This is a genomic window from Streptomyces sp. HUAS TT11 (assembly GCF_051553595.1).
GTDB lineage: Bacteria > Actinomycetota > Actinomycetes > Streptomycetales > Streptomycetaceae > Streptomyces.
Genome location: NZ_CP196184.1, coordinates 5813504 through 6044189 on the forward strand (window position 1 = coordinate 5813504; position 230686 = coordinate 6044189).

Consider the following 230686-nt stretch of genomic DNA (forward strand, 5'->3'; position numbering starts at 1 on the left):
GACGTTCTCGAACCGGTCGGGGGCGGGAAGCCCGCCGAGGCGCTCCTGAGCGCCTGCCGCGATCGCCCTGGCGATCGGGTGCTCGGAGGCGTGCTCGAGGGCTCCGGCGAGCCGCAGGGCGTCCTTCTCGTCCTCTTCCTCGGCGGTGTGCACCCCCTGGAGGGCCATCCGGCCCGTGGTGACCGTTCCGGTCTTGTCCAGGACCACCGTGTCGACCCGGCGCGTGGACTCCAGCACCTCCGGGCCCTTGATGAGGATGCCGAGCTGGGCACCGCGGCCCGTGCCGACCATCAGGGCGGTCGGGGTGGCGAGCCCCAGCGCGCAGGGACAGGCGATGATCAGCACCGCCACGGCCGCGGTGAAGGCGGCGACGGTGTCGCCGGTGACGCCGAGCCACACCCCGAACGTGCCCAGGGCGATCAGCAGGACGACGGGCACGAAGATCCCGGAGATGCGGTCGGCCAGGCGCTGCACCTCCGCCTTGCCGTTCTGCGCGTCCTCCACGAGCCGCGCCATCCGCGCGAGCTGGGTGTCCGCGCCGACCCGGGTCGCCTCGACCACCAGCCGGCCCCCCGCGTTGACGGTCGCGCCGGTCACCCGGTCGCCGACGGCCACATCGACCGGCACCGACTCTCCGGTGAGCATGGAGGCGTCGACCGCCGAGGCGCCCTCGACGACCGTCCCGTCCGTGGCGATCTTCTCGCCGGGCCGTACGACGAACCGGTCGCCGACGGCCAGCAGGGCCACCGGAACGCGCACCTCACGGCCGTCCCGCAGGACCGCGACGTCCTTCGCGCCCAGTTCGAGCAGCGCCTTCAGGGCCGCGCCGGCGCGACGCTTGGAGCGGGCCTCCAGATAGCGGCCGAGCAGGATGAACGCGACGACGCCGGCGGCCACTTCGAGATAGAGGGCCGAGGACCCGTCGGTGCGGGAGACGGTGAGGTCGAAGCCGTGGCGCATGCCGGGCATGCCCGCGTCCCCCCAGAACAGCGCCCACAGCGACCAGCCGAACGCCGCGAGCGTGCCGACCGACACCAGGGTGTCCATGGTGGCCGCGCCGTGCCGGGCGTTGGTGTACGCCGCTTTGTGGAAGGGCAGTCCGCCCCATACGACGACGGGCGCGGCCAGCGTCAGTGAGAGCCACTGCCAGTTGTCGAACTGCAGGGCCGGGACCATCGAGAGCAGGACGACGGGCAGGGCGAGCAGTGCCGAGACGGTCAGTCGCTGACGGAGGGCGGCCGATTCGGGGTCTTCCCCGGCGGCCTCGGCGGCCGCGGGCTGTTCCGGCTGGGGCGGCGGGGGTTCCTCGGCCGTGTAGCCCGTCTTCACCACCGTGGCGATCAGGTCGGCGACCTGGATCCCGGCGGGATAGGAGATCTTCGCCTTCTCCGTCGCGAAGTTCACCGTGGCGGTGACGCCGTCGATGCGGTTGAGCTTCTTCTCGACACGGGCTGCGCAGGAGGCGCAGGTCATGCCGCCGATGGCCAGTTCGACCTCGGAGGGTGCGGCCGCGTCTATCGCGGCTGGTGCTGCGGTGCTGGTCATGTCCGGACTCCAGACAACGGACCGGGCCGTGCGGAGCCAGTATCAGCTGGTCGGTACGGCCCGGTGCGGGGAGCAGATGCTGGCTGTTCAGGCCTTGCCGACGAGCTCGAAGCCGGCCTCGTCGACCGCGGCCTGCACGGCCTCGTCGGCGAGGGGCGCGGCGGAGACGACCGTGACCTCGCCGGTGGACGCGACGGCGGTGACGGAGCTGACACCGGCGAGGGCGGAGATCTCGCCGGAGACGGAGCCCTCGCAGTGCCCGCAGCTCATCCCGCTCACCTTGTAGACGGTCGTCACGGAACCCGGAGTTTCGGTCTGTGTGGTCATCTCTCCAACTCCTCGGGGAGGCTCGTGTGGCTTACGAGAACCAGACTATACCCCTAGGGGGTATTCCCCCAAGAGATTGCGGCGTGAGTCCGCGAGCCGCGTTCGGTTCCCCCGCGGTGGGCGTCGGCGGAAACCGCCGGCGAGGACTTCGTGCGACTCGCCGACGGGCCTTCGGGGGCGGTCGCCGGTGGGGTTCGAGGGCGGTCGCCGGGGGCTTCAGCGGAGTGGCCGGTGGGGCATCAGAGGGAGTGGCCGGTGGAGTCGCCGCCCCTGCCGTCCTCGTCGTCGCGCAGGATCGGCTCGAGATACCGGTACATCGCCGTCTTCAGCTCGGTGATGTAGGCCTCACGTGCCGCGCCGTCGTGGGACATGATCAGGTCGAGTCCCGCCTTGAAGAGGGCGAGCAGCATGTTCGCGGTGCGGGAGCGCTCGTCGGGCGGGGTGTTCGGAAGGAAGCCGGCGATCATCACTTCGATGCGGGTGAGGGACGCCTCGTGCAGGGTGTTGTGCTCCTGTGCGATCGGCCCGGGGACGTCGGGGCCGTGCAGCAGGACGCCGAAGGCCGGGTTCTCGACGTTGAACGCGATCAGCGGGTCGAGCGCCGCGTCCAGCAGCTGGTCCAGGGGGAGTCCGAGATTCTCCTCGGTGAGCGCCCGGTCCTGCGACTCCTGCCACTGCTGGAGCAGCTGGTCGCCCAGGCCGATGGCGATCGCTTCCTTGTTCGGGAAGAACTGGTACAGCGTCCCGGGGGAGACGCCGGCCTCGCGGGCGATGGCGTTCGTGCTCGCGGCGGTGTAGCCGGTGCGGCAGAAGACCTCGGCGGCGGCCTGGAGCAGTTGTGCGATACGGCGCTCGCCCCGGGCCTGGCGGCGGCGCGGCCTGGCCTCCTGCTCCTGCCCGGCCGGCTCCGCGCCCGGTCCGGTGGCGGGCCCCTCGGTCCTCTGGCTCCTGGGCACGCGTTGTCCCCACCTCTCGGAACGCGATTGACAAACGCGAGTGGTCGCTCGCATTCTTGAGAAACGCGAGCGCTCACTCGTGTTTGCCAGTCTATGGCAATCGACGACCCATGCTGCCTGCACGGATGTACGGATGCACGGCCTGCGGGGTCACGGTGAAGGGGACACCGCATCATGGCCGAAGTCAACCGCAGGGGCGGCCGGGAGACCGGGGACGGAGGGGGTGCGCCGGAGCCGGTCAAAAGGGCCGGGCATACGGGTGAGGGAGGGGCGGTGCCCGGTGGCTGGACACGGTTCGTGACGGCGCGGCCCCGGCTGTCGTTGCTCGTCGCGCTGCTCCTCACCGCGCTCGCGGTGGTCGCCGGCAGCGGGGTCGCGGACCGGCTGGGCAGCGGCGGCTGGCAGGATCCGGCCGCACAGTCCACCTACGCGACCGACGCGCTGGAGCGGGAGTTTCCCGCCTCGCAGCCCAATCTGCTGCTTCTGGTGGACTCGGGGCACAGGTCTGCGGACGATCCTGCGGTGGCCGCCGAGGCCCGGCGCCTGACCGCGCGGCTCGCCTCCGAGCGCGGCGTCACAGGGGTCGGCTCGTACTGGCAGTCGGGGGCACCGGCACTGCGCGCCGAGGACGGCCGCGAAGCGCTGATAGCCGCGCACATCACGGGCGACGAGAAGGCCGCGAGTGACACCCTCGACCGCATCGCGCCCCACTACCGAGGCGCGCACGGGCCGGTCACGGTCAAGGTCGGCGGCCCGGTCGCCGTGCGCTCCGAGATGCAGACGATCATCCAGGAGGACCTGACCCGGGCCGAGACGATCGCCCTGCCCGTCACGCTGGTGCTGCTGGTGATGGTGTTCGGCAGCGCGGTCGCGGCCATGCTGCCGCTGGGCATCGGCATCGTCGCCATCCTGGGCACCAACGCGGTACTGCGCGGTCTCACCGAAGTCACCGACGTCTCCGTCTTCGCCCTGAACCTCACCACGGCCCTCGGGCTGGGCCTCGCCATCGACTACGCGCTCTTCATCGTGCGCAGGTTCCGCGAGGAACTGTCCGCCGGAGCCGACCCGTCGGGCGCGGTGGCCACCACCCTGCGCACCGCGGGACGCACCGTCCTGTTCTCCGCGCTGACCGTCGCCGTGTCCCTGGCCGCGATGCTCGTCTTCCCGCAGTACTTCCTGCGCTCGTTCGCCTACGCCGGCATCGCGGTGGTGCTGCTGGCCGCCGCGGCCGCGCTGATCCTGCTCCCCGCGGCCCTGGTGGTGCTGGGCCACCGGGTGAACGCGCTCGACCTGCGGCGGCTGTTCAGGCGCGGGACCCCCCGGCCGACCGCGCAGGGGCGCGGCTGGAGCCGGATGGCGACCCTTGTGATGCGGCGCGCCCCGCTGTTCGCCGTTGCCACCACTGTCGGCCTGGTGGTCCTCGGACTGCCGTTCACGGGCGTGAAGTTCGGCACCGCGGACGACCGCCAGCTGCCCTCGGGCGCCGAGTCCCATGTGGTGCAGCAGCACATACGCGACGGGTTCCCGGGCAGCCCCGGCGGCGGCCTGGAGGTGCTGGCCGAGGGGCGGGCCACCCCCGCCCAGTACGACGCGTACAAGGACCGGATCACGGCCCTGCCCGGGGTGCTGCGGGTGGACGGCCCGTTGGTGAAGGGCGAGAACGCGTACTTCACCGTGCAGCCCAGGGGCGAGGCGGTGGACGCCGGCGCCCAGCGGCTGGTCGGCGAACTGAGGGCGACGTCCGCCCCCTTCGGCACCTCGGTGACGGGCACGGCCGCGATCCTGGTGGACTCCAAGCACGCGATCGCCGAGCGGCTGCCCTGGGCTGCGGGCATCATCGCGGTGGTCACCCTGCTCCTGGTCTTCCTGCTGACCGGCAGCGTGCTGATCCCCGTCCAGGCCGTACTGCTCAACGCGCTGAGCCTGACGGCGATGTTCGGCGCGGTGGTCTGGGTCTTCCAGGACGGGCATCTGTCGGGTCTGCTGGGATTCACCAGCCCAGGGTCGATCGAGACGACCCTTCCGGTGCTGATGTTCTGTGTGGCCTTCGGCCTCTCCATGGACTACGGCGTGTTCCTGCTGTCCCGTATCAAGGAGGAGTACGACCGCACCGGGGACCATCGCGAGGCGGTGCGCTTCGGACTGCAGCGCACCGGCGGGCTGATCACGGCGGCGGCGGTCATCCTGGCGGTGGTGATGGTCGCGATCGGTACCTCCCGGGTGACGAACACCAAGATGCTCGGCCTCGGTATCGCACTGGCCGTGCTGATGGACGCGATGGTCGTACGCAGTCTGCTGGTGCCGGCGGTGATGCGGCTGACCGGCCGCGCCACCTGGTGGGCGCCGGCCCCGCTGCGGCGCTTCCACCGGCGGTTCGGACTGCGCGAGGAGGAGCCGGTGGCGCCCGTCGCGGAGAAGGCGCCGGACCGGGACCGGGACACCGCCGGGGTGCACGGCTAGCGTTCCGCCACAGGAACGATCTCCGGGGCCGGGGATCGGCGGGCACGGGCGGAGGGTGCGGGCTTATGCGCGCGATGGTCTTCGAGCGGTACGGGGAGCCGGCCGAGGTACGCGAGGTGGCGGACCCGGAGCCGTCCGAGCACGGGGTCGTGGTCCGGGTCGAGGCGACGGGGCTGTGCCGCAGCGACTGGCACGGCTGGATGGGGCACGACCCGGACATCGCGCTCCCGCATGTGCCCGGGCACGAACTCGCCGGTGTGGTCGAGGAGGCGGGCGCCCGGGTCGTCGGCTGGCGACCCGGCGACCGGGTGACGGTGCCCTTCGTGTGCGCCTGCGGCAGCTGCCCCTCCTGCGCGGCGGGCGATCAGCAGGTGTGCGAGCGCCAGACCCAGCCGGGGTTCACGCACTGGGGGTCCTTCGCGCAGTACGTGGCGCTGGAGCACGCGGATGTGAATCTGGTGGCGGTACCCGCGGAGATGTCCTTCCATGCGGCGGCCGCGCTGGGATGCCGGTTCGCCACGGCGTTCCGCGCGGTCGTGCAGCAGGGCCGGGTGGCCGCGGGGGAGTGGGTCGCCGTGCACGGCAGCGGGGGTGTCGGACTGTCGGCGGTGATGATCGCGGCGGCTTCGGGGGCGAGAGTCGTGGCGGTGGACGTCTCGCCCCGAGCCCTCGAACTGGCGCGGAAGTTCGGTGCGGCCGAGTGCGTGGACGCGACGCGCACCGAGGACACGGCGCAGGCGGTCCGCGATCTGACGGGCGGTGGCGCGCATCTCTCCCTCGACGCACTCGGCTCCCCGGCGACCTGCGCCGCATCGGTGAACGGGCTGCGCCGCCGCGGCCGGCACGTCCAGGTCGGCCTGCTGCCGTCCTCCTCCGGTACGAGTCCGGTCCCGATGGCCCGGGCGATCGCCCTGGAACTGGAGATCATCGGCAGCCACGGCATGGCGGCCCATGCCTATCCGCCCATGCTGGAACTGGTCCGTTCCGGCGCGCTCCGCCCCGACCTGCTGGTCACATCGACGATCCCGTTGTCCGCGTCCCCGCAGGCCCTGGCGGCGATGGGGACGGCCCCGGGCCAGGGAGTGACGGTCGTCGAACCGTGGAGCTGAGCCGGCCGGGAGGCCGCCGTGGCGGATCGCCGGGGGCCGTCGTCACCCGGGCCCACGGCGGCGCGCCGGCGACCGGGCAACCCGACGACGGCAGTGCGGCCCGCCCCGGACCGGGGCGGGCCGCAACCGCGGGTGGTGCTCAGGAACCGGTGCGGCCCCTGTTGCCGGGCCGGGCGGCCACCCATGCCCGGACCGTGTCGGCATACCAATAGGGTTTTCCGCTTTCCACATGGTCGGGCGGCGGCAGCAGTCCGTGTTTTCGGTACGACCTCACGGTGTCCGGCTGCACCCGGATGTGCGCCGCGATGTCCTTGTACGACCAGAGACTGCGGTCGGTCATCAGTAGCACCTCCCCGCGCGCGCCGCGGCGGCGACCGGGGGAGGTCGTCGGGGGAGCCGGACACGCGCTGGCGATCACAAAGGCTGTGCTCGCTCAACGACGCACCTCGAGGGGCGGACAGTGCCTGTGAAACGGGTGTGACAGAAGCGCCACGTCGACGGGACATGTGTGACACGGGCAGGGCGTTTGTGACAGGGGTGATGAATTCCGCCCCGGCGGGGCTACTTGCGCGCCGTGGGTTTCCTGCCGCCTCTCGCACACGGCGACGGCCCAGGGACCGCACCCGAGTGAAGGGTGCGGCCCCTGGGCCGTCGGCCGAAGAGGGGACGTGCGGGGTGGTGGCACGGGTGCCGGGCGCACGCGGCGCCCGGCACCCGGCGCACTAGCGGTGGGACGTGACCCGGCCGCGTCGGTACAGGATGAGCCCACCGGCCAGCATGGCCACGCTGACCGCTGAGGCCGCGAGCAGACCCTCGCTGCCGGTCTCGGCCAGGGCCGGCGTCGTGTGCGACGACGTGCTGGGCGTGTTGATCACCGGGGTGCCGATCTGCGGTGTGTCCACGGTCTCGGTCGGCGGCGCCTCGCTGCCGCCCGGCTGGGTGCCCGGCGTGTCGCCGTTCTGGTCCGGAGTGGTGGTCGACCCGCCCGGGGTGTTGGTGCCCGTGTTGTCACCGGGCGGCTGCTCCGGGACGGCCGGGTTCTCTTCCTCGGGGGTCTGCACGCCGGTGCCGTTGGCACAGGTGTTGCCGAAGGCGGGGTTCAGCGCCGCGATCACGTCGACGGTGTTGCCGCAGAGGTTGACCGGGATGTTCACGGGGACCTGGACGGTGTTGCCGGACGCGACGCCCGGTGATCCGGCCGCGGTGCTGTCCGCGTTCGAGTCCGCAAACACCGGGCTGCCGCACAGGGACAGAATGCCCGTCGCGGCGGCCGCCGCGACCATTCCCCTGCTCAGGGTCTGTCGCAATCTAGTTGTCTTCCTGCTGGTAGAGGTGGGAGAAGTGGAAAGCCGGCCCTGGCGCCGTGAAGGAGCAGTCCAAGGCCGGCCCTGACACCGCGCCACGGCTGGTGTGTGACGACTCAGCCGTGGCGGCTAGGGCGTCAGCCGTTGGCGCACGCGTTCCCGGCCGACGGGTTCAGCAGGCCAATGACGTTGAGGGTGTTGCCGCACACGTTCACGGGCACGTGCACGGGAACCTGGATGACGTTCCCGGAAAGGACGCCCGGAGAGTTGACCGCGGAACCTTCGGCACCCGAGTCGGCCATGGCCGGGGCGGCCAGTCCCAGGGTCATGATGGCGCCGGCGACAACGGCAGCGCTCTTCTTGTGCTTCACGTAGTTTCCCTTCTGTGCGGTCGTGCCCCTGTGACGGCTGAAGCCGAGCGAGCACAACTTGAACAGCTCGCCGCACGACCTGCACTCTGTGAAACGAGGAATCGGCTCCGGAAGCAACCCCCCAGCCTCAGTTGCCGTTCAATTCACCCGAATGCCGCGATTCGATTCATACGGAAAGCGCACAGGCCCGTCAGCGCGACCCGCACCTGCGGAAACGCCCGATCCACGCCGATTGCCGATGCCGGACGGCACCGTCGCAGCCGGGTTTCGCACATCGAAGGAGCGGCCCGCCGAACCGATCGGCGGGCCGCTCCTTCGACGCGTTCCGGCTTGCCCGAGTCCCCCGGGCGTCAGTCGTCGTACAGTGCCTCGATCTCCCGTGCGAAGGCCGCCGTCACCGCATGGCGCCTGATCTTCAAGGACGGGGTGAGCAGACCGTTGTCCTCGGTGAACTCACCTTCGACCAGAGCGAACCGGCGGATGGACTCGGCCCGGGACACCGCCGCGTTCGCGTGGTCGACGGCCTTCTGGACGTCGGCGAGGATCCGCGGGTCGCGGACGACCTCGGACATCGGGGTGTCCGGGGTCAGCTTGTGCACGGACAGCCAGTGGGCGACCGCTTCGGGGTCGAGGGTGATCAGGGCGGCGACGTAGGCGCGGTTGTCCCCGACCACGATGCACTGCCCGACGGGCGGGCGGCTGCGCAGCCGGTCCTCGAGGACGGCGGGGGAGACGTTCTTGCCGCCCTTGGTGATGAGGATGTCCTTCTTGCGGCCGGTGATGGTGAGGTAGCCGTCCTGGTCGAGGGAGCCGAGATCGCCCGTCGCGAACCAGCCCTCGCCGAGGACCGCGTCCGTGGCCGCCCGGTTGTTCCAGTAGGCGCCGAAGACCACACCGCCCTGGATCAGGACCTCGCCGTCGTCGGCGATACGGACGGCCGTGCCCGGGACCGGGAGGCCGACGGTGCCCGGGCGGGGTCCGAGCGGCGGGACGATGGTGGCCGCGGCCGTCGTCTCGGTGAGCCCGTAACCCTCGTAGACGATGATTCCGGCCGCGTAGAAGAAGAGGTTGAGATCGCGGTCGAGCGGGGATCCGCCGCTGACGGCGTACCGCATACGGCCCCCGAGTTCCCTGCGGATGCGCCGGTAGACCAGCAGGTCGTACAGCGCCCACGCCGCGTACAGGCCGACGCCGGGGCCCTTGCCGCTACCCAGGAACCTGTGCAGGTACGCCTCGCCGAAGCGGACCCCGATCCGGTCGGCGCGGTCGAAGGAGGCGCCTCTGCCGATCTTCTCGGCGGTGGCGCGTCCCGTGTCGTGGATCTTCTCGAAGAGGTACGGGACGCCGACCAGGAACGTGGGGCGGAACCCGCGCAACGCGGGCCGCAGTTCGTCGGGTTTGATGCTCGGGAAGTGGCCGATCTCGATACGGGCCGTCAGACAGGCGATCTGCAGCGAGCGGCCCAGGATATGGGCCAGCGGCAGGAACAGGAGCGTCGAGGCGACCTGGCCCGTGACCTCCTTGAAGACCGGGTGGAGCAGTTCGACCGTGTTGGCGGCCTCCGCATGCAGGTTCGCGTGGGTGAGGAGGCAGCCCTTGGGCCGGCCGGTGGTGCCGGAGGTGTAGCAGATCGTCGCCACCGTCTCGGGGGTGAGCGCCGCGCGGCGCTTGGTCACCTCCTCGTCGGGGACGTCCCGGCCGAGGGCGGCGAGCCGGCCCAGGGCGTCGTCGTCCAGCCGCCACATCTGCGGCGGCTCGGGGTGCCCGGCCGTCGCCGTCGCGACCGTCTCCGCGTTCCCGGCGCTCTCCACGACGGCGAACCGGGTCCCCGAGTCCCGTACGATCCACTCGACCTGCTCGGCGGACGAGGTGGCGTAGACGGGGACGGTCTGCCCGCCGGCGGCCCAGATCGCGAAGTCGAGGACCGTCCACTCGTAGCGGGTGCGGGACATGACCGCGACCCGGCCGCCCGGTTCGAGCCCCGCCGCGAGAAGCCCCTTGGCCGTGGCGGTCACCTCGGCGGTGACCGGCCGCCAGGAGGAGCCCTCCTGGCGGCGCAGCACCACGGCCCCGGGTGCCTCCCGGGCGTTGGTGTAGGGGAGATCGGCGGTGCTGCCCGTGGTGGGGCGCGGTGTCATCGCTGCGGCACGCGCCTCGCGGACGGCGCCGGTCCCGTCCCTGATCAGCTCGACCTCGCCGCGGGACGCCAGGTCGCCGCGCCGCTGTGCCCGTTTCAGATCCCTGCGTACGCCCATGACGGCTCCGGTCGCGGCTCGCGTGCGGACATGCGTACTTACTTGGAAGTCAACTTACCCACGAGTTAAGGAATTTCAATGGTGCGCACACCGGTGATCGGGACGCGGACCGTGCCCAGCGGCGTGGGCCGGGCGGGCGCCGGCCCTGTCGCAGGCGCCCGGCCGAGGTGGTCCGGCAAAGGGGCCGCGGCCCCGGAGGGTGTGGCCGGGAGAGCCCGGACACACGCTCCTTCCGTGGGGCCGGCGCGCCCCTCGGCCTACTCGGAGCCGCCCAGTTCGGACGCCTGCCGGATCGCCTCGGCGAGCCCGTGCACGTCCGCGTCCTGCCTGCGCTCCGCCAGTGCGTCGGCGCGGTCGACGAGTGCGCGAAGGCCCGGCCTGCCCGGCAGCGGGGCCCGGCCCGTGCGGTTCAGCCGCAGGTCGTCCGCGAAGTAAGCGGCCGTCGCGGCGACTTGCAGGCCGTACGAGGAGTGCCACAGGTCGTCGTCGAGGGAACCGGTCTCCAGCTGTCCCGACTCCTCGTGCGGCTCCCGGGTGCCGGGGTCCAGCCAGCGGACGCTCGCGGTGGCGAGATGCCCGCCGGCGCCGGGCCGGGTGCGGACCGCGTAGAGCGCGGTCACCGTGTGCCCGGGGCCCACCTCGCCGCCGTCCACGCGGTCGTCGCGGAAGTCCTCGTCGGCGACACGCCGGTCGTCGTAACCGATGAGGCGGAACTCCCTCACGTTCCGGGGGTCGAAGGCGACCTGGGCCTTCGCGTCACGGGCCGTCAGTTCGACGTTCTGCGGCAGTTGCTCGCTGAAGACCCTGCGGGCGTCGCCGTCGGAGGAGACGTAGGTCGTGTGGCCGTCGCCGCGGTCGGCGAGGCGTTCCATCAGCGCATCGCCGTACTCGCTGCCCACACCGACCCCGAAGAGGGTGATGCCGTGTTCGCGACGGGCGTCCGCGATGCGCTCGAGGATCGTGTCGGCATCGGTGTCGCCGGTGTTCGCCAGCCCGTCGGAGAGCAGGACGACCCGGTTGGTGGCGCTCGGGCGCAGACCCTCGACCGCGGTCGCGTAACCGGTGCGGACACCTGCGCCGAGGTTGGTGGAGGCGTCCGTCTCGAGTTCGTCGATCGCGTCGTGGACCCGGGCCCGATGGCCGCCGAGGCGGGTCATCGGCAGGACCCTCCTGGCCTCGTCGCTGAAGGTGACCAGCGCGATCGAGTCGTCGTCACGCAACCGCTCGGTCAGTACGCCGAGGGAGTCCCGGACCAGATCGAGGCGGCCCGGCTCACCCATGGAACCGGACACGTCGACGACGAACGTCAGGGCGGCGGGCGGACGTTCGCCCTCCGCCGGTGCGGCACGGGTGGCGAGGCCGACCCGGACCAGGGACCAGTCCGCGTCACCGGTGCGGGCACCGTCGACGGTGACCGTGAATCCGTTGCCCCGCGGGCGCTCGTAGTCCTGCGGGAAGCTGTTGACGAACTCCTCGGGCCGGACGGCCGAGGGCTCCGGCAGCCGGCCCTCGGAAAGGACTCGGCGCGCGTAGCCGTACGAGGCGGTGTCCACGTCCAGCGCGAACGTGGACAGGTGGTCCGCGCTCTCCCTGTTGTCGTTCCGCTCCGGGCTGTACCCCGGGGCGGGGAAGACGGCGGTAGAGCCGTCGGACTTGCCCGATCCGTCGGATGCGCCGCCCCCGCAGCCCGTGAGCAACAAGCCGCCCGCGACCGTGGTCGCGATCAGCACCCCCCAGGGCCGTCGTGTCCGGTCCTCCCGCATGGGTCCCCTCCGTCCGTTGACGTCGACGTCTGTGACTGTGACGGCGGAGGGGGCCGAGATGTGCGGTACGGGACGTTGCGGATGAATCTCGAACCGGCCACGGCGGGCCGCCTTCGAGACCGGTGTGAAATCCTCCATTGACCTAGGAAACGACGTCCTTGCGCGCAAAACCGCGGAAGGCCAGGGCGAACAGCACCAGCGCGTACGTTATGGAGACGGCCGTGCCCTGGATCATGCCGGACCACTCCGGACCGGGCTGAACGGCGTCGGCCCAGGCGAACTGCCAGTGCGCGGGCAGGAAGTCGCGCCAGCGGCCGAGCGCGGTGACCGCGTCCAGCACGTTCCCCACGATGGTGAGGCCGACGGCGCCGCCGACCGCGCCCAGTGGTGCGTCCGTCTTCGTCGACAGCCAGAACGCCAGGCCGGCGGTGACCAGTTGGGACACGAAGATGTAGGCCACGACGACCACGAGCCGCTGGGCAGCCGTGCCCGCGGGGAGAGAGCCGCCGGTCGGTATCTCCAGCGGTCCCCAGCCGTAGGCCGCGGTGCCCACCGCGAGTGCGACGACCGGCAGCAGCACCATGGCCGCGAGGCTCATGCCGAGACCGACCGTGAGCTTGGACCACAGCAGCCGGGCCCGCGGGACGGGCGCCGCCAGCAGATAGCGCAGTGAGGACCAGCCGGCCTCGGAGGCGACGGTGTCCCCGCAGAACAGGGCGACTGGAATGACCAGCAGGAACCCGGCGGAGACGAAGAGGTTCACCGCGGCGAAGTTCGCACCGGACGCGGTCGCCGTGTCCATCAGCGTGACCTGGCCGTTGCGGGATCCGGGGTCGCCTCCGATGGCGAAGGCGACGACCAGCACGAACGGGAGCACGGCCAGGATCGCGCCCATGACGAGCGTACGGCGGCGCTTCAACTGCCGGACGAGTTCGACGCGCAGGGGCAGCGTCCGCCGCGCCCGGTATCCGTCGGCCGTCTCCGCCCGCTCGGCGAGCGCACTCATGCGGAACCTCCGATCAGCGTGAGGAAGGCGTCCTCGAGACGCCGGTGGGGACCGAGCGAGGCCACCGGAACCTCGAGCCGGACGAGTTCGACGAGAAGCCGGGCCGCGGCCGCGGATCCGGACCGGGCCGGGTCGGCGGATCCCTCGGGGAGCGCGGTGGCACCCCTGGCGTCCGTGGCGTTCGCCAGGGACGGGAGCGGCTCCCGGCCGAGGCCGGCGCCCGCGATCGGCTCGACGGCCGCGACCGTGATCGCTTCGCCGGTGCCGAGGGACGCCGTCCGCCCGGGAGCCCCCACGGCGGAGGCGACCGGCTCGACGGACCCCGGCGCGGACACCACGTCGCGGGCGGGGCCGGTGACAGGGACGACCGGGTCCGTGGACGCGGCGGCTGCGACGGGCGGTTCCGCCGGCTCCGCGAAGGCTCCCAGGCGCACCAGGAGACCGCCCTCCGTCCGCACCGCCGACGACACCCCGGACAGCGCGGCCACCTTCTCCACCAGCGGATCGGGGATGTCGGCCGCCAGGCCGACGAGCAGGGTGTCGCCCGAGCCCACGATCTCGTGCACCGGGCCCGCCTGGACGAGGCGCCCGCGGTCCATCACCACCAGGTGGGTGCAGGACTGTTCGACCTCCGCCAGGAGATGGCTGGAGACGATCACGGTGCGGCCCGCCGCCGCGTACCGGATCATGACCTCGCGCATCTCACGGATCTGCGGCGGGTCCAGGCCGTTGGTCGGTTCGTCGAGGATCAGCAGGTCCGGAAGGCCCAGCATCGCCTGGGCGATGGCCAGTCGCTGCCGCATGCCCTGGGAGTACGTGCGCACCGCGCGGGCCAGCGCGTCGCCCAGTCCGGCGATCTCCAGCGCCTCGTCCAGATGTGCGTCCCCCGGTGGACGTCCCGTCGCCCGCCAGTACAGCTCCAGGTTGTCGCGGCCGGACAGATGCGGCAGGAAACCGGCGCCCTCGACGAAGGCACCGACCCGTGAGAGCACCGGGGCACCCGGGCGGATGGCATGGCCGAAGACCCGGATCTCGCCACCGTCCGGTTTGATCAGGCCCATCAGCATGCGGAGCGTCGTCGTCTTGCCCGCGCCGTTCGGTCCGAGCAGGCCCAGGACCTGGCCCTTCTCCACGCGGAACGAGAGGTCCCGCACCGCGTACCGGTCCGCGGACCGCGCGTACCGCTTGCTCAGGTCCGTGATCTGCAGCGGCACGTCGGCCAGTGCGGGATCGGGTGCCGGTGCCGTCGTACGGCGCTGTCCGGTCAGCAGCAGGGCCAGGGCGACGACGGCGCCGGCCGCCGGCAGCCACCACACCCAGCCGGGAAGCGGGGCCGCCGCGGTCGTCACACCCGGTGCCGTCGGCACGTGCAGACCGCCCTTCAGGGACACCGAGTAGGTGGCGGGAGCGGCCGGGGAGGCATAGCCGAGGTCCGTCGAGGCGAGGACGAGTCGCAGCCGGTGCCCCTTCTGCACCTCGTGGTCGACGGCGGGCAGCGTCAGCGTGACGTCCTTGCCGGCCTTGGCGCCGGTCACCCGGAAGGGGGCGACGAGCTGCGACGGGAGCACCTGCCTGCCGCCGCCCGGCCCGACGTCGTACACCTTTCCGAAGAGGACGGCGTCGTCGCCGGTGGACGTCACATGGACGGTCACCGTGGGCGATCCGGTGATCCACAGGTCATGGCGCACGGGCCGCGAGTCGAAGTGTGCGTACTGCCCGGGGAAGTCGAGCGAGACCCCGATGCCCAGCGACGACAGCTGGGACAGGCCGCCCGCTCCGCCGAGGCCGGGGAGCGCGGAGATCGCGGGCGGGTTCGCCCCCGCCGGATTCGTGAACCGCTGGGCGCCGCCGCCGAGCGGGACCGTCCGCAGCCCGTTCTCCAGACCGGGGTACGCGTCCCCGCTCGCGCCGCGCAACAGGGCGGCGCCGTCCGTGGAGTCGATGCCACCGGTGCGTGTGACGCGGAAGGCCGGACCGGTGTCGACGCCCTTCCCGTCCTTCAGATAGCGGTCGAACCACGCCGTGACGCGCGCCTGGACGCGGCTTGTCTCCAGGTCCCCGCCGTCGTGCCCGCCGGCGATCCAGTCGACGTCCACGGGCGCGCCGTTCGCCCTGATCGCCCTGGCCGCGGCGTCCGCCTGGCCGAGCGGGAACAGCGAGTCGGTCTGGCCCTGGACGAGAAGCGTGGGCACCTTGATGTCCTTGCCGATCGCGGACGGGGACCGCGCCTCGAGCAGGGCTCGCGCCTGCGCGTCGGGCCGCCCGGACTCCGCGACGCGGTTGTACATCCCGCACAGTTCGGCGGTGAACTTCGCGCAGCCTCCGCCGGAGTTCATGAAGACGCCGGCCCAGAGCTTCTTGAACACGCCGTTCGGGAACAGGGCGTCCGCCAGGTTCCAGTACGTGATGGCGGGGGCGATCGCGTCCACCCGGTGGTCGTGGCCGGCGGCGAGCAGCGAGATCGCCCCGCCGTACGACGCGCCCGCCATGCCCACCCGCGGGTCGCCGGACTTGTCGAGCTCGATGCCGGGCTGCTTCGCCAGCCAGTCGATCAGCCTGGAGACGTCGGCGACCTCGCCCCGGGGGTCGTTCAGCCCGATCTTCCCCGTGGACCGGCCGAAGCCGCGCGCCGACCAGGTCAGTACGGCGTAGCCGTCGCGCGCGAGATCCTCGGCCTGGCCCGCGACGTCCTGCTTGCTGCCGCCGAATCCGTGCGCGAGCAGGACCGCCGGGCGGTGCCCGGCGGTCCCGGAGGTGAAGTACGACGTGTCGATCCGCACCCCGTCGCCCATGTCCATGACTGTGTCGGTACGGCGCACGGCGGGCGCGTCGTCCGATGCGACGGCTGTCCATGTCCCCACGCCGGCCAGCACGAGGAGGACCGCGGCCACGGCGGCCACGGCACCCCGGCGCAGCCCCCGGACCGCGGGCAGTCGAAGATCCATGTGTCAACGGTAAGGGCGGGCACCGACATCCGAAGCAGCCGCCGGTCTGAACCGGGGACCCTCCCACGGACGTAGAGGCCTGATGCCGCATACCGCAGCCGTGGTACGAAGGCCCATGGAGATTCGCCGTGCCACGACCGTCGTCGAAGTGGCCGCCGCCGAGCACCTGTTCGATCATCCGGTCCGACCCGAGTGGGCGGGGCGCTTCCTCGCCGCCGCCGGGCACCATCTCTTCCTCGCCTACGCCGACGGTGAGTCGGCTCCCGTCGGCTTCGTCAGCGGGGTCGAGACGATCCACCCCGACAAGGGCACGGAGATGTTCCTGTACGAGCTTGCGGTGGCGGAGCCCCATCGGCGCAGGGGGATCGGACGCGCGCTCGTCGAGCGCCTCGCCGCGCTCGGCCGGGAGTTGGACTGCTACGGCATGTGGGTGCTGATCGACACCGGGAACGACGTCGCCCTCGCCGCGTACCGCAGTGCGGACGGCGAGGACGACGGGACCTGCTCCGTGGTGACGTGGGACTTCGGCTGAACGCGGGGCGGCCGGCTCAGGCCTGTGCGTCCTCCGGGATCGACACCAGCCAGCGGGTGGCGCGGCGCGGGCGGAGGTAGAGGAGCCAGTACAGGGTGGCCACCGCGGTGATGCCGCCCGTCCACAGCAGGTAGCTCACCTCCTGCAGGCTGAGGATGTAGGTCAGCACGGCGATGAGCAGGATGGGCGTCGCGGGCCACAGCGGCATCCGCCAGGCCGGCGTCCGCGCGTGCGAGCCGCGCCGGGCGAGCAGGGCGGCGATCGCCACCAGCAGGTACATCCCGGTCACGGAGACGCCGGTGACCCCGTAGAGCGTGTCCAGGTTGACGAAGCACAGGAGCGCGCCGGGTACGCCGACGACGAGGGTGGCGACCCAGGGGGAGCCGAATCGGCCGAGCCGGCACAGGGCGTTGTTCACCGGCTCCGGCCAGGCCTTGTCGCGCGCCGAGGCGAACAGCACCCGGGAGTTCTGGATGACCATGACGATGCCGGCGTTGATGATCGCGAGGGCGACGCAGAGGCTGATGAAGGTGCCCACGGCCGAGTTCGACCAGGCGGCGACCATGCCGCTGATGTCGCCGCTCGTCAGCGCCTGGAGGCCGGGGGCGCCCATGGTGATCGCGACGACCGGGACCAGGATGACGACGGTCGATATGGCGAGGGTGGCGAGGACCGTGCGGGCGACGTTGCGGCGCGGGTTCTCGAGTTCCTCGGAGAGGTAGACGGCGGTCGAGAATCCCTGGGTGATGAAGAGGGCGATGGCGAGTCCGGAGACCACCATCGCGGCCGTCACCGTGTCCGTGTGACCGCCGGAGCCGGCCACCTGCATCGAGACGAGGCTGCCGGCGCCCCGCTTGCTGTGCGCGAAGCCGAGGATCGCGACGACACCCGCGGCCACGACCTCCAGGACCAGGAAGATGCCGGTGATCCAGGCGTTGGCCCGCAGGTCCAGCAGGCCCGCCAGGGTGGCGAGCAGCATGACCCCGGCGCCGGTCATCGCCGGGTCGAGGTGGACGAGCGGGGCGAGGTAGTCGGCCGTGCCCATCGCGATCACCGGCGGGACGATCACGACGACCAGCAGGGACAGTACGAAGACCAGCCAGCCCGCCAGGCGTCCGGCGAGCGTCGACACCATCGCGTACTCGCCGCCTGCGCTGGGGATGAGGGTGCCCAGCTCCGAGTAGCAGAACGCCACGGCGATACAGAGGAGCGAGCCGATGGCGATGGTGACGGCGGTGGCGGTGCCCAGCGAGCCGAACAGGTCGGGAACGACCACGAAGAGCGTGGAGGCGGGCGTCACGCACGACAGCGTGAGCAGAGTGCCGCCGACGACGCCGATGGAGCGCTTGAGTGTCCGGGGACTGCTGTCGGGTGCTGGGGCGACGACGGTCTCGACGGTACTGAGCGTGTCGGTCATGCGGCGGTTCCGATCGACTCGTGCGGCGGTGGTTCGGACGGGAGCGCTATCGCCTCCGGAGGCTGGGTCGTTCTGGTGCTGGTCCTCTCCCGGTGGGCTGCATGGAACCCCGACGAAAACCGGCGCGTCAATGGCCGTTAACCTTCGGAATCCGCACTTGTAAAGCGACGTGCGTCACGTTGCTTTCCCAGGGCGATACGCCCTTCTTCTTGATTGACCAAGCCCTCTGGCTCTTGGACCTTGCTTTCCAAGGCAAATGTGCACCGTTGCCTGCGTCACCCGTTTGATGACGTCCACACGGGAACCGCAGCGAAGGCGTCAAAAAAATGTCAGGCCGTCCGGTATCCGGACGGCCTGACGAGGGCTTACGGCAACGCTCAGTGGTTGCGCGGGAACCCGAGGTCCACGCCGGCGGGGGCCTCGGACGGGTCGGGCCAGCGCGAGGTGACGACCTTGCCGCGGGTGTAGAAGTGCGTGCCGTCGTTGCCGTAGATGTGGTGGTCGCCGAAGAGCGAGTCCTTCCAGCCGCCGAAGGAGTGGTAGCCCACCGGGACCGGGATCGGCACGTTCACGCCGACCATGCCCGCCTCGATCTCCAGCTGGAAGCGGCGGGCCGCGCCGCCGTCCCGGGTGAAGATCGCGGTGCCGTTGCCGAACGGCGAGTCGTTGATGAGCCGCACACCGTCCTCGTAGGTGTCGACGCGCAGTACACACAGCACCGGGCCGAAGATCTCGTCCTGGTAGGCCTTGGCCGTGGTCGGCACCTTGTCGAGCAGCGAGATGCCGATCCAGTGGCCGTCCTCGAAGCCGTCGACGGTGTAGCCGGTGCCGTCGAGGACGACTTCCGCACCCTCGGCCGCCGCGCCCGTCACGTACGAGGCCACCTTGTCGCGGTGCACCCTGGTGATGAGCGGGCCCATCTCCGAGGCCGGGTCGCTGCCCGGGCCGATCTTGATCTTCTCGGCGCGCTCGCGGATCTTCTCCACCAGTTCGTCGCCGATGGAGCCGACGGCCACGACGGCGGAGATCGCCATGCAGCGCTCGCCGGCCGAGCCGTACGCCGCCGAGACCGCGGCGTCCGCCGCGGCGTCCAGATCGGCGTCCGGCAGCACCAGCATGTGGTTCTTGGCGCCGCCGAGGGCCTGCACCCGCTTGCCGTTCGTGGAGGCCGTGGTGTGGATGTAGCGGGCGATCGGGGTCGAGCCGACGAAGGACACCGCCTTGACGTCCGGATGCTCCAGGAGCCGGTCCACGGCCACCTTGTCGCCGTGGACGACGTTGAAGACGCCGTCCGGCAGTCCGGCCTCCGCGAACAGTTCGGCCAGGCGGACGGAGGCCGACGGGTCCTTCTCCGACGGCTTCAGCACGAACGTGTTGCCGCACGCGATGGCGATCGGGAACATCCACATCGGGACCATCGCGGGGAAGTTGAACGGGGTGATGCCCGCGACGACGCCCAGCGGCTGCCGGATCGCGGCCACGTCCACGCGGCTCGCGACCTGCGTGGACAGCTCGCCCTTCAGCTGGACGTTGATCCCGCACGCCAGGTCGACGATCTCCAGGCCCCGGGCGACCTCGCCGAGCGCGTCGCTGTGCACCTTGCCGTGCTCGGCGGTGATCAGTTCGGCGATCTCGTCGCGGTGCGCGTCGAGCAGCGCCCGGAAGCTGAAGAGGACGGACGTGCGCTGAGCGAGCGAGGACTGGCCCCAGGTCCGGTAGGCGTCCTTGGCCGCCGCGACGGCCGCGTCCACCTCGTCCACGCTCGCGAAGGCGACCTTCGTGGTGACCGCGCCGGTCGCCGGGTCCGTCACCGGCCCGTACGTGCCCGACGCACCTTCGACGGTCTTCCCGCCGATCCAGTGGTTGACGATCTTCGTCATGCCAAGTACTCCTTCACAGATGGCGGCGTCGGGTCGAGACGTGCCGGTCGTACTCCTCGCGCGCCTTGACCGTCGACGATCGGGTCGCGGTCTCGGCCACGGGTACATCCCACCAGGCCTGCGTCCCGGGCGCGCCCGACACAGTGTCTGCGGTTTGGGTCTCCACGTAGACACATGTGGGAGTGTCCGCCGCACGTGCCTCGGCGAGCGCGCGGCGCAGCTCCCGTACCGTCTTCGCGCGCAGCACGCGCATCCCGAGGCTGGCCGCGTTGGCGGCGAGGTCCACGGGCAGCGGCGCCCCCGTGTACGTCCCGCCCTCGGAGCGGTAGCGGTAGGCGGTGCCGAACCGCTCGCCGCCCACCGACTCCGACAGGCCGCCGATGGACGCGTAGCCGTGGTTCTGCACGATCAGGACCTTGATCGCGATCCCCTCCTGCACGGCGGTGACGATCTCCGTCGGCATCATCAGATACGTGCCGTCACCGACCAGCGCCCACACGGCGCGGTCGGGAGCGGCCATCTTCACGCCGATGGCGGCCGGGATCTCGTAGCCCATGCACGAGTAGCCGTACTCGACGTGGTACTGGTCGCGGGAGCGCGACCGCCACAGTTTGTGCAGATCGCCGGGGAGCGAACCGGCCGCGTTGACGATGACGTCGGACTCGTCCACCAGGGCGTCCAGTGCGCCGATGACCTGCGTCTGCGTCGGCCGTATGTCCGGCTCGTCGGCCTCGAAGCAGGCGTCCACGCGCTGCTCCCAGCGCTCCTTGTCCTCCGTGTACTCGGCGACGTACGCCGGCTCAGCACGGTGGCCGTGCATCTCCAGCGCCTCGGTCAGCTCCTCGAGGCCGCTGCGGGCGTCCGCCACCAGCGGCAGCCCGGAGAGCTTGTGTCCGTCGAACGGGGCGATGTTGAGGTTGAGGAAGCGGACTCCGTCCCGGGCGAACAGGGTGCCGGAGGCGGTGGTGAAGTCGGTGTAGCGGGTGCCGACGCCGATCACCAGATCGGCGGTGCGGGCCAGTTCGTCGGCTGTCGCGGTGCCGGTGTGCCCGATTCCGCCGACGTCCTGCGGGTGGTCCCAGCGCAGCGAGCCCTTTCCGGCCTGGGTGGAGGCGACCGGGATGCCGGTGGTCCCGGCGAACTCCGCGAGGGCGTCCTCGGCCCGGCTGTGGTGGACACCGCCGCCGGCCACCACGAGCGGTCGCCGTGCGGCACGGATCGCCTGTACGGCCTCGGCGAACTCGACGGGGTCGGGGCCCGGACGGCGTACCGTCCAGGTCCGCTCGGCGAAGAGGTCCTCCGGCCAGTCGTGGGCCTCGGCCTGCACGTCCTGCGGCAGCGCGAGGGTGACCGCACCGGTCTCGACGGGGTCGGTGAGCACCCGCATCGCCTGGAGCACGGACGGGATCAGGGCCTCGGGGCGGGTGATCCGGTCGAAGTACCTCGACACCGGGCGCAGACAGTCGTTGACGGACACATCGCCCGCGTGCGGGACCTCCAGCTGCTGCAGCACCGGGTCCGCGGGACGGCTGGCGAACACGTCGCCGGGCAGCAGCAGGACCGGGAGGCGGTTGACGGTGGCGAGGGCGGCGCCCGTGACGAGGTTGGTGGCGCCGGGCCCGATGGAGGTGGTCACGGCGTGCGTGGAGAGCCGGTTGGACTGGCGGGCCCAGCCGACCGCCGCGTGCACCATCGCCTGCTCGTTGCGCCCCTGGTGGTACGGCATCACGTCGCCGTACTCCAGCAGCGCCTGGCCGATTCCGGCGACGTTCCCGTGGCCGAAGATGCCCCAGGTCGCGCCGATCAGACGGCGGCGCACGCCGTCCCGCTCGCTGTACTGGGCGGCCAGGAAGCGTACGAGCGCCTGAGCGACCGTGAGCCTCGTCGTCGAGGTCATCGGTATCCCTCCGTGTGGTCCGGGTGGAATCGGATCCGCCACTGGCGCTCCTCGCCCGGTCCGGCCATGACGTTCAGGTAGTACATGGAGTGTCCGGGCTGGGCGATGGAGGGGCCGTGCCAGCCGTCGGGGACGAGGACGGCATCGCCGGTGCGGACCTCGGCGAGGACGTCGGAACCGCCCTCACGGGAGGGGAATACGCGCTGGTACCCGAAGCCGTTCGGGCCCTGGATCTCGAAGTAGTAGATCTCCTCCAGTTCGGTCTCCTCGCCGGGCCGCGCCTCGTCGTGCTTGTGCGGCGGATACGAGGACCAGTTGCCGCCGGGCGTGACGACCTCGACGGCGATGAGCCTGTCGCATGCGAAGGCGTCGGCAGAGGCGAAATTGCGCACCAGGCGTGCGCAGTTGCCGCTGCCGCGCTCCTCGACGGGGACCTCCGGCGCGGGGCCGTAGCGGGCGGGGAGTCGGCGCTCGCACTTCGCTCCTGCCAGGGCGAAGCGGCCTCCCGCGCCGGAGGCGATGTGGACCCGGGCGTCGCGGGGCACGTACGCGAAGTCGGAGACCCCCGCGAACACGTCGTCCCTGCCCAGGAGTTGGAACCTTTTGTCCTCAATGTGCACGGTGCAGGCGCCCTCGAGGGGGAGCACGATCCACTCGCTGTCGCCGGTGGTGAACATGTGCGTGCCGCCGGGCCGGAGCTCCACCGTCCGCAGGCTGCTGTGACTCCAGCCGGCCCGCTTGGGGTCGATGTCGAGGGTGTACTGCGCGTTGGCGGTGGTCCCCCTGGGGACGTACAGCTCGTTGCTCATGCGGCCCTCACAGAAGTCCTACGGCGGTGTCCACGGCCGCGGCGACGTCGCCGTCCGCCGGGTAGAGCAGCGAACGGCCGACCACCAGGCCCTTGACGGTGGGCAGCTGAAGAGCGTGACGCCACTTCTCGTACGCGCCCTCCTGGTCCTCGCCGACGTCGCCGCCGAGCAGCACGGCCGGCAGAGTGGAGGTCTCCATCACCCGGGCCATGTCGTCCGGGTCCGCCGTGACGGGGACCTTCAGCCAGGTGTACGCCGACGTGCCGCCCAGGCCGCTGGCGATGGCTATCGACCTGGTCACGGCCTCGGCGCCCAGATCGTTGCGGAGCCGGCCCTCGGGAGTGCGGCGGCTGATGAACGGTTCGACGAACACCGGGAGTCGGCGCTCCGCCATCTCGTCGATGACACGGGCGGTGGACTCCAGCGTGTTGAGCGAACCCGGGTCGTCGTAGTCGATGCGCAGCAGCAGCTTTCCGGCGTCGAAGCCGAGCCGCTCGATGTCCTTGGGGCGGTGTCCGGTGAAGCGGTCGTCCAGTTCGAACGACGCGCCCTGGAGGCCGCCGCGGTTCATCGAGCCCATGACGATCTTGTCGTCGAGGACCCCGAGCAGCAGCAGGTCGTCGAGGATGTCGGCGGTGCCCAGCACGCCGTCGACACCGGGGCGGGAGAGCGCCAGGCACAGCCGTTCGAGCAGGTCGGCTCGGCTCGCCATGGCCATCCTGCGCTCACCCACCCCGAGGGCGCCGCGCGCGGGGTGGTCGGCGGCGACGATCATCAGCCGGCCGGTGTCGTCGACCAGGGGGCGCCTGGCACGGCGGGCGGCGGCCTCGGCCACCGCCTCGGGGCGGTGCGCGCGCAGGCGGACGAGTTCGGCGACGTCGACGCGGGCGGTGGCGGTCCTCACAGCACCGCTCCCGCCGTGACCGCGTTCTCCACCTCGTCGGGCGTGGGCATCGCGGACGAGCACTCCAGCCGGGAGGCGACGATCGCGCCGGCGGCGTTCGCGTACCGCATGATCCGCTCCAGGTCCCAGCCGCCGAGCAGCCCGTGGCAGAGCGACCCGCCGAAGGCGTCGCCCGCGCCGAGGCCGTTGAGCACCGTGACCGGAAGCGGGGGGACCTCCGCCGATTCGCCGCTGCTGCTGACGGCGAGGACGCCCTTGGGTCCCTGCTTGACGACCGCGAGTTCGACCCCGGCGTCCAGCAGGGCACGGGCGGCGGCGTGCGGGTCGCGCTCGCCGGTGGCGACCTCCACCTCGTCGAGGTTGCCGACGGCCACGGTGGCGTGGCGCAGGGCCTCGGCATAGAAGGGGCGCGCGGAGTCCGGGCCGGGGCGGGAGCCGTCGCGCTCCTCCCGCCAGAACATCGGCCGCCAGTCCAGGTCGAAGACCGTCGTACCGGACTTGGCGCGGTGCGCGAGCGCGGCGAGCGTGGCGGTGCGGCTGGGCTCCTCGCTCAGGCCCGTGCCCGTCATCCAGAAGATCCGCGCGGCCCGGATGGCGTCCAGGTCCAGTTCGTGCGCGTCGATCTCCAGATCCGGTGCCTTGGGCTGCCGGTAGAAGTACAGCGGGAAGTCGTCCGGCGGAAAGACCTCGCAGAACGTCACCGGGGTGGGCAGCTCCGGGACCGGCGTGACCCAGCGGTCGTCGACGCCGAAGCCGCGCAGCGCCTCGTGGAGGTAGGTACCGAAGGGGTCGTCGCCCGTACGGGTGATCACCGCCGTACGGCGTCCGAGGCGCGCGGCGGCGACCGCGACGTTCGTCGCCGAACCGCCGAGGAACTTCCCGAAGGAGGTCACCTGCGGCAGTGGCACGCCCGTCTGCAACGGGTAGAGGTCCACACCGATCCGTCCCATGGTGACCAGGTCGTGCCGGTCACCGGGTCCGAGCGGTCCGCCGCCCGACCCGTCTGCGGAGTGCGGCGTGGACTCCCTGAACTCCTCCATCAGTTCCCCTCGCATCGGCTGCCCCCAGGTCTAGCCGCGTCGAGGGAGCCGTGTCAATATTTTGTCCGGACATTCGGACGACAGCTTGACCTGGTTTCGGATCGTCCGAAAGTCCACACCCATGACCGCGCTGTGGTCCCACGGCCCACTGTCGCTCATCCGGGTCGGATCGGCTCCCGGCTCCGGCGCCGACGGCCTCTCGGGCGGCCCGCGTCAGCTGCCCGGACGCTGTCGGCGCCCCGCCGCCGGGCGGTACCGGAAGCCGGTGCTCGGCCCGGGGTGCGGCCCGTTCCGGCGGCGTACGACCTGGCGTGCGCCCCGTGATGCGGTGGCCGATTCCCCGGTGTCCAGATCCTGCTCATGCCGTGGGCCACGGGCACGCTGTTCGGTACGCCCCGATGCGGGTCGACCGTTCGCGCCGTGGACCCGGACGTGGGCGCCGTGCGTACTCGCCGGTGGACGGCAGGGCGCGTCGCGCGGACCGGGTGTCGATGAACACGCCGCCGACTGCCCGCCTTTCGGGCCCGGCGGAACTTTCGGACGGCTCATCGACGTCCTCACGTTCCGGACGAAGACCGGTACGCCGAGTCGGCCCGGGTGGTGCGCGCTCTGCCGGTCCTGACGCAGGAGCGGGGGAGCGCTGCCGGTGCGGCGACGCCTGGACGAGGTCGGCCGCGGCGTACGGGAGTTGGCGAATCGCCCCCTTGCACAGGTCGGGCAACCCCCGCGGGTCGCGGCCGTGTCCTGAGGCCCCGACACGAGCCTCTCGCCTCCGGCCGGCCCCGGCCGGGACCGCGGCGGTCCGCGGCTTCCGCGATCGGGTGCGTCCGTGCGGTGGGGCCGGGTGATGGCCGGTGCGCCCGGCGGGACGTCGCCGCGGGACGCGCGCGTTCGCCGCCGTGCGGCGGGTGCGCCCGAGCCGGACCGGATCGCGGGCGAGGCGACGATTGCTGCCCTCGTCGCGGACCGGACCGCGTACTTCCCCAAGGCGGGCAGGCTTGCTCGAGGCAGGGCCGGCGGTCGCATCCGGGGGTGCGCGGGTGGGCGGGCCGGGCCGCGTGCGGCGGGTCCGCCAGCCTTCGCGGAGCGGCGCGGCCGGTTGTCGTGTGCCGGGTGGTGCCGGAGGCTTCGCGTGGCCGAAAACGTGAAGTTGGCAATTCAGGAGATCACCCCATCGGAGGCGCAACCCGGGCACGTGCCCCGCAGTTGACTCAACGTCGGGCATTCCGCCCGACTGTTGTGACGATCCCCAAGGAGCATCTCTCCATGTCGCGTATCGCGAAGGGCCTGGCCCTGACCTCCGTTGCCGCTGCGGCCGTGGCAGGCACCGCCGGCATCGCCGCCGCCGACAGCGGCGCCAGTGGCGCTGCCGAAAACTCCCCGGGCGTCCTGTCGGGCAACGTCCTGCAGGTGCCGGTCCACGTTCCGGTCAACCTGTGCGGGAACACGGTCGACGTGATCGGTCTGCTGAACCCCGCGTCCGGCAGCACCTGCGTCAACGGCTGACGCCGAGCGAACCCTTCTGCCGGCCGCTCTCCCTCGGGAAGGCGGCCGGTTGGCGTTCCCCTGTTCGAGGCATTGCCCCGAACGGGGGAACCGGGTTTCAAGGTGTTCGAACGGTTCCCACCAGGGGAGACGTGGGTGCCAGGGGGCTTTGGTGACCGCGCAGAGCATTCAATCGGTTGCAGTAGGTGATGTCCCCTTTCACGGTGAGTACAGGAACGACGGCTCACCAGGAAGGGAACTCCCATGCGTGATCTGCCCGCCCGGCGCCTCGCCACCACCTCCCTCTGCGCCACGCTCGTGCTCGGCATGGCCGGGCCGACCGCCGTGGCCTCCGACCACGGCTCATCGCGAGACGTCATCCAGGTGACGGAGTCCCACCCGCCGACCAGCCCCGTACCCGGGGCCGACGCGTTTCTGACGCAGGTCCAGCGGGTGGCGGGCGCCGACGGCACCGTGGCCCCCGTCACCGATCTGCTCAACGCCGTACTCGCGGCGGACAACGGCCGTCTCTCCGCGGACAAGGCGGCCGGGCTGGGCAAGGCAGTCAAGGACGCCATCGCCAAGATGGGCGGCGCCACGTCGACGGCCTCGGCCACGTCGGCTCCCGGCGATGTGCTGGGCGCGCTGCAGAAGTCGGTCGACAGACTGATCTCGGTGTCGACCGCGGGTCAGTCCGGTGATGTGCTGCCGGCCGCCAGGGACGTGCTGGGCTCGCTCGTCAGGGTCGTCCTCGCCGGTCTGATCGTCGGCGGACTCCCGCACCACCCCGGCATGCCGGTGCTGCCCAGCCTCCCGCCCATGCCCACCATGCCTGCGACACCGAGCCTGCGGCCGATGCCGGTGCCCAGCCCGGCCGTCACGGCGCCGTCCACGGCCACGACGTCCGCGTCGCGCCCCATGGGCTGAGCCGACGAGGCACAGGAACCGGACAGCCGTCGGCCCGTCCACACGGACGGGACCGGCGGCCGTCCGGCGTCCGCAGGCGGCCGCGTGGGTCCCGGGAATCTTCCGGATGCGGGGTTTCCGCGGACGAGAGGGCTCGTTAGCCAGGGCACACCCCTTCCCGTGGTGACACGAGTCGCCGACGAAAGGAACACGATGAAGTCCCTCAAGGCCGCCGCCGTCGTTGCCGGTTCCCTGGCGGTCGGCGGTATCGCCGCCCCCGCTTTCGCCGCCGACTCCTCCCACACCACGCCCACCGGCATCAACGGCGCCCTCGAGACCATCACCAGCCAGAAGTCGCTCGATGTGCATCCCTTCGCGCATCAGTCCCACAGCCTCGACACCGAGAACACGAACTCCGCGCTCAGCACCGTGAAGCGCGCGACCACCACGCTCAACCAGCAGAGCGCCCCCGCCCGGTTGCTCGGCGGACTCCCCGTCCGGGGTCGATGAGACGGCACTTGCGGACACCGAGCGGTCCCCGCGGATCCTTCGTTCGTGCGGCCGGCCCTCCCGACCGGGCGAGCACAGGAGCGGCGGGCTCCGGCTCATCCTCGGGTACCCGCGGGAGATCGCGCCGTGCCGCTCGGCGAGCCGGAGCGGGTGGTCGCGCCAACGGGGCCGGGAGTCGAGTCGACGCGCGGCCCGGGCGGGTCAGCCCAGCCGGCGCACGGGCGCCCCGGAGAGATACGCCTGGATGTCCTCGACGGCCTCGCCGTAGTACGTGGCGTAGTTGGTGCGCGACACATATCCCAGGTGCGGGGTGGCGAGCAGACGCGGGGCCGTGCGCATCGGGTGGTCCGGCGGAAGCGGTTCGACGTCGAACACATCGACTCCGGCCCCTGCGATGCGGCCCCGATGCAGTGCGGTGAGCAGGGCGTCCTGGTCGACGATGGCGGCGCGCGAGGTGTTGACCAGGTAGGCGGTGGGCTTCAGCAGCGCGAGTTCGCGGGCGCCGATCAGGCCACGTGAGCGGTCGCCCAGCGCGAGGTGCACCGAGACGAAGTCGCTGCTCGAGAGCAACTCGTCCATGGACGGAGCGAGTTCGACGCCCACTTCGCCCGCGCGTTCCTCGGTGAGGTTGCGGCTCCAGGCGACGACCTCCATGCCGAAGGCCAGCCCGATCTGCGCCACCCGGCTGCCGATCTTCCCGAGCCCGAGCAGTCCGAGCCGCCGGCCGTGCAGATCCGCGCCCACCGTGCTCTGCCAGGGTCCGCCGCCGCGCAGGGTGTTGCTCTCCTCGACGATGCCGCGCGCGAGTCCGAGCAGCAGGGCCCACGTCAGCTCGACGGGCGGTGCGGACGAGCTCGCCGTGCCGCACACGGTCACTCCGTGCGCCTGCGCTGCGGCGTGGTCGATGACCGAGTTCCGCATTCCCGAGGCGACCAGAAGCCGCAGCCGGGGCAGCCGGGCGAAGAGCGAGCCGGGGAACGGCACGCGCTCGCGCAGTGTGACGACGATGTCGAACTCGGCGAGCGCCTCCGCCAGCGCGTCCTCGTCGGCGAAGTGTGCGGCGAAGGACACCACCTCGACCCGGTCCTCCAGCGCCGACCAGTCCGCGACGGAGGTGGCGACCTGCTGGAAGTCGTCGAGCACTGCACAGCGGAACCGCATGTCAGCCCCTTTCCGATCAACCGGGGGAGCCTATCGGACGGCGCCCTGAGGGCCCCACGAGCCCGGTCGCGGACGAGGAGCCGCCCCGGAGACGGCCCGGTCGCGGACGAGGAGCCGTCGCCCGGACGCATCGCCGACGGCCCGTCCGCCTCACAGCCAGCCGTTGCGTTTGAAGCCGCGGTGGATGACGAAGCAGGCGGCCGCGATGACGCAGAGGGCGAGGGGGTAGCCGAGGCGCCAGTGCAGTTCCGGCATGTGGTCGAAGTTCATGCCGTACACGCCGCACACCATGGTGGGGACGGCGATGATCGCGGCCCAGGCGGTGATCTTCCGCATGTCCTCGTTCTGGGTCACCGCCACCTGGGCCAGATGGGCCTGCAGGATCGAGTCGAGCAGCGCGTCGAAGGCGGTGACCTGTTCGGTGACGCGGAAGAGGTGGTCGGCGACATCGCGGAAGTACGCCTGTATCTCCGCGTCGACGGGGCGCATCGGCTCGGTGGCCAGCCGGGACAGCGGGCGGGCGAGGGGGAGCACGGCCCGCTTCAGTTCCAGGAGTTCACGCTTGAGCTGGTAGATGCGGCCGGCGTCGGCGCTCCGCGGTGTGTGCGGGGAGAAGACGTCGGTCTCGACCTGCTCGATGTCGTTCAGAACCGCATCGGTGACGGTCAGGTAGTCGTCGACGACGTGGTCCGCGAGGGCGTGCAGCACCGCGGAGGGACCCTTGGCGAGCTGCTCCGGGTCGGCCTCCAGGTCCTCGCGCAGAGGGCCGAGGGAGCCATGGCGGCCGTGGCGGACGGTGACGACGAAGTCGGGGCCGGTGAAGACCATGATCTCGCCGGTGTCGACGACCTCGCTGGTGGCGGTGAGTTCGGCGTGTTCGACGTAGGTGACGGTCTTGAAGACGGCGAACAGGACGTCGCCGTACTGCTCGACCTTGGGGCGCTGATGGGCGTGGACGGCGTCCTCGACGGCGAGCGGGTGCAGTCCGAACAGTTCGGCGACTCCGGCGAACTCGTCTTCGGTCGGCTCGTGCAGGCCCAGCCACACGAACCCGTGCCGATGCCGGTGGACCTGCCGTACGGCTTCCTCCACGGAGTCGACGCCGGGCCGTCGGACACCGTCGCGGTAGACGACGCAGTTGACGACGGTGGAGCCGAGCGGGGAGCGGGCCGGATGGCTGAGGTCGACGCGTCGGCTGCGTCGCGTCAGCCGGGCGACTTTGCGCAGGTTGCCGACCATCGACATGCGGAGGCTCTCTTTCGCCGGACAGCAGGGTCCGGTCAGTGTGCCAGCAGGCGGTGGGGCGGGGCCGGGGCCGGTTCGCGCCGGAACGCCGGAACCCGGCGGTGCCCGGCCCCCGTACCGCTGAACCGCCCGCCGGCGGCGCCCCGTTCGACGGTGCCCGGCCCGGCGGAGCGGATGTCCGACGATGCCGCGTCCCTCACCGGTCGCGGCACAGCGGTCAGGCACCACCGGCGGCAGCCCGCTCCGTGTCGCGGTGGGCCCCGCACGGCATTCCTCCGGCTTCGGGCGCCGGAGTGGCGGGGTGCGGTTCGCTCGGTCGTGGGCCGTCGGCCGTGCGGTGGTGGTCCGGGCGGACCGGCAGGCGGGTGGTCGCGGCTTTGAGGAGACGGGCGAGCAGATGGGCGCGCCCGGCGACAATGGGTCCGAGGACGGCGAGGACCAGTACGTATCCGGCGATGAACGGGGCGAGGCGGTCGTCCAGGCCCGCGCTGGTGGCCATGGCGGCGAGGATCAGTGCGAACTCTCCCCGTGCGAGGAGAGTGGTGGCGATGTCCGCGGCGGGTCCGGGGCCGTAGCGGCAGAGGCGGGCGACGAGCAGTCCCGCGATCAGGTTCATCACGACGGTCAGCGCCGCCGCGGCGGCCACCGGCCCCGCGACGGACGCCAGGTGCCCGGGATCGATGGCCAGTCCGAACGCGAGGAAGAAGATGGCGGCGAAGGCGTCGCGCAGCGGATGCACGAGTTCACGGATCCGCGGGCCGGAGGGGGTCCCGGCGAGGATCAGACCGGCCATGAAGGCGCCGATCGCGTCGGCGACCCCGAGGACCTCGGAGACGCCCGCGACGAGGACCGTGACGCCGAGGAAGCTGACGACCAGCAACTCGTTGTCGCGCACCGCCATCAGGCGGCCGATCAGTCGGGTGCCGTAGCGGGCGGCGGCGGCCAGCGCCAGGAGGAACCCGAACGCCTTGCCCGCCTGCAGGACCGTGTCGGTGAGGCCCTGGGCACCGCTGATGACCGGTTGGAGGGCGGCGAGATACAGCGCGAGGAAGATGTCCTCCACCACGATGACACCCAGGATCAACCGGGTCTCCGGGCGCGAGATGCGGCCGAGGTCGATGAGGATCTTGGTGACGATCGCGGAGGAGGAGATGCCCAGTACTCCGGCGAGCACCAGCGCTTCCCGTGCCCCCCAGCCCAGGGCGAACCCGAAGCCCAGGCCGGCCCCCACGTTCAGCAGCAGGTAGATCCCACCGGCGATCGGCAGGCGCCTGCCGCCGCTCCTGAGGTCGTCGAGGTGGAACTCAAGACCCAGGTAGAACAGCAGCAGCACCAGACCGAGCGCGGACAGCATCTCGAAGTCGTGTGCGTCCTCGACCAGGACGAGCCCTGGGGTGTGGGGGCCGAGCAGGATGCCGGCCAGCATGAACAGCGGGATGGTCGGCAGCCCGATCCGGCTGCCGAGGCGGGCGAGGACGGCGGCGGCGAGGAAGGCGCCACCCATGGCGAGCAGGGTGTCGGCATGTCCCACGGGTCACCACCTTCCGCGCGGGGGGTCGAAGGTGCAGCGACTGACGGGGCGGACAGGTCCTCCTCGGTCTCGTGGTCTGTCGGATACCGGCCCGCTGATCGCTCCTGGCCGCCCGGTGCGGCGCCGGACGTCAGCGCGGATGGGGACGGCGTGCGGCGGGTCCCTGTGGGGGCGCGAACACATAGGCGGCCACCCCCGCCATGACCAGACCCGCGGCCAGGATCAGGCCCTGCGGCAGTACCAGGCCCACGACGAGCATCGCCACGGCGAGTGCCGGCAGTGCCCAGGCCAGGCCGCGCCGGCGCTCCGGCGGCCGCCGCGGATGTCCGGTCTCCGGGCCGCGGGCACCACGCAGGTCCCTGCGCTCCACCCGTTCGTCGTGAACGTGCGGCAGATCGACGTCACGCCGTGTCATGGTGGCTCCTTCCGAGTACCGGCAGGTCAGGGGGTCCATGCCACCGTCACACGGGGCACGGGAGCGGCACCATCGGGTCCACCACCCATTTCCGCGGGCGTCCCGCACCCATGCCATGTGCGGCCGGATGGGTGTCGGCACCGATGGACACCGGCGCACCGCACCCCGCACGCTGGCCATGACGGCCGAAGGCCCCCTCGGCGGCACCGGGCCGCGCACCGGCGGGAGGCACCGCGGCGGGGCCATGGCGACACGGACGGCGATGGGACGGAGGCGATGTCGGTGCCCTTGTTCTGGCGGATCTTCCTGCTCAACGCGGTCGTGCTCATCTGTGCCACCGCCCTGCTGCTCGGACCGGTCACCGTGTCCAGCCCCGTCCTGCTCACCGAGGCGGCCGTCCTGACCGCAGGACTGGCCGCGATGCTCGTCGCCAACGCCGTCCTGCTGCGCATCGGCCTCGCCCCGCTGCAGCGCCTCACCCGCGCCATGACCGCCATCGACCTGCTGCGCCCGGGAGCCCGCCCGGTGGTCGCCGGTCACGGCGAGGTCGCCGAACTGATCACGACCTTCAACTCGATGCTCGACCGTCTGGAGACCGAACGCGCCACCAGCGCCGCCCGAGCCCTGTCCGCGCAGGAGGCCGAGCGCCACCGCATCGCGCAGGAGCTCCACGACGAGGTGGGCCAGACGCTCACGGCCGTTCTGCTCGAACTCAAACGCGTCGCCGATCATGCCCCTCCCGCCCTGGGAGCCGATCTGCACCAAGTGCAGGAGACCACCCGCGCCGGCCTGGACGAGATCCGCCGCATCGCCCGTCGGCTGCGCCCCGGTGTCCTGGAAGACCTGGGCCTGGTCAGCGCCCTGAAGGCGCTGGCCAACGAGTTCACCCGACCCGGCCTCGCGGTACGCCACCGCATCGACACCGATCTGCCGCGATTGAGCCGGGATGTCGAACTCGTGCTCTACCGCGTCGCACAGGAAAGCCTCACCAACGCCGCCCGCCATGCCGGGGCCCGCGGCGTGGACCTCCTGCTCCGGCGCACCCCGGCCGGTGTGGAGCTGGTCATCCGCGACGACGGCCGGGGCATCGGCGGTGCCCCCGAGGGGGCCGGCATCAGCGGCATGCGGGAACGCGCCCTGCTCGTCGGAGCGACCCTCACCCTCGCCCCGGGCCCCGACGCGGGCACCGAGGTACGCCTGACCGTGCCCGCCCACCGACGGAGCCGCTGACCATGTCCCAGGCGCCCCCGACCCGTATCCTCCTCGCCGACGACCACCACCTGGTCCGCCGGGGGGTCCGGCTCATCCTCGAAGGGGAACCCGACCTCACCGTCGTCGCCGAAGCCGGTGACGGCGCGGAAGCCGTCGAGGCCGCCCGCACCCACCGGCCGGACCTGGCCATCCTCGACGTCGCCATGCCCCGCATGACCGGCCTGCAGGCCGCCCGCGAACTCGCCCGCATCCAGCCGGATCTGCGCATCCTGATCCTGACCATGTACGACAACGAGCAGTACTTCTTCGAGGCCCTGGCCGCGGGGGCCTCCGGCTATGTGCTGAAATCCGTCGCCGACCGCGATCTCGTCGAAGCCTGCCGCGCCACCATGCGCGGCGAGCCCTTCCTCTACCCCGGCGCCGTCAACGCCCTTGTCCGCAACTACCTCGACCGCGCCAGGCAGGGCGAGCCGATCCCGGAGCGGGCGATCACCAACCGCGAGGAGGAGATCCTCAAACTCGTGGCCGAGGGCCATACGTCACAGGAGATCGCCGACATCCTCGTCATCAGCGTCAAGACCGTGGAACGGCACCGGGCCAACCTCCTGGAGAAGCTCGGCATGAAGGACCGGCTGCAACTCACCAGGTACGCCATCCGAGTCGGGCTGATCGAGCCGTAGCCCGGGGCGCCCCGGCGTGCTTCGGTGTGCCGGCGCCCGATCCACCGGTGCCGTCGCGACGGTTTCTGCTGTTCGCCCGCGGCGGTGACGCCGTAGGCTCCAGGCGGCCGGTCTGCCGGGACAGTGGTCGAGGGGGTCCGTGTGGAGGTCCGTGAGCGCGAGGTGTCCTCACCCTGGGAGGGGCTCCTGGTCACACCGGTCGGCGGCGGCGACGCGGCCGTGGTGGTGCTGGCGGGCTCGAGCGGACGGGTCGAGCGGGAAAGGGCCCGGATCCTCGCGCGGCACGGGGTGAGCGCTCTGGCGATCCGATGGTTCGGCGGTCCGGGTCAGCCGGCGGGCATCTGCGAGATCCCACTGGAGACGTTCACCGCCGCCGTGGACGTGCTCAGGTCGGCGGGCGCACGGCGCATCGGCGTCCTGGGTGTCTCCAAGGGAGCCGAGGCCGCTCTGCTCACCGCGGTGCACGACCCGCGTGTGGACGTCGTGATCCCGGTGTCGCCGACCTCGCGGGTCTGGTGCAACGTCGGTCCCGGGCGCGACGGACGAGCGCGCCCCTACCGCTCCTCCTGGACGTGGCGAGGAGAGCCACTGCCCTTCATGCCCCTGGACGACACCTGGACCTCCCCCGAGCCGGACGGCGGACCGGTCGCCGTCCGCGGATGGTACGAACGCAGTGAACGGACCTTCGCCCATCTGCTTGCCGGGACGGCGATCCCGGTGGAGAGGACCGAGGCGGACATGCTGCTGGTGGCCGGGGGTGACGACGCGATGTGGCCCTCTCTGCCCTACGCCGAAGAACTGGCCGCCCGCCGTCGCTCGTCCGGGTCGCCGGTGCGGTTGATCAGCCGGGACGACGCCGGTCACCGCCCGCGATTCCCCGGCGAGGGTCCTGCCCGACCGTCCTCGGACCATCTGTACGGCGGGACCCCTCACTCCGACGCCCGGCTGGGCCGGACCGCCTGGCCGCTGATCGTCGAGGCGCTCCGGGGGTGACTGCCGGACCGGTCTCGACGGGGACATCCGCGCGCTCGGTCCGCCGCAGGTGACGCGGGCTTCGGCCCGGTGGCGGCGGAGGAGGCCGGGCTCGGCACGCGGAGGGACGGGGTGCACGGGGCCCCGGACTGCTGTGCCCGTCGAGGCCTCGGCGCCCGGAGCAGGCGAGGGTCAGGTCTCCGTGCCGCCGTGGCCGGACGAGTCGGGGATCGGGCGGTCCAGGACCGCCACCCCGACGCAGCCGAGGGCGAGGACGATCGCCACGGTGCGTACGGCGTGGGCGATCTGCCAACGGTCGCGTACGCGTGCCCAGTCGGCGGGGGGAGCCGGCGCGTTCCAGCCCAACTCCTCGACGTTGACGGGGCCGTTGACCACGAGGGTGACCAGCAGGGCCAGGAGCAGCAGAACGAGTGCGACGACCGCCGGACGCAGGGCGGTGCTGTGCGCCCGGCGCGCGCAGAGGACGAGCATCACCACGGCGACCAGGGCCGGTACCGTGACGGCGCCGATGTACCAGGTGAGAAAGGCGAACTCGGCCTGGCGCACACGGATGTACGCCGGCCCGTTCAGCTGTCTGAGCGCCAGTTCGAGAAAGAGCACGGTGACGGCGACCCCCGACAGGATCGCGCAGCACAGCAGGCTCGCGTAGCGCGCGGTCTTCACCAGCGCGGCGTTCGTCATCGCGGACTCCCTCGTGAGACGCGAACTCTCCCGATGACCTGACGGCGTGCCGCGTCCCGGTGTGACAGACCTTCCGTGAACCGGCGGTCGTCGAACGGCCCCGGGTCCGTACCGGGCGGGTCTCACCCGGCCGGGGACCGGCCGAAGGGACAGGCCGCCCCTCAGCACGGTGATGGGTGTGCGACCGCGCGCCGCCCGAACAGCTCGTCGGAACCGGCGCGGTCGTGCGCCGCGACAGCGCGCGGTATCGAGTGCGCGGACACGGGCCCTGCGCCGGTTGCCACCGGCCCGACTTCCCCGAGGCGCAGGCACCTTCGTGTCGACTTCGGCGGTCGGGGCCCGCGGCCACAGCGGTCCGCTGTCCGCACCAGGCGGCTCAACCGCCGCACACCCCGGGCCCCGAACGGCCGCCCAGCACGGTCCGGCGATGCTCGGCCGCCTCGACGCCGAGGACCGCGCGGGGGTCACAGCGCGGCAGCCGGCCGCACGGCCCGGACGTCACGCCGGGCCGTGCGGCCTTGTCGTCGGAGGCATGCCGAGCGGGCCTCGGCCCGGCGTCGGCGAGGGTCAGGCGGCGGTCTCGGCCGACGCCGCGGCGGCCGCCCGTGCGCCGAGGACGGTCCGCCCCCGGTCCGACTCCGGGAAGCGGTCGAGCATCCCCCGCAACTCCTCGGCGCCGACATCGGCGCCGAAGGGCTCGGTGCCCGGCTCGAGTCGCACACCTTCGGCCAGCGGGCCGGCGACGACGGGGTCGAAACCGAGGGCGTCGACGAGGTGCGCGACGGTCGCGAGGTCGTCCGGCCCGTCGCCGGCGATCGCGATCGCCTTGCGTCCCGGTGCCCCCGCAGGCCGCGCCTCGTCCTCGAGGTCGTGGTACCCCATGTGGTTGAACGCCTTGACCACACGCGCTCCGGCCAGGTACGCCTGCACGATCTCGCTGGAGGAGGTCAGCGGGTCGGTGAGGTCCTCGCGGATACCGTCGACCTCCCACCAGTAGTTCATCGCGTCGACGACGAGCTTGCCCCGCAGGGCCTCGGCGGGAATGCTCCGGTACTTCCCGAGCGGCAGCGCCAGGACGACCGCGTCCGCCTCGGCCGCGGCCTGTTCGCCGGTGACGGGGACGGCGCCGGGCGTGAGGACTTCGACGGTGAGGGCGATCTTGTCGGGATCACCCGATCCGGCGATGAGCACACGGTGGCCGGCCGCGACGGCGAGCCGGGCCAGCACGGTCCCGACCTTCCCCGCGCCCAGGATGCCGACGGTGCCCACGGCGGTGGTGTCCATGTCTTCTCCGTTCACGGCGTCAGCCTGCCAGTATGTCGCGGACCATCGGGATCACCTTGCTGCCGTACAGCTCGACGGCGCGCAGACGGGCGCTGACGGGCTGCGTCCCCGAGCTGTAGATGAGGTCGAACCGGCCGACGCCGAGTGCCTTGACGGCGCGGGCCATTTTGCGGGCGACCGTCTCGGGGGAGCCGACGTAGAGGGAGCCGTGCTCGATCTCTGCGTCGTACTCCTCCCTGCGGATCGCCGGCCACCCCCGCAGGGCGCCGATGCGGTCGCGGAGGACCCGGTAGTACGGCCAGTGCAGTTCCCTGGCCTCCTCGTCCGTGTCGGCGATGAAGCCGGGTGAGTGCATCCCGACCGGATGGGCGGTCGTGCCGAACTTGTCGGTGGCGCGCCGGTAGAGGTCGATATAGGGGGCGAACCGCTCCGGGTTGCCGCCGATGATGGCGATCATCAGCGGAAAGCCGTAGTGCGCGGTGCGGACGACCGACTGGGGGGAACCACCGACCCCGACCCAGGTGGTCAGGTGCCCGGACTCGGTCTTGGGGAAGACGTCGGCGTTGTCGAGCGCGGCCCGCTTGGTTCCGCTCCAGGTGACGGGCTTCTCCTCGAGCAGCTTGGCGAACAGCTCGATCTTCTCTTCGAACAGCACGTCGTAGTCGCTCAGGTCGTACCCGAAGAGGGGGAACGACTCGGTGAAGGAGCCGCGTCCGAGGATGACCTCGGCCCGGCCGTTGGAGAGCGCGTCCACGGTGGAGAAGCGCTGGAAGACGCGGACCGGGTCGTCGGAGCTCAGCACGGTCACACCGGAAGCCAGCCTGATGCGTTCGGTCCGCGTGGCGATACCGGCGAGCACGGTCTCCGGACTGGAGATCGCGTACTCCGGCCGGTGGTGCTCGCCGAGAGCGATGACGTCGACGCCGGTCTCCTCCGCGAGGACGGCCTCGTCGACGACCTGCCGGATGGCACGTGCGTCGGACACCGGGTTGCCGGTGTCGTCCGTCGGCACATCGCCGAACGTGTCCAGACCGAAGACGAGATCAGACATGGGTGGGCTCCTTCGTGAGCAGTTGCTTCACCCGCGGGGCGACTTCGCGTCCGAGCAGCTCGATGGTGCGGGCTCGGGCTTCGCGGGGCAGGTCCAGGACGTCGTACTTGAGGTCGAAACGGCTCAGACGCAGGTCGCGTGCCATCGTGGCGATCTTGCGGGCGACGGTCTCGGGTGAGCCGACGAAGAGCGCGCCCGACTCGACCTCCTGCAGGTAGCGCTCACGGGTCGGCTTGTAGAAGCCGCGTTCCTCGGCGAGTCGGGCGACCAGCGGCTGCCAGTACTTCCACCAGGTCTCGAGCGCCTCCTCGTCGGTCTCCGCGACCATCCCCAGCGAGTGCTGGGCGACCGGTCGCTTCGGGTGTCCGAGCTGCTCGAGTGTGCGGTGGTAGAGCTCGACGTGGCCGGCGAAGCGCTGCGGGCGCCCGCCGATGATGGCCAGCATGAGCGGCAGGTCGTAGCGGGCCGCGCGGACCACGGAGTTGGGGCTGCCCCCCACACCGATCCAGGTGGGGATGCCGCCGGGCGGCATCCGGGGATGCAGTTGCTGCTCGACGAGCGGCGGCCGGAACCTCCCCGACCAGGTCACCGTCTCCTCGCGCTGGAGACGCATGAACAGGTCGAGCTTCTCCTCGAACAGCTCGTCGTAGTCGGCGAGGTTGTAGCCGAACAGCGGGAACGAGTCCGTGGCCGACGCCCGCCCGAGCACGAGCTGGGCGCGCCCGTTCGAGACGGCGTCCAGCGTGGAGAACTCGTGGTACAACCGCACCGGATCGTTCGTGCTCAGCACGGTCACCGAGGTGCCGAGCCGGATCCGCTCCGTCGCGGTGGCGATCGCGGCGAGCAGGACCGGGGTGGCGCTGTCGTTGTGGCCGCGGCGGTAGTGCTCACCGACGCTGAACACGTCGAGCCCCACGGATTCGGCGAGCTTGGCTTCCTCGACGATCAGGCGAACCGTCTCGGCGTCGCTCAGGGTGCCGTCGACATCGGTCGCGACCTCCCCGAACGAGTTGAGGCCCAGTTCGAAGCCGTGGACTGTCATGGACTCCTCCTGCTGCGCTCCCCGGCCGTGTGCGGCACGGTGCAGTTAATTGATATGTCAATCGTCTCCCGACTTCCTTGACGAGTCAACTAAAGCAGGTGCCGGCGTCCGGGCAGGGCTCCGTGGATCACCGAGGGGGTCGGTCGCCAGGGCCGGCCGTACCGTGCAGGGACTCCAGGGCGGGGCCCGTACCTGCGCGCCTTGACGGTGCCGAGCGTGTCGCCGGCCTTGTCCGGTTGCGCCTGGGCGATCTCCACGGCCGTGGCACGCACCGCGTCCGCTGCGACCACCCGTGCCCCGGCACGTGTCGTCGCGGTCCTCCCCCCGCGCGCCGTACCGTGCGCAGCGACTGCCGCTCGCGGAGTTCTGCCGGCGCGATACGTTTCGGTCGGGTCGGAAGCAAGCGTGGGGAAAGGCGGTCACGTCATGGGGATCGGGGGACGAACGGCCGGACGGGCGTGCTGCGTACTGGCGCTCGTGACGTCGACCGCACTGGTGGCCGGTTGCGGCGACGGCCGGGGCGATCCGCCCGCGCGTCCGGCCGCCGGTCCCGCGATCGGAAGTTGTGCCACATCCACGGGAGGTCTGGTGGCCGATCTCGACGGCGACGGTACGGCCGACCGTGTCTCTTCCCCGTCCCGCACCGGCGCCGGGCTGACGATCACGTTCGGAGCCGACGGCGGGCGGGGCGCGAAGGTGGGGCCACGGGATCTGGTCGGGGAGCGCGGGCAGGGCGCGAAGGACGTGCTCGCCGTCGTGGCCGACTTCGACCGGGACGGCTGGAACGACCTCTTCGTCGTCGCCACCGGCGCGTTCCAGGGTGACGACCCGGTGCGGCCGGATGTCTCCGAGCTGCGGCTCGGGCCCTTCTCGGCACGCGGACGGGGGCAGAGCGACCATCACGTCGACCTGAGCGAGCCACGTGCGATCGCCGTCGCCGACTACAACCACGACCGCTACCCGGACCTCGCGTCCTACGGTCACGAGGGCGACGGCGTTTATGCGACGACGGCCCGGCTCGGCGGCGTGAAGGGCCTCGACCGGGAGTCCGACGACACGAACAGGCCCTATACGAAGGAAGCCGATCAGACCGACCGGGCGACCCCGGACTCCATGCCCGAGGCCGACCCGGCGGCGTTCCATCCGCTCTGCGGTGGTCATATTTAGTTTCAAACGATACTGTATCGACCGAGTGAATGGCTGTAGGGTGGGTTCATGACCGCTGACGTTCCGCCTCGGACCACCGCGCGTGCGACCGACCGCCCGGGGGACACCTCGCCTTTCGCTCTCGGCCTGCTGCTGCGCAGGGCGCACTGGCGCGCGGCGGCGGTGATGGGCGAGGCGCTTCGGCCGCTCGGCATCGAGTTGCGCCATTTCGCCGTGCTCATCGTGCTGGTCGACCGTGGGCCCACCGTGCAGCGGGACCTGGCTGCGGAAACGGGCTCGGACAAGGCGGGGATCATGCGGATCGTCGACGACCTGGAGAGCAAGGGGCTCGCTGTTCGCAAGGCCGTGCCGGGCGACCGGCGGGCGCGGGCGGTGGAGATCACCCCTCGGGGCATCGAGCTTTTCGACGCGGCTCATGTGCTGGCGGCACCGCTGTCCGAGCGTCTGGTTGCCGATCTGGCGCCAGGTGATCCCGAGCAGTTGGTGGATCTGCTGACGCGATTCGTCTATCCCGCTGACCGCACGGCGTAGACGCTCGCCCGACAGGCGCGCGCCGGCCGCGTCGACGGTTCCTGTGGTCTTTCGCGGCCGGACCGCCCTTGTGGGCTGCGGCCGCCTTCGGCTGACGTCGGCGGTCGAGGCCGGCCGGGTGTTGTTGTCGGCGGAGCCCGGGCCGTCCGTACGGCTACCGCGCCCCGCACCGGGTCGGCCGGATCTCGGCCCCCGCACCCGGAGCCGTTTTCGCGATGCGCGGTCCGTCGGACGGTCGTAGGTCCCCGCCGTCCTCGGTGCCGGATCGCCGCCGGGATGCGGGCGCCGTCGTCGCGGAGGGGGCAGGGGCGACGAAGGCGCCGTGTGACCGACTCGGGCGGAGTGTCACGCGGCGCCCATGGCCGGGGAGTTACGCGGCGAGGCGTTCCGCGAGCCGCCCGGCCTTGGTCGTCGCGTCCTCGAAGGCGCGCTTGCGGGAGGCCTCGTAGAGGGGGACCAGTTCCGACATGGCCGGATTGCGGGGGGCCATGGTGAGTTCCGGGACGATGAAGTCGAGGTCCAGGCCGAGTGTGCCCCTGAGGACGGCCTCCAGATAGTTCTGCACGAACTCGAAGCCCTCGCGCGGGGTGCCCGCCGCGTAGGAGCCGCCACGGCTGGCGACGACGACGGCCGGCGTGCCCTGAGCGGAGGGAGCCGCGCCCGCGGTGCGGCCCATCAGGAGCACGCTGTCCAGCCACGCCTTGAGGGTCGACGGGACCGAGTAGTTGTACATGGGCGCGCCGATCAGGACCGCGTCCGCCCGCTCCAGTTCCTCGATGAGCGTCTGGCGTTCGGCGAACGCGGCGGACTGCTCGGGGGTGCGGTCGAACGGGTCGGTGCAACCGGCGGACCAGGCGTCGGCGGTGATGTGCGCGACGGGGCTGGCGGCGAGGTCGCGGTAGATCACCGTGCCTTGCGGGTGGTGCTTCCGCCACGCCTCGCGGAAGGCGGCCGTGACCGCACGGGACGAGGACGCCTCTCCGGGGAACACGGACGAATCGATGTGCAGCAGTGTGGCCATGGCCTTCTCCGATGTGCAGGGCCCAGGCGGGCGGCCGTGGGTCGGCAACTCTTCTTGGTCGAGATAGTCAATCATGAAATCGTATTGAGTGATACCATCGTGAGCGCAACGATGGCTTGTGCGACCGAGCGGCCAGGGAGGTAGGCGATCATGGACGTCTATGAGGCGGTCACCAGCCGACGGGCGGTGCGCGGATTCACGGACCGGCAGGTCCCGGGAGAGACGCTGCGGCGCGTGTTGTCCGCCGCGGCCTGGACGCCGTCCGCATCGAACATCCAGCCGTGGCACGTCTATGTCCTGACCGGTGCGCCACTGGCCGAGCTCAAGAGGCGCGTCGGCGAGCGGTTGGCCACGGGCGAACCCTGGGACGAGCCGGAGTACGAGCAGTACCCGCCCGAGCTGAAGTCCCCCTACCGAGAGCGCCGGTCGGCCTTCGGCGCGCAGCGCTACGGCTCACTCGGTATTCCGCGCGAGGACCTGGAGGCGCGCCAGAGGGCGGCGTCCGCGAACTGGGACTGCTTCGGGGCGCCCGCCGCCCTGTTCTGCTACGTCGACCGCGGCATGGGCAGACCCCAATGGTCCGACGTCGGTATGTATCTGCAGACCGTCATGCTGCTCCTCCGCGCCGAAGGGCTGCACAGTTGCCCGCAGATGGCGTGGGCGAAGTACCGCACTACCGTCGGGAAGGTCCTGTCGCCCCCGGACGAACTGGTCCTCTTCTGCGGTATGTCGATCGGGTTCGAGGACGTCACGGTGAACCACGCCCGTACGGGCCGGGCGCCGCTCGGGGAGACGGTCACGTTCGTCGACTCGGTCGACACGGCACGACGAGTTCGCCCCCCGGCACGGGGAGCGGCGGCCTGCCCGGCCTCGAGGCTTCACGGTCCACGGACCGGAACCACGGATCTCCCGAAGGGCCGCACCGCGCGCAGCACATGGACGCGGCGCGTCGTCGCACGGATCGGCGACGGCTTCGCCGGACAGGTCCGGAGGCTGGCGTCCCGGATCGGGTTGCCGCCCGGTACCGGCTGAGCAGCCGTCCCGATTCCGTGCCGAAACGAGAAGAGGTAAATCATGTGCATGACCCGTGGCCGGACACCGGTCCCCTGGGCACGTTCGGGCTTGCGCAGGGGCGGCTCGACGAGTGGTCGTGGCCGCGACGGGCGTCGAGCCGCGCGGGACGGCAACGGGGCGCGCTCCCTGTCGTCGTGCCGCGCGCCCGGGGATCCCGTGCCGGGCCTGCAGGGCCTCCCCCGACCCGTGGCCGTCGTGGTGGGTGCGGGCGGCGTGCTCGGCGCGGCGCATGTCGGTGCCGGGTACGCGCTGGAACGGCAAAGATTCGTCCCGGACATGATCATCGGAACCTCGGTGGGCGCCCTCGACGGGGCCATCGCGGCGGCTCACCCCGAAAAGGCCGCCCCGTGGCTGGATCACATGTGGACCCGGTTGCGTCGTCGTGCGGTGTATCCGCTCGGCCACCCGTCCTCAAGGGCCGGCATCTGCACGGATCGCGGCCTGCGCCGACTGATCGCCCGGTCCGGGCTGCCGTCGCGGATCGAGGAGCGTGCCGTCCCGTTCACCGCGGTGGCAATGGACCTGGTCACCGGTGCGCCCGCGTTGCCCGACCACGGAGACCTGGAGTCCGTACTGCTCGCCAGTGCGGCCATGCCGGGGATCCTGCCTCTGGTGAAGCGTGGAGGCAGGACGCTCGTCGACGGCGAAGGGATCGCCTCTGTCCCGGTACTGGCGGCCCTGCAGGCCGCGGCGGCCGGCGTGGTGGTGCTGTCGATCGGGCCGGAGAGCCCGCCCCTGTCCCCGGCCGTCCCGCGCCGACGAGCCGGCGCGATCGCCGCCAGGGCCGCACTGCCGCTCATGCACCATCGGATCGAGCGTGATCTGCGCGAGGTGTCCCGGCAGATCCCGACCGTCGTGCTGCCGAGCGGCATCGAGGCATGGCCGGCCCCGTGGGACTTCGGCCGTTCCCAGCGGCTGATCAGCACGGCGTTGCGTACGGCGGAACGCTTCCTCGACGAGTCGCGCATCAATGGGCCGGGCCCGTACCGGCCCGACGATCCTCCGGCGGCCGCTGCGTCGGCCGGACCGGGCGAGGCATCAACTTTCTCCGCACCAGGGGTCGTTCTGTGAGCACCATCGCGTTCCTCAACATCGCCATGCAAGGGCACGTCAACCCGACGCTGCCGCTGGTGGAAGAACTTGTCCGCCGCGGCCACTCCGTCACCTACCACACGTCGCCCGCGTTCCAGGAGGAGATCGCGGCCGTCGGCGCGACGGTGCGCCTCTACCCGGGGGGCGATCAGCCGCTGCCCGATCCGCCGACGCCGGGCACACTGCTGGCGGGGCTCGCCGGCACTGCCGCCCGCTTGCTGCCCGCGGTGCTCACGGACCTGCGCACGGTCCGGCCCAGCCTGATCGTCCACGACAGCGCCTGCTTGTGGGGTGCGATCGCCGCCCGCGAACTCACGGTGCCGGCCGCGGCATCGTTCACCACGTTCGCGTTCAACCGGCGGGTTCCCAGTCCCACCCGCGGCTCCTGGAGCCTGCTGGCCGAGGCGACGGCTCGACCACGTACCCTCCGGAGCTATCTGCGGTCGCTCCGAGCCCTGCGCAGCGGTTTCGACACACGCGGACTGCCCCTGCTGGACGTGGGGAACATCCGCCAGCCGCTCAATCTGGTCTACACCTCCCGGTCGTTCCAGCCCGTCGTCGAGGACTTCGACGAGTCCTACCGGTTCGTCGGCCCGAGCATCGGCGCCCGACCGGTCGACCCGTCTTTCCCCGCCGATCGGCTTCGGGACCCCGTGCTGTACGCGTCGCTGGGCACGGTGTTCAACGCCGACCCGCACCTGCTGCGCTGTTTCGCCACCGCGCTCGCCCCGCTGGGCGGCACTGTCGTCGTCTCGACCGGGAAGACCGATCCCGACGCGCTGGGTCCGTTGCCGGCCAATGTGCTCGTCCGCCGTTCCGTCCCGCAACCGGAGGTGCTGGCCCGTGCGGCGCTGTTCGTCACCCATGGCGGGATGAACAGCGTCAACGAGGCCATGTACGCCGGCGTTCCGATGCTGGTGGTCCCCCAGGGGGCCGACCAGCCGATGGTGGCCCGTCGTGTCGTGGAGCTGGGCGCCGGTCTGTCGATACGTACACAGGACGTCACCCAGGGCTCCGTGCGTGCCCTTGCCGGGCGTCTGCTGCACAGCCCCCGGTTCCGGACGGCGGCGGCCGCCCTGCGGGTCGCCCAGCGGGAAGCCGGTGGATATCGGCGCGCCGCCGACGAACTCGAGCGGTACCTGCACGGCACCGGCTCGCTCGGACAGCAGCCTCCCGTCGTTCCGTCCGAGCGAGGCTGAGCGGTGCCACTCGTCGTCGCCGTTCTGCTGCTGCTCGCCGGGGTGTCGGAGGCCGCCGGGCGCATCCTGCCCCTGGTGGTGCGCCGCCCGGGCAGGTCACGGACCCGGGTGGCCGGATTGCTGTTGGCCTGTGGCCTCGTCGAGGGCGCACTGTTCGCGCTGTGGCCGCTGACCGCGTGGAGCCTGGCCGAACTCGTGCAGTCCTCCCCGGCGACCGGCACCGGGTTGGCATGGACACCGGGCCTGGTCACCCCGCTGGTGTTCTGCGCCGTCCTTGCGTTTCCTCTGCTCGGGCCCGCGCTCCACCTGCTGCTCCTGGTCGGGGTCGGAGCCGGTCTGGTCGGGCCGGTCGCCGCGGCGACCGACCTGGGCCGATGGGGCTCCGCCGGTTGCGTGGCCCTCGCCGGGGCCGGACTCGGAGCCGCTGTGGAGGCCGTGCGGCGCTCGGTCGTGAGGATCAGCGCCACGACGGCATGGGAGGCGATCGTATGAACGATCTTCTCGTCTGGGTGTGTGTGATCGGCCCTGCTCTGCTCGCCGAAGCCCTGCTGGCGCGCCACGAGGTGCTGGCCTACGGCGCGGCCTGGCGGACCCCCGTCACCGAGCTCCCGAAGGGCGTGCCCTACGCCCGGGGCGCGGAGCCCGGCGACCCCCCTGACGCCTACCTGGTCTACCTGGACGGCATCGGCAAACGCCGCGTCCGTGACAGCCGGGACGGGGGCCGGCTGGTGAAGGCTCTGCTCCGCGGAGCGCCGGAGCTGCGGGTGCTCGGTCAGGTGCTGCCGTACTCCCCGCTGGCCGACCCGCTCGCCGACAGGCCGGTGTGGGCGTGGCTGCGCCGCCGCGTCGGGCTGCTGCTCTTCCTCCACAATGTCATGCAGATCTTCGTGGCCGCCGACAGCCGGTACCGTCCGCTGTACAACCGGGCCCTGGGCTCGCAGATCGCCACTCAGCTCCGGCTCGCCGGCTACCGGCCCGACAGCGGCATCCCGGTCGTGCTGCTCAGCTACAGCGGCGGCGCCCAGGTCGCCACCGGCGCGGTGGACGAACTGCGCGCGCAGCTGGGCTCCCCACTCCTACTGATCACGCTGGGCGGTTTCCACAACGGCGCCAACGACATCGGCCGTGCCGAGCACCTGCACCGGCTGACCAGCAAGTGCGACCGGATCGAGCGGGTCGGCACCTGGATCTTCCCTCAGCGCTGGCGGCTGTTGCGCGCAAGCGCATGGAACCGCGCCCGCCGCGCCGGGAAGATCACCGAGCATCGGCTCGAACCGGCCACGCATGTGGGGCCGCGCAGCTACATCAACCCGACGACACGGTTGCCCGACGGCCGCAGCTACCTGGACCGCACGGCCGACACCGTGATCGCACTCATCCGCGCCCACCACGGGACGAGCGTGGAAACCGACGTCCAGTTGCCCTGAGCCGCCCCGGCCGGAGCATGCCGTACGGTCCGGCGCTGCCCGCCCGAGTCGCCGACGAACGTGGACGGCTCGACGAGGCACGGCGGCTCCCCGGTCAGCTCTTCGCCCCGATCGCTCAAGTGCGGACTTCGTATGCAGGGTGGGAAGCGTTTCGGCATACGCCGGACGGCTTCAGGACAAGCACGTCGAGCCGGGCGCTGCCGGTGCGCGGATAACCTCGGCGCATGACCAGCGAGTCCCACATGCCGCCGTCGGCCCCGACCAAGAACGACTTCGCGAAGGTTCTTTCCTTCATCAGCGACAGGCTCGCCCCGTTGCTGGTGACGGACGATCCCCGATACGCCCCGGTCGCCACATCCCTGGACTTCGCCGTCCGCTACCTGCATGGCATGGCTGAACTGGAATTGGACGAAGGCGGACCCGCGTACAAGCCCTTCAGCGCGCTCACGCGGATCGCGGAGCAGTGGAAGGAACATCCGGACTTCGATCCGGGCTGGACGGAGTACTGGCACCGGCAACGGCCCTGACCACGGGCGCACATGGATCGCGCGGCCCGAATTTTCCGCGACAGGCCGGCCGGCGGCATGACGTCGCCGCAGGACCGGCGGGAACCGGCAGCGGGGCCGTGACGGCTCCGCCGCGCGTGCCCACCCCACCCGCGGTGACCCCGGCTTCGGCACTTTCACCCGAACGCGCACGGCTCCGGAGCGAATGCGTGGATCTCCTCTCGTACGCCTCTACGCCTCTACGCCTCTCACTCGTGGAGCCCGGCACAGGACGTCGGCGGCACAGCGTGGGTCGGAGATGTGCCGGACACTCCTGCGAAGCCGGTTTTCGCGAGATCGTTGGGTTCGACTCAGGCGGCCACCGGTCGGCGTGCGGACGTGTGGGGGAGGTCCTGTTCGGCCCAGACGACCTTGCCGTCCGACGTCGATCGTGCTCCCCACCTTCGGGACAGGTTGGTGACCAGGGAGAGGCCGCGGCCGTTCTCGTCCGTGGTGCGTGCGCGACGCTGACGCGGGATGAAGGCGGCGGTGTCGGACACTTCGCAGGTCAGCACCCGGTGGCGGAGGAGTCGGAGTGCGATCGGGCCGGTGCCGTGGCGTACGGCGTTGGTGACGAGTTCGCTGACGATCAGTTTTGTGGCGTCCTCGAGGTCTTCCAGGCCCCATTCCGTGAGCTGGTGTGCTGCCAGGGCGCGGGCGTGGCCGGCGGCGGATCGGTCGCGGGGCAGGGCCCAGGTTGCCACCCGGCCGGGGTTGAGGGAGCGGGTCCGGACGAGGAGGAGGGTGACGTCGTCGCAGGGAGTGCGGTCGGGAAGGGTCCGGGTGGCGATGTCGCAGAGGTCGTCGAGGGTTCGGTCCGGCTGGGCGAGGGCGGTGCCCAGGCGGTGCATTCCCACTTCGATGTCGTGGTCGCGGGTCTCGATCAGGCCGTCGGTGTACAGGGCGAGGACACTGCCCTCGGCCAGCTCCAGCTCCACCGAGTCGAACGGTTCGCCCAGTCCGACACCGAGCGGGGTCCCGGTGGGGAGGTCCGGGTAGGAGACCCGGCCTTGCGGGTCGATGATCGCGGGCGGGGGGTGTCCGGCCGATGCCATGGTGCAGCGGCGGGTGGCGGGGTCGTAGACGGCGTAGAGGCAGGTGGCGCCGGTCACCGCGATGGGCGGGTCCGGGAGATCGCAGTCCTCCTCGCCCAGTCGCTGGACCGTGTCGTCGAGTTGGGCCAGCAGTTCGTCGGGGGGCAGTTCCATGTCGGCGAGGGTGTGGACGGCGGTGCGGAGTCTGCCCATGGTCGCGGCGGCGTGGAGGCCGTGTCCGACCACGTCACCGACGACGAGTGCCACTCGTGCGCCGGACAGCGGGATCACGTCGAACCAGTCGCCGCCGACCCCGTGGTCCACGTCCGCGGGCAGGTACCGCGATGCCACCTCGACCGCTGTACCTCCCGTCAGACGGCGGGGCAGGAGGTTGCGTTGCAGGGTGAGGGCGGCGGCATGTTTGCTTGCGTATTGGCGGGCGTTGTCCAACGAGTGGGCGGCGCGGCGGACGAGTTCTTCGGCCAGGAGCAGATCGACCTTGTGGAACGGCTCGGGATCGGTGGTGCGGGCGAACAGGGCGACGCCCAGCAGGGCGCGGCGTGCGCGGATGGGCACGATCATGATCGAGTGCATGCCGTTCTCGCGGATGTGGTGTGCCAGTTCCGGGATGTTGTCGACCCAGGTGCCCGAAGCGGTGTCGAGGACCGGCTCCAGACGGGACTTCCCCGCTCGCAGGACCGCGGTGAAAGGTGAGGCGGCAGGCACGTCGACCGGCTCGCCGCGCATCCACGGTGATTCCGGGACACCTTGGTGGATCGAGGCCAGGCCCGCCCGCCGGAAAGCGGGCAGAGGACCGCCCGTCGCACTGATGCCGACCGGGGGTCCCTCCCCGAACGAGACCGACTGCTCCAGGTCCACGGCGACGTAGTCGGCGAGCAGGGGCACGGCGAGGTCGGCCAGTTCCTGGCCGGCCTGCATCACGTCCAGGGTGCTGCCCAGACGCGCACTGGCCCGGCCGAGGACGGCGAGGCGCTCGCGGGCCTGCCAGCTGGTGGTGACGTCGGCGCTGATGACGCACACCCCCAGCGATGCGCCGTCCGCGCCCTGGAGGCACTGGAAGGACACCACGAACGGCTTCTCGGCGCCCTGGCTCGTCGGCAGCCACGTCCGGTACTCGTGGATCTTGGTCGTGCCGTTCCGGAGGACCTGCCGCATCACCGCCTCGATCGTTTCGGCATTGGCACCGGGCAGTACGTCGGTGAACCGACGTCCGAGGCGACGGTCACGGGAAAGGCCGTCATGGCTCTCGGCAACATCGTTCACGTAGATGGACCGCAGCTGCCGGTCCCGAATGCCGACGCCGATCGGCGTGCCGGCGAGGAGCGGTCCCCGCACCGATCCGTCCACCGCGTCCCCGGACGGCATACCCACGTCGGTCATGGACGCGAGCCAGCGCGCGGACCCGTCCTGGCCGTGCAACGCCGTGATCCGCACATTGACGTCGAGCACCCGGCCGTCCCGGCGGCGCACCGCCGTCGCTCCCGGCCAGCCGTTCTCGGCGCGGCACCGCTCCACGAACGCCGATGTCGGCGTCGCCTCCTCGAGTGAGGGCAGCACGAGTGCGGCGGACCGGCCGACGATGTCCCGGGCGGAGTGCCCGAGGAGTCGTTCGGCGGTGTGTGTCCATGCGACGACCGTCCCCCGCTCGTCGAGCAGCGCGATGGCCGTGTCGAATATGTCCGACGCGTTCAGCTGCTTGCCGAGTGTCACTGCGTCAAGGCTGGTCGTGGTCATCGAGTGCCGCCCTGGAGGTCTGGGAAAGCCGACGGTACGGGGCTTCAACGTTGTGCCCCTTTTGTGTCGAATGACCGAATAGTGGTTGATTCTGTGACAGTGCCGCGGCAGTGGCCTCGGCCGCCGTCTCAGGAGTGCGCGAGTGCTCGGTCGAGGGCGTGGTCGGCGATCTCCTGCCACCCGTCCTGGACGGCCGTCAGGCGGGAGCGCCCGGGAAACACCCTGACCTCGGTGAGGGTGCCCTCCGCCTTGTAATGCCTGGCGTTGGACATCCGGACCTTCGGCGGCACGACACGGTCGTCCTCGCCGGAGAGGAACGGCAGGGGCGCAATTGCCTTCGTGGCACAAAGGGTGCGGATGCCCGCATCGCCGCGCCCGATTGTTGAGCCGCTCTTGCTCTTGCGACCGGCAGGGCCGCGCGTCCCCCGGTTGTGCCCAGCGACTCCCCGACGTGGGCCGGGGCACGATCGGCGCCGCCGTTTCTTCCGCGAGACCCCGCTGCATCCCGTAGGACCGGCGGTGCAGGGGCACGGCTAGGCTGCGACTCGTGCCTGAGATCAAACCGACGGATGCGGAAGCCGAGAGGGCGAGAGGGCGTGTCCCACTGTGGCTGGACGCCGAGGATCTTCGTTGGCTTGCATCCCGGTGCTGTTGCTCCGAGGACACTCCGGAGGAAGATCGTGAGCAGTGTGGGCGCATCCGCTTCCGGGCGTCGGCCGCGCTCCACAAACACGGCCTGAGCCGCTGACCGCTGTCGACGGACGGTCTTGTACTCCGGCCCACTGAAGGGAAGGCCCCCGGCGGCGCCCCCGAGGGACTCGCACCTGCGGTCAAGTACGTGGAAGGCGCCTGGTGTGATCGTCGGCGCAACCCTTCTGACCTGATGCTCCAGGGATGGCAACGTCCACTGGCTGCGGCCGCTCCTGCCGGGTGTCTGGCTGAGCATCCTTGCTCTGATCCTGTCGAGAACGTGACACCGGCTCCGTCCCAGGGATATCAGTGGCCACCACCGGCCGTACGAGGAAGAAGGAGAAACCAGCATGGCGATTCAGCGGATGGACAACGTCGGCATCGTCGTCGAGGACTTGGACGCCGCCATCGCGTTCTTCGTGGAACTCGGGATGGAGCTGGAGGGCAGGGCGGAGGTCGAGGGCCCCTTCGCCGACCAGTGCACCGGACTCGAGGGTGTCCGCTGTGACATCGCGATGGTCCGGACCCCGGACGGTCACAGCCGGCTCGAGCTGGCGAAGTACCGCAACCCCGCGGTGATCGGCGCCGGGCCGCGCAACCGGCCGCACAACGTTCTGGGCACACACCGCGTCATGTTCGCCGTCGACGACATCGAGGACACCGTTGCCCGCCTGCGCCCGCACGGCGCCGAACTCGTCGGCGAGATCGCCCGGTTCGAGGACAGCTATCTGCTCTGCTACCTCCGCGGCCCGGAGGGCATCATCGTCGGACTGGCCGAGCAACTGCGCTGAGAAGGAGGAATCGATCATGCAGCCGAACGGAAGCCATGGGATGGACCTCGGAGAGAGGTGGCCGACCACCTCTGAACCCCGGCAACGCTACGTGAGGCTGCCTGGTTGAGCGTCGAGACATCCGTCGGAGGCCTCGCGGAGGCAAGCGGCTGCACGCCTTCTTCGCCACGCTGCACTACTGCGGTCCGCGACCAGTGGAAGCCGTAGCCATGCGTGTGCAGGACGTGACACCGCCCGACCCCGAAGCCGACGACCCGTGGTCCGGGCTGTTGATCCATACGGCGACCCCGGAGATACACGTCTTCGGGTTGCCCACGGGGAGGCGCGTGTACGGCAACCGGCACACGCGCCTGACCTAGTGGCTCAACGACGGTTCCCGCCCGCCCAGGCGGCCGAGAGGGCCGAGAACGGTGTCCCGGTACTCCTGGTCACCCCTTCCCGGTGCGCCGACGGGCAGTTTCCCGATCTGAAGAAGCGACTTGAAGCGCCCGCGGATCTCCCCGAGCTGCCCGGCGCCGGCTGATTCCCTCAGACGAAGACTTCGACACGTACTCGACACAGTCACCCGCGAGACCCCGGTGACAGCCGGACAGCCCCGGCGTCTCCCCTTGATCACCTGGAGAGCGCCCGGGGTTTCACCGTGTCGGGCCGCACTCGCCCTGACCAGCAAAAAGGCCCTCCCGGGGGGGGCTCTCAGTGGCGCCCCCGGCAGGACTCGAACCTGCGGCCAAGCGCTTGGAAGGCGCCTGGCGGGACGGATACCACACCCCCGCTGACCCGGGTCTTCTGCTGCACTTGATGTCCCGTCGACTGGTCTTCGACACGCATTCGACCCGGCTCGGTCTACTCGTACACGGTCGCCGCTTGCAGAGCTCGCGCGAAGAACTTCCAGTCACCGCCGGACGGCATCTCCAGGCCGCTGTTGGTGTACCAGCCGTCTGCGTCGCCGATCCAGCCTGCCAGGGCTTCCAGAAAGCTCGGAAGGCCCGCGTTCTCCCACAAGCTTCCGCCCTCGGAGTGACTGCGACGCAACGAACGAAGGCGGCCAGGTCTTCTCTGCTGTCGACGTGACTGGATGACTGATTCCAAGGGTTGGTGGTCGTAGTCGGTCAGGGACCGCGGGACGGGCCGGCCGGTGTGGTGGTTGTGCCATGCAGCGGCGGTCAGGGCGAGGAGTCGCTGGAGGATGCGGACTGCCCGGTCACCGGGTGTGCGGCCGCCGTGCCGTTCCAGGCCGAGCCGGCCTTTGAGGGTGTCGTTGACGGGCGAGGTGGTCTGCGCGGTCCGCCCCGAACCGGCGCAGTAGCCGTGCCGCCCCCTGCTACGAAGCCGCCCCGTCAGTCCGTACGGCGAGGCGGCTTCAGCGTGTTGGACACCGTCCAGATCGTCCGCCCCGGCATCGCTGCCAGCCGGGGTGGGCGGCGGCAGCCCCGTGCCCACCCCGGCTCCGCAGGTGCGTGTAGGACTGCGGCGGCCCCGGATCACTTCGCACCACGCACCCGGGCTCTGTGCCGTCAGAAGACCGTCTCTGCGATCCGACCCGCGAGGGTGAATGCGTGTGTGCCGTAGACGGCGAAGACCGCGATGGCGGCGAGGACGATCAGCCCGAGCGGTACAGCCCAGCCGAGACGGATCTTCATGCGTGCTCCTTGTTCTTGACGGGCCCCGGCTCCGTCGCACTTCCGACAGTCAGTACGGTGTCGCAGCGGTCTCGGACGGCGTCGTTGTGGGTGGCGATGACCACGGCGCAGCCGTCGTCACTCATCGTGCGGAGAATATCCACCACCAGGGTGGTGTTCTCGTGATCGAGGGCGCCGGTAGGTTCGTCGGCCAGGACGAGGGCCGGTTCCTTGACGATGAGGCGAGCGAGCGCAACGCGCTGCTGTTCGCCGCCGCTGAGCCTATGGACCTGCTCCTTCTCACGGCCGTCGAGCCCGACACGTTTGAGGGCGTCGGCGACGGTCGGGGAGCCTCCTCGCTTCCTGCGCGGCTTCATGGCTACTTCGAGGTTGGCGGCGACCGTCGCGTTCTCGATGAGGGCGTAGTTCTGGAAGAGATAGCCGAGGACGTCGCGCCGGTAGCGCCGGGCGGCGCCCGGTCCGAAACCCGTGATGTCCTTGCCCTCGTGCTGGATCGCTCCTGTACTGGGGCTGTCAAGAAGCCCGAGACAATTGAGCAGGGTCGATTTGCCGGAGCCACTCGGACCGACCAGCGCAAGCAACTGACCGTGCTGGACGGTGAAGTCCAGGCCGGACCAGAGGGTTCGGGGGCCGTAGGACTTGCCGAGGTTTTCGATCTTGATCATGCGCTGGCTCCGGGAGAACGGTGCGATGTCATGCTTCTGCCGCCCCTTCCTTGACGATCCGGCGGTGGAAGACCGCCAGTGCCACGACAACCGCCGTGACCTCGACGGCGACGAGCAGGGCGTTGGCGGTGAGATCGAGGCCGGTGATCTCAATGAGGGCAGTGGGCCGCGCCGCTCCCAGGGCGGCCCGCTCAAGGTTCTGCTGGTTCTCCCGCCATATCTGGAACGGCATCCAGACAGCGAGAAGAACGGCCAGGACACCCTCCAAGGCCAGGAGAGAGCGGTGGGTGACGGGGAACCGCCAGCCGCTGATGTGCCGGGCGAAGATGGCCTGTGCGTTCTTCCGGGCATGGACGATGCACGCTCCCACGCCAGTGATGAGCAGGACCGATATCGCTACCGCCAGGTTGAAGAGCTGAAGCCTGAAGTCGGCGACGAGGTCCCGGAGGTTGAGGGCGGCGTTCTGGCCGACCGGGCTCATGCCGGTGACGTAGGTCTCCAGGTGGTACTTCGCGATTCCGGCCGTGACATCGTCCGGGGCCTTGAAGACGAGACTCTGCTGCGAGGCATAGGACATGTACCCACGGTCACTCATGTAGGGAGACCCGTCGGGAAAGACGATGAGAACGGGATCTTGTACGAAGGACTCGTCCGCATCCGGGTTGGTTCTCCGCTGCAGCCGACCTCGGGGGTTGTAGGTGAAGAGACGTTGATCGTCTTCGATGGAGACAGCGGATACCCGCTTGCCGGGGACCTTGCCCGGTTCGTTCGGGTTCAATGTCTCCGGGACCATGGCGGCGAGCCGGTCGGTGTAACGGCTCAGACCCTTGGGCACCAGCAGCCGTATCCGGGTGCGGTCGGCTGTTGTCTCGGGAAGAGGCCGACCGCCCGCGTCGAGGACCGGCTGCGCGGCGAGATAGGACTCGTTGACCAGAAGAAGATCACGGTCGGGGAGTGCCGCCCGGTTGGCGGAATCCCGGAAATGCCGGTGTCCGACGACAAGAACCTGTCCGTCTTTGTCCGCCTGGCGCAGCCACCCCCCTACCTGATCGGTGAGCGCCTTCAAGCCGCTCTCGCTTGCGACACTGCCGTTGAGAGCGAGCGCCGTCGTGTCCCCGATCTCGCGGTACGTTTGGATGCTTGATTCACGGGCCATGATGTTCTGGCCAGCCAGGACGACGTCACCCGTGATGCCCACCGCGAGCAACAGGGCGGGAATCCGTACGAGGTAGGTGCTCACCGAAGCGGTACGGGTGGGCAGTTCACCCTTGAGGGCGCGCAGCAGCTCGGCCCGGAAGGTCAGCTGGAGGACGATCGCGTGGGCCGTCAGGGCGACGAGGCCCAGCGCGGCGGCGAACCCCAAGGCCACGAGAGCGAAGGTCCCGATCCAGGCCAGCCCGTTGTACCAAGCCAGCAGAAGGAGGACCAGGGCGGTCACGACCAGGAGTGCGGCCATCCAGAAGACGGCCAGCTGACGGAAGTCCCGCAGGAGTATCCGCCCGAAACTTCTGCCCTGCAGCCGTTGGACCCCGTACGCCTTGGCGCTGAGCATGACGCCGGCACCTGTCATCGTCACGACGGCCAGGGCGACGATGAAGAAGGAGCGGAGAAGAGCGCTGCCGCTGTAGACCGGAGTCAACTGGTCGATGGAGTAGGGGTGGTACACCGCGGCCTCGAATCCGAGGCTTGCCAGGACCTGGACGAGTTCACCGGCGGCTTGGTCCGGTCCGAAGACGTAGTAGTAGCCGCGGGGATCGCGATTGCCGAGTTCGGCGATGGGGTGCACCTCGGTGCTGTAGTCGCGGTCGAACGCGGGGTAGCCGTCCCGCAGCCAGTCGGAGCGGGGCCCGCCGGCGGTGAGATAGAGGTGTCGACGGCTGTACGGCGCCTTGAGATCGGGGGTCTCACGGGCGATTGTCGCCCGGTGGGTATCGGCGAACTCCGTCAGCACGTGGGTGACCTGCGCACCGCTGGTCGCACCGTTCGAATCCGTCACCCATACGACAGCTGAATGCCCCATGGCCCAACGCCCATCGAGGTCTCGGATGAACAGAAACGCGAGTACTGCGGAGAACACCAGCACAGCGGCGTGAACGAACTTGATACTTCGGTGCAGCATGAACGACCCGGGATCGGGGAGCGCGGCTCCGGAAGGGCAGAGTCAGACAGGTGACGGGCCGTCCGCGCGAGACCTGGCGTCTGCGTCCGCGGGCGACCCGCTCACCCTGTGGTCAGCGGGCGGGCAGGCCCGCCCGCATCAGCAAGAGGTGTTGTAGTAGGCCTTGTTCCCCGACAGCGCCACGTCGGCCTGCGCGAAGGACCAGCTGCCGCTGGCTGCCTCGTCACTGTCGATGTACTTACCGACGGCGGTCGAGCCGTGGCACTTGCTCCCGTGGTAGTAGTCCGACCACACGATCGCCGTTCCGGCTCCGTGGTCCCAGGTGCCGCCCTCCGCAGGGTAGGTGATGGTCGCCAGCGCCGGGGTGGCAGCCGCGATGACCAAGGCGCCAGCTGCCAGGCTAGCCTTCAGACCACTCTTGATCTTCATAGTCAACCCTCAAGTCGTCATGTGAAAGTCAATGGATGACATGGCCATGCAGATGATTCAAGATCGTCGCACCCCCCGGCTAGATCATTTTTTGGTCAACCTTGCGGTTGACGGATCGTCGCGTTCAGGCGAGAGCCAGAAGCCTCGGCGAGTGGCTGGAACGCGCTGGGGCAGCGTCCGCGCGGCGCGGAGTTGGCGCGAAGCAGGCGCTCAGCGCGCCCGGGCGGCGACCGGCCCCGTTTCTGTTTCCCCTGGTCGGGGCGCTATAAAGATGACGAACGGTGACTTTGTAGTCAGCGTCACTCACTGCCTGGCGGGCCGGATGCCCAGCAGACCGAGGCGAACCGCAGGCATCCGTACGGGACCGGCTCACCGGCCGCGCGACTGCTCAGCCTCCGCCGCTACGTGGTCCGCCCACGCTGGGCCGCTCACGGGGTGGACGGCCCCCCGGCTTCGACGAAGACCGGTACCAGGAACACGACACCATCGAGCGGGCGATCGACCGGCTCAGGCGGCCGCGACGGACCATGCTCACTCTCGCGGAGGTCTGCGAGGAACTGGCCGTCTCCCGCTCGACCTTCTACGACTGGCGGGCCGGACGCCGCGCGCCGCGCTGCATCAAGCTCCCGAACGGCCTGCGGCCCACGACCCGAGGAAGCCGTGGCCATGCGTGTGGCTGACGTGACCCTGCCCGAGCCCGACGCTGACGACCAGTGGTGCGAGCTGCTGATCCACACGGCGACCCCGGAGGTCGGCAAGCAGTGCACCGACCCGGGGGAGATCCACGAACCACGCGAGCTGAAAGGTCGTGCGGAGGGTGAAACACGCACGGTGCCGGGGCATCCCGCCCTGACACGCATCCTGCGGCAGCACATCGCGGACGAACAGCTCAGGCCGGGTGATCTGCTCTTTCAAGATGAGAACGGCGGCATCCTCGCCGGTTCCGTCATCCGTCGGGCGTGGCGCAGCGCGCATAGGGCCGTGCTGCCCCGCACATGTTCGACTCGCCCACCGGGCGGTGCGTGTACGACAACCGGAACACGCGCCTCACGAAGTGGCTCAGCGACGGCATCCCGCCCGCCCGGGTGGCTGAGTGGGTCCGGAACAGTGTCGTCGTGCTCCTGTCCACTTGTGCCCGTTGCATCGACGGGCAGCTGCCGGACCTGAAACAGCGGCTCGAAGCCGCGGGCGACCTCCCTGAGGTGCCGGGCGCCGGCTGACCTCCGGCCGGGAACTTCGACACGTATTCGACACGGCCACCCGCAGAAACCCGGTGACAGCCGGACAGCCCCCGAGCCTCCCCTTGATCGCTGGGGGAGCACCCGGGGTTTCACCGTGTCGGGCCGAACCCGCCCTGACCAGCAAAAAGGCCCTCCCGGAGGGAGGGCTCTCAGTGGCGCCCCCGGCAGGACTCGAACCTGCGGCCAAGCGCTTAGAAGGCGCCTGCTCTATCCACTGAGCTACGGGGGCCGGTGTGGTGGCCTGTCGTGGTGCCCGGGTGTGGGCCGTTCCGTGACCTTGCCGGGGACAAGGATAGGGCTCTCCGCTCCTCGTCCCTGGTGCTTCACCTCCGTGGCTCGATGTGGAGGTTCAGTGAAGCGGTCCGATAATCGCAGGCAAGTGCGAATCCTGCATCGCTTTTGACGCCTGGCGCCCCGGGTGTTGTGCACTCGTTATGCCTGCGTCCCAGTCGCGCCTTCCGTCCCTTGTGTCCTGTCGGCGCGCAGGAACGCACATATGCTTCATAAAGCCAACAAAAGCGGGCATTCTTCGCATGTGGTGACCTTGGACGTACGGCCTCAGCTGCTCGACGCACTCTCCGCTCTGCGTGAGCGTGTCGCCGCCGCACGCTTCCCGCTGCCCCTGGTGGGGGCTCCACGCGCGCGTGCGAACCGCGACGAGCTCCTCGCGCAACTCGACGACTATTTGGTGCCCCGGCTGAGAGAGCCTGAAGCGCCGTTGCTGGCCGTCATCGGGGGCTCCACCGGAGCGGGCAAGTCGACCCTCGTGAACTCGCTCGTGGGGCGCAAGGTCAGTGAGGCGGGCGTACTGCGGCCCACGACGCGTACTCCCGTGCTCGTCTGCCATCCCGAAGATCACCACTGGTTCAGCGGTATGCGCGTACTGCCCGATCTCACCCGCGTCTGGGTGCCGCATCAGGAGACCGGTGACGACCTCGAGGGGGTCGCCGGGCGCGAGGAGCGGCTGCTGCGCATCGAGACCGCCGACACGCTCCCGCGCGGGCTCGCCCTTCTGGACGCGCCCGACATCGATTCCCTGGTCGCCGACAACCGGATGCTCGCCGCGGAACTGATCACCGCCGCCGACATCTGGGTCCTGGTCACCACCGCCGCGCGGTACGCCGACGCCGTCCCGTGGCATCTGCTGCGGACCGCCAAGGAACACCGGGCGACGTTCATCACGGTGCTCGACCGGGTGCCGCACCAGGTGGTGTCCGAGGTGTCGCGGCAGTACGGAGCCCTGCTCACCAAGGCCGGACTCGGATCCGTGCCGCGCTTCACCGTGCCCGAGCTGCCCGAGTCCGCCTGCGGTGGCGGTTTGCTGCCCGCCACCGCCGTCGCGCCCCTGCGGGCCTGGCTCACCCTCCAGGTGAGCGATCCCGCCGCCCGGGAGGTGGCTGTGGGGCGTACGGCGCACGGCGTGCTGGACTCGCTGAAGTCGCGGCTGCCCGAACTGGCAGGCGCGACCGCCGCACAGTACGCGGCGGCACTGAGGCTCACCGCTGCCGTCGACACGGCCTACGACGGCGAGTACGCGCGCGTGCGGAGTCGCCTGGACTCGGGAGCCGTGCTCGCCGGCGACGCCCTGAAGAGGTGGCACAGCTATCCGCTGGACTGCACCGCGGGCGAGCTGCTGGACGCCCTCGTCGAGAGCCTGGGCTCCCTGTTGCTGTGCGCCGTCACGGCCGCCGACGAGCGCGTCGACGAGGCCTGGCGGCGGGAACCGGCCGCCGAGGCAGCCGAGCTGACCAATCGGGATCCGGCCCTGGAGAACGCCGAGCACCGCATCGGGATGGCGGTACGACGCTGGCGGCGTGTCCTCGAGGAGTACGCCGAGGAATCGGTCCGCGACATCGACAAGAGCGTCGCTCCGGACACCGAGGTGGTGTCCGCCCTCGTCGCCACCGCACTCCTCGGCGGGCGCCGCGCGGGGGCGGCGGGCGAGGAACTCGCCGAACGGATCGGCGCCCAGGGTGCCTTGCGGTTGCGCGACCGCGGAGCACGACTGCTGTCCGAGTATCTCGACCGTGCGCTGCGCACGGAGCGTGAGCGCCGCCTCGCCCCCCTCGACGCCCTCGGTGTGCACGCCGAGCCCCAGGCCGAACTCATCGCTGCGCTGTCCGTACTGCAGAAGGAGAGGTGACCACGGTGGCTGCCGTCACTGACCGCACGGATCACGTCGAGGGCCCCGAGGGCGAACCATCGAAGACGGGTGCCGTGGCGGCCGAGGAGCGACCAGAGGGCGAGGGGCGCGGTCCGGCGCTCCGCGAGTCGGGTCACGAAGGCGGACACGCGCGCGTGCAGCGTGGATCCGGCCGGGTGCGACGGGACCGGGACGCGGGCGCGGCGCAGGACGAGGCGGACAGGGACACGCGCGACACGTCCCGGGAGGCCCGGTCGGAGACCGGGACTCCGCATGCGGACCACGGGGAGGGTGCCCTCCACGCGCGCGTGGGGGACGGCACCGGGCACGCGCGCGTGGAGGGCGACGATCAGGCGGACCGCGGCGAGACGACGGACGAGTGGGACGACGGGCTGATCGCCAGGCGGCTGCCCGAACCGGCGGTGGCCCAACAGGAGATCACGATCGTCGAGCCCCGTTCGCCCAGCGCGCGACCTCCCGCGCAGCTCGCCTACGACGGGCCCCTGCGATCGCGTCTGGACGCGTTGCGTGAGCTCGTGGGACTGTCGCGCACCCGGCTGGACAGCCACACGCTCGCCGAGGCCGGCCGGGTCCTGGACGAGGCGGCAGCGCGCCGCAGACTCTCCGGGGAACACACGGTGGTCGCCATCGCGGGCGCCACCGGCAGCGGCAAGTCGACGCTCTTCAACGCGCTGGCCGGCGTGGCCCTTTCGGAGACGGGGGTGCGGCGGCCGACCACGGCGGCACCCATGGTGTGCAGTTGGAGCGACGGCGCGGCGCCACTCATCGACAGACTCGGCATCCCCGGGCGGCTGCGTCGGCGCCCCATGCAGGCCCCGGACGGCACGACGCACCTACAAGGGCTCGTCCTGGTCGATCTGCCCGACCACGATTCCGCGGTGGTGCAGCACCGGGAGCAGGTCGACCGCATCCTGGCGCTCGTGGACGCCGTGATCTGGGTCGTCGATCCCGAGAAGTACGCCGATGCCGTCCTCCACGAACGCTATCTGCGGCCGCTGGCCGGGCACGCCGAGGTCATGTTCGTGGTCCTCAACCAGGTGGACCGGCTGCCGGGTGAGGCCGCCGAGCAGGTGCTCGACGATCTGCGGCGGCTGCTCGACGGGGACGGGATCGCCCTCGGCGAGTACGGCGAGCCGGGCGCGACCGTGCTGGCCGTGTCCGCCCTCACCGGAGAGGGCGTGGACGAACTCGAGGAGGTGCTGGGCCAGTTCGTGGGCGAGCGGGGTGCGGCCGCACGACGCATCTCCGCCGACATCGACGCGGCCGCCGTCCGGCTGCGGCCCGTCTATGCGACCGGCGGGCGCGGCGGGCTCAGCGAGGAGGCGCGGGAGGAGTTCACCGGACGGCTCGCGGACGCGGTGGGTGCCACCGCGGCGGGCGAGGCCGCCGAACGTGTGTGGCTGCGCCACGCCAACCGTGCCTGCGGCACTCCCTGGTTGCGCCTGTGGCGGTGGAACCGGGAGCGGCGCGAACCCTCCACCGGGCGGCTCCCGGCGCGGGCGCCCGCGGACGAGGAGGCCACCGCCCGGCAGCGGGTGGAGCAGGCCGTCCGGACGGTGGCGGACCGGGCCGCGCTCGGACTGCCCGCGCCCTGGGCCCTGGCGGTGCGTGAGGCCGCGGTGCGTGGTGCGCAGGGGCTGCCGGAGGCGCTGGACGAACTGGCCGCGGGTTCCGCGGTGCCGCAGGGTCGGCCACCCCGGCCCGGCTGGTGGCCCGCCGCCGTCCTCGCCCAGGCCACGATGACGCTCTTCCAGGTCCTGGGGGTGCTGTGGATGTTGGGGCAGGTCGTCGGATTCATGCCGTCGAACTTCGGTGTGCCGGCGCTGTTCCTGCTGTCCGGTCTTGTCGGGGGCCCGGTCATCGAGTGGACTTGCAGGCTGGCCGCGCGCGGTCCGGCACGACGTTACGGGCTCGAGGCGGAACGTCGGCTGAGAGAGGCGGCGGCCGGTTGCGGGCGGGCCCGGGTGCTGGATCCACTGGCGGCGGAACTGCTCCGGTTCGGGGAGGTGCGGGAGGAGTACGCCAAGGTCACGGGAGCAACGGCGGGAGCGCGTGTGGGGTGAGCTGCGCACGGTCGAGATGAGCTGCGTCGGGTCGGGGTGAGGTGCGTCCGGTCGAGATGAGCTGCGTCGGGTCGGGGTGAGGTGCGTCCGGTCGAGATCTGCTGCGTCGGGTCGGGGTGAGGTACGTCCGGTCGAGATGAGCTGCGTCGGGTCGGGATGAGGTACGTCCGGTCGAGATGAGCTGCGTCCGGTCGGGATGAGGTACGTCCGTGCGAGATGAGCCGCGTCCAGGCGAGGTGAGCTGCGGTCGGTCGACATGAGGTGTGTCCGGTCGGCAAGGCGGACAGGGGGAGCGGAGGTCCTCGTTCGGGTGCCGGAGTTGTCCACAACCGGCCGGTGGCCCACAGTGCTCAGCGGGCTCGGCCCGTCGGGGGCAGTCTGATCTCGCGGCGATCGCGGCGAAGGCGATCGCCGCAGGGGTGGCGACACATGACACGTGATCGCCGCGTCAGACGCAGCCGTACGGGACGGGCCCGTACGCGTTCCTGCCCGGCCCGCAGGCCGGGGTGAGGGAGGGGTTCCGCATGAACGAGACGATGGTGTGCGTGGTCGGCAACGTCGCGACGCAGCCGGTGTACCGGGAGTCGCCGACGGGCCCCACGGCACGCTTCCGGCTGGCCGTGACCGCACGTTACCTGGACCGCGAGAAGAACGCGTGGACGGACGGACACACGAACTTCTTCACGGTCTGGACTCGACGCACTCTGGCCACGAACGTCGCGGCGTCCGTGGCGGTGGGCGATCCGCTGGTGGTTCAGGGGCGCCTGAAGGTGAGGACCGAGCAGCGGGACGGCCAGGGCTGGTTGTCCGCGGATCTTGATGCGGCGGCGATCGGCCATGATCTGTCGCGTGGCACGTCGGCCTTCCGGCGGTCGGCCAGGCCCGACACGCAGACGGGTGCGCCACCCCAGCCGGAGCCCAGCTGGGAGACCGAGCCGGAGACAGCGGCGGCAGGTCGGCCGGAGGAGGCGGAACAGGCCGGGAACGCCGACCGACCGCAGTTGGAACCGGCCGGGGCGACATGACGCCGGGCGTGGGACGACGGCTGTGGTGGGCGCGCCGGGCTGTGGCGGCTACGGGCGGGGGCTTCCGCAGCGGCCGGCCGGATTCGAGCGTGTCGCCCCAACTGCCGTTTATTCACTGCTACATCGGCCCGCGTCCGAACGGTCCACATGTATTCGAACGATCAGCGCAGCTCACATGCTGTGCGTGCGATAACGATTCCGAGTCGGAACGGTTATCTGACGATATGCCTGGGGAGAGGGGTGTGCTGCGCTCCCTAGGATGCCAGGCGTAGCTCTTGTGGCTTCTGATTCTGCTGGTGGGACCGTCCCCCATGTCAACGGGTCCTGCTCGAAGGGGAATTCTGTGTTTTCTTCGTTGTCTGCGTCGTCCGCGTTCAGGCGAGAGGCTGCTCGCCTCGCCGCTGCGACGCTGGTGTCCGGACTCGCCGTGGTGGGTCTGCTGGGCTCCGCGGGCGTGGCGGCCGCCGACGCGACACCGCAGAGCGAGGGCGGGGCGACCGCGACCATGGGCGGCCTCAAGACGTACGGTGCCGCCGTCATCCATGACGGCGGCACCGACGAGCAGGTGTCCGCCGGCCTGTTCGAGATGTCCGTCGACGGTGGCGGCACCCTGCAGACCTACTGCATCGACATCCACAACCCGGCGCAGAAGGATTCCAGGTACCAGGAGACGCCCTGGAGCGGTACGTCCCTGAGCGGCAACAGGAACGCCGGGAAGATCCGCTGGATCCTGAGCAACTCGTACCCTCAGGTGAACGATCTCGCGGCACTGGCGGCCGAGGCCGGCGCCAAGGGCCTCACCGAGCAGGACGCCGCGGCCGGTACGCAGGTGGCGATATGGCGGTACTCGGACGACGCCGATGTGGATGCCGTCGACCCCCAGGCGGAGAAGCTCGCGGACTATCTGCAGAAGCATGCGCGGAACATCCCTGAGCCCGCAGCATCCCTGACTCTTGAACCGGCCGCCGTCTCGGGCCACCCCGGTGAACTGCTCGGCCCGGTCACGGTGCACACCGACGCCGACAGCGTCACGGTGACCCCGCCGGTGGATGCCACGACCTCGGGCGTCAAGATCGTCGACAAGGACGGTACGGAGATCACGTCCGCGTCCGACGGTGAGCGCGTCTACTTCGAGGTGCCGGAGAAGGCGCAGAACGGTTCGGCCGAGGTGACCGTGCAGGCGTCGACCACCGTGCCGGTCGGCCGGGCCTTCGCCTCCGAGACGCGCAGCCAGACGCAGATACTCGCCGGTTCCAGCGAGTCGACCGTCTCGGCGACGGCCACGGCGAACTGGGCCGCCACCGGCGCGATACCCGCACTCTCGGCGGAGAAGAACTGCGCCAAGGGGGGCGTGGACATCACCGCGGTGAACAAGGGGGACCAGGCGTTCACCTTCGAGTTGATGGGCGTCTCCCACACGATCCCGGCGGGCAGGACGCAGATCGTCACGATCCCGCTGCAGGAGGATCAGGCGTACGACTTCACGATCAAGGGGTCGGACGGCTACGAGAAGTGGTTCAAGGGCGTTCTCGACTGCAAGACGGAGAGCAGCACGGGCGGTCTGAGGGCGCAGACCTTCAGTGAGCCCAGCCCGGCGACCGTGGGCGGCACGGCGGCGACGGACACCAACCTGGCCGAGACCGGCGCCTCGAGCATGACCCCGATCATCGCCGGCACGGCCATCGGCCTGGTCCTGGTCGGCGGTGCGACGCTCCTCCTGCTCCGCGACAAGCAGCAGCCCACCCGCGACTGACGGGCACGGAGGCGGGCCCGGTATGGCACCGGGCCCCGGGGGGTCGCCATACACACCCTGTGGACCGCGGCGGACGTCACCGTCGCGGTCAAGTAGAGAAGATCCGGGCGCCGCTCCAGGCCGTTCCAGGTTCCCCCGGATCGCTGATCCGCGGTATGAACGCCCAGCGGGCCCCTTCACATGGGCCTCTGGTTCAAAAGGCATCCGGGCGTCCGGCCTGCAAAGAATGTGTCTCGGGTGCAGCGATCCCTCTGGAAAACGCACAACCCCGCCACCTGCACGAGGCAGGCGGCGGGGGCGCTTTGAGCAAGGACGGCCGGTCAGCACATCTTGTAATCGACCCGGGTGGAGTTGTACGAGCAGGAGTCGATACGGCTGCTGCCCTTGTACAGGGTGGCGGTGTCCTTGTCGTTGTTCCACACGTACCAGCCGCGGCCCTGGTACACATGGCCGCCGCTCTTGGTGCCCTTGCCGGTGTGGACCTTCACGGTCTTCCCCGCGCCGATCTTGTACGACGGGAACGTGTACCAGTGCCCGGACGCGTCCTTGACCCGGTAGCCGCGCAGTTCGATCGCCGAACGGCTGGTGTTCTTCAGCTCGACGTACTCGGCGTTGAGCGAGGCGTTGCCGCCGCGGTCGGAGCCGGGGCTGTCGTAGTAGATCTTGTAGATCTGAATGGAGCTTGCGGCCTGCGCCTGGGACGGCATGAGCAGGACGGTGGCGCACCCTGCGGCCACCAGGGCAGGCAGGACTGTACGGATGCGAGTCATCGGTTCCCCCCAATGATCAAGCCGCGCACACCCTGGCGCGCGGCAGGACCGACAATCTACAACACCGTTTCTTCACAGCTCCACCATCAAGTGATTACATCACCGGCGCGCATTCCCTCTGGTAAGGGCGGCGGTTGGAGCATTGGAATGCCCACAACCCCTCGCAGCGGCTCCGATGCCCTCGCGAGGGCATGAAGCAGGTGTTGTCGCAGTCGATCAGCGAACCGCCGGGGAGTCGGTGTGTGCCCTCGCCGGACGGTCGTCGAGACTCCGCGGTGCCGCGGTGCGTTCGTGCCGGCCGCAGGTGTCATAGGTGCGCTGTACGGTCCGGTCATCCGACAGGAGGTCCTATGGCGACCACATGGAGTGTGACGATCGACTGCGCGCGTCCGGGGAGGCTGGCCGAGTTCTGGGCGCTGGCACTGGGCTACGTGGAGAGGCCCGCACCCTCGGGGTTCGGGAGCTGGGAGGAGTGGTTCTCCCATCACGGGATTCCGGAGGAGGAGTGGGACGAAGGCGCGTATCTCACTGATCCGGACGGCCTGGGCCCCCAGCTGTCCTTCCTTCGAGTGCCGGAGTCCAAGGTGGTGAAGAACCGGCTCCACTTGGACGTGCAGGTCGGTGGTGGTCGTGAAACCCCCTGGGAGGTTCGTTGGCCGCGAGTGGTCGACGCAGTGGAGCGGCTCACTGCTGCGGGGGCGACCGTAGTCGGTGAGCAGACATTGCAGGGCAGGCCCGACCACATGGTGATGGCCGACCCGGAAGGAAACGAGTTCTGCCTGGTCTGACCGCGGCAGGCAGACAGGCGTCGGACGAGCGTCTCCGGCGAAACCGGTGTCGGCTGACCGGGGAGCGGAGCCGGCCGCTGAGTACTTCGGCACCGGAGCGCATGCTCGGATCGGTCGGCCGGTGATCCGGACGCAAGCGGGGGGCCGAAGACCGCGAGAAGCGGTCTTCGGCCCCCTGGGAGGGGTCAACAGCCCTTGCTCCGGCGGGCGGCGCGATGCGCGGCCCGCCCCTCACGTCACCGGCCGCCGCCCGCGGGAACGGGCCGACAGCAGCGGGTCAGCGGTGGTGGTGGGACCGGTCCCAGACGTTGCGCGGGGCCAGGAACCAGAGCCAGTGTCCGAAGCGGTCGCGGTTGTGGCTGCGGTAGTAGTACCGGCCGTGGTCCCAGCGGCCGATACGGCGGAAGTCACGGTCATGGCCGTGACCGTCGGCGCGATGCGAGGCGCTGTGCGAGAAGCGGCCGCGGTTGTCGACGCCCCGGCCGTGTCCGTCGGCGAGGGCCGGCATGGCGGCCGCCCCGACGAGCGCGGCCGACGCCACACAGGTGGCCATCAGGCGGATCGTGGTACGAGCAACAGACATGAAGCTTTCCCTTCACATGAGTGCCACACCCACCTTGGTGGGAGTCAGCGTCCTATCCGGGTTCCCGGCGCAGTGCCGAGGACCGCAACTGTGGCGTGCTCTCGCCGTGGGACATCAACGAACCAAGCCGTGTTACAAAACAGTGACATTTCCACAACTATGGGCTGTGATGGCTATTGATGCGGATGAAACACCAGATAGACGAGGGGTATCTACCCCAAACAGGCACCTGACCAGCACAGTTGCCGTCGGCGGTCCGTCCTGCCTTCATGCCGCACCAGTGCTCCGAGTCACTCGAACGGCGCAATAGCTTCTGCAACAAACGGGGTGCCGCCATTCGGGGGGCGGGCATGCCTCACCTACCCCCGCAGAAGCGGAACTCCGGGTGGTGCTGTGCTCAGCGGGCGTGCCGGCCGGGAGCAAGTCGAGTGTGCTGAGCGTGAACACGAGTGGCAGTGCCAGGAGCAAGCTCTGTGCAGACGCTCGCTGTCCTCGCCGGCGAGCGCAGACATCTTCAGCACCTACTCGCCGCAGGGCCGACGCACGCCACCGAGTCACGTCGACGGACGGAACACAACACGGAACACAACGAGGAGGCCCCTGCACCTGTGGGGGGCCTCAGATGTGATCGAGCGGTGTCACTCGCCCTCGCGTGACAGGTCCTCGATCCGGCGGTTCGCGACCTCCTGCCGCCCGTGGATGCGCTTCGCGTAGCTGCTCGGCAGCACCTCCACACTGTCGCCCGCCCCCTCGGGACGCCGGTTGCTCCCGATGCGGAACGTATGCCAGGCCGGTTGCCGGGGAAGCCCGTTGTCAACGGGTGGGCTGCGCTGCGGCCTTGAAGGTCGCCACCCGGTGCCGGCATCGGGCAGGAGAGACGGCCCGAATCCGCGGTAAAGGCAGCGGAATCATCACCCGGCTCGGGTGTGCCATGCCGCTATCGGCACAGTGATCATGGCGGTCTTCCACCGGGGCGCGAGGCCGCAGGTCGGCCGGGGAGCCGCAGTGATCAACGGGACGGGGGGCGCGGAGCGCGGGCACCTGACCCGACGGGCGTCGAGGCTCAGACCCCGGGCCGGCCCTGTTCGGGCGCAGGGAACGGTGACCCGTGGTGTCGGTCGCCGAACTCGGCACTTGGCGGGCCCGCTTGCCAGGGCGGTCGATCTGCCTCGGCGAGCCGGCCCGTCAAGCGAGTGAGACGGTGCTTCCTAGCCGAATTCGCCGTCCCGCACTCCGTCCCGGAATGCCGTCCATTCCTCTGCGGTGAACCGCAGGGACGGCAGGTCCCTGTTGTTCGAGTCGCGGATCGCGACGGCTCCGTCGCCGAGCTCCGCCACCTCGACGCAGTACGGGCTCGTCGTGCTCTTGCTGCTCTTGACCCAGTGCGCTTCCGTCAGGTCACGCGCGTACAGGTCGGACTTCCTCGCTTCCATGAGAGCTCCGTTCGATGTTCGATCGGATATTCCCCCTTCCCACCCTCATCCCGTCCTTCCCACGTCGCAACCGGCATCGCTCCCACCGCCAGGACCGCCGCGCCTCGCTGGTTCCGGTCCTGACCTTCGAAGCCGGGGACACGAGCCGTCATGTGCTGCCGCAGGGGCCGCACGGAGGGGCCGTCGACATCCTGCGGTTCTTCGGCTGCGGGAGGCGCGACGTGGCGAATGTCCGGGTGGCGGTGCGGAGTACGACCACCGCGCGGATCGACGCCGGACCGCACGAGGTGACGACGCGGGCGCTCGACAGCCACCGACTGTCGCGGTGGCTCGCAACTCCAACGAGCCGGCAGTGAGCCTCGAGGCCTACAACTCGCGTTGGGCCTCACCATCGGTTACCTGCGGACGCGCTCGTGCGCATGGCCGACGAGGTCAAGCGTCTCCCGTGGGGCAATTCCCGGGTGAGGCCCTGGAGGAACGATTCGGGAGGGCATGGGCGCCCCTGCGGATGTCAAGCAGCGCCCGAGGCGATGTCGGCTGCGGGGCACGGAGTGGCGATGAGCCGGATGATCTCTCGCCGGACCTCACCACGTCACCTGTTCCAGTATGTGCCCAGCTGACCTTCCATGAACGGACTCGGACTCACGCTCACCTCGCCGGCGAAGGGGTGTTCGAGGACGAGGACGAGGGTGAGGCTCAGGCCTACCAGCAACGCGATCGACCCTACGAAAAGCAGCTGCACCTTGAGGTTCTCCACCCCGTACAGCAAGGTGATCAGCATGACGACCAGTGCTCCCCCGTAGGTGAGGACCTGCAGGAGAGGGGGCAGTTGCTGCGTTGCGGCCAGGATGCGGGTTCTGCGCTGTGCGGTCACATCGTTCAGCCGCTCGACCGACTTGCTGTAGAAGGCCTGTTCGGAAGCGCTTTTGGGATTGTAATTCTGGAGGACCGCGTACAACGCCTCAAGCTTGCCCGATGTCGCGCTGAGGCTGTTTTTCCCGTCGCGCATCAGTGGCCATGCATCCTCAACGATGGCGTGGACGTAGTCCCCGATCGCCCGGTCCAATTTTTTCTGCACATCGTCCGGAAACGAATGCGCGTTGCGGGACATGACGGCGAGATCCGTGGCCTCCGAAGTCACCACTGCTTGAACTTGCTCAAGTTCGGTCCACAAGGTCACGATGACGAAGGCAAGGACGATTCCGTAGATGGCTCCGAACAGTTCAAGTACCGTGCGGGACACATCATTTGTCACGCCATTGATCAACTCAGGAAAAACACGGCGCGTCACCAGGCAGGCGGCGAGCGACAGAACAACAACGCCTCCTACGATGAGGAGCGCGAGGCAGGCCGTGTTCAGGTTGTTGAGTAGCCAAAGTCCCACGCAGACGACTCTACCCAGCTCACGGCCGCGTTCAGGGTCGGCACGACCACCGTCCACCGCGTGGATGGGCGAGTGGCGCCATCTCCGGCTCCAGCAGCACTTCATCCCGCTCAAGTCGCGTCGCCCGCTTTTTGCGGCTTGCGCTTTCATGGCGGCGGGGCGGGCAGCCGGCCAGGAGGGCGAGATGCACATGAGGACCATCAGGGTGACCCTTGAAGGGAGAACGCCCATCCGGCAGCTACAGGAGGTCCCATGATGGACGCAGCGAAGACTGAGCTGTACGCAATAGACCTGACTGATGCGGAATGGGTCACGAGCAGTTACTCCAACAGGTGGGACAAGACGTGCGTGGAGGTCGCAGACCTCGGCGGCGGAGCGGTTGCGGTCCGCGATTCGCAGAACAGGGAACTGCCGCCGCTGCGATTCACAGCAGAGGAGTGGACGGCGTTTCGACTGGGCGTACGTAACGGCGAATTCGGCTAGAGACCTTGCGACGCGTCGGCCCTGGCGTTGTTGCGTGGTGTCCTGGACGACACGCGATGGACGAGGTGTCTGCGCACCGGCCTCGACTCGGCCGCAATACGTCGTGCCCGCGCCGGTGTCATTCCCCGGTATGTGACCGTGTGAGCCCTGTTCCCACCCCGGTCGGCATCCGGCCGCGCAAGCGGAAGGCCGGCGCCTGTGTCCGGTGCCGTGGACTGCGGCTCAAGAGACACCCTGCTCGGAACCTCGCGGCGGAATCGGAACGGGTCCTCACGCCCCGGCAGCTGTGGTCTGCCCGCGTCTTCTGTGCGCTCGGCCGTTCGTCACGTGCCGCGGTGCCCCCGAGCAGTCGTGATCTGCCCCATGCGACGAGTACGCGTGGCCCACAGCCCCCGAGGCCCGTCACTCGCGGCGGTTCGGCGGAGCTGGGAGGCGACCGTCCCGAAGGCCCTGGCGCCGGCTGAGGTCACGCCCATGGCACGTGGGACGGAACTGCCCGCCATGGGTGCCCACGTGGAGGGTGAGGGGATTGATCATGCTCGCCACAACCGACAGGTGAAGATCCGGCTGCCCGGTTGATCGCTCTCGGGCCGTCGCTGCGCCGTGCGAGGTCGCCCGAGGGCACGCGACGGCCACCGACAGTGACGGACAAGCCACCGTCGCCCTCGGCGAAACCCCAGGTCAGCGCCACCGCGCCTCACGGGTTTCCGTCCAGGGGTGGCGGTCAGGCAAGATGGGGTGTATCTGCCCACTGCCAGATTTCAAGCTGCCGGACGGTTTCTCTTGGCTGAGTTCATTTACACCATGCGCAAGGCGCGCAAGGCGCACGGCGACAAGGTGATTCTCGACGACGTCACCCTGAGCTTCCTTCCGGGTGCGAAGATCGGCGTCGTCGGCCCGAACGGCGCCGGTAAGTCGACCGTCCTCAAGATCATGGCCGGTCTTGAGCAGCCGTCGAACGGTGACGCCTTCCTCACACCCGGTTACAGCGTCGGCATCCTGCTCCAGGAGCCGCCGCTGAACGAGGAGAAGACGGTCCTGGAGAACGTCCAGGAGGGCGTCGCCGAGGTCAAGGGCAAGCTCGACCGGTTCAACGAGATCGCCGAGCAGATGGCGGTCGAGTACACCGACGAGCTCATGGACGAGATGGGCAAGCTCCAGGAGCAGCTCGACCACGCCAACGCCTGGGACCTGGACGCTCAGCTTGAGCAGGCCATGGACGCCCTGGGCTGCCCGCCCGGCGACTGGGCCGTGACCAAGCTCTCCGGTGGTGAGCGCCGCCGCGTCGCGCTCTGCAAGCTCCTGCTCGAGCAGCCCGACCTGCTGCTGCTCGACGAGCCCACCAACCACCTCGACGCCGAGTCCGTGAACTGGCTGGAGCAGCACCTGGCCAAGTACGAGGGCACCGTCGTGGCGGTCACCCACGACCGGTACTTCCTGGACAACGTCGCCGGGTGGATCTGCGAGGTCGACCGCGGCCGTCTGCACGGCTACGAGGGCAACTACTCCAAATACCTCGAGACCAAGGCCACGCGTCTCAAGGTCGAGGGCCAGAAGGACGCCAAGCGGCAGAAGCGTCTGAAGGAAGAGCTCGAGTGGGTCCGCTCCAACGCCAAGGGGCGGCAGGCCAAGTCCAAGGCGCGTCTGGCCCGCTACGAGGAGATGGCGGCCGAGGCCGACAAGATGCGGAAGCTGGACTTCGAGGAGATCCAGATCCCGCCGGGCCCGCGTCTGGGCAGCGTCGTGGTCGAGGTCGACAAGCTCAACAAGGCCTTCGGGGAGAAGGTCCTCGTCGACGGCCTCAGCTTCACCCTGCCGCGCAACGGCATCGTCGGTGTCATCGGTCCGAACGGTGCGGGCAAGACCACGCTGTTCAAGATGATCCAGGGCCTCGAGGAGCCCGACGCCGGCTCGATCAAGGTGGGCGAGACCGTCAAGATCTCGTACGTCGACCAGAGCCGCGAGAACATCGACCCGAAGAAGACGCTGTGGGAGGTCGTCTCCGACGGGCTCGACTACATCAACGTCGGTCAGGTCGAGATGCCGTCGCGGGCGTATGTCTCCGCCTTCGGCTTCAAGGGCCCGGACCAGCAGAAGCCGGCCGGTGTGCTCTCCGGCGGTGAGCGCAACCGCCTCAACCTCGCGCTCACCCTGAAGCAGGGCGGCAACCTGCTGCTGCTCGACGAGCCGACCAACGACCTCGACGTCGAGACGCTGTCGTCGCTCGAGAACGCCCTTCTGGAGTTCCCGGGCTGCGCCGTGGTCGTCTCCCACGACCGCTGGTTCCTGGACCGTGTGGCCACGCACATCCTCGCCTACGAGGGCGACTCCAAGTGGTTCTGGTTCGAGGGCAACTTCGAGTCCTACGAGAAGAACAAGATCGAGCGGCTCGGCCCGGACGCGGCCCGTCCGCACCGTGCCACCTACAAGAAGCTGACCCGGGGCTGATCTTGCGGCACATCTACCGCTGCCCGCTGCGCTGGGCGGACATGGACGCATACGGCCACGTCAACAACGTGGTGTTCCTCCGCTACCTGGAGGAAGCGCGTATCGACTTCCTGTTCCGCCCGGACAAGCAGTTCAAGCAGGGGTCCGTGGTGGCGCGCCATGAGATCGACTACAAGCGGCAGCTGGTCCACCGGCATGCGCCGGTGGACATCGAGCTGTGGGTCACGGACATCAAGGCCGCGTCCTTCACGCTCACCTACGAGGTCAAGGACCCGGACCGGATCTACGTCCGGGCCTCGACGGTGATCGTGCCCTTCGACTTCGAGGCGCAACGGCCGCGCAGGATCACGGCCGAGGAACGGGAGTTCCTCACGGAGTACCGGGATGACGAGGGGGAGGCCGTCGCCGCATGACGGTGCTCCATCTCGCCGACGACGGGGAGGCGGCGGACTTCGCCGCCTTCCTGGCCCGTCTGATCCACTACGACCGCGGCGCCGCGGTGCGTCTGCAGACGACCGGGACGGCACTGGCGGTGTTCGGGCGCCCGCCGTCGTTCGAGGTGCTCGCGATCCGTGCGGTCCGGCTCGCCAAGCCGTACGAGAACGGGCTGGAGGCCCGGCTCGATGTGACCGTCTCGGCGGGCGAACTGCTTGAGTCCGTCGACGACGCGGCGGCGACGGCCGGGGTGCCGGCGGCTGTGACCGGGCCCCCGTGGGCGGGGGTCCTTCCGCCGCGCGGCGGCTGGCGTCCTTGTCCGGGACTGCCCGCCGCGGACGCCCTGCGGGCCACCGTGTCCGCGGCAGTCGGCGAATTCCGTTCGCGCACGGAGGAGTTGGCGCCCGAGCAGCGGACCCGTGTCGCACTCGACCGCATAGGCCGGGAGATCTGGTCCCGCACACTGGGCGACACCGAACTTCCGGTGCGGGCGGTGCACGCCGCGCAGTCGCTCGGCTTTCTGCGGCCCGTCCCGCAGGCATCCGACAGCGAGCCGCCGGCATTGTTGTCGTCGGGCACCTGGCTGAGGCTGCGCACACCGTTCGGTTCGGTCGCCGTGCGCCGGGCGGGACTGGGCGCCCTGGACGTCAGCGTCCGCTGACCTCTCCCCCCGGGGAACGGGCTGCCGAGGGGCCGGAATCCGGTGCACCGGCAGCCCGTGGGCCGGACGGCCGCCGGCTCACTCCGGGGTGTTCACCATCGACGCCGCGGCGTACGTCAGGTAGTTCCAGAGCGTGGTCGTGTGCTCTTCGGACAGGCCCAGTTCGTCGACGGCGACGCGCATGTGCCGGAGCCAGGCGTCGTGCGCGGCCTGGTTCACGGCGAAGGGCGCGTGGCGCATCCGCAGACGGGGATGGCCCCGGTTCTGGCTGTACGTCGTCGGGCCGCCCCAGTACTGCATCAGGAACAGGGTGAAGCGCTCCTCGGCCGGGCCCAGGTCCTCCTCCGGATACATGGCCCGCAGCAGCGGGTCCTCGGCGACTCCCTCGTAGAACCGGTGCACCAGGCGGCGGAAGGTCTCCTCACCGCCGACCTGCTCGTAGAAGGTCTGCTCCTGAAGCGTGCCGCGCCGAATCTCTGTCACATGCTCCATGGTCTCAGACGCGGAGACCGAGGACCCGAGGCTTAGGACCCGCCGTTTCGACGGCGACCGGTCCCCTCGGGCGGACGCGTGATCCCGGCGTGGGAGAGGGCGTGCTCGCCCCCGGGCCGTCTTCCGCCGCACAGTGGAGGTATGGCCACGCACTCTCTTGATCGTGAGCTGGAGGCCCTGGCCGCGTCGGCGCGGGCGGAACTCGTGCGCGAGATCGATGCGAGCGGCGTCTGGGACACCGATCCCGGCTGGCGGGAGGTGTTCGAGGCGGTGCCGCGCCATCTCTTCGTGCCGTACTACTACGTGGGCGCCGCGGACGGTTACGAGCGCAGATCGGGCGACGACCCCGACCCCTGGCGCAGGGAGCAGTGGCTGCGCGGCGCCTATGAGGACGCCCCGCTGGCCACCCTCGTACGGGACGACGAACTCGTCTCCTCCAGCAGCCAGCCCTCGCTGATGGCGCAGATGCTGACCGAGCTCGAGGTCGAGGAGGGGAACACCGTCCTGGAGATCGGCGCCGGCAGCGGGTACAACGCGGCGCTCCTCGCACATCGACTCGGTGACGACCCGGTCACCACCGTCGACCTCGATCCGGAGATCACCGAGTCGGCCCGGCAGCATCTGACCGTCGCGGGATACCACCCGGCCGTGGTCCCGGGGGACGGCGCACGCGGTGTGCCGGAGCGGGCACCCTTCGACCGGATCATCGCGACCTGCGCGCCGACCACGGTGCCGCCGGCGTGGCCGGCGCAGTGCCGTCCCGGTGCGCGGATCCTCGCGCCGTTCGCCACCGGCCTCATCTCGCTGCGGGTGGGAAGCGCAGGGCACGCCGAGGGGCGCTTCCTGCGCACGCCCGCCTACTTCGTGCCGTTGCGCGGCGGAACGCGGGTCGAGCCCGAGGCGCAGTACCTGGACGGGCTGCCGTCCCGGGCCCGTGGTCACGAGCTGTTCAGGTTCCTGCTGGCCCTGACGCAGCGCAGCCTGGACCCGTACGAGGCGTACGTCCTGTGGGAGCGGGAGGGGCGGCCCGCACGCGAGCGGTTCGGGATCACCGTCAGCGGAGACCGCTCCTGGGCCTGGCTGGACGACCCGGAGGGGCCGCACCACTGGCCACTGCGGTGACGGCCGCGCCGTGGCCACCGGGAACGACGGCCACGAGCAGTGAAACGGCCGGGCCGGTGACGGCCGTCACGAGCAGCGAAACGGCCGGGCCCCGGTGAGCGGACCCGGCCGTTCGCGCGTACGCGAGCCCATGAAGGCCCCCGCACGCGCGGAGCAATCGTCCGGCTCAGCCGCGGTGGATCGTGATCGTCGTCCACGCGCCCACGTGCACCCGGTCCCCGTCCTGCAGGGGCACGGGGACGAAGGGCTGGATGGGCTCCTCGCCGCCGTTGACCGTGGTGCCGTTCGTGGAGTTCTGGTCGACGACCGCCCACGAGCCGTCCGGCTGCTGGACCAGGAGCGCGTGCTGGTGCGAGACGCCCGGGTCCTCCGGCGGCACCGACAGGTCGATGTCAGGGGTGTCACCGGTGGAGTGGCGGCGGCGCCCGATGGTGATCTGGTTGCCGGTGAGCGTGCGCTGCTGCTCCGGGGAGTAGGCGGGCAGGTTCAGGCCGGCGGCCTCGGGACCGGAGCGCTGCATCATCGCCATGAAGTACTCGCGGTCCGGGCCGATGGTCGCGGTCCAGGTCGCCGGCCGCTGCTCGTAGGGCGACGGAGGAGCCTGGGTGGCACCGGGCTGCGGGAAGCCGTAGTCGCCGCCCTGGCCGCCGGCGCCGGGGGCACCGGGCGCGGGCGAGTTCGACGGCGGAGAGATCACCCAGTCGTCGTCACCGCCGCCGAAGGACGGACCGCCCTGCTGCGGCGGGGCGGAGGGCGGGAAGCCCTGGGCCGAGGACGAGGAGGGCGGGGTCGGCCGCCGGAACACGGACGGGGCTCCGCCCTGGAAGGCCGACGGCGCACCGGGGGCACCGCCCTGCTGTCCGCCGGGGCCGCCGACGGCGGGTCCGGGCGGCGGCGGAACCGGACGTCCGGGATCCGCACCGTAGGGAGGCTGGGGCGAGGTGTCGCCGCCGAAGGCGGGCGGACGGGGGGGCTCGTTCCCGAACACGGACGGACGTGCGGAGGCACCGCCGAAGCCCGTGGGACCGGAGGGCTCGTCGCCGAAGGGCGGCCCGGGCGGAATCGGTTCGGCGGGGCGGTTCACCTGCGACGGCCTGGACCGCTCGTAGTCGAACGAGTCGGGACCCGGCATCGTCTGTCCGCCCTGCTGGAAGCGCAGCGCCGGGTTGGGCGCGGACGGGCGCGGTGCGGCCGGGGTGTAGGAGGTCGCCGTGTTGGTCAGGAAGTTCCAGCGGCACTCCTCGCAGAACGGGGCGCCGCCCTCGCGAGGCGTGCGGCACTGCGGGCAGAGCTCCGGCTCGAGGTTCGGCACCGCGGACTGCGGGCGGCCACCGGGCCGGCCACCGGGCCCCGGAGGAGGCGAACCGGGCGGCGGATAGCCGTAGCCGGCGGTGGGCGGCGGTGGAGGCGGCGGGGGTACGGCACCGGCCATACGGTGACCGCAGACCTCGCACCAGTCGTCGGAACCCGACTGGTGTCCGTTCGGGCAGGTCGGCATGTCGGCGCTTCCCCCTCTCCTTCTCCGGTCGCTACGACCGGCGTGGTTCTCCGGCCCACCGGGGGCCGGGCTCGTTGCTGTCGGAACTCTCAGGTCACTTCTTTACACGAACCGTCTTTGTGGACCGTGTCTCGAGAGTCATCTCGTCGGCTTCCGTGACCTTTGCCTTAAGTCGCACAGTACCTGTCGCGGCGTCGACCACGTCCACCACCTTCGCAAGCAGTTTCGCAGTATCTGCGTTCCCCGAGACGCTCGCGAGCTGAACGGCGCGGCCCAGTTTGGCCGTTGCGCCATCAAAATCGCCCACTTTGCGCAAATCCAGACCCTGCTGGATGACCTGTGCCAGTTCGGCCTGCCCCGTGTAGTGGGCGACCTGCGGGTTGATCGACGTGGACGCCACCATGTCGTCGGTCCACACGGCCCGGACGAGCCCCTGGGCCCCGAGGTTCCGGGCGGTGCCCCCGGCCTGCGGTATCACCAGCGAGACCCGGGCGGCCAGCATCTCCTGGCCGATCCCGGCGGTCGGGACCTGGACGCACACGTGGTAGTCGCGGGACTCGTCGCCCCACGAGCCCGTGGGGTAGTCCCCGGCGCGCGGACCGGCCTCGGTGCGACGGGCGGTCAGTTCCTCGACCGTGGGCGCCACCTGCTTGACGAACTTGATCTCCGTACCGACGGGGGTCCACAGCCGCAGTGAGACATCGGCCACTTCCTTGCCCATGGCCGTCTCCATCATCTGGGTGAAGTCGGCGGCCAGCCCGGCCGGATCGGCGACGATGTCCGCGGTGCCGAGCAGCGCGGAGGCGATCCCGGTGACCTCCTTGACCTCCCAGTCGGTGCCCACTCCACGCGCGTCACAGGTGAAACGGCCGGCGCAGGCGTCCAGCGTGGCCCTCAGATCCTCGGGCGACTCGTGTTCGTTGCGGCCGTCGGTGAGCAGGATGCCGTGGCGTATGGAGACGTCGGCCGACGACAGCAACCGGTCCGCCAGACGCAGCCAGGTGCCGATCGCGGTTCCGCCGCCCGCGCTGACCCTGCGCAGCGCCTGCTTGGCCTGGTCGCGGGTGGTCGCGTCGGCGACGGCGACCCGGCCGCCGCCCGGATAGACCTCCTTGGCGACATGGGTGCCGCCGATGACCGCGAAGTGCACACCGTCGCGCAGGGTGTCGATGGCGGCGGCCGTGGCGTCGCGGGCGTTGCGCATCTTGGTCGGCGGGTAGTCCATCGATCCCGAGCAGTCGACCATGACGGCCACGGCAGCGCTGGGGCCGCGCCCCGGCGAGTAGAGGTGGGGCGCGGCGGACGCGCTTCCGATCGTGCCGCCCCCGGTGGCCGTCACCGTCACGATGGCATTGACCTCGCGGCCGCCGTCCGGCAGATATTCGTTCTGGTAGACGTCCACCGAGAACTGCGGCACGTTCGACTTCGAGAAATTGGCCATGCCCTCTCCGAGCCCCCTCGAGAACCCCAGCGCTGTGGGGTGATGACTGGTTGCGGACCGGTCCCCTCCGGTCCCGTGGCCGGTCCCGCCGGCACCGGGTGTGTCCCCCCGGACACGCCTCAGGCGGATCCTGCCCCCTGGAGCGGGGCCGGGAACGGCAGGACCGCCACTGTTACGTTGTCGTGGCCCCCGCCGTCCAGAGCGTGGCCCACCAGTACCTGGGCGGCGTGCAGCGGACGCCGTTCGGCGTCGGACGGCACCGCCTCGGCCATCTCCTCGACGGCCTCGGCGTAGTTCCACAGGCCGTCCGTGCAGACCACCGCCACACCGGGCCGGTCCGGCTTGAAGGAAGCGGTGTGCGGCTCCAGTTCGTACGCGTCGGCGCCGAGCCAGCCGGTGATCGCGTGGGCGCGCTCGTCGGCGTACGCCTCCGCTTCGCTCATCAGGCCTGCGGCGACCATCTGAGCGGCCCACGAGTCGTCCTCGGTGAGGCGGGCAGGGGGCGCGCTGCGGTCGACGGGGATCCAGTAGACGCGGCTGTCGCCGACCCAGCCCACGACGAGCAGGCTGGTGGTGACGACGGCGCCGACGAACGTGCACGCGGGAGCGTTCTGGTGCGGTGAGTGCTCCTGGGCCGTCTCCGGCTCGGTGGCGAGCGCGTTGACGGCGTGGGACGCGGCGATGATCGCGTCGTGCATGGCCTGCTGGGGATGCGTGCCGCGCGGCAGGGCGGCGAGCAGCGCCTCGTTCGCGGCCGCGGCGGCGGCGATCGACGCCTCGTCGGGCCGGGTCGCCGAGGAGACGCCGTCGCAGACGACCGCGACGACGGCGGGCGAGCCGTCGGGCAGCGCGGTCGAGGAGACGGCGAACGCGTCCTCGTTGCGGTGGTGGCGCAGGCCCCGGTCGCTGACCGCGGCGACCGCGTCCAACTCCTGCTCGACATGGTCGCGTTCGCGTGGCTGTGCATGGCCGCAGTTCTCGCAGTAGCCGTCGCTGTCCACCTGGCCGCTGCGGCAGGCCACGCAGACCTTCGTGCCGGCCGGGGGAGTCGACGGGACCGACGTGCGCGGGTCGACGGGCTGCGGTGCCGCGAGGTGGTAGTCGTCGGCGTCCGACGGGCGGTCGAACCGCACACCCTTGGACACGTCCTTGGCCGGGGCCGTGGTGGGCAGTTGGGAGCCGCCCGAGTCGGTGCCCTGGATGTCGGACGGCAGATGCACCGCGGCGGGCGTGTTCGCGCCGCCCGCCTCCGGAGCGGTCGGCCAGTCGACGGGGGCCGTCTCCGAACGGGGGTGCGGTGCCATGCCGTTCATGGTCAGGGTCGGGGTGTCCGGCGGAGGGGCCGGCACCACCGAGAGGTCGTACCCGCAGGCGCCGCAGAAGCGGTCACCCGACTCGAGGGGCTCCTCGCAACTGGGGCACCTGGAAAGCGCCGTCGACTGGGGCATCTGCGACATCGATCACACCCACGTCCGGGGGCGGTAACGGTTGGCACGTTCCACCAGGTCGATCCTCTCATCGCTGCCCTGCGCGAGCCGGGCCAGCGTGCGGTACGAGCGCTCCAGGCCGAAGCGCAGGCCACGCTCGTCCAGATCACTGCCGAGCAGTGCCCGTCCGCCCTCGGCGGACGGCTCCGGGCCCTGGCTACCGGAGAGTACCCAGTCCAGGGCGCAGCCGAGGACCTCTGTGGACAACTGCTCGCGCCGTACGGCGTCCAGGCCGTACTCCTCGAGCGCCTGGATCTGGCCCGCGGCGGCGACGAGATCGTCCAGGAAGGCCGGGTCGGGCACCCGGCCCGCGCGCTGCCGCAGCCGCGCCCGTACGGCGGCGACCCGGGCGGCGGTGTAGTGGATGGACGCCTCCGGCACGGACTCCAGCGTGCGCACGGCGTCGCCGCGGTCGCCGGCCGCGAACTGGACGCGGGCCAGTCCGAACGCCGAGCTGACATAGCTGGGATCGGTGCTCCACACGAGGCGGTAGTACTCGGCGGCGTTGTCGAGCTGGCCGAGGACCTCGGCGCACAGGGCGAGGGCCAGCTTCGGGGCGGGCTCGCCGGGGAAGGCGTCGTAGATCGCGTCGAAGGCGACCGCGGCGGCCTCGTGGTCGCCGGTGACGAGCGCGGTGACACCGCGGTACCAGACGACCCGCCAGTCGTCGGGGTGGTCGGCCTCCAGCGTTTGCAGGGCGCGCCCCGCACTCGCCGCCTCGCCCATCTCCAGCCGGGCCCGCAGCTCGCGCAGTCGCAGCTCCAGGGAGCTGTTGGGTGCAGCGCGCAGCGCCGCGATCAGCTCGCCCGGTGCGGACGCCATCAGACCCGCCAGGAAACCTGCGTTGGGATCGCCCGGATCGACCAGCGGGACGGGCAGCGCGAGGGCGGCGGCGGAGGTGTCGACCGGCTTGACGAGGGCCGGCGCGGCAACAGCGCCGGTTGCTCCGGCGTCAGAGGCCCCGCCGGAGCGGGGGGCGGGCACCATGGGCCCGGCCGGGGTCGCGGCCGCAAGGGAGCCGGCCGGGGCCGGTGACGCCACGGGCCTGCGCCGTGAGGGCACCACTCGTGCGCCCAGCCGTGACACGTCCTCGTCCAGCTTCGGGAACATCTCACTGTCCGTGACCTTGACCTCGGGCCCGAACAGCGTCGACAGGGCGGGCCGCGGGCGACCGGTCTGGACGGCGACGACCTCCCGGAGCACGCCCGTCAGCTGCTCCGTCATCTCCTGCGCCGAGGCGAACCTGCGGGCCGGGTCCGGGTCGGTGGCCCGGACGAGCAGACGGTAGAAGGACTCGTACCGGCGGAACACGTCGATGGTGTCCGGGTCGGGCAGGGAGTCCGCGAAGACGGTCGTGTAGCCCTGGAAGTCGAAGGTGAGCACCGCCAGGGTGCGCGCGACCGTGTAGAGGTCGCTCGCCACCGACGGACCGACGTCCGCGACCTCGGGCGCCTGGTAGCCCACCGTGCCGTAGATCGCCGACTCGTCGTCGTCCATCCTGCGTACGGCGCCCATGTCGATCAGCTTGAGCTGGTTCTCGGTCTGGATCGCGTTGTCGACCTTGAAGTCGCAGTACAGGAGATTGCGGCTGTGCAGGTGGCCGAGGGCCTCGAGCGCCTCGATGCCGTACGCGCACGCCTGCTCGACGGGGAGCGGATCGCGTCTTCCGTCGGGTGTGCGGCGCTCGTTGGCGATCTCCTTCAGCGACTTGCCGCCGACGTACTCCATGACGATGTAGCCGTCGAGGGAGCCGGTGCGCTGGTCGAGGTGCTCCACGAAGTTGTAGATGCGCACGATGTTGGCGTGCTCGATCTCGGCGAGGAACCGCCGCTCGGAGATCGCCGCGGCCATCGCGTCCTGGTCACCCGTGTCGAGCAGGCCCTTCATGACGACCCATCGGTCGGAGACCGCGCGGTCCACCGCCAGATAGATCCAGCCGAGCCCGCCGTGCGCGAGGCAGCCCACGACCTCGTACTGGCCGTGCACGATGTCCCCGGCATGCAGCTTGGGCACGAACGAGTACGGGTGGCCGCACTTGGTGCAGAAGCCCTCCGTGCGCCCGGCCCGCTCGCCGCGCGAACGTCCCACCGGGGCGCCGCAGTCGGAGCGTGAGCAGAACCGCTTGCGCTCGGGCACCTCGGGGTTCTCGAGGACCATCGCCCGGGGGTCGGGCCGTGGTACGTCCGGCACCTGCACCAGGCCGAGGCCGAGCCGGGCGCGGCCCGAACTCCCGCTCGCCGTGCCGGAGCTGCGCACCGACACCGAGCGGCCGGTGGAACTGCCCGTCAGCCGCCCCGACACCGAGCGCCGGGACTGGGACGACCGTGACGACGTACGGGAACTGGAGCGCGAACTGTCACCGTCGGACCCCTTGCCGCCGGCTGTGATCCCGGTGGCCGGCGAGCCGACCGCGCCGTTCGCCGCGACGACCGGCGCGAGCCCGCACGTGTCGCAGTACAGCTCGCCGCCGCCCACGTCCTCGTACGAACCCTCGCACCCGGGGCGCTGGCACTTCTGCCCAGCCCGACTCATGCTTCCCCCCTACGATCGGCCGGCTCGCCCTGCCGGGGCACACGCGGTCCGAGCAGTTCAGCGGCCGCCCGCTGGTAGCGCAGCACCGCCTCTTCGGCGACCCTGAGGTCGCACGGCGCGCTCCACAGCATGCGGCGTGCCGCGTCGTACCGCTCGACCAGCAGCGGGTCCTCCGCGAGTCCGTGCCGGGCGACCTTCGCCTTGTACGCGTCCAGCCGGCCGCGCAACTCGGCACGGACCGCGAGGGGGGCGGTGACCGCCGTCAGCGACTCGCGGGCGCGCAGCAGTTCCTCCTCGGCGTCCTGTTCCAGCGATTCCAGCAGCGGCGACAGACGGTGCCACTGCGCGTGCCGGCGGTAGTCGGCGGCCGTCGCCAGCTGCTCCTGCAGCGCGGTCGGCGGACCGCTGACCGCGGGCACCTCCGAGGCGGCGATCTTCGCGAGCACCTCACCGCGTGCGTTGCGGGCCTCGGCCAGTGTGCGATCGGCACGGCTGAGCAGGTCGCGCAGCCTGACCAGCCGGGTCTCCGCGTCCTGGCGGACGGCGAGCACGGCGTCGATCTCCCGGCGCACGTCCTCCAGGGCGCGCGCCTCGCGGTCGTACGTCGATGTGTCCGGCCTGCCGCCGCCGGGTGCCGAACTCCCCTGCGACGGGACCCAGTAGGCGAGCGGGTCGGAGATCACCTGTTCGCGCAGGTGCGTCAGCGTGCGGGTGATGCGCTCCAGGTCGTCGCCCGCCGGGTGCTCACCGGGACGCACGCCCACGGAGTGCGAGAGCTGCCGGGTGCGCTGCAACTCGGCGGCCAGGAGATCGATCCGGGCGGGCAGGGCCGACCACACCGCGTCGGCGGCGACGACCATGTCGAGCGAGGAGGCGTACAGGTCGTTCATCCGCTCCACGAGCTGTGCCAGCGTGAACTGCTCGCTGAGCCGCGGGGCGCCCGCCGACGTGTTCGCCGCACCGCCTGCGACCGTGACGCCGGTGCCGCGCAGCAGCTCGGTCAGCTCGACCAGGTCCTCGCGGCTGGACCAGCGCCGCCGGGTGCGGATCTCGCGCGCGCGGCGCAGCGCGCCCGTGTAGGCGTCGAAGTACGTCCACAGCAGGGTGATCGATGCCTCCGCCGACGTCCAGCGCTCCTTGGTGACGCCCGTCAGCTCGGCGCCCTCGAGGAGTCTGCGGCCCGCGTGGTCCTGCAGGGAGAGGAGTGAGGTCTCTATGGCCTCGTGCTCCGCGCCGAGCCGCGCCAGCGCACGGTCCACCTCGTCCCGGTCCAGCACCGGCCCGGTGGGTCCCGTGACGCCCATCGATCACCTCTCGTCCTGTCGTGCCCAGTGCGCGTGTCCGGTGCGCCGGGGTAACTCTCCAGTGGTATCAGGTCGGTTGCTTCGGTCAGGAGGAAGGCGGCCGTGACGACGCCGAGTCCGTGCCCAGCGTCGGGGACAGCCATGTGTCGTACGAGGTCTGCCAGCCGTTCTTGCGGTAGTCCACGAGCACCTGGTTCACCCGGCGTACCAGATCCTCGGCACCCTTGTTCATCGCCACGCCGTAGTACTCGGTCGTGAAGGGCTTCCCCTTGAGTTCCACGGTCGGGTCCTGGGCCGCCTGGCTCGCGGCGAGCGCGCCGTCGGTGACGATCGCGTCGACCTGGCCCAGCTGCAGTTTGACCAGGCAGTCGAGCTGGTTGGGCACGGTGGTGGAGATGTCCGTGGAGGCCGCCAGCCTGTGGTTCTTCTTGTCCTGCGTCAGCGCGGTGTTGGCCGTCGACCCCTCCGCGGTGCAGATCTTCTTGCCGGCCAGCGACGAGTCGTAGCCCGTGATGGCGGAGGCCTTGGGGGCGAGGACCTGCTGTCCGGTCGCGAAGTACGGGTCGGAGAAGGCGACTTCCTTCAGCCGGTCGCAGGTGATCGTCATGGTCCGCACCACCATGTCCACCTGGCCGCTCTTGATCGCCGGGATGCGCTGGTTGGTGGGGATCGCGTGGAAGCGGACGGCGTTCGGGTCGCCGAGGAGCTGCCGCGCGATCTCGTGGGCGAGGTCGATGTCGAAGCCCTCGAGGTCGCCGCCCGCGGTGTTGGGGTCGCGGTAGCCCCAGCGGTAGCTGTTCTGGTCGACGCCCACCGACAGATAGCCGCGCTGCTTGACGGCCGTGACCGCGCGGCCGCTGTCGTCGCCGGACGGCGGCGGGCTCAGCTGCTCGGGGTGCTTGCCGCAGGTGTCGGCCTTGGCCTGGGTGGCCTCGGCGAGCCTTGTGCTCCCGGCGCCGGGCGCGGAGTCCACGGGCGCATGGGCCAGCGGCAGCAGCAGGGCGAAGGCCACGGCGAGGACGCAGACGCTCAGCATGGCCCCCACACCGCCCCAGCCCTTCAGGCTCGCCCTCAGGCGTCGAGCGATCATCGCCGGTCCCCCTCTCACCGGTACTCCGAAAGCCTGCGGCCGATGCCCAGCAGCGCGCCGGACGCGGCCAGCACCGCGAGGACCGCCGCGCCGACCGGCAGTCCGGCGATCGCGTTCCGGCCGTCGCCCGCCCGGTGCTGGAACTCGCTCTCCTCGTGGCCGAGCGCCTTCGCCAGGTTCGCGTCGACGCTGTCGAAGCACTCACCCGTCGGCTGGTCGGCCGCGGAACCGATGATCTTGTTCAGGGCGGCCTGGTAGTTGCCGTCGTCGTCGGCGGCGCGGGCCTGCTTGTGCCGCTGCTGCCAGACCTTCATATTGCCGGTGGCAGCCGTCACGGGCGCCCTGCCCGTCCCGTCGTCGGCGAGTGTCACGGCCTTGGCCAGTCCCGCGGAGAGTGTCTTCATGTCCTGCTGGAACGCGTAGTCGTACGCGTCCTCGACCGTCCCGTCGGGCAGTTGCTTGGTCTCGGCGCCCCGGCTGACGAGGGTCAGGTTCTCGTTGCCGCGGGCGTTCAGGGAGGCGATGCGCGCGTCGTGCAGCACGTTCAGCGAGCGGACGCCGTGGTCGTACGAGGCGTTGAGCCCGGCACGGGCGACGCTGTGGCCGACGACCGTCCACAGCAGGACGATCGCCGAGGCGGCCGTGGCGGCGACCAGCCCGCGGCTCAACAGGCGATTCGTCCGCCGGTAGTTGCGCCGCTGCGCCCAGCCGAGGGCCGCGAGGGCCAGCACTCCGAGGGCGATGGCGAACCACGGGTAGGGGGTCGCGTCGGCGTAGTCCGAGCGCAGCCGCTCGTTCTCCTTGGTGTACAGGTCCTGCGCGGCCGGCAGCATCTGCTTCTGCATCACCTCGTTCGCCGCCCGCAGATAGGCGCCGCCCACCGGGAAGCCCTGCCGGTTGTTGGCGCGGGCCCGCTCGATCAGGCCCTTGTACTCCGGAAGCAGCTTGTTGAGCTTGGTGATGGTGGCCGCGGAGGGCGAGCCCGGTTCGGTGCTGGCGGCCGCCGTGACGAGCCCGGCGGCGGCCGTCCGGATGTCCCGGTCGTACCGCTCGGTGGTCGCTGCGGGCTCCTGGCCGCCGGCCAGGAAGCCGCTGGAGGCGGTGGTGTTGGCGTCCGCGAGCGAGCGGTAGATGTCCGCGGCTCCCGCGCTGAGCGGCTGGCTGCTGTGCAGCACGTCGTCGGCGGCGTTCGAGCGATCGGTCATCTGCCAGGCGGTGACGGCCCCGAACGCGATGACGAGCAGGGCGAGGACGGCACCGATGACGCGCAGCCGGCCGGGCTCGGTGGTGGCCGCCGAGCGCAGCCGGTCGGCGCCCTCGGCGAAGGCCGTGCGGCGAAGCGGCCCCGGCGGGTCCTGTGGCACGGCGGCAGTGCCCCCCGCGAACCCCGCCGTGGCCCGCGCCGGTGCGTTGGGCATCGTGGGCGTCGCGGGTGGCGCGCCGCTCTGCTGCGGGTGTGTCACTCGACCTCCCCCATGGTCATCCGTCGGTCGCCTCCGCCCGGAGCGTGGGAGCGGACACAGGTGTACGGCGGCAAGTATCGCCGCCGGGACGGGTATCCGCACAGGCCTTTATACGATCTTGTTTCCGGATCGCAGCGTTTGTGCAGATGCCCGTTCACGCCGTTGCCGCGCACCACCCCCGCTCATGAATACGCGACGTGCCTGTGTTCGGTTCCCAGGGGTGGCGCCGGGCCTCGAGCCGGGGGTTGCTAGCGCTCGAAGTGGGCCCGCACCCGCGCGTGCGCCCGCCCCGCCGCGCGTTCGTGGTCCAGGCCCAGAAGGGCGGCGCCCAGGACCGGTCGGGCCGTGACCACCTGGGGGACCGCCTTGGGCGCGCGGGCGGTCAGCAGCTCCCGGACGCGGTCGTCGAGTTGGGGGTGGCGGGCGGCGAGGATGCTGCCGCCGAGCAGGACCGGCGCCTCCTCGTCGAGCAGCTCGAGACGGGTCAGCGCGACCGTCGCCATGACGACCACCTCCTCGGCGAGCCGGTCGACGATCGCGCGCGCCACCGGATCCCCCTGCCCGGCGGTGGCGAACAGCACCGGCGTCAGCTCGTGCCGCCGGCCGTGCTCGATGTGCTCCAGATGGAGCGCCTCGATGAGCGCGTACATGGAGTCGAGCCCGAAGTGCGCCGGCAGGGCGCGCGCCAGCTCGGTGGGCCCGCCCCGGCCGTCCTCCGCGCGGGCCGCCCACCACAGGGCCTCGTCCGCCAGGCCCCAGCCACCGCCCCAGTCACCGGAGATGCGGCCGAGTGCCGGGAAGCGGGCGGTGCGGCCGTCGGGACGCATACCGACGCAGTTGATGCCGGCCCCGCACACGACCGCGACCCCCCGGGGCGCGGAGACACCGGCCCGGAGGATGGCGAAGGTGTCGTTGCGCACCTCCACGGTCGTGCCCCACCCGCGTGCCCGCAGGGCGGCCGCCAACTGCTCCTCCTCCACCGGAAGGTCGGCGTTGGCGAGACAGGCCGAGACATGGTCGGCCGCGGTGACCCCGGCCCGGGCGAAGGCCTGCCCGATGACCTCGCCCAGGGCGTCCACGGCCGTCTCGACACCCACGACCGGTGGCCTGAAGCCCCCGCCCCGCGCGGTGCCGAGGACCTCGCCGTCGCCTGCCACGACGGCGACGTCGGTCTTGCTGTTGCCCGCGTCGATGGCGAGGACACTTGCGGTCAGGCCCACGCGAGGTGCTCCCGGTTGTGCGCGATCAGCAGATCGGTGAGGGCGTCGGCGTACGCGTACTGACCGACGAGGGGGTGGGCCAGCAGCGCCCGGAAGACGCGGTCACGGCCGCCGTGCAGGGCCGCCTCCAGGGCCAGCTCCTCGTAGGCCGTCACGTTCGCCATCAGGCCCGCGTACAGCGGGTCCACCTCCGCCACGGGCAGGGGGGCCGGGCCCTGGGGCCCCACGGCCGCCTGCACCTCGATCACCGCGTCGTCCGGCAGGAAGGGCAGCGTGCCCTTGTTGTACGCGTTCACCACCTGGTAGGGCGAACCCCCTCCGCCCAGCAGGGACGCGGCGAGGTCGACCGCGGCCTCCGAGTAGTAGGCGCCCCCGCGCTTGGCCAGCAACGCGGGCTTCTCGTCGAGCGCCGGATCGCCGTACATCTCCAGCAACTGCCGCTCCATGGCCGCGACCTCGGCGGCGCGCGACGGCTTCGTCCTCAGTTCCCGTACGACCTCGTCGTGCGCGTAGTAGTAGCGCAGGTAGTAGGAGGGGACCGCGCCGAGCCGGTCGAGGAGGGCGCGAGGCAGCCCCATGCCCTCGATGATCGAGTCGCCGTGCTCGGCGATGAGCTTGGGCAGTACGTTCTCGCCCTCGGGGCCGCCCAGGCGCACACCGGTCTCCCAGGTGAGGTGGTTGAGGCCCACGTGGTCGAGATGGACGTCGGCGGGTGTGACACCGAGGAGGCGGGCGAAGGACCGCTGGAAGCCGATCGCCACGTTGCACAGCCCGACCGCGCGGTGGCCTGCCTGGAGCAGGGCGCGGGTGACGATGCCGACCGGGTTGGTGAAGTCGACGATCCAGGCCTTCGGGTTGGCGTTGCGGACCCGTTCGGCGATGTCGAGGACCACGGGCACCGTGCGCAGGGCCTTGGCGAGACCGCCCGCGCCGGTCGTCTCCTGGCCGACGCAGCCGCACTCCAGCGGCCAGGTCTCGTCCTGCTCGCGCGCGGCCTGGCCGCCGACCCTCAGCTGGAGCAGCACGGCGTCGGCGCCCTCGACCCCCTGGTCCAGGTCGCTCGTCGTCACGACGCGTCCGGGGTGCCCCTGCTTGGCGAAGATGCGCCGGGCCAGTCCGCCCACCAGCTCGAGGCGTTCGGCGGCCGGGTCGACGAGGACGAGCTCCTCCACGGGCAGGGTGTCCCTCAGCCGTGCGAACCCGTCGACGAGTTCGGGTGTGTAGGTCGAGCCTCCGCCGACCACGGTGAGTTTCATGCGTTGCTAGCCCTTCACTCCGGTGAGCGTGACACCTTCGACGAACGCCTTCTGGGCGAAGAAGAACACGAGGATCACGGGGGCCATGACCAGCACGGTCGCGGCCATGGTGAGGTTCCAGTCGGTGTGGTGCGCGCCCTTGAACGACTCGAGGCCGTAACTGAGCGTCCACGCACCGGGGTTCTCCGAGGCGTAGATCTGCGGGCCGAAGTAGTCGTTCCAGGCGTAGAAGAACTGGAAGAGCGCCACGGCGGCGATGCCCGGCCTGGCCATCGGCAGGACGACCTTGAGCAGCGTGCGCAGATCACTGCAGCCGTCGACCTTCGCCGCGTCCAGGTACTCGTTGGGGATGGTCATCAGGAACTGGCGGAGCAGGAAGATGGAGAACGCGTCGCCGAACGCCATGGGGATGATCAGGGGCCACAGGGTGCCGGACAGGCCCAGCTGCTTCGCCCAGAACAGGTACATCGGGATGATGATCACCTGCGGCGGCAGCATCATCATCGAGATCACCAGCATGAGGGACAGATTGCGCCCCGGGAAGCGGAACTTGGCGAGTGCGTAGGCCACCGGGATCGAGGACACGACGGTCAGGACGGTGCCGAGGCCCGCGTAGATCAGGGTGTTCTTCCACCAGGTGAGGAAGCCGGGTGTGTCGAAGACCTTCGTGTAGTTGCCCCATTCCCAGGTGTGCGGGATCAGATCGCGGCTGAGCGCCTGGGTGTCGCTCATCAGCGAGGTCAGGAACACGAACACGAACGGCAGGGTGAAGAAGAGCGCGGCGGCCACGCCGAGGGAATGGACGCCTATCCACTCGAGGAGGGCCCTGCGGCGTGCGGTGCGTTCGGCCGGCGAGAGGGGCGTCCTCAACTCCACCGGCTTGTCGAGTACTTGGGTCATGGTCAGTCACCTGCCAGATTGAGGCCGCCCCGGCGCCGCATCAGGAACGCGGTGAACGCCATCGACAGGGCGAAGAGCACGAGTGCGACCACACAGGCCGAGCCGTAGTCGAAGCGCTGGAAGCCGAGGTTGTAGACGAGCTGGGGCAGGGTGAGCGTGGACTTCTCCGGATAGCCCGGCTCGAACTGCGTCCCGGCGCCCTGGATGACGCCCGAGGCGACCTTTCCGGCGATCAGCGGCTGCGTGTAGTACTGCATGGTCTGGATCACGCCGGTGACCACGGCGAACATCACGATCGGCGAGATGTTCGGCAGGGTGACGTACCGGAAGCGCTGCCACGCCGACGCCCCGTCCAGCTCGGCCGCCTCGTACTGCTCCTTGGGCACGTCGAGCAGCGCCGCCATGAAGATGACCATCAGGTCGCCGACGCCCCACAGCGCCAGCAGGGTGAGCGCGGGCTTGGACCAGGCGGGGTCGTTGAACCAGCCCGGGGCCGGTATCCCGATCTTGTCGAGGATCGCGTTGACCGGGCCCGTGCCGGGGTTGAGGAGGAAGGCGAAGGCCATCGTCGCGGCGACGGGCGGGGCGAGGTAGGGCAGGTAGAAGAGGGTGCGGAAGACGCCCGTGCCCGTCCTGATCTTGGTGATGAGCATGCCGACGCCGAGCCCGAAGACGACCCGGAGGCTGACCATGACGAGCACCAGCCACAGGGTGTTGCGCAGGGCGGGCCAGAAGTAGGGATAGTCGTTGAAGACGTACGTCCAGTTCTTCGTCCCGCTCCACGAGGGCGGCCTGAAGCCGTCGTAGTGCATGAACGAGAAGTAGACCGTCGAGATCAGCGGGTACGCGAAGAAGACCGCGAAGCCGATCAGCCAGGGCGACATGAAGGCGAGCGTGCGAAGCGCCGCCCGGCGGCGCTTCGACGCGAGGGTGATCGTGCTCATCGCTACTTCGCCTGCGCGATGTCCGTGTCGATCTGCTTGGCCGCGCCGGCGAGGCCCGCGTCGAGGTCCGCGGCCTTGCCGCTCTCGTAGTCGTAGCCGAACTGCTGGATGGTCACGAGGTACTGGCCGCCGTTGATGGAGGCGGGAGTCGTGGTCGAGTTCGGGTTCGCCGCGATGTCCAGGAACGTCTTGAAGCGCGGGTCGTACTTCAGCTTCGGTGACTTCAGCGCCTCCAGCGTGGAGGGCACGTTGTGGATGGCGTTGGAGAAGCCGACGACCGCGTCCGTGTCCGTGGTCATGTACTTCACCAGTTCCCAGGCCGCGTTCTGCTTCTTGCTGGTGGCGGCGATGCCGGCGATGGTGCCGGTGATGTAGCCCTTGCCGTACTGGGCGGCCTGGTCGTCGGGCACGGGCAGCGGGGCCACGCCGATGTCGAACTTCGGCTTGGCGTCCAGGGCCATGCCCAGGCGCCACTCGCCGTCCAGCTGCATGGCGACCTGGCCGGTGTGGAAGGGGTGCTTGGGACCCCACTCGTCGCCGAGCTTGGAGCGGTACTTCTCCAGCTTCTGGAATCCGCCCAGTTCGTCGACCAGCTTCTTCTGGAGCGTGAATCCCGCCTTGAACGCGGGGTCCTTGGCGAGGCTGGACTTGCCGCTCGTGTCGAAGTACGTCGGGGAGAACTGCGCGAAGTAGTGCTCGGTGGTGGTCTCCCAGCCGTGGTAGTCCGGCATGAATCCGAGCTGCTTGTAGCCGCTCCCGTCGGGGATCGTCAGCTTCTTGGCGTCGGCCTCGAACTCGCTCCAGGTCTTGGGCGGGTTCGTGATGCCCGCCTTCTCGAACGCCGTCTTGTTGTAGTAGAGCCCGTACGCGTCACCGAGCAGCGGCACCGTACAGCGGTTGCCGTCGTACTGGGTGTACTCGTTCATCGCCTTCGGGAAGGTGGTGTCCGGGTCCACGCCGGACTTCTTGAAGAACGGGTTGAGGTCGATCAGGGCGTTGGAGGAGCAGAACTTGCCGACGTTGTTCGTGGTGAAGGAGGAGATGACGTCGGGGGCCTTGTCGCCGCCGGTGCGCAGCGCCTGGTTCATCTTGTCGTCGGTCATGTTGGCGACGACATTGACGTGGATGTTCGGATGCGCCTTCTCGAAGCCCGCGATCAGATCCTTCACGGCCTTCGTCTCGGACGGCGCGCTCCAGGCGTGCCAGAAGTTGATGGTGGTCTCCTTGGACGCGTCGTCGTTCGCGCCGGAGGAGGACTGACCGGTGCAGGCGGTGGTGAGGAGTGCGAGGGACGCGGTGAGGGCGAAAGCCGTCTTTCGGATCACTTTGGGCATGACTTCGGGCATGACGGGGTCTCCCTGGGACGGGCTGGGTGTGGTTCGACCGGAGCGGGTGCCGGGGCCGGGGCCCATGGCTCAGCGCGAGGTGTCGAAGACCTCGTCGCGGGTGGTCGCGAGGGCGCTCTCCAACGCGCCTCGCAGTACGGGGTGTTCGCGTACATCGCCGACGACGAGGCGCGGCCGGGACGCGGCCAGCTCCTCCAGTTCGGCCTGGAGCAGGGTGCGCAGCGGCTCGCCTCCGGCGGTGAGCGAGGCACCGCTGAGGACGACGAGTTCGGGGTCGAGCACGGAGACGAGCGCGGCGAGACCGGTGGCCAGCCGGGTCGCGTACGTCTCCAGGAGCCGTCGGTGGGGGCCGGTGGTGCTGTCGGCGCCCAGGGCGACGAGGGTGGCGGCGACCTCGGTGTACGGACCGGAGGGCACGTCCGTGACGCCGAGTTCGCGGGCGAGCCTGGGGATGGCCTGTGAACCCGCCAGTTCCTGGTAGCCGCCGCTGTTGGCCTTGGTCACCTGGCGGACCAGGGGGGCGCCGGGCACCGGCAGGAAACCGACCTCGCCGGCGCCGCCGGTCCAGCCGCGATGCAGCCGGCCGCCGAGGACGAGGGCGGCGCCGAGACCGCCCTCGTTCCACAGCAGGACGAAGTCGGCGTGGCCCTTGGCCGCGCCGAGCCGCTGTTCGGCCAGGGCGACGAGGTTGACGTCGTTCTCGTACTCGACGGGCATCGGGAGGCCGGCCGCGAGTTCGTCGAGCAGCGTGGGGGTGTGCCAGCCGGGCAGGTGGGAGGCGTAGCGCAGCCGGCCGGTGTTGGGGTCGAAGGCGCCCGGGGTGCCGATGACCACCCGGTGCACGTCGGAGACGGCGAGCCCGGCGGCCTTCACGGCGCCCTCGAGCGCGTCGGTGACCTGGCGTACGACGGGCTGGGAGGGGCGGCGGCCCGGGGTGGGCAGCCTGTGCTCGCCCACCGTCTTGCCGGTGATGTCGGCGACGGCGGCGAGGATGCGTTCGGGGGTGACGTCGAGGGCGGCGACATGGGCGGCGGCCGGGTTGACCACGTACAGCTGTGCGCTCGGGCCCGGCCGGCCCTCGCTCGTGCCGGTCATCAGGACGAGACCGGCCGCCTCGAGGCGAGCGAGGAGCTGGGAGGCGGTGGGCTTGGACAGTCCGGTGAGCTTGCCGATGCGGGTGCGGCTGAGCGGACCGTGCTCCAGGAGGAGGTCCAGGGCGGCGCGGTCGTTCATGGCGCGCAACACACGCGGGGTGCCCGGCGTGCCGGCGGATCCTGCCATGTGTGTCGCCACCTGCCTTTCAACGGCCCAGCTTCTCAGCGGGGCCGCCGGGAAGTCCACCGGGTGATCGTTCGGGGGATTTCCCGTGTTCGGGGCGGCCCTTGGAGATCACTGTTAGGAAAGTTTCCTATTGGTGACAGGAAGGTAGGCCCGCCGCTACGAAGGCGTCAATACCGGCCACTGGCGGCAACCAACTCGTTACCTGACCGCCTTGAAGGCGGGCGCCCGGCTCGGCCGGACGGCTGGAGCCGGTGCCCCAGGGGACGGTGGCGCGCACGGTTCGTCCGGCGGACCGCCATGCCTCGACCAGGAGTGTCCCCGGCTGCCGCGCCCTCGCACACGAAGAGGCGGCGCCCGGTGGACACCGGGCGCCGCCTCCTTCTCGTCGGACCGCTACCGCGCCGCGGGCCGCGGCGACGTGATCGGCGAGGCCGCCTCCACCTGCGGCGACGCCGCGTTGGAGTAGGCCGAAGGGGCCGCCACCGTGGCCGCCGGGTCGGGCGCGTCCTCCAGTGCCTCGGCCGTCGGCAGGCCGCCCACGATACGGATGCCCGCCTCGTCGAAGGCCCGCTTGATGCGCCAGCGCAGCTCGCGCTCCACCGACAGGGCCTTGCCGGGCATCGTCTTCGCCGTGAGGCGGACCACCATCGACTCCAGCAGCACGCTGTCCAGGCCGAGCACCTCGATCGGCCCCCACAGGCGCTCGTTCCAGGGCTCGTCCTTGCTCATCTGCTCGGCAACCGCCTCGAGGGTCGCCTTCACCCGGTCCAGGTCCTCGCTGGGGCGCACGGTCACGTCCACTCCGGCGGTCGCCCAGCCCTGCGAGAGGTTGCCGATCCGCTTGACCTCGCCGTTGCGGACGTACCAGATCTCGCCGTTGTCGCCGCGCAGCTTGGTCACCCGCAGGCCCACCTCTATCACCTCGCCGGAGGCCACGCCCGCGTCGATGCTGTCGCCGACGCCGTACTGGTCCTCGAGGATCATGAACACGCCGGACAGGAAGTCCGTCACCAGGTTGCGCGCGCCGAAACCGATCGCCACACCCGCGACACCGGCGGACGCGAGCAGCGGCGCCAGATTGATCTGGAAGGTCGACAGGACCATCAGTGCCGCGGTGCCCAGGATCAGGAACGACGCCACCGAGCGGAGCACCGAGCCGATCGCCTGCGAGCGCTGCCTGCGTCGCTCCGCGTTCACCAGCAGACCGCCGAGCGCCGTGCCGTCCACCGCCTGGACGGTGCGGGTCATACGGTCGATCAGCTTGGTGATCGCCCGCCGCACCATCACTCTCAGTACCGCCGCGACCACCAGGATCAGCAGGACCCTGAGACCGATGGCGAGCCACGTGGACCAGTTCTGCTGGACCCAGCTCGCGGCGTTCGTCGCACTCTCCTGGGCGTCCTGGAGTGTGGGGACCGCCGGAGGCGTCGTCTGCGACGGGGACGGTGAAGGACTGGCAGCGCCGAACGACAGCGCGGTCAGGGACACGGCAGGTACCTCCTGGTGCAGCGGCTGTCTCCGGTGCGAGCGGGCACGGTCGTCAGGGTCGGCGAGGTCACGGAAAGGCCACCGGATGAGCAGCCCCACCACACTAACGGGGCATCGTGTGAGGATCATGCCGAAGGGGCGAGGAGAGACGGTGCTCACCCGGAGAAGTCAGGGGGCGCATCTCGGGGAATGCATCAGGTGTGGTCGAAAACACTCCCAGCCCGTTACCGGGACATGGTGGCGCTTCCACCAGGCATGAGGGGAAACTGGCTGCAGATCGTCCCGGCGCGAGCCACGCGCCGCCGGCGTACAAGGAGGCATCCGTGCCGCACGTCCTGGTCCTCAACGCGTCGTACGAGCCACTCGGCGTCGTACCGCTCCGCCGCGCGCTCGTCCTCGTCCTCGAGAACAAGGCCATCTGCCTCGAGGAGTCCGGCGCCTTTATGCACAGCGCAACCGTTACTGTCCCCGCACCCAGCGTGGTCCGGCTGAAGCGATTCGTACGGGTTCCCTATCGGGGGCCCGTTCCACTTACCCGGCGCGCGCTGTTCGCGCGCGACGGCGGCCGGTGCATGTACTGCGGTGGCGTCGCAACCAGCGTCGACCACGTCATCCCGCGCAGCCGCGGTGGTCAGCACGTCTGGGACAACGTGGTGGCGTCCTGCCGCCGCTGCAACCACGTCAAGGCAGACCGGCACCTGTTCGAGCTGGGCTGGCGCCTGCGCCACAAACCCGCTCCACCCACAGGGCTGGCCTGGCGCATCATCGGCACCGGGCATAGGGACCCGCGCTGGCTGCCATATCTGCAGCCGTACGGCGCGGACGACGCCTTGGCCCGGATCGACGGCATTTCCGCCTGACGATCCGGGCTTTTGCATACCCGGAGAGAGGGCCCGCGTCTCAGACGCGGGCCCCTTCGGGGCGCGCTCCGCGTGCCGTGTACAGGGCGCCGCCCGCGGCGAAGGCGGCCAGGGCGGCCGCCCAGGCGCCCGTCTGCGTGCCCGGCTGCATCGGCCACGCCCACACCGTGACCGCAGGTCCGTGCGCCCCGCCGGAGGCCAGGTACACCGCACTGACATAGCCGAAGGCCGGCAGCCAGCTCAGCCGTGCGCCGAACAGCACGGCCGCGGCCGCCGTGACACCCGTGCTGCCCAGCGTGTTGCGGATCATGGCGGGCGGCCCGAAGACGAGCGTGTCACCGAGTACGGCCGCCGGCAGCAGCGCAGCCGCCACTGCGGTCAGTCCCAGCAACTGCACCAGGCGCCGGGGCCACCACGGGCGGACGGCGGTGCGGTCCAGTTCGTCGGACGCCGTGTACAGGCTCGTACCGATCACGGCGGCGGCCAGGAGCGGGGCCAGTGCCACGACCGGCACCCGCCGGGACGGGTCCAGGTAGGCGTCCATGAGGTGTGCGGCCCACACGGCGAATCCGGTGGTCCCGACGAGCGCCGCGAGGGTGGGCCACAGCGCGCGGGAGCGGGCGTACAACAGGAGACCGGTGGTCGTCACAGGGCCGGTACCCCCCGTGCACCGCAGTCGCCCGCCGCCGCGAAGTACGCCGACAGCCAGATGCGGCGCTCCTCCTCGCCCATCGACGCCAGCCGGGCCCTGGCCCGTTGCCTGGCCGTCAGCTCGGCGCGCTCGGCGGCACCGCCCTCGGCCGCCAGTTCGTCGAAGTAACCCTGGTGAGGGCTGGGGGCCAGATAGTGCTCGACCGCGTCGTCCGCCCTGCGCACGCGCGGGTCCACCGTGCCCTCGCAGTCGCCGCGGTCCTGCAGCTCCGCCACCGCCTCCCACGCGTACTGCTGCGGATCGGCCAACCGTCCCCGGACCACGGACCAGCCGAACGGCGCCAGCATCGGCAACTGCGCCTCTCCGTGGCGCGGCGCGCCCGGACGGTCCTCGAACCGGACCGGAAGGTTCTGCACGCCCGCCAGCCGACCGGTGACGTCCGACAAGGCCTCATGGACCTGGGGCAACAGGCCCTCGTAGCGGGCGTTCACACAGATCTGGGGTGTGGTCGAGGTGTCGCAGACCTGGCGGCTCGCGAGCGGGTCGTCGTGCCACAGACCGTCCCCGGTCCGCACCAGAAGCGCGCCGGCGGCGATCGCCGCGGCGAGCGGCACCAGCGCCGTGTACCGCCGCCGGGCGGCGTACGCCAGTACCACCGCCGACGCCAGACCGCCGGTCCACACAGCCATCACCATGGGCTGCCACCAGACCGGGTCCGCACCGACCGGCGCCGAAAGTGCCGCGTCCAAGTGGCGGGCGGCCCCCGGGGAAGCCGTCGCCGGAACGGCCAGACCGACGTACCCGGCCATCGCCAGCACGGGGGCCGCCGGCCGCCAGGCCACGAGCCGACCCACGACATGACCCACCAGGGCACAGGCGGCCAGCAGTACCGCGTCCCCGGGCAGCAGGCCGAGGTGCGGACGGTCGCCCCGGGCGTACGGCCAGGTGGCGAGCAGGGCCAGGGCCGCCGCAGCCGCGAACCCGGCGGCCGCCCACAGCGCGACCGGCACGGCCGACGCCAGGAACCGTGCGAGTCGCCCGCGTACGGCCGTCTCCCACAGCTCGTCGGTACGGCGCCGGCGTTCCCGCCCGCCCTGCAGGCAGCCCGCGGCCGCCGCAAGGGGGGCGATCACGAGCATCGAGTCGTGCAACTGCGCGCCGGTCTCGGCCCAGCCGCCCTGCCACCGTGCCGAAGTGCCGGTCAGCAGCACGCCGAGCGTCAGCAGCACGGCGGCTCCGGTCCAGGGAGCGAAGCCGCGGACGGCTTCGGCGCGCAGGGGGTGGGGCGGGCGCGTGGACGGCTTCTCGCCGTCGGCCGTGAGAGTCATGGCGAGACCTCCCGGACGGCCGACGGCGACCGGTGCGCCCGCAACGCCGCCGTGTACCCGCGTTCGATCGCGCTGTCACCGCCGCCCTCTCCCGACCCGCCGAGCGCGGCGAGCGACCCCGGGGTGCCGCGGTAGGCGATCCGCCCCGCGTCCACAAGGGTGACCTCGGTGCAGGCGGCGGCCACGTCCTCCACCAGATGGGTGGAGACGATCACCGTGGCGCCGGCGCCCAGCCGGCACAGCAGTGCACGGAACTCCACCCGCTGCTCGGGATCGAGTCCGGCCGTCGGCTCGTCGAACAGCAGGACGTGCGGTTCGTTGACGATGGCCTGGGCGATGCCGACGCGGCGGATCATGCCGCCGGACAGCGTCTTGATCTTCGCGTCGATGCGGTCGGTCAGGCCGACCCGGGCCACGGCCCGTTCCACGGCGGCCGGGGTGCCGGTGGCGGGCATCTCCTTCAGCCAGGCCACGTACGAGACGAACTCGCGCACCGTGAACCCCGGGTAGTAGCCGAACTCCTGGGGCAGATAGCCAAGACGACCGCGCACCCTGCCGCGACGGCGGTGGTCGCCGACATCCTCTCCGAGGATCTCCACCCGGCCGTCGCTCGGTGCGGCCACCGTGGCGAGGACGCGGATCAGGGACGTCTTGCCCGCGGCATTGGGGCCCAGCAGGCCGTGCACGCCCGGGCCGAACGTGAGGTCGACCCCGTCGAGGGCGACGGTCTTGCGGTGCCGCACCCGCAGACCGGTCACTCGTATCGTGCTCGAGGCTTCTCCGGATGGGCGCGGGCGGCGTGCGCCGACGGGCTCGGACAGGGGCTCTCGGGTCGTCAACGCTGCTCCCCGTGGTCGAAAGTGGTCCGCCGGGCGGCCAGCAGGGCGGCGCAGAGTGCCGCCGCGGCCGCCCAGGCGCCCTGTGCCGGGGCCCCGTCGAGGCAGCGGGAGAGTTCCTCGGCGAGGCGGGCCGTCGGGTGGCCACCGGGGGCGGCGAGTGCCCGGGCCGGCACGGCGCAGAGCCAACCGCCCGCGATCAGGGCCGTCGCGGTGCGGCAACCGACGTAGGAGCCGAGGGCCAGCGAGGCCGACGTCAGCGCGAGCCCGGGCAGCAGCCAGGCGGCCGCGCCCGGCGCGCCCGAGCCGGGCAGCAGCAGCCCGGCGAGGGTCAGCAGCGGCAGGCTCACGGCCAGCACGGCGGCCGTGCGCGTGAGCACCAGTCGCAGGCCTCCGGAGGGGGTGGCCGTCACGATCTCGTGCAGCGGGTCGGCGTGCGCCCCGTAGGAGAGGGCGACTCCTGCGACGGGCACCACGGGCGCGACGGCGAGCAGCAGCGGCCGAGTCCCGTCGAAACCGCCCAGGTGGGCCAGCGCGACCGCTCCGAGGGCCACGAGCAGCACGGCCGCCGGCCAGGCTCCGCGGACGGCGGGGCCGGCGGCCCACAGCATGCGGGCCGGACGGGGGCGGGAGGAGGGGAGGAGGACGCGGGACGACCACAGTCGGGCGTTCGACACGCGCCTTGCGGGGACCGGGACGGGCGCCGCCGCCAGTACCGCCGTCCGCACCTGGGCCAGGACCGCGCCCGCCGCCGTCTCCCGTACCGCCCGCGACACACGCGTCGCGCAGCCGCCGCATTCCTCCAGGTGCTTCTCCAGCGACCACGCGTCCGGCTCCGGCAGCGCGTCGTCCGCGTAGCGGATGACCAGGTCGTCGGGTGCGTGCCAGCCGGTCATGCCGGGCCTCCCAGCGGTGTCGGGCTCAAGTGGGCCAGAGCCGAGCGGAGTTCGGCGCGGGCGCGCATGGCGCGGCTCTTGACCGTGCCTTCGGGTATCCCGAGCAGGCGGGCGGTCTCACGGGTGGTCAGTCCGTCGACGACCGTCGCGCGCAACACGTCCCGCAATTCTGGGGAGATCCGGTCGAGGGCGGCGCCCACGTCGCCGAACTCCAGCCCCGCGAGCACCCGTTCCTCCGTGGACGGCGCCGCCACCGACGATTCATGTTCGACCTGTATCGCGTCCATCGGCGACGTCTCGATCCGTGCGGTGCGCTCCTGGGCCCGGCGCGCGTCGACCAGTCGCCGTGCGGCGATCGTCCACAGCCAGCCGCCGACCTCCTCGCCGCGGTGTGCCGCCGCCGACCGCCACACCGTCACAAAGGTGTCCTGCAGGACCTCCCGCACCGCTTCGGAGTCGCCGCAGCGCCGCGCGAGCCGCATGTGCAGCCATCCCGCGTGCCGGTCGTACAGGGCGGCCATCGCCGTCGAATCGCCGTCCGCGACCGCCCGCAGCAGGGCCGCGTCCGTGTCCTTCTCCCGGTGGCCCCTCATGGGGCGGAACAGTCTCACACCCCGTCTATCGGTCCGGTGGCCGCCGCCGGTTCGCAGGCCGCCCCCCTCGGTGCCGCCCCGGCGCCGTCGAACGCGCCGCCCTCCTGACTAGAGTGTCGACGGGAGTGGTCGATGTGTCGCGTTTTGCCCCCGGGTGGACGTGCACGGGAACGAAGTGTGACCAGACACACGTTGTTCGTCCTCGTACGTCTGCGAACGCGCCCACTGGGTAGGGCTGCTCTCACCCGCATCTGTCGTACGACGACGAGGAGGCCCCCGTGGCCGCACCGGTACACCCCTTGCTCCCGGCGCAGTCCAAACCCGTCGCGGCGCCGTCCGCCGACGCCGACGCCCTGCTGTGCGTTCTCAGCGCCGAGGGTGCCTGCGCGGAGGCGCCGCTGACCAGTGAGCCGCCGCTGCCCGAGGCCGAACCCCTCACCAGCGAACCGCCCCACACCGATCTCACGCCGCTGACCAGCGAGCCCTCGGCCGCCGGCGCGGACCCCACGGGGTACTAGATGACGTCGGCCGACCCCGCACGCGACGGGACGCCGCTGGCCCGGCTCGCCGCGCTGCACGGCGTCGCCACCTCCTACCGCCCGTCCGCGGACCGTACGGTCGCGGCGTCGGACGCCGCCGTCACCGCCGTGCTGGCCGCGCTCGGCGTGGACGCGGGCACCCCGGACGCCGTGCGGCAGTCCCTGGCCGCCCACGAGACCGAGCTGCGCGACCGCCTGCTGCCGCCGACCGTGGTGTGCTGGGGCGGACGCGCGCCCGCGGCGCTCGCCGCACTACCGGACGGCAGCCGAGTCACGGTCGAGACCGAACAGGGCGAGACACGCGCGTCGGCCGAGCAACTCCCGCCCGGGGTCCACGCCCTGCACGTCACCGCCCCCGACGGACGCACCGCCCGGGCCCATCTGATCGCCGCGCCCGCCCGGCTGCCCGTACCTCCGGCCCGCTCCTACGGACTGCTCGTCCAGCTCTACTCCCTGCTGTCCCAGAGGTCCTGGGGCATGGGGGACCTCGGTGACCTCGCCGAGGTGACGGCCTGGGCCGGACGGGCCCTCGGTGCCGGATTCGTCCAGGTGAACCCGTTGCACGCGGCCGTGCCCGGCGTTCCCACCGACCCCTCTCCGTACCGCCCCTCCTCCCGCCGCTTCCCCGACCCCGTGCATCTGCGTGTCGAGGACGTCCCCGAGTTCCCGTACGTCGAGGACCGGACCCGGCTGCTCACGCTGCTGGAGCGCGCCGCGCGGCTGCGTGAATCCGTCGTCGAGAAGGGCGAGTTGATCGACCGCGACGCGGTGTGGGAACTCAAGCGCGAGGCGCTCGAACTCGTGCACGCGGTGCCGCTCGGACCCGGACGGCGCGCCGCCTACGCCGACTTCCTCGCCCAGGAGGGCGAGGTCCTGGAGGACTACGCGACCTGGTGCGCGTTCGCGGAGGCGTACGGCGCCGACTGGCACTCCTGGTCCCCCGGGCTGCGCGATCCGCGTTCCCCCGAGACCGCGCGGGCCCGCGCCGAGTTGATGGACCGCGTCGACTTCCACAGCCGGCTCGCCTGGCTGACCGACGCCCAACTCGGCACCGCCCAGCGCACCGCGAGGGACGCCGGGATGGCGGTCGGCCTGATCCACGACCTCGCGGTCGGTGTGCACCCCGGCGGCGCCGACGCCTGGGCGCAGCAGGAGCACCTCGCGGCCGGCATGTCGGTGGGCGCTCCGCCGGACGCCTTCAACGCACGCGGTCAGGACTGGGGCCTGCCGCCCTGGCGCCCCGACCGTCTGGCGGCGTCCGGCTACGCCCCCTTCCGCCGGCTGCTGCGCGCCCTGCTGCGGCACGCCGGCGCCCTGCGCATCGACCATGTGATGGGCCTGTTCCGGCTGTGGTGGGTGCCGCAGGGACAGCCGCCCACGGAGGGCACCTACGTCCGGTACGACGCCGAGGCCATGCTCGCCGTCCTGGTGCTGGAGGCGTCGCGGGCCGGGTCGCTCGTCATCGGTGAGGACCTCGGGACGGTGGAGCCCGGGGTGCGCGAGACGCTGCACGAGCGCGGGGTGCTCGGCACATCCGTGCTGTGGTTCGAGCGCGACTGGGAGGGCACCGGGAAGCCGCTGCCGCCCGAGCGCTGGCGTGCGGACTGCCTGGCCACCGCCACCACCCACGACCTGCCCTCGACGGCCGCCAGGCTCACCGGCGAACACGTGGAACTGCGCGACCGGCTCGGTCTGCTGACCCGTCCGCTCGACCATGAGCGGGCCGCCGCGGCCACCGACACCGGTGAGTGGCTCGCCCTGCTGTCCCGGCTGGGACTGCTGAAGGGAGGGAGCGGCGGGGTCTCCGTGGTGTCGGAGGAGAGGGAGATCCAGGCGGTCCATCGCTTTCTGCTGCGCACCCCGGCCCGGTTGATCGGGGTCTGGCTTCCGGACGCGGTGGGCGACCGCCGCCCGCAGAACCTGCCGGGCACATGGGACGAGTACCCGAACTGGCGACTGCCGATAGCGGACGCCGAGGGGCGCCCGGTGACCCTGGAGGATCTGGCGGCCTCACCGCGGCTGCACGCGCTGGTGGGAGTGCTGCGGGGCAGGGGTGGCTGACGGCCGGCGTGAGCCGTAGCGCACCCCCGGGCGCGCGGGCCGTTCCGGCGTTCGCTACTTTTGCACCGTGGACAAGAAGAACGCCCTGCGCGCCGGCGCCCTGGCCGCCGGTACGACGCTGATGATGCTGCTCATGTCGTCCCCCGCGCTCGCGCTGACCCGCGACGACGGTGACGACCCCGGCACGGGCCTGAGCGTGGCGGAGACGCTGGGGCTCTTCGTGGCCGCGCCGATCGTGCTGTTCGCGATCATCGCCGGTCTCGTCATGGTCACCGACAAGACCCGCAAGCAGGCGAAGCAGGGCTGACGCCCCGCCGCGCCGTAGGCCCGAGTGGGGCCCGCGGGGCAGCCGCCTCCTTCCCCTTCCGCGAGGGAGTCCGCGCACCGGTACGGCGCGCGGGCTCCCTCGATGCCTTTCACCCGTATGGACGCAACGGGCGTGGGGTTCCGGCGTGCGCCCCGCCCGTCGTGGCGAACGCCCCCCGTCCGGGCGGCGTTCTCCTCGACCGGAAACCCGGCAGACGCCGATCGGGGCGGCGGCGGTCAGCGGTACGGGCCCGCGCCGGCCGTACCGGCGGGCAATCGGCGCAGGAGGTCGGCGAGGTGCCCGGCCCGCTGGGGGTCCAGGGCGCCGAGCGCCTCGGTCCGGACGGCGGGACGGGCGCCCACCGCCTCGTCGATCAGGCGGAAGCCCCCCGTCCGTGAGCGTCACCTGAAGCCCGCGCCGGTCGTGCGGAGCGGGTGAGCGGCGCACCAGCCCCGCCCGCTCCGGCTTGTCGAAGCGGCCGGTCATCCCGCCCCTGGTGAGCATCAGGGTCGGGATGAGCCGGCGCGGTGAGCGTGTGTACGGCGCACCGCACTTCCCTCCGCCGTCCGCGGTGAGCGGGGCCGCGAGGTCGCCCGTCCGTGCCGCGGTGACGGAGTCGCTCGGCGGCCTGCGGTGTTCGCCGGTGCCGGCTCGGCCGCGCCGCTTGCGGGCGAGGCGTGTGCGGGCTCGGCGGGCCGGTTGCCGGGGCGCGTGACCGCGCTGATTCCAGGCGGCCGGTGCAGGGGCGAACGGAAGCGCGTGCCGGAACCGGCGCCGTAGCGCGCGAAGGGCGCCCGGCCGTGTGCCGGGCGCCCTTCGCGTTCGGGATACGACTAGGCGGCAGCCGCGTCCGCAGCCTGCGCCTTGAGCGCGCGTTCGACGCCGGCGCTCGACTCCATGATCAGGCGCCGCAGTGCCGGGGACGGCTCGGCCGAGGCCAGCCAGGAGTCCGCCTTCGCCGACGTCTCCTCGGAGACCTGGATCGACGGGTAGAGACCGACCACGATCTGCTGGGCCATCTCGTGGGAGCGGGACTCCCAGATGTCCTTGACCACCTCGAAGTACTTGTCCGTGTAGGGGGCGAGCAGTTCACGCTGGTCGGTCTGGACGAAGCCCGTGATCACCGCCTCCTGCACGGCGTTGGGCAGCTTGTCGGACTCGACGACCGACGCCCAGGCCTCCGCCTTGGCCTCCGGCGTGGGGCGCGCGGCCCGCGCGATCGCCGCGTGCCGCTCTCCGGCGGCGGTCTTGTCCCGCTCCAGCTCTCCCACGATCTCGGTCTCGTCGAAGCGGCCCACGGTCGCGAGCCGTTGCACGAACGCCCAGCGCAGCTCGGTGTCGACGACAAGGCCCTCCACGGTCTGCGAGCCGTCGAGCAGCGCCTCCAGCAGATCCAGCTGCTCCGGCGTACGGGCCGTGGCCGCGAAGGCGCGGGCCCACGCCAGCTGGTGGTCGCTGCCCGGCTCCGCCGAACGCAGATGGGCCAGGGTCGCGTCCGTCCAGCGGGTCAGCAGCGCCTCCCGCGCGGACGGGTCCGCGTACAGGTCGACGGCCAGCTTCACCTGGCGGTGCAGCGACTGCACGACGCCGATGTCGGACTCCTTGCCGATGCCGGACAGGACCAGCGACAGGTAGTCGCGGGTCGCCAGCTCCGCGTCCCGCGTCATGTCCCATGCCGATGCCCAGCTCAGGGCGCGCGGCAGCGACGAGTCGAAGTCGCCCAGGTGCTCGGTGACGAAGGCGAGGGACTGCTCGTCCAGACGGACCTTCGCGTACGACAGATCGTCGTCGTTGAGCAGGATGACGTCCGGACGGCGCCGGCCGGTCAGCTCCGGCACGGCGGTCAGCTCGCCGTCGACGTCCAGCTCGATCCGGCCGTCGTCGGCGCGCAGCAGCTTGCCGCTGCCGGCGTCGAGGTCGTACAGGCCGACGGCGATGCGGTGCGGACGCAGGGTGGGCTCGCCCTTGGCGCCCGCCGGGAGGGCCGGGGCCTCCTGGCGGATGGCGAAGGAGGTGATGAGGCCGTTCCCGTCGGTCTCGATCTCCGGGCGGAGGACGTTGATGCCCGCGGTCTCCAGCCACTTCCCCGACCAGGTCTTCAGGTCGCGGCCCGAGGTCTCCTCCAGGGCGCCCAGCAGGTCGGACAGGCGCGTGTTGCCGTAGGCGTGCTGCTTGAAGTACGCCTGTACGCCACGGAAGAACTCGTCCATGCCGACATAGGCGACGAGCTGCTTGAGGACCGAGGCGCCCTTGGCGTACGTGATGCCGTCGAAGTTGACGAGCACGTCGTCCAGGTCGTTGATCTCGGCCATGATCGGGTGCGTCGACGGCAGCTGGTCCTGCCGGTACGCCCACGTCTTCATGGAGTTGGCGAACGTGGTCCAGGAGTGCGGCCAGCGGGACCGGGGGTGGTGCGCCTGGCAGGCGATGGACGTGTAGGTGGCGAACGACTCGTTCAGCCACAGGTCGTTCCACCACTCCATGGTCACGAGGTCGCCGAACCACATGTGGGCCAGCTCGTGCAGGATGGTCTCCGCCCGCACCTCGTACGCGGCGTCCGTCACCTTGGACCGGAAGACGTACTGGTCGCGGATCGTGACCGCACCGGCGTTCTCCATCGCGCCCGCGTTGAACTCCGGCACGAAGAGCTGGTCGTACTTCTTGAACGGGTACGCGTAGTCGAACTTCTCCTGGAACCAGTCGAAGCCCTGGCGGGTCACGTCGAAGATCGCGTCGGAGTCGAGGAACTCGGCGAGCGAGGGCCGGCAGTACACGCCCAGCGGGACACTCCGGCCGTCCTTCTCGTACACGCTGTGCACGGAGTGGTACGGGCCCACGATCAGCGCGGTGATGTAGCTCGAGATCCGCGGCGTCGGCTCGAACACCCAGATGTCGTCCTTGGGTTCGGGCGTGGGCGAGTTCGAAATGACGGTCCAGCCGCTGGGTGCCTTCACCGTGAACTGGAAGGTCGCCTTGAGGTCCGGCTGCTCGAAGGACGCGAAGACGCGGCGGGCGTCCGGCACCTCGAACTGGGTGTAGAGATAGGCCTGGTCGTCCACGGGGTCGACGAAGCGGTGCAGACCCTCACCGGTGTTGGTGTACGCGCAGTCGGCGACCACGCGGAGCACGTTGCGGCCCTCCAGAAGGCCGGGCAGCGCGATCCGGGAGTCCTTGAAGACCTCGGCGGGGTCGAGGGCGTCGCCGTTCAGAGTGACCTCGTGGACGGCCGGTGCCACCAGGTCGATGAAGGACTCCGCGCCGCCGTCGGCCGAGTCGAAGCGCACCGTGGTCACGGACCGGTAGGTGCCGCCCTCCTGCGCGCCGGAGAGGTCGAGATCGATCTCGTACGAGTCAACGGTGAGCAGCTTCGCCCGCTGCTGCGCCTCTTCGCGAGTCAGGTTTGTGCCAGGCACGCGGTCATCTCCTCGTTATGTGTGGGTTGCGCCATCCTTCCATGTCACCCGCGTCTCGGGCGATGACCGGGGCCTGCTCGGCCCCCGGCCCGGCCGGGCCGGGGAACGCGACGTCCGTTTGCCGCCGGTGGACGGGGCGGGCGGACGGGAGCCTGGGGCCATGACGACGTACACGGCACGGCCCATCGACCCGACGACCCTGAAGGAACTGCGCACGGCGGACGACGCGGGCCGCCCCATGAGCCCCTTCGTGGACGAGGAGGGCGGCGCCCCGCTGCGCTGCTGTCTGCGCCGCAGCACGCCGGGCGAGCGGATCGCCCTGGTCTCGTACGCACCCCTGCGGCGCTGGGCGGGGGAGACGGGCGTGGATCCCGGGGCGTACGACGAACAGGGACCGGTGTTCCTCCACGCGGACCCGTGCGCAGGCCCCGACCTCGACGGATATCCGTTCACGGGCGCCCACCGCACGGTCCGCCGCTATGGGCGGGACGGCCGTATCCTCGGCGGCCGCCTGGTCGAGGGCGGCGTCGGGACGGCGATCGAGGAGGCGTTCGCGGATCCGGACGTGGCACTCGTCCATGTGCGGGCGGTGGAGTACGGGTGCTTCCTGTACGAGGTCCGCGGAGGCCGGTGAGCACGGCGAGGGGCGCCCACCGCTTCGGTGGGCGCCCCTCGCCGGCGTCTTCTACTCGCTGAGCTCGGCCGCCACCAGCTCCGCGATCTGCACCGCGTTCAGGGCCGCACCCTTGCGCAGGTTGTCGCTGGAGACGAACAGGGCGAGACCGTTCTCCACGGTCTCGTCCGTGCGGACGCGGCCCACGAACGAGGGGTCCTGTCCGGCCGCCTCGAGCGGGGTCGGGATGTCGGAGAGGACGACGCCGGGGGCGCCGGCCAGCAGCTCCGTCGCGCGCTCCACGGACAGCGGACGGGCGAAGCGGGCGTTGACCTGGAGGGAGTGACCGGAGAAGACCGGGACGCGCACGCAGGTGCCGGAGACCTTCAGGGCGGGGATCTCGAGGATCTTGCGGGACTCGTTGCGGAGCTTCTGCTCCTCGTCCGTCTCGTTCAGCCCGTCGTCCACGAGGTTGCCCGCGAAGGGGACCACGTTGAAGGCGATCGGGCGCTTGTAGACCTGCGGTTCGGGGAAGTCGACCGCCGCGCCGTCGTGCGTCAGCCTGTCGGCGTCCGCGACCACCTTCTGGGCCTGGCTGTGCAGCTCCGCGACGCCCGCGAGGCCCGAGCCGGAAACCGCCTGGTAGGTGGTGGCGACCAGGGCCTCCAGGCCTGCCTCGTCGTGCAGCGGCTTGAGCACCGGCATCGCGGCCATCGTCGTGCAGTTCGGGTTGGCGATGATGCCCTTCGGGCGGTTCACGACCGCGTGCGGGTTCACCTCGGAGACCACCAGGGGCACGTCCGGGTCCCGGCGCCACGCGGAGGAGTTGTCGATCACCACGGCGCCCTGCGAGGCGACCTTCTCGGCCAGCGCCTTCGAGGTCGCGCCACCCGCCGAGAACAGCACGATGTCCAGGCCGGTGTAGTCGGCGCTCGCCGCGTCCTCCACCGTCACCCCGTCGAGAATCGTCCCCGCCGAACGCGCCGAGGCGAACAGGCGCAGCTCCGTGACCGGGAAGTTCCGCTCGGTGAGGATCCTGCGCATGACCGTGCCGACCTGACCGGTGGCTCCGACGATTCCGACCCTCACGGTGACTCCCTCTGCGTGTCTTTACGTGTGTGTTGCTCGGCCGAGGCTTTTCCATCATGCGGCCGACCCCGGGCCGCCTGTCCAATTCTTTGCGCCGTACGCCCGGGGTAGGGGACGCGACAGTCCGCGCGCCGGTTCCGGACGTCCGGTGTCCACCCGCTCTGAGCTGGAGAAATTCGCCCGGCGGACCCCCTCCGCCGCAAGCTCTGCTGTCCCGTGCTACCCGCGGGCCCCGGGCGCACACCCGGTGTGACGTACGCCTCCGAGAAGACTCGCACGAAAGTCCCGAACGTTTCGGGCCGCCGCGGCGTCGTAGAGGAAACGCGCAAGGGGAGGGGTGGCTGTGCTGCGCAGAAACGCCCGCCGCGGGCGGGGGGCGGACCACGCGGTGGACGACCCCCTGGACGCGGCCCAGGAACGGCGGGTGAGGGCGGTGCTCGCACTCGGCGGGGTGCCGCAGGCGGACCTGCCGGACGGGGTGCAGCAGGTCCGCCTGCGGCTGCTGGAGCGGGCCGCGAGCGGGCGCGAGGCGCCGCGCGACGTGTCCGCCTGGGTGGCCGTCGTCGCCTCGAACCTGGCGATGGACTGGCACCGTGCCAAGCGCCGCCAGGAACGCCTGGGCGAACGACTGGCCTCCCTCAGGGAGCCGGAGCACGCTTCGGGCGAGGACTCCCGCCTGCTCCAGCTTGCCGTGGCCCAGGGCCTGGACGAGCTGTCCGACGCCCAACGCCAGGTCCTCGTTCTGCGCTTCTACGCCGATCTGCCCGTCCGGGGGATCGCCGAGGAGCTCGGCATCCCTGAGGGCACGGTCAAGAGCAGGCTCCACTCGGCGGTCCGCGCGCTGCGCGACCGTCTGCACGAGGACGAGGTGGTGTGACGTGGCCGCCGAGTACGACGGCGTCGACGCGCTGATGGCCGCGATCACCGGCGAGCCGCTGCCGGACGCCGCACGGGCCGACGCCGAGTTCATGGCCGGGCACCGGGCGGCGACGGCCGACGTGGCGCTGCTGCGCGAGCAACTGTCGGCCATCGGGGACGTGCTGGCGGCGCCACCGGCCGAGGATCCGTCCCCGGTGAAGGCCCCGAGCCGTCGTCCGCGCGCCCCGCGTCCGGCGGGGCCCGTGCGCCGCGGCCGCGCCCTGCGGGTCGCCCTCGGGACCCTGGCGGCCGCGGTGGCCCTGTCGACCGTCGTCGGGCTGGCCCGGCTCGTCATGGAGAACAGCGGCAGCGACGCCCAGGCGTCCAGGAGCGCCGGCGCGGCGGACGCGAAGGGCAGCGCCGGTGAGGCGGACCGGCGGTCGGGCGACGGGCCCCCGCCGTCCGCTCCGGAACTGACCCTGGCCTGCGACCGGCTCGTCGTCGAGGGGACCGTGGCCCGGGTGGAGCCGAGGGGCGGGCAGGGCACCCGGATCGTGCTGACCGTCACCCGCCGGTACAAGCCCGACCGGGGACCGGCCGAGGTCGACTTCCTTCTCGACGACGGTGCGCTGCCGCGGCCCCGCCCGGGTCAGCAGGTGCTGGTCGAGGTGGCGCGGGGCTCCGACGACGCGAGCCGGTGGGCCGTGGGCGAGGACCGCGTGGCCGCGAACCGGGCGTGGATCGTCAAGGCGCTGCCCGGCTCCCGTCACACCGCGTGCCCTTCGGACGGGTCGACCTGAGCCGGACGGGCGGTGCCGAACGCGCGAGGCCGGACACGGCCGGGGACGGCGAAGGGCGGGCGCCCGTCATGGACGCCCGCCCCCATGTCCGCGATCGCTACGGAACGACCTTCTCGATCTTCACACTGCCCAGGCCCGCGGTGGTCCCGCGCGCGTTGACGAGGCGGACCTGGCCGAAGAACTCCCGGCCCTCGGGAGCCGGCCCGGCCGCCGTGACCGTGCCGGACACCGTCGCGGAGCCACCCGTGCCGAGCTTGACCGGGGCGGACTCGTCGACCGTCACCTGGCCGAGAGCGGGCGAGAAGAACACATCACGGTAGTCGTACGCCGTCGAGCCGGACGGGACCGAGTAGCCCGCGATCTCGACGGTGTACGTACCGGCGGCCGGCGAGGGGATGTGCACCGACTCCTCGGAGTCGCCGTCCGCGGACTGCGCGACCTGCTTGCCGCTCGCGTCGTAGACCGTCAGGTCCAGGTCGGCGGCGGTGTCGGAGACGTTGCCGATGGCGACGTCCAGCGAGGTGGCGCCCGCGGGCACGTCGACCGTGACGGTCTGCTTCACGCCGCCCTTGATGGTCGGCCGGTCCGACTTCGAGGACCCGAGCGGGCCGCCCTTGAGACCGCCGGAGAGGGCCGCGTACTTGTTGGTCACCTTCCAGGAGGCGGAGGCCGGGGTGCCGACCTTGGCCTCGGGCACGGTCACGGTCTCCGGGTCGAAGGCCGCGCCGAGGACGGTGACGTCCAGCTTGTAGGGGTTGTCGAGCAGCGGCGACGTACGGCGCGACTCGACCTCGATCTCCCAGACACCGGCCTGCGGGTCGGCGTACGAGCGGACGTCGGGCTTGCAGCCGTTGCCGTCGAGGTAGTTGTTGTAGCAGTTGGGGGTGGAGGTGTTGTCGACCGGAACGCCGTACGGGTGGATCGCGATGAACCGGGTCTGGCTCTTGTCCTTCAGCCCGCCGATCGCGACCTCGAGCGACGTCGCGCCCTCCGGCACGGTCAGGAAGTACGAACGGGTGCTGTTGCGCTGCACCGAACCCGAGGCCGCGTACGTGTATGTGACCGGGGTCGACACCACGACCGTCGTCAGGATCTGCTCGTCGAGTCCCTCGGTCCTCGGGTCGTCGACCTCCAGGATCGCGCTCTTGATGCCGGCCGACCGCGGCGAGGCCTGGACCTTGACGGTCACCGGCCGGCCGAGCGGCAGGCTCACCTCGTCGGAGCCGAGGATCCTGAAGGTGTCGTCGTAGTTGTTCGCGAAGTGCAGCTCGTGGCGCACCGCCCGGTCCGGGCCGGACGTACGCGTGACGGTGATCTCGTACGTCTTCCGCTCGCCGGCCTTGAGTCCGCCCTCGCGGTCGTACAGGCCGGTGCCGAAGCCCGGGGTCTTCAGGGCGAAGTCGATCGCGGTGTCGACCGGGGCCTTGACCGTGTAGTCGTGGGCCGTGGCGCCGTCCTTGACGGCGTCCCAGGCGTCCTCGATGTCGATGCGGCCCGCGCCCTCCTCGTAGGCCTGCGCACCCTTGATGTGGTGGGCGGTCGAGGTGAGGGCCGTGCGCAGCTTCGCGGGCGTCAGGTCGATGCCCCTCTGCTTTGCGGCCGACAGCAGCAGCGCCGAGGCGCCCGCGGCCTGCGGGGACGCCATCGAGGTGCCCTGGAGCATCGAGTAGCCGGCCGGCAGCGAGTAGCCCGCCTCGGGGACCGGGGCGCCCGGCAGCCAGGTCTGGGTGCTGTTGATCGCGGCGCCGGGCGCGACGAGCGTCGGCGAGAAGCCGCCGTCCTCACGCGGACCGCGCGAGGAGAAGGGCATCAGGGCGTAGTCCTTCTCCACCCGCGAGCCGTAGTCGGCGGCCCAGGTCTCCTTGGAGACGGCCGCGCCGACCGAGATCACCTTGTCCGCGAGGCCGGGGTCGCCGATGGTGTTGGCGCCGGGGCCGTCGTTGCCCGCGGAGATGACCAGCTGGACGCCGTAGGTGTCGATGAGCCGGGTGTACAGCAGGGCGCGCGCGTTGTTGCCGTCGTTCAGCGCCGGGAGGCCGCCGATCGACATGTTGACGATGTCGACACCGTGGTTGACCACGAGGTCCGTCATGCCCTCCATGAGCGCGACGTTGGTGCAGCCACCGGTCCAGGTGCAGGCGCGGGAGGAGACGATCTTCGCGCCCGGGGCCGCGCCGTTCATCTTGCCGCCGAACAGGCCGTTCGCCGCGGTGATGCCCGCGACGTGCGTGCCGTGCTCGGACTGGATGACGCCGATGTTGACGAAGTCGGCCTTCTTGCCGACCCACGTCCCGCCGTAGGGGTCCATCGGCACGTCCTTGCGGATCTGCACGACGAACGGCTGGCGCTCGACGACGTCGGTCTTCGGGTCGTCGGTGCCGAAGTATCCGATCTGGTAGCCGTCCTTGTACGGCTTCATCGGCCGGTCGTCGGTGAAGTCGCCGTTGTTGTTCAGGTCGACGCGGACCGTGCCGGTCGCGGCGTCGTAGAGGACGCCCCAGGAGTCGGTGGTGTCGCCGTCGCGGTTCGCGTCGCCCGCCGCGTCGCCGCCCGTGGTGTACGACTCCTTGAAGGTGCTGATCCCGTACGAGCCCGACGGCGCCGTCCAGGTCTGGCCGTTGTAGGTGAAGGTGGGCCCGGAGACCGCGGTGACCATCGGACGCCAGGTCGCGTCGTTGTCGACGATCGGGTCGGTCGCGGTGACCCAGTCGACGATCTTCCGCTCGCCGGTGGTGGTCTTCTGCAGTGCCGGATGCCCGAGGTCCACGCCCGAGTCGAGGATGCCGATGGTGACGCCCCGGCCGTCCGCCTTCGGGTGGTCCTGGACGAAGTCGACGGCACCGGTCTCGAAGGACGGGTTGTAGGGGTTCTTGGCGGGGGTGTGCCGGTCGGGACCGGCGTAGCCGGCCGCGCCCGTGCCCCTGACCGCCGCCCCCTTGGCCATGTCCGCGCTCGGCGTCGGGTCGTCGAGCGCGATCTCCTGCCGCAGGTCGATGGCATTGACGGAGGACAGCTTCTCGGCGGTGGCGATGGCCGAGTCGGCCCGGCCCGTCGGCACGGTGGCGCGGACGTAGCCGAGCTTGTCGTACGTGCGGCCCACGGAGGCGCCGCTCACCGCGTTCAGCTTCTCGGTGACCTGCTCGGTCTGCCCGGGTGTGGTCGCGATCATCATCGTGACGTTCTTGGCACCGTCGGCCTTCGCCTCGGCGAGAAGGTCCGCGTCGTCCGAGCCGAGCTTGGCGCTCGCGGACTTGGCGGCCGGGTCGGTGGAGGCGGGCGGATGGTCGGCGGAGAAGGCCAGGGGTATCGGCCCGGCCGCCGAGAGCGCGGCCACGAGACCCGTGGCGACGGCTATGCGGGCCACGCGTCTCGCGCCCGATATCGGGGCGCGGTGAGGCTCGGTGGTCATCAGCATCCCTTGTAGGTAAAGGAACGAGAACGGCGCGGCCGGAGCCCGAAGGTGATCGGGCCCTGACCGCGGCCGTCCGGATCTCGGGTCCGGACGATCGCTCTGGTTTACCCAAGGGATGGATGTTTGTGGAGAGTTGACCGAGACGGGATGGAGTCATGGCGTGATTCCGCCATACGCCATCGGGGACTTAGCGGTGCAGGCCATGACATTCCTGTGAGCCGGCTGTCCCTGCTACGCGTGTAGTGCGCGGGTTTTGCGGCTGAGTGTGAGCGCATGGTGACGGACGGCTCCACGCGGCCGCGGCGGGCGGCCGCCGGAGGCCGGACGGCGATGTCCCGGGGCGGGCCGGAGAAGCGGCGGGTGCCGTGACGGCGTGCGGTCCCCGGCCGAATACCCGCCTGCCGATCCCGGTCCTGCGCGTTAACGTCCTCGAGTGCGCAAGAACTTGAGGGTGGCGGCCTACGCCGTCTGTGTCCGTGACGGCCGCCTGCTGCTGGCCCGCATGACCGGAGCCGACGGCACACCCGAGTGGACCCTGCCCGGCGGTGGCATGGAGCACGGCGAGGACCCCTACGACACGGCGCTGCGGGAAGTGGAGGAGGAGACCGGCTACCGCGTCGAACTCGTCGGGCTGCTCGGTGTGGACTCCATCCGCCGCAGCCTCCGGGGCCGCTTCGGCCGCACCGTCGACCACCACGGAGTACGCCTCGTCTACGAGGGCCGCGTCGTCGCGGGCGAGCTGCGCCACGAGGTCGGAGGCTCCACGGACATGGCCGCCTGGCATGACCTCACCGCCGTGCCGGGGCTGCGACGCATCGGGCTCGTCGACGCCGGGCTCGCACTGTGGCGGCAGCGCTCCGCCGCGGGCCGGTCCGCATTCCCCGGGGCATAGCGTCGGATACCCCGGAAAATGAACGCTGAGTGACGGTCTTCCGGCCGGTCGGAGAGGTGTCGCCGACGCGCCGGTCGGTCCAAGATCCACGTACGGCGATCGGCGCTGTGCGTTGCCGCCTCGTTAACGTCCAGGTCATCCCCGGTGCGAACCATCCAGAGTGAGCGGGAAGTTCGCGACTGCGACCGACCCGCGACCACGCCGACGCGTTCGCACTCGGGGAGACGCGCCATGTCGCGCATACGCTCTGTCGCCACAGCGGCTGCTCTGAATCGTCGCAACCTGCTCGCCGCCGCCGGGGCGGTGTCCCTCACGGCGGGCCTCGGACTCGCGCTGCGCCCCGAGGACGGCCGCGCCGCCGGGACCTCGGCTCGCCGAGCCTCCGCCGCTTCGGCCCACCCCGCCGGGGAGGCCCCCGCCGCCGTCTCCCGGCAGGCGGTGTCCGCGGCCCTCGCCCCCTATACGACGGGCACCACGCTCGCCGGTGTCGCCGCGCCCCGCACCGCTTCGGGATACCGCCGCCTCGGTGACGGTCCGGGCTGGAGCCGCGTCGTGCGCGGCGAGCTGGCGGCACCCCGGTCGGGCCGCGCCGAGCGGCGCACCGCGCTCGCCGCGTTCGTGCAGTTCACCGACCTGCACCTGATGGACAGCCAGCACCCGTTGCGCCTGGAGTTCCTGCGTTCCGGCGACCGGCACGCCTGGCGGCCCCATGAGGCGCTGACCGTGCCCGGTGCCGTCTCGCTGGTCGAGCGTGTCAACGCGCTGCGCGGGGCACCCGTCACCGGCACGCCGCTGCACTTCGTGATGACCACAGGCGACAACACGGACAACAACGCGAAGTCCGAACTCGAGTGGTTCATGCAGATCATGAGCGGTGGCCGCATCACCCCCAACTCGGGCGATCCCCGCCGCTACGAGGGTGTGCAGAACAGCGGGCTCGCGCTCTACTGGCAGCCCGAATCGACCGTGCGCGACGCGGACAAGCAGCTCGGATTCCCGCAGATCCAGGGCTTCCTGGACGCCGCGATCCGCGAGGTGCGCAGCCCCGGCCTGAACCTGCCCTGGTACTCCACGGTCGGCAACCACGACGCTCTGCCGCTCGGCTGCTACGGGCACGGCGACCCCTATCTCGCCGAGTACGCCACCGGCGGAAGCAAGCTGATGAGCCTGTCCGCGGACGAGGCGAAGAAGCTCCAGGACACGATCAAGAACGCCACGGACCCCATGGGCCTGCAGTTCCGCGACCTGCTCAAGGCGCACACCCGCGACCTGCGCTCGGTCACCCCGGACGAGAAGCGGGCCCCCTACACTCCCGCCGAGTACCTCAAGACCCACCTCGACCCCCAGTACACGGGTCGCGGCCCGGTGGGGCACGGCTACTCGTCGGCGAACGTGGAAGCCGGTACGCAGTACTACTCCTTCCGCATCGCCGACGACGTCATCGGTATCAGCCTCGACACCACGGACGCGGGCGGTCACTACGAAGGCTCCGTCGGCACCGCCCAGTTGAAGTGGCTGGACAAGACGCTCCAGGACAGCACGGACGCACACGCCGTCGTCTTCAGCCACCACACCAGCCAGTCGATGGACAACACCCACCCCGACCCGGCCCGCCCGTACGAGGGGCGGCACAGCGGTGCGGAGGTCGTCGCCCTGCTGGGCCGGCACCGCAATGTCCTGGCGTGGGTCAACGGCCACATCCACAAGAACGTGATCACGCCGCACTCCGGGTCCGACGGCAACTCCTTCTGGGAGATCTCGACCGCCTCGCACGTCGACCACCCTCAGCTCGCCCGGATCATCGAGCTGGTGGACAACAAGGACGGCACGCTCTCGATCTTCACGACGCTCATCGAGTCCGCGGCCCCGCACCGCACGGACTTCGCGGACCTCAGCCAGACGGGTCTGGCCGCCCTCTACCGTGAGCTGGCCTACAACGCCCCAGGAGCCAACATGACCCTGGCGGGCAACGCGGTGGACCGCAACACGGAGCTGGTGCTGAAGAAGGGCTGAAACCCGCTCAACTCGCGCACCGCGGGCGACCCCGCCGCCCCGGACGCGGTCCCTCCCGCCGACCGACGCTCATCGGCGACGAGGGGGATGACATGTCCGTACGCAGGGGACTGCTGGGTGCCGGGGCGACGGCGGCCGTGACGGCGGTGGCACTCACCACGCCGGCCACCGCCGCTCCCGGAGCGGTGGACCACACCGCGACCCGGCAGGCGATCGACGCGGCCGTCAGGGACGGGGTCCCGGGCGCGACCGCCACGGCCAGGGACGGACACGGCACGTGGAGCGCGGTCTCGGGGGTCGGCGACCTGCGCACGGGGGCGCAGCGCTCGCCGCGGGACCGCTACCGCGTCGGCAGCATCACCAAGACGTTCGTGTCGACGGTGCTCCTCCAACTGGAGGCCGAGGGGCGGCTGTCGCTCGACGACACCGTGGAGAAGTGGCTGCCCGGCCTGGTCCGCGGCCACGGCCACGACGGGCGCCGGATCACGGTCCGGCAGCTCCTGAACCACACGAGCGGCATCTACAACTACACGGCCGACGACACCTTCGGCCGTACGTACTTCCTCAAGGACGGCCTGCGGCATCGCTACGACACGCTGCGGCCGGAGGCTCTGGTGCGCATCGCGACGTCCCACGAGCCGGACTTCGCGCCGGGCGCCGGCTGGAACTACTCGAACACCAACTACGTGCTGGCCGGGATGGTGATCGAGAGGGTCACGGGCCACTCCTACGCACGGGAGATCCGCGCCCGCGTCGTCGAACCCCTGGGTCTGCACGCCACGTCGCTCCCCGGTACGCGGGCCACGGTTCCGCGACCGAGCAGCCGCGCCTACAGCAAGCCGGCCGAGACGGCGGCCGGCCCGACGTACGACGTCACCACGCTCAACCCCTCGCTGGCCTCCTCGGCGGGCGAGATGATCTCGGACTCCGCCGATCTGATCCGCTTCTACTCGGCACTGCTCAGGGGCGGGCTGCTGCCGCCCCGGCAACTGAAGGAGATGAAGACGACGATCATGGCGGAGGGCATCCCGGACGCGGGCTACGGGCTCGGCCTGATCGAACGGAAACTGAGCTGCGGAGTGCATGTCTGGGGCCACGGCGGAGGCATCCAGGGCTCGTCGTCCTCGGCGGTCACCACGGAGGACGGCCGCCACTCCCTCGCCTTCAACTTCAACGGCGACTGGTCCGGGGGCGGCGACGCGGTGCTCGAGACGGAGTTCTGCGAGGGCTGAGACGCCCCGGGGCCGGCCCTTCCGTGTCGGCACCGGCTCGCCTGCCCACGGCGGCGTCCTGGCGCCCGGCGAGCGGTCCACGGGGCCGGGCGCCGACGGTCCCGATCATGGTCACACCGGGGGTACCGGCGGGACCAGTGCATTCCCCGGCACGGTATTACGGTGTAAATCGATCCGACCCGGACATGAGACGCGCCGTTCATTTGTCTGAAACATCTATGCCGCCTCATATCGGACAACCCGCTGTTCACGGGGATGGTTCGATAGTTGTGCAAGGCGGGTGGTCGTGTGCTGACGAGGCACGGTCTGCGCGTGCTCTCGGTCTACGAGGGCTTCTTCTCCGGTGGCGCCCGGATCCTCCATACCGATGTCGTCCTGGGTCTGCAGGAAGGCGGTCAGCACCACCGTGTGCTGAGTGTCCACGGGGAAGTGCTCCGTGAAGCCACCCGGCAGCGGATGGAGGACGACGCCTCCTACCGGTCGCTGACCGCGGCCGGCGTGGAGGTCGGCACCCTCGGCCGCACGTTCGGTCTGCCCGGCGCCCTCGCGGCCGATCCCACCCGGTTCACCGGTCCGGAGCTGGCGACGACGGCGAGGGCGATGGCGGGCGCCGATGTCATCCTGTCGCTGAAGGAGCAGCCGCTCGGCCTGCTCAACCAGGCGGGTCTGCCGCGGCGGCCGGTGGTGGTCGGGCTGCACCGCTCGGATCCGGAGAACCAGGGCGCGGCGCTCGGTGAACTGAGGGCGGCCATCGCCGACGGAACCGTCGCGGCCTGCGTCTGCTGCGCCGAGTCGACCCGGGCCGCCTACGAGGCCGCCGGTGTGCCGGCCGAACTGCTGCACGTCATCCCCAACGGCGTCGACCTGCTCCGCTTCCGGCCCGACCCGGCCCGCCGGGTCCAGCTGCGGGCGGCGCTCGGCATCCCGGACACGGCGCCGGTCGTCGTGTTCGCGGCCCGGTACGACGCGATGAAGAACGTCCCGCTGTTCCTGCGCGCCGCCCGGGAGTGGTTGCGGCACGAGCCCGACGGCCACGTGCTGATGTGCGGCGCCGGCATGACCGAGGACCAGCCCGGGCTGTGCGCCGACATCGGCACCGCGTTCGGGGACGGTCTGCGGCTCACGGAGCGGCTGCACCGGCTCGGGGTGCGGCGCGACATGGAGAGCCTCTACGCGGCCGCCGACGTGGTGGCGCTGACCTCGGCCTGGGGCGAGGCGGCCCCGCTGTGCCTGATCGAGGGCATGATGTGCGGTGCCGTCCCGGTGTCCACCGATGTGGGCGACAGCGCGGCGATCGTGGCCGGACACGGTTTTGTCACCCCGCCGGACCCCGTCGCGATCGCCCGGGCCTGGAGCGACGCGGTCGCCGCCCGGCCCGGCCTCGAGCCCGTTCTCGCCCGCAGCCGCGAGCGCTTCAGCCGTACACGCATGATCGCGTCGTACGCCGCCCTCCTCGACCGGGTTCATGCGGAGCCGATCACGCCGTCGCTGCCCGAGCCGCCCCTGCCTGAACCGCTCTGAGCGGGACGGCGTCCGTCGTCGGGGGTCCCGGGGCGGTGTGTGGAGGAGGGGCCGCCGATGCCTCGGCGCCCCCTCCTCGCCCCCCTGACCGGCAGGTGACGCCTAACGGGGCAGCACCACGACATAGGCGGCCGGCTCCCGGTCCGCCGACGCCATCAAGGCCGTGCGGACCACGGTCGCCTGCTGCTCCAGCCCCTCGCGCAGCTTCTTCGGCGTGATGTGCACGACCGTGATGCCGAGCCGCTCCAGGTGTTCGCGCTTGCGGGTGTACTCCGACCACACCGTGTCGTTCTCCTGGCGGCTGTCCTGGCGCGGGGTCCGGGCGTCGAGTTCCAGGGCCACCGCGTGCTCGGGCCAGTACGCGTCCAGGCCGCCGAGGTAGGGGCCGCCCGGAAGCCTCAGGTCCACGTTCCACACCGGGTCCGGGAGTCCGTACTCGCGCACCATGCGGTACAGGCGGTCCTCGGCCCTCGCCCGGCCCTCCGCCAGGAGGGAGTCCACGGCGTCCACCACATGCGGGCGGCTCAGCAGTTTCGCCTGGTTCAACTCCCGCACGATCGCGGTCGGTTCGCAGTGGCCGGCGTGCACCGCCTCGGCCAGTAACCGGCGTACCGCGGCCGCGTCCGGCAACTGCGCCACCGCATCGGCCACGGCCCGCGGCACCGGAGCCACGGGCAGGCCGGTCACCAGCCGCGCGGCCGGCAGCTCCGCTGTGCGCACCACCCGGGCGCAGCCGGCGCTGCGCAGTCGGCGCATACGGGGGACCAGGAGGTCGATCTTCTCCAGTGACGTCAGCGGGGGCGTGCAGCCGAAGCCGTACAGCGCCAGGGCGGCCAAGCCGGTGATCATCGCGTCCGCCCGGTGCACCGAGGGGTGTGCGCCGGCGGAGCCGGGCTGGGACGGGACCCCGGTCGCCGGCTCCTCGAGCGACGAGCGCGTCGCGTAGAGGAGCACTGCGTGCAGGCGCTCCTGCGAGGTCGGCGGGCCGGGGTGCAGCAGGTACACGCCCGGCAGGAACTGCTGCCACGGGCCGCCGGGCCGGCAGTGCCCGGTGGTCTCGGCGGCGGTCACACCGTGGGCGCGCAGTTGTGCCGTGGTCAGCACCCGGCGCTGGACCTCCGTCAGGTGACGGAGGGGGCGGGGGGAGAGCGGGGTGTTGTAGGTCATGACCCCGGAGTTCCCGCGCCCGGGCCGTCTCCTAACCGCTGTTACACGGCTGTCGGCAAATGCGGACAAAACGGCGCTAAAGTACGCACGTTCGACTGCCGAAAGAGGCTGGTCCGAGTGGGGGCAGGGACGGGTTACGGGTTCAGATTCTCGTATTTCGTAACTGTCGTCCCTGCGTATCCACCGACCGGGTCCCTTCGGCGGGAGCTCGTCCCCCGAAGGAACCCGTGACCCGGGCGCGTCTAGCGGGTCGCCTGCGCGTCGCACACCTGGCCGCGCAGGGTGCGTGCCAGGTCGTCGCGCGCCTCGAGGACCAGCCTGCGCAGCGCCGGCGGCGCGCTCTCGTGGGCGGTGAGCCACGCGTCGGTGGCGTCCAGCGTCCCGGGGAAGTCCTGGAGCGACGGGAACAGGCCCCTCACCACGTCCATCCCGATCTGAATGGAACGCTCGGCCCAGACACGGTCGATGGCCGCGAAGTACTTCTCGGCGTACGGCGCGAGCAGTTCCCGCTGCGACGGCTGCACGAATCCCGCGATGGTCGCCTCGACCAGCGCGTTCGACAGGGCGTCCGACTCCACGACCTGGGCCCAGGCCTGCGCCTTGACCGCGGCCGAGGGACGCGCCGCCAGACAGCGGACCTGGTGGCGCTTGCCGGAGGCCGTGTCGTCGCGCGCCAGTTCCGCGGCGAGCACCGACTCGTCCGCGGCTCCGTGCGCGGCGAGCGGCTCCAGGAACGCCCAGCGCAGCTCCTGGTCCACGTCCAGGCCGTCGATCTTCTCGGTGCCCTCCAGCAGGCCCCGCAGCTGTTGCAGATCGGCCTCGCCGGACGCCACCGCCGCGAAGAACCGCGCCCACGTCAACTGGTGCTGGCTGCCCGGCTCCGCCTGCCCGAGCTCGCGCTGCGCACCTTCCGCGAGCAGCCGCCCGCCGGTCTCCCGCCACCCGGGCGCGGCGTAGTGGGTCAGCGCCGAGTCCGCCCAGGCGTGCAGCATCTGCAGTACGCCGATGTCGGACTCGCGGCCGGCGAACCGGAGCACCAGGCCGATGAAGTCCCGCGCCGGCAGCAGCGCGTCACGGGTCAGGTTCCACAGCGCGGACCAGCACAGGGCCCGGGCGAGCGGGTCGGTGAGCTCGCCGAGCCGCTCCTTCAGGGTCGCGAGGGACGTGTCGTCGAAGCGGATCTTGCAGTACGTGAGGTCGTCGTCGTTGACCAGGACCAGGTCCGGCGCCTTCGCCCCCGACAGTTCGTCGACCACCGTGCGCGGACCGTGGACGTCCACTTCGGCGCGTGCGTACCGGACGAGCGCGCCCCCCTCGCTGCGGTACAGGCCCACCGCCACCCGGTGCGGCCGCAGGGTGGGATGCGACTCGGCGGCCTCCTGGAGCACGCTCAGTTCCGCGATCCTGCCGTCCGCTGCGAGCAGCACCTGCGGGGTCAGCGAGTTGACCCCCGCGGTCTGCAGCCAGGACCGCGACCACGCCGCCATGTCCCGGCCGCTCGTCTCCTCGAGGACCGACAGCAGGTCGCCGAGGCGTGTGTTGCCGTAGGCGTTCCGCTTGAAGTAGCGCCGTGCGCCCTCCAGGAAGGCGTCCCGGCCCACGTACGCCACCAGCTGCTTCAGCACCGAGGCGCCCTTGGCGTAGGTGATGCCGTCGAAGTTGAGCTTCGCGTCCTCCAGGTCGCGGATGTCGGCGGTGACGGGGTGCGTGGACGGCAGCTGGTCGGCCCGGTACGCCCATGCCTTGCGGTTGTTGGCGAACGTGATCCAGCCGTCGGTGAAGCGGGTCGCCTCCACCAGCGAGAACGAGCCCATGAAGTCGGCGAAGGACTCCTTCAGCCACAGGTCGTCCCACCACGCCATGGTCACCAGGTCGCCGAACCACATGTGCGCCATCTCGTGCAGGATCACATTGGCCCGGCGCTCGTACGACGCCTGAGTGACCTTGCCGCGGAAGATGTACTCCTCGCGGAAGGTGACCAGGCCGGGGTTCTCCATCGCGCCGAGGTTGTACTCGGGCACGAACGCCTGGTCGTACTTCCCGAACGGGTACGGGTAGTCGAAGTGGTCGTGGAAGAAGTCCAGACCCTGTTTGGTGACGAGGAAGACGTCGTCCGCGTCGAAGTGCTTCGCCAGGCCCCTGCGGCACATCGCACCGAGCGGGATCTCCAGCGTCGTACCGTCCTCGAAGGTGCGGGAGTAGGTGTCCGTGACGTAGTGGTACGGACCCGCCGCCACGGCGGTGATGTACGTGGCGATCGGCTTCGTCTCGGCGAACCGCCAGACCCCGTCGTGCGGTTCGCCCGCCCCGTTGCTCCACACCGTCCAGCCCTCGGGGGCGCGCACCTCGAAGCGGAAGGGCGCCTTCAGGTCGGGCTGCTCGAAGTTGGCGAAGACACGGCGCGCGTCGGCGGGCTCGTACTGGGTGTACAGATACACCTCGCCGTCCTCCGGATCGACGAAGCGGTGCATGCCCTCGCCGGTGCGGGAGTAGGCGCACTGGGCGTCGACGACCAGCTCGTTCTCGGCGGCCAGGTCCTCCAGCTGGATGCGGGTGCCGTCGAAGACCTCGCCCGGATCGAGGTCCTTGCCGTTCAGCGAGACCGCGGTGACGCTCGGGGCGATCAGGTCGGCGAAGCTCGCGGCGCCCGGCTCGGCGCACCGGAAGCGGATCGTGGTGACCGACCGGAACGTGCGCGGTCCGGCGTTCGCGTCGCCGGGTGCCTCGCCCACGGCGGAGCGGAGGTCGAGCGACACGTCGTACCCGTCGACGGACAGCAGGGCGGCCCGCTCGCGGGCCTCGTCGCGGGACAGGTTCTCACCGGGCACGGGCGGCACTCCCTCAGGATCGGCTGGGTGGGGCGAACAGGACCGATCCTCCCATGTGCCCCTGACGTCGGGCAGAGGGGCGCACCACCTCGTGAGAAACGCGGGAATGCACGGTGCGACCTCGGATGTTGCACGATGAACAACTGCTTCCTTAGGAGAGTCATGTCCGAGACCGTGACCGCTTCCGGCAAGACCCCCGTCGACTTCTGGTTCGACCCGCTGTGCCCGTGGGCCTGGATGACCTCCCGCTGGGTCCTGGAAGTGGAGAAGGTGCGGGACATCGAGGTCCGCTGGCACATCATGAGCCTCGCCGTCCTCAACGAGGACAAGCTGGACCAGCTGCCCGACGAGTACCGGGACATGCTCGCGACCAAGGCGTGGAAGCCGGTGCGCGTGGTGACCGCGGCCTGGCAGAAGCACGGCGACGACGTCCTCGGCCCGCTGTACACGGCGCTCGGCACGCGTATCCACAACCAGGGCGAGGGTCCGACGCTCGAGGCGATCGCCGGTGCGCTCGCGGACGTGGGCCTGCCCGCAGACCTGATCGACTACGCGGAGCAGGAGGACTTCGAGTTCGACGCCGAGCTGCGCTCCTCGCACAAGGAGGGCATCGAGAAGGTCGGCCAGGAAGTGGGTACGCCGGTGATTGCGGTGCCGGGCTCCGACGGCGAGCAGATCGCCTTCTTCGGACCGGTGGTCACCCCGGCCCCCAAGGGCGAGGACGCCGCGAAGCTGTGGGACGGCACCCTGGCGGTCGCCTCCGTGCCGGGCTTCTACGAGATCAAGCGCACCCGGACCAAGGGCCCGGACTTCAGCAACCTCTGACCTGAACCCGTCCACGGGCTTCCGCCGGTCCTCGGAGGCGGGAGCCCGTCGGCGCCGCGGTCCGCTTCCGGGCCGCGCGCCCACCGCGTGCCCGCCCTTCGGCGGGCAGCGGCAGAAGCGGCTAACGGCGTGTGCGCACCCGCTGCCAGGCGTAGCCCACGGCCGCCAGGACCAGCGTCATCGCGCCGGTCGAGTACAGCTGCACTCGGGTGTCCGGCTGCCGTGCCATGAGAATGAAGATCGCCGTCATTCCGGCCAGCGCCACCCAGGTCAGCGCGGGGAACGCCCACATCCGCACCGCCAGCCTCTCGGGCGCCTCGCGCTCCAGGCGGCGGCGCAGACGCAGCTGCGAGATCGCGACGAAGAACCAGACGACCAGGATGACCGCGCCGATCATGTTCAGCAGCCACGGGAAGACGTCGTTCGGGCGCCAGTAGCTGAGCACCACGCAGGCGAACCCGAACACGCAGGAGACGAGCACGGCGACCCGCGGGACCCCGCCGGAGACACGGGCCAGTGCCCGCGGTCCCTGACCGCGCTGCACCAGCGAGTACGCGATGCGCGAGGCGCCGTAGACGTTGGCGTTCATCGCGCTCAGCAGCGCCACCAGCACCACGACGTTCATCAGCGGGCCCGCGCCGGGGATACCGAGGTGGTCGAGTGCGGCGACGTAGGGGCCCTTCTCGACGACCTCCTTCGAGTCCCACGGGACCAGGGTGACGATGACCGCCATCGAGCCGATGTAGAAGACCGCGATGCGCCACATCGCCGTACGGACCGCGCTCGCCACACCCTTGACCGGATCCTCCGACTCGGCCGCCGCGATGGTGACGGTCTCCAGACCGCCGTACGCGAAGACCGACGCGAGCAGGCCGATGACGAGGCCCTCGCCGCCGTGCGGCAGGAAGGGGGTGAGGTTCGAGGCGCCCGGGGAGTCCGTGCCGGGCAGGACGCCCGCGGTCGCCAGCACGCCGAGCAGCAGGAACAGGCTGATGGCGCCGACCTTGAGCGCCGCGAACCAGAACTCGAACTCGCCGAAGTTCTTCACCGCGGCCAGGTTCGTGCCGCAGAAGACGACCATGAACAGCGCCACCCAGGCCCACTCGGGCGTGCCGGGGAGCCAGCCGGTGACGATCTTCGCGGCGCCGATGCCCTCCAGGCCGACGGCCGTGCACAGCAGCACCCAGAACGACCAGCCGGCGGTGAAGCCCGCCCACGGCCCGATCGCCCGCTCGGCGTGCGCGGAGAAGGAGCCCGACGAGGGGTGGGCGGCCGACATCTCGCCGAGCATCCGCATCACCAGCATCACGAGGAGACCGGAGACCGTGTAGGCGAGGACGATCGAGGGTCCGGTGGCGGCGATCCCGGCACCGGACCCCACGAACAGGCCCGCGCCGATGACACCGCCGAGGGCGATCATCGACAGATGGCGCTGCTTGAGGCCGTGGGAGAGCGGGATATCGGGGGATCCCCCCTGCTCCGGGAGGTCCACCCGCCCGGGCGAGGCCGGGCTGGGGGAAGGGGCTGATGGCTCGGACGTGGTGCGGGGCATGGAGCGGCTCGTTCGGTGCTGTGGGGGGGAAAAACGCCCCACAGTCTGGGCGGGCTCCCAGCTCACAGGGGGAGGCCGCCCATCATCCGGACATGCGCCGCACGGACCGTGAGGGCCGGGTCACGCAGTGGTCGGACGCGGTGCGAGGCGTTCCCCCGGTCGGGCGGGGCCCGTCGGCGGCCTGTCGGCCCGCAGCCGCGGAGGTCGCCGGGGGAGGGAGAGGGGTTGGCGAAACCCTACATGCGCCGCCGGAATCGGCCCCATGCCGCCGACGGCCCCACCTCAGTGACCCGTATCACGCCGCATCAGGTGTAACCCGCAGCTTTTGTCGACAGCCCACCAAGCGCCGGATCCCCGCTTTGTCGAGCGGTGACGGTGATCGGCTCATGGCCCCTGGGATAGCGTCACCGTGTCCCGAACCGCCCTCAGCGCCGGAGTGAGTCCTCATGAGCACCGCCACCGCCATCACACGCCCCGGCGAGGTCCTCGCCGACCTGCTGCCCGCGTCCCGTGTCCGCGACGTCGCCCTCGTGGCCGGCGGCGCCGTGCTCACCGGTCTCGCCGCGCAGATCGCGGTGCCCGTGCCGGGCTCCCCGGTGCCGGTGACGGGCCAGACCTTCGCCGCGCTGCTGGTCGGCACGGCCCTCGGAGCGGGCCGCGGTTTCCTGTCGCTCGCCCTGTACGCGCTCGCCGGTGTCGCCGGTGTTCCGTGGTTCGCCGGTGGCGCCTCGGGTGCCGCCGCCCCGTCCTTCGGTTACATCCTCGGCATGCTGATCGCCTCCACCGTCGTGGGCGCCCTCGCCCGCCGCGGCGCCGACCGCTCGGTGCTGCGCACGGCGGCCGCGATGCTCCTGGGCGAGGCGCTCATCTACGCGGTCGGCGTCCCGTATCTGGCCCTGGCCACCGGCATGTCCGCGAACGCGGCGATCGCGGCCGGGCTCACCCCCTTCCTCATCGGCGACGCCCTGAAGGCGGCCCTGGCGATGGGCCTGCTGCCCGCCGCGTGGAAGCTCCTCAGGAAGTGACGCCGTAGCTGTACGACGTGGAAGGGGCTCGCCGGCTCGGTACCGAACCGGCGAGCCCCTTCCACGTCCCTGCGCGGTGCGGCCCTCCGGCCCGTCCCGGCCCCGAGCCGGGACGGGCGGTCCTGGGGGGCGCGGCCCCGCGCCCGCCCCTCAACCGGCCGGTGCCTCAGCGCTGCGACCGTGGCCGGCGGCGCGTGACCCACAGGCCCGCCGCACCCGCGGCGATCAGCGTCGCACCGGCCGCGCCGAGCGGAAGGACCCGGTCGTCCGCACCGGTCCTGGGCAGCTGATCACCGCCCGGACCCACCGGTGTGTTGTCGGTGCCGAGCAGCAGCGGGGTGGCCGGGGCGTTCGGCGTCGGCTTCGACGCGCCGAACGGGACCGGGCCCTGCTGCCAGTACGTCTTCTTCCCGTCGCTCGTCTGGACCGGCAGGCAGATCCTGCCCGCCTTGCCCGTGTCGAAGGTGGCGTCGACGGCGTAGGTCTTCGAGGAGCCCGCCGCCAGATTGTCGACGGCGCAGCCGAAAGCACTGTTCGAACCCGGCGGCAGATCCTTTTCGGCTATTTCCGAACAGCCCTTGACGTTGGTGACCACGAGGCCGTCGAATCCCGCGACCAAAAGCCGGATCCTGCCGCTTTCCCTGGTTCCCCCGTTCTTCACCACGGCGGTGATCGACGTTTTGTGCGATCCGTTGTCGACCGAGATCTTCTCGGGCAGCAGGGTGGTCAACTCGACCCCCGCCGGTGCCTTGTCGACGGCCTTTCCCCCCTTGCCGCTCATCGCTCCCTGGTCATCCGCCGTGGCGGTGCACGCAAAGATCAGCACCGCCGTAAAAGATGCAGTGACCAGCGATCCCGCGATGGCGATCGAGTACCGAGAACTCATGTTCGTCCCCCTTGGCTGCGCCTGAATTCGCAGTACTCGAAGAGGTACCACAAGATTTCTCCGCACTATGCTGGTACGGCCTGAAGTGTGACCATTGTGTTTCCGCTGAGGCGGGTGTTGAGGGGGTGCAGGGGATTGCCGGGAAATGCGAGCGGCGGTGTTCCTGGTTTATTGGTGACGGGTCGATATCGCCTGGTCGAGAACATAGGTCAGGGGGGAATGGGGCGCGTGTGGCGTGCCGCGGACGAAATACTCGACCGCCAGGTGGCCGTCAAGGAAATACGGATGGACGGACTCGACACGGAGGACGTCAGGACCCGCCGCGAACGCACCCTGCGCGAGGCCAGGGCCACCGCCCGGATCGACCACCCCAACGTCGTACGCATCTACGACGTCGTGGACGAGGGCGACCGGTTGTGGATCGTCATGGAACTCGTGGACGGCCGCTCGCTGGAACGGGTCCTGGTGGAGGAGGGACCGCTCGGCGTCCGCGAGACGGCGCGGATCGGTCTGGAACTGGTGGCGGCGCTGCGGCAGGTGCACGCGGGAGGGGTCCTGCACAGGGACATCAAGCCGGGGAACGTGCTCGTGGAACGCCTGGGGAGGCGCGTGGTCCTCACGGACTTCGGCATCGCCGCGATCCAGGACGCCAAGGCGCTCACCATGGCCGGGATGCTGGTCGGCTCTCCGGACTACCTGGCGCCGGAGCGGATCTCGGGCCGCCCGCAGGGTCCGCCGTCGGACGTGTGGTCCCTCGGCGCGACGCTCTGCGCGGCCCTCGGCGGGCACTCGCCGTTCTCCCGTTCGACGACCCTGGCGACGCTGCACGCCGTTCTGTACGAGGAACCGCGACTGCCCGCCTCCGCAGCGGGGTTGACGGGGATCCTGGCCGCCCTCCTGGAGAAGGAGCCGGCGGTGCGGCCGGGGCTCGAGGAGGTCGCGGAGGAACTGGAGCGGGTCGCCGGGGGCGGCACCGGTGCATGGGCGGGAGGAGGGCCCGGGGCCCGGACCGGCGGCGAGGAGCACGCAGGGGACGGGGAGGGCGCCGGGCCGGCGCCGGGCGGGGCACAGGCACCGGAGCCCGGAGGCGCGCCCACGACCGCGGTCGCACCGGAGGCCGGGGAGCGTGCCACCCCCGCGTACCTCGACCCGGCTCTGATCCGGGCGGCGCGGCGCCCGCGGGGCGGCGAGGAGAACGCCGGAAGTCCGTATGAGGGGGCCCTTCCGGCGGACGGCGTGCCGGAGGAACCCGTCGTCGAGGATTCCGTGCCCGTACCGCGTACACCGGCCGCGCCGGACCGGTCCGCGGACGCCGGCCCCTCGAACGGGCGGTCGGCCACGGTCCGTTCGGATTTCCCCGCGAGGAACACGGCCGAGCCCGGCGGCCCGGATGCGGAGCCGGGCGAAGCGAGCGGCAACGCGTCCACCGGGACCTCCGCCGAAGCGGGCCCCGCGGTCCCGCCCACGGCGCCGACCCGGGCGCTCCCCACCCCGACGGAACCCTCCGGTGTCCCCACGGCCGGAGCCGGTCCCGCCATCCGGAGCCGTCCGCCGGGCGCCCCCGGAGACACCTCGTCGTCGGCGGGCGCCTCGGCCGGGGCGGTCGCGCCGCCGTCCGGCCGGGCAGACCCGCCGTCGGGCTGCTCCGCATCCCCGCACGGCGCGCTCACGCTGCCGCTGAGCACGGCGCCGGCCGGTACCGCGCGATCCGGCGGCCGGACCGCCCCCGGTCCCCCGCCCGACACCGGGCTTCCGGGCCCCGCCCGCCCCTCCGCCCCTCGGCGCAGCCGGCGCCGGGCCGTGGTGGCCGCCGTCGTGGGGGTCGTGGTGGCCGGCGGGGTGGCCGGGGCCGTGATCGCCGCCGAGGCCGGACCGAACGGCCGGACGCACGGCACCTCGGCCGGGTCCGACCACCCGTCCGTCTCCTCGGGCGTCCGGAGCGGCGCGGGCGGCACACCCACCGTCGCGGGCACCTCGCGGCCGACGAGCCTTCCGCCGGGCGCCCGCACGGAAGCGGGTCTGTACGCCTGGGTTCCGCCTCCCGGCTGGCAGCGGGTGGCGGAGAGCGGGGCGGAGGTGCACTACTCGAATCCGGACCGCTCCCAGGAGATCGTGGCCAACGCGACCCCGGCCCGGGGTGATCTTCTGGAGCAGTGGGAGCAGGCGGAGCAGGAGCGCAGGAGGGGCCTCGGCTACCGGCGGATCCGCCTGGACCAGGGCACCTTCCGGGGCGGGCCCGCGGTCGTCTGGGAGTACACCGTCACGGCCAAGGGCCGCCCCTGGCACGTACGGCTGCTGGGCTTCCGTGCCCACGGGACGTCGTACGAGGTCAGCACCTGGTACCACCCGGACGTCGAGGGCCGCGCGACCAAGGTCTACGACGAGGTCAAGGAGGGGTTCACACCGCTCTGAGCCGTGCCGGCCGGACAGCGGCGAGGGCCCCGCGGTGTCACCGCGGGGCCCTCGCCCGTGCTCATGTGCGGGCGGCGGTCAGACGCCGACCTCGGCCCGTTCCGTCTCCGCGTCGCCGACGGCCCCGGCGGTCCGGGAGCCGCCCATCTTCTGCCTGACCACGGCGATGACGAGCACCACGGCGGCGACGAGCAGCGACAGCAGGACCGTCTCACGTCCGTCGTGTTCGGTGTCGGTGAGCATGTAGCCGAGGACGAACACGATCAGAGCGGCCGTGGCCCAGGTCAGATAGGGGTACAGCCACATCTTCACGATCAGCTTCTCCGGCGCCTCGCGCTGGATGATCTTCCGCATCCGCAGCTGCGAGAAGCAGATCACCAGCCAGACGAACAGGGCGACCGCACCGCTGGAGTTGACCAGGAAGAGGAAGACCGAGTCCGGGTACTTGTAGTTGAAGAAGACGGCGAGGAAGCCGAAGAGCACGGAGACGACGATCGCCGTCATCGGCACACCACGACCGGTGGTCCGGGCGAAGGCCCTGGGCGCGTCGCCCCGCGCGCCGAGCGAGAAGGCCATACGGGAGGCCGTGTAGAGCCCGGAGTTCAGGCAGGACAGCACCGAGGTCAGCACGATGAAGTTCATGATCTGACCGGCGTGCGCGATGCCGAGGGAGTCCAGCGCGGCGACGTAGGAGCCCTTCTCCGCGATCGATGCGTCGTCCCACGGCAGCAGGGCGACGACCACGAGGATCGAACCGAGGTAGAAGACGGCGATACGCCAGATGATGCTGTTGGTGGACTTGGTCACCGCCCGCCGCGGGTCCTCGGACTCGCCGGCCGCAAGCGTGGCGATCTCACTGCCCATGAAGGAGAAGACCACCAGGAGCACACCGGTGAGGATGGCGCCCGGTCCGTGCGGCAGGAACCCGCCGTGACCGGTGAGGTTGTCCAGGTTCGCCTTGTCGCTGTGGACGCCGGGCAGCACCCCGAAGACGGCGAGCGCGCCGATGACGATGAAGGCGCCGATCGCGACGACCTTGATCCCGGCGAACCAGAACTCGAACTCACCGTAGGAGCCGACGGAGACCAGGTTGGTGGCGGTCAGCACGATCATGACGATGAGGGCCCAGCCCCACTGGGGCACGGCCGGTATCCAGCCCTCGAGGATCTTGGCGCCCGCGGTCGCCTCCACCGCGAGCACGACTACCCAGAAGAACCAGTACAGCCAGCCGATGGAGAAACCGGCCCAGCGGCCGAGTGCGCGGTCCGCGTGTGCGGAGAAGGAGCCGGACGTGGGGTTCGCGGCGGACATCTCGCCCAGCATGCGCATCACCAGCACCACGAGCGTGCCGACGAGGGCGTAGGAGAGAAGGATGCCGGGACCGGCGGTGGCGATGCCCGCGCTGGAACCGACGAACAGCCCGGCACCGATGACGCCGCCGATGGCGATCATCGTCAGGTGACGGTTCTTGAGTCCGGCCTGGAGGCCGCCGCCGGGTTCTCCGGGGCCGCCGGGGACGTGTCCGGCCTTTGTGGGGGTCGGCTTCGAGGTCATGTAGGGGATTTCCTTTGAGCCGGGTGTGCGGAATGTGGGGGACACACGTAGTACGTCCCGTACGAGCGGAAGTGGTGCTCGTCCGAGCGGTGTACGAGTCGGTCCAGTGAATCCGAGGCGAAGGAATTCAGAAACCTTTGAATCCGGATTGTTACTTGAGGTTTCCTTGAGGTTCTATAGCCTGGCTCACATTTTTTGCGGTCAGTACCCCGCGCAGCCGATCGGCGACAGCCGTGACACACTCGGACCATGCGCGTGTACCTCGGCTCAGACCATGCCGGTTTCGAACTGAAGAACCACCTCGTCGAGTGGCTGAAGGCGGCCGGCCATGAGCCCGTCGACTGCGGGCCCCACATCTACGACGCCCAGGACGACTACCCGCCGTTCTGCCTTCGCGCGGCGGAGCGGACGGTCGCCGACCCCGGCTCCCTCGGCATCGTGATCGGCGGCTCCGGCAACGGCGAGCAGATCGCCGCGAACAAGGTGAAGGGCGCACGGGCGGTCCTCGCGTGGAGCGAGGAGACCGCGACGCTCGGCCGGCAGCACAACAACGCGAACGTCGTCTCCGTCGGTGCGCGCATGCACTCCCAGGAGGACGCGACCAAGTTCGTCGAGACCTTCCTGAACACGCCCTTCACGGGCGAGGAGCGCCATGTGCGGCGCATCGACATGCTGTCGGCGTACGAGGCCGAGGGCGAGCTCCCGCCGATCCCCCCGCACCACCCGCAGGGCTGAGCCCGCCGCCGGGGGCTGCGGCCCCCGGAGCTCCTGCCGGCGGGGCGAGACTCGATCCACGAGCGCCGGATGGGGTACTGCTGCTCCCGCGACCCTGTGACGACCACCGGAGGTAGGGCGACCGTGCCGGAAGGGCACACCATCCATCGGCTGGCCGAGGACTACGCCGCACGGTTCGCCGGCGGTGCCGTCGGCGTCCGCAGCCCGCAGGGCAAGTTCGCCGACGCCGCCGCCCTCCTCGACGGGTCCGGACTGCGGACGGCCGACGCCCACGGCAAGCACCTCTTCCTCGGCTTCCGCGACGGCGACTGGGTGCACATCCACCTGGGCCTGTTCGGGAAAGTGGCGTTCGGGGACGCCCCCGCGCCGCCGCCCGGTGACACGGTCCGCCTCCGCCTCACCAACGCGGCCCACTACGTGGACCTCGTCGGCCCCACCACCTGTGCGCTGATCACCGACGAGGAGAAGGCCGCCGTACATCGCCGACTGGGCCCCGACCCGCTTCGTGACGACGCTGACTCCGCCGCCGCGTACCGCCGGGTCTCCCGCAGCCGTACGTCCATCGCGGCCCTGCTCATGGACCAGAAGGTCATCGCCGGCGTCGGCAACGTCTACCGCGCCGAGGTCCTCTTCCGGCACGGCATCGACCCCTACCGGGCCGGCAAGGACGTCGCCCCCGCGGAGTGGGACGCGATCTGGGCCGACCTCGTCGACCTGATGCGCGAAGGTGTACGGAACAACCGCATCGACACCGTCCGCCCCGAACACACCCCGGAGGCCATGGGCCGCCCGCCGCGCGTCGACGATCACGGCGGCGAGGTGTACGTGTATCGCCGGGCGACGCAGCCCTGCCACATCTGTGGCGACGAGATCCGCACCGCCGATCTCGCCGCCCGCAATCTGTTCTGGTGCCCGGGCTGCCAGAAGCGCCGGGGGAACTAGAATCCGTGCGGCAGCCACGGCGCCACGGACGAACCGAACGCGAGTGACGCCTCCGCCAGCGCGCCCTGCCGCATTTCACGCACCCGCCCGGCCGCAGCCAGCGACGCGAGCGACACACCACCGAGGTACGCCGCTCCCAACTCCCGTACGGACAGCGCAAGATCGGCGGCGTCCGCGGTACGCTCGCAGGTCGCGCCCTTCGCGTCGCCCGTGAGCCGCCAACGCCCCTCGTTCCAGGGACAGAAGGCGTCCTCGACCTCGAACACCACGTCCACCGGGGTCTGGTACGTCCGCGCCTCCAGCGCCGCCGCGACGTCGACGAGCCGTACGTGCAGCGCGTCCCGCAGCCGGGGCCGGCAGCGCCGGATGTCGGACACCAGATGCTGCCAGCCCTCGTCGACCGGGCGGCCGTGCACGGCCAGCGTGGTCATCAGGTCGATGCCGAACAGGAAGCGCCACAGAGCGGCGTCCGTCGCCGGATCCAGCGCGGCGAGCGCCGACACCGTCACCGTGCCGTCGTGTCCGCCGACCCCCCAGCCGCGCTTGGCGCGGAACCTCGCATAACCCGTGATCCGGCCGTCGCGTTCGGCGACCACGCACTGCAGCGCGGAGGCGCCGTTCCGCTCGCTCTCCGGGTCGAGCAGCCCCACCCGCTCCCAGCCCGGCCTCCGCGCCAGCATGCCGGGCCTGCCGGGGACCAGTCGCGCGTACACGTCCTCGCAGGCGCCGAGGACGTCGGCGGGGGCCGCGTACCGCACCCGTACGTCGTCCGTACCGTCCGGAACGGCCAGGTCGACGCGGCTCGTGTCGATCTCCGCGCCGAGCTGGAAGGTGGCCGCGCCGTATCCGAACCGGGAGTAGATCGCCGGCTCCGACGCCGTCAGCACCGCGAGCGGCTCCCCCCAGGACCGGACGTCGTCCAGCTGCCTGCGCATCATCGACGTCAGCACACCGCGCCGGCGGTGCGTGCCCGCGACGCTCACCATCGTCACACCCGCGGCGGGTACCGAGGCGCCGCCGGGGACGGTGAGGCGGAAGCTGAACGCGCCTGCCGTGCCCACACAGGAACCTTCGTCCCATATACCTATGGATCGATCGAATTCGGTGAGTTCTTTCCAGAGTTCCCGCTCTTCGGCTGATTCCTCCATGCCGCCGAAGGCCCGGAGGAGGTTGCCGTACCAGTCGTCCCACTCGGTCTGCCGCAGCACCCGCAGCTCGGTCGTCATGGGTCATACCTACCAGGGCAATGCGGGGCGAGCGAGGGGATTTCCCCCGGTCGTCGAAGCCCGGTACCTGTGAAGTTCAGCGCTCGGACGGGGGACAAGTGGGACCTCCCGTGCCAAGGGGCTGGTCGGATGGATAGGGTCCCGACAATGGCAGCAGGACGAGAGCGGCGCGCGGAAGCCGAGACGTTCGCGGCCCGGTTGAAGATGCAATGGCACCGGGCCCGCACCGGCCTGCGCAGATCCGCCGTGGACTACTTCCGTGGGGACGGCTCCGACTGGGTCGCGCTGGCCGGTCTGCTGCTCACGGTCCCGCTGATAGCCGCGACCACCCTCATCGACCCCGTGTGGTGCTCGCCCGCCGTGCTCGTGCTGCCGATCGTGGCGGGCGGCCTGCTGCTGCGGCCCTCCAGCCTGCTCGGCCTGTACGCCGCCGCGGCCACCGCGCTGATCATCGAGTCCGTCAAGCTCGGCCCGTACACGGAAGGGCCGTCGCGCGTCACCCCCGGCATCGTGCTCGTGGTCGCCGCCTGCGGGTTCTTCGGTCTGCTGATCGCGCAGTTCCGCAGCCGGGTCGGAGTGCCGTGGCGCCGCGGCGGAACCATGCTCTTCGACCTGCGCGAACGCATTCGGGTGCAGAGCAAGCTGCCCAAGCTGCCCACGGGCTGGCATCGGGAGATGTCGCTCAGACCGGCGGGCGGGCAGTCCTTCTCCGGCGACTTCGTGGTGGCGGCGCGGACGAACGGCGGCCGCACCCTGGAGGTCGTCCTGACGGACGTCTCGGGCAAGGGGATGGACGCGGGCTCGCGCGCCCTGCTGCTCTCGGGAGCGTTCGGCGGCCTGCTGGGATCGCTCCCCCCGCACGCCTTCCTTCCCGCCGCCAACGGCTATCTCCTCCGCCAGGACTGGGACGAGGGCTTCGCGACCTCCATCCACCTGGTCCTCGACCTGGAGTCCGGCGACTACGAGCTGTACTCGGCCGGACATCCGCCGGGCCTCCAGCTCAGCGCGGGCACCGGCCGCTGGGAGGAGAAGGCGTCGGAAGGCCCGCTCCTCGGGGTCTACGACGGCGCCCAGTTCGACCCCGTGAAGGGCACGCTGCGCCCCGGAGACGTCCTCATGCTGTTCACCGACGGCCTGGTGGAGACCTCCGACCGGGACATCGTCGAGGGCATGGACCGCCTCACGGGCGAGGCCGACCGCTATGTGGCCGGCGGCTTCCACGGTGCGGCCTGGCACCTCATCGAGGCGGTGGCCAAGGACGTGAACGACGACCGGGCGCTGCTGCTGATCTGCCGGGAAGGCCCCACGGCCCAGGCGATGCGCTGAGGCCGGCGGCCCGCACCCGGTTCGCGGCGTCGCGCCGGGCGCCCGTTCGCGACGGTGATCGTCGCGTCCGCCCCCACGGCGGCCGTCCGCCGCCTCAACTGCCCCTGGCGGGCCGCTTCCACGCGCGGTTCGGGGTGAATGTCCCGGACTCCGCGACGGGTTGGTCACACGTTTGTGGCAGCCTCGTCGCCTTCGATTGCATGGGCAATCGCGGAGTTGATAGAGATGGGTGCACGCAGGCCGCACGCCGGCGGGTCGGGAACGGGGAGGCAAGATGAAGTTCGATATGGGGGCGCAGGCCCTGTCGACGCTGGTGAAGGATTCGCGTGGGTCGAGTGATGATCTGGGGACGTTGATCCGTCAGTTGGTGCAGGCGGCGCAGCCGTTGGAGGGGAAGTTCAACGGTGCGGGTCGGGTGGCGTTCGATCAGTTCAAGTTGCGGGCGGATGGTATCGCCAAGGAGTTGAACGGGTCGTTGGCGGCGATCTTGGGTGGTCAGTCGGGGATGGATTCGGCGTTCTCGTCGGGTGATCAGGAGCAGGGTGACAATGCTCGGGGTCAGATGTCGGCGGCGAATTTTGATGGTGCGCGTTTTCGTTGAGCCGTCGGGTTTTGGTGGTGTGTGTTTCCGTTGAGCCTCGGGGTGGTGCGGGGTTGTCGGGTCGGGGTTGTGTTACGGGGAGTGGTGTGTGATGGCGGGTTCGGGTGCGGATCGTCGGTCGTACGACACGGGTGCGTCGGCGGATGTGCAGGGCAATATCCAGGCGGTGATCGGCCGGTTGGAGGAGGTTATTGCGCAGCGTGATCGTCAGGTGAAGGCGGCGATGGCGGATTTCTCGGCGGATGGTGTGGCGGATGAGTACCACGGCAAGGAGTTGCGGTGGAATCGTGCGTCGCAGGAGGTCAAGAACATCATCGGGTTGTTGAAGTCGACGTTGGAGCAGAACGATTCGACGGCGCAGTCGACGATCGCGAAGGCGAAGTCGGCGGTCGACAACATCGGCTGACACAAGTGGTGTTCGGCGGGGCCGACGGCCGGCCCCGCCGGTCGGCCTGGGCGGCTTTCGGGTCGTCACGTGACGGTGGCTGTTGGTGGGCTGGACGCGGAGGACGACGGGGATGACCGGCTGGGATCTGAAGCCGCAGGGTATTCAGGGTGTGTTGAAGTCGACGGGTGAGACGGCGTCGCATCTTGAGGGTCAGGCGAAGGCGTATGGGGAGCATTTGACGTCGGCGGCGTCGAGTGCGGGCACTGTTTCTGCTGAGGGTGGGGGTGGTGGGGGGAAGGCGCAGGGGGGTTTGGTGGCGTTGGCGTTGTCGCAGTATGCGGAGCATGCGACGAAGGATCTGCAGTACATCGCGGCGCGTGCGGGGAAGTCGTTGCAGGGTGCGGTGGATGCGACGACGGCGTATTTGCGGGGGGATGAGGAGATGGCGGCGCGGGCGCAGCAGCGGGCGTTGGCGGAGCCGCGGGTGGATCTGCCGGGGGTGGGTGAGGGGTGATTGATCCTGGGCAGATTCCGCAGTTCACGGGTGATCTGGCGCAGTTGGAGAAGGATTACGGTGATCTGAGGTCTGATGCGTCGCGTGTGCGGTCGACGGGCCGGGATGTGCATGCGGGGTTTCAGGGGTTGTCGGCGTATTACGCGGCTCCGGAGGCGGAGCGGTTGTTCGCGACGACGAAGCCGGTGGCGGAGCGGGCGGAGGGGTTCGCGGGGGATCTGGAGACGGTGTCGTCCGCGTTGTCGTCGTATGCGGTGGAGATTCGGCCTTTGGTGGCGAAGCTGGCGCAGTTGAAGGTGGATGCGACGGCGTTCGTGGATTCGGTGGGGGGTGATGACGACTGGGAGTACGACGGGGACAAGGTCGATCGTCACAATCGGATCCGTGATGATGTGACGGCGGCGGTGGCGGCGTTCTGGGCTGCGGAGCGTACGTGTCACAACAAGATCACTGCGTTGTTCGGTGGGACGCAGATGGTGGCGGGGGACGGTTCGGAGCGTAAGGACCAGTACGGGTTCGATGCCGAGGACATGAAGAACGCGAAGCTTCCCTGGGGTGACCCGGTGGAGGAGAGACATCACTGGTACGAGGTCGGCCATTGGGTGAAGTCCTTTGTGTGGGACGGGCTGATCGTGGACGGTGTGTGGGGGACGATCAAGGGTCTGGGCACGCTGGTGGGTTTTGGTGGCTGGGAGGCGATGGGTCAGGCGTGGAAGGGTCTGGCGCAGTTGGCGACCGGTCTGGTGATTTCTTCGATGCCGGGTGCGGGGGTGTTGTTCTGGGCGTTGCCGGATGACAAGTTGCCGTCGTGGTTGCGTGATTCGCGTACGGCGATGAAGGAGACGGGCAAGGCGTTGGTGGCGTGGGACGAGTGGGGGAAGAATCCTGCTCGTGCTGCGGGTGCGGTGACGTTCAATGTGTTGACGACGGTGTTCACCGGTGGTGCGGGTGGTGCGGCGTCGGGTGCGGGTAAGGCGGGTGCGGTCGCGAAGGCGTTGTCGCTGGCGGGCAAGGCGGGCCGGGTCATCGATCCGATGACGTACATCGCCAAGGGTGCCGGTGCGGGTCTGTCGAAGATCGGTGACATCAGCAAGGCGCTGAAGGGCGTCGGCGCCATCGAGATCCCCAAACTCCCCGACGGATCGGTGCACCTGCCGGACGGCCGCCTGCTGGACACCGACGGCAACCTCATCGGACACGACGGAACCATCGACACGACCCCGGCACCTCACGAGACGGTGCCGGGCCTCCCGGCCGACTGGACCATCCAGGAACCGGCACTGTCCGGGGTGCGGGCGGGGGACGGTGTCCCCGACGGCATCCACGGCCACGCGCCGAGCGGCACCCTCGACGGACCACCGCCGTCGTACGCCCACGCACCGCCGACGACGCCGCACGGGCACGCGCCGGCGCCGTCGACGTTCGACCACACCTCGACCGTGACGCCGCACGGGCACGCACCGGCGCCGTCGACGTTCGAGCACGCCCCGACCGCGACCCCGCACGACGCCCCTGTGAGCACGCCCCACCCGGGCGCGGGCCACGACCTCCCCCACGGCTCCGGCCACGACACACCGAGCGGCCACGGAGACGACGGCACTCACGGCTCCGGCCCCGACCACCACGACGGCGCGGGGCACGACGGCGCGGGGCACGACCACCACGGCGGGGAGCACGACGGCGCGGGTCACGACGGTGCCGAGCACGCCGATGACCACGCGGATCTGGGGCACGACGGTGTGGACACCGCCGCGCACCACGGCACCGACGCACCGGCAGCCCCTGGCCACCCGGGAACGGACCCGCTGGGCCACAGCGCGGACGGCGAACCGTTCGAGTACAAGCCGTCCATGTCGTACGCGGATTTCAACAAGCTCACGGATGAGCAGAAGCACGCGGTTGCGGCAGCCGAGTTGTCCGATGGAACCCGGCCCTTCGCGGACGCTGATGATGCCATCGCGTACGGTCGCGACCACTGGAACGACTTCGTGGACAACCTGGATCCGACCGCGCAGAAGTCGCTCAAGAATTATACGGGTGAGACATTCCCCTCGTATCACGATATGAATGGCTATCTCAGGGGGTCCCATGGGTACGGGCCTCATCCGGAGGTGCTGCATGACATTGACCAGATGGACAAGGTGATGTCTAGTCGGCCCGTGCCGGACACCATCATGGTTGCGCGAGGCACCGATCTTGGATACCTGAACCTCGGTTCACCGGCAGAAATGCTGGGTCAGACCTTCCCCGACAAGGGTTATACCTCCACATCACTCGGCAATCACCCGGTGAGTACGTTTGAAGGAAAGGAAGCGATCCTGCGTCTACGCGTCCCCAAGGGCACGCCTGCTCTCTGGCTGGAGAAGGTGAGCCACTTCGATGTGACGGAGCGGGAGCTGCTCCTGGCGCGTGGTACCAAGTTCAAGGTCACTCGCGTCTTCATGGACAGCAGGGGACAGTGGCAGGTGTATGGAGAAGTCCTGCCAAGGCCGTAAGACACGAAGGAACGTGCACGTCATGACAAGTGATCGACCCGTCAATCCGCGTCTGAACGAAGACCTGCGGTTCGACGTTGAGCCTGGTGGTCCTCCGCGCTACAACTCCACCACTGACAAGCCAGTTCAGTACCTCAAGGTCGCCGACGCCGATGGCCAAGTGATCGGTTACGTATGGGCGAACGACGAGGACGATGCTGCAGGCTGGGTCACCCGAAAGGCTGGCGGACCCCCCGCGTTCAACGAAGGCGTCCTGTGGGCCACGTGGCTCCACGAAGCGAAGGAGCGCGGCATCCGGCCCACGGCCGTGCTGGCCGAGATGGCCCGGGGTTCCAACGCAGGGGGGATCGGAAACGTCGTTTCCGGGTCTTCGGCCGAGGCCTCAACCTCAGCGGACGTCGCCGCTCTCGCGGACCAAAGCTGAAGGCAGACGCTCCAGCCTGCCCAGCTGCAGGCGCGTGGCGAGGCGAAGGAGCTTTAGAGGACCTTAGGCTCCCTCTCACACCTGCCCCGCGTGCACACCAAGCGTGCGCAACCGCACCCGGGGTGTACTCACCGCTCGTCCATGCCTTATGTTGCAGGGGCAAAGTGAGGGGGAGCTTGCCATGCCGCTCATGCCGCACGAACCGCGGTCATCAGAGGCGTACATGAGCCTGGGCGAGGTCGAGGCCATCGCGTGCGCCGCGCACGCCGCGCAGCAGGACAAGGCGGGGCGGCCGTACGCGGAGCATCTGCGGGCCGTCGCCGAGGGCGTACGGGCCCGAGGGGGCGGTGACGAACTCGTCGCGGCCGCCTGGCTGCACGACTCCGTCGAGGACGGCGTCCTCGACGACGGGTGGCTGGCGGCGGCCGCGTTGCCGCAGGTGACCAAGGACGTGGTGAGGGCGGTGACCAAGCGCCCCGGTGAAGAGCCGGAGGCGTACGCAGGGCGCATCCTCGCCACCCCGGGCGCCCGGCTCGTCAAGGCGGCCGACCTCGCGCACAACGCCGACCCACAGCGGCTCACCGCCCTCGACGCCCCCACCGCCGAGCGGCTCGCCCGCAAGTACAGCGCCATGCGGACGTACCTGGGCCTCGGTCCCGGCGACTGACGGCCCCTCAAGTGACCACACCCCATCCAGGACGGCACGGAACGGCTCAGGACGACTGATGGCACGGGACTACGACAGCCAGTTGCTGGAGTCGGTGGCGGTACGCCGCCGCCGGATGCGTGACGCGCTGCTCTTCGGCGTCCAGCGCGGCCGGCGCACGGTGGACGAGCGGCTCGGCAAGCTCTTCGCGGGCATCGCGATCGCCGCCGTGCTGTGCGCCGGATGCGTCGGCTGGTCCTTCCTCCAGGCCACCCTGGCCAAGCAGAAGGCCGAGCAGAAGAAGCAGGAACAGCAGCAGGAGCAGATGTACAACCCGTCCGGTGCGAGCGGGAGCCCGACGCCCACCGCCGGCGGCACGAGTCACGCCACGGAGAACAGGTGAGGGGGGCGCCCGCAGTGGGCATGACCATGCCAGAGGGCTCGAACGCCGCGGACTCCCCTCATAGAAGCCCCGTTTCGGACAACATCACGATGGTAGGTTCCCGCAAGTGGTGAGCACAGCAGCGACTTCCCGGGCCCAGCTGAGCCGGGTCACCCTGGTCGGTGAGCGGCGGCGAGCCGACATCGTTCTGCCGTCGGACACCCCGATCGGCCAACTGCTCCCGGACATCCTCCAGTTGCTCGACGACCGGGCCGCCGCACGCCCCATGACGCGACAACTCGTCACCTCCGACGGCTCGGTGCTGCCGCACGACGCCACACTGTCCTCGGCCGAGGTCGCCGACGGCGCCGTGCTCCAGCTCGTACGCGCGCACGCCGCACCGCCCGCGCCCGTCGTGCACGATGTGACGGACCAGGTGGCCGACGACCTCGACCTGCGCGCCTGGCGCTGGCGTCCGGCCGCCCGCAGGGTCAGCGCCGGTGTGGCCACGTTCGTCTTCGCGGTGGCCTCGGCCGTTCTGGCCCGCCGTGAGTTCGACCTCCACTCGCTTGCCGCGGGACTCGTGGTCGCCACGCTCGTCCTCCTCGCCGCCGGCGCCGCCGTCGCCAAGGTCGGGGACGGCAACCAGGGCCTGGCCACCGCCCTGCTGCTCGCGTCCGGCGGGCTGGGGCTGCTCACCGCCTGGACCGCCGCCGACGCCTACGACTGGCCCGGGACGGCCCGGCTGGCCGGTGTCGTCGCCGCGCTGGTGCTGACCCTCGTACTGCTCGCGTTCCTCTCCCCGCTCGGCCGCGGAGGGCTCATCGGGGCGGGGGCCACGGCCGTCATCGCCGGCGTCTGGGAGGCCGTCGCCGCCGTGCAGGACCACCCGGCCAAGCTCGGCGCCGTGATGGCCGTGCTCTCGGTCGTGCTGCTCGGGCTGCTGCCCCGGTTCGCACTCATGGCCTCCGGGCTGACCGGGCTCGACGACCGCCGGTCGGGAGGCGTCTCGGTCAGCCGCCACCAGGTCGGCAACGCGCTCGCCGCCACCCACCGCGGACTCGCCCTCGCGACCATCGCCACCGCCGCGTCGGCCGCCGCCGGAGGCTGGCTGCTGACCACCGCGCCCGAGCCGACCGCATGGACCGTGGCCCTCGCATCGCTGGTCGCCGTGGTGCTGCTGTCCCGGGCCCGGGCCTTCCCACTGGTGGCCGAGGTGGTCGCGCTGTTCGCCGCGGCCGCGCTGCTGGTCCTGCGCCTGGTCGTGCTGTGGATGGACCACGCCACGGGCGCCGGGCCGCTGGCGGTGCTGTGTGCGGCGGCGGTGCTGCCGCTGCTGGTTCTCGCCGTGCAGCCGCCGGAGCACGTTCAGGTACGACTGCGGCGCATCGCCGATCTGATCGAGTCGATCGGTGTGATCGGGCTGTTCCCGCTCGCCGTCGGCGTCTTCGGCATCTACGGACAGCTGCTCAACAAGTTCTGACACATGGTGCGGCCGCTCCGGGGCGGGGCGGACAGGAGAGAAGGGTGACATGCCGAACGGCGAGAACTGGCAGAGCGACGTGCTGCGCGACCTGCGGGGGGCCTCCGGGCAGCCGGAGTCCCAGCCGCATCCGCAGGGCGCACCCGCGCAGGGCCAGGGTCACCCCCAGCAGCCCGCACCCGTGCAGGCGCACGCCGGCCACCAGGGCGCCCCCGCGCAGCCCCAGCCGGTCCCCGCCCAGCGGCCCGCGGAACCCCGGCCGCAGGTCCGCACCCCGGATTCCCGCCCGGTGATGGACAAGCAGCTCGCCGGGGCCGGTCTCAAGCCGCGCCACGGCGAGCCCCTCACCGCCCGCGCCCTGCGTGCCGCGCGCCGCACCGTCTCCTCCTCCGCCGCGAGTGAGGTCGCCGGGGCCACCGCCACCGCCGAGGTGCTCCAGCAGGCAGTGACCACCGGCCGTCAGATCGCCGTCACCTCCATCCGCGGCGGAGCCGGGAAGACGACCGTCGCCGCGCTGCTCGGCACCACGTACGCGCACTACCGCCACGATCCGACGCTCATCGTGGAGGCCGACCCGGCCCTCGGCACGCTGCCGCTGCGGCTCGGCGCCGAGACGCTCCGCTGGACCACCGGCGATGTCGCGAGCATCGTGGAGCCGCAGATGTCACTGTTCGACGTCACCGGCTATCTCGTCCAACTCCCGGACAACGCATGGCTGTTGCCCGGCAGTCAGGGGCAGATCGGGGCGATGCTGGACACCAGGGCGTACGAGCGGGTCATGGTGTCCCTGCGCCGCTACTTCGGCGTCACGGTCGTCGACTGCGAGACCCTGCCCGCGGAGGTCGCCCGCGTCGCGCTGTCCGCCTCCCAGGCCCGCGTGCTCACGGCGCCCGCCACGCTGGAGGGCGTCGCGAGCACGTACGCCGTACTGGAGTGGATGCGCGGTCTGCCCCGGCATGTCATCGAGGGGACCGTCGTCACGCTGACCGAGCTGGTCCCGCACGCCGGGCTCGACGTGGACAAGGCAGCCGGGACGCTGAAGGCCACCGGCGCCCGGGTTCACGTACTGCCCTACGACCGGCATCTGGCGGCCGGCGGCACGATCCGCACCGAACTCCTCGCGCACGACACCCGCCGGGCCGCCACGCGTCTGGCCGCGGAGGTCTTCCAGCTCTCCCAGAAGCGCCGCTGAAACCAGGGGGAGGAACAGGCAGATGAGCACCAGACTGATCCACCGCCCGGCCCGCACCACCCGGCCGTCGGCGGCGCCGGAACCGCGCACCATCGAGGCGCCGCCCAACCTGCCCGAGGGGAAGGCGGGTTCGATCGCGACCTCGCTGCTTCCCGTCGCCGGCGTCATGTCGTCCGTCGTGATGATGACCGTCGTGCGCAACAGCCAGTTCGCGGGGCTCGGGGCGATCATCCTCGTGGTGACCATCGCCGGTTCCATGGCCCTCGTGTTCTCCCAGCGCGGCAAGGCCCAGCGCACCCGCCGCACCCAACGCGAGGCGTACCTCGCGTACTTGGAGGACCTGCGCGAGGAGCTGTCCGGGGAGGAGCGGCAGCGGCGCGAGACCGCCCAGGTGCTCAACCCGCCGCCGGACGCGCTGTACGACATAGTCCGCGACCCGGCCCGGTTGTGGGAGCGGCGGCGCGTGGACGGCGACTTCCTGCGGGTGCGCGTCGGCACCGGGGAGATGCCCGTACGGGATCTGAAGGTCGGTCAGCAGAGTTCGTCCGTGCTCACCCCACCCGACCAGTTCATGCTGAACGAGGCGTCCGCGCTCACGGCCCGGTTCGGCACCGGCACCGAACTCCCGCTCACCGTCCCGCTGGACCGCGTCGGCAACATCAGCGTCATCGGCGCCCGTGAGGACACCCTGCGCGTCGCCCGGGCCCTGTTGGTCCAGGCCGCCGCCACCCACGCCCCCGACGACGTCGCCATGGCCCTCGCCGTGCCCGGTGACCGGCTGGAGGAGTGGGAGTGGGCGAAGTGGCTGCCGCACCTGCTCGACTCCGATCAGTTCGACGGCCCTGTGGCCGCCCGCCGCATCGCCCCCTCGCTGCCTCAACTGGCCCGTCAGATCGGGCCGGAGCTACGCCGCCGCGCCTCCTTCGCCGCCGAACTGCGCCGCGGTCTGTCCGGCAAGGACGCGCTCGTCATGACCTCCCGGCTGCTGGTCGTCACCGACGGGCACGGCGAGGACGCCGTCGACCTGCCCCGCCCCGACGACGCGGTGGGCCTGCGGGACATGGGCGTCACCGTGCTGCACCTGCTCGACCAGCGGATCCAGGAGCCCGGCCAGGTCGGGGTCAGGATCACCGTGGAGGGCGCCCGGATCGACATCGAGGACCTGCGCGAGGCGGAGCCGATCAGTGCGCACGGCACGGTCGACGAGGTCGGCATCCCGTTCGCGGAGGGCCTGTCCCGGATGCTCGCCCCCATGCGGCTGTCCGCCGAGTCCATGGTCGACGCCCCGCTCACCGGGCCGGTCGACTTCGCGGAGCTGCTCGGCATCGAGGACGTGGCCCGGCTGGACCTCGACCGATTGTGGGCACCGCGCGGCGAACGCGCGTTCCTGCGCGTGCCCATCGGCATCAGCGACAGCCGTGAACCGGTCCTGCTCGACCTGAAGGAGTCCTCCGAACTGGGCATGGGCCCGCACGGCCTGTGTGTGGGCGCCACCGGTTCCGGCAAGTCCGAGCTGCTGCGCACCCTCGTGCTCGCACTGGTCGCCACCCACCCGCCGGAGGACCTCTCCCTGGTCCTCGTCGACTACAAGGGCGGCGCCACCTTCGCCCCCTTCGCCGACCTCCCGCACGTGGCCGGTGTGATCACCAACCTGGAGAACCAGGCGGGCCTGGTGGAGCGCGTACACGCCTCGCTCGCGGGTGAGGTCAAGCGCCGCCAGCAGGTCCTCAAGGATGCGGGCAACGTCGCCGACATCGGCCACTACGCCGCACTGCGCGCCGAGAAGCGCCCCGATCTGGAGCCGCTGCCGCACCTGTTCGTGGTGATCGACGAGTTCGGTGAACTCCTCACCGCCAAACCGGACTTCATCGACCTCTTTCTGTCCATCGGCCGGATCGGCCGCTCCATCGGAGTGCATCTGCTGCTGTCCAGCCAGCGCATCGAGGGCGGCAAGCTCAAGGGCCTGGACACCTATCTGTCGTACCGGCTGGGTCTGCGCACCTTCTCCGCCGACGAGTCCCGCACCGTCCTGGACACCACGGACGCCTTCCATCTGCCGCCGCTGCCCGGCTTCGGTTATCTCAAGGTGGACACCAGCCACTACGAGCGGTTCAAGGCGAGCTATGTCTCCGGCGCCTACCGCGGGCCCGTGCAGCGCGAGGAGGAGGACACCGGTCCGCTGGCCCTGGAGTACGAGGCGTACAACACGCTGGGCCGGCAGGAGAGTTCGGGTCCGGAGGAGCCGCAGATGCGGCGCCGCGAGACCGGCCCGACCGAGATGGGCGTCATGGTCCAGCAGATTGAGAACGCGGGCGCCGGCTCCGTACGCCAGATCTGGCTGCCCCCGCTGCCCGACGCCGTGGCACTCGACAAGGTCGCCGGGCCCGTCGAGGTCGGGGCGCGCGGAATGCAGCTCAGCAAGCGGCGCGGCCCGCTCCGGGTGCCGATGGGCATCCTCGACGACCCGACCAAGCAGTGGCAGGGCCAGTGGTACCTGGACCTCACGGTCGCGGGTGGTCACGCGGCGGTCATCGGCGGTCCGCAGTCCGGCAAGACGACGCTCATGCGCACCCTCGCGCTGTCCCTTGCGCTGACCCACACCCCGCAGGAGGTCGGTGTCTACGGCCTCGACCTGGTCGGCGGCGGCCTCCAGGCCCTGGCCGGGCTCCCGCACGTCGGCGGCGTCGCGGGCCGCGCCGACCGCGAGCGCGCCGCGCGCACCATCGACTCCGTGCGCGGCATGCTCGACCAGCGTGAGGAACTGTTCCGCATCCACAGCATCGACTCGCTGGAGCAGTTGCGCGACCTGCGCGCGGCGGGCCGTCTGCCGGAGCTGGCCTCCACCGAGATCGTGCTGCTCATCGACGGCTTCGGCGCCCTGCGGGACGACTTCGAGGAGCTGGACGACGCGGTCGTCGACATCCTCAAGCGGGGCGGCGGTTACGGCATCCACGTGGTCGCCGGCATGCTCCGCTGGAACGACGTGCGCATCGCCACCCAGTCCCAGTTCGGCACCCGCGTCGAGCTGCGCCTGAACGACGCCAGTGAGTCCAGTGTCGACCGCAAGCTGGCCGAGACCCTCGCGCCGGAGGAGAAGGGCCGCGTCCTCACCGACGGAAAGCTCTTCGCCCAGGTCGCGCTGCCGCGCACGGACGGCGCCGCCGACACCGCCGACCTCGGCGCGGTCCTGGAACGCACGGCCCGTTCGATCCGCGCCACCTGGAGCGGTGACGTGGCCCAGCCCGTCCGCGTGCTGCCGCACGTGCTGGAACCGCGGCTGCTTCCGGGCCCCGCGGCCGAGCCGCGGCGGGTGCCGATCGGCCTGGACCAGAACCGTCTCGCGCCCGTCATGCTCGACCTGTTCCAGCATGACCAGCACCTTCTGATCATGGGTGACAGCGAGTGCGGCAAGACCAATCTGCTCAAGGTCGTCGCGAACGGTCTCATCGAGCGCTACAGCGACGATGAGCTGGTCTTCGGCATCATGGACCCGCGGCGCGGGCTGCGCGGTGCGATCCCCGAGGAGTACCGCGGCGGCTACGCGTACAACTCCAAGCTGGCCGGCGCCCTGTCGGCCGGTATCGCCGGCGAGCTGGAGAAGCGGTTGCCCGACGAGAACGCGGACGGGGAGGACCTGGAGCCGGGCAGCTGGGGTTCGGGTCCGCGGATCGTGATCCTCGTCGACGACTACGACGTCCTCACCACGGCGGGCCAGCAGCCGCTCGCCCCCTTCCTGCCCTACATACCCTCCGCGGTGGACATCGGCCTTCACTTCGTCCTCACCCGCCGCGTCGCGGGAGCCTCCCGCGGTCTGTACGAGCCGCTGCTGCAGGGCCTGCGCGAGTCAGGGGCGTCGGCGCTGGTGATGGCGGGCGACCGCAGCGAGGGCCAGCTCTTCCCCGGCGTGTACGCCACTCAGCAGCCGTCGGGCCGTGGGGTGCTGGTGCGGCGGGGGGAGCCGAACCGGCTGATCCAGACCGTGCACGCGGAGGACCGGTGAACCGGACGGGTCCCCTGGGGCGTCCACGATCGCGCACCCGTACGACATCCGAACCGACCCTCGTGAAGGAGCGGCCGACCTCATGACCAAGGACGTCATCGCCCTGACCCGGAAGATGCCCGACCCGCTGAGCGTGATCGCGGGTCTGCTCTCCGGCGGCCCGGACACGCTGGTCGGCGTGGAGGGCGACGGTGCCGTCGTGCAGCTGTGCGACGAGCAGGGGCGCCCGCTGGTCTCCGTGGAGGCGCCACTGCTCGTCCAGGTCAAGGGCGAGGCACAGCGCCTGCTCGGCGCGAGCGAGCCGGAGGTGCCGTACTGGTGGACCGAGGCCCGCGCCACCACCGGGGTCGAGTCGGCCGAGCGGCTGGCGGGCACCTTCGCGGCCCGTCTGGCGTCGCTGGTCGGGGGCACCGCCTGGCCGCCGGAGGCCGCGACGTCGCTCGCCGTGGTGAATACCGACGGGCTGAGCGCGGTACCGACTCCCGCCGCCGCGCAGCCCGCGGTGGACGTGCTCACCGACAAGGTCGCCGTCCTGATCCAGGACCGCCCGGTGGTCGCGATGACGGCCTGGCTCTCGGACGCCCTGCGGGCCGCCGCCGACGCCGAACTGGGCCTGCAGATCGTCACGCCCGCGGGCGCCCGCCTCTCGCCCGCCGTCCGCAACAGCCTTCCGGGATGGCCCTCGCGCTGGGTCGTGCAGGACGAGAAGGACGGATACTACGACGGTCTGTCCGGAGCCGTGCTGGAGTGGAACAACGGCCTGTTCGCGACGGTGGAGTCTCCGGACGCCACTCCGCAGGACCCGCGCACGCCGGTCGCGGACGCGTACAGGAAGGATGTCGAGGACACGGGCGAACGGCAGTTGGCGCTCTCCTTCCGGGCCGTCCACCCCGCCGACGACCGTCTGGTGCTCGGCGGTGCGCTGGAATCCGTATGGCGCGAGATCACCGGCGAGCCCCCGGCCGGCTGGGGCACCGAGGAACCGGCCAACCTCCCCTGGTCGCTGCGGCAGTTGACGGACGTGGCGCACGAGCGGTCACCGGCTCCCACCTGGCTGGTCGTGGTCGGCACCCCGGAACGGCCCGGGCTCGCGACGGTGCGGATCACCCGTACGAAGGCCGGGGTCGAGGAGGACGTCACGCTTGCGTTCGGCTACGGGCCGGCGGAGGAGGTGCCGACGGACGCGGTACGCAGGGCGGCCGAGGTGCTCGCCACCCGGCACGATCTCCAGTCCATGCTGGTCCAGATCCGCAAGGCCCGCCGTGACCTGTCCGTCCCGCCGCGCTTCGAGGGGCCGGGCGTCCCGTTCGCCTTCGTCCTGGGGGCGGAGGAGGTGCGGACGATGCCGGGCGACCGCGCCCGCCGCACGCCCCTCGCCGAGGCCCCGGTCCCGCTCGGACCCCGGACCCGCCCCGCGCTCTACTACCCGCTTCCGGGGGATCCGGGGGACCTGTCCGGCTGGACGGACTTCGAACGTCTGATGCGGCATCTCAAGGGTGCGTGACGACGAGGGCCCCGGCGTCCCGCGCGGGACACCGGGGCCCTGACAGCGTCTCGCTCCACCGGGTGCGCGGGGCCGACGACCGGCCGGCGCTGCCCACGGCGAGCGGGAGGTGCGCTCGGTCCGCGCCTCAGGCCTTGGCCCGCTCGCGTGCGAGCGTCGCCGCGTCCCGCTTGAACGCCCACGCCATCTCGGGCTCCATGACGAAGCGGAAGGCCTTGCGCACCGGCGGCGAGCACAGCGCCGTCACCAGGACACCCGCGGCGAGCGTCACGGACACCTCACCGAGCGGCCGGTGCAACCACGTGTGGTCGTACCAGCCCCGGTAGTCCGCGGCCTTCACGAAGAAGCCGTGCAGCAGATAGCCGTACAGCGTGCCCGCGCCCAGCGTGGTGAACCACATCGTCCGGCGCGGGACCCAGGCGAAGAATCCGGCCGTGAGGAGCAGGGAGCAGCCCAGCAGGGCGAGCACCATCACCGGCCCGCACCACCAGGGCATCCCCAGCTCCTGTGCGCTGTCACGGTGGTAGAACCAGGCCGCGTTCATCCGCGGTACGGCCCACCACGCCACGGCGAGCCCGGCGACCAGCACCGGCACCGACACAAGGCGTACCGTGCGGCCCCGCAGTGCTTCGAAGTGCTCGGGCTTCAGCGACAGACCGATGACGAAGAACGGCAGGAACTGCAGCACGCGCTGGAGGTCGAGGTCGTCGCCGATGTCCGGCGACACGGAGGCGAGCATGGCGATCAGGATCGCCAGCGGGACGGGCCACCGGACCACCTTCCAGATCGGGGTCGTCAACCGCCAGATGAACAGCGCGATGAGGAACCACGTCAGGTACCAGGGGTCGAGCAGGCTGATCGTCAGGTCGGGGTCGCCGCCGATGGCGCGCTTGAAGAGGACGTACCCCGTCTCGAACACGACGTACGGCACGACGACACCGGTCAGCAGACGCTTCAGCCGGTCGGGGCGCATGTCGAAATTGCGGGAGAAGTAGCCGGAGATCAGGATGAAGGCCGGCATGTGGAAGGCGTAGACGAACATGTACGCCGCTTCGAGGGTGCGGTGGCCGCTCTTCAGGGGCTCCCAGGAGTGGCCCATCGCCACCAGCACGATCGCCAGGTACTTGGCGTTGTCGAAGAAGGCGTCACGCTGCTTCGCCGGCGGCTTGCCGGGCTGGGGCGCGGGCGGTCTCGGTGCGACCTGCGCCGCCGACTGCGCCTGGGCGGTCGGCGCACCCGGCTGCGGTGCCGAGGACGGGCCTGTTGCTCTTGTGGAGGACGAGGCAGCGTGGAACATCTGAGGCACCCTAGCGTTGTCCGTGGGATTTCGTAAAACCCTCGATGTAAATCCTTCTTTCGCCTGCGTGTACCCCGGATTCACGAAAGTCGGCGTGGCTGTGGCGTGTTCTTGCACACATCGGCCGCCGTGTCGATTTACCTACCACATGGGGGCGTTGTGTCCGTATTCATCACGACTAAAAGGTGCATAACACTCGAGGGCGACTCTGGCGAAATGTCCGACCCGATGGGGCGGACAACGGTTTCGAATTACCTGCGAACATGATGTGTGCACACTGAAACGATCACTGTCGAATACCTGTCGATCGCCTTTGAAAAACCGTGCGGGAGTGCCGTGTTCGCGCGCACCCGTCCGTGCGGTCCCGGCGGCGGGTGCGTCCGGGGTGGCCGACGATGACTCACGGGCCGCATACGGGGGGCCTGTTGGTGGCACGATGGTTCCAGCGGGGGTGCGCAGGGGTAGGCGCCCCCGGGCCGGGGTAGCGGACGGACCGAGGGTGTGATCAGTTGTGGCCATTTCGCTGTCAGTGGTGCTGCTGTTGGCGATCATCCTGGTGGTGTTGATCCGAGGGGGCTCGATCAAGGCGGGTCCGGCGATCGTGGCCATCCTCTTCGGCTTCTTCCTCGCCTCGACCGGCATGGCTCCGTCCATAAACCGGTTCCTCAACTCCATAGCGGACACCATCAACTCGATCAACTTCTGACCGGGTGAGGGGGGGCGGAGGTGCCCTCTCGGGCCGGTGCCTGCGGGCGGCGCGCCGGTCCGTGCGGGCACGCCGGTCCCGCCGGGCGGCGCCGTGGACGTACGGCAGCGGCGGCAGTCGGCCATCCGGCCGTGCATTCCGTCGAGTTGGGCGGCACTCCGGCGCTCCCGGTCGCGGTCCGCCGGTACGGGCCGCCGACGTTCGGTAGGGGCCTCCGACGTTCTGCCGACTCGGGGCTGCCGCAGCGGGTGGCTCGACGGGTGCGTCGAGTCCAGCCTTCAGGAAGAGCGGAAGAAGCGCGGCGACGAAAAGCCCGGCCTCGGCTGCCACACGGCCGAGAAGTCGTTCGAAAGTCTTGTCGTCGAAGTGGGGCGCCTGATCGGCGGCCGGAATCCGGACAGTGCATGCGGACAACTGGTCATCGCGTGAGGCGACTTGTCCGGTACGAAGGCGCAGGGCGCCGCTCGCCCGGTCGCACACGGGGGAACGACTCGGCCCGAGCGACGACGGGGCCTACGAGGTGGGGACACCCCTGACGGGTTCAGTCGGTGTCGGCTTCCTGCGCCACCCGCTCCAGTCGGTGCCGGTAGTCCTGCCACCATGTCGGATCACCGGCGGGCATGTTGCCGGTGCCCTTCGACCAGCCGACGGAACCGTCGACGAGTTCGCGCACGATGTCGGCGTGACCGGCGTGCCGGTGGGTGTCGGCGATCACCCGCACGACGACGTGGTGCAGTGTCACCTCTTGTCGCTCTGCGGGCCACCATGGGACGTGTCCGATCGCGTCCAGCGGCAGCGATCCGATCGTGTTGTCGGAGTGCTCCCACGCCCTTCGGTACAGCCCCGCGATCTGTTCGCGCGATTCCTCCGCGGTGGCCCACATGTCCGCGTTGGGTTCGGCGTCCTGCGTGTACCACCAGGGCGGAGGCTCCCGGTCGAAGTACGGACGTCCGAAGGTGTCACCGAGGTACCCCAGCTCCACCCCGGCGACGTGTTTGACCAGCCCCAGCAAGTTGGTCCCGGTCGGTGTGAGAGGCCGGCGGACGTCGTACTCGGAAAGCCCGTCCAGCTTCCACAGCAGGGCCTCACGGGCGTCCTGCAGGTAGCGCAGGAGGTCCGCTTTCGGGTTCGGTTCGACCATACGGGCAGTCTTCCAGCCGGCACCGACAGCCGGTCCCCTCGCGACCCCGTCCCCCGGCCGCCGGGACCTCCGGCCGGGGGTGGGCCACAGCACCACTCGCGCGACGCCGAGCCACCGGTCGGCCGGGCCGAGCGCGAGCGTCCGGTCGGCCGGGCTGCGGGTGCGGTCGCGGAACAGGCACACAAGCAAGAGCGGAATCCGACGGACTGACGTGCCCGCAGCGTTCCGCCGATCTTTGTAGGCCTGAGGAGCCACGATGCCCGGAGATGCACCCGAGCTGCCCGCGAAGGATCTGCGCACCCTGATACCGGAGTACGCGGGCCTTGCCCGGGAAACCACCCTCCTCACCCCGGAACCCGGCGACCCCGGCGTGCGGGAGAGCTCGCTGGGGGGCAAGCTGCTGTGGCCCGCGGACGAGCCGTGGCCGTACTGCGCGCAGGAGGACCACTGGACGTACGGGTCCGACCTGCGCAACCACACCGAGATCGTCCCGGGCGCGGTGCCGATGGTGCCGATCCTCCAGCTGTTCGCTCGGGATGTGCCGGGGTTGGAGTTCCCGGAGGGCGAGGATCTGCTGCAGCTGGTGTGGTGCGCGCTGATACATGAGCAGGATCCCGGGTCGGTGATGCCGCAGCTGTACTGGCGCAACGAGGCGGAGGTCGTGGCCGGCGGGCTGCTGTCCGAGATCCCCGAGGTGAGCGAGGGGGAGTACGACGAGGACAACATGCCGGAACCGTCCACGTTGTCCCCGACCACCGCGGAGGACTGTCCACGGTGGCTTGATCTGCCCAAGGACATGTGGGAGACCTGGGAGCCTCGTCTCCGCTCGCCGACGGGTGGCTCCATGCGGCCACCCGACTCCAACATCATCGGGACGAAGGTCGGCGGCCGGCCCGCCTGGACGCAGCCTGCAGACTGGCCGGGCTGCGAGAACGGACACCGCATGGAGCATCTTCTGACCATCACCGGCGACATACAGCTGGGCGACTGCGGCGGCGTCTCCTTCTTCCATTGCCGCCGGTGCCCGGGCCTTCCGTGGGACTGGCGCTTCGACTGCCACCGACAGCCGAGGCCGGTTGAGTCCCAAGGACGGAGTGGCCGGGCGCAGCGGTGGCAGCGACCGGCGGGGCGGCGAACCGATCATGGCGTTGGTACGGCGCGGCAGCCCCGGCCTCAGCCGTGTTCCCTGCCGTGTCCGGGCAAGCGACGCTCCTCGCGAACCGCTACGTGGAACACCCGGTGATCGACCCCGGCGACGATGCAGCGGGCGGCGGCAACACGGGGGAACGCCCTCGCGTGCCGGGTTTCGCGTCGCTGCGCTCGACTGTCTGCTGTTCCCGGTGCCGGTGCGCGCGAACTGATGGCGCGCATGGGCCACCAGCAGTGCCCGGCTGCGTTGATCCATCAGTATGTGCGAGTGCCGAACGGGCCGGCTGACTGCTGATGCCGTGAGCGGTCTTGTCGACAAGGGCGGCACGCGCGCGGCAAGATTCCAGAGCCGAAGGGGCACGCGGGGGACACGGCGAACTGATCACAACCCCCGCAAAAGCCGAGGGCCAGGCGGAGGATTGACCCTCTGACCTGGCCCTGAGCCGAAAGAGCGGGCGACGGGAATCGAACCCGCGTAGCTAGTTTGGAAGACTAGGGCTCTACCATTGAGCTACGCCCGCAACAACAGGCGCCGCAGGTCAGTGACCGCGGCACTGCAGGCATCGTAGCGGGTCGGCCGCCCCCCAGGCCAACGCGTCGGTCCGCTCGCGCGCCCGTGAACAAACGGGCCGACGCATCCGGCCAGGGCATGTACCCTACGTGTCGCACCAGCACGGGGTGTGGCGCAGCTTGGTAGCGCGTCCGCTTTGGGAGCGGAAGGCCGTGGGTTCAAATCCCGCCACCCCGACCATGCGCCGGCGCCGCTCGGCGCAGCATTGCTTGATCCCCTTTTGGGGCGCTGACCGGCTGCGGTTACTATGCAAGCTGCGCGCCCGTGTGTCTGCACTGCCATGTCTCTCAGGCAGGGGCCCGCTCCTTCCGTCGAAGGCCCGCCCGTCCCGGGCGGAGCAGCTCGGCAGAAACCCGCAGAACCCCAAGAAGTCAGCCACAAGGAGACCGAACCGTGAAGAGCGCCGTGGAGACCCTGAACCCGACCCGGGTTCGGCTCACTGTCGAGGTGCCCTTCGAGGAGCTCAAGGACAGCCTCGACGCGGCGTACAAGAAGATCAACCAGCAGGTCACGGTGAAGGGCTTCCGGAAGGGCAAGATCCCGGCCCGGGTCATCGACCAGCGGTTCGGTCGTGGCGCCGTTCTCGAGGAGGCCGTGAACGACGCGCTTCCGAAGTTCTACACCGAGGCGGTCAACGAGGCCGAGCTGAACCCGCTGGGCCAGCCGGAGGTCGACATCAAGGAGCTGAAGGACAACGAGGTGCTGTCCTTCACCGCCGAGGTCGACGTCCGCCCGGCCATCGAGATCCCGGACTACTCCGGCATCGAGGTCGAGGTCGACGCCGTCGAGGTGACGGACGAGGACATCGAGAAGTCGGTCGAGCAGCTGCGTGACCGCTTCGCCTCGACGACCCCGGTCGAGCGCGCCGCCGAGGACGGCGACGTCGTCACGATCGACCTGGAGGCCAAGGTCGACGGAGAGGTCCTCGAGGACGGCGTCGCCCAGGGCGTGTCGTACACCATCGGCTCCGGTGAGCTGCTGGACGGCGTCGACGACGCCGTGAAGGGCCTGTCGGCCGGCGAGGAGGCCACCTTCGCCTCCGAGCTCAAGGGCGGCTCGGCGGCGGGCAAGGAGGCCGAGGTGACGGTCAAGGTCACCCAGGTCGCCGCCCGCGAACTGCCCGAGCTGGACGACGAGTTCGCGCAGCTGGCGTCCGAGTTCGACACGCTGGACGAGCTCAAGGCGGACAGCCGCAAGCGCCTCGAGAACATGAAGCAGTACGACCAGGCCACGCAGGCCCAGGAGCGCGTCCTGGACAAGCTGCTCGAGCTGGTCGAGGTCCCGGTCCCCGAGAAGCTGCTCGAGGACGAGATCAACACCCGTAAGCACAACGTCGAGCACCACCAGCTCGCCCAGATGGGTCTGACCCTCGACAAGTACCTGGAGATGCAGGGCAAGACCGCCGAGGAGTACGAGACCGAGACGCGCGAGGCCGCGGTCAAGGGCATCAAGACCCAGTTCGTCCTCGACGAGCTGGTCAACAAGGAGAAGCTGAACGTCAACCAGGAGGAGCTCACCGAGCACCTCATGCGGCGCGCCGCCTCCTCCGGCATGTCCCCCGACCAGTTCGCCCAGGCGGTCGTCGAGGGCGGCCAGGTCCCGATGCTGGTCGGCGAGGTCGCTCGCGGCAAGGCCCTGGCGGTGGTGGTCGAGTCCGCCACGGTCAAGGACACCAACGGCGAGCTGGTCGACCTCGACGACGAGGACGAGGACGCCGCGGCCGAGGCCGCGGAGGGCTCCGCCGAGGACAAGCCCGAGGCCTGACCTCCGTACGGCCGACAACCGTGACGACGGGTCCCGCGATGCGCGTGCGCGCTCCGGGGCCCGTCGCCGTATGCGTACGGCCGACGACCGTCCCGCGGCCGGCCGCGCGCCGGGGGAGGGCCGGGGCTCCGGGGCGCCGGGAGGCCCGTGCACGGGCCGGGCCACCACCGATCAGCCCGCGTCAACGCGACCTTTCGGAGCACCCGCGGCGACAATGGATCCGGAGCCCGGGACGGAGCCCGGAAGGGCGCTCAGGACGCCGGGTCCCGCACCGCCAACGGCCATGCGCTGACAGCGAACACCCGCAGAACCGGGATGGCACCCGCCTGCCTGCGCGTTAGGGTCCATGAATACGAGGGCAGGGGAGTCCCCGAAGCCGCCCCGGCGAGGGGCGCACGGGTCCCAGGCCCCCGGCAGAACACGTGAGACGGCTCCGCGCCGTCGTAAGACGAGCAGGTGGATACGTGACGAATCTGATGCCTTCCGCCGCCGGCGAGCCTTCCATCGGTGGCGGCCTCGGCGACCAGGTCTACAGCCGGCTGCTCAACGAGCGGATCATCTTCCTCGGCCAGCCGGTGGACGACGACATCGCCAACCGGATCACCGCACAGCTGCTGCTCCTTGCCGCCGACCCGGACAAGGACATCTACCTCTACATCAACAGCCCCGGTGGCTCCATCACCGCCGGCATGGCGATCTACGACACCATGCAGTACATCAAGAACGACGTGGTGACGATCGCCATGGGCATGGCGGCCTCGATGGGGCAGTTCCTGCTCAGCGCGGGCACCCCGGGCAAGCGGTTCGCTCTGCCCAACGCCGAGATCCTGATCCACCAGCCCTCGGCCGGCCTCGCCGGTTCCGCGTCCGACATCAAGATCCACGCCGAGCGGCTGCTGCACACCAAGAAGCGCATGGCGGAGCTCACCTCTTTCCACACCGGCCAGTCGGTCGAGCAGATCACCCGTGACTCGGACCGCGACCGCTGGTTCGACGCCGAGGAGGCGAAGGTCTACGGCCTGATCGACGAGGTCATCACCACCGCTGCCGGCATGCCGGGCGGCGGAGGCACCGGGGCGGGCTCGTAAGGGCTCACCGGGCCGCGCAGGGCCGGCAGCGCACCCGAGAGGTGCCGCCCGGACCGCTGTGCCGCCCGGACCGCCCCTCATGGGCCGCAGCGGGCCCCGCCCAGGCCGCAGCGCCCTCCAGCCCTCCAGCCACCGCCTCAGCCCTTTTTCAGGAGACACCGTGAACGACTTCCCCGGCAGCGGCCTCTACGACCGCGTGCGCGCCGAGTACACCGCCCCCGTGGCCGAGTCCCGCTACGTCATCCCGCGCTTCGTGGAGCGCACCTCGCAGGGCATCCGCGAGTACGACCCGTACGCGAAGCTCTTCGAGGAGCGTGTGATCTTCCTCGGCGTCCAGATCGACGACGCCTCCGCCAACGACGTCATGGCGCAGCTGCTGTGCCTGGAGTCGATGGACCCCGACCGCGACATCTCGGTCTACATCAACAGCCCCGGCGGCTCCTTCACCGCGCTCACGGCCATCTACGACACGATGCAGTTCGTGAAGCCGGACATCCAGACGGTCTGCATGGGCCAGGCCGCCTCGGCTGCCGCGGTCCTGCTGGCGGCGGGCACCCCGGGCAAGCGCATGGCGCTCCCGAACGCCCGTGTGCTGATCCACCAGCCGTACAGTGAGACGGGCCGCGGTCAGGTCTCCGACCTGGAGATCGCCGCCAACGAAATCCTCCGGATGCGTTCGCAGCTGGAGGAAATGCTGGCCAAGCACTCGACCACGCCGATCGAGAAGATTCGTGAGGACATCGAGCGCGACAAGATCCTGACGGCCGAGGACGCCCTGTCGTACGGCCTGATCGACCAGATCATCTCCACCCGGAAGATGAACAACAGTTCTGTCCGCTGACGCGAATCGGCTCGATTCGTCAACGGATCTGTATCGTCTGCCGCCCCTTGGCCCGGTTTGACACGCTGCACGTCAAAGTGAACCGTGCCAAGGGGGGCCCGAACGGGGGGCCCGGCAAGGTACCGTCGGACATAAGGCAGCACCAGGAGCCGCTGGATCCAAGGCGTCTCCCAGGCGAAGGGGAAGCACACCGTGGCACGCATCGGTGACGGCGGCGATCTGCTCAAGTGCTCGTTCTGTGGCAAGAGCCAGAAGCAGGTCAAGAAGCTCATCGCAGGCCCCGGTGTGTACATCTGCGACGAGTGCATCGATCTCTGCAACGAGATCATCGAGGAAGAGCTCGCGGAGACGAGCGAGGTGCGCTGGGAGGAACTCCCCAAACCCCGCGAGATCTACGAGTTCCTCGAGGGGTACGTGGTCGGCCAGGAGTCGGCCAAGAAGGCCCTCTCCGTCGCGGTGTACAACCACTACAAGCGGGTCCAGGCCGGTGAGAACGGCGGCGCCCAAGGCCGTGACGACGCCATCGAGTTGGCGAAGTCGAACATCCTGCTTCTGGGCCCGACGGGCTCGGGCAAGACGCTTCTCGCCCAGACGCTCGCCCGCATGCTGAACGTCCCCTTCGCCATCGCCGACGCGACGGCGCTGACGGAGGCGGGCTATGTGGGCGAGGACGTCGAGAACATCCTGCTGAAGCTGATCCAGGCCGCGGACTACGACGTCAAGAAGGCCGAGACGGGCATCATCTACATCGACGAGATCGACAAGGTGGCCCGCAAGAGCGAGAACCCCTCCATCACGCGCGACGTGTCGGGCGAGGGCGTCCAGCAGGCGCTGCTGAAGATCCTGGAGGGCACGACGGCGTCGGTGCCCCCCCAGGGCGGCCGCAAGCACCCGCACCAGGAGTTCATCCAGATCGACACGACGAACGTGCTGTTCATCGTGGGCGGTGCGTTCGCGGGTCTGGAGAAGATCATCGAGTCGCGGGCGGGCGCGAAGGGCATCGGCTTCGGTGCGACGATCCGTTCGAAGCGCGAGCTGGAGTCGAAGGACCAGTTCGAGGACGTGATGCCCGAGGACCTGGTGAAGTTCGGCATGATCCCCGAGTTCATCGGCCGCCTCCCGGTGATCACCTCGGTCCACAACCTCGACCGCAAGGCCCTCCTGCAGATCCTGGTGGAGCCGCGCAACGCCCTGGTCAAGCAGTACCAGCGCCTCTTCGAACTCGACGGTGTGGAGCTGGACTTCGAGCGCGAGGCGCTGGAGGCCATCGCGGACCAGGCGATCCTGCGCCAGACGGGCGCCCGGGGTCTGCGCGCCATCATGGAGGAGGTCCTCCAGGCGGTCATGTACGAGGTCCCGTCCCGGAAGGACGTCGCCCGTGTTGTCATCACGGCGGACGTCGTCCTGTCGAACGTGAACCCGACGCTGATCCCCCGGGACGCGCGCGGGCGCGGGTCCGGAGAGCAGAAGTCGGCGTAACCGCCGCCAGCCGAACGAGTGAGGGGCCCCGGTCAATCGACCGGGGCCCCTTCACCTTTGGGATACAAGCCGTCAGGCCTTGACCCGCACATCGTTGCGGAGCTTGGCCGCGAGGTCGGCCGTCTCGTCGATCGATCCCGCGTTCCCGGCGGCCATGGCGGCGAAGCTGAACGCCGTGACGTCGGCGACGGTGCTGTGGTCGCCCCAGATGCAGATGGGCATCTTCACGGACTTCGCGGCGCCGGCGCCCGTCTTCGCGGCGTCGTCGTTCGAGAACTCGGCCACCTGACATTTCATGATGCCGTTGGAGAATCCGGACGGGTGCACCGTCTCCGGGCTGCCGATCAGCCGGCCCTCGTTCGACTTGTCCTTCTCGGACTCCGACTTGATCTTGGCGAACATGGCGTCCACCACGGCCTCGGGGTCGTCGATGGTGCCGTAGACACCGCCGAAGGTGAGGTTCTTGGCGGTCAGCCCGGTGCCGTTCTGGTACCCGGCGCTGACGTCCTTCGCGTTCTTCACGCCCCACTTCTGGAAGTCCGACAGGTCGTCGTCGCTCATCGAGTCCGGCGAGTTGCTGCTGTCGGCCTTCTTGTATGTACCGCCGATGACCGTCGCGGGCGCCGTCAGCTTGTGCGGGCCGTCGTCCGAAACGGAGCCGGAGCCGCCGCCCCCGCCGATCACGAAGTACGCGCCCACCGCGATCGCCGCCACGACCGCGACCGCGCCGATGATCAGGCCGGTCCTCTTCCCGCCGCCGCCCGGTGCCGGCGGCTGCGGGGCGCCGTAGGGCTGCTGTCCGTAGGGCTGCTGGCCATAGGGTGCCGTGGGCTGCTGTCCGTAGGGGTTCGACTGGGGCGGGACGCCCTGGGGGGCCTGCTGCGGGTAGCCGTAGCCGGGGGAGGGCGGAGCCTGCTGGGGGTAGCCGTAGCCGGGCTGGGGTGCCTGCGGCGGCTGGCCGTAGGGACCCGGCTGGCCGTACGGCCCGGGCTGCTGGGGCTGCCCGCCGTACGGGCCCGGCTGGTTGTAGCTCATCTTCTGGGTTCCCCTCCAGAGACTCATGTGTGTCTTCGACATCCTGGCGCAATCGGGGGAACGCCGGGCCACGGGGTGGCTCCACCGTTACGAAAGAATCGCGTTTCGGGACGGGCCGGTGACACCCCTAAACTGACCCCGTGACCGAGAACGCTCATCAGCAGCCCACAGCGCCCGACACCGAACTGCCGACCCAGTACGCGCCGGCCGATGTAGAGGGGGCGCTGTACGAGCGCTGGGTGGAGCGCGGTTACTTCGAGGCCGACGCCAAGAGCGAGAAGCCCCCGTACACCATCGTCATTCCGCCGCCGAACGTCACCGGCAGCCTCCACCTGGGCCACGCCTTCCAGCACACGCTCATGGACGCCCTCACCCGCCGCAAGCGGATGCAGGGCTTCGAGGCGCTGTGGCTGCCCGGCATGGACCACGCCGGCATCGCCACCCAGAACAAGGTCGAGCAGCAGCTTGCCGAGGAGGGCAAGTCCCGCCACGACCTGGGTCGTGAGGAGTTCGTCGAGCGCGTCTGGCAGTGGAAGGAGGAGTACGGCGGCAAGATCCTCGGCCAGATGCGCCGTCTCGGCGACGGAGTCGACTGGAGCCGCGAGCGGTTCACCATGGACGAGGGCCTGTCCAAGGCCGTCCTCACCATCTTCAAGAAGCTCTACGAAGACGAGCTGATCTACCGCGCCGAGCGCATCATCAACTGGTGCCCGCGATGTCTGACGGCCATTTCGGATATCGAGGTCGAATACCAGGAGGACGACGGCGAGCTCGTCTCCATCCGGTACGGGGAGGGGGACGACACCGTCGTCGTCGCCACCACCCGCGCCGAGACGATGCTCGGTGACACGGCCGTCGCCGTGCACCCCGACGACGAGCGGTACCGGCACCTGATCGGCAGGCGCATCAAGCTGCCCCTCACCGACCGCAGCATTCCCGTCGTCGCGGACCCCCACGTCGACCCCGAGTTCGGCACCGGTGCCGTCAAGGTCACCCCGGCGCACGACCCGAACGACTTTGCGATCGGTCAGCGCCACGGTCTGGAGTCGATCACCGTCATGGACGAGCGGGCGATCATCACCGCCCACGGTCCCTTCCAGGGGCTCGACCGCTTCGAGGCGCGCAGCGCCATCGTCGCCGCGCTGCGCTCGCAGGGCCGGATCGTCTCCGAGAAGCGCCCCTACGTCCACTCCGTCGGCCACTGCTCGCGCTGCAAGACCACCATCGAGCCGCGCCTGTCCATGCAGTGGTGGGTCAAGGTCGGCCCCCTCGCCCAGGCCGCGGGTGACGCGGTCCGCGACGGCCGGGTCAAGATCCACCCCGAGGACATGTCGAAGCGCTACTTCGACTGGGTCGACAACATGAACGACTGGTGCATCTCGCGCCAGCTGTGGTGGGGCCACCGGATCCCGATCTGGTACGGCCCGGACGGCGAGGTCGTCTGCGTCGGACCCGACGAGGAGCCGCCGACCGGTGAGGGCTGGCACCAGGACACGGACGTCCTGGACACCTGGTTCTCCTCCGGCCTGTGGCCGTTCTCCACGCTCGGCTGGCCCGAACAGACCGAGGACCTGCGGAAGTTCTATCCGACCGACGTCCTGCTCACGGGCCACGACATCATCTTCTTCTGGGTCGCCCGGATGATGATGTTCGGTCTGTACGCCATGGACGGCGAGGCCCCCTTCAAGACCATCGCCCTGACCGGCCTGGTCCGTGACGAGCGCGGCAAGAAGATGTCGAAGTCGTTCGGCAACGTCGTCGACCCGCTCGACTGGATGGACAAGTACGGCTCCGACGCGCTGCGCTTCACGCTCGCCCGCGGCGCCAACCCGGGCACGGACGTCCCCATCGGCGAGGACTGGGTCCAGGCGTCCAGGAACTTCGCCAACAAGATCTGGAACGCCACGCGCTTCGCGCTCATGAACGGCGCCACGGTCGAGGGTCCGCTGCCGGAGGCGTCGAAGCTGTCCGCGACCGACCGCTGGATCCTCTCCCGTCTGAACGAGACGGTCGCGCAGGTCGACGCGCTCTACGAGGACTTCCAGTTCGCCAAGCTCAGCGAGGCGCTCTACCACTTCGCGTGGGACGAGGTCTTCGACTGGTACGTCGAGCTGTCCAAGACGACGTTCCAGGCCGGCGGCGAGGCCGCCGAGGCGAGCCAGCGGGTTCTGGGCGAGGTCCTGGACGTCACCCTGCGGCTGCTCCACCCGATCGTCCCCTTCGTCACCGAGACGCTGTGGACCACCCTCACGGGCGGTGAGTCCGTCGTCGTCGCGGACTGGCCGCGCGACAGCGGCTTCCGCGACGCGGCGGCCGAGCGGGAGATCGCGACCCTCCAGTCGGTCATCACCGAGGTCCGCCGCTTCCGCGCCGACCAGGGCCTGCAGCCCGGCCAGCGTGTCCCGGCCAGGCTGACCCTGGACGGCACGGCGCTGGCGGCCCACGAGGCGGCCATCCGCCAGCTGCTGCGTCTGCAGCCCGAGGGCGAGGGATTCGCGGCGACGGCGACCCTGCCGGTCGCGGGCGCCACGGTCGCGCTCGACCTGTCCGGCACCATCGACGTGGCCGCCGAGCGCAAGCGTCTGGCGAAGGACCTCGCCGCCGCCGAGAAGGAGAAGGCCCAGGCCACCGCGAAGCTCGGCAACGAGGCGTTCCTGGCGAAGGCGCCGGACAACGTCGTGGAGAAGATCCGCACACGGCTCGCCAAGGCCGACGAGGACATCGCGCGGATCCAGGCCCAGCTGGAGCGCCTGCCCCAGGCGTAGGGGTCCGGCGCGCGGGGCAGCGCGCCGCGCACGGTCCACGCGCGACGCCCGGCCGGGAGATCCCGGCCGGGCGTCGCGCGCACTCGGCTGCCGGGCCCGGCGGTGGTACGGGGATTCACCCGAACGGTCGGGCACCGAGGGCGGGACAGCGCACGAACCGGACCATGAGGCGTGGGGGGCACACCTACGTCTGATGGGAGACGCACCATGCGCAGAAGCGCCCTACGCCTGGGCACCGCCGCCGGACTGACCGCCGCCGCCCTCGCCGTCGTCCCCCCGGCGTCCGCCGCCGACGGCCACCGCACGGAGACCATTCGGCTGACCGCCAGACAGGTTCAGTCCCGGCTGCTCGATCTGGGGGCGAAGGGGCTCAGCCTGGGTGACGAGCTCGTCATCGCCGAAGACCTCTACCGCGGGGGCAAGAAGATCGGCGACCACAGCGTGGTCTGCACCTATATCCGGATCCAGCCGGGTGATCTCCAACTCCAGTGCGTCGGCACCTTCGCTCTGCCCGAGGGCCAGATCACCTCGCAGGCGCTGCTGCACCTCAAGGGGCAGGGAACCCCCGCCCCCGCCGTCGACATCGCCCTGACCGGCGGTTCGGGCGCCTACAGCACCGCCCGGGGGTATGTGCACACCGTCGCGGCCGGGGGGACGGAACGGCAGGTCACCTTCCACATCACCATGGACGGGCCGGCGACAGGCTAGGGCCCGCCTCGACGATCGGGGAACGCCCGCGTGGGGCCTTCCTCGCGTGCCGCCGGCTCCGCCCGGAAAGGCCGCTTCCTGCGCACCGCCGCCCGCGGCCGCGCCTGTCACCCGTGCTCCGTAGACTGGCATCGTGAGTGACGTGCCTGCGCTTGACCCCAATGAGAGCGATCCCTTCGAAGACATCGTCGCGGCCGAGACCGACCGCGATCCTGATCTCGCGGTGATCGAGGCCGGCAGCCGCACCCTGCGCACGCAGGGCGGCACGCCCCAGGCAGACGTCCCCAGCCGCCCCGCCGACCCCGAGGTCGACCGGGCGCTGCGGGCGGTCGAGGCGGAACTGGCCACGCGCTGGGGCGAGACCAAGCTCGAGCCGTCCGTCAGCCGCATCTCGGCACTGATGGACGTGCTCGGTGAGCCGCAGCGGTCGTACCCGTCCATCCACATCACGGGGACCAACGGCAAGACCTCCACCGCGCGCATGATCGAGACCCTCCTCGGCGCCTTCGAACTGCGCACGGGGCGGTACACGAGCCCGCACGTCCAGTCCGTCACCGAGCGCATCAGCCTCGACGGCGCGCCCGTCTCCGCCGAGCGATTCATCGAGACGTACAACGACCTCAAGCCGTACGTCGAGATGGTCGACGGGCAGCAGGAGTACCGGCTCTCCTTCTTCGAGGTGCTCACCGGCATGGCGTACGCGGCCTTCGCGGACGCCCCCGTCGACGTCGCGGTCGTCGAGGTCGGCATGGGCGGCAGCTGGGACGCCACGAACGTGATCGACGGGGACGTCGCCGTCGTCACCCCGATCGACCTGGACCACACCGACCGGCTCGGCGGCACGCCCGGCGAGATCGCCCAGGAGAAGTCCGGCATCATCAAGCAGGGCGCCACCGTCATCATGGCCCAGCAACCGGTCGACGCGGCCCAGGTACTGCTGAAGAAGGCCGTGGAGGTGGACGCCACCGTGGCCCGCGAGGGACTGGAGTTCGGCGTCGTCTCCCGGCAGGTGGCGGTCGGCGGCCAGCTCGTCACCCTGCGCGGACTCGGCGGTGAGTACGAAGAGCTGTACCTGCCGCTGCACGGCGCCTACCAGGCCCACAACGCGGCCGTGGCGCTTGCCGCGGTGGAGGCGTTCTTCGGGGTGGGCTCCGAGCGGCCCCAGCCGCTCGACCACGACACGATCCGCAAGGCGTTCGCGGCGGTGTCCTCCCCGGGCCGTCTCGAGGTCGTGCGGCGCTCGCCGACCGTGGTCCTGGACGCCGCCCACAACCCGGCGGGGGCCCGCGCCACCGCCGAGGCGGTGAGTGAGGCCTTCGACTTCAGCCGGCTGATCGGCGTCGTCGGCGCGAGCGCCGACAAGAACGTCCGGGGTCTCCTGGAGGCCTTCGAACCGATCTTCGCCGAGGTCGTGGTCACTCAGAACTCCAGCCACCGTGCGATGGACGCCGACGAGCTGGCAGCCGTCGCGGTGGAGGTCTTCGGCGAGGAGCGCGTCCAGGTCGAGCCGCGGCTGCCCGACGCGCTGGAGGCCGCGATCACGCTCGCCGAGGAAGAGGGTGAGTACGCCGGCGCGGGCGTCCTCGTCACCGGCTCCGTCGTCACCGTCGGCGAGGCCCGACTGCTCATGGGGAAGGGCTGATCCTGCGTGCGTACGCTCTGTTCCTCGACCCTGATCGGCGAGTTCTTCGTCATCGGCTTCGCCGGACTGGTCGCGATGAAGGACCCGGACCTGTCCACCGGCACGGTCTGGACGGTCTGCGGCGTCGCCATGGCCATCAGCGTCCTGCTCTGCGGTGTGATCACCCGGCCCGGCGGTGTGCAGCTGGGCTGGGCACTGCAGATCGCGCTGATCGCCGCCGGTTTCGTGGTCCCCTCGATGTTCTTCCTGGGTGCCGTCTTCGCGGGGCTGTGGTGGGCGTCGGTCCACTACGGACGGAAGATCGACGAGGCGAAGGCCCGCTTCGCGGCGGCCGAGGGCAACGAGAGCAGTCCGGCCTGACGCGGTCCCGTCCGGACCGTTCCCGGGGCCGCGAACAGCCTCCCGGACGCCCGTTCCGCGGTCCCTCGGCCGGCGTCGTCCGGGGGCGTGAGCGGCTGGTCGCGCAGTCGTCCACGCCCGTACGGGACATGGTCCCGGGCCGGTGACCGCACAGTCTGACGCTGAGTGAAAACCGCCCGGCTCCGCCCTGTAGCCTCATCCTCCCGCACCACTGATTAAGGAGCTCCCTCGTGACCGCGCGCACCCTCGTCCTCCTCAAGCCCGACGCCGTCCGTCGCGGGCTGATCGGCGAGATCATCGGCCGTATCGAGCGCAAGGCGGGCTGGACCATCAGTGCGCTGGAGCTGCGCACGCTGGACCACGACACGCTCGAGCAGCACTACGGCGAGCACAAGGGCAAGCCCTTCTACGAGCCGCTGGTCGAGTTCATGGCCTCCGGCCCGGTCGTCGCGCTCGTCGTCGAGGGGGAGCGGGTCATCGAGGGCCTGCGGGCGCTCGCCGGCCCCACCGACCCGATCGCCGCCGCGCCGGGCTCCATCCGCGGCGACTACGGTGTCATCGTGCGTGAGAACCTGATCCACGCCTCGGACTCCGAGGAGTCCGCCGAGCGCGAGCTGAAGATCTTCTTCCCCGGACGCTTCTGAGCATCCGACCGATGAACTTCTGAACGCCTCTTGTGAACAATTCCTGAGGGTTTGTCACGTCACCCGGATGCCGTAACGGGGGTGGCTGGAAAATCAGGCCCCGTAAAACCCGGCCGTCCCCCGGCATATGCGTGCCGTTCGGGGGAACGGCTACCCCCGAACGTCCGTCTCCACAAGCGAGGCGAGGCGTCATCTGCTGACAATGGCGAAGACCCTCGCGCAATGTTTCGTGCGGGCGAGACTACGATGTAAGCCTTCACGTCACAGCACCCACTTCGCCGCCCCAACAAAAGCCATCAAACGCTCAACTTGGGAAGGCCAGACGAATCCTCATGGGGAACTCAATGTCGTTCATCGGCCGTGACATGGCTGTCGACCTCGGGACCGCCAACACGCTGGTGTACGTCAGGGGTCGCGGGATCGTACTCAACGAACCGTCCGTCGTCGCGATCAACACCAACACCGGTGGCATCCTGGCGGTCGGCGCGGAAGCGAAGAAGATGATCGGCCGGACCCCGGGCAACATCGTCGCGGTGCGTCCTCTGAAGGACGGTGTGATCGCCGACTTCGAGATCACCGAACGGATGCTCCGCTACTTCATCCTGAAGATCCACAAGCGACGGTATCTGGCTCGCCCGCGGGTCGTCGTCTGTGTGCCGTCGGGTATCACGGGAGTCGAGCGCCGTGCCGTCATCGAGGCGTCCTCGCAGGCGGGTGCGCGCCAGGTGCACATCATCGAGGAGCCCATGGCCGCCGCCATCGGCTCCGGCCTGCCGGTCCACGAGGCCACGGGCAACATGGTGGTGGACATCGGCGGCGGCACCACGGAGGTCGCGGTCATCTCGCTCGGCGGCATCGTCACCGCACAGTCCATCCGCGTCGCGGGTGACGAGCTGGACAACGCCATCATCCAGCACATCAAGAAGGAGTACTCGCTCCTCCTCGGTGAGCGGTCGGCGGAGCAGATCAAGATCACGATCGGTTCGGCGTACGACCTCGACTCCGACGAGCACACCGAGATCCGCGGCCGGGACCTGGTCTCCGGACTGCCCAAGACCGTGGTCATCTCGGCGGCCGAGGTCCGCAAGGCCATCGAGGAGCCGGTCAACGCCATCGTGGACGCGGTCAAGACGACCCTCGACAAGTGCCCGCCGGAGCTGTCCGGCGACGTCATGGACCGGGGCATCGTCCTCACCGGCGGTGGCGCCCTGCTGCGCGGTCTCGACGAGCGGCTCCGCCGGGAGACCGGCATGCCGATCCACATCGCCGAGGACCCGCTGGACAGCGTGGCGCTCGGCTCCGGCAAGTGCGTCGAGGAGTTCGAGGCGCTCCAGCAGGTGCTGGACGCCCAGCCCCGCAGATGACGCCACAGCCGATTCCGCCGTACGAGACGAACTCCCTCTCGTGCGGCGGATCGTTGATATAGAGGCTTAAACTCCCCCATACCACCCCTCGGTTCCGCCCGCCGGGTTCACGCCCCCCGGGTACGCGCACCCGGGGGACCCGCCCGACACATTCCGACGAGGAAGGCACGGCCGCCGCACGTGAGGGACACACGAGAGAGCCGGCTGCTCCTGGTGCTGCTGATCGCCATCGCGTTCGCTCTGATCACGGTGGATATCCGCGGCGGCCAGGATTCACCGGTCGAAGGTGCCCGCCAGGCCGCCGCCACGGTCTTCGGCCCGATCGAGAACGGGGTGTCGACCTTCGTCGACCCCATGGGCAACGCGATCGACGCCGTACGCGACTCAGGCAGCCGGCACGACCGCATCGCACAACTGGAGCAGTCGAACGCCGCCTTGAAGGCGAAGCTGGGCAGCGACGACCGCAACCGAAGCCGCCTCAGGCAGCTCGACAACATGCTGCGGGTGGCGGGCGAGGGGCAGTACGGCATAAAGGGCGCCGAGGTCATCGCGATAGGAGCGGCCCAGGGCTTCTCCTGGACCGTCACCATCGACGTGGGCGCCAACGACGGCATCAAGCGCGACATGACCGTTCTCAACGGCGACGGGCTGGTGGGGCGCGTCACCACCGTCGGCCCGAACACCTCGACGGTGCTGCTGGCGAACGACCCCGACTTCACGGTCGGTACCCGTATGGAGGGCAGCGACGAACTCGGTTTCGCCTCCGGGCAGGGCGACCGCCCGCTGCGCGTCCAGTTGCTCAACGGCAAGGCCGACGTGAAGAAGGGCGACCGTCTCATCACCTTCGGGTCGGAGGCCGACAAGCCCTTCGTGCCCGGCGTTCCGGTCGGCGTGGTCTCCCGGGTCGACCCGTCCGGCGGTGACCTGACCCGCACCATCTACGTCACGCCGTTCGCGTCCTTCACCAAGCTCGACGTCGTCGGTGTTGTCATCCAGGCGCCCAAGAAGGACCCGCGCGACGCCGTGCTGCCGCCCAAGCCCCAGCCGACACCCACGCCGACCGTGACCGTCACCGTCACGCCCTCGGCCTCCGGCGCATACCCAGACCAGCAGCAGACGCCATAGGAGCTGAACCAGATGCGCTTCAACCGGATGCTGCTCGCCACCGCCCTGGTGGTCGTCGCCCTGGTGATCCAGGTGAGTGTGCTCGCCCGTCTCCATCTCCCCGGTGCCGTACCGGACCTGGTCCTGCTGACCGTGGTCGCTCTCGCACTGGTCTACGGCAACGTCGGCGGCTGTCTCGTCGGCTTCGGCGCCGGCCTGCTCTCCGACCTCGCCCCGCCCGCCGACCACGCCGCCGGGCGCTACGCCCTCGTGCTGTGCGTCATCGGCTACCTCGCCGGACTCGCCAGGCCCGAGAACGGCCGTCTGAAGTCCGCCACCGGCCCGATGGTCGTGGTGGTCGCCGCCGCGGTCGGCTCTACCCTGCTGTACGCGAGCGTGGGCGCCCTCGTCGGGGACACCGCCGCCCGTCATGTGGGCCTGGGCAGTCTGCTGTTCACGGCGGCCCTGTACGACCTGCTGCTCGCGCCGTTCGTGGTCCCGGGGATCATGGCCCTGGCCCGCCGGGCCGAGAACGACCCGCTCGCCGAGACCAGCTCCACGAAGGCGGCCGACGTCTCCTCCGGGTGGCTCTCCTCCGGCACCGGACTGCGGATCGGCAGCCAGCGCGGCCTCCGGGTCAAGGCGGCCAAGGCGAGAGTGGCCCGTGCGGGCCGTATCAAGGGGGTCAAGCGGCTGTGACGACCCATAAGGCGGCCGACCGCTCACACAGGTTGGTCGTGTAGTCGTATGACACGTATGTGCACCGAGAGGGGGCGGCAGCAGTGAGCAACATCCCCGAGACCGGACGGACCCCACGCGTCCAGATCCGTCTCGTCGTCATCCAGATCCTTGTCCTCTCGCTCCTCGGCACCCTCGGCGGCCGTCTGTGGTATCTGCAGATCCGCAACGGCTCCGAGTACGCCAAGGAGGCGTCCGGCAACCACGTCCAGCAGGTGGTCCAGCCCGCCGTGCGCGGCGAGATCCTGGACGCGCGCGGCGTCCCGATCGCCGACAACGAGACCCGCCTCGTGGTCTCCGCCTCGCGCACCGACCTGCTGAAGATGAAGGACGACGGCAAAGGGGTCCTCACCAAACTGGCGAGCGTTCTCGGCATGAAGCCGCAGGACGTCATGGGCAAGGTCCGCCTGTGCGACTCCAAGACGCCCCAGCCCTGCTGGAACGGCTCGCCCTACCAGCCGATCCCCATCACCGACGAGGCCACCCCCCGCCAGGCCCTGCAGATCCGCGAGCGCTCCGAGGACTTCCCCGGCATCACCGCCGAGCCCGAGGCCGTGCGCCGGTACCCGAGCCCGGGTGAGGCCAACACCGCCCAGGTCCTCGGCTATCTCTCGCCCGTCACCGACGACGAGATCCAGCAGGCCAAGGACACCGACTCGCCGTATCTGCGGTCGGACCAGGTGGGCCGGTCCGGGCTTGAACGCCAGTACGACAAGGCGCTGCGCGGCAAGGCCGGCGTCACCCGCTACGAGGTGGACAACCTCGGCCGGGTCATCGGCAAGGCCAAGAGCGATCCCGCCGACGCCGGTTCCAACCTGGTCACCAGCATCGACGCCCGGGTGCAGCGGGTCGCCGAGTACGAGCTGGACAACGCGATGAAGATCGCCCGCACCCAGTTCGACGACATCACCGGCGAGAACTACAAGGCCGACTCCGGTGCCGTCGTCGTGATGGAGGCCAAGACCGGCCGCATCGTCGCCATGGCGTCCGCCCCGACGTACGACCCGAACGTCTGGGTCGGCGGCATCTCCGCCAAGGACTACCGGCAGCTCACCGGCAAGGGTTCCGACTACCCACTGCTCAACCGTGCCATCCAGGGGCAGTCGGCGCCCGGCTCGACCTTCAAGGTCGTCTCCACGGCCGCCGCGGTCGAGGCCGGCTATCCCTTCGACGGCAATTACCCGTGCACGAGTTCGTATTCGGTCGGCGGCCAGGTCTTCAAGAACTTCGAGGGTGAGAACTTCGGCCCGATCTCGCTCGGCCGCGCTCTCGAGGTCTCCTGCGACACCGTCTTCTACGGCCTCGCCGACAGCGAGTGGAAGAGGGACGGCGGCATCAACCCCAAGAAGGGGCAGCCCAAGGACTACTTCTACAAGGCCGCCCACCAGTTCGGTCTCGGCAAGCCCACCGGAATCGACCTGCCCAACGAGGTCTCCGGCCGCGTCCCCGACCGCGAGTGGAAGCAGAAGTACTGGGAGGCCAACAAGGACAGCTGGTGCAAGACCGGCAAGAAGGACGGCGACTACGTCCAGAAGATCGCGTACGAGAACTGCCTCGAGGGCAACAAGATGCGCGAGGGTGACTCGATCAACTACTCCATCGGCCAGGGCGACACGCTTCTGACACCGATCCAGGAGGCGGTCATCTACTCGGCGATCTCCAACGGCGGCACCATGTGGAACCCGACCATCGGCAAGGCGATCGTCAGCGCCGACGGCAAGCACGTCAGCGAGATCAAGCCCAAGTCGCACGGCAAGCTACCGATCGACCAGAAGACGCGGGACGTCATGGAACAGGCGCTCGCAGGCGTGGTCACCCACGGTACCGCGGCGTGGAAGTTCGGCGGCTGGCCGCAGGACAAGATCGCGCTGCACGCCAAGACCGGTACCGCGGAGGTCTACGGCAAGCAGACGACTTCCTGGCTGGCCACCTACTCCAAGGACTACGCGGTCATCATGACCATCGCCCAGGCCGGTACGGGTTCCGGCGCCTCCGGTGAAGCCGTGCACAACATCTACAACGCCCTGTACGGCGTCCAGAAGGACGGCTCGATCGACAAGAAGAAGGCCCTGCTGTACACCCCGCAGAAGGACCTGCCCAAGATCCAGCCCGACGGATCGATGACGGCCCCGAAGATCGAGAAGTACGACCCGAAGGCGGACCAGGCCGAGGGCGAGGGCCAGCAGGGGATGCCCACCGACAACCCGCCGGCCACCGTCCCCACGCCGACCTCGACCAACCGTGACACCCGTAGGCGCACGGCCCGCCCGAAGAAGAGGCGGAGGATCCTGACGTGACCGGAGCGAACAACTTCTCCGTCTCCGGATACGGTCCCGAGCGGCCCGTCTGGACACGGCTCTTCGCCCGCGACAGCCTGGCCCGCCGCCTGGACTGGCCGATACTGCTGTCGGCCCTGGCCCTGTCCCTGATCGGCACGGCCCTCGTCTACTCGGCGACCCGCAACCGCACCGAGATCAACCAGGGCGACCCGTACTACTTCCTGATCCGGCACCTGATGAACACCGGGATCGGGCTGGCGCTGATGGTCGGCACGATCTGGCTCGGCCACCGCACCCTGCGCACGGCCGTGCCCATCCTGTACGGCATCTCGGTGATGCTGATCCTGCTGGTGCTCACCCCGCTCGGCGCGACCGTCAACGGTGCGCACGCATGGATCGTGTTCGGCGGCGGGTTCTCCCTCCAGCCCTCGGAGTTCGTCAAGATCACGATCATCCTGGGCATGGCCATGCTGCTCGCCGCCCGCGTCGACGCCGGCGACAAGGCCCACCCCGACCACCGGACCGTGGCCCAGGCCCTGGGTCTTGCGGCCGTCCCGATGCTGATCGTCATGCTGATGCCCGACCTGGGGTCGGTCATGGTCATGGTGATCATCGTGCTCGGTGTGCTGCTCGCCTCCGGCGCCTCCAACCGGTGGGTGTTCGGGCTGCTCGGCGCGGGTGCCCTGGGCGCGATCGCCATATGGCAGCTGCACATCCTGGACGAGTACCAGATCAACCGCTTCGCCGCCTTCGCCAACCCCGACCTGGACCCCGCGGGCGTCGGCTACAACACCAACCAGGCACGCATCGCGATCGGTTCCGGCGGACTGACCGGTGCCGGGCTCTTCCACGGCTCACAGACGACGGGACAGTTCGTCCCCGAACAGCAGACCGACTTCGTCTTCACGGTCGCGGGTGAGGAACTGGGCTTCGTCGGCGCGGGACTGATCATCGTGCTGCTCGGTGTCGTCCTGTGGCGGGCCTGCCGGATCGCCCGGGAGACCACCGAGCTCTACGGCACGATCGTGGCCGCCGGCATCATCGCCTGGTTCGCCTTCCAGGCCTTCGAGAACATCGGCATGACCCTCGGCATCATGCCGGTCGCCGGCCTTCCGCTGCCGTTCGTCTCGTACGGCGGCTCGTCGATGTTCGCCGTCTGGCTGGCAGTGGGCCTGCTGCAGTCGATCCGGGTGCAACGGCCACTGTCGGCATAGGGACACGATCGCCGTCGGGCCGGGAACGGTGGGCGCGTTCCGGACGAAGTCCGGTCGGCCCTGCCCTCCCGGCCCGATTGCCATTAGATTCGGTTCATGGCGGACACGAAGCGCGAAATCGAGCGAAAGTACGAGGCCGCGGCCGGGAACGACCTGCCCGACCTCACCGGCGTCGGCGGGGTCTCGGCCGTCGTCGACAAGGGTCTCGCACAACTCGACGCGACCTACTACGACACGGTCGACCAACGGCTCGCAGGCGCCTCCCTGACCCTGCGCCGCCGCACCGGCGGCGACGACGCCGGCTGGCACCTCAAACTGCCCGTCGCCGAGGGCGTACGCGACGAGATCCACGCCCCGCTCTCCGACACCGTCCCCGGATACCTGTCGAGCCTCGTCCGCTCCCGCATCCGCGACGCCGCGCTCGTCCCCCTCGTCCGCCTGCGCTCCGCCCGCGACATCCGCCACCTCGTCGACGCCGAAGGCGCCCTGCTCGCCGAGGTCAGCCTGGACCGGGTCCGCGCCGAACGCCTCAGCGGCGGCGCGGGAGCCACCGAATGGACCGAGATCGAGGTCGAACTCGCGGACGACGGCGACCCCGCCTTCCTCGACAAGGTCGACAAGACACTCCGCAAGGCCGGGGTGAGCCGCTCGTCGTCGCCGTCCAAGCTGGCCAGAGCCCTGGAGGAGACCGGCGCCCCCGTCGGTCGGGCCACCGCCGGCGACGGCAAGCCGCCCGTCACCGCGGGCGACCACGTCCTCGCCTACGTCCGCGTCCAGCGGGACGCGATCGTCGACCTGGACCCCGCGGTGCGCCGGGACGTCTTCGACTCCGTGCACTCCATGCGCGTGGCCACCCGCCGGCTGCGCAGCACGTTCCGCTCGTTCTCCAAGGTCCTGGACCGGCGCGTCACGGACCCGATCGCCGACGACCTGAAATGGCTGGCCGGCGAGCTGGGCATCGACCGCGACCGGGAAGTCCTCACCGAGCACCTGACGACCGCCCTGGCCGAACTGCCGCGGACCCTGGTCTGCGGACCCGTCCAGGGCCGGCTGAAGACCTGGTCGAACGAACGGCGCGGCGGCACCCGGAACCGGCTGATCACCGTCCTGGACGGCGACCGCTACCTGAGGCTGCTGAACGCCCTGGACGCCCTGGTCACCGACCCGCCCCTGCTGAAGGCGGCCGCCAAGAACCCGGCCAAGGTGATCGCCAAGGCCGTACGGAAGGACTTCGGTAAAGTCGCCGACCTGGTCGGACAGGCACTGGACCTGCCGCCCGGCCACGACCGCGACATGGCGATGCACGACGCCCGCAAGAAGACCAAGCGCACCCGGTACGCCGCCGAGGCCGCCGCGCCGGCCCTGGGCAAGCCCGCCGAGTCCCTGGTCAAGTCGATGAAATCCCTGCAGACCGTGCTCGGCGATCACCAGGACAGCGTGATGGCCCGGGAAACGCTCCGGGAGCTGTCGGCCACGGCGTACGCGGCGAAGGAGAACTCCTTCACCTACGGCGTGCTGTACGGGCGGGAGGAGCAGCGTGCGGCGGCCGCAGAGGCCGCGCTGCCCGAGTTGTGGCGGTCGGTGCAGGGACAGGCGCGGATCTAGCCGCGCGCGGGGGAGGCCGGGCCGCCCAGGGCCCCTCGGGCGTCCGAGGAGGGGCCCGGGCCGCGTTAGGCTTGATGGTCACTCCCGTCAGTACCGTCCAGCTCACGAAAGTCGCGAGATGTCTGCCGAATCGGTCTTCCCGCAGCTCGAAGCTCTGCTCCCGCATGTGCAGAAGCCGATCCAGTACGTCGGCGGAGAGCTCAACTCCACCGTAAAACCGTGGGACGCCTGTGACGTCCGTTGGGCCCTCATGTACCCCGACGCCTACGAGGTCGGCCTGCCCAACCAGGGCGTCATGATTCTTTACGAGGTCCTGAACGAGCAGGAGGGCGTCCTCGCCGAGCGCACCTACAGCGTCTGGCCGGACCTGGAGGCCCTGATGCGGGAGCACGACGTCCCGCAGTTCACGGTGGACAGCCACCGCCCGGTGAATGCCTTCGACGTCCTGGGCATGAGCTTCTCCACCGAGCTCGGCTACACGAACATGCTCACGGCCCTGGACCTGGCCGGGATCCCCCTGGAGGCCAAGGACCGCACGGTCGACGACCCCATCGTCCTGGCGGGCGGCCACGCGGCCTTCAACCCCGAGCCGATCGCCGACTTCATCGACTGCGCGGTGATCGGCGACGGCGAGCAGGCGGTCCTGGAGGTCACCGGGATCATCCGCGCCTGGAAGGCGGAGGGCCGCCCGGGCGGCCGCGAGGAACTCCTCTTCCGCCTGGCGAAGACCGGCGGGGTGTACGTGCCGGCGTTCTACGACGTGGAGTACCTCCCGGACGGCCGTATCGCCCGCGTCGTCCCGAACAAGTCGGGCGTCCCGTGGCGTGTCTCCAAGCACACGGTGATGGACCTGGACGAGTGGCCCTACCCGAAGCAGCCGCTCGTCCCGCTGGCGGAGACGGTCCACGAGCGCATGTCGGTCGAGATCTTCCGCGGCTGCACGCGCGGCTGCCGCTTCTGCCAGGCGGGCATGATCACCCGCCCGGTCCGGGAGCGCTCGATCACCGGCATCGGCGAGATGGTCGACAAGGGCCTGAAGGCGACCGGCTTCGAGGAGGTGGGCCTGCTGTCCCTGTCCTCGGCCGACCACAGCGAGATCGGCGACGTCGCGAAGGGCCTCGCCGACCGCTACGAGGAAGACAAGATCGGGCTCTCGCTGCCGTCGACCCGGGTGGACGCCTTCAACATCGACCTGGCGAACGAGCTGACGAGGAACGGCCGCAGGTCCGGTCTGACCTTCGCCCCGGAGGGCGGCTCGGAGCGCATCCGCAAGGTCATCAACAAGATGGTCTCGGAAGAGGACCTGATCCGTACCGTCGCCACCGCCTACGGCAACGGCTGGCGCCAGGTGAAGCTGTACTTCATGTGCGGTCTGCCGACGGAGACGGACGAGGACGTCCTCCAGATCGCCGACATGGCCATGCGCGTGATCCAGAAGGGCCGCGAGGTCTCCGGCTCGAACGACATCCGCTGCACGGTCTCGATCGGCGGCTTCGTCCCCAAGCCGCACACGCCGTTCCAGTGGGCCCCGCAGCTGTCGGCGCAGGAGACCGACGCGCGCCTCGAAAAGCTCCGCGACAAGATCCGCGGCGACAAGAAGTACGGCCGCTCGATCGGCTTCCGCTACCACGACGGCAAGCCCGGCATCGTCGAGGGCCTGCTCTCCCGGGGTGATCGCCGGATCGGCGCCGTCATCCGCGCGGTCTACGACGACGGCGGCCGCTTCGACGGCTGGCGCGAGCACTTCTCGTACGACCGCTGGATGAGTTCCGCGGACAAGGCCCTGGCGGACTTCGGCGTCGACGTCGACTGGTACACCACCCGCGAGCGCGGCGCCGAGGAGGTCCTCCCCTGGGACCACCTCGACTCGGGCCTCGACAAGGACTGGCTCTGGGAGGACTGGCAGGACGCCCTCGACGAGACGGAGGTCGAGGACTGCCGCTGGACACCGTGCTTCGACTGCGGGGTGTGTCCTCAGATGGACACGCACATCCAGATCGGCCCGACGGGCAAGAAGCTGCTGCCTCTGACGGTCAAGAACACGGCGCCGACGCCTGCGGCGAGCGGTCACGTGCACTGAGGTGAGCGAGGCACTGGCGGGGGTGAGCGAGGAGGAGGTGACGGCTGCACTGTCCGCGGTCGGCATATCGGGCCCTCGCCCGCCGATGCCGTCAGTGGCCCTCCGGACGCCGCTGCCGGGCCCTGAGGCTTCGCTGCACATCGTTTCCGAGGTGGAGTGGGTCTGAGAGCCCGGATCGGTTTCTGCGTGACCTGTACGACTCTGTGAGCCTCCTTTCCTGACCGGGAAGGGGGCTCGTTGGGGTTCGTCGCCGAGTGGGTCCTGGGCTCGGCGGGGAGATGTGCCCCAAGTAGCTGAATTACGAGGTCGCACTACGTCATCAAGCCCCCGGCCCGATGGGTGGGGAGGGAGCCTGCCTGGCCCCAGCCCGCAGCATTCGGCAGGCCTCAGCTGAGGCGCCACTTGAAATGACAGAACACCACCGCAACCCGTTGGTCCCGTAGCTTCCTCATGCTTCACCGACCTCAGCGGCATCGCCTCAGTCCCTGGGGATGTGGTCTACGGCTTCGTGGAACAGGGCGAGGAGCTATTGCCTTCGGCACCCGGACGGGCCCCGCCCAGCGGGAGCAATCATCGCGACCGGAAGTAACCGTCATCAGTCCCGCATGGCGGCCTGACCGGGCGAGCAGACCCCAGTGACCGTCGCGCCCAAATGCCCCACCGCCGCACCCCGGGCGAAGAGTTGCCGGGCCGGAAGCGCGAGCACAATCGCTCGCACAAACAGGTCCGGGCCCGCGTCGAGCACGTCTTCGCCCGCATGAAGACCTCAAAGATCCTCCGCGACTGCCGTCTCAAGGACGACGGCGTCCGACACGCCATGCTCGGCATCGCCCGACTGCACAACCTCCCTCTCACGGGATAGCTTCTGCCGCATACGAGACCTGAGAGGTCCCCGGGAGACGGCTCCCCCCTCGCAGTCTCGGAGGAGAATCAGTCGAGGCAGAACTCGTTGCCCTCGATGTCCTGCATCGTGATGCACGACTCGTTGACGCCATCGGCGCGCTGCGTCAGCACGTGTTTCGCGCCGAGCGCCATCAGCCGTGCGCATTCGGCCTCGAGTGTGGCCAGGCGCTCGTCACCCACGAGCCCTGTGCCGACCCGCACATCAAGATGCACCCGGTTCTTGACGACCTTGCCTTCGGGAACTCGCTGGAAGAGCACGCGCGGGCCCGCACCCGAGGGATCAGTGCACGCGAAGTAGATCTCCTCCTCAGGCGGCAGCGAGTGGTGGTACTCCTCCCACGTGGCAAAGCCCTCCGGGACTGTCGGAACGACGTACCCCAGCACCTCGCACCAGAAGGCGGCGAGGCGCGCAGGTTCCGCGCAGTCGAAGGTCACTTGGAACTGCTTGATCATTGACATCGGCGCACGATAACAGGGGCCCTGCTGATCTCCCCGGCCGGGTGGATCCACACGTTGCCGGGAGGACGGCCCCTGCCATCCGCTGCTGTGCCGTGCCGGTACAGGGGTGAACCGAGGTCGGCGCCTCTCCCGAAGGGTGGGACCCAGGATCCGATCTCAGCCGACCACTCTCGTGCCAAAGATCAGTTACGGGACAGCCCTTGGTGCACCTGTCCGAGCTGAGCTCGGTGCCTGTGGCGGCGCCAGAGGATGTCACAGAGGTGGGCGACCAGCTGACGGTCTTCGTCGCGCATGTCGACCCCGAGCGACGCCGACTGTCGTTGTCTCGGCGACATTCCCGAGCGGTTGCGGGGCGGACCGTGCCCTCAGACGGACACGCACATCCAGATCGGCCCGACGGGCAAGAAGCCGCTGCCGTTGACGGTCAAGAACGCGGCGCCGACGCCTGCGAAGCGGCGACGCGCACTGAGGTGGACGATGTGGCCGCCGTTCCGAGGTGGGTCGGCGTTTCGGAAGGGCGCCGGCCGGCCGTGCAACGTGTGTGTTGAACGGCATCCACCCGCACCGGTTCCGTTGCCGTCTCGGTCGGCGACGGGCTGATCCGGGTGTCCGGGTGAGGGCGGCGACGGCTTCGATCGGAGATCGTCAGGGCGGTGACGGGAGCGTGCGTGCTCTACCCGGCGCCCTCGCCGTCATCACGGTCCCCACGTGGAGGCCGCGGCATCCGCCGCTTCTTCTCCGAGGACCCGGGACCGCTCAGGCCTCGGGAGCGGCGGGACGAGGGTCCGGAGCGGCACCGGTCGCGGGCGCGTCCCAGCTGCTGAGGATGCACCGGGACTCGGCTGTGGCGCAGCCCGGCTCCGGGATGGAGACGCACAGCGTCTGGTTCTCGTCGCCGGGCAGCTGCAGCGATTCGTACGAGAAGTGCAGGTCGCCGACGAGTGGGTGCCATCAGTGCTTGGCGCCGTGGGTGCGGCGCAGCACCCGGTGGTCGTTCCACCACGTGCTGAACTCCGGCGAGTTGAGGGTCAGCTCGCCGATCAGGTCGGCCAGTCGGCGGTCCTGCGGGCAGTGGCCGGCCTCCAGGCGCAGCATGGCCACGGTCTCGCACGCGATCCGCTCCCAGTCGCCGGTGCGCTCGCGGGCCTCGGGGCCGAGCAGGTACGAGCGGGCGAGGTTGCGCCGGGGGACGGGCAGCGCGTCGAAGTCGGTGAGGACGGCGCGGGCCAGGCGGTTGGAGGTCAGGACGTCGGTGCCTCGGCCGATGATGTACGCGGGCACGTGGTCAAGGGTCTGCAGCATGAGGTGCAGACCCTGGCGGACTCGCTGCGGGGTGACCGGCGCCCGCCGCCCGCCCGGGCGGGCGAGGAGGTCGGTGAGGTGTTCGCGCTCGGCGGGATCCAGGCGCAGGGCGCGGGCCGGGGCGTTCACCACCTCGGGCGAGGGGTGTGCGGCCCCGCCCTGCTCCAGCCGGGTGTAGTACTCGGTGCTCACGCCTGCGAGGCGGGCGGTCTCCTTGCGGCGCAGGCCGGGGACGCGGCGGGGACGTCCGTCGGGGGCAGCCCCGCCGACTCGGGGCTGAGACGCGCGCGGCGGGTGCGCAGGAAGTCGGCGATCTCGCTGCTGCGGTCCATACACCCAGTCCGGTCTGCCCGTATGCGGTCCGCCCCGCGCTGGGTGGCCCTGCCGGTACCTGCCTGGCCAGGGACATCTCCGGGCCGTCCGCACCCCTCCCACGGTGGTCTGCTGGAAGCCAGGGGCCGCGACGGCGGACGTCCGAGGCCCCGTCCGTACCCACTGATCTTCCGGAAGGTGCCACCCCATGACCACCGAGACCCATGCCAAGTCCTCGACCAAGCCCCTGGACGGCCGGGTGGCCGTCATCACCGGGGCGTCCAGCGGCATCGGCGAGGCGTCGGCCGAGCACCTGGCGTCGCTGGGCGCGACGGTCGCCGTGCTGGCGCGGCGCGCGGAACGGCTGGACGAGCTGGTCACGCGCATCGGCAAGAACGGCGGCAACGCGGTGGCGATCGCCGTCGACGTGACCGACGCCGCCGCGGTGCAGGCCGCGGCCGACCGCGTGGCGGCGGAGCTGGGCGGCGCGGACCTGCTCTTCAACAACGCCGGCGTCATGCTGCCCGCGCCCGTCGAAGAACTGCGCGTCGACCAGTGGCAGCACCAGATCGACCTGAACATCTCCGGGCTGATGAACGTCATCGGCGCCTTCACCCCGCAGCTGGTGCGGGCGGCCGGTGAGCGCGGCGTGGCCGACCTGATCAACACCTCGTCGAGCGCCGCGCAGAACCTCTGTCCGACCTTCGCCGTCTACGCCGGTACCAAGGCGTTCGTCTCGCACCTGTCGAAGCACCTCCGGGTCGAGCTGGGCCCGAAGAGCGTGCGGGTCTCCGCGATCGAGCCCGGGATCGTGGGCACCGAGCTGCAGGACCATGTCACGGATGCCGGTGCCAAGGTGTGGCTGGAGGGGTCGAAGGAGACCGTCGACTGGCTCCGGCCGGACGACATCGCGCAGACAGTCGGCTTCATCGCCTCCCTGCCGCTGCGGGTCAACCTTCCGCAGGTCTTCATCATGCCGACGGCCCAGCCCAGCTGACACCGGCCGCCGGGGGCAAAGGGCCCCGGGCCGGGCCGGCTGCGCGGCACGTGGGACGCCGGAGGATCCCGGCGGGCTGCCGGGGTTCCGCCGTGGTCGGCACCTCCCTCGGCATGGAGCCCGGCACGCCTCGACAACGCCGTCACGGCTGTCCCGAGGTACGGCGCCTGTGGCAAGACCGCCGGACCGTCGGCAAGGACCTGCACGTGACCGCTCGAGGCAGGCGTCGGCGCCGCGTTCTTTGACCGTCGACGGCAGCAGCTTCTTGTCGTCGAAGACACCGGCTCGGAGGTGACCGCCGCCCCCGACGCCACGGGTGACGGCTGCTGCACCGGCCAGGCCGCGGGGGACACCTCGGCGGCCTCGGGCTGCGCCTGCGGCCAGTGATCGCAACGGCCTGTCCCGCAGTCCCCGTTCGCCTCAACCCCATAAGGCCATTTTTGGCAGGATGCTCGGCGACGCCGGGCCGAGCCCATCGGGGCGAGACCGGCGAGCTGCGCTCCGCCGGACGCAGAGGGCGGCAAGGGACGTCCCCTCTGTGAGGTCACCGTGTCGTCAACCGGGCGTAGATCCTGCCTTCGGTGTCGCGGACGGTGATCTGGGAGACGTAGTCGATGGGGTTGCCGCCGGGCTTGACGTGGGTGGTGGCGTACCAGGCGCCCCATCCGGGGTGGCCGGGCAGTTCGATGAGTTTGCCGTGCGTGGTTCCGGCTTGTGTGTGGATCTCGACTGTGGATGGGGTGCCTTTGCCGCCGTAGTACAGGCCGGAGAGGTAGGCGCGGCTGTCGGTGATCTCGGACTGGAGTGAGACCCCTGGGGTGCTCGGGTCGATGTTGCCGTCGACCATGCTGCGGAACTGCGGTTCGGGTGAGGAAGGCGTTGTCCAGTGCTTGCCCTCGGCCGTGAGCCAGAGCTGGAAACCGGGGGCGACCGCCACATGCTCGCCGGGCGAAACAATGCGGGGCTTCGGGGCCGGGGCGGTCGAGGAGGGGGAGGGAGCGGGCGTGGACGCCGCCGGGGGTGTGATGCGCTCGGCGTCGGGGCTCGTGCCGTGCAGCGCGACGAGAGCCAGAGGTACCAGCAACACCCCGCAGCCGGCGGCGAGTACGGCCGCCCCCCGCCTGCGCCGGATCCGCCGCCCGCGGCGCTCCACGGCCGCCAGCGGCAGAGGGGACGGTGTGATGTCGTGGGCCGCCTCGGCCAGCGCCTCACGCAACCGCCCGGTGTCGGCATGCTCCGTGCCTGGTTCTGCTTCGGTTCCGAGGTGATTCATCGGCGGGCTCCGGAGACGGGGTGGGTAGGGTCGGAGGCTGCGAAGGCGGGATGGGAGCGCAGCGCCGCGAGACCACGCCGCGCATGGGTCTTGACCGTCCCGAGCGAGCAGTTGAGCAGTTCGGCGATCTCGGTCTCGGCGAGGTCCTCCCAGTAGCGCAGCACCAGCACCGTCCGCTGTCGGGTGGAGAGCGTGCCGAGCGCCTCCGTGATCGCGGCGCGGCGCTCGACGGACTCGGCGTGGCCGTTGTCCGGCTGGTCCACCCGCTCGGGCAGGAACGGCATCAGCAGATGCGTGACACGTCTCCTGCGGGTGCGGCTGAGGTTGTTGTTGACGAGCGAGCGTCGTACGTAGAAGTCGACGTCGTCGCGCGGGATGCGTCCCCAGCGCGCGTACACCTTGGTCAAGGTGGTCTGCACGAGATCCTCGGCCTCGTGGAAGTCCCCCGTGAGCAGGAGGGCGGTCCGCACCAGACGAGTCCAGGACGCACCGGCGTAGGCGGCGAAGTCGGGGCTCTCCGGGGAGGCTGCGAAGGTCTCGTACTGCGGCACGGACGCGGTTCCTCTGAGTCGGGTACGGGAGAGAGCCGGAGGCGGGGACCCGCACGGGCCCCCGCCTGCGGGTCACCGTGTCGTCAACCGGGCGTAGATCCTGCCTTCGGTGTCGCGGACGGTGATCTGGGAGACGTAGTCGATGGGGTTGCCGCCGGGCTTGACGTGGGTGGTGGCGTACCAGGCGCCCCATCCGGGGTGGCCGGGCAGTTCGATGAGTTTGCCGTGCGCGGTTCCGGCCTGTGTGTGGATCTCGACTGTGGATGGGGTGCTTTTGCCGCCGTAGTACAGGCCGGAGAGGTAGGCGCGGCTGTCGGTGATCTCGGACTGGAGTGAGACCCCTGGGGTGCTCGGGTCGATGTTGCCGTCGACCATGCTGCGGAACTGCGGTTCGGGTGAGGAAGGCGTTGTCCAGTGCTTGCCCTCGGCCGTGAGCCAGAGCTGGAAACCGGGGGCGGCTGTCACACGCTCACCGGACGCGACGACACGGGGCGTCGGGGCGTTCCTCTTCGCCGTCGGCTGCACCGCCGTGGCGGTCCGGGCCTTTTCGGCCGGAGCGGCCGCGATCCGCGCCGCTCCCGCGTTCGTGACCTTGTCGTGCGGTGCCTTCGCCGGTGCGGCGTACGACACCGTGGCCATCCCGACCACAGCGGCCGCGACGGCCGCGCCGGCCACATACCTCAGCGTCCGTTTCATGAACGGGCAACTCCTTGCGGAACACGGACCCACAGGGGATCCAGGCTGGCTGGTGGACGGAGGGCGCCTCTCCACCCGTACAAACTCCCGTGGGTTCTCTCCCGGATGACACCCCCGCGACTTTTCTTCACGCGAGTTGCTGCGGATCCGGCGGTCGGCATTCCGGAAGTCGCATGCGCATCGGCGTACGTGTGGGAACGGCGGCCGGAACGCATGGGGAGACCGCCTCAACGGGCGGCCCGGACACGGAGGCGGGTGGACCGGGCGGCGTGGGGAGGCCCCTCCCTGTCGCCAGCGTCCTGGCAGCTCAAGGGGAGGAAACACGGGCTACTTCGGCCATCTTTGTTCTGCTGCGCAGCGATTCCTCGTTGCCGGACCTGCATGTGTTCGACGGACCGGAGTGGTGCGTCGAGGAGCATGCCGAACACTGCCATGAGCGCTCCCCGCGCCCCGGGGGCTGGCAGACACTGCAGGTGCACGCCTGTCTGCCGGAGAACGACGACGACCGGTGGCTGCACCGGCTGGTCATCGCAACCGGCTCACCCGTCATGATCGCAAGTGTCGTGGACAGCGATGTCTGCTACGTCCGGGGCCTGACTCCATCCGGAGGGGCCTGGCCGGCCTTCCTCGATCCGGTGATGGCTGCCCGCTCCGAGGTGTCGGTGCCGTTGTCGTCCGAGGACGAGGCGACCAGCTCGAATATCGCGATCGCAGCCCTGCCGAGCACTGTCGGACACAGACACTCCCGGCGGACAAGGTCATCGCCGCCCTGGCGGGCTGGGCGGCAGGGGGGATCGCCTGGCGGGACGCCTTCCAGTGGAACTCGATCGGTGACCGATCCAGCGGGAACCAGGCCGGGTTCCGCGCGCACGCGGCGCCGACGTCCGCCGCGAGCCGGTCGCGTCCACCGAGGTGATGAGGCACTCGATCGGGTGATTGTGGCCTTGGCGGCGACCGAACGACGCCGGGTCGCCGCCGCACGGACGGCGGCCGGTGCTTCGGGTCGCGGCCCTTCGATGCCGGCGGCCTCTCTCCGGCCTCGGGCCGGGTGGATGTGCGACGTGACACGTCAGAGCCGGGCCCGGCATCGCCCGGGTGACTCAAGGTGGTCCCGGCCTCGGCGATCCAAGGGCCGGTGCCGGCCGTCCGGTGCCGGGCACCGATGCTCGCCGTGACTCGACCGGAGTCGGCGCGAACCCGTGTGCGGAATGGCGGCGTCGCAGGCGGCGGGGAAACTGGGTGTATGGCCAGCCCCAGTCCCAGAACGGCGCAGGTTTGCCGCTTGCCTCCGCAGCCCCGGAGTGTCTCGGCGGCGCGGCGTTTTGTGAGGCGGGCCCTGGAGCAGAGCTCAGCGGACGTGGTCGACACCGCTCAGTTGCTGGTCAGCGAACTGGTGACCAATGCGGTGGTCCATGCGAACACCGAGGTGGAGGTGCGGGCCTGGGCCACCGGCGGCAGGGCGCACGTCCATGTCAGCGATCACCAGCCTTCCCGCGGCCTGGTGACCCAGCAGTTCAGCACCTATGCGACCACCGGACGCGGGCTCGGGATGGTTGAGCAACTGGCCTCCAACTACGGCGTGCACGTGGGCGAGGACATCAAGACGGTGTGGTTCGAACTGTGGCCCGACACGGCGCCGCCACCGGCACCGGGTTGGGGCACCGCGGTCAGGCCGTCCCTGTCGACCGCCATCGTGACGCTGATCGACATGCCTGGCGCGCTGCATGCGGCGGCTCAGCAGCACCGCGAGGCGCTCCTGCGTGAATCGCTGCTCACCGCGCTCGTCGAGGAGCAGCCGAGGGCGCTGTTGGACGATCTGCGCACCGCGCACGAGTGCAACCGCGTGATCAAGGCGGCCCTGACCGATGCAGCCGAGCAGCAGACCAGCCAGGGCAAAGTGCTCACCCTGGGGGTGTCGATCTCCGCCGACGCCGGGACAGCCCTGCCCACGTTGAGGCGCATGCTCGACTACGCCCAGGAAGCCGCCTGCGAAGGACGGCTGCTCACCCGACCGGCCCTGCCCCAGACCCGTGCGGCCACCGGATGGCTCCTCGACCAGATCAGCGGTCAACTCGCCGGTCGGCCCCCTACCGCCTGGACGTCGACGCCTCTCGAGCCCAGTGCCGTCTCGCCGGAGCCGGCACTGTGGGATCCCGGCCGTCTGCAGGCCTGCCCCACCCCCACGGTCGCCGCCGACGACGCGGACCGGATCATCGCCGTGAACCCGCCGGCGGCCGAGCTGCTCGGCTGGTCGGTGGACGAACTCGTCGGACAGCGCATCACCGTGATCATCCCCGAAGAGCTGCGTGAAGCCCACATCGCGGCGTTCACCTCCCTCCTGCTCACCGGGAAGCCCCGCATTCTCGGCCGTACGGTGACGATGCCGGCACTGCACCGCGACGGCAGGCTGGTCCCCGTCAGCCTGCTGATCCGTACCCAGGAGGCGCGGGACGGCCGTGGCGTGTTCGTCGCCCGCCTCACCCCCGCACAGGAGGCTCCGGCCGGGCACTAGCGAGCGGGTTCCGTCTCCGCCGCCTCGGCCGGCACCACGCTCGGCAACTGGGGATCTGCACCTCCGTGCCCCCGCCTCCGCCGGACGGGCCGCCGTCCACTCCGCCCCGGCCTCGTGATTTGAAGAATCCTTGAAACAACAATCGTTGAGAATTCAAGTTAGGGATGCCTAACCTAACTTCGCTCTGGATGTCCCTACCTCCAAGGACGGTCGGCCATGCCCCCACCCAGCTCGTTTCCGGACGCCCTGCCGCTCGCGGTGGCGCCGCCCTCGACCCCTCTCGGTCCGTTCGAGGACAGCGCCGTCGCCTGGGTGCCGTGGGTGACGTTGATGGGCTTCGTCGGTCTGACCGCACTTGCGCTGGTGGCCGCCGGACCTTCCGCGCGCCGGATCGGACCGGACACGCTCGCCGCGGTGACGGCTCGTCTGTCCCGCGCTGCGGTGGTCCTCGGGCTCCTGGCCGTACCCGCCGTTCTCACCGAACTCGCCCACGGCGCGTCGGAGGACGGCGGCGGCTACGACTACGGTGCGGCGTGGAGCACGTTGTACGACGGCAGCAACGCCGGTCGACTGTCCGGGCTCGAGGTCACCCTCGTGCTCGCCGGTGCCGTGGTGCTCGCCCCGCTCTGCGCACGCCGCGTGGCGGCGGGCCGGGCCCGGAAGTGGCTGTCGGCCGTCGGACTCGGCGCCGGCGCGATCGCTCTGGGGACCACCAAGTTCCCGGACGAGGTACCGGAGGACTGGGGCCGCACCGGCTTCGAGACGCTGATGTGGATGCTGCACCTGCTCGGCGGCGCTGTCTGGCTCGGCGGACTGGCGGGCCTCGCGCTGCTCGCCATGCCGGGCGCGGTCGCCCCCGCCGACCGGGAAGCATTCTGGTCGCCGTCGATACGCCGCTTCTCGGCCGCCGCGATGAGCTGCGTCGCCGCCATCGCCCTTTCCGGGCTCTTCCTGTACTGGGAGCATGTCGACGGCCCCTCCCAGCTGTTCACGACCATGTACGGGCGCGTGCTCGGCGTGAAGATCCTCATCTTCGGCGTCTTGCTGCTCCTGGGTGCCTTCAACCAGTTCTGGCTGCACCCGAGGCTCGACGCCCTGCGTGCCGCGGGCGAGGCGCGCCCGCTGCGCACGATCCTCGTACGGGAGTTCCCCATCGTGGTGACCGTCGAGACGCTCCTCGGGACGGCGTTGCTGTTCGTCGCACCGTTCCTGCACGGCTCGGCGCGCAACCAGGCCTTCCAGGCCGACGTGGCCAGGCACTCCACGGTCCTTCCCGACGAACTGCCCAAGCTCGCACCCAAGGAGGTGAGCGTGTCCACGTGGGTCTGGGGAACGACCGAAACGCTCGTCCTCCTCGCCCTGTTGATCGCGGGCTACTGGTTCTCCGGCAGGCTCGCCCGCCGGCGTGCCACCGCCGCGAATGGCACCGTGACGAGCAACCCGGGCGACCTCGTCCAGGCTTAGTGAACGTGCCGGGGAGCGGGCGGTGATCCGTCCGCGCCCCGGCCGTCACGAGCGGGGGACTCTGCGGGGCGCAGCCTGCCGGCGATGTGGCGATGTGGCGATGCGGCGACGTGTTGGGTGTGTCGGCCGTTCCGACGACGCAGGGGCGGCCCTGGACGGGACCCGGGGGGTGGTTCGCTTCCGCTTCCGTGGTGCGCGGACCGTGGGACTCCGGGCACGCGGACGCGCGGCGTACGCCGAGGGGCGTCCGGTGCGCACGGGTGCTTCGTCGTCACAGCCACGACGCTGCGGTCCCAGTGGTATAAGGGTATGGTCAATTTACATGGCAGATCCCCGGACCAATTCCGCGGCGGCCCCGCCCCCCGCGTTGGGCACCGACCTCCATCTGGACCTGCGCGGGCCCGGGCTCCGGACAGCACTCACGGAGGCCTTGAGGGAGGCCGTGCGCACGGGGCGTCTGGCACCCGGCAGCCGGTTGCCGGCCTCCCGCTCACTCGCCGCGGATCTCGGTGTCTCGCGCAACACCGTGGTCGAGTCGTACGCCGAACTGGTCGCGGAGGGCTGGCTCACCGCCCAGCAGGGCTCCGGCACCCGGGTGGCCACCCGGGCGAAGCCGCACAGAGCCGCGCCCGAGGCCCCCCGAACGCGGCCGGACGCGCACCGTCCCAGGTACGGCCTGGTGACGGGTGCGCCGGACCTCGGGAACTTCCCGCGCTCGCAGTGGCTCGCCGCCGCCCGCCGGGCACTGACCGCCGCACCGAACGACGCCTTGGGCTACGGCGATGCCCGCGGCCGGGTGGAACTGCGCACCGCGCTCGCCGACTACCTGGCGCGGGCCCGCGGTGTGTACGCCGAGCCGGAGCGGATCGTCGTCTGCTCCGGTTTCCACCACGGTCTGGCGTTGATGGCGCAGGCGCTCAGGGCGCGACAGGTGCGGGCGGTGGCCGTCGAGGCCTACGGTCTCGGCCTGTATCGCGATCTGCTGACGCAGGCCGGTCTCGACATCCCGCCTCTCGGCGTCGACGAACACGGCGCGTGCACCGACGACTTGGCTCGACTGCGCGGAGTGGGCGCGGTGCTGACGACCCCGGCGCACCAGTACCCGACGGGCGTCGCGCTCAGCCCGGAGCGGCGCGCGGCGGCCGTCGACTGGGCACGGGCCACGGGCGGCCTGATTCTGGAGGACGACTACGACGGGGAGTTCCGCTACGACCGTCAGCCGGTGGGGGCCCTGCAGGGCCTTGATCCGGAGCGGGTGGTCTACTTCGGTTCGGTGAGCAAGTCCCTGGCCCCCGGTGTACGGCTCGGCTGGATGGTGCCGCCGGAGGAACTCGTCCCGGAGATCGTGGCGGCCAAGGGACACGGCGACTACATGACGAGCGCCCTGGAGCAGTTGACGCTTGCGGAGTTCATCACCTCGGGCGCCTACGACCGACATGTGCGCTCGATGCGGCTGCGTTACCGGCGTCGCCGCGACGAACTGGTCACGGCCCTGCGCCGGAGAGCTCCTGGCATTCGTGTGACCGGCATGGCGGCAGGACTGCAGGCGGTCCTCGAGCTTCCGCCGGGAACCGAGGGCTCGGTGGTCCGGGCGGCGGCCCGAGAAGGTCTGGCGGTCGGCGGGTTGCGGCAGTTCGGCCATGAAGCGGCCGACTCCGGGTGGCGGTTGCCCGAGCGGGACGCCCTGGTGGTCAACTACGCGGCGCCCTCGGACAGCGCGTGGGCGGGTGCACTGGACGCGTTGTGCAGGGTGATGCCCTAGACGGGGCTCCGAGGGGAGCGGTGGGCCCTGGCCACGGGCGGCGTGGCCCTGTGGGGTGCCGAGGAGTCGGGGGCCGTCGGCCTCGATCGTGAGGAGGCCCGGCCGGCGCCGCCGCGATCCGTCAGGCGGTGTGCCGTGCCGTCGGGGTCCCGTCATCCGTTCCCACGGACCTCTCCAGGTGGGCGAGCGCGTCGGCGGCCGTGTCCGCGACGAAGACGAGTTCTGCGAGGGGCGCCGGCAGCAGACCCTCGTCGTCCATGCGCCGGAGCTGGAGGATCAACCCGTCGTAGAAGCCGTCCGTGTTCAGCAGCACCACGGGCTTGTCGTGCAGCCCGTGCTTCTTCAGCTCCAGTACCTCGGTCGCTTCGTCCAGGGTGCCCACGCCGCCGGGCAACACCACCAGGGCGTCGGACAGGGCGAGCAACCGCGCCTTGCGTTCGGCGAGATCCTCGGCGAACGTCATGTCGTCGGCGTCCTTCCTGGCCCACTTCCGAAGGAAGCCGACGGAGACGCCGACGAGCCGTCCTCCCGACGCCTGTACGGCGTCGGCGACGACCTTCATCAGTCCGGTATCGGACCGGCCCGGCCCAAGAAACGCCCGGCGGGTCGGGTTGCCGGGGCGGCTCGGCGCTTCGGGGCGTTGGTGCGATCGGGGGAGCCCCCATGCCCAGGGGGAGGGGGCTCCGGCCGGGATCTGTTCAGTCGCCGCGGGAGTCCGAGCCGTAGGCGGCAGCGATGTCCTTGGACGTCCCCCACCGGCTGTAGGTGGGCGACTGGGGCCAGCCCTCGGGCGAGTCCTGCCACTCCTCCTGCCGCCCGTACGGCAGGAGGTCGATCAGCGCGAAGGTGTGACTGAGCTGCTCGGTGCCGCGGCCGTTGGTGTGCCAGGTCCGGTAGACGGTGTCGCCGTCGCGCAGGAACACGTTGACCGCGAAGCCTCCGTCGGGCGGTGCGCCGACGTCGGCCCCGAAGGAGCTGTCTTCGGTCGAGTACCACGCCATTCGGTTGCCGACCCGCTGCTTGTAGGCGAGTGCCTCGTCGATGGGGCCCTGGGTGACGATGACGAACCGCGCATCGTAGTTCTCCAGGAACTCCAGGCGGGTGAACTGCGCGGTGAATCCCGTGCAGCCCGGGCACTGCCATTCCTTCCCGGCGAACCACATGTGGTTGTAGACGATCAGCTGCCGCTTGCCCTCGAAGAGGTCCGCCAGCCGAACGGGGCCGTCCTCGCCCTCGAGGGTGTAGTCGGGCATCTCGACCATCGGCAGGCGACGGCGCTGGGCGGCGATCGCGTCGAGCTCGCGCGTCGCGGCCTTCTCCCGGGCACGCAGTGCCTCGAGTTGGCGCTCCCACGTTGCGGCATCGACGACGGGTGGTAGTGCGTGGGTGGTCATGGTCCCCTCACAGAGCTCGTGCGCAGCTTTCGCTTGTGCAGAGGCAGACCCCGCTCGGTGCCGGAACTCATCGGCCGCCCGCCGACGAGAACTCTTCGGTACCGCCGGATCCGGGCGTCCGCCGCCTCCGTCACTGTGGACGCCATCCGGCGCAAGCGCGCACAGCGCGGCAGGGGCGAGGAGGCCACCGGGCTCGACGCCTCCGGCACGCAGCGCCACGGCAAGCTCGGTGACGAACCGGTCGCCGGTCACCGACGTCGCCCTCCCGGACCGGACGGCGGAGGATTCCGTGACGGGTCCAGGGCGCCGCTGTCCGCGGAAAGGGGCGCGGTCGGCCGACGTCCGAGCTCGTCTCTCCGAGGGCGCGGGACTCGGACGCGGGGAGCGTTCGACGACGGCGGGGTGCCGGTGAGCCGCTACGGGACACGGCGGCCCCGTGTCGTCGACCGCTGTGCCGACCGTCGCCGTGCCGCCTGCCGGGGCACGGCAGCAGTGCGATGCCGGAGCCCGTCAGCGGATGACGTCGAAGACGTTCTTCTGGAGTCCGTTGGCGTAGACCTCGTGTTCGACCAGCTTCAGCTTCTGGGTGTCCTTGTCCGTGGTGCTGAACAGGCGCTTGCCCGCGCCCAGCAGCAGCGGAAAGACGAGCAGGTGGTAGCGGTCGATCAGGCCCGCGTCCGAGAGGCTCTGGTTCAGGGAGGCGCTCCCGTGGACGATGATCGGGCCTCCCTCGGTCTCCTTCAGGGCCGCGACCTCGTCGAGCGAGCGCAGAATCGTGGTCTCGCCCCAGTTCGCGGCCAGTTGGTCCTCGGTGAGGGTCGTGGAGACGACGTACTTCGGCATCGACCTGTAGTCGCCGAACTCCTCCATGTCCGGCCACACCGGGCTGAACGCCTCGTAACTGACCCGGCCGAGCAGGATCGCGGTGGATTCCTTCTGCTCCTGCCCCTTGATGGCGTACGCCTCGGGCACGAACTCGACGTCCTTGAAGGTCCATCCGGAGTTCCGGTAGCCGGCTTCGCCGCCGGGGGCCTCCACGACGCCGTCGAGCGACATGAAGGCGGTGCTGATGAGAGTACGCATTCGGGGTCCCCTTGATGAGTCGTGTCCGGTCCGCGATTGCTCGGCGCGCACTTCTGCCGCACAGGCCGCCGGGTTCGGGCGCGGTCCGGCGACCGAGCGGTGCCGCCGGCCGTCCGGAGCGGACTCGTCGACGTTCAGCGCACTCCCAGCATCCAGCCGACAAATAAATTTGTCAAGGTGATCGAAGTTGTCGGTTGGGAGGTCGCCGGGCCGGGTCCGGGGCCGCCGGGTCCGGGGCCGCACGGAGGCCGTGGCGTGTCGGTACCGGTGTCGACCGGGAGCAAGGGCGGGCTCGTCGTCTCCGGCGGCGCCCCGAGGGGCGCCGTGTGCGTGCCCCCAGCCCCTTCCCCGACCGGGGAAGGGGCTGGGCGGTATCCCTCGGCAGCTCCTGACCGCCCGGGCCTTTGCTGTGTCGGCGCCCCCGGAAACCGCCTGGGACTCCATGGGCGGCGACCGGTCGGGACGGCTACACGGGCACGACGTAGGGGAAGCCGCCGGTCCTCAGGTGCTCGGCGACGGACGGCTTGAGCCCGGCCGGCACGGCCGTGCCGGCCACGAGGGAGAGCATCGCCTCGGGTGCGTTGTCGGCCAGGGTGCGGCCGTTGCGCACCGCGAAGCCGTAGGTGGCGGGAGTCCCGACGACGTAGGGGAGCACGTCGGGGAACAGCTGCCGGGCCACGGTCCGTCCGTATCCCTCCGGGTCCGCGCTGGTCCCGGTGGCGGCGACGACGGCCGCGACCTGACCGGCGATCTCCTCCCCGGCAGCCGCGAGATCCTCGGAGGGATGCCGGGTGTTGGCCGGGTTGGAGAAGTCGGTGTCGCCCGGCCAGAAGATCGGCCACATCATCGGATGCCCGCCGCGGTTGATCTGCCGCCATCCACCGGCGTCGGTGGCCAGCTTGGTCGCACACCACACACCGGTACGGGCTCCGGGGTGCAACTGCGGGTGCCCGTGGGGTACTTCGAGCACGATCGGCTCCACAGTGGTGCCGGTGAAGCTGTTCCGGGCCTCCTGCGGGCGCCAGCCCGAGAGGTCCACCGCCGTTCCCTTCGCCACCGCCCCGTTGACGACGGCCAGCAGGGACAGGTCGATGTAGAACGAGTCGGAGATGCGTCCGGCCCACAGGCGGGTGCCGTCCGCCGCGGCGGTCCGGCCGGTGCGGCCTTCCAGCACGAGCTCGCCGTCGGCGGAGTCCTCGCGCGCCTCGTCGCCGGTCAGGACGTGCAACTGCAGTGCCTGCGCGCCGTCCGGGTCGGGTTCGCCGAAGGAGACCCGATAGGTCAGGGTCTCGAAGTCGGCGCCGTCGAAATGAACCTTGAATTCGTAGCGAGCCTCCGGGTGGAATCCGGGCCGCGCATACACGCCGGTGATATCGGAGTTGACGTCCATGACGAATACCGTGCTGTGTTCGCCGGGGAACACATACAGGTCGTCGATGAACAACTGACCGTTCTGGGCGGCCTGTGGAGTGTCGAGGTGGTGAGACATGGTCGGTCCTTACTGCTCTCGGTCTCGCATCGGGGGAGGGCGGGGCGAATCCGCATGCCTTCTTCCTGTTCGGCAGGTCGGGAAGGGGTCGCGTGCCGTCGCTCCCGTCGGGTCGGGGCGCTCTCGCGCGGTCCGTCGGCGGTCGAATCGGCCGTGCAGGCCCTGTCGGAGCCGGCTTTCGTCAGGTGGCCGCCCGTAACGGCGGAATTCGTCCTCGAGCGGATCTCCTGCCGTCCACGCGGCGGGAATTCATGACCATCACGCTGCCGAACCTGTCTGGAGATCGCGATGCACAATGTGTCGGCCGTTCTTTCCGGACGTCTCCCATCCTCGCCGGGCAGGCGACGGTCCGGTACCGGCCGATCGGGAATGCCCTCATAATCGGGGGTTATGAGCACCTCGCCTCCCGACCTCGGCAGTCTCCAGTTGCTGACATTGGTGGCCGAGCTGGGCAGCCTGGGCCAGGCCGCCGAGCGCATGGGGATCAGCCAGCCCGCCGCGAGCAAACGCCTGACCCTGCTCGAGCGCCGCCTGGGCCTGACGCTGGTGAACCGCGACACGCGAGGCTCGGTGCTGACCACCGAGGGCAAGGCCGTGTGCCAATGGGCGGGGCGGGTGCTGGCCGAAGTGGATTCGCTGATGGTGGGTGTGGCGGCGCTGCGTGGCGACCGCGCCGTCGACCTGCACCTGGCAGCCAGCATGACGCTGGCCGAACACTTCGTACCCGGATGGCTGGGCACACTGCAGCGGAACTCGCCCGATGTCTACGTCAGCCTCAAGGTGACCAATTCCGAACAGGTCGCCACGCTCGCCGCGAGCGGGCGGATCGGCCTGGGGTTCATCGAGGCGCCGGCCGTGCCGTCCGGGCTCGACTCACGCCAGGTGGGCAGCGACCGGCTGGTCGTCGTGGTCGCGCCGCAGCATGCCTGGGCGCGGCGGCGGGAGCCGGTGGATCCGGTGGAGCTGGCCCGAACCCGTCTGATCGTCCGCGAAGCGGGTTCAGGTACCCGCGAGACGCTCGAGCGTGTGCTCGCCGGCTCGGGCGTCGAGCGGGTCCGGCCGCTGATGGTGCTGGACGCCAACGCCGCGGTGCGCAGGGCCGTGGCCGAAGGCGCCGGTCCTGCGGTGCTCAGTGCGGTCACGGTCCAGGAGGACCTGGCCGAAGGGCGCATCGTGGAGGTCCCGGTGACGGGTGCCGATCTGCGCCGGCGGCTTCGTGCCGTGTGGCCGAAGGACCGCCCGCCCACCGGAGCGGTCGAGGAACTGCTGCGGATCGCCGTACGTACGCCCCGCGAGGAACCGTCCCCCTCGACCGGGCCGGTGGCGGGGCGGGGCGGGGCGACACCACCCCTGTGACGCAGGGTTGATCCGACCCGAGGCCTTCGGGACCACGGCGGTGCCCGGCGCCCCTGCCGCGGTGCGACTCACCGGCCCTGGGCGCGCCGCACCCGCACCCGCTCGGCCTTGCGCACGTCCCGGCAGCGGGCGGGAGATGGCGACGGCGCTGCCGGCTCTTCACACCGCCCGGCGTTTCCTCAGCTCAGCGAGCCATGCCCGTACCTGTTCGTCGTCGTGCAGGTAACCGTCGCTCTCGCCCGCCGGGAGATCGATTCCATGGAGGAGGTCGAGCGCCACCAGGAGAGGTCGTCCCAGACGATTTTGTCCTCCGTCATCCACCCCGCCGCCCAGCGGTCGGCCTCGTCCCGGGACAGCCGGCCCGCGACAAGCCCAACGAAGTGATCTTCGATCTCGTCGAGAGTCGGTCGGCCGACGGCATCCACGCCCCGACCGTACAAGCAGGCCGACCGTTGCTCGATGCGGCAGCACCACGCCCCCAGCCGGCGCGCCGTCAGCCGGAGCTCTTCGGCCGTGCCGGGGGGCTCCACGAGCAGTACCCCGGTCTCCTGGCCCTGGTGGAACACGCGCAGGCGCGGGCCGTCGGCCGTCACGCGCAGTTCCTTCCAGGGGTGGCTCCACAGCAGGTCGGCGTGCTTCCACAGCTGCAAGTTGCGTGTGGTCAACCGCAGTTGGCCGGGGAGATTCTCGTGGGGGGTGGCCGCCTGCCGCCGGTCGAACGGCGGCCGCACGGTGTACGTGCTGAGCACGATCTCATCCCGTGCGACAGCCTGCGCGCGGACACCGTCCTCGTGGCCCGACCGCGCACCCGACCAGGCGGCGAAGCCGCCCGAGACCGCGGCCACCGGCAGTACGAGCCACCAGGTCAGATGCGCGGTGTAGCCCTCGACGAGGATCACCACGGTCCCCAGGGCGGCGGCGGTGACCCCGCCGGAGAGCGCGGCGCGCCGGATGTGCCGGTGGCGTTCGTCTTCCTCGCTCGTCCGCTCGGGTTCCCGCCGTGCCATGTGGAATCCCCCTGATCCCGCCCCGTACGACCCGTGATCCGGGCTTCTCCGGCCCCGCGCCTTCATAAACGTCCACGGCACCGCGGGAGTTCACAGGAACAGGGGACGCCTGCGGCAGCGGGGCGTACGCCACGTCCGACCGGGTGGGGCCCCGTGGCCCCGCCCCGGTCAGCGCCGGTCGAGGAGCGGAGGGACGAGGGGGACCTCGATGGCGCCCTCGATGTCCTGGGTGGTCGTTCCGGCCGGTCCGAGCCCGTCCGGTGCGACCGGGACGGACCGGTCAGGGCCGGGTGCCCCGGGCGGTGTCCCGGAAGGCGGTCGGGGTCTCGCCGACCCGCAGCCGGAAGAACTTGGTGAAGACCGTGGCGTCCGGGAAGCCGAGCCGCTCGCCGACGGCCCTGGCGGGCAGGTCGGTGTGCACCAGCAGCCGTTTGGCCTCCAGCAGGACACGGTCGTCGATGAAGCGTTTGGCGCCGCACCCCGCGGTGGCGCGCGTGGCCCGGGTGAGGGTGCGCACGCTGTAGCGGAGATCCCTGGCGTAGTCCTCCACGCGGTGGCTGCGGGTGTAGCCGTCCTCCACCGCCCGCCGGAACCGGCGGAACACCTCGTTGCCCGTCTCGGCGCCACCTCGGGGGCCGCGCAGCTGCGCGAGGCGCAGGACAAGGGCGGTGAGCAGGTGGCGGAGCACCTCGATGTGGACGTCGGGCGGCAGGTTCGCCGGCCGGCGGTACTCGCCGGCCAGCAGTGTCAGCAGGGTGGACAGTGCCTCGCCTGCCGCGCCCTCGGGGACCAGCGGCCCCTGCGGAGGCCGGTGGGCGATGTCGGCGGTCAGGGCGGCGGGGCCGAGGAAGCCGGGCCGGATCAGGATGACGACGCCCTCGGCGGCGGTGAGGTCGGAGCGGAACTGGTGGACCTGGCCCGGGCGTGCCCATAGCCAGCTGCCTTCGCCCAGCCGGTGCTCGGTGAAGTCCAGCGAGTACTCCAGCACGCCGGACCGTACGGCGATCAGCTCGTGGAAGGCGGCCCGGATGGGGGAGTACGGGTCGACGCCGTGGCCCGCCGCGCGAGCGAGCAGCCCGGGGAAGTCCAGCACCTCCACCCCGGGCGGAGCTCCCACCGACGATGTGTAGGGGACGTCCGTGAGTTCGGGCTGACCGTTTCTGTCCACGCCGGGTCCCAAGGGAGATGCCACAGCCTCCTATTTTACGGTCGGCCCCGATCGTCAAGGGCTGTGCGATGGCCGAAAGATACCGGTTATTCGATAGGCGCGACGAAGGAGCGCCGGCACGGACGAAGCCGGCTCCGCCGAGGTCGAACCGCGTGGCCGGGCGGGACGCCGGGGTGTCGTGGCGACGACCGGGGCGCTGCGCCCGATCGTCGACGCTCCGGGGAGCGGGAGCAGGGTCGGCCCCGGGGCCGTGGTCCCGCTTGCGACCTGGGCCCGAGGGACTTGTAGTGGAGTAAAAGGGCCAGGTGAAGGCGGTCGGGCATGCGTGGGCATGCGCACGCCAATCGCCGCATGGGGGCTTCACGCCGTCCGCAAGACGTGACGAGGGATGGCGATGCGAACGAACATCATCCGCAGCGAGCGCATGGTCGTCAGCTTCGACGTGGTGAACGGCTGGACCGTGCTCGAGGTCGACGGCGAGATAGACGTCCACACCTCGCCCAGGATCCGGGAGGCGGTGATCAAGCTGCTCGACGAGGGACACCGCCACCTCGTCCTGGACCTGTGCTTCGTCCCGTTCCTGGACTCCGTGGGCCTCGGGGCCGTGGTGGCCAGCACGAAGCACGTCCGCGAACACGGGGGTTCGCTGCGTATCACGTGTCCGTCCGGACGGTCGCGCAAGGTCTTCGAGATCAGCGGCCTCCACGACGCCTACGAGTTCTACGACTCACCGGAGGACGCGACGCTCTACGCTCCGTCGGCCGACGGGCTGGTGCACTGGCAGGACGACTGAGTGCGTCACCGGCAGGAGTGACGTGAACGGCGGGGGTCCACCGTCCCCGCCCGATTCCTGCCGGGTTCGTCCGGGGCCGTGGCTCGCTGCGGCACGGGCAGGTGCGCAGCACTCCGGCCCCGTGGCGGCGGGGCGTCCGGCGTCCGGAGACCGGCCCGGTGCGCCGCGTTGCTCCCGTGTGCCGGCAGGGCCCCTGCGCGGGGCCCGCGGCCGTCTGCCGTCTGCGGCACCAAAAGGCGCAAATGGGGTTGTTCGGCCATTCTGTGTGTCGAGAAGGAAGCCCTGCCCGATCTTCTCGTGATCGGCCACGGGCGACCCGGACATCACCACCCCACGTCGCCGACAGGGAAAGGTCCGCATGTGATGAACGCAGACGAGCCGGGGGCCGAGAGGCAGCCACGACGAATCGGGGCCGTGGTCGCAGCGACGAGCGTGGCCCTCGCGGCACTCGGTGCGGCGTCGCTGGTCTCGTGCACGAACAACAACAGCGGCAGTGGGACGGTCAGCCCGCGCCCCACACCACCGAACACCGCGTCGTTCTCGGGCACACCACCCTCCGCTCTGGCGTCGCTTGCCCAGTCCGCAGAGGCGTCCGCCCGCGCGTCGGCCTCGGCCGCGGAATCCTCTCTCTCGGCCCGCGCCTCCGAGTTCGAGGCCTCGGTGTCCGCCGACACCGCACGCAACGCCACGACCGCCGAGAGCGAGCTCAAGCATGTGCAGGGGAGGGGCAACGCAGTCTCCGACGTCAGCATGTCGGGCATGCCCAGGACCCAGACCGGTGGTGTCCTCGCCGTCCTGCTCACCATCACCAACAAGACCGACCAGAAGGCCTCCTACGCCGTCCAGGTCGACTTCGAGGACGCGGAGGGCCGCGTCGTCGAGACCCGCTACGCCGGTGCGCAGAACCTCGCCCCCGGCAAGAAGGAGCAGCCGATCGTCTTCAGCCGCCAGCCCGCCGAGCCCAAGCTGACGCCCCGCCTCGTCAAGGCCCAGCGCTACTGAGCCGGCAGGCGCCGGCCCCAGGGCTTTCCAGGCCTCCGTTCGAGCCCCCTCCCTTGTCGGGCGGGGGCTCGGCGACGTCCGGTGTGTCGCCGCACGGCGCGGCTCCCGCGGGCCGGCGGCCGCGTGCACCCCGGCCGCTGCCGAGCGGACTCTCACCCTGACGGCTTGATGGACGTGCGCCGGTGCCCGGGCCCTTCCAGGCTGGGAGGAGGCAGCTTGCGTACGTGCTGTCCCCGACGGGAAGAACGGCGGCCCGCACGAGCGCGTCGTGAAGGAGCTGACAGCTCATGAGACTTGTCGTTGACCTCAACCGGTGTCAGGGCTACGCGCAGTGCGCCTTCCTCGCCCCCGACGTGTTCACGATGCACGGCGACGAGGCACTGATGTACGACCCGCAGCCCGACGGCGAGCAGCGGGAGAACGTGCGGCGGGCGGCCGAGGCCTGCCCGGTCAAGGCCATCACGGTGGAGTACGGGGACGGTGCACCGGCCGCGGGAACGGCGGGTGCTTCCCGTGTCGGTTGACGGATATCTGGAGGCGTTCCGACGCCAAGGGCGCATCGTCGTCGTCGGCGCCTCGCTGGCCGGCCTTCGGGCCGCCGAGGCGCTGCGCGACGAGGGGTTCACCGGCACACTCACGATGGTCGGCGACGAGCCCCACGAGCCGTACGACCGGCCGCCGCTGTCCAAACAGGTACTGCTGGGCAGAGTGCCCCCCGACCACACGGCCCTGCCCCGGAGACGGCCGGTGGACGCCGAGTGGCGGCTCGGGGTGGCCGCGACCGGACTTGATCTGGCGGCCAAGCGGGTGCAGCTCTCCGACGGTGACTCGGTGGAGTACGACCGGCTGCTGATCACGACCGGGGTGCGGGCCCGGCCGTGGCCGCGTGAGCTGGAGGCCGAACTGGACGGGGTGTTCGTGCTGCGCACCCGGGACGACGCGAGACGGCTGCACCACCGGCTGAAGGCAGGACCCCGCGGGGTGCTGGTGATCGGGGCCGGATTCACCGGCTCCGAGATCGCCTCCGCCTGCCGTGAGCGAGGGCTGTCCGTCACGGTGGCGGAGCGTGGCGCGGCGCCCTTGGTGGGTGCCCTCGGTGGTGTGGTCGGCGAGGTGGCCGCGGAGCTGCACCGGTCCCACGGCGTCGATCTGCGGTGCGGCGTGCAGGTCACCGGGCTGGAGGGGGACGCCGCGGGCCGGGTGCGCACAGCGCACTTCTCCGACGGCAGCGCCGTCGAGGCCGAGGTCGCCGTCGTCGCGCTGGGCGCCACGCGCAACACCGAATGGCTGGCGGACTCGGGGCTCGGTGCCGGTCCGCGGGGGATCGCCTGCGACGCCGGATGCCGCGCCTTCGACGTACGGGGCATCGTCACCGACGACGTCTTCGTCGCCGGTGATGTCGCACGTTCCCCGCATCCGCTCTTCGGATACCAGTTCCTGTCCCTGGAGCACTGGGGCAACGCGGTCGCGCAGGCCGAGATCGCGGCCCACAACATGGTCAGCGCCAGCGCCGACCGCCGTCCCCACCTGTGGATGCCGTCGTTCTGGTCCGCGCAGTTCGGTATCAACATCAAGTCCGTCGGCGTCCCGCCCATGGCCGACCAGATCATCGTCACCCAAGGGTCCCTCGCGGAACACCGCTTCACCGCGGCCTACGGGCACCAGGGCCGCATCATCGCGGCCGTCACCTTCGACCAGGCGAAATGGCTCGACTTCTACGAACGTGAGATCGAGAGAGCCGCACCCTTCCCGCCCGAGTTCCCCACCGTCGACCGGCGGCCCGAGGGGATGCAGCCGGTGCCGGCCGGATTCCCCGATCCGTCCCTGCCCAGCCACGGTCCCACCGTCACCCTCAGCGGCCACTCGCCGACCGACCGGCGTATCACCTTCACCCCGCGACGCGCCTGACCGCACGCGCCTCCGCCCGGCCGAAGCACTCGGAAGGAACCCGCCATGACGTCGGTCGCGCTCCTGCACCGGATCACCGACTTCGCCAACCGCCCCGACCCGTATCCGCTCTACGCGGAACTCCGCAGGACCCCGGTCGTCCGCGACGAGGCCGGTCCCTACCTGGTCAGCACCTACTGGGAGATCAGAAGTCTGCTGCACGACCCGCGCATCAGCTCGGACGCCCGCAACCTGACCGCCGAGGCCGCCAGAGCCACCGGTCAGGACCAGGACCCGGACCTGCCCCCGAACTTCCTCAGGCTCGATCCGCCCGAGCACGACAGGCTGCGCCGGCTCGCCATGGCCCCCTTCGGCCCGCCGCAGACCCCCCGCCGGGTGTACGACATGCACGGAGAGCTCGCCGATGTGGTCGCCGGGCTCATCGACGGCTGCCGCGGCAAGGAGCAGATCGATCTCGTCGACGACATCTCCTATCCCTTCCCCGTCACGGTGATCTGCCGGCTGCTGGGCGTCCCGCGCGAGGACGAGAAGCTCTTCCACGAGTGGGCCGACACGATCGCCGCCGGGCTCGATCCCGTCGTCACGGACGAGGAGCGCGAAGCCAAGCTGCAATCCGTCCGGCGGGCTCGGGGGGAGCTGGCCGGCTATCTCGCCGGCCTCATCGAGGAACGTCGCCGCTCCCCCCGCGACGACATGCTGTCCGCCATGGCCACAGGCCACGGAGCGGACGGGCGGATGTCACCGGTGGAGATCATCACCACCTCCGCACTGCTGCTGATCGCCGGTCATGAGACCACGGTCAACCTCATCACGAACGGCATGCTCACCCTGCTCCGCAACCCGGACGTGCTCCAGCGGCTGAGGGCGGAGCCCGATCTCGCCGTCCCGCTCGTGGAGGAGCTCCTGCGCTTCGAGCCTCCCGTGCAGATGCTGCCGCAGCGCACCACGCTGGCCGACATCGACATCGCCGGAACCATCATCCCCAAGGGCGCGTCGGTCCATCTCATGCTGGCCTCCGGCAGCCGGGACCCCCAGCGCTTCACCGACGCCGGACGGTTCATCCCCGACCGCCCCGACAACCAGCACCTGGGCTTCGGGCACGGCCTGCACGCCTGCTTCGGCGCTCCCCTGGCCCGGCTCGAGGCCCAACTGGCCCTGACCGCACTGGTCCGCCGGCTCGACGCCCCGCACCTGGTCGAGGACCCGCCCCCCTACCGCCGCAACGCCGTTCTGCGAGGTCCCCGCCATCTGCCCATCGCCATCGGCGGAATCAAGGACTGAGGAGGACCCGGGCCGGACCACCCGATCCCCCCCCGCCGTGAGGAGGCGACCGTGGGACACGCCGTGGGCGATGTGCTGGGCCTGGCGGCCGGTGTGGCGGCCAGCCCGCTCCCCATCGTGGCGATCATCCTGCTGCTGGCCACCCCACGGGGGCGTCTCAACGGCAGCCTGTTCGCGTGCGGCTGGGTGCTGGGCCTTGCGCTGCTCGGCGCGATCATGCTGGCGGTGGGCGGCTCGGGTGGCGCGTCCGCGGACAAGCACCCGGCCACCTGGGTGGGGGTGCTGAAACTTGTTCTGGGAGTGCTGCTCGCCCTGTTCGCCGTCCGTCAGTGGCGCCGCCGGCCGACCGACGCGGCGCAGGCGAGGCTGCCGAAGTGGATGTCCGCGCTCGACCGCCTCACCCCGCTCAAGACCCTCGGCCTGGGGCTGTTGCTGTCGGCGGCCAACACCAAGAACGCCCCTCTGACCCTCGCGGCGGGAGCCTCGATCAGCTCCGCCGGGATCCCCGTGCCCCAGCAGATCGGCGCGCTCGTCGTCTTCGTCGTCATCGCGTCGCTCGGCGTCCTCGCACCGCCGGCCGTCTTCCTGGCCATGGGGGAGCGGGCCCAGAACGTTCTCGGTACCTGGCGGGACCGGGCCGTGCGGCACAACGCGGCCGTCATGGCCGCCCTGTTCTTCGTCCTCGGACTCAAACTGCTCGGTGACGGCATCGGCATCCTGGCCTCCTGAACGCGGCCCCGGAAGGCCGGTGGGGGGCCGGAGCCCGTCCGCGCCGGACACCCCCGCGGCCCGGGCCGTGCAGCGCCGGGCCGCGGGGGACGTCGTCCGGTGTGCCGACGGGGACTACTTGCTGACGGCGAAGCGCATCAGGGCGTGCTCGTCGCCCTGCTTGATCTTTCCCGTCGTATTGATCACTTCGAGCTTCCAACTGCCGCCGACACGCACGGCCTTGGCCACGGCGCAGCCGTTGTCCTGGGTGAGCAGACTCGGCCAGATGTCGGCGACCTGCTGGGAACTGCCCCCGGTCGCGTCGTAGACCTTGAAACTGATGTTGCGCGCCTTCTGGAAGGAACTGCCCTTCTTGAAGGCGGCGGCGACGAACACGATCGACGTGATCTGGGACGGAATCCGGGCGAACTCGACCGTCACGGTCTCGTCGTCGCCGTCCCCGCGCCCGGTCTGGTTGTCGCCGCTGTGCACCAAGGAGCCGTTGCCCATCGGGTCGAGGGAGTCGAGCCCCGCCAGACGCACGGGGTCCTGACCCTGCATGGCGACCGCGATGAGGTCGAGGTCCGTACCGGCCTTGCGGCGGAGCACGCCCATCACCCCGCCGCTGGCACCTGCGGTGGGATCCCAGGACACACCGATGGACAGGTGGGTCACTCCGTTCAGATCAGCGGGGCCGTCTTCCTTCGTGAGCGTAATCATGCGTCGATCATCCTCTTTGCGACGGGACTGCTACAGGCAAAGTCTGCCTGGAACTCGCGGATTCCACAGGGCCGGTCGACCCGTTGACGTTCCTGCGTTCGAAGTCGGTTCCCCGCCGGGGAGGTTGTTGTCGTCGAGGGACACCGGCGGCTCGGGGGCGGGCAGGGAGCCGTCGCCCGCATCCGTCCGGGCGGCCGGGGCGTCTACACCGGTATGGACCTGGAGAAGCCACCGCAGCAGCAGTCCGCCGAGGGCTGCCTGACCGTCGCGATCCGTCTGCCCGTGCGGATCGTCGTGTTCGTCCTGGTCGTTCCGGTGCGCATGGTGTGGGACGCGCTGGTCGTCGGCGGGCGGTTCGTGCGCGACACCGCGCTGCGGCCGGTGGGCCACGCCCTCGTGAGGGTGGCATGGGCGGTGCTCGTGTGGCCCTGGGTGATGCTGTGGCGACACGTGCTCGTGCCGCTCGGCCGGGGCACCGCCTGGCTGGGCCGTGTGCTCGCCGTCGCACCCGCCCTGTGGTTCCACCGGTACGTCCTCACGCCGTTCGGCCGTGGTGCCGCCCGGCTCTCGCGCGCGATCGGCGCCGGGGCGGCGTGGGTGTACGGCCGTGTGCTGACGCCGGTGGGGCACGTCCTTGCACGGCTGCTCAAGGGTGCGGGGTACGTCCTCACCGCCGTCGGGGCCGGTGCCTGCATGGCCCTGGTGTGGTTCGTGGGCCACGTGGTCGTCGTACCGGCCGGGTGGCTGCACCGGTACGTGCTGACGCCCCTCGGGCACGGTGTCGCCCGGCTCGCCGACTGTGTCGCGCGGCTCGTGCGTGTGATGCTCCACGCCGTCGGCGTCGCCCTGTTCTGGGTGCTGCGTGTGCTGCTCGTGCTGCCCGCGCTCGCCGTCCGGCGCCGGGTCCTCACCCCGGTCGTCGGCGTTCTCGCGGTCGTGGGGCGGGAGATCGCCGCCGCGATCGGCCACGCCTGGCGCGTCGCCGGACATTTCTCGCTCGCCGTCGGCCGTCTTCTCGGCACCCTCTTCCGTTGGTTCTTCGTGCAGCCCGTGCGCTGGGTGTACAGCACGGTGCTGACGCCGGTCGGGCACGTGCTGCGCGAGACGGTCCTGCGCCCGGCCGCCGAGGCGGCCCGCAGCGCCGGCCGGGCCACGCGGCAGGCGTTGGCCGCGGCGCGCGAGTCCGCCCGGCAGGCCCGCGCCGACCTCCGGCGCATGCTCCTCGGGGACCCGGGACAGCCGCAGGCCGTCACCGGGCGGGAACCCGAGGCCGGTGAGGCACGTACTCTTGGTAGCAGTACGACCGCTCTCACGAAGGACTGAACGACACTGGGCAAGCGACAGCCCGAAGGCCCGCCGCCCGCACCCGCGGTGCAGCGCATCCGACTGCGCTACACCAAGCGCGGCCGCCTCCGGTTCACCAGCCACCGTGACTTCCAGCGCGCCTTCGAGCGTGCGCTGCGCCGTGCCGAGGTGCCGATGGCGTACTCGGCGGGGTTCACGCCGCATCCGAAGGTGTCGTACGCCAATGCCGCACCCACCGGCACGGGCAGTGAGGCGGAGTACCTGGAAATCGCGCTCACCGAGGCGCGCGACCCGGACAAGCTGCGCGAACTCCTCGACGAGTCGCTGCCCGCCGGGCTCGACATCGTCGACGCGGTCGAGGCCCGGACGTCGGGCCTTGCCGACCGGCTGACGGCTTCCGTGTGGGAGCTGCGGCTGGACGGTGTGGACCCGGTGGACGCGCGGCGCGCGGTCGAGGCCTTCAACACGGCCGAGACCGTCGAGGTCCAGCGCATGACCAAGAACGGCGTCCGGACCTTCGATGCCCGTCCCGCCGTCGCGAGCCTTCAGAGCACCGACAAGCACCGTACGCAGCCCGCCACGGGCCTCGGCCCCGACGGAGCGGCTTACGTAGCGCACCATGATGGGCCGACGGGCCAGCCCTGTGCGATACTGCGGCTGGTTGTTCGGCACGTGACGCCTGCCGTACGACCCGACGACGTCCTGTCCGGTCTCCGCGCCGTGGCCGACCTGGCGCCGCCGGTCCCCGCAGCGGTGACCAGGCTGGCGCAGGGGCTGTTCGATGAAGAGACCGGCGCGGTGACCGACCCGCTCGCGCCCGACCGCGAGGCAGCAGCGACCGAGCCGATCTCGGCCGCCGCGACTGCCGCCGCGACGGCGCAGGGCTAGGGAAGGTCCCGCGGAGGGACGAACGTCGTAGCGCCGCCCTTGTACTCGGGAGCCACCTGGGTCGGGCAGCGCACCGACCACAAGACTTTCGCCAGGCCGTGCGCGACAAGGCGTACGGAACCGGTGAGACAGGACACAGAAAGCTCCCGTGCGGCGCCCGCGCCCAGGACGGCGGCACCGCGCATCGCGCGAGCCGCGGACGTCACCGGCATCCATGCCGGGCCAGGTGCGGCGCCCGGGAGCCTGACGGGAGATACCCCCGCATGCTCGAACCGATCGAACCCACCGAGGGTTCCGAGAACAACACACCCAGTGACACCCTGCCCCCGCGCCGGCGCCGTCGTGCCGCGTCGCGTCCGGCGGGACCGCCGGTGATCGCGGCCGACGCGGTAGGCGTCGAGACCGTGACGGCGCAGGCCGTACCTGCGGAGGAGACCGCAGAGGCCGTGGAGGCCCCTGAGGTCGAAGAGATCGAAGAGACCGAAGCGGTGGCCGAGGCACCGGTTGTCGCCGAGCCCGAGGTGGCTGTTCCGGCGCGTACGCGTCGTCGTGCCGCTCGCCGGGCTTCCGCGCCTGCCGGGTCGCCGGAGACCGCGGAGGCGGTCGAGGTGGTCGTGGCGGCCGATGCCGAGGGTGCCGTCGAGGCGCCTGCGGCTGCCGAGGCCGAGCCCGAGGTGGCTGCTCCGGCGCGTACGCGTCGTCGTGCCGCTCGCCGGGCTTCCGCGCCTGCCGGGTCGCCGGAGACCGCGGAGGCGGTCGAGGTGGTCGTGGCCGCCGATGCCGAGGGTGCCGTCGAGGCGCCTGTGGCTGCCGAGGCCGAGCCCGAGGTGGCTGCTCCGGCGCGTACGCGTCGTCGTGCCGCTCGCCGGGCTTCCGCGCCCGCCGGGGCGCCCGAGGCCGCCGAGACCGGCGAAGCCCCCGAGGCCCGAACGTCCGTGGCGACCGCCGAGCCGCAGATCGACGAGAGGGCCGAGGAGACCCCCGCGGCCGAGGAGGCGGCCCCGCGTCGCGCCCGTCGCCGGGCCACACGTCGCGTGTCCGCGCCCGCCGGCGCACCGGAGGCGGTCGAGGCGCCGGTGGCGGCGCCCGAGGGCGCGGAGACGCCCAGGACCGCCGAGGCCGAGCCGGCCGTCACCGAGGCGGCCGCCGCGTCGGAGACGGAGCAGCCCGCCGAGGAGACAGCCCCGCGTCGTGGCCGCCGGCGTGCGGCCCGCAAGGCCGCCACCGGATTCTCCGAGCCCGCGCAGTCCGCCGCCGACGAGGAGCCCGAGGCCGTGCAGCGGCCCGCGCGGCCCACCGTCGCCGTCTTCCAGGCGCCGGTCTTCACCGAGCCGATGTTCCAGACCCCCGAGCGGGCCGCGGCCGCCGCTGCTGCCGAGGCCGCGGAGGTGGAGGAGGACGAGCCCGAGACCGAGGCCGAGACCGAGACCGAAGCCGTGGCACCGCGCCGCCGTCGTCGCCGCCGTGGTGGCGACGAGGAGCCGGTGGCCGCGACGCCCGAGACCACCGACGAGGTGGAGGAGGACGAGGAGGAGCCGGAGGAGTCCGCCGAGGGCGAAGAGCCCGAGGAGGCCGGTTCCCGCCGTCGCCGCCGTCGCGGTGGCCGCCGTCGGCGCCGCGGTGAGGCGGCCGAAGGCGAGTCCGGGCACGGCGACGAGTCCGAGGAACTCGCCTCCGAGCAGGCGGAGCAGGACGCCGAGGACACCGCCGAGCAGCTCGAAGAGGACGCCGAGGACGCGGACGAGGACGAGCACCACGAGGATTCCTCGGGTGGCTCCAGCTCCAGCAGCCGCCGTCGCCGTCGGCGCCGCCGCCGGGCCGGCGACTCCGGCGTCGACGCCGAGCCGTCGTCCGACGACCCGGAGCGCACGGTCGTCAAGGTCCGCGAGCCCCGCAAGAAGGACGAGCGGTCCGGTGACGGCTCCGACGAGGTGCAGTCCATCAAGGGCTCGACCCGCCTCGAGGCCAAGAAGCAGCGCCGCCGCGAGGGGCGCGAGCAGGGCCGCCGTCGTGTCCCGATCATCACCGAGGCCGAGTTCCTGGCCCGGCGCGAGGCCGTCGAGCGCGTGATGGTCGTACGCCAGAGCGGCGAGCGCACGCAGATCGGCGTCCTGGAGGACGGCGTGCTCGTCGAGCACTACGTCAACAAGGAGCAGGCGACCTCGTACGTCGGCAACGTCTATCTGGGCAAGGTGCAGAACGTCCTGCCGTCGATGGAGGCCGCCTTCATCGACATCGGCAAGGGCCGCAACGCCGTGCTGTACGCGGGCGAGGTCAACTTCGAGGCGCTGGGCATGGCGAACGGGCCGCGCCGCATCGAGTCCGCCCTCAAGTCCGGTCAGTCCGTCCTCGTCCAGGTGACGAAGGACCCGATCGGCCACAAGGGCGCCCGTCTGACCAGCCAGGTCTCCCTGCCCGGCCGCTACCTCGTCTACGTGCCCGAGGGCTCGATGACCGGTATCAGCCGCAAGCTGCCCGACACCGAGCGGGCCCGGCTGAAGACCATCCTCAAGAAGATCGTTCCCGAGGACGCGGGTGTCATCGTGCGCACCGCGGCCGAGGGCGCGAGCGAGGAGGAGCTGCGCCGGGACGTCGAGCGGCTGCAGGCGCAGTGGGAGGAGATCCAGAAGAAGTCGAAGAACGGCAACGCCCCGACGCTGCTGTACGGCGAGCCGGACATGACCGTCCGCGTCGTGCGCGACATCTTCAACGAGGACTTCTCGAAGGTCATCGTCAGCGGTGACGAGGGCTGGGAGACCATCCACGGATACGTCTCGCACGTCGCCCCCGACCTGGCGGACCGTCTGCAGAGGTGGACCTCCGAGGTCGACGTCTTCGCCACCTACCGGATCGACGAGCAGCTCGCCAAGGCGCTGGACCGCAAGGTCTGGCTGCCCAGCGGCGGTTCGCTGGTGATCGACCGGACCGAGGCGATGGTCGTCGTCGACGTCAACACCGGGAAGTTCACCGGTCAGGGCGGCAACCTCGAGGAGACCGTCACCAGGAACAACCTCGAGGCGGCCGAGGAGATCGTCCGTCAGCTGCGGTTGCGCGACCTCGGCGGCATCATCGTCATCGACTTCATCGACATGGTGCTCGAGTCCAACCGGGACCTGGTGCTGCGGCGTCTGCTGGAGTGCCTGGGCCGGGACCGCACCAAGCACCAGGTCGCCGAGGTGACCTCGCTGGGCCTCGTCCAGATGACGCGCAAGCGCGTCGGACAGGGGCTGCTGGAGTCGTTCTCCGAGACCTGCGTGCACTGCAACGGCCGTGGCGTGATCGTGCACATGGACCACGCGCCCGCCGCGCCCGGCACCGGCAAGCGCCGCAAGCGCGGCCGGGGCGGCGCGGAGGCCGAGACGCACGAGGCGACGGTCACGACCGAGGAGATCGCGGAGGCCGAGGAGACCGAGGCCGAGGTGGTCGCCGAGGTGGCGGCGCCGGTCGCGATGCCCGAGCCCGAGTTCGCCCCGGACGAGGAGCTGTACAGCAGCGTCGCCGAGGCCGAGGCGGCCGCCTCCCGCGGTCGTACGCGGCGCCGTGCGACCCGTCGTGCGTCGGCTCCCGCGGGTGCTCCCCGCACCGAGGAGCGTGCGCCGAAGTCCCGTACGGACGAGCGTGCGCCGAAGGCACGGCACGAGGCCGAGACGGAGCCCGCGGCGGTCGAGGACCCGGTCGTCGAGGCGCCCCCCGCGCCGGTCGAGGAGGAGGCCGCGCCCAAGGGCCGTGCGCGCCGTCGTGCGACCCGCAAGGTGTCGGCGCCCGCCGGTTCGCCCGCGGAGAGCGTGGTGACGGTCGCCGAGACCGAGCCGCAGGCCGAGGCGCCGGCCGAACCCGCCGCTGAGCAGGCGCCCGAGCCGGCCGAGGCGACCGCCGAGAGCGCCGCTCCGGCCCGCCCGCGCCGACGTGCCGTGCGCAAGTCCACCGCGCCCGCCTCGTCCGAGGAGGCGGCCGTCGTGGTCGTGCCGGCGGCCGAGGCCGCCGGGGAGACGGAGGCCCCGGCCGAGGCCGAGGTGCCGGCGCCGGCCAAGAAGGCGGCGCGTACCACGGCGAAGAAGGCCACGGCGAAGAAGGCCGCCACCAAGAAGGCGACGGCCAAGAAGACCGCCGCCAAGAAGACCGTCGCGAAGAAGACGACGGCCAAGAAGGCGGCGGCGAAGAAGACGGCGGCGGCCGAGCAGCAGGCGCAGCCGGCGGTCTCGGCCACCACGGAGGACTGACCCGGCCCCCGTCCTCGGGGGCGCTGCGAGCGAAGAAGCGCGGAACACCGGTGAATTGACGGTGTTCCGCGCTTCTTTTGCGTGCGGCCGTGCCCTGGCCTTTCGTACAAGGTGATCACTGTGCTTGTCGGCCCCGCCATCGGCGGGTCAATCCGCGGTATCTCTGCCGTAACCCCGGGGAAAAACTCTGTTCCTTTGCTGGTAATGTGACTTCGGCCTTGGCGTCACCTTGCGTTGACGAAGTGAACGCCGGGCCACAGTCGACGTGCCCGCACGCTCCTTGTCGCCCGGCACGCCGGCTGTCGTCTCGCACGGGCCTTCTTTGGGGGGAGGCCCTCCGCGAAATCCGTTCGCCGTCACCCGACACGGGCGAACTGTCAGGGATGCGGACACGCGCGCACAAACGCCGTCCCTCCCCGACGCATGCGCAACGTGGTGCGCCCCTCGAGGACGCCGAAGAGGAGGGGGATGTCGTGTCCGACATTCATGAGCCGATACCTGCCGCCAGACCCGTGATCGGCGACGAGGAGATCGAGGCCGCGGTACGCGTCCTGCGCAGCGGCAGGGTGGTACAGGGCCCCGAGGTGGCCGCCTTCGAGGCGGAGTTCGCGGAGCTGGTGGACATGCGGCACTGCGTCGCGGTCAACTCCGGCACCTCGGCGCTGCACCTGACGCTGCTCGCCCTCGGTCTCGGGCCGGGCGACGAGGTCATCGTGCCGTCGTTCTCGTTCGCCGCATCCGCCAACGCCGTACGGCTCGTCGGCGCCGACGTGGTCTTCGCCGACATCGAGGCCGACAGCTTCTGCCTGGACCCGGCGGCGGTCGAGGCCGCCATCACGCCGCGCACCGCCGCGATCATGCCGGTCCATCTGTACGGCCACCCCGCGGCGATGGACCGGATCATGGCCATCGCCGAACAGCACGGTCTGGCCGTGGTGGAGGACGCCTGCCAGGCGCACGCCGCCGCCTTGCACGGAACGCCGGTCGGGGCCTTCGGCACCGCCGGAACGTTCAGCTTCTACCCGACGAAGAACATGCACAGCCTCGAAGGCGGCATGGTCACCACCGCCGACGCGGAGATCGCCCGCACCCTGCGCCTGCTGCGCAACCAGGGCATGGAGCAGCGCTACGCCAACGAGATCGTCGGCGCCAACATGCGCATGACGGACGTCTCGGCCGCGATCGGCCGGGTCCAGCGCGCCAAGCTCGAGGGCTGGACCGAGCAGCGCATCGCCAACGCCGCCTACCTGAGCGCGCACATCACCGCGTCGAACGTGGTCACGCCGCGGGTCGCCGAGGGCGCCCGGCACGTCTATCACCAGTACACCGTGCGCGTGCGGGGCGACCGCGACGCCGCCATGAAGCGCCTCGCCGACGCCGGTGTCGGCAACGCCGTGTACTACCCCACCCCGATCCACCGGCTGAAGCCGTACTGGGAGCCGGACCAGAAGGCCGGCCGCGTCTGGGACCTGCCCGAGACCGAGCGTGCGGCCGCCGAGGTCGTGTCACTGCCCGTGCACCCCGCCCTGTCCGCGCAGGACCTCGAGCGCATCGTCGCCGCGGTGAACACCCTGGGGGAGGAGCTGTGACCGCCGCCAGAGCTCTGCGGGCCGGACTCGTCGGCCTCGGTTCCATGGGGCGTCATCACGCCCGCGTCCTGGCAGGTCTGGAGGGCGTCGACTTCGTCGGCGTCGTCGACCCGATGGGCGACAAGTTCGGCGCCGCCCAGGGCGCGCCGATCCTCGACACCGTCCAGGAGCTCATCGCCCTGGGCGTCGACTACGCCGTCGTGGCCTGCCCCACGGCCATGCACGAGGAGGTCGGCCTGCAGCTCGCGGAGGCCGGCGTCTGCGCGCTGATCGAGAAGCCGGTCGCCGCCACCGTGGAAGGAGCGCGGCGCCTCGTCGAGGCCTTCGAATCGCGCGGCCTGGTGGCCGGTGTCGGACACATCGAGCGGTTCAACCCCGCGCTGCGCTCGCTGCGGGCCCGCCTGGAGGCCGGTGAACTCGGCGACGTGTACCAGGTCGTCACCCGGCGCCAGGGCCCCTTCCCGCACCGCATCGCGGACGTCGGCGTGGTCAAGGACCTCGCCACCCACGACATCGACCTCACCGGCTGGGTGACGGGTCGCGAGTATGTGTCCATCGCCGCGCACACCGTCTCCAAGAGCGGTCGCGAGCACGAGGACATGGTCTCCGCGGTCGGCCGCCTCGACGACGGCACCATGGTCAACCACCTGGTCAACTGGCTGAGCCCGCTCAAGGAGCGTTTCACCTCGGTCACCGGTGAACGCGGATGCTTCATCGCCGACACCCTGACCGCGGACCTGACGTTCCACTCCAACGCCGCGATGACGACCGAGTGGGAGGCGCTCCAGGCCTTCCGCGGAGTCTCCGAGGGTGACATGATCCGCTACGCCATCCAGAAGCGCGAACCGCTCCTGGTCGAGCACGAGCTCTTCCGCGACGCCGTACTCGGCAGGCCCGCCGACATCTGCACGCTCCGGCAGGGGACGCGGACGGTGGAAGTGGCGGCGGCGGTACTGGAGTCGGCGCTGGACAACCGCAGCATTTCGCTCGAGTCGGAGGACCTGGCTTTCCATGGCCGTTGAGCACCGGCGGTGGTACAACGCCGACTGCTCCGCAATTCTGCGCGTTCTTCCCCTCAGCGCCCGGCGGTCCACGGCCGCGGGAGACCAGGAGCCGGAAAATGAGCACCGCACCTGATGTCAGCGTGATCGTCGCTGTCTACAACACCATGCCCTACCTGACGGAGTGCCTGGACTCCCTCCTCGGGCAGAGCATCGGCCGGGACCGGCTGGAGATCGTCGCCGTCGACGACGGCTCCACCGACGACAGCGGCGCCGAACTCGATCGCTTCGCGGCCGAGTACCCGGACACCGTGAAGGTGCTCCACCAGGCCAACTCCGGTGGCCCCGCGGCCCCCAGCAACCGGGCGCTGGACGTCGCCACGGGCCGCTACGTCTACTTCATCGGCTCCGACGACCACCTCGGCGAGGAGGCGCTGGAGCGCATGGTGGCCTGCGCCGACGAGCACGGCTCGGACGTGGTCGTCGGCAAGATGGTGGGCACCAACGGGCGTTACGTCCACCAGGCGCTCTACAAGGAGAACAACCCGGACATCGGGCTCACCGACTCCGCGCTGCCTTGGACCCTCGCCAACACCAAACTGTTCCGCCGGGAGCTGGTCGAGGCGCACAAACTGCGCTTCCCCGAAGACCTGCCCGTGGGCAGCGACCAGCCGTTCACCATCGAGGCGTGCGTGCGCGCCCGGAAGATCGCGGTGGTGGCCGACTACATCTGCTACTACGCGGTCAAGCGGGGCGACGCCAGCAACATCACCTACCGGGCGGACCACATGGCCCGGCTGCGCTGCACCGCCGAGATCATGGACTTCACGGCCGGGCTGATCGAGGAAGGCCCGCAACGGGACGCCGTCCTGCGCCGGCACTTCACCTGGGAGCTGGCCAAGCTCGTCCAGGACGACTTCCCGGCGCTGGACCGCGCCCTGCAGAAGGACATCTGCGCGGGCATCGGGAAGCTCGCTGACGCCTACTTCACCGCCGGGATCCGCGACGCCATGGACGTCAAGCGCCGAGTGCGCATCGCGCTGGCCCGGGCCGGGGCGGTGGACGAGCTGTGCGAGGCGATCACCTCCGAGAAGGAGGACGGCGCACCTCCGTTCGTCGTCGAGGGCGAACGCGCCTACGCCCGCTACCCCGGGTTCCGCAGCCCGCTGATCGGTGTGTCCGACCGGGTCTACGAACTCGTGGGCGAGGCGGTTCCGGGACGCCTCGCCAAGGGCACGGAACTGCTCGCCTCGGCATGGGAGCAGAAGGGCGACGGGCTGACCTACACGGCCTCCGTCAGGGTGCCCGTCCTCGGTGACGTCGACGGCGCCTCCCTGCGGCTCGTCCAGGGCGCCATGCCCAAGTCGGCGGACAAGCCCGGGGCCAGGAAGCTGCCGGCCGACCACAGCCTGCCGGAGCCCACGGGCCGGTGCACGACCGAACCGGCCGAGGACGGTGGCGCCACCGTGCTGCACGCCCGGCTCCCGCTGGAGAGACGCACCGGCAAACTGGGCGTCCGCGTCTACCTGGACGTCGCCGGTTCGACGTACGAGATCCCCGTGCGCGGCAAGGACAAGCCCATGCCGCTGTCCCGCCGGTGGGGCCGCGAGGAGGACCCCTACCGGGCGGCGGCCCTGGTGAACGACAAGGGACGCGTCGTGATCGCCATCGCTCAGATGTTCCCGCCGAAGCAGTCATTGGCCTCCCGGGTGAAGGCAGCCCTCGCCCGTCGCCTGAAGCCCCGCTCCGTCGGCTCGAAGCCGAACGGTGCCAAGAAGTCGAACGGTTCCAAAAGGAAGTAGCCACCGTCCATGAACATCTGTGTAGTAGCGCTCGGCAAGATCGGGCTTCCGCTGGCGGTGCAGTTCGCCTCCAAGGGCCACCGGGTCATCGGCGCGGACGTCAACGAGAAGGTCGTCGAGCTGGTCAACGCCGGCACCGAGCCGTTCCCCGGTGAGCACGACCTGGACGTCAAGCTCAAGCAGGCGGTCGACGCCGGGCTGCTGAGCGCGACCACGGACACCGCGTCCGCGGTCGCCGAGTCCGAGGCCGTCGTCGTGGTCGTGCCGCTGTTCGTGGACGCCGAGGGCGTGCCGGACTTCGGCTGGATGGACGCGGCCACCAAGGCGATCGCCCAGGGCCTCAAGCCCGGCACGCTCGTCTCCTACGAGACCACGCTGCCGGTCGGCACCACGCGTACCCGCTGGGCGCCGATGCTGGCCGAGGGCTCGGGCCTGACCCCGGGTGAGGACTTCCACGTCGTCTTCTCGCCGGAGCGGGTCCTCACGGGCCGTGTCTTCGCGGACCTGCGCCGCTACCCGAAGCTGGTCGGTGGCATCGACGAGGCGTCGACGGCCCGCGGTGTGACGTTCTACGAGCAGGTCCTCGACTTCGACGAGCGCGCGGACCTGCCGCAGGCGAACGGCGTCTGGGACCTGGGCACCGCCGAGGCCTCCGAGCTCGCCAAGCTCGCCGAGACCACCTATCGGGACGTCAACATCGGCCTGGCCAACCAGTTCGCGCGCTTCGCCGACAGCAACGGCATCGACGTCAAGAAGGTCATCGAGGCCTGCAACTCGCAGCCCTACAGCCACATCCACCAGCCGGGCATCGCCGTCGGCGGCCACTGCATCCCGATCTACCCGCGGATGTACCTGTGGAACGACCCGGCCGCCACCGTCGTGCGCTCCGCCCGCGAGGCGAACGCCGCGATGCCGCAGTACGCGGTGGACCTGCTGGCGGCCGCGTACGGCGAACTGACCGGTGTGAACGTCCTCGTGCTGGGCGCGGCCTACCGCGGCGGCGTGAAGGAGACGGCGTTCTCGGGTGTCTTCCCGACCGTCGAGGCGCTCAAGGCGCGCGGTGCCGTCCCCTTCGTCTCGGACCCGATGTACACGGCCGAGGAGCTGACGGCGCTCGGTCTCACCCCGCACGCCGGCGAGACGGTCACCGCGGCGATCCTCCAGGCCGACCACGCCGAGTACCGCGAGCTGGCCCCGGCCGACCTCCCGGACGTCACGGTCCTGGTCGACGGGCGCCGTACGACCGACCCGGAGGCCTGGAAGGGCGTCCGGCGGGTCGTCATCGGCGGCTGAACCACCACCGCGTCGCAGACGTCCTCGGCCCTGCCTCATGCACATGAGGCAGGGCCGAGGACGTACGGGGGGCTAGCGTGCGCCCATGACGGGCCGGGGGTCGGTCTGCCGGGGCCGGTGGAAGGACGGACCGACGCGTCGCAGCCATCGCTCGGCGGGATGCTCGACACAGTGGTAGGCCAGGGCCGCGACGGTCAGGCTGACCGCCAGCACACCCGCCCAGAACGCGAGCGTCGCGAGGCCGGGGGCGGGCTTGCCCCAGACGAAGACAGCCGTCCGGATCACGATCTCGTGGCTCAGATACCAGGCGAACGACCAGTGCCCCAGCCTGATCATCCATGGCCCGCCCAGCCCTGTGCGGCTGCCGTCCAGGTCGGCGCGCGTGGCCGCGCAGATCAGCGCTGCGAAGACGGGCGCCGAAAGCCATTGGGAGGCGGAATAGGGGCCGTACCAGAGCGCGTCCGGTACCGCGTTCGACCAGGGGATCAGAACCAGGTGCCAGCCGATGACGAGGCCTATGGCCACCGGCAGGGGCAGGCGAGGCCGCCAGCCGCGCTTGAGCGCGAGACCGGCCACCACGCCCAGCACGAACTGCAGGGAGCGGGTCAGCGGCAGATAGTCGAGCGCCCAGCCGCGCGTGACGGGCGGCAGACCGGACAGGGCGGGCCACAGAACGAGGGCGGCGCAGACGACGGAGATCGCCGTCCACAGCCAGACCCTGGCGCGGCGTCCGGCGAGCAGGGCGAGTAGGGCGGGGAAGATCAGATAGAACCAGGCCTCGTCGCTGAGCGACCAGGCCGCCGGGTTGCCGCCGGTGAAGATGACCGGTTTCGGGAACCACGCGTGCACCAGGAGCAGGGTCGCGGCCACGGCCTTGAGCGACACGGGACGGTCCATGACGGCCCAGACCGCGACCGAGGCACCGACGCTGACGGCGAGCAGGGGCCATATCCGGGCGAAGCGTCGCCACAGGAAGACCCGGGTGGGTACGCGCGCGCCGTCGTACGTCCAGGCGAGAACGACGCCTGACAGGACGAAGAAGAACGTCACGCCGCTGCGGCCGTACCAGACCGTCTCGCTGAGCCAGGGCACGGGGCCGACCTGACGCGACAGGTGGTACAGGACGACCAGCAGAGCCGCCCAGAACCGGAGCCCGGTCAGTGAGGGCAGCCGGTCGCGACCGGTCCCCGGTATGGAGGTCATGGGCGATCCTTCAGTGTTCGCAGAACAGGAGGCGGTCGAACTCCCCGCGCACGACCGGCTGGTCCCGGGCCACCGACGGGTGCGTGGCGACCGCCCGAGCGGAGTCGGACTTCACCTCGTGAGCCGCGGTGACCCCGGTGCCCCGAGCGGCGGCAGCGAGGACCCGGACGGCCCGGCCATGGGCCGGACCCGTACGGGCGGTTGCGCACAGCAGGTCGGCCCGGTCCGGGCCGTCGGCCGCACACGAGGTGACCGGCGGGAGGACGAAGCGGGGCAGTCCCGAAGCGACCGCCGCACATCGCCGGGCACGAGCGCCGGCTCCGGTCCGCGGCAGCCGCGGGTGCTGCGAGCCGTGGGCCGGCGTCCCGGTCGGGCGGCGCTCGGCCGACGTCATGCCCGGCGGGCCTCTGCGAGGCGCGGCGGACGCACGGTCTCCGTCAAGTGCCGGGCACCTGGGGCCATCAGCAGGCCGCGGGTGAAACGGGCGGCGTGGGCACGTGCGTCGGCGCGCTGCTCGTCGGTCGCCTCCACCGCCATCCGGGCCGCCCTGACGAACGCGTCGGCGAGGCCCTCCTCGTCGAGACCGCAGGCTCCGGTCCACAGCGGATGCCCCTCCAGCACGGTGGAGGCGTCGTGGTCCACCTCGTGGGCGGAGACCACGGGCAGCCCGGAGGCCATGAACTCGTACACCTTGCCCGAGGTGACGAAGCGGCCGCCGACGAGCATCAGCACCAGCGCGTCCCAGCGGCCGTAGGTCCCCGCGACCTCCGCCTTGGGTACGGGGCCGCCGAAGAGCACACCGTCGGCCTCGGCCTGCCGGATGAGCTTCATATGGTCGTTGGCCTCGCGGCTGGCGCCCGCACCGATGTGCCCGCGGATCTCGAACCGGGAACGGGCGACGAGCGGGTCGCGTTCCCGCGCGGTCCGCCAGCCGTCCAGGACGGTGGCGAGGAAGCTGGGCTTGAAGTTGACCGAGCCCAGGTAGCCGAAGGTCAGACCCTTCTCCGGGTCCGGTATGCCCTGGGCGGCCGGAACGCTGTCCGGGTCGAACCCGTTGCGTACCACATGAACCCGTTCCGCGAGCCGGGGATAGCGCTCCCGGTAGAAGTCGGCGATCGGGTCGTTGACACACCAGACGGCCACGGCCTCCGACAGGACGCGCTCCTCCCAACGACCCGCCTCGGAGTCACGGGTGAAGGCCTCGCCACCTCCGATGACGTCGACCGACCAGCCGTCCCGGAAGTCGATCGCGTACGGAACCTTGTGGGTCTCCCACAGCTTCCACGCGGCGGCCAGATTGACGTACGGAGCACAGCTCGCCACCAGCAGGTCGGCCGGCAACTCGCGATGGATGTCCAGGAGACCCTGCTCCAGCGCACCCCGCCAGCCACCGAACACCAACTCGGGGAAATGCTCCAGGTGACGTTCGCGTTCCTGCTTGGCCCAGCGCACAGGGCTGAGCGCCCGCTGCTCGGTGAACCGGCGGATGTCGGTCTCCAGGTCCTCGCGGGCCAGTGGGAGTTCGACGATCCGTACCCGCGGGTCCACCGGGTCGGAGAGCGTGTGGTCCAGACCGTACTCACGCTCCCAGGACTCCTCCGCGATGGTGAGCACGGTGACGTCCCAGCCGAGTGCGACGAACTGGTTCGCCGTCTCGCGCATGCGGTACGCACAGCTCTTGGCAGCCGGCGGGAAACCGATGGCGAGGTAGATCATGTGCGGGCGGGTTCCGTCGGGCCGGGGGCCCGTCGTCCTGGTGCCGGACGACAGGACCTCTCCGGTGCCCGGTGTCCTGAGCCGCTTGATCACATTTCGCAAGGAGTGCTCCGAGAGACTGGTCGAAACGGTGACGGGAGCGAACGGCCGGATCAGCTCCCGACGATCGCCTGGACGGCGCGTACCGCGGCGTTGCCGTCACCGTACGGCGTACCGCGAGGGCCCTCCGGGGCGGGACGCGTGGCGAGTTCGGCGAAGGCGGGGGTCTCGTGCGGGTCCGGCACGAGCATGTTCCAGCCACCCTCGAGGGTTTCCACCCACTCGGTCTCCGGACGAACGGTGGTGCAGGCGCGGCCCAGCAGGAAGGCCTCCTTCTGCAGGCCGCCGGAGTCGGTGACAACACCGGCGGAGCCGAGGACCGCGCCCACAAGCCCGGCGTAGGGGAGTGGACGGCCGACGTGCACCGCGCCCTGGTCCAGCTTGATGCCGTGCTCCTCGGCGCGGGCCACCAGGCGCGGATGCGCCAGCAGCGCCACGGGGACCGGAAGCGCGCTCAGGGAACCGATGATCGCCGCGAGCCGCTCAGGGTCGTCCGTGTTGTCCGGACGGTGCAGCGTGGCCACGAGGTAGGGGGCGTCGGCGTCGATTCCCTCGGGCAGTGCCGGGCGCGGGTGGTCGCCGGCCAGGACGGCGTCCCGGACCCGCAGGCACACGTCCACCATGACGTCCCCGACGAGCGTGGCGCGCTGGGCCAGGCCCTCGTTCGCGAGGTGGCGCATCGCCTCCTGCGTGGGCGCGAGCAGCAGGTCGGCGGCGTGGTCGGTGAGGACCCGGTTGTGCTCCTCGGGCATCCGTCGGTTGAAGGAGCGCAGACCGGCCTCGAGGTGGGCGACGCGGTAGTGCAGCTTCACGGCCGAGAGAGCACCGGCCACGGTCGAGTTCGTGTCGCCGTACACCAGGACCCAGTCGGGCTTCTCCGCCTCCAGTACCTTGTCCATGGCGGCGAGGACGGCTCCGGTCTGCGCACCGTGGCTGCCGGATCCCACCCCGAGGTGCACGTCGGGGTCGGGGATGCCCAGGCCGGAGAAGAAGACATCGGAAAGGTCGGCGTCGTAGTGCTGGCCGGTGTGCACGATGACGTGCCGGTGCGCCGTGCCGGCGAAGGCAGCCGCTATGGGCGCGAGCTTGACCAGCTGGGGACGGGCCCCCACCACACTGATGACCTTCACGTGCGCTGCTCCTGCCGGGTAAACGTAGACGAATGTGCGAGTGAACCCAGATCATACGGGTGGGGGGTGGAGCCCTCGTCGCCTGCCGGTGGCGAACCCCGGCTCGCTGCCTCTTGGCCGGCGTTTTACTGACGGTATGCTTGGCGCGGCCGGGTTGTGTGGCCGTGCCTTTGCGCCCAAGTGCACTGCACGAGACGCCCGCTTGAACTGAACGTGTCTGCGAGCTCGATTGTCGTGTGGGCTCCTGCGACGTGCCAGAAGCTTTCCCATCACGAAAGGCACACACCTATATGGAGCTCGACAGCGCCGCCGGGCAGAGATCGCCTCGAGGCTCGCGAGGCCGGATTGTGATGCTCGTCGACAACGGCGTCAGGAACGACTCGCGCGTGCAGAAGTCGGCAAGGTCCGCCGCCGAAGCGGGATGGGAGGTCGTCCTCTTCGGGATATCGCCCACTCGCGAGATCCAGACCTGGAACATCGGCGGTGCCGAGGTCCGTCTGGTGCCCAAGCCCGGCCCGCTGTGGCCCCGCAGGCAGGAACTGCGCGGCCTGCGCTACCGCAGCCCGCTGGCGTACCGGTCGCCCAAGATGGCCTCGTACCGGGAGCAGCACGTGAAGGCGTGGCGCGCGGACCTCCGGTTCCGTGCGGAAGCGCACAAAGCCGGCGGACCCGGCCGTCCCAGTGCCGGCGGTTCGTCGGCCCGGCTGATCGTGCCCAAGGCCGCCGCGAAGGCGATGAGCAAGTGGGTCTCCCTTCGGGCGCGCGCCACGCGACGGGCCAAGAGCCGGCGGGACAACTTCGACGCCCCGTTCGACAAGGCGCTCACCCGCTTCTGGCAGCTGACCATGGGCGAGCGTGCCTGGCGTCGGCTGCTGCCGTACCTGTGGGACTACGAGTTGGCGTTCGGCAAGCACATCGACGCTCTCGAGCCCGACCTGATCCACGCCCACGACTTCCGCATGCTCGGCGTGGGCGCCCGCGCAGCCGTCCGCGCCCGGGCCAAGGGGCGCCCTGTCAAGCTCGTCTGGGATGCGCACGAGTTCGTCCCCGGACTGCATTCCCAGCACGAGCGCTGGCTCCCGGGTCATGTGGCCTGGGAGAAGGAGCACGCGGTCTTCGCCGACGCGGTGATCACCGTCTCGCCTTCGCTCGCAGAGCTGCTGGTGAAGGGCCATCAGCTGGAGGAGACGCCCTACGTCGTCCTGAACGCCCCCGTCATGTCGCCGGACCCGGAGGAGGCGGCGGCCGCCGATCCCACACCGGACCTGCGCGAACTGTGCGGGGTCGGCAAGGACACCCCGCTGCTCGCCTACTGCGGTGGTATCAACCCGGTACGCGGCGTGGAGACCATGATCGAGGGTCTCCAGTTGATGCCCGACGTTCATGTGGCACTGGTCTCCACTCCGCCCGGCAAGCCGTTCGCGGCCACTGCCAAGATCGTGCAGCTGGTCGAGGAGCTGGACCTCGGCGACCGTGTTCACGTTCTCCCCTTCGTGCCGCACTGGCAGGTACCCGAGTTCCTGTCCACGGCCGACGCGGCGGTCAGCCCGCTGCACCACCTGCCCAACCACGAACTGGCCCTGAGCAACAAGTTCTTCGAGTACTCCCAGGCCAAGCTCCCGCTGGTGGTCAGTGACATCCGCACCATGGCCGACATGGTCGAGAAGACGGGGCAGGGCGAAGTCTTCAAGGCACAGGACGTCGAGGACTACGTCCGCGCGGTCAAGGCCGTCCTCGCCGACCCCGAGCGTTACCGGGCGGCCTACGACGATCCGGGGCTGCTGGAGAAGTGGACCTGGGAGGCCCAGGCCGAGGTATTGGACGAGGTGTACAGCCGGCTGCTGCCGGATACCGAGGCCCCGGCCACGTCGAAGGCCCGGCAGCAGTAGGCGCCTGCCCCGGGAGGGCCGGGGCAGGCAGACAGCGCCGTGCGACCGGACGGCTGTGGCCGACCGCGTCGGCCCGGCGGAGGAAGACCCGCGGGTCCCTGCACCCCACCGCCTTCGCCAGGCACGCCGCAGCATGTCCCCGGAACGGAACGCAGAACAGGTGGAGGACTCCCTCGCATGACCCATGTACTCCTCATCGCGGGCGCGGCTCCGACGCCCTCGATGCTGAAAGCCGCTGTCGAACAGATCCGGGCTGCGGGAGCGACGGTCCAGCTGGCCGGTCTTTTCGAGCGGGAGGCGGTGGGCGGTGTGCTCGACGCCGCCGACGTGTGCTCGCTGACCGAAGCGGCCGCGCAGCGCGGCACTGCGTTCGTCAAGCGCATCGCGAAGCTGTCGGCGCCCCGCAGGACCTGGGAGAGCGCCGAGGGCGACCGGTGGGTACGTCGACATGCGCGCAGGGCGCAGGTTCTGGTCGCATTGGACGCGAACGCCGTCTACACCGTGTGGCACCTCGCCGAGCAGAACCGGCGGGCGGACGCGGTCTACGGCGTCGCGCCTGCGCTCCGGGCGATCCAGGCGCGCGGTGAGCGACCCGTGCGATCAGCGGTGCGCGACGTGGTGCGCACCGTCCCGTCCCCGACCGTGACGGTGCGCTCGGCCGGACGCACCGTGCGGCATGGCGCCGGAGCCGTGCTGCGCCGTGCCTCGTCCCCCGCGGTGATGCGTTCGGCGCTCGGTGCCAGGGCCTGGCGGTCCGTGGTCGTCGCGCCGCGTGTGCCGGACGCCGCGCGGGCGAAGCTTGCCCGGCGGGTGAGCCTGAGCATGCAGAAGGGCGGCCGCAGGACGGGTGCCACGATGGTGCTGGACCAGGCTGCCGACAGGATCGCCAACCGCAAGCTCCGCGCGGCCCTGCTGGCCGACGCCGCGGGTGCCGAGCTGGCTCGTGGACACGACGGTCCCGAGGTCCGGGAGAAGGCCGTCGAGGCCGCACTGAAGCTGGCGGACCAGCGATTCGCAAAGAAGGATCCCGCGGGCGCGGCCGATCAGCTTTCCAAGGCGTTCGATCTCGCCTTTCACCGGGTACTCCACTTCGACGGGGTCTCGTCGCCGTTGGCGCAGGACCCGGAGGGGTATCTCGCGGCCTTTCACACCAGTGCCGCATTCAAGGCGCTGTCCACGCCCCGTGGGCGGGCGCTTCCGGCCGCCCCCACACCGAGCGGGCGCCCGTTGCGGCTTCTGGTGGCGTACGCGAACGGCGCCTTCCTGCAAGCGATCCGGGAACGCTACGAGAACCACCCCGGGGTCGAGATCCGTTGTATCGACGTCAACCAGGACGAGACTCTTCGTCCGCTGGCCCGTGACGTCAAGGGGATCCTGACCCAGGCGCTGGGGGGCCGGCCCGACTTCCGCGCCCGGGTCGAGGAAGCCCTGCGGCCCCACCTGGACTGGGCGGACACCGTCTTCGTCGACTGGTGCACCGGTGCCGCGGCTCTCTTCACCTCCGTCGACCCCGGCACCACGCGTATCGTGGTCAGGCTGCACAGCTACGAGGCGTACTCGTTCTGGCCGCACGTGGTCGACTTCACACGTGTGGACGACCTCATCCTGGTCAGCGACCATCTGCGCGAGATGGTGGAGAAGGTCCTTCCCCGGCTGGCCGAGCCCGGCACCGCCGGCACGCATGTCATCGCCAACGCGATGGACCTGGCCCCCTTCCACCGGGACAAGGCCGGCGCCGACGCCCGTTTCGTCCTCGCTCTGGTCGGGATCAACTCGGTGGCCAAGGACGCGCGCTGGGCGTTGCGGGTGCTTCGACTGGTGCGAGAGCGGGACGAGCGCTACCGCTTGGTGATCATCGGTGGGGGGATCAACCGCAAGGCGGGTGCCGCTGCCCGGGCGTACGACGACCTGCTCCAGCGGGAGTTGACGGAGCTCGAGACCGCCGGCGCCGTGATCCGCATGGGCCATACGGACGATGTGCCGGCAGCGCTGACCGACGTCGGCGTGATCCTCAGCAGCTCCGTCCGCGAGAGCTTCCACTGCGGGCTGGTCGAGGGCACGGCCAGCGGGGCACTCCCGGTGGTCCGGGACTGGCCGTTCTTCGCTGCGCTGCAGCACGGGGCGCGGACGCTCTTCCCGGCCGACTGGGTCGTCTCGACACCGGAGGAGGCCGCGCAGCGGATCCTGGCGCTCACGGGCGCGGAGGAGAGCTGGCGTGGGGCGGCCGAGCCCGCGGCCAAGCACGCACTGGCGACGTGGGACTGGTCTGTTGTGGGCCTCGAGTTCGACCGGTTGTTGCTCGGCGAAGAGGTGTAGCCACCCACCGCACCGAACAGCAGGGGGGATTCGCCGGCGCACTGTTCCCGCGCCCGCGAACCCCCTGAGTTCTGCGACGACGGCGCGTCCGTGTACACCTGGCAGGCACCCGCCTTGCGCGTCCCTCCTGCGCAGCGTACGTGCCTGCCGCGCGCAGGATCGTCACGGACGCGGGTGCGTCACAACTCCGGGCGCCACGAACTCCGGCATCCCCGCGGGATCGGCGTGCGGTGCACACGTCGGCGCCATGCCTGTCCACCCCCGGCATGGCGCCGGTCGGATCGTGAAGCGGACGGCGTGCGGCGTGGGCTGCTCCCCTCGGTCCACCGGACAGTGCTCGCCCGGGTGGACGCGGCCGCACGTCGCTCAGGCATCCCGCTCGGCGAGGATGCCTTCCTTCTCGTCGTACAGTTCGCCGGTCTGCGGGCACTCCCACACGCCGGGCTCGCCCTCGTGCTCGGTGAGGCGTACGCCGGCCCTGCCGACCCAGCCGACCTGGCGCGCGGGGACGCCGACGACCAGGGCGAAGTCCGGCACGTCCTTGGTGACGACGGCGCCCGCGGCGACCATCGCCCAGCGGCCGATGCTGAGGGGCGCGACACACACGGAGCGCGCCCCGATGGAGGCGCCGTCGGCGATCTTCACACCGACGGCCTCCCAGTCGCCGCCGCGCTTCTGCTTGCCCTCGGGGTCCACGGAGCGGGGGTTGTGGTCGTTGGTGAGGACCACGGCGGGGCCGATGAAGACACCGTCGCCGAGTTCGGCGGGTTCGTAGACGAGCGCGTAGTTCTGCAGCTTGCAGTTGTCGCCCATGCGCACGCCCGTGCCGACGTAGGCGCCCCGCCCGATCACACAGCCCTCGCCCAGCCGGGCGCCCTCGCGGATCTGCGCGAGGTCCCACACGCTGCTCCCGGCGCCGATCTCGGCACGGTCGTCGACCTGGGCGCTGGGCTGGACCCTGTAGTTCACTGCTCTGCCTCCGGCTGTTTGGGTTCGCCCGGTGAGCATACGGGCGCGGCGGCCGCCCGCAGGTGGCGGGCGCCGTTCGGCGGCCGCTCCCGGCCGAGAAGCCTGTCTCATGTCCCCCTGCCGTCCGGCCGGTTGGAGACGACCGTCGCGTATGTGCAGCACATGTGCATGGGCTGTGAGCTACACGTGGTGCCCCTGTGACATTTGTCACCGGTGGGGGAACGGGGGCGGTATTGCATGTGCACATCAGGTAAAGAAATGATCCGTTGACCTTTGAATTCCCTTTAACCACGGGGTGTTTGTGTCAAGGATGGGGAAAGCGTGGCGGGGCGGTGCCTCCGCCGTCATGGCGGCGGCCTTACTGGCCTGGGGGGTCGGAACCGGGGGAACCCCCGCAGCGGCCGCCGTGGCCTGTCCCTCGGGGACCGAGTCGGACTTCAACGGCGACGGGATCAGGGACACGGCGATCGCCGACCCGGAGGCGAGCGACGACGGTGTCCCGAAGGCGGGTGCGGTGCACGTCGTCTACGGCGGCGGCAAGGGCACCCTCACCCTCTCGCAGTCACTCGACACCATTCCGGGAGTGCCTGAGCCGGGTGACCAGTACGGCTACTCGCTGGCCGTCTACGACGCCGACCTCGACGGCTGCAGCGACCTGGTGGTCGGCTCGCCCTACGAGGACATCGGCACATGGGCCGACTCCGGGTCCGTGCACGTGATCTACGGCTCCCCGAGCGGACTCAACGCAGGCGGCAAGGCCGTCAAGGAGTTCTACCAGGGCACCGACAAGCCGCTGGGCGGCGGAGCGGAGACCGACGACTGGGTCGGCTACTCGGTCGCGGCCGGGAAGACCGCGGGCGGCACGCCGTTCCTGCTGATCGGCAGTCCCGGCGAGTCGATCGGCACCGTCGAGGACGCGGGCGGCTTCTACTACGTGAGCGGCACCGCCCAGACGGTCACCTTCAACCACCAGGACACGGAGACCGGCGGTGCCGTGCCCGGTGTGGTGGAGCAGGACGACCGCTTCGGCTCCACGCTCGCCGCGACCCCGACCCATTTCGCGGTCGGATCGCCCGGCGAGGCGCTCGGCACGACGACCTTCGCGGGCGGCGTCGCCGTCTTCAACCACACGCTCACCTCCGGCTACCCGAAGCCGCTGGCCGGTCTCGGCCAGGACCAGGACGTGATCAGCGGGGCCGAGGAGGTCGGCGACCAGTTCGGCGCCGCGCTCGCCATGGTTCCGTACCGGCCCTCGGGCGCCACCTCCACCACCGAGTCGCTGCTGGCGGTCGGCGTCCCGGGCGAGGACCTGTCGACGACCGTCGACGCGGGCGCCGTCCAGGTGTTCCGGCTCACGGCGAGCGGCACCTTCACCGAGACCACCTGGATCGACCAGAACACCGCGGACGTCGATCAGGAATCGGAGGCCGGGGACTTCTTCGGCAAGCGGCTCGCCGCCGTGAACACCTCCCCGAACACGACCTCCACGGCCACGACGACAAGGCTCGCCATCGGTGTGCCCGGTGAGGAGTCGTCCGAGGAACACGCGGACAAGGGAGGCGTCCAGATCGTGCCGCTCGTCGGCGCGCCCGGTGCATCCGACGCGTGGATCGATCCCGGATACGGCGTTCCGTCCGGACCCGCACCGCGCATGCTGACGGGTCTGTCCCTGGGCGCCACTCCCTCGCTGCTCTATGTGGGCGTGCCCTACGGCCCTGAAGGGGGACGGGCGGTCTACGGGTTCCCGTGGGGTGTGACCGCCGGTGGGGCGCCGACCCAGACGTTCAGACCGGGCGAGGGCGGCCTTCCGGCGACGGGCGTCGCCTTCGGAGCGGCAGTTCGCTGACACGCGTCGACGCCGGACCGTCCCTCGCCGGGACGTATCCGCCCCGGCGGCCGACACGACACAGAGAGCTACAGGGGGGAACGCATGTCCTCATACGGACAACAGGCCGTGGGGGCCAGGGCCTCGTTCCGGGAAAGACCGGCGCCGCACGCGCGGAGTCCCTGGCGGGCGGGCGCAGTGGGGGCGCTGTCGGTGGGGTTGCTGCTGCTGGGGCTGGGCGCGGGAGGCACCCCGGCCGCTGCGGCGGGAGCCTGTGCCGGCGCCCAGTCCGACTTCGACGGCGACGGCGTACGGGACACGGTCATCGCCGACCCGGACGCCACGGTCGCGGGCCAGGAACGGGCCGGCCTGGTCCACATCGTGCTGGGCGGCGGCAAGGGGGTGGTCGAGATATCTCAGGACACGCCGAATGTCGCCGATGCTCCTGAGAGCGGGGACCAGTTCGGCTTCTCCGTCGCCGTGTACGACGCGAACAAGGACGGGTGCAGTGACCTCGCCGTCGGCATCCCGTACGAGGACGTGGGAACCGTCAAGGACGCGGGGTACGTCCAAGTGATCTTCGGCTCGACCACCGCGGTCGGCCAGGAGTTCAACAGCAAGGGCTTCATCCAGGGGGAGACCCAGCCACTGGGCGGCGGTCCCGAGACCGACGACTGGCTGGGCTACGCGGTGGCGGCAGGCACCTCGCCCACCGGTTTCCCGTTCCTGGCCATAGGCGTACCGGGCGAGGACGGCGCCGGTGGCGCGGACATGGGGCTGATCGGTTACGTCTGGGGCACCGACTACCAGGCGGTGTCCGTGAGCCAGGACACCACCGGAGTGTGGGAGGAGGCGGAACCGTACGACCGCTTCGGGGCCTCCATCGCCGCCACGGACCGCTCCTTCGTCGTCGGTGCCCCGGGCGAGAGCATCGGGACGGTCGCCTTCGCCGGAGGTGTCCAGGCATTCAGGCCGTCGATCAACGCGAACGGCATACCCGAGCCCGTCTTCGGCATGGGGCAGGGGCGCACCGCCGGACCTGACACCGCCGCCCAGACCGACGATCGCTACGGTGCCGCCCTCGCGATGGCCCCGTACCGCCCGACGGGCGCTGCCACGATCACGGACGCGATCCTCGCCGTCGGCGTACCCGGGGAGGACCTCGGCACCACCGTCGACGCCGGCGCGGTGCACGTCTTCCACATGAAGGCGGACGGGTCGGTCGTGCTGCTGAACTGGATCGACCAGAACGTCGAAGGCGTCGAGGGGGAAGCCGAGCCCGGTGACTTCTTCGGCCAGCGCCTCGCGGCCGTCAACACCGCCACCAACGTGGTGAGTACCGCGAGCACGATGCGCCTGGCCGTGGGCGTACCCGGGGAGGAGTCGGCGGAGAACGCCCCGGAGGCGGGCGGCGTCCAGATCCTGCCGGCGATCGGGGCGCCCGGCGCCTCGGACGCGTGGATCGAGCCGGGCCATGGCATCCCTTCCGGACCCACGCCCCGAACGTATGCCGGCATCAGCCTCGGCAGCAGCCCGTCACTGCTGTACGTGGGCATGCCCTACGGCCCGGCCGAGGGACACGCGGTCCACGGCTTCCCGTGGAACACGGCCTCGGGCGGCGCACCGGCACAGACATGGAAACCGGGCGAGGCCGGCATCCCCGCGGGCGGCGCCGCATTCGGGGCGACCGTCCGATGACGGCTCGTCAACCGCGGGACCCATCCCGCCGGACGGGACCTTCCGGCGACCGGAACTTCGACACACACATGATTCGACTGGGGAGTGGACGCGTGTCCGCAGACAGACACAGACCGATACGGCGCGGCCCGGTGCTGCGCGGTGCAGTGGCGGCCGCCGTCGCCGGTGCCGTGGTGGCGGGTGCGCTGGCGGTCCTTCCGGGCGGCGCTCCGGCGCGGGACCAGGCACCCGTCGCGGCCGACAAGCCCGTGCAGACCGAGCAGGAGGCCCTGGCCGCCGCCAAGGAGAGCGGCAGGAAGACCGAAGTCGTCGGGCTGCGCACCGAGCGCCGGGAGATCTTCGCCGAGCCCGACGGCACGTTCACCGCCCGCGAGTACACCGAGCCCGTCCGCACGGTCCGGGCCGGCACGTGGGTGGACATCGACGAGACACTGGTGAAGCGGACGGACGGCAGCTGGGCGCCGAAAGCCGCCGCCGTCGACCTGTCGTTCTCGGGCGGACAGGCGGGCAAGCCCTTTGTGACGATGCAGCGGGCGGGCCGGGAGTTCGCCCTGACCTGGCCGTACGGCAAGCTGCCCGCACCCGAGGTCGACGGCGACACCGCCACCTACGTCGACGCCCTGCCGGGCGTCGACCTGACGGTGCGCGCCGAGGCGGACGGCTTCGCTCATCTGCTGGTCGTCAAGACACCCGAGGCGGCGGCCGACCCGAAGCTGGCCCGGCTCGACCTCGGCCTGACCACCGGCGGCCTGAAGGTCACGGAGGATGCCTCCGGGGCGATCGTCGCTGAGGACGCCGCCGTGGGCGGCACCGTCTTCGAGGCGGGCAAGCCCGCCATGTGGGACTCCGCCGCCGTAGAGGAGGCCGCCGCCGGGAAGCAGGGTCCCAAGGCCGTCGCGAAGGCACTGAAGGCCGCCACGGCCGGCGCGGACGCGACCACCACCGCCGGGCCCCGGGCGGAGAAGGCCCCCGGGGCCGCCCTGGAGGGTCCGGGCGGCGGCGGACGCGTTGCGCCGCTGGGCGTCGAGGTGGGTAAGGGCAAGCTGAGCCTCGTCCCCGACCAGAAGCTCCTCAGGAGCGAGGACACCGTCTTCCCCGTCGTCATCGACCCGATCCAGCGCACCACCTCGCGCACCTCCTGGACCGGCGTCATGTCGGGCATGCCGAGCGAGCAGGACTGGAAGTACTCGGGCAGCGCGGGCGTCGGCAAGTGCCCCACGGACTACAGCCCGGTGTCGTGCAACGGCGTCGGCGTGCGCCGCGTGCTGTTCACGATGCCGCTCTCCTTCTACAAGGGGAAGCAGATCCTGGGCGCCACCTTCTCCGCCCGGGTGGAGCACATCTACAGCGCCTCCCCGACGGCCGAGCCCATCCAGCTGTACCGGATCGGCGGCCAGAACTACGCGCTCAGCTCGTCCAGCAACTGGTCCAACACCTCGGACGACTGGGACGACTACCTGCAGACCGTCGACAAGGCGATCTCCCCGACCTCCTGCTCCAGCCAGGCCAACCTGCACTTCGAGAGCGGTGCCACGGGCGAGCTGACCAGCGAGATCAAGACGGCGGCCGCCGGTGGCTGGAACTCGATGACGCTGGGCCTCAGGGCCGCCGACGAGTCCCGTTTCGCGGAGTGGAAGCGGATCTGCGGCAACGCCTACCTGTCGATCAAGTACAACAATCTGCCACGGCAGATCAAGACGTCGGACATGTATACGGACCCGGGCGGCCTGTGCAAGTGGGGCTCGACGCGTGAGTACACCGATGTCCCGCCGAAGCTCCAGGCCATCGCGAGCGACCCGGACCACGGCAACGGCCAGACCGACAAGGTCAAGGTCGAGTTCAAGGTGGAGTGGACCGACCCCACCACCAAGGAGGCCAAGTCCTACAGCTATCTGACACCGGACTGGCTCTCGCCGACGACCAGCACCAAGTTCACGCACACCGTCAAATCGACGATCCCGCAGAACACCGTCATCTACTGGAGCGCGCGCGCCTATGACGGTGACGGCTACGGCCCCTGGAGCTACGACGGCGATCCCGCACAGCGCTGCGAGTTCATCTACGACAAGACGTTCCCGGGCAAGCCGAACGTGCTGTCCAAGCAGTACCCGTCGGACACCGTCTACCACGACGGTGTGGGCACCTACGGCACCTTCACCTTCGCGCCCAACCCGAACGACTCCATCCCGGACACGGACGTCGTCAAGTACCTGTACGCCTTCGACAGCGACGCCTCCCCGGCGACCTCGGTCACCCCGTCCGCTGCGGGCGGCTCCGTCTCCGTGTCCTGGATGCCGACCCGGGCCGGACGGCACTGGGTCGACGTGGTCGCAGTGGACAAGGCCGCGCACCCGAGCAGCAAGGCGCACTACGAGTTCCTGGTGAGCGAGGGCACTCCCGTCGTCGCCCAGTGGAACCTCGCCGACCAGGCCGGTGACGTCGAGGCCCACGACGAGAGCGGCGAATTCTCGGCGACCGCGGGCACGGCCGTCACCTTCGGCGTGGACGGACCCGGCGGCAAGGTCGACAGGGCCGCCCGTTTCGACGGCACCGGTGAGTCGTACCTCGATGCCAGCGAGACCGTCCTCGACACGGCCGGCAGTTTCAGTGTCAGCGCCTGGGTACGGCCCACCGGGCTGGACAAGGACATGACGGTCGTCAGCCAGGACGGCACCGGCGAACCCGGTTTCACCCTCGGCTACGACGCGTCCGCGCAGACGTGGAAGTTCGCCGTCCCGGTCAACGACGTGGACACGCTCGGCGAGTGGAAGGCCGTCTCCACCGGGGTGGCCCCGGTCAAGGACCAGTGGGTGCTGCTGACCGGCGTGTACGACGCGCAGAAGAGCGGCGGTCCTCAGCTCCAGCTCTACGTCAACAAGGATCTGAAGGGCTCCGCCACGCGACGCTCCACCTGGAGGTCGTACGGACCGCTGCAGATCGGCCGTACCACGGCGAAGAGCGGCTACCGCGACCACTTCGTCGGCGACCTCGCCGAGGTCCGTGTCTTCGACCGCGTCCTGCCGGCGGCCCAGGTGGCCGAACTGATGACGATCAAGCCCGAGCGCAAGGGGTACTGGCAGCTCGACGCCGCGACCGGTGCTGCCTCGGCGGAGACCGGCGGGGGCCAGGCACTGACCCTGGCGGGCAACGCCTCCATCTACCGCCCGGCCGACATCTTCGACAACGCCGCTCTGGTCGGCGAGGGCAACCTGGTCCTGGACGGCGACGGGGACTACGCGTCCACCGCCCCCGCCCCGGTCACCGGCAACAGCAGCTTCACCGTGACCGCCCGCGCCCAGCTCACCTCGCTGGACCCGGACAAGTCGCAGACGGTGCTGTCCCTGCCGGGCGCCAACGCCAACCGCGTCCAGGTCCGCTACCAGACCGCCACCCAGCAGTGGGAGCTGGCCGTGGCCAGGACCGACGCGGCCGCGCCCGAAGTCGTCACCTTCACCGACGACCAGGAACTGCCCGACACCGGAGGCTCCGGTCAGCATCTGGCGGTCGTCTACGACGCCTTCGCCAACTCGATCCGGCTGTACGTCGAGGGCCAGCTGGTCGCAGGCGCCTACGGCACGGACGACACCCTGTGGTCCGCCACCGGCGGTCTGCAGGTCGGCCGTTCGCTGCGCGGAGCGAGCGAGTACTTCGCCGGCGCCATCGACGAGATCCGCGTCTACAGCGGTGCAGCCGACCAGATCGCAGTGCAGCAGATGGCCGCGCTGACGGCCGTACCCGACATGTGACGGACCGGCATTTCCGAGGTGTGCCGGGCCGGTGGCGGCCCGGCACACCCCTTCGACCCATGGCTTTCTCCTCCGACCAGGGAGTTGTCCCCATGCTCTTCCGTGGCCGCTCACTGAGCCGTCGCCTGCCCAGACGGACGGTCGTCGCGACGGTACTCGGGCTCTCGCTCGCGCTGTCCGCGTCGTCGGTCCAGGCGGTGGCGTTCGACGACGGCACCCGGGGCCGCACCAGCCGCCCCGGTGTCCAGGACGACGGTGATCCCGCCAGGGG

The 230686-nt window shown here is 70.8% G+C and carries 183 protein-coding genes, 3 tRNA genes and 6 pseudogenes (2 of these 192 cut by a window edge); 102 read left to right on the forward strand and 90 right to left on the reverse strand.

The features are described from left to right. The 3 genes from ACSHXN_RS25975 to ACSHXN_RS25985 form a co-directional block, all read right to left on the reverse strand. Positions 1 to 1545, reverse strand: partial view of a heavy metal translocating P-type ATPase gene (locus ACSHXN_RS25975; RefSeq protein ID WP_438303791.1) — the 5' portion only. 708 nt of this gene lie to the left of the window's left edge; the window shows 1545 of its 2253 coding nt (coding positions 1-1545); its start codon is at positions 1543 to 1545; its stop codon lies beyond the left edge, outside the window. Positions 1546 to 1632: 87 nt separating this feature from the next. Beyond that, entirely contained in the window at positions 1633 to 1872 is a 240-nt protein-coding gene (locus ACSHXN_RS25980; protein WP_355139004.1) for a heavy-metal-associated domain-containing protein, read from the reverse strand. A gap of 239 nt (positions 1873 to 2111) precedes the next feature. Then, the gene (locus ACSHXN_RS25985) at positions 2112 to 2828 is read right to left on the reverse strand and encodes a TetR family transcriptional regulator (protein WP_356112339.1); all 717 of its coding nucleotides are present in this window, start codon (positions 2826 to 2828) and stop codon (positions 2112 to 2114) included. A gap of 174 nt (positions 2829 to 3002) precedes the next feature. Here ACSHXN_RS25985 and ACSHXN_RS25990 point away from each other — a divergent pair, with 174 nt between their 5' ends. Together ACSHXN_RS25990 and ACSHXN_RS25995 are read left to right on the forward strand one after the other, a co-directional pair. Beyond that, the gene (locus ACSHXN_RS25990; protein WP_361158857.1) at positions 3003 to 5288 is read left to right on the forward strand and encodes an MMPL family transporter; all 2286 of its coding nucleotides are present in this window, start codon (positions 3003 to 3005) and stop codon (positions 5286 to 5288) included. 65 nt (positions 5289 to 5353) lie between these two features. Then, complete coding sequence (locus tag ACSHXN_RS25995) at positions 5354 to 6397, forward strand: zinc-dependent alcohol dehydrogenase family protein (protein ID WP_356293671.1); 1044 nt, start codon at positions 5354 to 5356, stop codon at positions 6395 to 6397. Positions 6398 to 6536: 139 nt separating this feature from the next. Here the strand turns inward: ACSHXN_RS25995 and ACSHXN_RS26000 are convergent, their stop codons facing one another. From ACSHXN_RS26000 to ACSHXN_RS26030, 7 genes are all read right to left on the reverse strand, one after another. Further along, complete coding sequence (locus ACSHXN_RS26000) at positions 6537 to 6737, reverse strand: helix-turn-helix transcriptional regulator (protein WP_059131312.1); 201 nt, start codon at positions 6735 to 6737, stop codon at positions 6537 to 6539. A gap of 382 nt (positions 6738 to 7119) precedes the next feature. Further along, entirely contained in the window at positions 7120 to 7704 is a 585-nt protein-coding gene (locus ACSHXN_RS26005) for a chaplin (protein WP_355138996.1), read from the reverse strand. A gap of 134 nt (positions 7705 to 7838) precedes the next feature. Beyond that, entirely contained in the window at positions 7839 to 8030 is a 192-nt protein-coding gene (locus ACSHXN_RS26010; protein WP_355139022.1) for a chaplin, read from the reverse strand. Positions 8031 to 8422: 392 nt separating this feature from the next. Continuing rightward, positions 8423 to 10327 carry an AMP-dependent synthetase/ligase gene (locus ACSHXN_RS26015; RefSeq protein ID WP_438303792.1) on the reverse strand — a complete coding sequence of 635 codons (1905 nt, stop codon included), beginning with the start codon at positions 10325 to 10327 and terminating at the stop codon, positions 8423 to 8425. 257 nt (positions 10328 to 10584) lie between these two features. Continuing rightward, positions 10585 to 12090 carry a vWA domain-containing protein gene (locus ACSHXN_RS26020; protein ID WP_355801882.1) on the reverse strand — a complete coding sequence of 502 codons (1506 nt, stop codon included), beginning with the start codon at positions 12088 to 12090 and terminating at the stop codon, positions 10585 to 10587. 142 nt (positions 12091 to 12232) lie between these two features. Beyond that, the gene (locus tag ACSHXN_RS26025) at positions 12233 to 13096 is read right to left on the reverse strand and encodes an ABC transporter permease (RefSeq protein WP_438303793.1); all 864 of its coding nucleotides are present in this window, start codon (positions 13094 to 13096) and stop codon (positions 12233 to 12235) included. After that, entirely contained in the window at positions 13093 to 16041 is a 2949-nt protein-coding gene (locus tag ACSHXN_RS26030) for a CocE/NonD family hydrolase (protein WP_438303794.1), read from the reverse strand. The genes ACSHXN_RS26025 and ACSHXN_RS26030 overlap by 4 nt, the downstream gene beginning before the upstream one ends. A 115-nt stretch (positions 16042 to 16156) precedes the next feature. Here ACSHXN_RS26030 and ACSHXN_RS26035 point away from each other — a divergent pair, with 115 nt between their 5' ends. Continuing rightward, positions 16157 to 16573: a GNAT family N-acetyltransferase gene (locus ACSHXN_RS26035; RefSeq protein ID WP_355138987.1), complete on the forward strand. Its 417-nt coding sequence runs from the start codon at positions 16157 to 16159 to the stop codon at positions 16571 to 16573. A 16-nt stretch (positions 16574 to 16589) separates the two neighbouring features. On the opposite strand, the gene ACSHXN_RS26040 is transcribed toward ACSHXN_RS26035, so the two are convergent. From ACSHXN_RS26040 to iolC, 6 genes are all read right to left on the reverse strand, one after another. Beyond that, the gene (locus tag ACSHXN_RS26040; RefSeq protein WP_438303795.1) at positions 16590 to 17990 is read right to left on the reverse strand and encodes an APC family permease; all 1401 of its coding nucleotides are present in this window, start codon (positions 17988 to 17990) and stop codon (positions 16590 to 16592) included. Positions 17991 to 18367: 377 nt separating this feature from the next. After that, positions 18368 to 19870: a CoA-acylating methylmalonate-semialdehyde dehydrogenase gene (gene mmsA / locus ACSHXN_RS26045; RefSeq protein ID WP_355138983.1), complete on the reverse strand. Its 1503-nt coding sequence runs from the start codon at positions 19868 to 19870 to the stop codon at positions 18368 to 18370. Positions 19871 to 19883: 13 nt separating this feature from the next. Beyond that, complete coding sequence (gene iolD, locus ACSHXN_RS26050; protein ID WP_438303797.1) at positions 19884 to 21767, reverse strand: 3D-(3,5/4)-trihydroxycyclohexane-1,2-dione acylhydrolase (decyclizing); 1884 nt, start codon at positions 21765 to 21767, stop codon at positions 19884 to 19886. Beyond that, complete coding sequence (gene iolB, locus ACSHXN_RS26055) at positions 21764 to 22576, reverse strand: 5-deoxy-glucuronate isomerase (RefSeq protein WP_059131302.1); 813 nt, start codon at positions 22574 to 22576, stop codon at positions 21764 to 21766. The genes iolD and iolB overlap by 4 nt, the downstream gene beginning before the upstream one ends. 7 nt (positions 22577 to 22583) lie before the next feature. Beyond that, on the reverse strand, positions 22584 to 23480 hold the full coding sequence (locus tag ACSHXN_RS26060) for a Cgl0159 family (beta/alpha)8-fold protein (protein WP_438303798.1): 897 nt from the start codon (positions 23478 to 23480) through the stop codon (positions 22584 to 22586). Continuing rightward, positions 23477 to 24520 carry a 5-dehydro-2-deoxygluconokinase gene (iolC, locus tag ACSHXN_RS26065; protein ID WP_438303799.1) on the reverse strand — a complete coding sequence of 348 codons (1044 nt, stop codon included), beginning with the start codon at positions 24518 to 24520 and terminating at the stop codon, positions 23477 to 23479. The genes ACSHXN_RS26060 and iolC overlap by 4 nt, the downstream gene beginning before the upstream one ends. Before the next feature lie 1266 nt (positions 24521 to 25786). On the opposite strand from iolC, the gene ACSHXN_RS26070 reads away from it, so the two are divergent. The 3 genes from ACSHXN_RS26070 (at position 25787) to ACSHXN_RS26080 (ending at position 27421) form a co-directional block, all read left to right on the forward strand. After that, a complete protein-coding gene (locus ACSHXN_RS26070; protein WP_059131300.1) occupies positions 25787 to 26026 on the forward strand; it encodes a chaplin in 240 nt (79 codons plus the stop codon). A 243-nt stretch (positions 26027 to 26269) separates the two neighbouring features. After that, on the forward strand, positions 26270 to 26932 hold the full coding sequence (locus ACSHXN_RS26075) for a hypothetical protein (RefSeq protein ID WP_355138977.1): 663 nt from the start codon (positions 26270 to 26272) through the stop codon (positions 26930 to 26932). 192 nt (positions 26933 to 27124) lie between these two features. After that, positions 27125 to 27421 carry a hypothetical protein gene (locus ACSHXN_RS26080; protein ID WP_355801892.1) on the forward strand — a complete coding sequence of 99 codons (297 nt, stop codon included), beginning with the start codon at positions 27125 to 27127 and terminating at the stop codon, positions 27419 to 27421. Between the two features lie 201 nt (positions 27422 to 27622). Here the strand turns inward: ACSHXN_RS26080 and ACSHXN_RS26085 are convergent, their stop codons facing one another. The 4 genes from ACSHXN_RS26085 to ACSHXN_RS26100 all read right to left on the reverse strand — a co-directional run bounded on the left by ACSHXN_RS26085 (position 27623) and on the right by ACSHXN_RS26100 (position 31773). Then, positions 27623 to 28582 (reverse strand): D-2-hydroxyacid dehydrogenase family protein, encoded by a 960-nt coding sequence (locus tag ACSHXN_RS26085; protein ID WP_383358564.1) that lies wholly within the window; start codon positions 28580 to 28582, stop codon positions 27623 to 27625. A gap of 150 nt (positions 28583 to 28732) precedes the next feature. Next, positions 28733 to 29827 (reverse strand): magnesium and cobalt transport protein CorA, encoded by a 1095-nt coding sequence (locus ACSHXN_RS26090; protein ID WP_355801899.1) that lies wholly within the window; start codon positions 29825 to 29827, stop codon positions 28733 to 28735. A 217-nt stretch (positions 29828 to 30044) separates the two neighbouring features. Beyond that, positions 30045 to 31358 (reverse strand): cation:proton antiporter, encoded by a 1314-nt coding sequence (locus ACSHXN_RS26095; RefSeq protein WP_438303801.1) that lies wholly within the window; start codon positions 31356 to 31358, stop codon positions 30045 to 30047. A 130-nt stretch (positions 31359 to 31488) separates the two neighbouring features. Continuing rightward, positions 31489 to 31773 (reverse strand): hypothetical protein, encoded by a 285-nt coding sequence (locus ACSHXN_RS26100; RefSeq protein WP_356293660.1) that lies wholly within the window; start codon positions 31771 to 31773, stop codon positions 31489 to 31491. A 282-nt stretch (positions 31774 to 32055) separates the two neighbouring features. Here ACSHXN_RS26100 and ACSHXN_RS26105 point away from each other — a divergent pair, with 282 nt between their 5' ends. From ACSHXN_RS26105 to ACSHXN_RS26115, 3 genes are all read left to right on the forward strand, one after another. Beyond that, positions 32056 to 33003 carry a HAMP domain-containing sensor histidine kinase gene (locus ACSHXN_RS26105; protein ID WP_355801988.1) on the forward strand — a complete coding sequence of 316 codons (948 nt, stop codon included), beginning with the start codon at positions 32056 to 32058 and terminating at the stop codon, positions 33001 to 33003. Positions 33004 to 33005: 2 nt separating this feature from the next. Beyond that, the gene (locus tag ACSHXN_RS26110) at positions 33006 to 33665 is read left to right on the forward strand and encodes a response regulator transcription factor (protein WP_355138965.1); all 660 of its coding nucleotides are present in this window, start codon (positions 33006 to 33008) and stop codon (positions 33663 to 33665) included. Positions 33666 to 33806: 141 nt separating this feature from the next. After that, the gene (locus ACSHXN_RS26115) at positions 33807 to 34658 is read left to right on the forward strand and encodes an acyl-CoA thioester hydrolase/BAAT C-terminal domain-containing protein (RefSeq protein WP_356112314.1); all 852 of its coding nucleotides are present in this window, start codon (positions 33807 to 33809) and stop codon (positions 34656 to 34658) included. Between the two features lie 171 nt (positions 34659 to 34829). On the opposite strand, the gene ACSHXN_RS26120 is transcribed toward ACSHXN_RS26115, so the two are convergent. The 4 genes from ACSHXN_RS26120 to ACSHXN_RS26135 all read right to left on the reverse strand — a co-directional run bounded on the left by ACSHXN_RS26120 (position 34830) and on the right by ACSHXN_RS26135 (position 38716). Further along, a complete protein-coding gene (locus ACSHXN_RS26120) occupies positions 34830 to 35339 on the reverse strand; it encodes an anthrone oxygenase family protein (protein WP_356112312.1) in 510 nt (169 codons plus the stop codon). A 567-nt stretch (positions 35340 to 35906) separates the two neighbouring features. Further along, positions 35907 to 36623 (reverse strand): NADPH-dependent F420 reductase, encoded by a 717-nt coding sequence (locus tag ACSHXN_RS26125; RefSeq protein ID WP_356112310.1) that lies wholly within the window; start codon positions 36621 to 36623, stop codon positions 35907 to 35909. A gap of 19 nt (positions 36624 to 36642) precedes the next feature. Continuing rightward, on the reverse strand, positions 36643 to 37674 hold the full coding sequence (locus tag ACSHXN_RS26130) for an LLM class flavin-dependent oxidoreductase (protein ID WP_355138957.1): 1032 nt from the start codon (positions 37672 to 37674) through the stop codon (positions 36643 to 36645). Beyond that, positions 37667 to 38716, reverse strand: a complete 1050-nt coding sequence (locus tag ACSHXN_RS26135; RefSeq protein ID WP_355138955.1) for an LLM class flavin-dependent oxidoreductase — start codon at positions 38714 to 38716, stop codon at positions 37667 to 37669. Before ACSHXN_RS26135 ends, ACSHXN_RS26130 begins: the two co-directional genes overlap by 8 nt. Positions 38717 to 39193: 477 nt before the next feature. Here ACSHXN_RS26135 and ACSHXN_RS26140 point away from each other — a divergent pair, with 477 nt between their 5' ends. Beyond that, positions 39194 to 39883 (forward strand): VCBS repeat-containing protein, encoded by a 690-nt coding sequence (locus tag ACSHXN_RS26140; protein WP_355138953.1) that lies wholly within the window; start codon positions 39194 to 39196, stop codon positions 39881 to 39883. A gap of 48 nt (positions 39884 to 39931) precedes the next feature. After that, a complete protein-coding gene (locus tag ACSHXN_RS26145; RefSeq protein ID WP_438303804.1) occupies positions 39932 to 40414 on the forward strand; it encodes a MarR family winged helix-turn-helix transcriptional regulator in 483 nt (160 codons plus the stop codon). Positions 40415 to 40784: 370 nt separating this feature from the next. Here the strand turns inward: ACSHXN_RS26145 and ACSHXN_RS26150 are convergent, their stop codons facing one another. Further along, complete coding sequence (locus tag ACSHXN_RS26150; RefSeq protein ID WP_438303806.1) at positions 40785 to 41435, reverse strand: FMN-dependent NADH-azoreductase; 651 nt, start codon at positions 41433 to 41435, stop codon at positions 40785 to 40787. Positions 41436 to 41585: 150 nt separating this feature from the next. On the opposite strand from ACSHXN_RS26150, the pseudogene ACSHXN_RS26155 reads away from it, so the two are divergent. The 6 genes and pseudogenes from ACSHXN_RS26155 to ACSHXN_RS26180 form a co-directional block, all read left to right on the forward strand. Then, positions 41586 to 42245, forward strand: a pseudogene (locus tag ACSHXN_RS26155) (nitroreductase); the annotation flags it as partial. 420 nt (positions 42246 to 42665) lie between these two features. Further along, a complete protein-coding gene (locus ACSHXN_RS26160; protein WP_438303807.1) occupies positions 42666 to 43580 on the forward strand; it encodes a patatin-like phospholipase family protein in 915 nt (304 codons plus the stop codon). Next, positions 43577 to 44800, forward strand: a complete 1224-nt coding sequence (locus tag ACSHXN_RS26165; protein ID WP_356293654.1) for a macrolide family glycosyltransferase — start codon at positions 43577 to 43579, stop codon at positions 44798 to 44800. Before ACSHXN_RS26160 ends, ACSHXN_RS26165 begins: the two co-directional genes overlap by 4 nt. A gap of 3 nt (positions 44801 to 44803) precedes the next feature. Continuing rightward, entirely contained in the window at positions 44804 to 45292 is a 489-nt protein-coding gene (locus ACSHXN_RS26170; protein ID WP_355138943.1) for a hypothetical protein, read from the forward strand. Continuing rightward, positions 45289 to 46227 carry a hypothetical protein gene (locus tag ACSHXN_RS26175; RefSeq protein WP_355138941.1) on the forward strand — a complete coding sequence of 313 codons (939 nt, stop codon included), beginning with the start codon at positions 45289 to 45291 and terminating at the stop codon, positions 46225 to 46227. The genes ACSHXN_RS26170 and ACSHXN_RS26175 overlap by 4 nt, the downstream gene beginning before the upstream one ends. Positions 46228 to 46451: 224 nt before the next feature. Further along, entirely contained in the window at positions 46452 to 46754 is a 303-nt protein-coding gene (locus tag ACSHXN_RS26180; protein WP_355138939.1) for a hypothetical protein, read from the forward strand. Between the two features lie 329 nt (positions 46755 to 47083). Here ACSHXN_RS26180 and ACSHXN_RS26185 read toward each other — a convergent pair whose 3' ends face one another. Both ACSHXN_RS26185 and ACSHXN_RS26190 read right to left on the reverse strand, forming a co-directional pair. Beyond that, positions 47084 to 49561 carry a SpoIIE family protein phosphatase gene (locus tag ACSHXN_RS26185; RefSeq protein WP_438303808.1) on the reverse strand — a complete coding sequence of 826 codons (2478 nt, stop codon included), beginning with the start codon at positions 49559 to 49561 and terminating at the stop codon, positions 47084 to 47086. Between the two features lie 128 nt (positions 49562 to 49689). Further along, positions 49690 to 49851 carry a hypothetical protein gene (locus ACSHXN_RS26190; RefSeq protein WP_438303809.1) on the reverse strand — a complete coding sequence of 54 codons (162 nt, stop codon included), beginning with the start codon at positions 49849 to 49851 and terminating at the stop codon, positions 49690 to 49692. 750 nt (positions 49852 to 50601) lie between these two features. Between ACSHXN_RS26190 and ACSHXN_RS26195 the strand changes: the two genes are divergently transcribed. Then, positions 50602 to 51042 carry a VOC family protein gene (locus tag ACSHXN_RS26195; RefSeq protein ID WP_355138933.1) on the forward strand — a complete coding sequence of 147 codons (441 nt, stop codon included), beginning with the start codon at positions 50602 to 50604 and terminating at the stop codon, positions 51040 to 51042. An 843-nt stretch (positions 51043 to 51885) separates the two neighbouring features. Here ACSHXN_RS26195 and ACSHXN_RS26200 read toward each other — a convergent pair. The 6 genes and pseudogenes from ACSHXN_RS26200 to ACSHXN_RS26225 all read right to left on the reverse strand — a co-directional run bounded on the left by ACSHXN_RS26200 (position 51886) and on the right by ACSHXN_RS26225 (position 55895). Next, the gene (locus ACSHXN_RS26200) at positions 51886 to 52131 is read right to left on the reverse strand and encodes a DUF7660 family protein (RefSeq protein WP_438306501.1); all 246 of its coding nucleotides are present in this window, start codon (positions 52129 to 52131) and stop codon (positions 51886 to 51888) included. 6 nt (positions 52132 to 52137) lie between these two features. Next, positions 52138 to 52320 (reverse strand): annotated as a pseudogene (locus ACSHXN_RS26205) (IS982 family transposase); the annotation flags it as partial. 236 nt (positions 52321 to 52556) lie between these two features. Continuing rightward, positions 52557 to 52682, reverse strand: a complete 126-nt coding sequence (locus ACSHXN_RS26210; RefSeq protein WP_267889283.1) for a hypothetical protein — start codon at positions 52680 to 52682, stop codon at positions 52557 to 52559. Further along, positions 52679 to 53347, reverse strand: coding sequence for an ABC transporter ATP-binding protein (locus ACSHXN_RS26215; protein WP_438303810.1), 669 nt, complete (start codon positions 53345 to 53347; stop codon positions 52679 to 52681). Before ACSHXN_RS26215 ends, ACSHXN_RS26210 begins: the two co-directional genes overlap by 4 nt. A 28-nt stretch (positions 53348 to 53375) precedes the next feature. Next, positions 53376 to 55343, reverse strand: a complete 1968-nt coding sequence (locus ACSHXN_RS26220) for a bacteriocin-associated integral membrane family protein (RefSeq protein WP_438303811.1) — start codon at positions 55341 to 55343, stop codon at positions 53376 to 53378. 261 nt (positions 55344 to 55604) lie between these two features. Continuing rightward, complete coding sequence (locus tag ACSHXN_RS26225; protein ID WP_059130951.1) at positions 55605 to 55895, reverse strand: lactococcin 972 family bacteriocin; 291 nt, start codon at positions 55893 to 55895, stop codon at positions 55605 to 55607. Positions 55896 to 56422: 527 nt separating this feature from the next. Between ACSHXN_RS26225 and ACSHXN_RS26230 the strand changes: the two genes are divergently transcribed. After that, positions 56423 to 56575, forward strand: coding sequence for a helix-turn-helix transcriptional regulator (locus ACSHXN_RS26230; protein WP_355138925.1), 153 nt, complete (start codon positions 56423 to 56425; stop codon positions 56573 to 56575). A gap of 714 nt (positions 56576 to 57289) precedes the next feature. On the opposite strand, the gene ACSHXN_RS26235 is transcribed toward ACSHXN_RS26230, so the two are convergent. Continuing rightward, positions 57290 to 57365: transfer RNA gene (locus ACSHXN_RS26235), tRNA-Arg, on the reverse strand. A 306-nt stretch (positions 57366 to 57671) separates the two neighbouring features. On the opposite strand from ACSHXN_RS26235, the gene ACSHXN_RS26240 reads away from it, so the two are divergent. The 4 genes from ACSHXN_RS26240 (at position 57672) to ACSHXN_RS26255 (ending at position 64141) form a co-directional block, all read left to right on the forward strand. Next, positions 57672 to 59279, forward strand: a complete 1608-nt coding sequence (locus ACSHXN_RS26240) for a dynamin family protein (protein WP_355138921.1) — start codon at positions 57672 to 57674, stop codon at positions 59277 to 59279. A 5-nt stretch (positions 59280 to 59284) separates the two neighbouring features. Beyond that, on the forward strand, positions 59285 to 61363 hold the full coding sequence (locus tag ACSHXN_RS26245; protein ID WP_438303813.1) for a GTP-binding protein: 2079 nt from the start codon (positions 59285 to 59287) through the stop codon (positions 61361 to 61363). 524 nt (positions 61364 to 61887) lie between these two features. Then, the gene (locus ACSHXN_RS26250; RefSeq protein WP_355138919.1) at positions 61888 to 62388 is read left to right on the forward strand and encodes a single-stranded DNA-binding protein; all 501 of its coding nucleotides are present in this window, start codon (positions 61888 to 61890) and stop codon (positions 62386 to 62388) included. A 343-nt stretch (positions 62389 to 62731) separates the two neighbouring features. Continuing rightward, entirely contained in the window at positions 62732 to 64141 is a 1410-nt protein-coding gene (locus tag ACSHXN_RS26255) for a Cys-Gln thioester bond-forming surface protein (protein WP_438303814.1), read from the forward strand. A 320-nt stretch (positions 64142 to 64461) separates the two neighbouring features. Here the strand turns inward: ACSHXN_RS26255 and ACSHXN_RS26260 are convergent, their stop codons facing one another. Further along, on the reverse strand, positions 64462 to 64911 hold the full coding sequence (locus ACSHXN_RS26260; RefSeq protein WP_345547002.1) for a lamin tail domain-containing protein: 450 nt from the start codon (positions 64909 to 64911) through the stop codon (positions 64462 to 64464). Between the two features lie 350 nt (positions 64912 to 65261). Between ACSHXN_RS26260 and ACSHXN_RS26265 the strand changes: the two genes are divergently transcribed. Further along, positions 65262 to 65699 (forward strand): VOC family protein, encoded by a 438-nt coding sequence (locus tag ACSHXN_RS26265; protein WP_355138915.1) that lies wholly within the window; start codon positions 65262 to 65264, stop codon positions 65697 to 65699. Positions 65700 to 65976: 277 nt separating this feature from the next. Here the strand turns inward: ACSHXN_RS26265 and ACSHXN_RS26270 are convergent, their stop codons facing one another. Both ACSHXN_RS26270 and ACSHXN_RS26275 read right to left on the reverse strand, forming a co-directional pair. Continuing rightward, positions 65977 to 66282, reverse strand: a complete 306-nt coding sequence (locus ACSHXN_RS26270; protein WP_355140133.1) for a hypothetical protein — start codon at positions 66280 to 66282, stop codon at positions 65977 to 65979. Positions 66283 to 67490: 1208 nt separating this feature from the next. Continuing rightward, complete coding sequence (locus ACSHXN_RS26275) at positions 67491 to 67715, reverse strand: DUF397 domain-containing protein (RefSeq protein ID WP_355140134.1); 225 nt, start codon at positions 67713 to 67715, stop codon at positions 67491 to 67493. 14 nt (positions 67716 to 67729) lie between these two features. Between ACSHXN_RS26275 and ACSHXN_RS26280 the strand changes: the two genes are divergently transcribed. Beyond that, the gene (locus tag ACSHXN_RS26280) at positions 67730 to 68071 is read left to right on the forward strand and encodes a hypothetical protein (protein ID WP_356112287.1); all 342 of its coding nucleotides are present in this window, start codon (positions 67730 to 67732) and stop codon (positions 68069 to 68071) included. Between the two features lie 236 nt (positions 68072 to 68307). Here ACSHXN_RS26280 and ACSHXN_RS26285 read toward each other — a convergent pair whose 3' ends face one another. After that, entirely contained in the window at positions 68308 to 69099 is a 792-nt protein-coding gene (locus ACSHXN_RS26285; RefSeq protein WP_356112285.1) for a DUF4239 domain-containing protein, read from the reverse strand. Between the two features lie 252 nt (positions 69100 to 69351). Between ACSHXN_RS26285 and ACSHXN_RS26290 the strand changes: the two genes are divergently transcribed. The 4 genes from ACSHXN_RS26290 to ACSHXN_RS26305 all read left to right on the forward strand — a co-directional run bounded on the left by ACSHXN_RS26290 (position 69352) and on the right by ACSHXN_RS26305 (position 73126). Beyond that, the gene (locus ACSHXN_RS26290; RefSeq protein ID WP_355140137.1) at positions 69352 to 69582 is read left to right on the forward strand and encodes a DUF397 domain-containing protein; all 231 of its coding nucleotides are present in this window, start codon (positions 69352 to 69354) and stop codon (positions 69580 to 69582) included. A 783-nt stretch (positions 69583 to 70365) separates the two neighbouring features. Then, positions 70366 to 72030: an energy-dependent translational throttle protein EttA gene (gene ettA, locus ACSHXN_RS26295; protein WP_355140138.1), complete on the forward strand. Its 1665-nt coding sequence runs from the start codon at positions 70366 to 70368 to the stop codon at positions 72028 to 72030. Between the two features lie 2 nt (positions 72031 to 72032). Then, on the forward strand, positions 72033 to 72443 hold the full coding sequence (locus ACSHXN_RS26300) for an acyl-CoA thioesterase (RefSeq protein WP_355140139.1): 411 nt from the start codon (positions 72033 to 72035) through the stop codon (positions 72441 to 72443). Continuing rightward, positions 72440 to 73126, forward strand: coding sequence for a hypothetical protein (locus ACSHXN_RS26305; RefSeq protein ID WP_355140140.1), 687 nt, complete (start codon positions 72440 to 72442; stop codon positions 73124 to 73126). The genes ACSHXN_RS26300 and ACSHXN_RS26305 overlap by 4 nt, the downstream gene beginning before the upstream one ends. A gap of 78 nt (positions 73127 to 73204) precedes the next feature. Here ACSHXN_RS26305 and ACSHXN_RS26310 read toward each other — a convergent pair whose 3' ends face one another. After that, positions 73205 to 73618, reverse strand: coding sequence for a globin (locus ACSHXN_RS26310; protein ID WP_355140141.1), 414 nt, complete (start codon positions 73616 to 73618; stop codon positions 73205 to 73207). Positions 73619 to 73759: 141 nt separating this feature from the next. Here ACSHXN_RS26310 and ACSHXN_RS26315 point away from each other — a divergent pair, with 141 nt between their 5' ends. Beyond that, entirely contained in the window at positions 73760 to 74740 is a 981-nt protein-coding gene (locus ACSHXN_RS26315) for a methyltransferase domain-containing protein (protein ID WP_355140142.1), read from the forward strand. A 166-nt stretch (positions 74741 to 74906) separates the two neighbouring features. Here ACSHXN_RS26315 and ACSHXN_RS26320 read toward each other — a convergent pair whose 3' ends face one another. The 14 genes from ACSHXN_RS26320 to ACSHXN_RS26385 all read right to left on the reverse strand — a co-directional run bounded on the left by ACSHXN_RS26320 (position 74907) and on the right by ACSHXN_RS26385 (position 93990). Continuing rightward, a complete protein-coding gene (locus ACSHXN_RS26320) occupies positions 74907 to 76238 on the reverse strand; it encodes an FHA domain-containing protein (protein WP_356293638.1) in 1332 nt (443 codons plus the stop codon). A gap of 94 nt (positions 76239 to 76332) precedes the next feature. Further along, positions 76333 to 77679, reverse strand: a complete 1347-nt coding sequence (locus ACSHXN_RS26325) for a vWA domain-containing protein (protein WP_438303816.1) — start codon at positions 77677 to 77679, stop codon at positions 76333 to 76335. Between the two features lie 119 nt (positions 77680 to 77798). Next, positions 77799 to 79136, reverse strand: a complete 1338-nt coding sequence (locus tag ACSHXN_RS26330; protein WP_355140145.1) for a PP2C family serine/threonine-protein phosphatase — start codon at positions 79134 to 79136, stop codon at positions 77799 to 77801. A 3-nt stretch (positions 79137 to 79139) separates the two neighbouring features. After that, positions 79140 to 81698: a tetratricopeptide repeat protein gene (locus ACSHXN_RS26335; RefSeq protein ID WP_438303817.1), complete on the reverse strand. Its 2559-nt coding sequence runs from the start codon at positions 81696 to 81698 to the stop codon at positions 79140 to 79142. Then, on the reverse strand, positions 81695 to 83002 hold the full coding sequence (locus tag ACSHXN_RS26340; protein ID WP_438303818.1) for a hypothetical protein: 1308 nt from the start codon (positions 83000 to 83002) through the stop codon (positions 81695 to 81697). The genes ACSHXN_RS26335 and ACSHXN_RS26340 overlap by 4 nt, the downstream gene beginning before the upstream one ends. An 85-nt stretch (positions 83003 to 83087) precedes the next feature. Then, on the reverse strand, positions 83088 to 84092 hold the full coding sequence (locus ACSHXN_RS26345) for a glutamate ABC transporter substrate-binding protein (RefSeq protein ID WP_355140148.1): 1005 nt from the start codon (positions 84090 to 84092) through the stop codon (positions 83088 to 83090). A gap of 14 nt (positions 84093 to 84106) precedes the next feature. Then, on the reverse strand, positions 84107 to 85555 hold the full coding sequence (locus ACSHXN_RS26350; protein ID WP_438303819.1) for a hypothetical protein: 1449 nt from the start codon (positions 85553 to 85555) through the stop codon (positions 84107 to 84109). 248 nt (positions 85556 to 85803) lie between these two features. Further along, positions 85804 to 86775, reverse strand: a complete 972-nt coding sequence (locus ACSHXN_RS26355; protein ID WP_355140150.1) for an N-acetylglucosamine kinase — start codon at positions 86773 to 86775, stop codon at positions 85804 to 85806. Continuing rightward, entirely contained in the window at positions 86766 to 88031 is a 1266-nt protein-coding gene (locus ACSHXN_RS26360) for a 6-phospho-beta-glucosidase (protein ID WP_355140151.1), read from the reverse strand. Before ACSHXN_RS26360 ends, ACSHXN_RS26355 begins: the two co-directional genes overlap by 10 nt. 6 nt (positions 88032 to 88037) lie before the next feature. Next, the gene (locus ACSHXN_RS26365) at positions 88038 to 88931 is read right to left on the reverse strand and encodes a carbohydrate ABC transporter permease (RefSeq protein WP_355140152.1); all 894 of its coding nucleotides are present in this window, start codon (positions 88929 to 88931) and stop codon (positions 88038 to 88040) included. 2 nt (positions 88932 to 88933) lie between these two features. Then, the gene (locus ACSHXN_RS26370) at positions 88934 to 89875 is read right to left on the reverse strand and encodes a carbohydrate ABC transporter permease (protein WP_355140153.1); all 942 of its coding nucleotides are present in this window, start codon (positions 89873 to 89875) and stop codon (positions 88934 to 88936) included. A 2-nt stretch (positions 89876 to 89877) separates the two neighbouring features. Then, positions 89878 to 91209, reverse strand: coding sequence for an ABC transporter substrate-binding protein (locus tag ACSHXN_RS26375; protein WP_438306502.1), 1332 nt, complete (start codon positions 91207 to 91209; stop codon positions 89878 to 89880). Positions 91210 to 91290: 81 nt separating this feature from the next. Continuing rightward, entirely contained in the window at positions 91291 to 92502 is a 1212-nt protein-coding gene (locus ACSHXN_RS26380) for an ROK family transcriptional regulator (protein ID WP_355140154.1), read from the reverse strand. A gap of 393 nt (positions 92503 to 92895) precedes the next feature. Beyond that, positions 92896 to 93990 (reverse strand): mechanosensitive ion channel family protein, encoded by a 1095-nt coding sequence (locus ACSHXN_RS26385; RefSeq protein ID WP_355801953.1) that lies wholly within the window; start codon positions 93988 to 93990, stop codon positions 92896 to 92898. Positions 93991 to 94313: 323 nt separating this feature from the next. Here ACSHXN_RS26385 and ACSHXN_RS26390 point away from each other — a divergent pair, with 323 nt between their 5' ends. Continuing rightward, positions 94314 to 94850, forward strand: a complete 537-nt coding sequence (locus tag ACSHXN_RS26390; RefSeq protein WP_331267001.1) for an HNH endonuclease — start codon at positions 94314 to 94316, stop codon at positions 94848 to 94850. A 40-nt stretch (positions 94851 to 94890) separates the two neighbouring features. Here ACSHXN_RS26390 and ACSHXN_RS26395 read toward each other — a convergent pair whose 3' ends face one another. From ACSHXN_RS26395 to ACSHXN_RS26415, 5 genes are all read right to left on the reverse strand, one after another. Continuing rightward, entirely contained in the window at positions 94891 to 95499 is a 609-nt protein-coding gene (locus tag ACSHXN_RS26395; RefSeq protein WP_355140156.1) for a hypothetical protein, read from the reverse strand. Further along, positions 95496 to 96830 (reverse strand): hypothetical protein, encoded by a 1335-nt coding sequence (locus tag ACSHXN_RS26400; RefSeq protein ID WP_438303822.1) that lies wholly within the window; start codon positions 96828 to 96830, stop codon positions 95496 to 95498. The genes ACSHXN_RS26395 and ACSHXN_RS26400 overlap by 4 nt, the downstream gene beginning before the upstream one ends. Beyond that, on the reverse strand, positions 96827 to 97588 hold the full coding sequence (locus ACSHXN_RS26405) for an ATP-binding cassette domain-containing protein (RefSeq protein WP_355140158.1): 762 nt from the start codon (positions 97586 to 97588) through the stop codon (positions 96827 to 96829). The genes ACSHXN_RS26400 and ACSHXN_RS26405 overlap by 4 nt, the downstream gene beginning before the upstream one ends. 77 nt (positions 97589 to 97665) lie before the next feature. Then, entirely contained in the window at positions 97666 to 98562 is an 897-nt protein-coding gene (locus ACSHXN_RS26410; RefSeq protein WP_356293632.1) for a zf-HC2 domain-containing protein, read from the reverse strand. Then, positions 98559 to 99155, reverse strand: a complete 597-nt coding sequence (locus ACSHXN_RS26415; protein ID WP_355140160.1) for an RNA polymerase sigma factor — start codon at positions 99153 to 99155, stop codon at positions 98559 to 98561. Before ACSHXN_RS26415 ends, ACSHXN_RS26410 begins: the two co-directional genes overlap by 4 nt. Before the next feature lie 278 nt (positions 99156 to 99433). Here ACSHXN_RS26415 and ACSHXN_RS26420 point away from each other — a divergent pair, with 278 nt between their 5' ends. From ACSHXN_RS26420 to ACSHXN_RS26430, 3 genes are all read left to right on the forward strand, one after another. After that, positions 99434 to 99673, forward strand: coding sequence for a hypothetical protein (locus tag ACSHXN_RS26420; RefSeq protein ID WP_355140161.1), 240 nt, complete (start codon positions 99434 to 99436; stop codon positions 99671 to 99673). Then, on the forward strand, positions 99674 to 101755 hold the full coding sequence (gene malQ, locus ACSHXN_RS26425) for a 4-alpha-glucanotransferase (RefSeq protein WP_438303825.1): 2082 nt from the start codon (positions 99674 to 99676) through the stop codon (positions 101753 to 101755). A gap of 67 nt (positions 101756 to 101822) precedes the next feature. Next, a complete protein-coding gene (locus ACSHXN_RS26430; RefSeq protein WP_059130919.1) occupies positions 101823 to 102062 on the forward strand; it encodes a hypothetical protein in 240 nt (79 codons plus the stop codon). Between the two features lie 236 nt (positions 102063 to 102298). Here the strand turns inward: ACSHXN_RS26430 and ACSHXN_RS26435 are convergent. After that, positions 102299 to 102617 (reverse strand): annotated as a pseudogene (locus ACSHXN_RS26435) (MarR family winged helix-turn-helix transcriptional regulator); the annotation flags it as partial. A gap of 278 nt (positions 102618 to 102895) precedes the next feature. Beyond that, positions 102896 to 105475, reverse strand: coding sequence for an aminopeptidase N (pepN, locus tag ACSHXN_RS26440; protein WP_438303826.1), 2580 nt, complete (start codon positions 105473 to 105475; stop codon positions 102896 to 102898). Between the two features lie 160 nt (positions 105476 to 105635). Here pepN (ACSHXN_RS26440) and ACSHXN_RS26445 point away from each other — a divergent pair, with 160 nt between their 5' ends. Next, a complete protein-coding gene (locus ACSHXN_RS26445) occupies positions 105636 to 106109 on the forward strand; it encodes a DUF1203 domain-containing protein (RefSeq protein WP_355140164.1) in 474 nt (157 codons plus the stop codon). 51 nt (positions 106110 to 106160) lie between these two features. Here the strand turns inward: ACSHXN_RS26445 and ACSHXN_RS26450 are convergent, their stop codons facing one another. Then, the gene (locus tag ACSHXN_RS26450) at positions 106161 to 107177 is read right to left on the reverse strand and encodes an aspartate-semialdehyde dehydrogenase (protein ID WP_355140165.1); all 1017 of its coding nucleotides are present in this window, start codon (positions 107175 to 107177) and stop codon (positions 106161 to 106163) included. 337 nt (positions 107178 to 107514) lie between these two features. Here ACSHXN_RS26450 and ACSHXN_RS26455 point away from each other — a divergent pair, with 337 nt between their 5' ends. Both ACSHXN_RS26455 and ACSHXN_RS26460 read left to right on the forward strand, forming a co-directional pair. Next, the gene (locus tag ACSHXN_RS26455; protein WP_355140166.1) at positions 107515 to 108054 is read left to right on the forward strand and encodes an RNA polymerase sigma factor; all 540 of its coding nucleotides are present in this window, start codon (positions 107515 to 107517) and stop codon (positions 108052 to 108054) included. A gap of 1 nt (position 108055) precedes the next feature. After that, positions 108056 to 108835 carry a hypothetical protein gene (locus tag ACSHXN_RS26460; protein ID WP_355140167.1) on the forward strand — a complete coding sequence of 260 codons (780 nt, stop codon included), beginning with the start codon at positions 108056 to 108058 and terminating at the stop codon, positions 108833 to 108835. Positions 108836 to 108932: 97 nt separating this feature from the next. On the opposite strand, the gene ACSHXN_RS26465 is transcribed toward ACSHXN_RS26460, so the two are convergent. After that, complete coding sequence (locus ACSHXN_RS26465) at positions 108933 to 112244, reverse strand: S8 family serine peptidase (RefSeq protein ID WP_355140168.1); 3312 nt, start codon at positions 112242 to 112244, stop codon at positions 108933 to 108935. A 436-nt stretch (positions 112245 to 112680) separates the two neighbouring features. Between ACSHXN_RS26465 and ACSHXN_RS26470 the strand changes: the two genes are divergently transcribed. The 4 genes from ACSHXN_RS26470 (at position 112681) to ACSHXN_RS26485 (ending at position 117905) form a co-directional block, all read left to right on the forward strand. Continuing rightward, complete coding sequence (locus ACSHXN_RS26470) at positions 112681 to 113139, forward strand: NUDIX hydrolase (RefSeq protein WP_438303827.1); 459 nt, start codon at positions 112681 to 112683, stop codon at positions 113137 to 113139. Positions 113140 to 113370: 231 nt separating this feature from the next. Continuing rightward, a complete protein-coding gene (locus ACSHXN_RS26475) occupies positions 113371 to 115152 on the forward strand; it encodes a TIGR03767 family metallophosphoesterase (RefSeq protein WP_438303828.1) in 1782 nt (593 codons plus the stop codon). 92 nt (positions 115153 to 115244) lie between these two features. After that, a complete protein-coding gene (locus tag ACSHXN_RS26480; protein WP_438303829.1) occupies positions 115245 to 116384 on the forward strand; it encodes a serine hydrolase domain-containing protein in 1140 nt (379 codons plus the stop codon). Between the two features lie 312 nt (positions 116385 to 116696). Next, positions 116697 to 117905, forward strand: a complete 1209-nt coding sequence (locus tag ACSHXN_RS26485) for a glycosyltransferase (protein ID WP_355801996.1) — start codon at positions 116697 to 116699, stop codon at positions 117903 to 117905. A gap of 102 nt (positions 117906 to 118007) precedes the next feature. On the opposite strand, the gene ACSHXN_RS26490 is transcribed toward ACSHXN_RS26485, so the two are convergent. Then, entirely contained in the window at positions 118008 to 119072 is a 1065-nt protein-coding gene (locus ACSHXN_RS26490; RefSeq protein ID WP_438303831.1) for a hypothetical protein, read from the reverse strand. A 242-nt stretch (positions 119073 to 119314) separates the two neighbouring features. Next, a complete protein-coding gene (gene pepN, locus ACSHXN_RS26495; protein WP_438303832.1) occupies positions 119315 to 121900 on the reverse strand; it encodes an aminopeptidase N in 2586 nt (861 codons plus the stop codon). Positions 121901 to 122062: 162 nt separating this feature from the next. Here pepN (ACSHXN_RS26495) and ACSHXN_RS26500 point away from each other — a divergent pair, with 162 nt between their 5' ends. After that, a complete protein-coding gene (locus tag ACSHXN_RS26500) occupies positions 122063 to 122725 on the forward strand; it encodes a DsbA family protein (protein ID WP_355140174.1) in 663 nt (220 codons plus the stop codon). A gap of 121 nt (positions 122726 to 122846) precedes the next feature. Here ACSHXN_RS26500 and ACSHXN_RS26505 read toward each other — a convergent pair whose 3' ends face one another. Next, positions 122847 to 124277: an amino acid permease gene (locus ACSHXN_RS26505; RefSeq protein WP_355140175.1), complete on the reverse strand. Its 1431-nt coding sequence runs from the start codon at positions 124275 to 124277 to the stop codon at positions 122847 to 122849. Positions 124278 to 124723: 446 nt separating this feature from the next. Between ACSHXN_RS26505 and ACSHXN_RS26510 the strand changes: the two genes are divergently transcribed. Further along, positions 124724 to 125302, forward strand: a complete 579-nt coding sequence (locus ACSHXN_RS26510) for a biotin transporter BioY (protein WP_355140176.1) — start codon at positions 124724 to 124726, stop codon at positions 125300 to 125302. 166 nt (positions 125303 to 125468) lie between these two features. Here the strand turns inward: ACSHXN_RS26510 and ACSHXN_RS26515 are convergent, their stop codons facing one another. After that, complete coding sequence (locus ACSHXN_RS26515) at positions 125469 to 126188, reverse strand: LPXTG cell wall anchor domain-containing protein (protein WP_356112259.1); 720 nt, start codon at positions 126186 to 126188, stop codon at positions 125469 to 125471. Positions 126189 to 126407: 219 nt separating this feature from the next. Here ACSHXN_RS26515 and ACSHXN_RS26520 point away from each other — a divergent pair, with 219 nt between their 5' ends. Further along, positions 126408 to 128600: a protein kinase domain-containing protein gene (locus tag ACSHXN_RS26520; RefSeq protein ID WP_438303833.1), complete on the forward strand. Its 2193-nt coding sequence runs from the start codon at positions 126408 to 126410 to the stop codon at positions 128598 to 128600. Positions 128601 to 128678: 78 nt separating this feature from the next. Here the strand turns inward: ACSHXN_RS26520 and ACSHXN_RS26525 are convergent, their stop codons facing one another. Further along, positions 128679 to 130154, reverse strand: coding sequence for an amino acid permease (locus tag ACSHXN_RS26525; RefSeq protein WP_438303835.1), 1476 nt, complete (start codon positions 130152 to 130154; stop codon positions 128679 to 128681). Between the two features lie 249 nt (positions 130155 to 130403). On the opposite strand from ACSHXN_RS26525, the gene ACSHXN_RS26530 reads away from it, so the two are divergent. Continuing rightward, positions 130404 to 130889 (forward strand): ribose-5-phosphate isomerase, encoded by a 486-nt coding sequence (locus ACSHXN_RS26530; RefSeq protein ID WP_355142390.1) that lies wholly within the window; start codon positions 130404 to 130406, stop codon positions 130887 to 130889. 123 nt (positions 130890 to 131012) lie between these two features. Next, on the forward strand, positions 131013 to 131831 hold the full coding sequence (locus ACSHXN_RS26535) for an Fpg/Nei family DNA glycosylase (RefSeq protein WP_355142392.1): 819 nt from the start codon (positions 131013 to 131015) through the stop codon (positions 131829 to 131831). Here ACSHXN_RS26535 and ACSHXN_RS26540 read toward each other — a convergent pair. Next, positions 131828 to 133057 carry a GNAT family N-acetyltransferase gene (locus tag ACSHXN_RS26540; protein ID WP_438303837.1) on the reverse strand — a complete coding sequence of 410 codons (1230 nt, stop codon included), beginning with the start codon at positions 133055 to 133057 and terminating at the stop codon, positions 131828 to 131830. The genes ACSHXN_RS26535 and ACSHXN_RS26540 overlap by 4 nt on opposite strands. A gap of 147 nt (positions 133058 to 133204) precedes the next feature. Between ACSHXN_RS26540 and ACSHXN_RS26545 the strand changes: the two genes are divergently transcribed. The 12 genes from ACSHXN_RS26545 to ACSHXN_RS26600 all read left to right on the forward strand — a co-directional run bounded on the left by ACSHXN_RS26545 (position 133205) and on the right by ACSHXN_RS26600 (position 148012). Continuing rightward, the gene (locus ACSHXN_RS26545; protein WP_355142396.1) at positions 133205 to 134383 is read left to right on the forward strand and encodes a PP2C family protein-serine/threonine phosphatase; all 1179 of its coding nucleotides are present in this window, start codon (positions 133205 to 133207) and stop codon (positions 134381 to 134383) included. Between the two features lie 274 nt (positions 134384 to 134657). Next, entirely contained in the window at positions 134658 to 134984 is a 327-nt protein-coding gene (locus tag ACSHXN_RS26550) for a hypothetical protein (RefSeq protein ID WP_356109766.1), read from the forward strand. Between the two features lie 91 nt (positions 134985 to 135075). Continuing rightward, on the forward strand, positions 135076 to 135390 hold the full coding sequence (locus ACSHXN_RS26555; protein ID WP_331266926.1) for a pore-forming ESAT-6 family protein: 315 nt from the start codon (positions 135076 to 135078) through the stop codon (positions 135388 to 135390). 112 nt (positions 135391 to 135502) lie between these two features. After that, positions 135503 to 135886, forward strand: coding sequence for a DUF6507 family protein (locus ACSHXN_RS26560; RefSeq protein WP_438303839.1), 384 nt, complete (start codon positions 135503 to 135505; stop codon positions 135884 to 135886). Next, on the forward strand, positions 135883 to 138381 hold the full coding sequence (locus ACSHXN_RS26565) for an ADP-ribosyltransferase (protein WP_438303840.1): 2499 nt from the start codon (positions 135883 to 135885) through the stop codon (positions 138379 to 138381). Before ACSHXN_RS26560 ends, ACSHXN_RS26565 begins: the two co-directional genes overlap by 4 nt. A 22-nt stretch (positions 138382 to 138403) precedes the next feature. After that, positions 138404 to 138805 carry a hypothetical protein gene (locus ACSHXN_RS26570; RefSeq protein WP_403851134.1) on the forward strand — a complete coding sequence of 134 codons (402 nt, stop codon included), beginning with the start codon at positions 138404 to 138406 and terminating at the stop codon, positions 138803 to 138805. Positions 138806 to 138995: 190 nt separating this feature from the next. After that, positions 138996 to 139472 (forward strand): HD domain-containing protein, encoded by a 477-nt coding sequence (locus tag ACSHXN_RS26575; protein ID WP_438306503.1) that lies wholly within the window; start codon positions 138996 to 138998, stop codon positions 139470 to 139472. A gap of 58 nt (positions 139473 to 139530) precedes the next feature. Further along, positions 139531 to 139854: a hypothetical protein gene (locus ACSHXN_RS26580; RefSeq protein ID WP_355140823.1), complete on the forward strand. Its 324-nt coding sequence runs from the start codon at positions 139531 to 139533 to the stop codon at positions 139852 to 139854. A 106-nt stretch (positions 139855 to 139960) separates the two neighbouring features. Beyond that, positions 139961 to 141316: a type VII secretion integral membrane protein EccD gene (gene eccD / locus ACSHXN_RS26585; RefSeq protein WP_438303842.1), complete on the forward strand. Its 1356-nt coding sequence runs from the start codon at positions 139961 to 139963 to the stop codon at positions 141314 to 141316. 49 nt (positions 141317 to 141365) lie between these two features. After that, positions 141366 to 142508: a MinD/ParA family ATP-binding protein gene (locus ACSHXN_RS26590; protein ID WP_355801325.1), complete on the forward strand. Its 1143-nt coding sequence runs from the start codon at positions 141366 to 141368 to the stop codon at positions 142506 to 142508. Between the two features lie 22 nt (positions 142509 to 142530). Further along, entirely contained in the window at positions 142531 to 146508 is a 3978-nt protein-coding gene (gene eccCa, locus ACSHXN_RS26595) for a type VII secretion protein EccCa (RefSeq protein WP_438303844.1), read from the forward strand. Positions 146509 to 146590: 82 nt separating this feature from the next. Next, complete coding sequence (locus ACSHXN_RS26600; RefSeq protein WP_438303845.1) at positions 146591 to 148012, forward strand: DUF6177 family protein; 1422 nt, start codon at positions 146591 to 146593, stop codon at positions 148010 to 148012. Between the two features lie 127 nt (positions 148013 to 148139). Here the strand turns inward: ACSHXN_RS26600 and ACSHXN_RS26605 are convergent, their stop codons facing one another. Further along, complete coding sequence (locus tag ACSHXN_RS26605; protein ID WP_355140828.1) at positions 148140 to 149309, reverse strand: acyltransferase family protein; 1170 nt, start codon at positions 149307 to 149309, stop codon at positions 148140 to 148142. A 511-nt stretch (positions 149310 to 149820) separates the two neighbouring features. Between ACSHXN_RS26605 and ACSHXN_RS26610 the strand changes: the two genes are divergently transcribed. Next, the gene (locus ACSHXN_RS26610) at positions 149821 to 150015 is read left to right on the forward strand and encodes a hypothetical protein (RefSeq protein ID WP_059131620.1); all 195 of its coding nucleotides are present in this window, start codon (positions 149821 to 149823) and stop codon (positions 150013 to 150015) included. A 541-nt stretch (positions 150016 to 150556) separates the two neighbouring features. On the opposite strand, the gene ACSHXN_RS26615 is transcribed toward ACSHXN_RS26610, so the two are convergent. Continuing rightward, positions 150557 to 151156, reverse strand: coding sequence for a DinB family protein (locus ACSHXN_RS26615; RefSeq protein WP_438303847.1), 600 nt, complete (start codon positions 151154 to 151156; stop codon positions 150557 to 150559). A gap of 256 nt (positions 151157 to 151412) precedes the next feature. Between ACSHXN_RS26615 and ACSHXN_RS26620 the strand changes: the two genes are divergently transcribed. Further along, positions 151413 to 152399, forward strand: a complete 987-nt coding sequence (locus ACSHXN_RS26620) for a DUF1963 domain-containing protein (protein ID WP_438303848.1) — start codon at positions 151413 to 151415, stop codon at positions 152397 to 152399. A gap of 356 nt (positions 152400 to 152755) precedes the next feature. Here the strand turns inward: ACSHXN_RS26620 and ACSHXN_RS26625 are convergent. After that, positions 152756 to 152826 (reverse strand) — tRNA-Gly (locus ACSHXN_RS26625). 153 nt (positions 152827 to 152979) lie between these two features. Here ACSHXN_RS26625 and ACSHXN_RS26630 point away from each other — a divergent pair. The 5 genes from ACSHXN_RS26630 (at position 152980) to clpX (ending at position 158048) form a co-directional block, all read left to right on the forward strand. Continuing rightward, positions 152980 to 153056: transfer RNA gene (locus ACSHXN_RS26630), tRNA-Pro, on the forward strand. Positions 153057 to 153269: 213 nt separating this feature from the next. Further along, positions 153270 to 154640 (forward strand): trigger factor, encoded by a 1371-nt coding sequence (tig, locus tag ACSHXN_RS26635; RefSeq protein ID WP_355140831.1) that lies wholly within the window; start codon positions 153270 to 153272, stop codon positions 154638 to 154640. A 476-nt stretch (positions 154641 to 155116) separates the two neighbouring features. Then, complete coding sequence (locus ACSHXN_RS26640) at positions 155117 to 155728, forward strand: ATP-dependent Clp protease proteolytic subunit (protein ID WP_355140846.1); 612 nt, start codon at positions 155117 to 155119, stop codon at positions 155726 to 155728. Between the two features lie 160 nt (positions 155729 to 155888). Beyond that, positions 155889 to 156569, forward strand: coding sequence for an ATP-dependent Clp protease proteolytic subunit (locus tag ACSHXN_RS26645; RefSeq protein ID WP_355140832.1), 681 nt, complete (start codon positions 155889 to 155891; stop codon positions 156567 to 156569). 192 nt (positions 156570 to 156761) lie between these two features. Then, the gene (gene clpX / locus ACSHXN_RS26650) at positions 156762 to 158048 is read left to right on the forward strand and encodes an ATP-dependent Clp protease ATP-binding subunit ClpX (RefSeq protein WP_355140833.1); all 1287 of its coding nucleotides are present in this window, start codon (positions 156762 to 156764) and stop codon (positions 158046 to 158048) included. A 72-nt stretch (positions 158049 to 158120) separates the two neighbouring features. On the opposite strand, the gene ACSHXN_RS26655 is transcribed toward clpX, so the two are convergent. Continuing rightward, positions 158121 to 159083 (reverse strand): hypothetical protein, encoded by a 963-nt coding sequence (locus tag ACSHXN_RS26655; RefSeq protein ID WP_355140834.1) that lies wholly within the window; start codon positions 159081 to 159083, stop codon positions 158121 to 158123. Between the two features lie 140 nt (positions 159084 to 159223). Between ACSHXN_RS26655 and ACSHXN_RS26660 the strand changes: the two genes are divergently transcribed. From ACSHXN_RS26660 to ACSHXN_RS26720, 13 genes and pseudogenes are all read left to right on the forward strand, one after another. Further along, positions 159224 to 161848, forward strand: a complete 2625-nt coding sequence (locus ACSHXN_RS26660; protein ID WP_383353637.1) for a valine--tRNA ligase — start codon at positions 159224 to 159226, stop codon at positions 161846 to 161848. A 207-nt stretch (positions 161849 to 162055) separates the two neighbouring features. Beyond that, complete coding sequence (locus ACSHXN_RS26665; protein WP_355140836.1) at positions 162056 to 162556, forward strand: allene oxide cyclase barrel-like domain-containing protein; 501 nt, start codon at positions 162056 to 162058, stop codon at positions 162554 to 162556. A gap of 133 nt (positions 162557 to 162689) precedes the next feature. Next, positions 162690 to 164198, forward strand: a complete 1509-nt coding sequence (gene folC, locus ACSHXN_RS26670) for a bifunctional tetrahydrofolate synthase/dihydrofolate synthase (protein WP_438303849.1) — start codon at positions 162690 to 162692, stop codon at positions 164196 to 164198. A gap of 6 nt (positions 164199 to 164204) precedes the next feature. Beyond that, complete coding sequence (locus tag ACSHXN_RS26675) at positions 164205 to 164558, forward strand: DUF4233 domain-containing protein (RefSeq protein ID WP_355140838.1); 354 nt, start codon at positions 164205 to 164207, stop codon at positions 164556 to 164558. 230 nt (positions 164559 to 164788) lie between these two features. Continuing rightward, complete coding sequence (ndk, locus tag ACSHXN_RS26680; protein WP_059131611.1) at positions 164789 to 165202, forward strand: nucleoside-diphosphate kinase; 414 nt, start codon at positions 164789 to 164791, stop codon at positions 165200 to 165202. 344 nt (positions 165203 to 165546) lie between these two features. Further along, on the forward strand, positions 165547 to 166566 hold the full coding sequence (locus ACSHXN_RS26685; protein ID WP_355140848.1) for a rod shape-determining protein: 1020 nt from the start codon (positions 165547 to 165549) through the stop codon (positions 166564 to 166566). Positions 166567 to 166746: 180 nt separating this feature from the next. Continuing rightward, on the forward strand, positions 166747 to 167691 hold the full coding sequence (gene mreC / locus ACSHXN_RS26690; RefSeq protein ID WP_355140839.1) for a rod shape-determining protein MreC: 945 nt from the start codon (positions 166747 to 166749) through the stop codon (positions 167689 to 167691). A gap of 12 nt (positions 167692 to 167703) precedes the next feature. Next, a complete protein-coding gene (gene mreD / locus ACSHXN_RS26695) occupies positions 167704 to 168369 on the forward strand; it encodes a rod shape-determining protein MreD (protein WP_355140840.1) in 666 nt (221 codons plus the stop codon). A gap of 83 nt (positions 168370 to 168452) precedes the next feature. After that, positions 168453 to 170705 (forward strand): penicillin-binding protein 2, encoded by a 2253-nt coding sequence (gene mrdA / locus ACSHXN_RS26700; protein WP_438303851.1) that lies wholly within the window; start codon positions 168453 to 168455, stop codon positions 170703 to 170705. Continuing rightward, a complete protein-coding gene (gene rodA / locus ACSHXN_RS26705) occupies positions 170702 to 171901 on the forward strand; it encodes a rod shape-determining protein RodA (protein ID WP_355140842.1) in 1200 nt (399 codons plus the stop codon). Before mrdA ends, rodA begins: the two co-directional genes overlap by 4 nt. A gap of 96 nt (positions 171902 to 171997) precedes the next feature. Next, positions 171998 to 173506, forward strand: a complete 1509-nt coding sequence (locus ACSHXN_RS26710) for a CYTH and CHAD domain-containing protein (protein WP_355140843.1) — start codon at positions 171998 to 172000, stop codon at positions 173504 to 173506. Positions 173507 to 173624: 118 nt separating this feature from the next. Continuing rightward, positions 173625 to 175586: a TIGR03960 family B12-binding radical SAM protein gene (locus ACSHXN_RS26715; protein ID WP_438303852.1), complete on the forward strand. Its 1962-nt coding sequence runs from the start codon at positions 173625 to 173627 to the stop codon at positions 175584 to 175586. A gap of 652 nt (positions 175587 to 176238) precedes the next feature. Beyond that, a pseudogene (locus ACSHXN_RS26720) lies at positions 176239 to 176448 on the forward strand (transposase); the annotation flags it as partial. A gap of 68 nt (positions 176449 to 176516) precedes the next feature. Here ACSHXN_RS26720 and ACSHXN_RS26725 read toward each other — a convergent pair. From ACSHXN_RS26725 to ACSHXN_RS26735, 3 genes and pseudogenes are all read right to left on the reverse strand, one after another. Next, on the reverse strand, positions 176517 to 176948 hold the full coding sequence (locus tag ACSHXN_RS26725) for a VOC family protein (RefSeq protein ID WP_355142482.1): 432 nt from the start codon (positions 176946 to 176948) through the stop codon (positions 176517 to 176519). 756 nt (positions 176949 to 177704) lie between these two features. After that, positions 177705 to 178442: pseudogene (locus ACSHXN_RS26730) on the reverse strand (helix-turn-helix transcriptional regulator). After that, entirely contained in the window at positions 178439 to 178582 is a 144-nt protein-coding gene (locus tag ACSHXN_RS26735) for a hypothetical protein (RefSeq protein ID WP_355142486.1), read from the reverse strand. The pseudogene ACSHXN_RS26730 and the gene ACSHXN_RS26735 overlap by 4 nt, the downstream one beginning before the upstream one ends. Before the next feature lie 188 nt (positions 178583 to 178770). Between ACSHXN_RS26735 and ACSHXN_RS26740 the strand changes: the two genes are divergently transcribed. Next, positions 178771 to 179559 carry an SDR family oxidoreductase gene (locus ACSHXN_RS26740; protein WP_438303854.1) on the forward strand — a complete coding sequence of 263 codons (789 nt, stop codon included), beginning with the start codon at positions 178771 to 178773 and terminating at the stop codon, positions 179557 to 179559. Positions 179560 to 180103: 544 nt separating this feature from the next. Here ACSHXN_RS26740 and ACSHXN_RS26745 read toward each other — a convergent pair. The 3 genes from ACSHXN_RS26745 to ACSHXN_RS26755 all read right to left on the reverse strand — a co-directional run bounded on the left by ACSHXN_RS26745 (position 180104) and on the right by ACSHXN_RS26755 (position 182079). Further along, a complete protein-coding gene (locus ACSHXN_RS26745) occupies positions 180104 to 180832 on the reverse strand; it encodes a hypothetical protein (RefSeq protein WP_438303855.1) in 729 nt (242 codons plus the stop codon). Further along, on the reverse strand, positions 180829 to 181383 hold the full coding sequence (locus tag ACSHXN_RS26750) for a SigE family RNA polymerase sigma factor (RefSeq protein WP_355142568.1): 555 nt from the start codon (positions 181381 to 181383) through the stop codon (positions 180829 to 180831). The genes ACSHXN_RS26745 and ACSHXN_RS26750 overlap by 4 nt, the downstream gene beginning before the upstream one ends. A 72-nt stretch (positions 181384 to 181455) precedes the next feature. Continuing rightward, complete coding sequence (locus ACSHXN_RS26755) at positions 181456 to 182079, reverse strand: hypothetical protein (protein ID WP_438303856.1); 624 nt, start codon at positions 182077 to 182079, stop codon at positions 181456 to 181458. A gap of 1162 nt (positions 182080 to 183241) precedes the next feature. Here ACSHXN_RS26755 and ACSHXN_RS26760 point away from each other — a divergent pair. The 3 genes from ACSHXN_RS26760 to ACSHXN_RS26770 all read left to right on the forward strand — a co-directional run bounded on the left by ACSHXN_RS26760 (position 183242) and on the right by ACSHXN_RS26770 (position 187817). After that, complete coding sequence (locus ACSHXN_RS26760; RefSeq protein ID WP_356111448.1) at positions 183242 to 184591, forward strand: ATP-binding protein; 1350 nt, start codon at positions 183242 to 183244, stop codon at positions 184589 to 184591. Between the two features lie 216 nt (positions 184592 to 184807). After that, positions 184808 to 186055 (forward strand): copper resistance D family protein, encoded by a 1248-nt coding sequence (locus tag ACSHXN_RS26765; RefSeq protein WP_438303858.1) that lies wholly within the window; start codon positions 184808 to 184810, stop codon positions 186053 to 186055. A 322-nt stretch (positions 186056 to 186377) separates the two neighbouring features. Continuing rightward, positions 186378 to 187817: a PLP-dependent aminotransferase family protein gene (locus tag ACSHXN_RS26770; protein WP_383353660.1), complete on the forward strand. Its 1440-nt coding sequence runs from the start codon at positions 186378 to 186380 to the stop codon at positions 187815 to 187817. A gap of 121 nt (positions 187818 to 187938) precedes the next feature. Here ACSHXN_RS26770 and ACSHXN_RS26775 read toward each other — a convergent pair. The 4 genes and pseudogenes from ACSHXN_RS26775 to ACSHXN_RS26790 all read right to left on the reverse strand — a co-directional run. After that, positions 187939 to 188400: pseudogene (locus tag ACSHXN_RS26775) on the reverse strand (TIGR00730 family Rossman fold protein); the annotation flags it as partial. Positions 188401 to 188515: 115 nt separating this feature from the next. Then, the gene (locus tag ACSHXN_RS26780) at positions 188516 to 189211 is read right to left on the reverse strand and encodes a DUF899 domain-containing protein (protein ID WP_355137571.1); all 696 of its coding nucleotides are present in this window, start codon (positions 189209 to 189211) and stop codon (positions 188516 to 188518) included. A 510-nt stretch (positions 189212 to 189721) separates the two neighbouring features. Continuing rightward, positions 189722 to 190294: a dihydrofolate reductase family protein gene (locus ACSHXN_RS26785; RefSeq protein ID WP_355137573.1), complete on the reverse strand. Its 573-nt coding sequence runs from the start codon at positions 190292 to 190294 to the stop codon at positions 189722 to 189724. Between the two features lie 466 nt (positions 190295 to 190760). Beyond that, entirely contained in the window at positions 190761 to 191783 is a 1023-nt protein-coding gene (locus tag ACSHXN_RS26790; RefSeq protein ID WP_438303859.1) for a DUF4331 family protein, read from the reverse strand. A 390-nt stretch (positions 191784 to 192173) separates the two neighbouring features. On the opposite strand from ACSHXN_RS26790, the gene ACSHXN_RS26795 reads away from it, so the two are divergent. Beyond that, on the forward strand, positions 192174 to 193139 hold the full coding sequence (locus tag ACSHXN_RS26795) for a LysR family transcriptional regulator (protein WP_355137577.1): 966 nt from the start codon (positions 192174 to 192176) through the stop codon (positions 193137 to 193139). Positions 193140 to 193318: 179 nt separating this feature from the next. Here ACSHXN_RS26795 and ACSHXN_RS26800 read toward each other — a convergent pair whose 3' ends face one another. Both ACSHXN_RS26800 and ACSHXN_RS26805 read right to left on the reverse strand, forming a co-directional pair. Further along, entirely contained in the window at positions 193319 to 194146 is an 828-nt protein-coding gene (locus ACSHXN_RS26800; RefSeq protein WP_438303860.1) for a hypothetical protein, read from the reverse strand. 280 nt (positions 194147 to 194426) lie between these two features. Beyond that, positions 194427 to 195338, reverse strand: coding sequence for a helix-turn-helix domain-containing protein (locus tag ACSHXN_RS26805; protein ID WP_438303861.1), 912 nt, complete (start codon positions 195336 to 195338; stop codon positions 194427 to 194429). Between the two features lie 370 nt (positions 195339 to 195708). Between ACSHXN_RS26805 and ACSHXN_RS26810 the strand changes: the two genes are divergently transcribed. The 6 genes from ACSHXN_RS26810 (at position 195709) to ACSHXN_RS26835 (ending at position 201027) form a co-directional block, all read left to right on the forward strand. Further along, positions 195709 to 196107 carry an STAS domain-containing protein gene (locus tag ACSHXN_RS26810; protein ID WP_383353667.1) on the forward strand — a complete coding sequence of 133 codons (399 nt, stop codon included), beginning with the start codon at positions 195709 to 195711 and terminating at the stop codon, positions 196105 to 196107. Positions 196108 to 196470: 363 nt separating this feature from the next. After that, the gene (locus tag ACSHXN_RS26815; RefSeq protein WP_438303862.1) at positions 196471 to 197109 is read left to right on the forward strand and encodes an FxLYD domain-containing protein; all 639 of its coding nucleotides are present in this window, start codon (positions 196471 to 196473) and stop codon (positions 197107 to 197109) included. 287 nt (positions 197110 to 197396) lie between these two features. Next, positions 197397 to 197633, forward strand: a complete 237-nt coding sequence (locus ACSHXN_RS26820) for a ferredoxin (RefSeq protein WP_355137585.1) — start codon at positions 197397 to 197399, stop codon at positions 197631 to 197633. Then, positions 197623 to 199017, forward strand: coding sequence for an NAD(P)/FAD-dependent oxidoreductase (locus ACSHXN_RS26825; protein WP_438303864.1), 1395 nt, complete (start codon positions 197623 to 197625; stop codon positions 199015 to 199017). The genes ACSHXN_RS26820 and ACSHXN_RS26825 overlap by 11 nt, the downstream gene beginning before the upstream one ends. Before the next feature lie 45 nt (positions 199018 to 199062). Continuing rightward, entirely contained in the window at positions 199063 to 200298 is a 1236-nt protein-coding gene (locus ACSHXN_RS26830) for a cytochrome P450 (protein ID WP_355801379.1), read from the forward strand. 51 nt (positions 200299 to 200349) lie between these two features. After that, entirely contained in the window at positions 200350 to 201027 is a 678-nt protein-coding gene (locus tag ACSHXN_RS26835) for a GAP family protein (protein WP_438303865.1), read from the forward strand. 114 nt (positions 201028 to 201141) lie between these two features. Here the strand turns inward: ACSHXN_RS26835 and ACSHXN_RS26840 are convergent, their stop codons facing one another. Further along, positions 201142 to 201726 (reverse strand): TerD family protein, encoded by a 585-nt coding sequence (locus ACSHXN_RS26840; RefSeq protein ID WP_220294108.1) that lies wholly within the window; start codon positions 201724 to 201726, stop codon positions 201142 to 201144. A 213-nt stretch (positions 201727 to 201939) separates the two neighbouring features. Between ACSHXN_RS26840 and ACSHXN_RS26845 the strand changes: the two genes are divergently transcribed. The 7 genes from ACSHXN_RS26845 (at position 201940) to ACSHXN_RS26875 (ending at position 213824) form a co-directional block, all read left to right on the forward strand. After that, complete coding sequence (locus ACSHXN_RS26845) at positions 201940 to 203049, forward strand: hypothetical protein (protein ID WP_356293993.1); 1110 nt, start codon at positions 201940 to 201942, stop codon at positions 203047 to 203049. 48 nt (positions 203050 to 203097) lie between these two features. After that, complete coding sequence (locus ACSHXN_RS26850) at positions 203098 to 203919, forward strand: TIGR03936 family radical SAM-associated protein (RefSeq protein WP_355137594.1); 822 nt, start codon at positions 203098 to 203100, stop codon at positions 203917 to 203919. Between the two features lie 263 nt (positions 203920 to 204182). Further along, a complete protein-coding gene (locus ACSHXN_RS26855) occupies positions 204183 to 208139 on the forward strand; it encodes an Rne/Rng family ribonuclease (protein ID WP_438303866.1) in 3957 nt (1318 codons plus the stop codon). A gap of 473 nt (positions 208140 to 208612) precedes the next feature. Further along, positions 208613 to 209728 (forward strand): DegT/DnrJ/EryC1/StrS family aminotransferase, encoded by a 1116-nt coding sequence (locus ACSHXN_RS26860; RefSeq protein WP_356293999.1) that lies wholly within the window; start codon positions 208613 to 208615, stop codon positions 209726 to 209728. A 44-nt stretch (positions 209729 to 209772) separates the two neighbouring features. After that, positions 209773 to 210750: a Gfo/Idh/MocA family protein gene (locus ACSHXN_RS26865; protein ID WP_383353862.1), complete on the forward strand. Its 978-nt coding sequence runs from the start codon at positions 209773 to 209775 to the stop codon at positions 210748 to 210750. 98 nt (positions 210751 to 210848) lie between these two features. Next, complete coding sequence (locus tag ACSHXN_RS26870) at positions 210849 to 212531, forward strand: glycosyltransferase family 2 protein (protein WP_438303867.1); 1683 nt, start codon at positions 210849 to 210851, stop codon at positions 212529 to 212531. A gap of 9 nt (positions 212532 to 212540) precedes the next feature. After that, complete coding sequence (locus ACSHXN_RS26875) at positions 212541 to 213824, forward strand: nucleotide sugar dehydrogenase (protein ID WP_355137604.1); 1284 nt, start codon at positions 212541 to 212543, stop codon at positions 213822 to 213824. A 72-nt stretch (positions 213825 to 213896) separates the two neighbouring features. Here ACSHXN_RS26875 and ACSHXN_RS26880 read toward each other — a convergent pair whose 3' ends face one another. The 4 genes from ACSHXN_RS26880 to wecB are packed head-to-tail and all read right to left on the reverse strand — an operon-like array spanning position 213897 to position 217972. Continuing rightward, positions 213897 to 215027 carry an acyltransferase family protein gene (locus tag ACSHXN_RS26880; RefSeq protein WP_355137606.1) on the reverse strand — a complete coding sequence of 377 codons (1131 nt, stop codon included), beginning with the start codon at positions 215025 to 215027 and terminating at the stop codon, positions 213897 to 213899. 10 nt (positions 215028 to 215037) lie between these two features. Beyond that, positions 215038 to 215421: a hypothetical protein gene (locus tag ACSHXN_RS26885; protein WP_356111431.1), complete on the reverse strand. Its 384-nt coding sequence runs from the start codon at positions 215419 to 215421 to the stop codon at positions 215038 to 215040. Then, on the reverse strand, positions 215418 to 216836 hold the full coding sequence (locus tag ACSHXN_RS26890) for a glycosyltransferase (RefSeq protein ID WP_438306505.1): 1419 nt from the start codon (positions 216834 to 216836) through the stop codon (positions 215418 to 215420). Before ACSHXN_RS26890 ends, ACSHXN_RS26885 begins: the two co-directional genes overlap by 4 nt. Positions 216837 to 216895: 59 nt before the next feature. After that, positions 216896 to 217972 carry a non-hydrolyzing UDP-N-acetylglucosamine 2-epimerase gene (gene wecB / locus ACSHXN_RS26895; protein WP_355137608.1) on the reverse strand — a complete coding sequence of 359 codons (1077 nt, stop codon included), beginning with the start codon at positions 217970 to 217972 and terminating at the stop codon, positions 216896 to 216898. 386 nt (positions 217973 to 218358) lie between these two features. Here wecB and ACSHXN_RS26900 point away from each other — a divergent pair, with 386 nt between their 5' ends. Together ACSHXN_RS26900 and ACSHXN_RS26905 are read left to right on the forward strand one after the other, a co-directional pair. Beyond that, entirely contained in the window at positions 218359 to 219861 is a 1503-nt protein-coding gene (locus ACSHXN_RS26900) for a glycosyltransferase family 4 protein (RefSeq protein ID WP_383353678.1), read from the forward strand. Positions 219862 to 220038: 177 nt separating this feature from the next. Next, positions 220039 to 222177: a glycosyltransferase gene (locus ACSHXN_RS26905; RefSeq protein ID WP_355801393.1), complete on the forward strand. Its 2139-nt coding sequence runs from the start codon at positions 220039 to 220041 to the stop codon at positions 222175 to 222177. Positions 222178 to 222543: 366 nt separating this feature from the next. Here ACSHXN_RS26905 and ACSHXN_RS26910 read toward each other — a convergent pair whose 3' ends face one another. Further along, positions 222544 to 223146 (reverse strand): acyltransferase, encoded by a 603-nt coding sequence (locus ACSHXN_RS26910; RefSeq protein WP_355137614.1) that lies wholly within the window; start codon positions 223144 to 223146, stop codon positions 222544 to 222546. A 346-nt stretch (positions 223147 to 223492) separates the two neighbouring features. On the opposite strand from ACSHXN_RS26910, the gene ACSHXN_RS26915 reads away from it, so the two are divergent. The 4 genes from ACSHXN_RS26915 to ACSHXN_RS26930 form a co-directional block, all read left to right on the forward strand. After that, on the forward strand, positions 223493 to 224992 hold the full coding sequence (locus tag ACSHXN_RS26915; protein WP_438303869.1) for an FG-GAP repeat domain-containing protein: 1500 nt from the start codon (positions 223493 to 223495) through the stop codon (positions 224990 to 224992). 84 nt (positions 224993 to 225076) lie between these two features. Next, a complete protein-coding gene (locus ACSHXN_RS26920) occupies positions 225077 to 226669 on the forward strand; it encodes an FG-GAP and VCBS repeat-containing protein (RefSeq protein WP_355137618.1) in 1593 nt (530 codons plus the stop codon). Positions 226670 to 226761: 92 nt separating this feature from the next. After that, positions 226762 to 230415 carry a LamG domain-containing protein gene (locus tag ACSHXN_RS26925; protein WP_438303870.1) on the forward strand — a complete coding sequence of 1218 codons (3654 nt, stop codon included), beginning with the start codon at positions 226762 to 226764 and terminating at the stop codon, positions 230413 to 230415. Between the two features lie 92 nt (positions 230416 to 230507). Continuing rightward, a protein-coding gene (locus tag ACSHXN_RS26930; RefSeq protein WP_438303872.1) for an RHS repeat-associated core domain-containing protein crosses the window boundary here: on the forward strand, positions 230508 to 230686 show its 5' portion. It continues 6802 nt past the right edge of the window; only the first 179 of its 6981 coding nucleotides appear in the window; it begins with the start codon at positions 230508 to 230510; its stop codon lies beyond the right edge, outside the window.

What these genes read in the sequence shown, in the direction of transcription:
- ACSHXN_RS26335 (WP_438303817.1), bottom strand. Translation starts at nt 81,698, where the DNA reads ATGAGTCGGGCTGGGCAGAAGTGCCAGCGCCCCGGGTGCGAGGGTTCG.
- ACSHXN_RS26620 (WP_438303848.1), top strand. Translation starts at nt 151,413, where the DNA reads ATGCCCGGAGATGCACCCGAGCTGCCCGCGAAGGATCTGCGCACCCTG.
- ACSHXN_RS26550 (WP_356109766.1), top strand. Translation starts at nt 134,658, where the DNA reads ATGAAGTTCGATATGGGGGCGCAGGCCCTGTCGACGCTGGTGAAGGAT.
- ACSHXN_RS26230 (WP_355138925.1), top strand. Translation starts at nt 56,423, where the DNA reads ATGCTCACTCTCGCGGAGGTCTGCGAGGAACTGGCCGTCTCCCGCTCG.
- ACSHXN_RS26175 (WP_355138941.1), top strand. Translation starts at nt 45,289, where the DNA reads ATGAACGATCTTCTCGTCTGGGTGTGTGTGATCGGCCCTGCTCTGCTC.
- ACSHXN_RS26130 (WP_355138957.1), bottom strand. Translation starts at nt 37,674, where the DNA reads ATGTCTGATCTCGTCTTCGGTCTGGACACGTTCGGCGATGTGCCGACG.
- ACSHXN_RS26325 (WP_438303816.1), bottom strand. Translation starts at nt 77,679, where the DNA reads ATGGCCAATTTCTCGAAGTCGAACGTGCCGCAGTTCTCGGTGGACGTC.
- ACSHXN_RS26080 (WP_355801892.1), top strand. Translation starts at nt 27,125, where the DNA reads ATGAAGTCCCTCAAGGCCGCCGCCGTCGTTGCCGGTTCCCTGGCGGTC.
- mmsA (WP_355138983.1), bottom strand. Translation starts at nt 19,870, where the DNA reads ATGACGAAGATCGTCAACCACTGGATCGGCGGGAAGACCGTCGAAGGT.
- ACSHXN_RS26225 (WP_059130951.1), bottom strand. Translation starts at nt 55,895, where the DNA reads ATGAAGATCAAGAGTGGTCTGAAGGCTAGCCTGGCAGCTGGCGCCTTG.
- ACSHXN_RS26100 (WP_356293660.1), bottom strand. Translation starts at nt 31,773, where the DNA reads ATGACACGGCGTGACGTCGATCTGCCGCACGTTCACGACGAACGGGTG.
- ACSHXN_RS26885 (WP_356111431.1), bottom strand. Translation starts at nt 215,421, where the DNA reads ATGACGTCGGCCGAGCGCCGCCCGACCGGGACGCCGGCCCACGGCTCG.
- ACSHXN_RS26025 (WP_438303793.1), bottom strand. Translation starts at nt 13,096, where the DNA reads ATGAGTGCGCTCGCCGAGCGGGCGGAGACGGCCGACGGATACCGGGCG.
- ACSHXN_RS26875 (WP_355137604.1), top strand. Translation starts at nt 212,541, where the DNA reads ATGAACATCTGTGTAGTAGCGCTCGGCAAGATCGGGCTTCCGCTGGCG.
- ACSHXN_RS26880 (WP_355137606.1), bottom strand. Translation starts at nt 215,027, where the DNA reads ATGACCTCCATACCGGGGACCGGTCGCGACCGGCTGCCCTCACTGACC.
- ACSHXN_RS26035 (WP_355138987.1), top strand. Translation starts at nt 16,157, where the DNA reads ATGGAGATTCGCCGTGCCACGACCGTCGTCGAAGTGGCCGCCGCCGAG.
- ACSHXN_RS26370 (WP_355140153.1), bottom strand. Translation starts at nt 89,875, where the DNA reads ATGAGCACGATCACCCTCGCGTCGAAGCGCCGCCGGGCGGCGCTTCGC.
- ACSHXN_RS26145 (WP_438303804.1), top strand. Translation starts at nt 39,932, where the DNA reads ATGACCGCTGACGTTCCGCCTCGGACCACCGCGCGTGCGACCGACCGC.
- ACSHXN_RS26530 (WP_355142390.1), top strand. Translation starts at nt 130,404, where the DNA reads ATGCGCGTGTACCTCGGCTCAGACCATGCCGGTTTCGAACTGAAGAAC.
- ACSHXN_RS26785 (WP_355137573.1), bottom strand. Translation starts at nt 190,294, where the DNA reads ATGCGTACTCTCATCAGCACCGCCTTCATGTCGCTCGACGGCGTCGTG.
- ACSHXN_RS26735 (WP_355142486.1), bottom strand. Translation starts at nt 178,582, where the DNA reads ATGGACCGCAGCAGCGAGATCGCCGACTTCCTGCGCACCCGCCGCGCG.
- ACSHXN_RS26905 (WP_355801393.1), top strand. Translation starts at nt 220,039, where the DNA reads ATGACCCATGTACTCCTCATCGCGGGCGCGGCTCCGACGCCCTCGATG.
- eccCa (WP_438303844.1), top strand. Translation starts at nt 142,531, where the DNA reads ATGAGCACCAGACTGATCCACCGCCCGGCCCGCACCACCCGGCCGTCG.
- ACSHXN_RS26040 (WP_438303795.1), bottom strand. Translation starts at nt 17,990, where the DNA reads ATGACCGACACGCTCAGTACCGTCGAGACCGTCGTCGCCCCAGCACCC.
- ACSHXN_RS26410 (WP_356293632.1), bottom strand. Translation starts at nt 98,562, where the DNA reads ATGACCGGCTGGCACGCACCCGACGACCTGGTCATCCGCTACGCGGAC.
- ACSHXN_RS26600 (WP_438303845.1), top strand. Translation starts at nt 146,591, where the DNA reads ATGACCAAGGACGTCATCGCCCTGACCCGGAAGATGCCCGACCCGCTG.
- ACSHXN_RS26260 (WP_345547002.1), bottom strand. Translation starts at nt 64,911, where the DNA reads ATGACTCGCATCCGTACAGTCCTGCCTGCCCTGGTGGCCGCAGGGTGC.
- ACSHXN_RS26400 (WP_438303822.1), bottom strand. Translation starts at nt 96,830, where the DNA reads ATGACTCTCACGGCCGACGGCGAGAAGCCGTCCACGCGCCCGCCCCAC.
- ACSHXN_RS26020 (WP_355801882.1), bottom strand. Translation starts at nt 12,090, where the DNA reads ATGCGGGAGGACCGGACACGACGGCCCTGGGGGGTGCTGATCGCGACC.
- ACSHXN_RS26270 (WP_355140133.1), bottom strand. Translation starts at nt 66,282, where the DNA reads ATGTCTGTTGCTCGTACCACGATCCGCCTGATGGCCACCTGTGTGGCG.
- ACSHXN_RS26870 (WP_438303867.1), top strand. Translation starts at nt 210,849, where the DNA reads ATGAGCACCGCACCTGATGTCAGCGTGATCGTCGCTGTCTACAACACC.
- ACSHXN_RS26840 (WP_220294108.1), bottom strand. Translation starts at nt 201,726, where the DNA reads ATGATTACGCTCACGAAGGAAGACGGCCCCGCTGATCTGAACGGAGTG.
- ACSHXN_RS26765 (WP_438303858.1), top strand. Translation starts at nt 184,808, where the DNA reads ATGCCCCCACCCAGCTCGTTTCCGGACGCCCTGCCGCTCGCGGTGGCG.
- ACSHXN_RS26150 (WP_438303806.1), bottom strand. Translation starts at nt 41,435, where the DNA reads ATGGCCACACTGCTGCACATCGATTCGTCCGTGTTCCCCGGAGAGGCG.
- iolB (WP_059131302.1), bottom strand. Translation starts at nt 22,576, where the DNA reads ATGAGCAACGAGCTGTACGTCCCCAGGGGGACCACCGCCAACGCGCAG.
- ACSHXN_RS26090 (WP_355801899.1), bottom strand. Translation starts at nt 29,827, where the DNA reads ATGTCGATGGTCGGCAACCTGCGCAAAGTCGCCCGGCTGACGCGACGC.
- ACSHXN_RS26655 (WP_355140834.1), bottom strand. Translation starts at nt 159,083, where the DNA reads ATGAGCTACAACCAGCCGGGCCCGTACGGCGGGCAGCCCCAGCAGCCC.
- ACSHXN_RS26755 (WP_438303856.1), bottom strand. Translation starts at nt 182,079, where the DNA reads ATGAAACGGACGCTGAGGTATGTGGCCGGCGCGGCCGTCGCGGCCGCT.
- ACSHXN_RS26465 (WP_355140168.1), bottom strand. Translation starts at nt 112,244, where the DNA reads ATGACCACCGAGCCTCACCGCGCCCCGATATCGGGCGCGAGACGCGTG.
- ACSHXN_RS26545 (WP_355142396.1), top strand. Translation starts at nt 133,205, where the DNA reads ATGGCAGCAGGACGAGAGCGGCGCGCGGAAGCCGAGACGTTCGCGGCC.
- ACSHXN_RS26710 (WP_355140843.1), top strand. Translation starts at nt 171,998, where the DNA reads ATGGCGGACACGAAGCGCGAAATCGAGCGAAAGTACGAGGCCGCGGCC.
- ACSHXN_RS25990 (WP_361158857.1), top strand. Translation starts at nt 3,003, where the DNA reads ATGGCCGAAGTCAACCGCAGGGGCGGCCGGGAGACCGGGGACGGAGGG.
- ACSHXN_RS26375 (WP_438306502.1), bottom strand. Translation starts at nt 91,209, where the DNA reads ATGCCCAAAGTGATCCGAAAGACGGCTTTCGCCCTCACCGCGTCCCTC.
- ACSHXN_RS26490 (WP_438303831.1), bottom strand. Translation starts at nt 119,072, where the DNA reads ATGACCTACAACACCCCGCTCTCCCCCCGCCCCCTCCGTCACCTGACG.
- ACSHXN_RS26575 (WP_438306503.1), top strand. Translation starts at nt 138,996, where the DNA reads ATGCCGCACGAACCGCGGTCATCAGAGGCGTACATGAGCCTGGGCGAG.
- ACSHXN_RS26580 (WP_355140823.1), top strand. Translation starts at nt 139,531, where the DNA reads ATGGCACGGGACTACGACAGCCAGTTGCTGGAGTCGGTGGCGGTACGC.
- ACSHXN_RS26075 (WP_355138977.1), top strand. Translation starts at nt 26,270, where the DNA reads ATGCGTGATCTGCCCGCCCGGCGCCTCGCCACCACCTCCCTCTGCGCC.
- ACSHXN_RS26855 (WP_438303866.1), top strand. Translation starts at nt 204,183, where the DNA reads ATGCTCGAACCGATCGAACCCACCGAGGGTTCCGAGAACAACACACCC.
- ACSHXN_RS26250 (WP_355138919.1), top strand. Translation starts at nt 61,888, where the DNA reads ATGAACGAGACGATGGTGTGCGTGGTCGGCAACGTCGCGACGCAGCCG.
- ACSHXN_RS26345 (WP_355140148.1), bottom strand. Translation starts at nt 84,092, where the DNA reads ATGATCGCTCGACGCCTGAGGGCGAGCCTGAAGGGCTGGGGCGGTGTG.
- ACSHXN_RS26665 (WP_355140836.1), top strand. Translation starts at nt 162,056, where the DNA reads ATGCGCAGAAGCGCCCTACGCCTGGGCACCGCCGCCGGACTGACCGCC.
- ACSHXN_RS26515 (WP_356112259.1), bottom strand. Translation starts at nt 126,188, where the DNA reads ATGAGTTCTCGGTACTCGATCGCCATCGCGGGATCGCTGGTCACTGCA.
- ACSHXN_RS26725 (WP_355142482.1), bottom strand. Translation starts at nt 176,948, where the DNA reads ATGTCAATGATCAAGCAGTTCCAAGTGACCTTCGACTGCGCGGAACCT.
- ACSHXN_RS26380 (WP_355140154.1), bottom strand. Translation starts at nt 92,502, where the DNA reads ATGGCAGGATCCGCCGGCACGCCGGGCACCCCGCGTGTGTTGCGCGCC.
- ACSHXN_RS26570 (WP_403851134.1), top strand. Translation starts at nt 138,404, where the DNA reads ATGACAAGTGATCGACCCGTCAATCCGCGTCTGAACGAAGACCTGCGG.
- ACSHXN_RS26305 (WP_355140140.1), top strand. Translation starts at nt 72,440, where the DNA reads ATGACGGTGCTCCATCTCGCCGACGACGGGGAGGCGGCGGACTTCGCC.
- ACSHXN_RS26290 (WP_355140137.1), top strand. Translation starts at nt 69,352, where the DNA reads ATGATGGACGCAGCGAAGACTGAGCTGTACGCAATAGACCTGACTGAT.
- ACSHXN_RS25980 (WP_355139004.1), bottom strand. Translation starts at nt 1,872, where the DNA reads ATGACCACACAGACCGAAACTCCGGGTTCCGTGACGACCGTCTACAAG.
- ACSHXN_RS26000 (WP_059131312.1), bottom strand. Translation starts at nt 6,737, where the DNA reads ATGACCGACCGCAGTCTCTGGTCGTACAAGGACATCGCGGCGCACATC.
- iolD (WP_438303797.1), bottom strand. Translation starts at nt 21,767, where the DNA reads ATGACCTCGACGACGAGGCTCACGGTCGCTCAGGCGCTCGTACGCTTC.
- ACSHXN_RS26520 (WP_438303833.1), top strand. Translation starts at nt 126,408, where the DNA reads ATGGGGCGCGTGTGGCGTGCCGCGGACGAAATACTCGACCGCCAGGTG.
- ACSHXN_RS26815 (WP_438303862.1), top strand. Translation starts at nt 196,471, where the DNA reads ATGAACGCAGACGAGCCGGGGGCCGAGAGGCAGCCACGACGAATCGGG.
- ACSHXN_RS26820 (WP_355137585.1), top strand. Translation starts at nt 197,397, where the DNA reads ATGAGACTTGTCGTTGACCTCAACCGGTGTCAGGGCTACGCGCAGTGC.
- ACSHXN_RS26590 (WP_355801325.1), top strand. Translation starts at nt 141,366, where the DNA reads ATGCCGAACGGCGAGAACTGGCAGAGCGACGTGCTGCGCGACCTGCGG.
- ACSHXN_RS26015 (WP_438303792.1), bottom strand. Translation starts at nt 10,327, where the DNA reads ATGGGCGTACGCAGGGATCTGAAACGGGCACAGCGGCGCGGCGACCTG.
- ACSHXN_RS26070 (WP_059131300.1), top strand. Translation starts at nt 25,787, where the DNA reads ATGTCGCGTATCGCGAAGGGCCTGGCCCTGACCTCCGTTGCCGCTGCG.
- ACSHXN_RS26415 (WP_355140160.1), bottom strand. Translation starts at nt 99,155, where the DNA reads ATGAGGGGCCACCGGGAGAAGGACACGGACGCGGCCCTGCTGCGGGCG.
- malQ (WP_438303825.1), top strand. Translation starts at nt 99,674, where the DNA reads ATGACGTCGGCCGACCCCGCACGCGACGGGACGCCGCTGGCCCGGCTC.
- ACSHXN_RS26215 (WP_438303810.1), bottom strand. Translation starts at nt 53,347, where the DNA reads ATGATCAAGATCGAAAACCTCGGCAAGTCCTACGGCCCCCGAACCCTC.
- ACSHXN_RS26560 (WP_438303839.1), top strand. Translation starts at nt 135,503, where the DNA reads ATGACCGGCTGGGATCTGAAGCCGCAGGGTATTCAGGGTGTGTTGAAG.
- ACSHXN_RS26135 (WP_355138955.1), bottom strand. Translation starts at nt 38,716, where the DNA reads ATGACAGTCCACGGCTTCGAACTGGGCCTCAACTCGTTCGGGGAGGTC.
- ACSHXN_RS26275 (WP_355140134.1), bottom strand. Translation starts at nt 67,715, where the DNA reads ATGGAAGCGAGGAAGTCCGACCTGTACGCGCGTGACCTGACGGAAGCG.
- ACSHXN_RS26640 (WP_355140846.1), top strand. Translation starts at nt 155,117, where the DNA reads ATGCCTTCCGCCGCCGGCGAGCCTTCCATCGGTGGCGGCCTCGGCGAC.
- ACSHXN_RS26475 (WP_438303828.1), top strand. Translation starts at nt 113,371, where the DNA reads ATGTCGCGCATACGCTCTGTCGCCACAGCGGCTGCTCTGAATCGTCGC.
- ACSHXN_RS26740 (WP_438303854.1), top strand. Translation starts at nt 178,771, where the DNA reads ATGACCACCGAGACCCATGCCAAGTCCTCGACCAAGCCCCTGGACGGC.
- ACSHXN_RS26310 (WP_355140141.1), bottom strand. Translation starts at nt 73,618, where the DNA reads ATGGAGCATGTGACAGAGATTCGGCGCGGCACGCTTCAGGAGCAGACC.
- ACSHXN_RS26365 (WP_355140152.1), bottom strand. Translation starts at nt 88,931, where the DNA reads ATGACCCAAGTACTCGACAAGCCGGTGGAGTTGAGGACGCCCCTCTCG.
- ACSHXN_RS26125 (WP_356112310.1), bottom strand. Translation starts at nt 36,623, where the DNA reads ATGGACACCACCGCCGTGGGCACCGTCGGCATCCTGGGCGCGGGGAAG.
- ACSHXN_RS26330 (WP_355140145.1), bottom strand. Translation starts at nt 79,136, where the DNA reads ATGTCGCAGATGCCCCAGTCGACGGCGCTTTCCAGGTGCCCCAGTTGC.
- ACSHXN_RS26810 (WP_383353667.1), top strand. Translation starts at nt 195,709, where the DNA reads ATGCGAACGAACATCATCCGCAGCGAGCGCATGGTCGTCAGCTTCGAC.
- ACSHXN_RS26555 (WP_331266926.1), top strand. Translation starts at nt 135,076, where the DNA reads ATGGCGGGTTCGGGTGCGGATCGTCGGTCGTACGACACGGGTGCGTCG.
- ACSHXN_RS26360 (WP_355140151.1), bottom strand. Translation starts at nt 88,031, where the DNA reads ATGAAACTCACCGTGGTCGGCGGAGGCTCGACCTACACACCCGAACTC.
- ACSHXN_RS26525 (WP_438303835.1), bottom strand. Translation starts at nt 130,154, where the DNA reads ATGACCTCGAAGCCGACCCCCACAAAGGCCGGACACGTCCCCGGCGGC.
- ACSHXN_RS26110 (WP_355138965.1), top strand. Translation starts at nt 33,006, where the DNA reads ATGTCCCAGGCGCCCCCGACCCGTATCCTCCTCGCCGACGACCACCAC.
- ACSHXN_RS26340 (WP_438303818.1), bottom strand. Translation starts at nt 83,002, where the DNA reads ATGGGCGTCACGGGACCCACCGGGCCGGTGCTGGACCGGGACGAGGTG.
- ACSHXN_RS26715 (WP_438303852.1), top strand. Translation starts at nt 173,625, where the DNA reads ATGTCTGCCGAATCGGTCTTCCCGCAGCTCGAAGCTCTGCTCCCGCAT.
- ACSHXN_RS26845 (WP_356293993.1), top strand. Translation starts at nt 201,940, where the DNA reads ATGGACCTGGAGAAGCCACCGCAGCAGCAGTCCGCCGAGGGCTGCCTG.
- ACSHXN_RS26180 (WP_355138939.1), top strand. Translation starts at nt 46,452, where the DNA reads ATGACCAGCGAGTCCCACATGCCGCCGTCGGCCCCGACCAAGAACGAC.
- ACSHXN_RS26195 (WP_355138933.1), top strand. Translation starts at nt 50,602, where the DNA reads ATGGCGATTCAGCGGATGGACAACGTCGGCATCGTCGTCGAGGACTTG.
- ACSHXN_RS26210 (WP_267889283.1), bottom strand. Translation starts at nt 52,682, where the DNA reads ATGAAGATCCGTCTCGGCTGGGCTGTACCGCTCGGGCTGATCGTCCTC.
- ACSHXN_RS26445 (WP_355140164.1), top strand. Translation starts at nt 105,636, where the DNA reads ATGACGACGTACACGGCACGGCCCATCGACCCGACGACCCTGAAGGAA.
- ACSHXN_RS26280 (WP_356112287.1), top strand. Translation starts at nt 67,730, where the DNA reads ATGTTCGATCGGATATTCCCCCTTCCCACCCTCATCCCGTCCTTCCCA.
- ACSHXN_RS26760 (WP_356111448.1), top strand. Translation starts at nt 183,242, where the DNA reads ATGCTCGCCGTGACTCGACCGGAGTCGGCGCGAACCCGTGTGCGGAAT.
- ACSHXN_RS26085 (WP_383358564.1), bottom strand. Translation starts at nt 28,582, where the DNA reads ATGCGGTTCCGCTGTGCAGTGCTCGACGACTTCCAGCAGGTCGCCACC.
- ACSHXN_RS26510 (WP_355140176.1), top strand. Translation starts at nt 124,724, where the DNA reads ATGAGCACCGCCACCGCCATCACACGCCCCGGCGAGGTCCTCGCCGAC.
- ACSHXN_RS26505 (WP_355140175.1), bottom strand. Translation starts at nt 124,277, where the DNA reads ATGCCCCGCACCACGTCCGAGCCATCAGCCCCTTCCCCCAGCCCGGCC.
- iolC (WP_438303799.1), bottom strand. Translation starts at nt 24,520, where the DNA reads ATGGAGGAGTTCAGGGAGTCCACGCCGCACTCCGCAGACGGGTCGGGC.
- ACSHXN_RS26865 (WP_383353862.1), top strand. Translation starts at nt 209,773, where the DNA reads ATGGGGCGTCATCACGCCCGCGTCCTGGCAGGTCTGGAGGGCGTCGAC.
- ACSHXN_RS26685 (WP_355140848.1), top strand. Translation starts at nt 165,547, where the DNA reads ATGTCGTTCATCGGCCGTGACATGGCTGTCGACCTCGGGACCGCCAAC.
- ACSHXN_RS26500 (WP_355140174.1), top strand. Translation starts at nt 122,063, where the DNA reads ATGTCCGAGACCGTGACCGCTTCCGGCAAGACCCCCGTCGACTTCTGG.
- ACSHXN_RS26010 (WP_355139022.1), bottom strand. Translation starts at nt 8,030, where the DNA reads ATGACCCTGGGACTGGCCGCCCCGGCCATGGCCGACTCGGGTGCCGAA.
- ACSHXN_RS25995 (WP_356293671.1), top strand. Translation starts at nt 5,354, where the DNA reads ATGCGCGCGATGGTCTTCGAGCGGTACGGGGAGCCGGCCGAGGTACGC.
- ACSHXN_RS26315 (WP_355140142.1), top strand. Translation starts at nt 73,760, where the DNA reads ATGGCCACGCACTCTCTTGATCGTGAGCTGGAGGCCCTGGCCGCGTCG.
- ACSHXN_RS26780 (WP_355137571.1), bottom strand. Translation starts at nt 189,211, where the DNA reads ATGACCACCCACGCACTACCACCCGTCGTCGATGCCGCAACGTGGGAG.
- ACSHXN_RS26915 (WP_438303869.1), top strand. Translation starts at nt 223,493, where the DNA reads ATGGCGGCGGCCTTACTGGCCTGGGGGGTCGGAACCGGGGGAACCCCC.
- ACSHXN_RS26795 (WP_355137577.1), top strand. Translation starts at nt 192,174, where the DNA reads ATGAGCACCTCGCCTCCCGACCTCGGCAGTCTCCAGTTGCTGACATTG.
- ACSHXN_RS26265 (WP_355138915.1), top strand. Translation starts at nt 65,262, where the DNA reads ATGGCGACCACATGGAGTGTGACGATCGACTGCGCGCGTCCGGGGAGG.
- ACSHXN_RS26920 (WP_355137618.1), top strand. Translation starts at nt 225,077, where the DNA reads ATGTCCTCATACGGACAACAGGCCGTGGGGGCCAGGGCCTCGTTCCGG.
- ACSHXN_RS26185 (WP_438303808.1), bottom strand. Translation starts at nt 49,561, where the DNA reads ATGACCACGACCAGCCTTGACGCAGTGACACTCGGCAAGCAGCTGAAC.
- ACSHXN_RS26540 (WP_438303837.1), bottom strand. Translation starts at nt 133,057, where the DNA reads ATGACGACCGAGCTGCGGGTGCTGCGGCAGACCGAGTGGGACGACTGG.
- ACSHXN_RS26120 (WP_356112312.1), bottom strand. Translation starts at nt 35,339, where the DNA reads ATGACGAACGCCGCGCTGGTGAAGACCGCGCGCTACGCGAGCCTGCTG.
- ACSHXN_RS26320 (WP_356293638.1), bottom strand. Translation starts at nt 76,238, where the DNA reads ATGCCGACCTGCCCGAACGGACACCAGTCGGGTTCCGACGACTGGTGC.
- mreD (WP_355140840.1), top strand. Translation starts at nt 167,704, where the DNA reads ATGCGCTTCAACCGGATGCTGCTCGCCACCGCCCTGGTGGTCGTCGCC.
- ACSHXN_RS26800 (WP_438303860.1), bottom strand. Translation starts at nt 194,146, where the DNA reads ATGGCACGGCGGGAACCCGAGCGGACGAGCGAGGAAGACGAACGCCAC.
- ACSHXN_RS26770 (WP_383353660.1), top strand. Translation starts at nt 186,378, where the DNA reads ATGGCAGATCCCCGGACCAATTCCGCGGCGGCCCCGCCCCCCGCGTTG.
- ACSHXN_RS26605 (WP_355140828.1), bottom strand. Translation starts at nt 149,309, where the DNA reads ATGTTCCACGCTGCCTCGTCCTCCACAAGAGCAACAGGCCCGTCCTCG.
- ACSHXN_RS26790 (WP_438303859.1), bottom strand. Translation starts at nt 191,783, where the DNA reads ATGTCTCACCACCTCGACACTCCACAGGCCGCCCAGAACGGTCAGTTG.
- ACSHXN_RS26030 (WP_438303794.1), bottom strand. Translation starts at nt 16,041, where the DNA reads ATGGATCTTCGACTGCCCGCGGTCCGGGGGCTGCGCCGGGGTGCCGTG.
- ACSHXN_RS26480 (WP_438303829.1), top strand. Translation starts at nt 115,245, where the DNA reads ATGTCCGTACGCAGGGGACTGCTGGGTGCCGGGGCGACGGCGGCCGTG.
- ACSHXN_RS26615 (WP_438303847.1), bottom strand. Translation starts at nt 151,156, where the DNA reads ATGGTCGAACCGAACCCGAAAGCGGACCTCCTGCGCTACCTGCAGGAC.
- ACSHXN_RS26830 (WP_355801379.1), top strand. Translation starts at nt 199,063, where the DNA reads ATGACGTCGGTCGCGCTCCTGCACCGGATCACCGACTTCGCCAACCGC.
- ACSHXN_RS26745 (WP_438303855.1), bottom strand. Translation starts at nt 180,832, where the DNA reads ATGAATCACCTCGGAACCGAAGCAGAACCAGGCACGGAGCATGCCGAC.